Annotated in this window: 210 protein-coding genes, 4 tRNA genes and 3 rRNA genes (1 of these 217 cut by a window edge); 73 read left to right on the top strand and 144 right to left on the bottom strand. The window is 41.9% G+C overall.

The window, feature by feature from the left end; translation table 11 throughout:
• The 4 genes from PJIAN_RS07470 to PJIAN_RS07455 form a co-directional block, all read right to left on the bottom strand.
• Positions 1–1,142, bottom strand: partial view of a glycoside hydrolase family 94 protein gene (locus PJIAN_RS07470; protein ID WP_068703648.1) — the 5' portion only. 1,294 nt of this gene lie to the left of the window's left edge; only the first 1,142 of its 2,436 coding nucleotides appear in the window; it begins with the start codon at positions 1,140–1,142; its stop codon lies off the left edge, out of view.
• A 42-nt stretch (positions 1,143–1,184) separates the two neighbouring features.
• On the bottom strand, positions 1,185–3,593 hold the full coding sequence (gene galB, locus PJIAN_RS07465) for a beta-galactosidase GalB (RefSeq protein ID WP_068703646.1): 2,409 nt from the start codon (positions 3,591–3,593) through the stop codon (positions 1,185–1,187).
• 1,036 nt (positions 3,594–4,629) lie between these two features.
• Positions 4,630–7,029: a glycoside hydrolase family 31 protein gene (locus PJIAN_RS07460; RefSeq protein ID WP_068703644.1), complete on the bottom strand. Its 2,400-nt coding sequence runs from the start codon at positions 7,027–7,029 to the stop codon at positions 4,630–4,632.
• An 82-nt stretch (positions 7,030–7,111) separates the two neighbouring features.
• On the bottom strand, positions 7,112–8,581 hold the full coding sequence (locus PJIAN_RS07455) for a cellulase family glycosylhydrolase (RefSeq protein ID WP_084252369.1): 1,470 nt from the start codon (positions 8,579–8,581) through the stop codon (positions 7,112–7,114).
• 768 nt (positions 8,582–9,349) lie between these two features.
• Here PJIAN_RS07455 and PJIAN_RS07450 point away from each other — a divergent pair.
• Both PJIAN_RS07450 and PJIAN_RS07445 read left to right on the top strand, forming a co-directional pair.
• Positions 9,350–9,655, top strand: a complete 306-nt coding sequence (locus PJIAN_RS07450) for a hypothetical protein (protein WP_068703642.1) — start codon at positions 9,350–9,352, stop codon at positions 9,653–9,655.
• A gap of 12 nt (positions 9,656–9,667) precedes the next feature.
• Positions 9,668–10,369 carry a uracil-DNA glycosylase family protein gene (locus tag PJIAN_RS07445; protein WP_068703640.1) on the top strand — a complete coding sequence of 234 codons (702 nt, stop codon included), beginning with the start codon at positions 9,668–9,670 and terminating at the stop codon, positions 10,367–10,369.
• A 338-nt stretch (positions 10,370–10,707) separates the two neighbouring features.
• On the opposite strand, the gene ybeY is transcribed toward PJIAN_RS07445, so the two are convergent.
• The 11 genes from ybeY to PJIAN_RS07385 form a co-directional block, all read right to left on the bottom strand.
• Positions 10,708–11,127 (bottom strand): rRNA maturation RNase YbeY, encoded by a 420-nt coding sequence (gene ybeY, locus PJIAN_RS07440; RefSeq protein ID WP_068703639.1) that lies wholly within the window; start codon positions 11,125–11,127, stop codon positions 10,708–10,710.
• A 22-nt stretch (positions 11,128–11,149) separates the two neighbouring features.
• Positions 11,150–11,668 carry a hypothetical protein gene (locus tag PJIAN_RS07435; RefSeq protein WP_068703637.1) on the bottom strand — a complete coding sequence of 173 codons (519 nt, stop codon included), beginning with the start codon at positions 11,666–11,668 and terminating at the stop codon, positions 11,150–11,152.
• Between the two features lie 70 nt (positions 11,669–11,738).
• Complete coding sequence (locus tag PJIAN_RS07430; RefSeq protein ID WP_201787351.1) at positions 11,739–12,494, bottom strand: glucose 1-dehydrogenase; 756 nt, start codon at positions 12,492–12,494, stop codon at positions 11,739–11,741.
• A 52-nt stretch (positions 12,495–12,546) separates the two neighbouring features.
• Positions 12,547–13,095, bottom strand: coding sequence for a methyltransferase family protein (locus tag PJIAN_RS07425; protein ID WP_068703635.1), 549 nt, complete (start codon positions 13,093–13,095; stop codon positions 12,547–12,549).
• A 33-nt stretch (positions 13,096–13,128) separates the two neighbouring features.
• Positions 13,129–13,497 (bottom strand): methyltransferase family protein, encoded by a 369-nt coding sequence (locus PJIAN_RS07420; protein ID WP_068703633.1) that lies wholly within the window; start codon positions 13,495–13,497, stop codon positions 13,129–13,131.
• Between the two features lie 134 nt (positions 13,498–13,631).
• A complete protein-coding gene (locus PJIAN_RS07415; protein ID WP_068703631.1) occupies positions 13,632–14,402 on the bottom strand; it encodes a hypothetical protein in 771 nt (256 codons plus the stop codon).
• A gap of 93 nt (positions 14,403–14,495) precedes the next feature.
• Positions 14,496–15,533: a potassium channel family protein gene (locus tag PJIAN_RS07410; RefSeq protein ID WP_068703628.1), complete on the bottom strand. Its 1,038-nt coding sequence runs from the start codon at positions 15,531–15,533 to the stop codon at positions 14,496–14,498.
• A gap of 37 nt (positions 15,534–15,570) precedes the next feature.
• Entirely contained in the window at positions 15,571–15,873 is a 303-nt protein-coding gene (locus PJIAN_RS07405; protein WP_068703626.1) for a hypothetical protein, read from the bottom strand.
• Between the two features lie 8 nt (positions 15,874–15,881).
• Entirely contained in the window at positions 15,882–16,673 is a 792-nt protein-coding gene (locus tag PJIAN_RS07400; protein WP_068703624.1) for a PhzF family phenazine biosynthesis protein, read from the bottom strand.
• A gap of 11 nt (positions 16,674–16,684) precedes the next feature.
• Positions 16,685–17,497, bottom strand: a complete 813-nt coding sequence (locus tag PJIAN_RS07395; RefSeq protein WP_068703622.1) for an oxidoreductase — start codon at positions 17,495–17,497, stop codon at positions 16,685–16,687.
• Positions 17,498–17,720: 223 nt separating this feature from the next.
• On the bottom strand, positions 17,721–18,107 hold the full coding sequence (locus PJIAN_RS07385) for a DUF4890 domain-containing protein (protein ID WP_068703618.1): 387 nt from the start codon (positions 18,105–18,107) through the stop codon (positions 17,721–17,723).
• Between the two features lie 325 nt (positions 18,108–18,432).
• Between PJIAN_RS07385 and miaA the strand changes: the two genes are divergently transcribed.
• Positions 18,433–19,356, top strand: coding sequence for a tRNA (adenosine(37)-N6)-dimethylallyltransferase MiaA (gene miaA / locus PJIAN_RS07380; protein WP_068703616.1), 924 nt, complete (start codon positions 18,433–18,435; stop codon positions 19,354–19,356).
• A 90-nt stretch (positions 19,357–19,446) separates the two neighbouring features.
• Positions 19,447–20,127, top strand: coding sequence for a hypothetical protein (locus PJIAN_RS07375; protein ID WP_153802515.1), 681 nt, complete (start codon positions 19,447–19,449; stop codon positions 20,125–20,127).
• Between the two features lie 749 nt (positions 20,128–20,876).
• Here the strand turns inward: PJIAN_RS07375 and PJIAN_RS07370 are convergent.
• The 3 genes from PJIAN_RS07370 to rsmG all read right to left on the bottom strand — a co-directional run bounded on the left by PJIAN_RS07370 (position 20,877) and on the right by rsmG (position 23,445).
• On the bottom strand, positions 20,877–21,905 hold the full coding sequence (locus PJIAN_RS07370; protein ID WP_068703612.1) for a lipid A deacylase: 1,029 nt from the start codon (positions 21,903–21,905) through the stop codon (positions 20,877–20,879).
• Between the two features lie 62 nt (positions 21,906–21,967).
• Positions 21,968–22,714 (bottom strand): NADPH-dependent oxidoreductase, encoded by a 747-nt coding sequence (locus tag PJIAN_RS07365; protein WP_068703610.1) that lies wholly within the window; start codon positions 22,712–22,714, stop codon positions 21,968–21,970.
• 104 nt (positions 22,715–22,818) lie between these two features.
• Positions 22,819–23,445: a 16S rRNA (guanine(527)-N(7))-methyltransferase RsmG gene (gene rsmG, locus PJIAN_RS07360; protein ID WP_068704638.1), complete on the bottom strand. Its 627-nt coding sequence runs from the start codon at positions 23,443–23,445 to the stop codon at positions 22,819–22,821.
• 445 nt (positions 23,446–23,890) lie between these two features.
• Here rsmG and hisB point away from each other — a divergent pair, with 445 nt between their 5' ends.
• The 3 genes from hisB to PJIAN_RS07340 all read left to right on the top strand — a co-directional run bounded on the left by hisB (position 23,891) and on the right by PJIAN_RS07340 (position 26,186).
• The gene (gene hisB, locus PJIAN_RS07350) at positions 23,891–25,018 is read left to right on the top strand and encodes a bifunctional histidinol-phosphatase/imidazoleglycerol-phosphate dehydratase HisB (protein WP_068703606.1); all 1,128 of its coding nucleotides are present in this window, start codon (positions 23,891–23,893) and stop codon (positions 25,016–25,018) included.
• Positions 25,019–25,243: 225 nt separating this feature from the next.
• On the top strand, positions 25,244–25,717 hold the full coding sequence (locus tag PJIAN_RS07345; RefSeq protein WP_068703604.1) for a hypothetical protein: 474 nt from the start codon (positions 25,244–25,246) through the stop codon (positions 25,715–25,717).
• 19 nt (positions 25,718–25,736) lie between these two features.
• Positions 25,737–26,186, top strand: coding sequence for a BT0820 family HAD-type phosphatase (locus tag PJIAN_RS07340; RefSeq protein WP_068703602.1), 450 nt, complete (start codon positions 25,737–25,739; stop codon positions 26,184–26,186).
• Between the two features lie 378 nt (positions 26,187–26,564).
• Here PJIAN_RS07340 and PJIAN_RS07335 read toward each other — a convergent pair whose 3' ends face one another.
• The 4 genes from PJIAN_RS07335 to PJIAN_RS07320 form a co-directional block, all read right to left on the bottom strand.
• Entirely contained in the window at positions 26,565–28,829 is a 2,265-nt protein-coding gene (locus PJIAN_RS07335) for a DUF262 domain-containing protein (RefSeq protein WP_068703600.1), read from the bottom strand.
• A 7-nt stretch (positions 28,830–28,836) separates the two neighbouring features.
• Positions 28,837–30,741, bottom strand: a complete 1,905-nt coding sequence (locus PJIAN_RS07330) for a DUF262 domain-containing protein (protein ID WP_068703598.1) — start codon at positions 30,739–30,741, stop codon at positions 28,837–28,839.
• Positions 30,742–31,360: 619 nt separating this feature from the next.
• Positions 31,361–33,640, bottom strand: a complete 2,280-nt coding sequence (locus PJIAN_RS07325; RefSeq protein WP_201787350.1) for an FAD-dependent oxidoreductase — start codon at positions 33,638–33,640, stop codon at positions 31,361–31,363.
• 4 nt (positions 33,641–33,644) lie between these two features.
• Positions 33,645–33,965, bottom strand: a complete 321-nt coding sequence (locus PJIAN_RS07320) for a rhodanese-like domain-containing protein (protein WP_068703596.1) — start codon at positions 33,963–33,965, stop codon at positions 33,645–33,647.
• Positions 33,966–34,512: 547 nt separating this feature from the next.
• Here PJIAN_RS07320 and PJIAN_RS07315 point away from each other — a divergent pair.
• From PJIAN_RS07315 to PJIAN_RS07305, 3 genes are all read left to right on the top strand, one after another.
• A complete protein-coding gene (locus PJIAN_RS07315; protein WP_068704636.1) occupies positions 34,513–36,939 on the top strand; it encodes a TonB-dependent receptor in 2,427 nt (808 codons plus the stop codon).
• Between the two features lie 193 nt (positions 36,940–37,132).
• Complete coding sequence (gene lptB / locus PJIAN_RS07310) at positions 37,133–37,903, top strand: LPS export ABC transporter ATP-binding protein (RefSeq protein ID WP_068703594.1); 771 nt, start codon at positions 37,133–37,135, stop codon at positions 37,901–37,903.
• A 27-nt stretch (positions 37,904–37,930) separates the two neighbouring features.
• Positions 37,931–40,183, top strand: a complete 2,253-nt coding sequence (locus PJIAN_RS07305) for a RelA/SpoT family protein (RefSeq protein ID WP_068703592.1) — start codon at positions 37,931–37,933, stop codon at positions 40,181–40,183.
• Positions 40,184–40,198: 15 nt separating this feature from the next.
• On the opposite strand, the gene PJIAN_RS07300 is transcribed toward PJIAN_RS07305, so the two are convergent.
• The 26 genes from PJIAN_RS07300 to PJIAN_RS07175 form a co-directional block, all read right to left on the bottom strand.
• Positions 40,199–41,206, bottom strand: coding sequence for a PhoH family protein (locus PJIAN_RS07300; RefSeq protein WP_068703590.1), 1,008 nt, complete (start codon positions 41,204–41,206; stop codon positions 40,199–40,201).
• Positions 41,207–41,251: 45 nt separating this feature from the next.
• Positions 41,252–41,572, bottom strand: coding sequence for a four helix bundle protein (locus PJIAN_RS07295; RefSeq protein WP_236714388.1), 321 nt, complete (start codon positions 41,570–41,572; stop codon positions 41,252–41,254).
• A 93-nt stretch (positions 41,573–41,665) separates the two neighbouring features.
• The gene (glyA, locus tag PJIAN_RS07290) at positions 41,666–42,946 is read right to left on the bottom strand and encodes a serine hydroxymethyltransferase (RefSeq protein WP_068703586.1); all 1,281 of its coding nucleotides are present in this window, start codon (positions 42,944–42,946) and stop codon (positions 41,666–41,668) included.
• A gap of 131 nt (positions 42,947–43,077) precedes the next feature.
• The gene (locus PJIAN_RS07285; protein WP_068703584.1) at positions 43,078–44,187 is read right to left on the bottom strand and encodes a glycosyltransferase family 4 protein; all 1,110 of its coding nucleotides are present in this window, start codon (positions 44,185–44,187) and stop codon (positions 43,078–43,080) included.
• 69 nt (positions 44,188–44,256) lie between these two features.
• Positions 44,257–45,270 (bottom strand): glycosyltransferase family 2 protein, encoded by a 1,014-nt coding sequence (locus PJIAN_RS07280; RefSeq protein ID WP_068703582.1) that lies wholly within the window; start codon positions 45,268–45,270, stop codon positions 44,257–44,259.
• An 18-nt stretch (positions 45,271–45,288) separates the two neighbouring features.
• Positions 45,289–46,311 carry a glycosyltransferase gene (locus tag PJIAN_RS07275; protein WP_068703580.1) on the bottom strand — a complete coding sequence of 341 codons (1,023 nt, stop codon included), beginning with the start codon at positions 46,309–46,311 and terminating at the stop codon, positions 45,289–45,291.
• Positions 46,308–47,267 (bottom strand): DUF6625 family protein, encoded by a 960-nt coding sequence (locus tag PJIAN_RS07270; protein ID WP_153802514.1) that lies wholly within the window; start codon positions 47,265–47,267, stop codon positions 46,308–46,310. The genes PJIAN_RS07275 and PJIAN_RS07270 overlap by 4 nt, the downstream gene beginning before the upstream one ends.
• Positions 47,264–48,388 (bottom strand): acyltransferase family protein, encoded by a 1,125-nt coding sequence (locus PJIAN_RS07265; protein ID WP_172795587.1) that lies wholly within the window; start codon positions 48,386–48,388, stop codon positions 47,264–47,266. The genes PJIAN_RS07270 and PJIAN_RS07265 overlap by 4 nt, the downstream gene beginning before the upstream one ends.
• Entirely contained in the window at positions 48,370–49,227 is an 858-nt protein-coding gene (locus PJIAN_RS07260) for a glycosyltransferase family 2 protein (protein ID WP_068703574.1), read from the bottom strand. Before PJIAN_RS07260 ends, PJIAN_RS07265 begins: the two co-directional genes overlap by 19 nt.
• A 5-nt stretch (positions 49,228–49,232) precedes the next feature.
• Complete coding sequence (locus tag PJIAN_RS07255) at positions 49,233–50,111, bottom strand: hypothetical protein (protein ID WP_068703572.1); 879 nt, start codon at positions 50,109–50,111, stop codon at positions 49,233–49,235.
• A gap of 6 nt (positions 50,112–50,117) precedes the next feature.
• Positions 50,118–51,218 (bottom strand): DegT/DnrJ/EryC1/StrS family aminotransferase, encoded by a 1,101-nt coding sequence (locus PJIAN_RS07250; protein WP_068703570.1) that lies wholly within the window; start codon positions 51,216–51,218, stop codon positions 50,118–50,120.
• The gene (locus PJIAN_RS07245; RefSeq protein WP_068703568.1) at positions 51,211–51,603 is read right to left on the bottom strand and encodes a sugar 3,4-ketoisomerase; all 393 of its coding nucleotides are present in this window, start codon (positions 51,601–51,603) and stop codon (positions 51,211–51,213) included. Before PJIAN_RS07245 ends, PJIAN_RS07250 begins: the two co-directional genes overlap by 8 nt.
• Positions 51,591–52,232 (bottom strand): hypothetical protein, encoded by a 642-nt coding sequence (locus tag PJIAN_RS07240; RefSeq protein ID WP_201787349.1) that lies wholly within the window; start codon positions 52,230–52,232, stop codon positions 51,591–51,593. Before PJIAN_RS07240 ends, PJIAN_RS07245 begins: the two co-directional genes overlap by 13 nt.
• Positions 52,233–52,603: 371 nt before the next feature.
• Positions 52,604–53,572, bottom strand: coding sequence for a glycosyltransferase family protein (locus tag PJIAN_RS07235; RefSeq protein WP_068703566.1), 969 nt, complete (start codon positions 53,570–53,572; stop codon positions 52,604–52,606).
• Positions 53,559–55,358: an asparagine synthase (glutamine-hydrolyzing) gene (asnB, locus tag PJIAN_RS07230; protein ID WP_068703564.1), complete on the bottom strand. Its 1,800-nt coding sequence runs from the start codon at positions 55,356–55,358 to the stop codon at positions 53,559–53,561. Before asnB ends, PJIAN_RS07235 begins: the two co-directional genes overlap by 14 nt.
• Positions 55,359–55,415: 57 nt before the next feature.
• Entirely contained in the window at positions 55,416–56,237 is an 822-nt protein-coding gene (locus tag PJIAN_RS07225) for a glycosyltransferase family 2 protein (RefSeq protein ID WP_068703562.1), read from the bottom strand.
• A gap of 11 nt (positions 56,238–56,248) precedes the next feature.
• Positions 56,249–57,136 (bottom strand): glycosyltransferase family 2 protein, encoded by an 888-nt coding sequence (locus PJIAN_RS07220; RefSeq protein ID WP_068703560.1) that lies wholly within the window; start codon positions 57,134–57,136, stop codon positions 56,249–56,251.
• The gene (locus tag PJIAN_RS07215) at positions 57,133–57,891 is read right to left on the bottom strand and encodes an FkbM family methyltransferase (protein ID WP_068703558.1); all 759 of its coding nucleotides are present in this window, start codon (positions 57,889–57,891) and stop codon (positions 57,133–57,135) included. The genes PJIAN_RS07220 and PJIAN_RS07215 overlap by 4 nt, the downstream gene beginning before the upstream one ends.
• Positions 57,888–58,859, bottom strand: coding sequence for a glycosyltransferase family protein (locus PJIAN_RS07210; RefSeq protein WP_153802513.1), 972 nt, complete (start codon positions 58,857–58,859; stop codon positions 57,888–57,890). The genes PJIAN_RS07215 and PJIAN_RS07210 overlap by 4 nt, the downstream gene beginning before the upstream one ends.
• On the bottom strand, positions 58,856–59,851 hold the full coding sequence (locus PJIAN_RS07205; protein WP_068703554.1) for a glycosyltransferase family 2 protein: 996 nt from the start codon (positions 59,849–59,851) through the stop codon (positions 58,856–58,858). Before PJIAN_RS07205 ends, PJIAN_RS07210 begins: the two co-directional genes overlap by 4 nt.
• Positions 59,851–60,657, bottom strand: coding sequence for a glycosyltransferase family 2 protein (locus tag PJIAN_RS07200; protein WP_068703552.1), 807 nt, complete (start codon positions 60,655–60,657; stop codon positions 59,851–59,853). Before PJIAN_RS07200 ends, PJIAN_RS07205 begins: the two co-directional genes overlap by 1 nt.
• A 1-nt stretch (position 60,658) precedes the next feature.
• Positions 60,659–61,471: a hypothetical protein gene (locus tag PJIAN_RS07195; protein ID WP_068703550.1), complete on the bottom strand. Its 813-nt coding sequence runs from the start codon at positions 61,469–61,471 to the stop codon at positions 60,659–60,661.
• A gap of 2 nt (positions 61,472–61,473) precedes the next feature.
• Positions 61,474–62,730, bottom strand: coding sequence for an ABC transporter ATP-binding protein (locus tag PJIAN_RS14785; protein WP_084252317.1), 1,257 nt, complete (start codon positions 62,728–62,730; stop codon positions 61,474–61,476).
• Positions 62,731–62,870: 140 nt separating this feature from the next.
• Entirely contained in the window at positions 62,871–63,236 is a 366-nt protein-coding gene (locus PJIAN_RS07185) for a GxxExxY protein (RefSeq protein ID WP_068703548.1), read from the bottom strand.
• Positions 63,237–63,323: 87 nt separating this feature from the next.
• A complete protein-coding gene (locus PJIAN_RS07180) occupies positions 63,324–64,175 on the bottom strand; it encodes an ABC transporter permease (RefSeq protein WP_068703546.1) in 852 nt (283 codons plus the stop codon).
• 213 nt (positions 64,176–64,388) lie between these two features.
• Complete coding sequence (locus tag PJIAN_RS07175; protein ID WP_068703544.1) at positions 64,389–66,314, bottom strand: ATP-binding cassette domain-containing protein; 1,926 nt, start codon at positions 66,312–66,314, stop codon at positions 64,389–64,391.
• A gap of 412 nt (positions 66,315–66,726) precedes the next feature.
• Between PJIAN_RS07175 and PJIAN_RS07170 the strand changes: the two genes are divergently transcribed.
• The 5 genes from PJIAN_RS07170 (at position 66,727) to mazG (ending at position 71,947) form a co-directional block, all read left to right on the top strand.
• Positions 66,727–67,737 (top strand): GNAT family N-acetyltransferase, encoded by a 1,011-nt coding sequence (locus PJIAN_RS07170; RefSeq protein ID WP_068703541.1) that lies wholly within the window; start codon positions 66,727–66,729, stop codon positions 67,735–67,737.
• 291 nt (positions 67,738–68,028) lie between these two features.
• Positions 68,029–68,775, top strand: coding sequence for a 3-oxoacyl-[acyl-carrier-protein] reductase (fabG, locus tag PJIAN_RS07165; RefSeq protein WP_068703539.1), 747 nt, complete (start codon positions 68,029–68,031; stop codon positions 68,773–68,775).
• A 171-nt stretch (positions 68,776–68,946) separates the two neighbouring features.
• Positions 68,947–70,464, top strand: coding sequence for a hydroxymethylglutaryl-CoA lyase-like TIM-barrel protein (locus tag PJIAN_RS07160; RefSeq protein ID WP_068703537.1), 1,518 nt, complete (start codon positions 68,947–68,949; stop codon positions 70,462–70,464).
• Between the two features lie 92 nt (positions 70,465–70,556).
• Complete coding sequence (locus PJIAN_RS07155) at positions 70,557–71,117, top strand: manganese efflux pump MntP (RefSeq protein ID WP_068703535.1); 561 nt, start codon at positions 70,557–70,559, stop codon at positions 71,115–71,117.
• Between the two features lie 41 nt (positions 71,118–71,158).
• Positions 71,159–71,947, top strand: a complete 789-nt coding sequence (gene mazG, locus PJIAN_RS07150; RefSeq protein ID WP_068703533.1) for a nucleoside triphosphate pyrophosphohydrolase — start codon at positions 71,159–71,161, stop codon at positions 71,945–71,947.
• Here mazG and PJIAN_RS07145 read toward each other — a convergent pair.
• The 16 genes from PJIAN_RS07145 to pyrB all read right to left on the bottom strand — a co-directional run bounded on the left by PJIAN_RS07145 (position 71,942) and on the right by pyrB (position 88,265).
• A complete protein-coding gene (locus PJIAN_RS07145; RefSeq protein ID WP_068703532.1) occupies positions 71,942–72,931 on the bottom strand; it encodes a class I SAM-dependent methyltransferase in 990 nt (329 codons plus the stop codon). The two genes, mazG and PJIAN_RS07145, sit on opposite strands and share 6 nt — an antisense overlap.
• Positions 72,932–73,000: 69 nt before the next feature.
• Complete coding sequence (locus PJIAN_RS07140; protein WP_068703531.1) at positions 73,001–73,759, bottom strand: uroporphyrinogen-III synthase; 759 nt, start codon at positions 73,757–73,759, stop codon at positions 73,001–73,003.
• A 16-nt stretch (positions 73,760–73,775) separates the two neighbouring features.
• Positions 73,776–74,609, bottom strand: a complete 834-nt coding sequence (locus PJIAN_RS07135) for a DUF4271 domain-containing protein (RefSeq protein WP_068703530.1) — start codon at positions 74,607–74,609, stop codon at positions 73,776–73,778.
• Positions 74,610–74,636: 27 nt separating this feature from the next.
• Positions 74,637–75,218, bottom strand: a complete 582-nt coding sequence (locus tag PJIAN_RS07130) for an LOG family protein (RefSeq protein WP_068703528.1) — start codon at positions 75,216–75,218, stop codon at positions 74,637–74,639.
• The gene (locus PJIAN_RS07125; protein WP_068703526.1) at positions 75,218–76,480 is read right to left on the bottom strand and encodes a sigma-54-dependent transcriptional regulator; all 1,263 of its coding nucleotides are present in this window, start codon (positions 76,478–76,480) and stop codon (positions 75,218–75,220) included. Before PJIAN_RS07125 ends, PJIAN_RS07130 begins: the two co-directional genes overlap by 1 nt.
• Positions 76,481–76,660: 180 nt before the next feature.
• Complete coding sequence (locus PJIAN_RS07120) at positions 76,661–77,980, bottom strand: TldD/PmbA family protein (RefSeq protein ID WP_068703524.1); 1,320 nt, start codon at positions 77,978–77,980, stop codon at positions 76,661–76,663.
• A gap of 119 nt (positions 77,981–78,099) precedes the next feature.
• The gene (locus PJIAN_RS07115) at positions 78,100–79,620 is read right to left on the bottom strand and encodes a metallopeptidase TldD-related protein (protein ID WP_068703522.1); all 1,521 of its coding nucleotides are present in this window, start codon (positions 79,618–79,620) and stop codon (positions 78,100–78,102) included.
• 110 nt (positions 79,621–79,730) lie between these two features.
• Complete coding sequence (locus PJIAN_RS07110; protein WP_068703520.1) at positions 79,731–80,948, bottom strand: S-adenosylmethionine:tRNA ribosyltransferase-isomerase; 1,218 nt, start codon at positions 80,946–80,948, stop codon at positions 79,731–79,733.
• 8 nt (positions 80,949–80,956) lie between these two features.
• Positions 80,957–81,388 (bottom strand): thioredoxin family protein, encoded by a 432-nt coding sequence (locus tag PJIAN_RS07105; RefSeq protein ID WP_068703519.1) that lies wholly within the window; start codon positions 81,386–81,388, stop codon positions 80,957–80,959.
• A gap of 51 nt (positions 81,389–81,439) precedes the next feature.
• Complete coding sequence (gene dnaN, locus PJIAN_RS07100; RefSeq protein ID WP_068703518.1) at positions 81,440–82,564, bottom strand: DNA polymerase III subunit beta; 1,125 nt, start codon at positions 82,562–82,564, stop codon at positions 81,440–81,442.
• Positions 82,565–83,016: 452 nt separating this feature from the next.
• Positions 83,017–84,102, bottom strand: coding sequence for a peptide chain release factor 1 (gene prfA, locus PJIAN_RS07095; protein ID WP_068703517.1), 1,086 nt, complete (start codon positions 84,100–84,102; stop codon positions 83,017–83,019).
• A 54-nt stretch (positions 84,103–84,156) separates the two neighbouring features.
• A complete protein-coding gene (locus tag PJIAN_RS07090) occupies positions 84,157–85,584 on the bottom strand; it encodes a glycosyltransferase family protein (protein WP_068703515.1) in 1,428 nt (475 codons plus the stop codon).
• Between the two features lie 59 nt (positions 85,585–85,643).
• Entirely contained in the window at positions 85,644–86,222 is a 579-nt protein-coding gene (locus PJIAN_RS07085; RefSeq protein WP_068703513.1) for a flavin reductase family protein, read from the bottom strand.
• Positions 86,223–86,228: 6 nt separating this feature from the next.
• Positions 86,229–86,696, bottom strand: coding sequence for an aspartate carbamoyltransferase regulatory subunit (gene pyrI, locus PJIAN_RS07080; protein WP_068703511.1), 468 nt, complete (start codon positions 86,694–86,696; stop codon positions 86,229–86,231).
• A gap of 8 nt (positions 86,697–86,704) precedes the next feature.
• Positions 86,705–87,319, bottom strand: a complete 615-nt coding sequence (locus PJIAN_RS07075) for a hypothetical protein (protein ID WP_068703509.1) — start codon at positions 87,317–87,319, stop codon at positions 86,705–86,707.
• A 40-nt stretch (positions 87,320–87,359) separates the two neighbouring features.
• A complete protein-coding gene (pyrB, locus tag PJIAN_RS07070) occupies positions 87,360–88,265 on the bottom strand; it encodes an aspartate carbamoyltransferase (RefSeq protein ID WP_068704634.1) in 906 nt (301 codons plus the stop codon).
• Positions 88,266–88,509: 244 nt separating this feature from the next.
• Here pyrB and PJIAN_RS07065 point away from each other — a divergent pair, with 244 nt between their 5' ends.
• Positions 88,510–89,034, top strand: a complete 525-nt coding sequence (locus PJIAN_RS07065) for a shikimate kinase (protein WP_068703507.1) — start codon at positions 88,510–88,512, stop codon at positions 89,032–89,034.
• Between the two features lie 2 nt (positions 89,035–89,036).
• Here the strand turns inward: PJIAN_RS07065 and aroB are convergent, their stop codons facing one another.
• From aroB to PJIAN_RS06945, 23 genes are all read right to left on the bottom strand, one after another.
• Positions 89,037–90,095: a 3-dehydroquinate synthase gene (aroB, locus tag PJIAN_RS07060; RefSeq protein ID WP_068703505.1), complete on the bottom strand. Its 1,059-nt coding sequence runs from the start codon at positions 90,093–90,095 to the stop codon at positions 89,037–89,039.
• A 96-nt stretch (positions 90,096–90,191) separates the two neighbouring features.
• Positions 90,192–90,268: transfer RNA gene (locus tag PJIAN_RS07055), tRNA-Pro, on the bottom strand.
• An 81-nt stretch (positions 90,269–90,349) separates the two neighbouring features.
• On the bottom strand, positions 90,350–90,727 hold the full coding sequence (gene secG, locus PJIAN_RS07050; protein ID WP_068703503.1) for a preprotein translocase subunit SecG: 378 nt from the start codon (positions 90,725–90,727) through the stop codon (positions 90,350–90,352).
• 4 nt (positions 90,728–90,731) lie between these two features.
• Positions 90,732–91,367, bottom strand: a complete 636-nt coding sequence (locus tag PJIAN_RS07045) for a DUF8458 domain-containing protein (protein WP_153802512.1) — start codon at positions 91,365–91,367, stop codon at positions 90,732–90,734.
• A 13-nt stretch (positions 91,368–91,380) separates the two neighbouring features.
• On the bottom strand, positions 91,381–91,923 hold the full coding sequence (locus PJIAN_RS07040) for an LptE family protein (protein ID WP_068703499.1): 543 nt from the start codon (positions 91,921–91,923) through the stop codon (positions 91,381–91,383).
• 9 nt (positions 91,924–91,932) lie between these two features.
• A complete protein-coding gene (gene def, locus PJIAN_RS07035) occupies positions 91,933–92,487 on the bottom strand; it encodes a peptide deformylase (RefSeq protein WP_068703497.1) in 555 nt (184 codons plus the stop codon).
• Between the two features lie 28 nt (positions 92,488–92,515).
• Positions 92,516–92,935: a Holliday junction resolvase RuvX gene (gene ruvX, locus PJIAN_RS07030; RefSeq protein ID WP_068703495.1), complete on the bottom strand. Its 420-nt coding sequence runs from the start codon at positions 92,933–92,935 to the stop codon at positions 92,516–92,518.
• Between the two features lie 84 nt (positions 92,936–93,019).
• Entirely contained in the window at positions 93,020–93,760 is a 741-nt protein-coding gene (bla, locus tag PJIAN_RS07025; protein WP_068703493.1) for a subclass B1 metallo-beta-lactamase, read from the bottom strand.
• Positions 93,760–94,680, bottom strand: a complete 921-nt coding sequence (locus PJIAN_RS07020; protein ID WP_068703491.1) for a TIGR01777 family oxidoreductase — start codon at positions 94,678–94,680, stop codon at positions 93,760–93,762. Before PJIAN_RS07020 ends, bla begins: the two co-directional genes overlap by 1 nt.
• A 135-nt stretch (positions 94,681–94,815) precedes the next feature.
• Positions 94,816–96,189 carry an NCS2 family permease gene (locus PJIAN_RS07015; RefSeq protein WP_068703489.1) on the bottom strand — a complete coding sequence of 458 codons (1,374 nt, stop codon included), beginning with the start codon at positions 96,187–96,189 and terminating at the stop codon, positions 94,816–94,818.
• A 78-nt stretch (positions 96,190–96,267) separates the two neighbouring features.
• Positions 96,268–96,963, bottom strand: coding sequence for a DUF5020 family protein (locus PJIAN_RS07010; protein ID WP_068703487.1), 696 nt, complete (start codon positions 96,961–96,963; stop codon positions 96,268–96,270).
• A gap of 219 nt (positions 96,964–97,182) precedes the next feature.
• Positions 97,183–97,899, bottom strand: coding sequence for a hypothetical protein (locus PJIAN_RS07005; RefSeq protein WP_153802511.1), 717 nt, complete (start codon positions 97,897–97,899; stop codon positions 97,183–97,185).
• Between the two features lie 87 nt (positions 97,900–97,986).
• Positions 97,987–98,355 (bottom strand): hypothetical protein, encoded by a 369-nt coding sequence (locus PJIAN_RS07000; RefSeq protein ID WP_068703477.1) that lies wholly within the window; start codon positions 98,353–98,355, stop codon positions 97,987–97,989.
• A gap of 86 nt (positions 98,356–98,441) precedes the next feature.
• Positions 98,442–99,857, bottom strand: coding sequence for an SDR family oxidoreductase (locus tag PJIAN_RS06995; protein WP_068703475.1), 1,416 nt, complete (start codon positions 99,855–99,857; stop codon positions 98,442–98,444).
• A 55-nt stretch (positions 99,858–99,912) separates the two neighbouring features.
• Positions 99,913–100,413, bottom strand: a complete 501-nt coding sequence (locus PJIAN_RS06990; RefSeq protein ID WP_068703473.1) for a GNAT family N-acetyltransferase — start codon at positions 100,411–100,413, stop codon at positions 99,913–99,915.
• A gap of 124 nt (positions 100,414–100,537) precedes the next feature.
• The gene (locus PJIAN_RS06985; protein ID WP_068703471.1) at positions 100,538–101,251 is read right to left on the bottom strand and encodes an ankyrin repeat domain-containing protein; all 714 of its coding nucleotides are present in this window, start codon (positions 101,249–101,251) and stop codon (positions 100,538–100,540) included.
• A 139-nt stretch (positions 101,252–101,390) separates the two neighbouring features.
• Positions 101,391–102,236 (bottom strand): hypothetical protein, encoded by an 846-nt coding sequence (locus PJIAN_RS06980; RefSeq protein ID WP_153802510.1) that lies wholly within the window; start codon positions 102,234–102,236, stop codon positions 101,391–101,393.
• 246 nt (positions 102,237–102,482) lie between these two features.
• The gene (locus tag PJIAN_RS06970) at positions 102,483–103,079 is read right to left on the bottom strand and encodes a DJ-1/PfpI family protein (protein WP_068703465.1); all 597 of its coding nucleotides are present in this window, start codon (positions 103,077–103,079) and stop codon (positions 102,483–102,485) included.
• Between the two features lie 128 nt (positions 103,080–103,207).
• Positions 103,208–104,005, bottom strand: coding sequence for a PKD domain-containing protein (locus PJIAN_RS06965; protein ID WP_068703463.1), 798 nt, complete (start codon positions 104,003–104,005; stop codon positions 103,208–103,210).
• Between the two features lie 196 nt (positions 104,006–104,201).
• On the bottom strand, positions 104,202–106,310 hold the full coding sequence (locus tag PJIAN_RS06960; RefSeq protein WP_068703461.1) for a hypothetical protein: 2,109 nt from the start codon (positions 106,308–106,310) through the stop codon (positions 104,202–104,204).
• Between the two features lie 594 nt (positions 106,311–106,904).
• Positions 106,905–107,558, bottom strand: a complete 654-nt coding sequence (locus tag PJIAN_RS06955; protein WP_068703460.1) for an HD domain-containing protein — start codon at positions 107,556–107,558, stop codon at positions 106,905–106,907.
• 272 nt (positions 107,559–107,830) lie between these two features.
• Positions 107,831–108,409, bottom strand: coding sequence for an NAD(P)H-dependent oxidoreductase (locus tag PJIAN_RS06950; protein WP_068703458.1), 579 nt, complete (start codon positions 108,407–108,409; stop codon positions 107,831–107,833).
• 12 nt (positions 108,410–108,421) lie between these two features.
• Positions 108,422–109,120: a Bax inhibitor-1/YccA family protein gene (locus PJIAN_RS06945; RefSeq protein WP_068703456.1), complete on the bottom strand. Its 699-nt coding sequence runs from the start codon at positions 109,118–109,120 to the stop codon at positions 108,422–108,424.
• A gap of 913 nt (positions 109,121–110,033) precedes the next feature.
• On the opposite strand from PJIAN_RS06945, the gene PJIAN_RS06940 reads away from it, so the two are divergent.
• Positions 110,034–110,699, top strand: coding sequence for a response regulator transcription factor (locus tag PJIAN_RS06940; RefSeq protein ID WP_068703454.1), 666 nt, complete (start codon positions 110,034–110,036; stop codon positions 110,697–110,699).
• A 177-nt stretch (positions 110,700–110,876) separates the two neighbouring features.
• Here PJIAN_RS06940 and PJIAN_RS06935 read toward each other — a convergent pair.
• A tRNA-Ala gene (locus PJIAN_RS06935) sits at positions 110,877–110,950 on the bottom strand.
• Between the two features lie 56 nt (positions 110,951–111,006).
• On the opposite strand from PJIAN_RS06935, the gene PJIAN_RS06930 reads away from it, so the two are divergent.
• The 3 genes from PJIAN_RS06930 to PJIAN_RS06920 all read left to right on the top strand — a co-directional run bounded on the left by PJIAN_RS06930 (position 111,007) and on the right by PJIAN_RS06920 (position 114,060).
• A complete protein-coding gene (locus tag PJIAN_RS06930) occupies positions 111,007–111,327 on the top strand; it encodes a DUF4286 family protein (protein WP_153802509.1) in 321 nt (106 codons plus the stop codon).
• Complete coding sequence (gene ruvC, locus PJIAN_RS06925) at positions 111,324–111,893, top strand: crossover junction endodeoxyribonuclease RuvC (RefSeq protein WP_068703449.1); 570 nt, start codon at positions 111,324–111,326, stop codon at positions 111,891–111,893. Before PJIAN_RS06930 ends, ruvC begins: the two co-directional genes overlap by 4 nt.
• A gap of 109 nt (positions 111,894–112,002) precedes the next feature.
• Entirely contained in the window at positions 112,003–114,060 is a 2,058-nt protein-coding gene (locus PJIAN_RS06920; RefSeq protein ID WP_068703447.1) for an HD family phosphohydrolase, read from the top strand.
• A 79-nt stretch (positions 114,061–114,139) separates the two neighbouring features.
• Here PJIAN_RS06920 and PJIAN_RS06915 read toward each other — a convergent pair whose 3' ends face one another.
• Complete coding sequence (locus tag PJIAN_RS06915) at positions 114,140–115,102, bottom strand: metallophosphoesterase (protein ID WP_068703445.1); 963 nt, start codon at positions 115,100–115,102, stop codon at positions 114,140–114,142.
• A gap of 780 nt (positions 115,103–115,882) precedes the next feature.
• Here PJIAN_RS06915 and PJIAN_RS06910 point away from each other — a divergent pair.
• The 9 genes from PJIAN_RS06910 (at position 115,883) to xerD (ending at position 125,045) form a co-directional block, all read left to right on the top strand.
• A 16S ribosomal RNA gene (locus PJIAN_RS06910) occupies positions 115,883–117,408 on the top strand.
• A 192-nt stretch (positions 117,409–117,600) separates the two neighbouring features.
• A tRNA-Ile gene (locus tag PJIAN_RS06905) sits at positions 117,601–117,674 on the top strand.
• Between the two features lie 88 nt (positions 117,675–117,762).
• Positions 117,763–117,836: transfer RNA gene (locus PJIAN_RS06900), tRNA-Ala, on the top strand.
• A gap of 313 nt (positions 117,837–118,149) precedes the next feature.
• Positions 118,150–121,034 (top strand): 23S ribosomal RNA (locus PJIAN_RS06895).
• Positions 121,035–121,145: 111 nt separating this feature from the next.
• Positions 121,146–121,257: ribosomal RNA gene (gene rrf / locus PJIAN_RS06890) — 5S ribosomal RNA — on the top strand.
• The 16S, 23S and 5S rRNA genes sit together here with 2 tRNA genes alongside, the layout of an rRNA operon.
• Positions 121,258–121,376: 119 nt before the next feature.
• Positions 121,377–122,429, top strand: coding sequence for a glycosyltransferase (locus PJIAN_RS06885; protein ID WP_068703443.1), 1,053 nt, complete (start codon positions 121,377–121,379; stop codon positions 122,427–122,429).
• 16 nt (positions 122,430–122,445) lie between these two features.
• Positions 122,446–123,009: an L-threonylcarbamoyladenylate synthase gene (locus tag PJIAN_RS06880; RefSeq protein ID WP_068703441.1), complete on the top strand. Its 564-nt coding sequence runs from the start codon at positions 122,446–122,448 to the stop codon at positions 123,007–123,009.
• Between the two features lie 198 nt (positions 123,010–123,207).
• Positions 123,208–124,101, top strand: coding sequence for a DUF8429 coiled-coil domain-containing protein (locus PJIAN_RS06875; RefSeq protein WP_068703439.1), 894 nt, complete (start codon positions 123,208–123,210; stop codon positions 124,099–124,101).
• 41 nt (positions 124,102–124,142) lie between these two features.
• A complete protein-coding gene (gene xerD / locus PJIAN_RS06870; RefSeq protein WP_068703437.1) occupies positions 124,143–125,045 on the top strand; it encodes a site-specific tyrosine recombinase XerD in 903 nt (300 codons plus the stop codon).
• A 59-nt stretch (positions 125,046–125,104) separates the two neighbouring features.
• Here xerD and frr read toward each other — a convergent pair whose 3' ends face one another.
• Together frr and dapA are read right to left on the bottom strand one after the other, a co-directional pair.
• On the bottom strand, positions 125,105–125,665 hold the full coding sequence (frr, locus tag PJIAN_RS06865) for a ribosome recycling factor (protein ID WP_068703435.1): 561 nt from the start codon (positions 125,663–125,665) through the stop codon (positions 125,105–125,107).
• Between the two features lie 42 nt (positions 125,666–125,707).
• Positions 125,708–126,601, bottom strand: a complete 894-nt coding sequence (gene dapA / locus PJIAN_RS06860; protein ID WP_068703433.1) for a 4-hydroxy-tetrahydrodipicolinate synthase — start codon at positions 126,599–126,601, stop codon at positions 125,708–125,710.
• Between the two features lie 271 nt (positions 126,602–126,872).
• On the opposite strand from dapA, the gene cysS reads away from it, so the two are divergent.
• The 7 genes from cysS to PJIAN_RS06825 all read left to right on the top strand — a co-directional run bounded on the left by cysS (position 126,873) and on the right by PJIAN_RS06825 (position 134,636).
• Positions 126,873–128,342 (top strand): cysteine--tRNA ligase, encoded by a 1,470-nt coding sequence (gene cysS / locus PJIAN_RS06855; protein WP_068703431.1) that lies wholly within the window; start codon positions 126,873–126,875, stop codon positions 128,340–128,342.
• Between the two features lie 229 nt (positions 128,343–128,571).
• Positions 128,572–129,270 (top strand): DUF6089 family protein, encoded by a 699-nt coding sequence (locus PJIAN_RS06850; RefSeq protein WP_068703429.1) that lies wholly within the window; start codon positions 128,572–128,574, stop codon positions 129,268–129,270.
• 22 nt (positions 129,271–129,292) lie between these two features.
• Entirely contained in the window at positions 129,293–130,042 is a 750-nt protein-coding gene (gene uppS, locus PJIAN_RS06845; RefSeq protein WP_068703427.1) for an undecaprenyl pyrophosphate synthase, read from the top strand.
• 39 nt (positions 130,043–130,081) lie between these two features.
• The gene (bamA, locus tag PJIAN_RS06840) at positions 130,082–132,727 is read left to right on the top strand and encodes an outer membrane protein assembly factor BamA (RefSeq protein WP_068703425.1); all 2,646 of its coding nucleotides are present in this window, start codon (positions 130,082–130,084) and stop codon (positions 132,725–132,727) included.
• A gap of 39 nt (positions 132,728–132,766) precedes the next feature.
• On the top strand, positions 132,767–133,282 hold the full coding sequence (locus tag PJIAN_RS06835; protein WP_068703423.1) for an OmpH/Skp family outer membrane protein: 516 nt from the start codon (positions 132,767–132,769) through the stop codon (positions 133,280–133,282).
• A 44-nt stretch (positions 133,283–133,326) separates the two neighbouring features.
• Positions 133,327–133,830 carry an OmpH/Skp family outer membrane protein gene (locus PJIAN_RS06830; protein WP_068703421.1) on the top strand — a complete coding sequence of 168 codons (504 nt, stop codon included), beginning with the start codon at positions 133,327–133,329 and terminating at the stop codon, positions 133,828–133,830.
• Positions 133,831–134,090: 260 nt separating this feature from the next.
• Positions 134,091–134,636 carry a hypothetical protein gene (locus tag PJIAN_RS06825; RefSeq protein WP_153802508.1) on the top strand — a complete coding sequence of 182 codons (546 nt, stop codon included), beginning with the start codon at positions 134,091–134,093 and terminating at the stop codon, positions 134,634–134,636.
• Positions 134,637–134,733: 97 nt separating this feature from the next.
• On the opposite strand, the gene PJIAN_RS14780 is transcribed toward PJIAN_RS06825, so the two are convergent.
• The 14 genes from PJIAN_RS14780 to PJIAN_RS06760 form a co-directional block, all read right to left on the bottom strand.
• Positions 134,734–134,889, bottom strand: coding sequence for a YqaE/Pmp3 family membrane protein (locus PJIAN_RS14780; protein ID WP_084252315.1), 156 nt, complete (start codon positions 134,887–134,889; stop codon positions 134,734–134,736).
• 12 nt (positions 134,890–134,901) lie between these two features.
• Positions 134,902–136,323 (bottom strand): MBL fold metallo-hydrolase, encoded by a 1,422-nt coding sequence (locus tag PJIAN_RS06820; RefSeq protein WP_068703417.1) that lies wholly within the window; start codon positions 136,321–136,323, stop codon positions 134,902–134,904.
• A gap of 41 nt (positions 136,324–136,364) precedes the next feature.
• On the bottom strand, positions 136,365–136,973 hold the full coding sequence (locus PJIAN_RS06815) for a hypothetical protein (protein WP_153802507.1): 609 nt from the start codon (positions 136,971–136,973) through the stop codon (positions 136,365–136,367).
• Between the two features lie 291 nt (positions 136,974–137,264).
• A complete protein-coding gene (locus PJIAN_RS06810; protein ID WP_068703413.1) occupies positions 137,265–138,749 on the bottom strand; it encodes an alpha/beta hydrolase in 1,485 nt (494 codons plus the stop codon).
• 159 nt (positions 138,750–138,908) lie between these two features.
• Positions 138,909–139,502, bottom strand: a complete 594-nt coding sequence (locus PJIAN_RS06805) for a hypothetical protein (protein WP_068703411.1) — start codon at positions 139,500–139,502, stop codon at positions 138,909–138,911.
• Complete coding sequence (locus PJIAN_RS06800) at positions 139,495–140,352, bottom strand: DUF4747 family protein (protein WP_172795586.1); 858 nt, start codon at positions 140,350–140,352, stop codon at positions 139,495–139,497. The genes PJIAN_RS06805 and PJIAN_RS06800 overlap by 8 nt, the downstream gene beginning before the upstream one ends.
• A 191-nt stretch (positions 140,353–140,543) precedes the next feature.
• The gene (locus PJIAN_RS06795; RefSeq protein WP_068703407.1) at positions 140,544–141,590 is read right to left on the bottom strand and encodes a pentapeptide repeat-containing protein; all 1,047 of its coding nucleotides are present in this window, start codon (positions 141,588–141,590) and stop codon (positions 140,544–140,546) included.
• 513 nt (positions 141,591–142,103) lie between these two features.
• Positions 142,104–143,402, bottom strand: coding sequence for a cytidylate kinase family protein (locus tag PJIAN_RS06790; RefSeq protein ID WP_068704632.1), 1,299 nt, complete (start codon positions 143,400–143,402; stop codon positions 142,104–142,106).
• Positions 143,403–143,678: 276 nt separating this feature from the next.
• The gene (hisS, locus tag PJIAN_RS06785; protein WP_068703405.1) at positions 143,679–145,043 is read right to left on the bottom strand and encodes a histidine--tRNA ligase; all 1,365 of its coding nucleotides are present in this window, start codon (positions 145,041–145,043) and stop codon (positions 143,679–143,681) included.
• Between the two features lie 218 nt (positions 145,044–145,261).
• The gene (locus PJIAN_RS06780) at positions 145,262–146,560 is read right to left on the bottom strand and encodes a TolC family protein (RefSeq protein ID WP_236714387.1); all 1,299 of its coding nucleotides are present in this window, start codon (positions 146,558–146,560) and stop codon (positions 145,262–145,264) included.
• Between the two features lie 87 nt (positions 146,561–146,647).
• On the bottom strand, positions 146,648–147,784 hold the full coding sequence (locus tag PJIAN_RS06775; protein WP_068703400.1) for an efflux RND transporter periplasmic adaptor subunit: 1,137 nt from the start codon (positions 147,782–147,784) through the stop codon (positions 146,648–146,650).
• A 101-nt stretch (positions 147,785–147,885) separates the two neighbouring features.
• Positions 147,886–149,133, bottom strand: coding sequence for an ABC transporter permease (locus PJIAN_RS06770; RefSeq protein ID WP_068703398.1), 1,248 nt, complete (start codon positions 149,131–149,133; stop codon positions 147,886–147,888).
• A 156-nt stretch (positions 149,134–149,289) separates the two neighbouring features.
• Positions 149,290–150,543 carry an ABC transporter permease gene (locus tag PJIAN_RS06765; RefSeq protein WP_068703396.1) on the bottom strand — a complete coding sequence of 418 codons (1,254 nt, stop codon included), beginning with the start codon at positions 150,541–150,543 and terminating at the stop codon, positions 149,290–149,292.
• Positions 150,544–150,577: 34 nt separating this feature from the next.
• Complete coding sequence (locus PJIAN_RS06760) at positions 150,578–151,252, bottom strand: ABC transporter ATP-binding protein (protein ID WP_068703395.1); 675 nt, start codon at positions 151,250–151,252, stop codon at positions 150,578–150,580.
• A 362-nt stretch (positions 151,253–151,614) separates the two neighbouring features.
• Between PJIAN_RS06760 and PJIAN_RS06755 the strand changes: the two genes are divergently transcribed.
• Together PJIAN_RS06755 and PJIAN_RS06750 are read left to right on the top strand one after the other, a co-directional pair.
• Positions 151,615–153,027: an ATP-dependent DNA helicase gene (locus PJIAN_RS06755; RefSeq protein WP_068703393.1), complete on the top strand. Its 1,413-nt coding sequence runs from the start codon at positions 151,615–151,617 to the stop codon at positions 153,025–153,027.
• Between the two features lie 69 nt (positions 153,028–153,096).
• Positions 153,097–153,723 carry a TatD family hydrolase gene (locus PJIAN_RS06750; RefSeq protein ID WP_068703391.1) on the top strand — a complete coding sequence of 209 codons (627 nt, stop codon included), beginning with the start codon at positions 153,097–153,099 and terminating at the stop codon, positions 153,721–153,723.
• On the opposite strand, the gene PJIAN_RS06745 is transcribed toward PJIAN_RS06750, so the two are convergent.
• The 7 genes from PJIAN_RS06745 to PJIAN_RS06715 all read right to left on the bottom strand — a co-directional run bounded on the left by PJIAN_RS06745 (position 153,710) and on the right by PJIAN_RS06715 (position 160,363).
• Positions 153,710–154,588 (bottom strand): energy transducer TonB, encoded by an 879-nt coding sequence (locus tag PJIAN_RS06745; RefSeq protein WP_068703389.1) that lies wholly within the window; start codon positions 154,586–154,588, stop codon positions 153,710–153,712. The genes PJIAN_RS06750 and PJIAN_RS06745 overlap by 14 nt on opposite strands.
• Positions 154,589–154,668: 80 nt before the next feature.
• Positions 154,669–155,130, bottom strand: a complete 462-nt coding sequence (locus tag PJIAN_RS06740; protein WP_068703387.1) for a GNAT family N-acetyltransferase — start codon at positions 155,128–155,130, stop codon at positions 154,669–154,671.
• Positions 155,131–155,141: 11 nt separating this feature from the next.
• Entirely contained in the window at positions 155,142–155,708 is a 567-nt protein-coding gene (locus PJIAN_RS06735; protein WP_068703385.1) for a pentapeptide repeat-containing protein, read from the bottom strand.
• Positions 155,709–155,803: 95 nt separating this feature from the next.
• Positions 155,804–158,215: a mechanosensitive ion channel family protein gene (locus tag PJIAN_RS06730; RefSeq protein ID WP_084252313.1), complete on the bottom strand. Its 2,412-nt coding sequence runs from the start codon at positions 158,213–158,215 to the stop codon at positions 155,804–155,806.
• 36 nt (positions 158,216–158,251) lie between these two features.
• Positions 158,252–158,635, bottom strand: coding sequence for a VOC family protein (locus tag PJIAN_RS06725; RefSeq protein WP_068703381.1), 384 nt, complete (start codon positions 158,633–158,635; stop codon positions 158,252–158,254).
• A complete protein-coding gene (locus PJIAN_RS06720; protein WP_068703380.1) occupies positions 158,625–159,719 on the bottom strand; it encodes a winged helix DNA-binding domain-containing protein in 1,095 nt (364 codons plus the stop codon). Before PJIAN_RS06720 ends, PJIAN_RS06725 begins: the two co-directional genes overlap by 11 nt.
• 17 nt (positions 159,720–159,736) lie before the next feature.
• Positions 159,737–160,363 carry an MgtC/SapB family protein gene (locus PJIAN_RS06715; RefSeq protein WP_068703378.1) on the bottom strand — a complete coding sequence of 209 codons (627 nt, stop codon included), beginning with the start codon at positions 160,361–160,363 and terminating at the stop codon, positions 159,737–159,739.
• A 221-nt stretch (positions 160,364–160,584) separates the two neighbouring features.
• Between PJIAN_RS06715 and PJIAN_RS06710 the strand changes: the two genes are divergently transcribed.
• The 12 genes from PJIAN_RS06710 (at position 160,585) to PJIAN_RS06655 (ending at position 168,229) form a co-directional block, all read left to right on the top strand.
• Entirely contained in the window at positions 160,585–160,917 is a 333-nt protein-coding gene (locus PJIAN_RS06710; RefSeq protein ID WP_236714386.1) for an ArsR/SmtB family transcription factor, read from the top strand.
• Between the two features lie 18 nt (positions 160,918–160,935).
• Positions 160,936–161,184 carry a thioredoxin family protein gene (locus tag PJIAN_RS06705; RefSeq protein ID WP_068703374.1) on the top strand — a complete coding sequence of 83 codons (249 nt, stop codon included), beginning with the start codon at positions 160,936–160,938 and terminating at the stop codon, positions 161,182–161,184.
• Positions 161,181–161,609: a nitrophenyl compound nitroreductase subunit ArsF family protein gene (locus PJIAN_RS06700; RefSeq protein ID WP_068703372.1), complete on the top strand. Its 429-nt coding sequence runs from the start codon at positions 161,181–161,183 to the stop codon at positions 161,607–161,609. The genes PJIAN_RS06705 and PJIAN_RS06700 overlap by 4 nt, the downstream gene beginning before the upstream one ends.
• A gap of 6 nt (positions 161,610–161,615) precedes the next feature.
• Positions 161,616–162,320 (top strand): aromatic aminobenezylarsenical efflux permease ArsG family transporter, encoded by a 705-nt coding sequence (locus tag PJIAN_RS06695; protein ID WP_068703370.1) that lies wholly within the window; start codon positions 161,616–161,618, stop codon positions 162,318–162,320.
• A 15-nt stretch (positions 162,321–162,335) separates the two neighbouring features.
• A complete protein-coding gene (locus tag PJIAN_RS06690) occupies positions 162,336–163,355 on the top strand; it encodes a permease (RefSeq protein ID WP_068703368.1) in 1,020 nt (339 codons plus the stop codon).
• A gap of 33 nt (positions 163,356–163,388) precedes the next feature.
• Positions 163,389–163,811, top strand: coding sequence for an arsenate reductase ArsC (locus PJIAN_RS06685; RefSeq protein WP_068703366.1), 423 nt, complete (start codon positions 163,389–163,391; stop codon positions 163,809–163,811).
• Entirely contained in the window at positions 163,808–164,839 is a 1,032-nt protein-coding gene (gene hgcA / locus PJIAN_RS06680) for a mercury methylation corrinoid protein HgcA (RefSeq protein WP_068703364.1), read from the top strand. The genes PJIAN_RS06685 and hgcA overlap by 4 nt, the downstream gene beginning before the upstream one ends.
• Before the next feature lies 1 nt (position 164,840).
• Positions 164,841–165,140 (top strand): mercury methylation ferredoxin HgcB, encoded by a 300-nt coding sequence (hgcB, locus tag PJIAN_RS06675; RefSeq protein WP_068703362.1) that lies wholly within the window; start codon positions 164,841–164,843, stop codon positions 165,138–165,140.
• 14 nt (positions 165,141–165,154) lie between these two features.
• Positions 165,155–165,592 (top strand): arsenic resistance N-acetyltransferase ArsN2, encoded by a 438-nt coding sequence (gene arsN2, locus PJIAN_RS06670; protein ID WP_153802506.1) that lies wholly within the window; start codon positions 165,155–165,157, stop codon positions 165,590–165,592.
• A 5-nt stretch (positions 165,593–165,597) separates the two neighbouring features.
• Positions 165,598–166,629: an ACR3 family arsenite efflux transporter gene (arsB, locus tag PJIAN_RS06665; protein ID WP_068703357.1), complete on the top strand. Its 1,032-nt coding sequence runs from the start codon at positions 165,598–165,600 to the stop codon at positions 166,627–166,629.
• Positions 166,630–166,640: 11 nt separating this feature from the next.
• Positions 166,641–167,144, top strand: coding sequence for a GNAT family N-acetyltransferase (locus tag PJIAN_RS06660; protein WP_236714385.1), 504 nt, complete (start codon positions 166,641–166,643; stop codon positions 167,142–167,144).
• Positions 167,145–167,524: 380 nt separating this feature from the next.
• Positions 167,525–168,229, top strand: coding sequence for a carboxypeptidase-like regulatory domain-containing protein (locus PJIAN_RS06655; protein ID WP_068703353.1), 705 nt, complete (start codon positions 167,525–167,527; stop codon positions 168,227–168,229).
• Between the two features lie 161 nt (positions 168,230–168,390).
• Here the strand turns inward: PJIAN_RS06655 and PJIAN_RS06650 are convergent, their stop codons facing one another.
• Both PJIAN_RS06650 and PJIAN_RS06645 read right to left on the bottom strand, forming a co-directional pair.
• Positions 168,391–169,296 (bottom strand): alpha/beta hydrolase, encoded by a 906-nt coding sequence (locus tag PJIAN_RS06650; RefSeq protein WP_068703351.1) that lies wholly within the window; start codon positions 169,294–169,296, stop codon positions 168,391–168,393.
• Positions 169,297–169,316: 20 nt separating this feature from the next.
• Positions 169,317–170,507, bottom strand: coding sequence for an acyltransferase family protein (locus PJIAN_RS06645; protein ID WP_068703349.1), 1,191 nt, complete (start codon positions 170,505–170,507; stop codon positions 169,317–169,319).
• 280 nt (positions 170,508–170,787) lie between these two features.
• Here PJIAN_RS06645 and PJIAN_RS06640 point away from each other — a divergent pair, with 280 nt between their 5' ends.
• A complete protein-coding gene (locus PJIAN_RS06640) occupies positions 170,788–171,450 on the top strand; it encodes a hypothetical protein (protein WP_153802505.1) in 663 nt (220 codons plus the stop codon).
• A 360-nt stretch (positions 171,451–171,810) separates the two neighbouring features.
• On the opposite strand, the gene coaA is transcribed toward PJIAN_RS06640, so the two are convergent.
• The 3 genes from coaA to PJIAN_RS06620 all read right to left on the bottom strand — a co-directional run bounded on the left by coaA (position 171,811) and on the right by PJIAN_RS06620 (position 176,544).
• On the bottom strand, positions 171,811–172,755 hold the full coding sequence (coaA, locus tag PJIAN_RS06635; RefSeq protein ID WP_068703345.1) for a type I pantothenate kinase: 945 nt from the start codon (positions 172,753–172,755) through the stop codon (positions 171,811–171,813).
• 815 nt (positions 172,756–173,570) lie between these two features.
• Positions 173,571–175,328 (bottom strand): hypothetical protein, encoded by a 1,758-nt coding sequence (locus tag PJIAN_RS06625; RefSeq protein ID WP_068703341.1) that lies wholly within the window; start codon positions 175,326–175,328, stop codon positions 173,571–173,573.
• A gap of 355 nt (positions 175,329–175,683) precedes the next feature.
• Positions 175,684–176,544: a helix-turn-helix domain-containing protein gene (locus tag PJIAN_RS06620; protein WP_068703339.1), complete on the bottom strand. Its 861-nt coding sequence runs from the start codon at positions 176,542–176,544 to the stop codon at positions 175,684–175,686.
• A 153-nt stretch (positions 176,545–176,697) separates the two neighbouring features.
• On the opposite strand from PJIAN_RS06620, the gene PJIAN_RS06615 reads away from it, so the two are divergent.
• The 3 genes from PJIAN_RS06615 (at position 176,698) to PJIAN_RS06605 (ending at position 180,887) form a co-directional block, all read left to right on the top strand.
• Positions 176,698–178,020 carry a TolC family protein gene (locus PJIAN_RS06615; RefSeq protein WP_068703337.1) on the top strand — a complete coding sequence of 441 codons (1,323 nt, stop codon included), beginning with the start codon at positions 176,698–176,700 and terminating at the stop codon, positions 178,018–178,020.
• Positions 178,021–178,254: 234 nt separating this feature from the next.
• Positions 178,255–179,289 (top strand): HlyD family secretion protein, encoded by a 1,035-nt coding sequence (locus tag PJIAN_RS06610; RefSeq protein ID WP_068703335.1) that lies wholly within the window; start codon positions 178,255–178,257, stop codon positions 179,287–179,289.
• Positions 179,290–179,294: 5 nt separating this feature from the next.
• On the top strand, positions 179,295–180,887 hold the full coding sequence (locus PJIAN_RS06605) for a hypothetical protein (protein ID WP_068703333.1): 1,593 nt from the start codon (positions 179,295–179,297) through the stop codon (positions 180,885–180,887).
• Here PJIAN_RS06605 and PJIAN_RS06600 read toward each other — a convergent pair whose 3' ends face one another.
• Positions 180,888–181,145 (bottom strand): hypothetical protein, encoded by a 258-nt coding sequence (locus PJIAN_RS06600; RefSeq protein WP_068703331.1) that lies wholly within the window; start codon positions 181,143–181,145, stop codon positions 180,888–180,890.
• A gap of 169 nt (positions 181,146–181,314) precedes the next feature.
• Here PJIAN_RS06600 and PJIAN_RS06595 point away from each other — a divergent pair, with 169 nt between their 5' ends.
• Positions 181,315–181,776, top strand: a complete 462-nt coding sequence (locus PJIAN_RS06595; protein WP_068703329.1) for a DUF4395 domain-containing protein — start codon at positions 181,315–181,317, stop codon at positions 181,774–181,776.
• Between the two features lie 150 nt (positions 181,777–181,926).
• Here the strand turns inward: PJIAN_RS06595 and PJIAN_RS06590 are convergent, their stop codons facing one another.
• The 7 genes from PJIAN_RS06590 to PJIAN_RS06560 all read right to left on the bottom strand — a co-directional run bounded on the left by PJIAN_RS06590 (position 181,927) and on the right by PJIAN_RS06560 (position 189,890).
• Positions 181,927–182,280: a DHCW motif cupin fold protein gene (locus PJIAN_RS06590; protein ID WP_068703327.1), complete on the bottom strand. Its 354-nt coding sequence runs from the start codon at positions 182,278–182,280 to the stop codon at positions 181,927–181,929.
• A 445-nt stretch (positions 182,281–182,725) separates the two neighbouring features.
• Positions 182,726–184,672, bottom strand: a complete 1,947-nt coding sequence (locus PJIAN_RS06585) for a hypothetical protein (RefSeq protein WP_153802504.1) — start codon at positions 184,670–184,672, stop codon at positions 182,726–182,728.
• A gap of 400 nt (positions 184,673–185,072) precedes the next feature.
• Entirely contained in the window at positions 185,073–187,589 is a 2,517-nt protein-coding gene (locus PJIAN_RS06580; protein ID WP_068703323.1) for a TonB-dependent receptor, read from the bottom strand.
• A 43-nt stretch (positions 187,590–187,632) separates the two neighbouring features.
• Positions 187,633–187,890 carry a hypothetical protein gene (locus PJIAN_RS06575; RefSeq protein ID WP_153802503.1) on the bottom strand — a complete coding sequence of 86 codons (258 nt, stop codon included), beginning with the start codon at positions 187,888–187,890 and terminating at the stop codon, positions 187,633–187,635.
• A 44-nt stretch (positions 187,891–187,934) separates the two neighbouring features.
• Positions 187,935–188,297 carry a GntR family transcriptional regulator gene (locus tag PJIAN_RS06570; RefSeq protein ID WP_068703319.1) on the bottom strand — a complete coding sequence of 121 codons (363 nt, stop codon included), beginning with the start codon at positions 188,295–188,297 and terminating at the stop codon, positions 187,935–187,937.
• Positions 188,298–188,332: 35 nt separating this feature from the next.
• Complete coding sequence (locus PJIAN_RS06565) at positions 188,333–189,043, bottom strand: hypothetical protein (protein ID WP_068703317.1); 711 nt, start codon at positions 189,041–189,043, stop codon at positions 188,333–188,335.
• 19 nt (positions 189,044–189,062) lie between these two features.
• Complete coding sequence (locus PJIAN_RS06560; protein WP_068703315.1) at positions 189,063–189,890, bottom strand: ABC transporter ATP-binding protein; 828 nt, start codon at positions 189,888–189,890, stop codon at positions 189,063–189,065.
• Positions 189,891–190,202: 312 nt separating this feature from the next.
• On the opposite strand from PJIAN_RS06560, the gene PJIAN_RS06555 reads away from it, so the two are divergent.
• Positions 190,203–191,834, top strand: a complete 1,632-nt coding sequence (locus PJIAN_RS06555; protein WP_068703313.1) for a fumarate hydratase — start codon at positions 190,203–190,205, stop codon at positions 191,832–191,834.
• 72 nt (positions 191,835–191,906) lie between these two features.
• On the opposite strand, the gene PJIAN_RS06550 is transcribed toward PJIAN_RS06555, so the two are convergent.
• The 9 genes from PJIAN_RS06550 to PJIAN_RS06510 form a co-directional block, all read right to left on the bottom strand.
• Positions 191,907–192,557 (bottom strand): hypothetical protein, encoded by a 651-nt coding sequence (locus PJIAN_RS06550; protein ID WP_068703311.1) that lies wholly within the window; start codon positions 192,555–192,557, stop codon positions 191,907–191,909.
• Between the two features lie 144 nt (positions 192,558–192,701).
• Complete coding sequence (locus PJIAN_RS06545; protein WP_201787348.1) at positions 192,702–193,550, bottom strand: HAD-IIA family hydrolase; 849 nt, start codon at positions 193,548–193,550, stop codon at positions 192,702–192,704.
• Positions 193,551–193,586: 36 nt separating this feature from the next.
• Positions 193,587–194,303 carry a gamma-glutamyl-gamma-aminobutyrate hydrolase family protein gene (locus PJIAN_RS06540; protein ID WP_068703309.1) on the bottom strand — a complete coding sequence of 239 codons (717 nt, stop codon included), beginning with the start codon at positions 194,301–194,303 and terminating at the stop codon, positions 193,587–193,589.
• A gap of 76 nt (positions 194,304–194,379) precedes the next feature.
• Complete coding sequence (locus tag PJIAN_RS06535; protein ID WP_068703307.1) at positions 194,380–194,640, bottom strand: DUF3781 domain-containing protein; 261 nt, start codon at positions 194,638–194,640, stop codon at positions 194,380–194,382.
• 2 nt (positions 194,641–194,642) lie between these two features.
• Positions 194,643–195,761 carry a pyridoxal phosphate-dependent aminotransferase gene (locus tag PJIAN_RS06530; RefSeq protein ID WP_068703305.1) on the bottom strand — a complete coding sequence of 373 codons (1,119 nt, stop codon included), beginning with the start codon at positions 195,759–195,761 and terminating at the stop codon, positions 194,643–194,645.
• Positions 195,762–195,905: 144 nt separating this feature from the next.
• Positions 195,906–196,340: a VOC family protein gene (locus PJIAN_RS06525; RefSeq protein ID WP_068703302.1), complete on the bottom strand. Its 435-nt coding sequence runs from the start codon at positions 196,338–196,340 to the stop codon at positions 195,906–195,908.
• 36 nt (positions 196,341–196,376) lie between these two features.
• Positions 196,377–197,117 carry a hypothetical protein gene (locus PJIAN_RS06520; protein WP_153802502.1) on the bottom strand — a complete coding sequence of 247 codons (741 nt, stop codon included), beginning with the start codon at positions 197,115–197,117 and terminating at the stop codon, positions 196,377–196,379.
• 146 nt (positions 197,118–197,263) lie between these two features.
• Positions 197,264–197,662 (bottom strand): hypothetical protein, encoded by a 399-nt coding sequence (locus PJIAN_RS06515; RefSeq protein ID WP_068703298.1) that lies wholly within the window; start codon positions 197,660–197,662, stop codon positions 197,264–197,266.
• Positions 197,659–198,879: a DUF6051 family protein gene (locus PJIAN_RS06510; RefSeq protein ID WP_068703296.1), complete on the bottom strand. Its 1,221-nt coding sequence runs from the start codon at positions 198,877–198,879 to the stop codon at positions 197,659–197,661. Before PJIAN_RS06510 ends, PJIAN_RS06515 begins: the two co-directional genes overlap by 4 nt.
• A 258-nt stretch (positions 198,880–199,137) precedes the next feature.
• On the opposite strand from PJIAN_RS06510, the gene PJIAN_RS06505 reads away from it, so the two are divergent.
• The 4 genes from PJIAN_RS06505 (at position 199,138) to PJIAN_RS06490 (ending at position 202,568) form a co-directional block, all read left to right on the top strand.
• The gene (locus PJIAN_RS06505) at positions 199,138–200,322 is read left to right on the top strand and encodes a 1-deoxy-D-xylulose-5-phosphate reductoisomerase (RefSeq protein WP_068703294.1); all 1,185 of its coding nucleotides are present in this window, start codon (positions 199,138–199,140) and stop codon (positions 200,320–200,322) included.
• A 67-nt stretch (positions 200,323–200,389) separates the two neighbouring features.
• Positions 200,390–201,874, top strand: coding sequence for an RIP metalloprotease RseP (gene rseP / locus PJIAN_RS06500; protein ID WP_068703292.1), 1,485 nt, complete (start codon positions 200,390–200,392; stop codon positions 201,872–201,874).
• 23 nt (positions 201,875–201,897) lie between these two features.
• Positions 201,898–202,215, top strand: a complete 318-nt coding sequence (locus PJIAN_RS06495; protein ID WP_068703291.1) for an FtsB family cell division protein — start codon at positions 201,898–201,900, stop codon at positions 202,213–202,215.
• Positions 202,215–202,568: a hypothetical protein gene (locus PJIAN_RS06490; RefSeq protein ID WP_068703289.1), complete on the top strand. Its 354-nt coding sequence runs from the start codon at positions 202,215–202,217 to the stop codon at positions 202,566–202,568. Before PJIAN_RS06495 ends, PJIAN_RS06490 begins: the two co-directional genes overlap by 1 nt.
• A gap of 72 nt (positions 202,569–202,640) precedes the next feature.
• Here PJIAN_RS06490 and PJIAN_RS06485 read toward each other — a convergent pair whose 3' ends face one another.
• The gene (locus PJIAN_RS06485; protein WP_068704628.1) at positions 202,641–202,892 is read right to left on the bottom strand and encodes a DNA-binding protein; all 252 of its coding nucleotides are present in this window, start codon (positions 202,890–202,892) and stop codon (positions 202,641–202,643) included.
• A 237-nt stretch (positions 202,893–203,129) separates the two neighbouring features.
• Positions 203,130–204,524, bottom strand: coding sequence for a chromosomal replication initiator protein DnaA (gene dnaA / locus PJIAN_RS06480; RefSeq protein WP_068703287.1), 1,395 nt, complete (start codon positions 204,522–204,524; stop codon positions 203,130–203,132).
• A gap of 381 nt (positions 204,525–204,905) precedes the next feature.
• On the opposite strand from dnaA, the gene ald reads away from it, so the two are divergent.
• The 3 genes from ald to PJIAN_RS06465 all read left to right on the top strand — a co-directional run bounded on the left by ald (position 204,906) and on the right by PJIAN_RS06465 (position 208,716).
• A complete protein-coding gene (gene ald, locus PJIAN_RS06475) occupies positions 204,906–205,991 on the top strand; it encodes an alanine dehydrogenase (RefSeq protein ID WP_068703285.1) in 1,086 nt (361 codons plus the stop codon).
• 125 nt (positions 205,992–206,116) lie between these two features.
• Positions 206,117–206,842 (top strand): DNA repair protein RecO, encoded by a 726-nt coding sequence (recO, locus tag PJIAN_RS06470; protein WP_068703283.1) that lies wholly within the window; start codon positions 206,117–206,119, stop codon positions 206,840–206,842.
• A 155-nt stretch (positions 206,843–206,997) separates the two neighbouring features.
• Positions 206,998–208,716 carry a tetratricopeptide repeat protein gene (locus PJIAN_RS06465; RefSeq protein WP_084252310.1) on the top strand — a complete coding sequence of 573 codons (1,719 nt, stop codon included), beginning with the start codon at positions 206,998–207,000 and terminating at the stop codon, positions 208,714–208,716.
• Between the two features lie 22 nt (positions 208,717–208,738).
• Here the strand turns inward: PJIAN_RS06465 and PJIAN_RS06460 are convergent, their stop codons facing one another.
• Positions 208,739–209,452 (bottom strand): lipopolysaccharide kinase InaA family protein, encoded by a 714-nt coding sequence (locus PJIAN_RS06460; RefSeq protein ID WP_068703279.1) that lies wholly within the window; start codon positions 209,450–209,452, stop codon positions 208,739–208,741.
• A gap of 233 nt (positions 209,453–209,685) precedes the next feature.
• Here PJIAN_RS06460 and zupT point away from each other — a divergent pair, with 233 nt between their 5' ends.
• Positions 209,686–210,483 (top strand): zinc transporter ZupT, encoded by a 798-nt coding sequence (gene zupT, locus PJIAN_RS06455; RefSeq protein WP_068703277.1) that lies wholly within the window; start codon positions 209,686–209,688, stop codon positions 210,481–210,483.
• Positions 210,484–210,487: 4 nt separating this feature from the next.
• Here zupT and PJIAN_RS06450 read toward each other — a convergent pair whose 3' ends face one another.
• Genes PJIAN_RS06450 through PJIAN_RS06430 form a run of 5 tightly spaced genes read right to left on the bottom strand, consistent with a single transcriptional unit; the run spans position 210,488 to position 216,361 of the window.
• A complete protein-coding gene (locus PJIAN_RS06450) occupies positions 210,488–211,195 on the bottom strand; it encodes a LytR/AlgR family response regulator transcription factor (protein WP_068703275.1) in 708 nt (235 codons plus the stop codon).
• Positions 211,192–212,187: a sensor histidine kinase gene (locus PJIAN_RS06445; RefSeq protein ID WP_068703273.1), complete on the bottom strand. Its 996-nt coding sequence runs from the start codon at positions 212,185–212,187 to the stop codon at positions 211,192–211,194. The genes PJIAN_RS06450 and PJIAN_RS06445 overlap by 4 nt, the downstream gene beginning before the upstream one ends.
• Before the next feature lie 25 nt (positions 212,188–212,212).
• Positions 212,213–213,145 carry a hypothetical protein gene (locus tag PJIAN_RS14970; RefSeq protein WP_172795584.1) on the bottom strand — a complete coding sequence of 311 codons (933 nt, stop codon included), beginning with the start codon at positions 213,143–213,145 and terminating at the stop codon, positions 212,213–212,215.
• Positions 213,146–213,175: 30 nt separating this feature from the next.
• Positions 213,176–215,998 (bottom strand): outer membrane beta-barrel protein, encoded by a 2,823-nt coding sequence (locus PJIAN_RS06435; protein ID WP_068703269.1) that lies wholly within the window; start codon positions 215,996–215,998, stop codon positions 213,176–213,178.
• A 3-nt stretch (positions 215,999–216,001) separates the two neighbouring features.
• Positions 216,002–216,361 carry a hypothetical protein gene (locus PJIAN_RS06430; protein WP_068703267.1) on the bottom strand — a complete coding sequence of 120 codons (360 nt, stop codon included), beginning with the start codon at positions 216,359–216,361 and terminating at the stop codon, positions 216,002–216,004.
• Between the two features lie 389 nt (positions 216,362–216,750).
• Between PJIAN_RS06430 and PJIAN_RS06425 the strand changes: the two genes are divergently transcribed.
• Positions 216,751–218,595: a LysM peptidoglycan-binding domain-containing protein gene (locus PJIAN_RS06425; RefSeq protein ID WP_084252309.1), complete on the top strand. Its 1,845-nt coding sequence runs from the start codon at positions 216,751–216,753 to the stop codon at positions 218,593–218,595.
• A 24-nt stretch (positions 218,596–218,619) separates the two neighbouring features.
• Positions 218,620–219,297 (top strand): porin family protein, encoded by a 678-nt coding sequence (locus PJIAN_RS06420; protein ID WP_068703263.1) that lies wholly within the window; start codon positions 218,620–218,622, stop codon positions 219,295–219,297.
• On the opposite strand, the gene PJIAN_RS06415 is transcribed toward PJIAN_RS06420, so the two are convergent.
• On the bottom strand, positions 219,251–220,378 hold the full coding sequence (locus PJIAN_RS06415) for an AI-2E family transporter (protein ID WP_068703261.1): 1,128 nt from the start codon (positions 220,376–220,378) through the stop codon (positions 219,251–219,253). The two genes, PJIAN_RS06420 and PJIAN_RS06415, sit on opposite strands and share 47 nt — an antisense overlap.
• A gap of 249 nt (positions 220,379–220,627) precedes the next feature.
• Here PJIAN_RS06415 and PJIAN_RS06410 point away from each other — a divergent pair, with 249 nt between their 5' ends.
• From PJIAN_RS06410 to dnaK, 6 genes are all read left to right on the top strand, one after another.
• On the top strand, positions 220,628–221,743 hold the full coding sequence (locus PJIAN_RS06410; protein WP_153802501.1) for a hypothetical protein: 1,116 nt from the start codon (positions 220,628–220,630) through the stop codon (positions 221,741–221,743).
• A gap of 62 nt (positions 221,744–221,805) precedes the next feature.
• Positions 221,806–222,702 carry a phosphatase PAP2 family protein gene (locus tag PJIAN_RS06405; protein WP_068703257.1) on the top strand — a complete coding sequence of 299 codons (897 nt, stop codon included), beginning with the start codon at positions 221,806–221,808 and terminating at the stop codon, positions 222,700–222,702.
• On the top strand, positions 222,699–223,250 hold the full coding sequence (locus tag PJIAN_RS06400) for an RNA polymerase sigma factor (protein ID WP_068703255.1): 552 nt from the start codon (positions 222,699–222,701) through the stop codon (positions 223,248–223,250). Before PJIAN_RS06405 ends, PJIAN_RS06400 begins: the two co-directional genes overlap by 4 nt.
• Positions 223,251–223,294: 44 nt before the next feature.
• Positions 223,295–223,627: a hypothetical protein gene (locus tag PJIAN_RS06395; protein WP_153802500.1), complete on the top strand. Its 333-nt coding sequence runs from the start codon at positions 223,295–223,297 to the stop codon at positions 223,625–223,627.
• A 5-nt stretch (positions 223,628–223,632) separates the two neighbouring features.
• Complete coding sequence (locus PJIAN_RS06390; RefSeq protein ID WP_153802499.1) at positions 223,633–224,070, top strand: hypothetical protein; 438 nt, start codon at positions 223,633–223,635, stop codon at positions 224,068–224,070.
• A gap of 348 nt (positions 224,071–224,418) precedes the next feature.
• On the top strand, positions 224,419–226,338 hold the full coding sequence (gene dnaK / locus PJIAN_RS06385) for a molecular chaperone DnaK (RefSeq protein WP_068703249.1): 1,920 nt from the start codon (positions 224,419–224,421) through the stop codon (positions 226,336–226,338).
• A 141-nt stretch (positions 226,339–226,479) separates the two neighbouring features.
• Here the strand turns inward: dnaK and PJIAN_RS15075 are convergent, their stop codons facing one another.
• A complete protein-coding gene (locus PJIAN_RS15075; protein WP_369691202.1) occupies positions 226,480–226,611 on the bottom strand; it encodes a LuxR C-terminal-related transcriptional regulator in 132 nt (43 codons plus the stop codon).
• Between the two features lie 1,186 nt (positions 226,612–227,797).
• Here PJIAN_RS15075 and PJIAN_RS06380 point away from each other — a divergent pair.
• Positions 227,798–230,686: hypothetical protein (locus PJIAN_RS06380; RefSeq protein WP_084252307.1), on the top strand; the 2,889-nt coding region annotated here is incomplete at its 3' end.

Genomic DNA, 230,686 nt, shown 5'->3' with positions numbered 1-230,686 from the left:
ATGCGCTCGCGGGCGCGTTCCGGAATTTGATGCACAAAACCGATCAAGTCCTGATTGGAATCGCGGAAACCCATCCCGCGACCGATGCCACTTTCGAAGAACGACGCTGAGCGCGAGAAACAGAAGGTAATCATACATTGGTACTGATTCCAGATGTTCACCATGCGATCCAGCTTTTCTTCACCGGTTTTCACTCTGAACACATTCAACAGATTGTCCCAGTAAGCGCGCAGTTCGGCCAGCGCAGCATCCACTTTTTCGGCTGTATCAAAGCGTGCAATAGTTGCTTTGGCTTTGGTTTTATTGATGATGTTTTTGCTTTCCCATTTTTCTTCTTCCTCATTTTCGACATAGCCCAAAACGAACACTAAATCTTTCGACTCGCTAGGTTGCAAAGTCACTTCGATGTAGTGAGACGCAATGGGCGACCAACCGTGAGCCACCGAGTTACGCGGAGCACCTTCGAGTACGGTCTGCGGTTCGTCGAATCCGTTGTACAGTCCGAAGAATGTTTCGCGGTCAGTCTCGAAGCCGTTCAAAGCCACGTTGGCAGCATAATAAGCATAATGATTGCGACGCTCTTTGTATTCGGTTTTGTGATAAATCACCGAGTTTTCTATTTCTACTTCGCCGGTGGAGAAATTACGCTGGAAGTTTTCCATATCGGTAGCCGCGTTCCACAAACACCATTCAACGAAAGAAAATACTTTCAATGTTTTCACTTCCGAAGTGGTATTGCGCAGCGTGAGTTTTTGAACTTCAGCCCATGTTTTCAGCGGCACAAAGTAAAGCACTTCGGCTTCCACTCCGTTTTTGACGCCTTTTATGGTGGTGTAATTCATCCCGTGGCGGCATTCATAGCTGTCGAGAGGCGTTTTGCAGGGCTTCCAACCGGGACTCCAGATGGACTCGCCGTCGTTGATGTAGAAATACTTACCGCCGCTATCCATCGGTACATTGTTGTAGCGATAACGGGTTATACGGCGGAACTTGGCATCTTTGTAAAAAGAATAGCCACCGCCGGTGTTTGAAACCAAACTGAAAAAATCCTCGTTGCCTAAATAATTAATCCAGGGCCACGGCGTGCGTGGGTTGGTAATGACGTATTCACGTCGGCTGTCGTCGAAATGTCCGAATTGCATTTTTGTTTGATAGTATGAGAGTTGTTGATAAATGATGTTTTTTTACTTACTGCTTATTTCCACGATTCCCGTTGCCAATCCTGCCGATGTTGCCGTTAAACGGATAATGCCGCTACGTTTTTTCGATTGGACGACACAAAGAGCCTTGCCGTTGAATGCCTTGCGATGGTCGGCCTTGAACGACTCCATGCTGATTGGGCTGCCGTTATCCACACCTGCAATTTTACCCGGGCCCTCAAGTTGGAACTTAACCAAATTGTCGGCATCGGGAACAAGATTTCCGTCTTTATCCACGATGTCGATGGTGACAAAGGAAAGGTCGCTGCCGTCGGCGGTAATTTTACGGCGGTCGGCTGTCAGGCGGATGCGGTTAGGAATTCCGGCGGTTTTCACTTCGGTAGACGCTACCTGTCGCCCTTGCTTGTAAGATATGGCACGCAGGGTTCCTGCTTCGAACGGCACTTTCCACATAACGTGTAACTGATCGCCCACTTTGTGTTGGCGTCCCAATGACCGACCGTTGAGGAATAATTCCACCTCGTCGGCGTTGTTGTAATAAGCCCACATGTCGACAGTTTGCCCGGGCTTCCAGTTCCAGTGAGGGAAGAGGTGCAAAACGGTTTTGGTCGTACATTCGCTTTGATACATGTAGTAAACATCCTTCGGGAAGCCCGCCAGATCGACAATGCCGAAATAAGAACTGCGCGAAGGCCATGTGTAAGGCGTCGGTTCCCCGATATAGTCGAAACCGGTCCAGACAAACATACCCGAAACATACGGATTAGCCTTCACCACCTTCCATGTTTCTTCGTGAGTCGATCCCCAGGGAGCCGAGCAATTATCATAAGCGGAGCAGAAATGGTGAGGTGTCGAGTAGGGGATGTCCCAACGTTTGGGGACGCGAGCGATGCTGTCGGAAGGCATCTGGTACCAACCGCGGGTTTGCAATGCTGAGGTCGACTCGGTAACAATCAGTTTTTTGCCCGGATAATCCTGTTTGAATTTCAACCAGTTTTCGATGTGGTAATTGATGCCGATCAAATCGGTTTCTCCGCTATTGATAATGGCATTTTTGGGATTCGGTTCATTGTTGGCCGTGACGATAGGACGAGTTGTGTCAATACTACGGACAATAGAACACAAATTTTTCATGATCCGGGCTCCCGCATTGAGTGAATCCCTCCACTGTTCGGGAATTTCGTTGCCCACGCTCCACACAACAACGCTCGGGTGATTGCGGTCGCGCAACACCTGATCCTGTAAATCGCGTGTATGCCATTTCTTGAATTCATGCGAATAATCGAACGTGGTTTTGCTCTTTTCCCACATGTCGAAAGCCTCGTCCATCACTACAAATCCCATTTTGTCGCAAAGGTCGAGCAATTCGGGAGCCGGAGGATTATGAGATGTGCGGATACCGTTGCAGCCCATCGCTTTGAGAATTTCCAACTGGCGTTCGATTGCCCGTTTATTGACAGCCGTACCAAGACAACCTAAGTCGTGGTGATTGCAAACACCCACAATTTTCAGGGGTTTGCCGTTGAGTGAAAATCCATTGTCTGCATCGAAATTAAAATAACGTACTCCTACCTGAGTTGTTACCTGATCGGTTAGTTTTTTGTTGACATACAATTGAGAAACCAGCTTGTAGAGATAGGGATCTTCAGTACTCCAAAGATGCGGCGCGATCAGTTCGAGCGTGGTGTTGTATTTTTTGTCTTTTGAGACAACTTTGCCGTTTTGCGCAACCAGTTTGCCTTCGGTGTCGTATAATTTCGCCTCAATGGTGACAGCGCTGCTATCGGTCCCGGGTAATGAGATCTGAAATTGAGTTTTGATAGTGGCTTTTTGCGGAGTTACTTTCGGAGTAGTGATGCCGATACCCCATTGTTTGAAATGAACCGGAGATACTGCGTTCAGCCAAACATTGCGATAAATACCGCAGCCGGAGTACCAGCGCGAATTGGGTTGGTGCGAGTTGTCTACCCTGACGGCAATCACATTGCGTTTTCCCAGTTTAAGGTATTTGGTCAGTTCGTATTGAAATGAGATATAGCCGTTGGGACGCTTTCCGAGATAATGTCCGTTTATCCAGACTTCGCTGTTGCAATATACTCCGTCGAAGTCGATAAAAATATCCTTGTCCTGATATATGTTTTTATCCAGTATGAATGTTTTGCGATACCATCCGATACCACCGTTCAGATAGCCACCGCCGTATCCGGCTTTGCTGTTTTTGTCGAATGAACCTTCAATGCTCCAGTCGTGCGGGAGTGTAAGCATTCGCCATGACTGATCATTAAATTCAGGAGATTGCGGGTCGATGGTATCTCCCAGATGAAATTTCCATCCGTCATTGAAATTATCCGTCAAACGAGGATTTTTTACAACATTGCACGACAGTAGTGTCAGTATCAATGCGGCCGAGAAAAAACTAACAAATCTGTTCATAATATGGAATTATAAATTTGTAAAATGTTTGTTTGTGAGACGATTATCCGGTTTATGGTAAAGCCGGACATTCATTGTTCTCAGACTCAAATTTACAGGATAATTTATTAAACCCAAATTAATCAATAGAAAAATTTCTATTGATTAATCGACGATTTTTGCAGATTATCTGCAAAAATATCGGGGTTAACCCTGACAAAAATAATATTTTTCGTCAGCCCTTCGGGCAAATTCCGCTATTGCGGAATTTGGGTTAAATCGACGTGTTGACGGAATAAAAAAGGTGTTTGTTGAATAATGAATTAAAAATCAATATCTTGCGTGCTTGAAAAATACCCGGTTTTGGAGTATCCTATGTTATATTCACTCAATTCTTTGTCCTCTTAAATTTGTTCTTTGCCTGCGGCAGGCCTTACTTTTTGCGCCAAAAAGTAAGCAAAAACAGAGACGGAAACGAGTTACGAGTTCTATGTGTCCTTAAAAAAATAAACACATATCACATAAAAGAACTCGTTCGCTCGGCCATGAAACTTTTTCTCATCAACAAACTTCTGTAATTGGCCTACTCTCTCAAACAGCTTTCCGTCAGTTTGGTATTTTTGTTGTCCCTTCGGGTCTGGTTTTGTTGAAGATTATAAAAACAGTATTGTTCTGTTTTGATGTATCTTGCTCATGCAGATTGAAGTGGCCTTGTCCGGTGAGCCAAAAAACAAGTGAAGCGACGCACAAATCGTCCTTGTTTGAAGTTCTCGACAATAGGAGAGAACGAGTTTGGGCGATTTGCGTCGATGAACGCCAGTTTTTTGAGTGAAGCGGATTGAGCCTTGACCTTTTTGTTTACTTTTTGTGTCAAGACAAAAAGTAAAAGAAGATATGAGATCAGGCTCCTACATAAAAGCAATTACATTATTTATTTTTCATCACGAAAACTTATCTTAGATAAAACAGCCTATTAATATGCTATTCAGAGTTTGTAAATGTTCAATCAGATAACCGGTAGTCTGGTTTGAGTCAGGCTACCGGTTACTGGTGCTTTTTACAAGTTCTTTACTGATACTTCGGCTCCGTTGTACTGAACCGTTTTGGCTGTTTTTGCAGGTTCAATACCCATTCCGTTTTTCGCATTGACTAACACAACACGGAACGAACGGTCTTTTACCATTCCGGCAAATTCGCCCTGACGGTTACCGATAGTCAGCGTTTTTGCGGCTTCGTTCCAGTGAAGAGGAATAGTTGCAAATTTGCCTTTTTCATAGTTGTAGTTATCGTTTTCGTCTTCATAAATAACGAAATCGGCATCTGCACCTGCGTAAACACGTAGTTCGATAGGATCGGCAGGTTTTTCATTTGCATACTGGAGATATGGGCCCATCGGCACAATCGATCCGGCTTTGATGTAAAGTGGCATGGTTTCGATAGTTGCCTTTGCATCTATGCTTTTTCCTCCTTCAATTTGTTTGCCTGTCCAGAAATCATACCAGTTGGTCGATTTTGGCAGATAAACCTTACGTGTTTTTGCAATCTTTTTACTGTCAGGTGCACTGTAGAGCTGTTGTGTCACTGGATTTACAAGGAATGCAGGGCCGAACATGTACTGGTCGGGAATATTTTTTACTGCATCATCGTTGCGGAAATCAAAACCGAGAGAACGCATGATGGTGTACCCTTCGTTGGTTACTTTCCACGAGAGTGAGTAGAGATATGGCATCAGGCGGTAGCGCAGGTTGTCATATTTCATCAGGACGGAACGAGTGTTTTCGCTCCAGTTTTTCGAGAAGATGGCACGTTCGCCCTTGCCGTGGATGCGGAAGATAGGGCTGAAAGTACCGAACTGGAACCAACGGGTAAAAAGTTCCTGATTGGTAGGGGTTGTCCAGTCGGGTGCTTGCCAGTTGAGGTGGTAACCGCCTATGTCTGATGTCCAGTAAGGAATACCCGAGGCACAGGCATTGATTCCCTGAGGAACCTGATTGCGGAAAGCTTTCCATGTACAGGTAATGTCGGACGACCAAAGAGTTGCCGAGTTGCGCTGTTGTCCTGCAAAAGCTTGACGAATCAATAAGAATACACGTTTGTCGGCAATTTCTTTCCTCCAGTGTTCGTATAATCCGGTAGAGTGCATCAGCGAGAAAGTATTCATATAGTCGATGCCGCGACCGATAGCAAAATGGCTTTGACGGCGTAAATCCATGTATTTGTCAACTCCAATATTGCCATTGTCGGGTTCGCACTGATCCACCCACCATGCATCCCAACCGAAACGGCCTATCAAACTGTCGCAAGCCTGTCGCCAGTAGAGATCGCGGGCCTGTGGACTGTGAGCATCGTAGTAATAGTCCAGAATGTTGGTCATTACGTTGAGCCAGCGAATATCGGTCATGCCTCCGGAATGACTCATTTGGTTGAATGGTTCGGTGCCTTTGGAGAATACCGGCCAGATTGAAATCATGGCATGGATATTGGAATTGTGCAATTCGTCAACCATTGCCTTGGGATTCGGATAGCGTTCCGGCCACATCACATGCGATCCGATTACATTGGGTTCCCAGTAGAACCAGTCCTGCACGATGACATCCACAGGAATCTTGTTGTTGCGGTAACCGTCTTTTACCGAAAGAATTTCGGCCTGGCTCTTATATCGGTCTTGTGACTGGAACAAACCTAAAGCCCATTTTGGGAACATCGGCGCATTGCCCGAAGCATTACGGAAAGTTGAAATGATATTATCGAAATCGGGTCCGTAAATGAAGTAATAATCAACCATATTGCCGCTTTCCGAGACGTATTTGTATTTGGTGTTGCCGGCTTCTGCTCCGTAGAAATTCGATGCAGAGTAGTTGTCCCAGAACAAACCATATCCTTTGGTGGAAAGCATCACGGGAATAGCACCTGTCATGTAACGGATGGCAAGTTCCTGATTACGGCCTTTGTAGTTGATGGAGAGAGAATCTTCCGGATGGCATCCAAGTCCGAAAAGCGCTTCGTCGGCCGGCGATTGAAACTGAGAAGTACAGTTATAAACGTCGATGCCGGCTATGGTAGTGGGCTCCATGGTTTTGTTTTGAGAATCGTCTTCTGCCAGAATCGCATTTCCTGACAAATCGAAATATTTGACAGCGTTGGACGCTTTGTCAATCGTGATTTTCAGTTTTGGAGTAGTAATGACCAGTTCGCCTGCTTTTTCAGCCACATCAAATGACGGCGCAGATTTGAACGGGTTGGTGATTACTAACGATGGTTTTTCGATAAAGAGCGGCAAAGTGGTGTATTTTACCTCCACCATGTTATCGAAGCATAGCTTCACTTTCATTAAGCCTTTGTTGAGCGTGCAGGTAATGCCGTCACTGTCTTTTTTGTACGACAAAACCTTTGCTTGAAGCGGGGCAGTTAAACCCACCAGAAGCATTAGGATCAGGATGTTCTTTAAGTTTTTCATTGATTCGTAGGTATAAAGATTAAAGATTAGGGTTTTATGCTTGAAATTGTTTGGTTATGGTAAACGGGACTGAAGACAATTCTTAGTAAGGATAAACGCCGTTCGACGCTCCGGTTACTATAGCATTCAGCGCCTGACTATCGAAGACAGACCCATCACTCCGGTTGATCAGGGCAAAACCATTGTTGCCTGTTATTCCGTTATCCCAATAGAAAGGAACTATGCCGTTATTTTTTGCATATTGCGCCACGTATCCCAGATAATAGGCTCTTGATGCTAAATGATTTGTCAGTGTTGTGCCTGTGAGAGAAGAACGCCTTACAGCTCCAAATTCTCCAAGAATCACAGGATAACCTTTGTCCACAAAGTTAGTTTTTATTGTGGAAAACTGTTGTTTTATATAATCTTCCTGTCCCCACGATGAAATTTTCCCGTATGATGCGTAGCTTGCACCCCAAAGGTTGACCGCAGAACTGCCCGTGTCTCCACAAAAATCCCACGGATCATAGCAATGCACTTCCACCATCAGCCTTTTCGATGCTGTGTCGTCAGGTATTTTCATATAACTGACAGCATAGCTAATGTTGGTATTGTACGACTGAACAATCAGCGTTCTGTACGCATTCTTTCCTCCTGTGGAGCGAACGGCATTTACAAAGGTTTGATTATACGATAGCTGAACGGCAATGTTTTCGGCAGATGGTGCATTGTAGTCGACATGTACTTCATTGGTTCCCGCAAATAGCAAATGCTCATCATAATCGCGGAAATAGGCTGCGATCTGCTGCCAGTAAGCTTTTTGTTTGGCATTCACTTTTTCCTGGTATGCATATTGCGGATGATTCTCGAGCCATCCTCCGTCCCAGTGAATGTTGAGAATGACATACATGTTGTTTTTATAACAATAATCGACCACCTGTTTGACCCGGGCCAGCCAGGTTGCTTTAATCTTGTAAGAGATGGTGTCTTCCACGTAACTGTCCCATGCGCATGGAATTCGGACAGCGTTGAATCCAGCAGCTTTTACTCCGTCAATTAACTGTTGCGTGGTTAACGGATTTCCCCAGCCGGTTTCGTTGCCGGGTACTTCAAGCGTGTTGCCAAGATTCCAGCCAACTGATATGTTGTGAGCCAGTGTTTTGACGTCGGAGGTCATGCCCACGGAACTCGCTGCAATCGGAGAACTATAGTCAGGAATGGACGGAAGTGCGGATTGGGCGACCTTCACAGAGACTGTGTCGTTGTTGTTTAAGGTAAATATAATTTTCGCATTGCGGGCTGCGAACGAATTGTTGCCCGTGACGTTGATGGTTACGTCGGTTTCTTTACTTGAACTGGAATTTACGGATAGAGTGCACCACGACTGATCGGAGGTGGCATTCCATTTGGTTCCGGTCATTTTTACTGTTACAGAACTTGTTTGAGAGGAGTAGTTTAGGGCAATAGATGAGGTGGAAACCGCAATGGTCTGTTTTGATAGGGATGGGTCACTCCCTTTGCAGGAGGTGAAAAACGCAAAAAGTACCAGCGCCACGTAAATTGTTTTCTTCATGGAAGGTTGATTATTGATGATTGTTAGGTTAATCTGGAGAAAAAGAACAAAGACGGCGTACTCGTTATCACTGAGATAACCTTCTTGCTCAATGCGTTTTCTGGTCATGAATTGGTATTCTGGTCAGAACAACGACTGACCTTTCCCGTTTAATCATTCAAAGATAATTAAAAAAGAAAATTTGCACTGATACTTTTTTTGCAATTGTTAATGCTTTGTTGCTCGTATTTGCGTGTTTTGCAGTCGGGTAAGTGTTTGTGGTTTGTGCTTTTGGTAAAGCGTGCCTTGAAGCAATCCTGTTGCGTCCGATTGCAAATCACGGCGGACGACGAAGTTAAAAGGTTACCTCGCCTTCCGGACCGGAAACCGGAAGGTTTCATTTATTGCATGAAGCCTTCGTCCGACAGGATCATTTCACCTTTTTGATGGATCATAGCACCGTGGCGATCAAACAACACACCAATTTAAAAAATATATCCTTTTAATATGTTAATTATTTATTGTAGGTTTGTAGCGGAAATATCATAGGAACGGAAATAATGTTTCGACCACTCGTGATACAAAATCCGTTAGATAAATTAGATGTTTAAGTAAATCAACAGATTGACATAAATGTGAAATAAGTGCGACAGCGTCGCACTTACACAGATGTTAGGCGTCATAGTAAAAAAATACAGACAGCCGTAAGCGATTTTGAAAGAGTAAAGAAAGAAACATAGGGAAGCTGAAAACTATATAGAGTAGGCATATTTATTAATACAATTTAGCATGGCAATTTCAGACGTTCAAGTTAAAGGGAGCTACTACCAAATTTTTGATTCAAATGGAAAAAAGATTTCAGAACTATATACTTCTGGATTGGATCTTTTAGGTGTTGCAGGTGATTTCTTTGTTATCAAAAAGGGATCATATTTTATTACATACGATGAAAACAGCAAAAAAATAGCAGAGTTGTATAGTTCTGGGCTTACATATAAATCTGCTGCGGGTTCAACATTTAATGTCAAGAAAGGCTCCTATATAGTCTCTTACGACAAATTTTGCAAGAAAACTGGCGAGCGTTATAATCCATAGTACATTAAATACATGAATGTACAACTAAATGACTTATACTCGTCTAAATGGGGAAAAATTAGCGAAATGCTGCAATCATTTAACGAAGAAGACCCAGAAGATTACGCAAATATGGCAACTCACCCTTTGTTAATCAAAACTAATGAAGAATATGAACATGCAGATTTAAAAGTAATGTTCTTCGGGCAAGAAACCAATGAATGGCATGGAGCTTTTGAAGAAGGAATTGATATTGATTCGGTTATTAGTGTTTATGATGAATTTTATCTGAAAAAAGGATACGAACGATATGGTAAACCATTTTGGAATTTCATTAGACGACTAAAATCAACACAATCCAATAAGAAAATTGGGTATATTTGGAACAATGTATTGAAAATAGGGAAGACTGAATCAGGGTCTCCTCAACAGGGTTTGATAAATTACACAATAGATTTTTTTAATGTTATTCCACAAGAAATAGAAATTTTAAAACCAAATATATTGTTGTTTTTATCTGGTCATACCTATGACGAACATATTAAGAAAAGTGTAGGAAACTTTACAATCGTTCCAATTGACGGATTTCTTACAAACAAACTTTGCCTTTTGAAGTTTGATGATATTAATGTTGATTTAGCTATACGCACTTATCACCCGGGCTATTTGCAACGGATGGGAGAGCATAGAATTGAAATTACTGACAAAATCAATAAACTAATTGAGAATGTCTAGTCCAAAATAGCCTCTGTTCTCTGATGGCGCAAGTATGGCAGATTAGCTTCGCTGATTTACAATTCTCGTTCAAGCTTAACGAAGTGTAGCTTGGACGCAAAATAGAATCAGTTTGTAACTGGTTGCGATTACAAGCCGCTCTTGTTTAGCTTCGCTGATCTTCGATTCTCCGTTCACCGTAGCGTGCAAAGCAGATTCGGGTTCGGCGTATGGCTCCGGCCTACGTCGCACCTGAAAGCAAGTCTCCTGACTTGCAAAAGAATAGCAGAGCGATGGCATAATAAGCTGTCGCTTTTCTAATTATTGAAAATGACTAGTCCTGAAATAGCGTTACATCCTCATTTTCTTTCCCAGAGCGAAAGTGCTTCATTCTCTTTACGGATCATTTCAGCCCGTTCTTCAGGTGAGTGGTCGTCTTGCCCGCAAAGGTGTAAAATGCCATGGATCATTACCCGATGCAGCTCGTTTTCGAAAGTGACATCAAATTCTTTTGCATTGTCGGCTACTGTGTCGAGGCTGATGAAAATATCACCGTTGATTTTGTCTCCTTCGTTGTCGTCAAAGGTGATGATATCTGTGTAATAATCGTGTTGCAGGTATTGGCGGTTTACCTCCAGAATCTTTTCGTCGTCGCAAAAAATATAGGAAATTTCGCCGGTTGTTTTGCCGTGAAGCTGCGCAACTTCTTTTATCCAGGCAGATATTAAACGCTTGCGAAGTTTGGGCTGAGGTATATTTTCGGAGTAATAATGGATCATAATGGATTGAATAAGAAGTGGTTTATTTTATTTTTATGCTTTTTCCTTCTAAGTAAGGCGTGAAGTGTTCGCCGTCTTTTGAGAACTCAAAGCTAACGTTTACTGTTTTGTCGTCCATCTGCGTATAAGTCAGGCGGAAAACCGGCATGTTTGGCATTTTTTCGCTGATGAAAACAATCTTTTTCTCACCAACAGTTACCGAGTAGTGGATCGTGTGACCTTCATTATCGAAGTAAATGGCTTTCAGTGGTTGTCCTTCAGCATCGTTGTAGATGGTCATGATATCGTCGTGTCTGAAAGCCGGTTTGTTGGCTGTAGCCGGAAATGCAGCATAAGATTTCCGGATCAAAATGTTGGCATTCAGCTCGGATTCAAAAGAAAAGCCGCCGGCGCCTTCCCCCGGTTGTCCGCTGCCTTCACCTTTCCATTCGCCCAAAAGCCATTGCCATTGCTGCCATTTCTGATTGTTTTGTGCTGATACTGACGTTATGGAGAGTAAAATCAGGAGTAAAAAGCCTGTTGCAAAATAGTTGGTTTTCATGCTTCAGTTTTGTTTCAAATAAGTTGATGCAAAAGTAAGAAATATTGCCCGGTTTGGACTGGTTGGCGTTTCAGGGTTCAGGCTCGTAAATCATCTTTTTGGTCATGCCGCCGTCAATGGTGAGATTAGTGCCGTTGATGAAATTATTGGCAGGGTTGGTCAGAAACAGGCAGGCGCGGGCAATATCTTCGGGTTTGCCAACCCGCTGCGAAAAATGTTGCGTGTGGTCGATGTCGCGCAATTGATCGTATTCACGGGTTTCAATCCAGCCCGGACTAATGCAATTTACCTGAATGTGATCGGGGGCGAACGAAGCCGCAAGTGCATGTGTCAGGGCAACGATTCCTCCTTTGGTGGCTGCGTAAGCCTCGCTGTTCGGCTCCGACATAAAAGCCCGTGTGGAGGCAATATTCACGATGCTACCGCCTCCGTTGAGTCTCATTGTTTTGGCCGCTTCACGAGCACAAAGAAATGAGCTTCGAAGGTTGGTGTTGATCACAGTGTCCCATTCTTCCACCGATAGGTCATAAGGTGACTTCCAGCACCCAATGCCAGTATTGTTGATGAGGATGTCAATTCGCCCGAACTGATCAATAGTACGTTTTATCAGTAGTTCAATGTCCGTAGGATTCGCTACATCCGTATGGATAAAAATGGCATTATTACCGTTGGCGTTTATTTGGTCAACGGTTCCCTTTCCGAGTTGCGCGTTAATATCAGCCGCGATCACCGTGGCGCCTTCCTGGGCAAAGGTTTCGGCAACGCATTTGCCGATGCCCTGTGCTGCTCCGGTAACGATTACTATTTTTCCTTCGAATTGCATCATTTCGTTGTTTTAAGTTGCTGTACAAAAATAAGCAATTGTGAGAGAAACCTAGCTAGAAAATGTACGGTATAAAACGTTTCGTGCGTTTCATATAATCGCGGTATTTTTCTCCGAAAAAAGAGAGGCATTCTTTCTCGTCGAAAACGGAAGTGAAAAAGAGAAATATGGATGCTGTCAATGAGGCTAAAAGTGCGTCTGTAAGAGGGTTTTTAAGGAAAATGCCCCACGTTAATAACAATAACGAGCAATACATAGGATGCCTGATGTATTTGTAAATGCCGGACTCTACCAGTTCAGTTGTTTCTTCAAATTTGTAGTAAGAGTCGTCTTGTCTGCTTTTTTGAGGTTTGCCTCTCTTTTTGAGCATGACAATTCCGCCTGCTACCGGATAAATGGCTCCGAATAGCAGTATCCATGAGATTATTTGCAGTATTCCGAATGGATTGTAAAACCAATATGGATAATTGATTGATAGAAGGAAAGCCATACTTTCCCAGGCAAAAAAGCGGTAAAATCCGTGACTTCGGATTTTGAACAAGCTTCGCCGTGATATGGCCAAAACAGGAAGGCTCAACAGAATGAAAACGACAAAATTCTCCATGGTATACAGATATTGTGGTTTGCGATGACAGTCTTACGTTAAATGCTTTTTGAATCGGGGAATCCAGCGGGGTACCTTTTGCTTGTATTGGCGGTATTCTTCGCCGAATTTTCTTTCCAGATTTGGCTCTTCGTACATCAGGAAATATATATCGTTGATCAGGAAAAATGCGATCGCCCAGATGAGGATGGAGTAGGAGAGTATGACTACAGCTTCCCCGATGAGGGTAACGACCACTCCTGTGATCATTGGATTGCGTAGAAGGGCATAAGGTCCGGTGGTGATGAGTTTTCGGGTGGGAAACCAGGGTGCCAGTGTGCCGTTTCCCCAGCGGATAAAAGCAATGATGGCTCCGCTCATCAGGCTTAGTCCGGTAAAGAGAATAATTCCGCCTGTCAGCATGCAAAACATGTTTCGTATAACCCAATGTTGCTCAATCAGGAGTGGTACAATGATTAGTACGGTGATTGGCAAAATGAAAGAGATTATGTGTTTGCAAACAGTTTTCATTGTCGTCCGGTCATGATTTGTTGAAATCAATTACAGAGCTGATTGTAAGTGTCTACAAGTCTTAGGAAATTCTTAAATTGCTTCAAGTCGGGATATTTAGCCACTTCAGCCTCAAATGCCGGACAGTCGCCAAATAAGGTGGGCCAAAGTTCTGGTAAATTATTTTTATCGACTTTGATAAGAGGAGCATCGTTTTTTTCAACGAAATAACTGGAATACCAGATGCTGGTAATATTCGTTTGTCTGGTTGTCTCAGTTTCAGAACTTATCTGAAGTCCTTGCTTTGGTGCAATTTCAAAATCAATTCCGGTAGTTTTGGTAGTTTCGGTTGTAGTCCCGACAGAGCGACAGATACTGCTCCGGTTGAAAAATACATTGATTTTGCCTTTTATGAAGGCACATACATAGATTGGAACACCTTTTTTTGCAGATGCACGGACTTCGTAGTAGCTAAAACCACCTCCATAAGGATAAACCCCAAAGCCCGTAATTTCATCGGGATTGTATGATGCTTTTTCTCCGTTATATCCAGTGAAACGGATTCTCCCATATTGATTTTCAATGTATTTGGTTATCCGTATTTTCCCGGGAATGGTATCTCCCGCTTTGGTGATGATGAATCCGTCAGAGGCTACGAACATATCCACTTCCATTGCTTTGGGTAGTTGTCCGGTAGCGGCGGTCGCTATAACGGTACCCAGAAAGAGCATCACCATCGATCGTTGGATAAAGAAACGAAGGTTCTTATTCCGTTTCAATAAGCTGTTGAATAAAACAGCATCCGACAAGGTTGTCATAGATAATGGATTAAATGTGTTGTTGTGCCATTTGAGCTGTATTTTACAGTCTTGCTTTGGACAATTCAACACAACAAATTTAATCCGATATTCTTATTTTGGTTCTTTACCGATCTTCTTTAACAGTGTTATTTCATCGTCTTTTCCAAATACCAGAAGCCGGTCGCCCAGGCTGATTATGTCATCTGCTTTTGGATTGACCTGTAGATCGCTATCGGCAGAATAACAGCCTATAACAACAAGATTGGTGCGTTGAGGAATATTGGCTTCGCGGTACGTTTTGCCGATAAGGTCGCTACCGTTACGGATTTCTACCAAACGAAATTTATAGTCGCGCAACTCTTCTTTACCGTCGGTCAGTTCCACAAAACTGAAAAAGTCGGTGGTGGAGGTAGCTAAAGAGACAATGCGGTCGGAAGCCAGGTCAATCTGAGAAATGATGAAGTCGGTGCCTGCTTTTCTGAATTTTGCGGCCGAACTGGCATCCTCCACACGGGTGATTACCTTGATGTCTTTGTTAAGATCTTTTGCACTGAGCGTTACAAACAGGTTTTCTGCATCGGAGGTTAATACTGCAATCAAAATTTTGGCGCGCTCAATCCCTGCCTGAATAAGAATCTCGTCATTGGTGGCGTCGCCAATAATGTGCACCAGGTTTTTATCGTAAAAATCTTTGAGTTTTTCGTTTCGCTCGGGGTTGCTCTCAATCAGGACTACCTTTTTGCCGGTACGCAACAAATCTTCCGTCACACGTTTGCCGGTTTTGCCGTAACCACAAACGATGTAGTGGCTTTTCATGTTTTCAAGTGCAGTATTCATTCGTTTGATTTTTAATAGTTTTGCTAATTCTCCCTCCAGAAGGAACGAAGATAGTTTGCCAATGGCGTAAAAACCGGCAGTGAACCCCGATATTATCAACAGGATGGTAAAAATCCGTCCCTCTGCCGATAGTGGTTGTGGCTCTCCGTATCCGATGGTGGCGAAAGTGATTACCATCATGTATAGTGCATTCAACGGCGTATATCCTTCAATGAAGATATAGCCCAGAATGCCGACAATCAGGATTAAAATGAGTGCGGATATCGGAACCAGAAATTGCCTCCAGATTTGTGATCGTATGTTTCGGTTCATGTTAAATCGGTTATCTGATACATGGAACTTGTATTTTTCAGTCTTCGGTCGAATGGTCTTTAAATAATCGTTGAAATCCGGTATATGGGAGAAGCTCTTTTACATCGAAACGGATCAATTTTCCCCTCACCAAAGGAAATGTACTCAGAATTTGCAGACACTCTTCTTTTGATTGGGTTTCCAGAATTAAAATAGCGTCATGCTCTTCCGTAAAGTAAATTTCCCTTATTGTCCCTTCGGAATACAAGGTATAGACGAGACGTGCTTCTGCTTCAAGAACCGATTGCTTGTTTGTCCAGTCAGCTCGGGCTATCTCTTGTTCGGTGGCTAAAAATTTCATGTCGGCTCTTATTCGATAAAGATTTTTCCTTGGAGATACAATCGGGCTGTTCCTCCTATTTTACAACGCTCGCCAGCATATTCACAGTGCAATTTGCCTCCTCTTGTGGAGAGTTGCATGGCTGTCATTCTGTCTTTGTTGAGTTTTTCTCTCCAAATCGGAATCAGTGACGTATGAGCAGACCCGGTTACCGGATCTTCGTCGATGCCTGATTGAGGGGCAAAGAAGCGTGAAACGAAATCGACCTGATTTCCTGGCGCCGTCATGATAACTCCGCGACACGGCAGCTGCGCTATTTCAGACAGAACGGGACGCATGGCGCGGATTTGTTCCTCAGATTCAAACAGAGCAATGATGTCAGTCTTTCCTTTCCATGTCTTTTGCGGGAGTATTCCGGTTGCTGCTTCTATTTGTTTTGTGTAATCACATTCGGTAATTGTGTCGGTCGGAAAGTCGAGGTACAGCATCTCTTCTTCTTTTGTGACTCTAAGTTCGCCGCTACGGGGAGATTGAAATACCACCTCGTTGCCGGGGTGATGGAGCAATTCCATCAGTACAAAAGCAGAGGCCAGCGTGGCATGTCCACACAGATCGACTTCAATAGCCGGGGTAAACCACCGGATGGTATAAGTGTCGGCAGATAAAACCAGGAAAGCCGTTTCGGCGAGATTATTTTCAGCCGCAATTGATTGTAGAATTGTATCTTCCGGCCATTCGGGTAAAAAGCAAACGGCGGCAGGGTTGCCACGAAATATTTCTTCGGCAAAGGCGTCAACCTGATAAATGGGAAAACTGGGCATCGTCTGTCTGTTTATTTTAGCATTTGCAGAAAGAGAGAGTCGAGCATTTTGTCGCAAAGTAATTTTCTCATCAAAAGCGTGGGTTTTGCCATATAACCGGCACTATATCTTGCTTTGGGTCGTTCGGCTTCTATGGCTTTTAAAATGAGTTTGGCAATTACATCAGGATCTGAATGTTTGTCCATCGTTTTTCTGAATGCAGTAGCAAATTTTGTTACGGCTACTTTGTAAACCGACTTTTCAGAGCTTTTTTCAAGGTTATCGAAAGCGATGGGTCCCCATTCGGTTTTAATTCCGCCCGGTTCAATCAATATGACATCGATGCCAAAGGGTTTAACCTCGTTTCGGAGACTGTCGCTAAGTCCTTCCAGAGCAAATTTACTGGCATGATACCATCCGCCGAAAGGTGTGGCGACTTTTCCCGCGATAGACGAAATGTTGATGATTTTTCCGTATCGCCGGTCACGCATTCCCGGCAAAACCAATTGTGCAAGGCGTGCGGCACCCAATACGTTGACCTCCATCTGGTAGCGGGCATCCTCTAAAGAAACGTCTTCAACGGCGCCGTAAAAGCCAAAGCCGGCATTGTTAATCAGAATATCAAGCCGGCCTTCGTTGTCCAGAATGTGTTTGATGGCCGCCGTCATCGATTTGTCATCTACCACGTCCATGCCGATGGTTTTCACGCCGTATGGCTTCAGGGCATCCATTCGTTCTACCCTTCGGGCTGCACCGTACACTGTATAGCCGTTTTCGGCCAGCAAATGAGCCGTCTCCATACCAATGCCCGACGATGCTCCGCTGATTAATACTACTGGTTGCATAACGAAAAATTGAGGAAAGAAGTGTGAATCGTTACAATGTTTCTGTCTACAAAGCTAAAAATTATTTTTTGCAAATATTATATCAGAAATCCTGTTTTGGTGTTATTGTTTTCCTGTTTTTACGGCAAAGTGTGTATTGTGCGGAAGATAATCTTATTTTCGGAAAATAAAAAAGGCCGTTTCGGAACCAACGAAACGACCTTTCACCTTAAATAACACCTACTTAATTGGAAGGATTTCCACCTCCCGAACCATTGAACCTGGTTTGCATTTGTTGCTTTCTGCCATCCTGATATATTTTGTACTGTTCAGGGGTCAATATTTTTTGCAATTCAGCATCTTGTTTTGCCATAATGGTTTGCATGCTGGTGCGCATATCTTCACCACTTTCTCTTGCTGCTGCCATGTCTTTTGACATTTGGAGATAGACGGCATGTACTTTTGCTACTTGTTCGTCAGTTAATTTTAGAGAGGTTTTTAACCTGTCTGTCATTCGAGTTGCTCTCTCTTCGGGAGAGGCATTACCACCGCGTTGGCCCTGAGCTAACGCAACTACCATGCTTAATACCGTGAAAAGCATAGTCAGCATAACGATTTTTCTTGTTTTCATCAGTAAATAGTTTTTTGTTAATGTCAGATGAAACTCGCATGTTGTTGATAATTGCCCTTTAGAGAGTTATTTGTGGCCAACAGCCTGTTTGCTTCATCGCGTTTGGTAAATAATGTTGAATTAAAAGTTTATCGACAGAACAACTCTCTCTAAGACTGCCGATAAACTTTTGGAGTAACTCGTCTACAGTTAATCAGACGAAAGGTGTTTGGTTTCGTTTAATGCTGATTTTAAGATTAACTTATTTTAGTATTTGGAGTATTTTTATGAGGGGTAGAAAAAAACGATTAATTTTGTTTCGAATATTCAGCCAAACAGTCAGCTTATGCAAAATACCGATAAAAAATCTCCCGTTTTATTTGTCTTATTGGGTCCTACCGGAGTGGGTAAAACCGCTTTGAGTCTGAGGATTGCGGAACGGTTGCAGAGTCCGGTAATCTCTTGCGACTCACGACAGTTTTACCGCGAGATGAAGATTGGAACTGCGGCTCCTACTCAGGAACAACTGCAACAGGCTGAACATTATTTTGTAGGCACTCACTCTATTCATGAGCAATACAATGCGGGAAAGTTTGAGCTGGATGTCATTAAACTGCTTGATAATCTTTTTGTGGAACATCCGTATGCTCTGATGGTAGGTGGCTCTATGCTTTATATTGACGCGGTGTGTAACGGAATAGATGATTTGCCCACTATATTTCCCGAAGTAAGGGCTGAAATCCGGAAATTGTACGATGCAGAAGGTCTGGAAGGTATTCGGATGCGTCTCAAATTGCTTGATCCTGACTATTACAATCAGGTGGATTTGATGAACGCACAGCGTATGCTACATGCGTTGGAGGTGTGTGTTACCTGCAATAAACCCTATTCTTCGATGCGGACGAACACAGCCAAGCAGCGATCGTTCGAAATTGTCAAGATTGGACTAAACCGGCCTCGTGAAGAGTTGTATGCGCGCATCAATGCGCGTGTAGATGAAATGATGGCCGAGGGGCTTGAGGCAGAGGCGCGTTCTCTGTATCCATGGAAAGATCTGAATGCCTTACAAACTGTAGGTTACAAGGAGTTGTTCAATTATTTTGACGGGGTCTGGACAAAGGAGTTTGCGGTAGATATGATACGTCAGGATTCGCGGCGGTATGCCAAAAAGCAGTTGTCCTGGTTTAATCGCGATAAGTCGATACGCTGGTTTAATCCGGATGACGAAGAGGCCGTAATGGAGTATGTCGCGGGATTTATGGAAAGATAACATCACGGATATAATAAACCTTTTGCAGAAATCGTTTCTTGAAAGAAGTCAATTGTGTTTTACCCCAAAAAGGTTCAAAATTAGATCGTCATGAAGAGAATATTAATAGTGACCCTTGTGCTTGTAATGGCTGGTGTTAGCGCACGTGCCCAGTTTGCCAGGCAACTTTCATTCCCTAACTGGTATGTGTGTCTTTATGGTGGTCTTAATGCTTTTTTGTCAGAAAATAACATGCCGGGAGCAAAAGGGACTAATTTTACCATGGGCAATAACCTAAATGTTATTTCGACGGTAGGAGTGGGGTATGACATAAATAAACTTTTGTCGGCACGGGGGCAGCTCGGGGGAATAAAATACAAATGGTCGCCCGACGGGGTGGAGCATTATCATGCCTGGGCGGCAACGCTAACGGCTGATATGATGTTAAACGTTACCCGTTTGATTGCTGATTACGATCCGAATCGAAATTTTGAGTTTCAGGTGTTTGTGGGATCGGGTGCTGCTTATCGTCCCAAAATTAAGTACGTTGATTATACATCCGATATGGTTATTTCTCCGATAGCAAGAGCCGGTGTGCAGGTAAGTTTCTTTGTGTCGCGCCGGTTTGCAATCAGTCTCGATTTGGCTACCAATTTTGTTTCCGACAGGATGGATGATGTAGTCACCCGTCATTTCAGCGATAATTATACCTCGTTAATGTTGGGCTTTACTTATCATATTATTGGTTGTCAATGTCAAAAAAAGCCTCACAACATGACGTATCCGTATTGATTTTGCCAGACTCGTTTTTAACTTACGCTGACCGTTGGTTGGCTCACCGGAAAAGGCCACTCCAATCTGCATGAGTAAGATGCATAAAACCGAACCGGATTATTTTTATAACCTATAGGATAGCCAGACCCGAAGGGATAAACAAAGAAAACCAAACCGACGGAAAGCTGTTTGAGTGAGTAGGCCAGCTACTGACGTTTGGTAATGAGAAACAATTTCATGGCCGAGCGAACGAGTTCTTTCCGTCTATGTTTTTGCTTACTTTTTGCGCCAAAAAGTAAGGCCTGCCGCAGGCAAATAACAAATGAATTTATGCAAAATAAATTATGGCCATAAATAGCTGTTTAATAAATAAATATAAATATTTCAACCACTTAGTACAAGCAGAACCACTATGCTTGCGAAAGTTAAACACCTGATATAAAACGAAACAGGAGTCGGTTGTCCGGCTCCTGTTTTTTTGTCTTATATTCTGTCTTTTGTCATTTTATTTTAAGGTATTCGGGCTTTTCACAAAGCATTAAAAAATGGGCAGTCTCACGACTACCCAATCCTTGTTAACCTTAAAATCTAATACTATGAAAAAATCACACTGCAAAGTTAAGAGCAGTTGAATCATAGTGCAAATTTTAATGGTTAATATGTGTCAATATAATGTTAAAATATTGATTTAGCTATCAAAATGACTTTCAATGTGCATTATGCTATCAAAATATCATATTTAAATCAAAAATGATTTCATTTTGATTTCATTTTGACATTTTATTGTGATATGTCTTACAAAATGCTCCTAATTCCAGGATTAAGCTTAATTGTTGAGAGTTTAATAGTGCTCCATTCACCATATGGAAACAAATAGCGGCTCTTGAGCTTACATATTTGTTTTCGACGGGAATATATGCGAAATCAACTCTCCCGTAGTTGCCCGACTGATACAAACCGTCGCCATTGGCTACTTTCAGCTTTCCGCCACGATAGTATGACGCATCCACTCCGATTTTGTTTGCATAAATGTGAGCCTGCACAAAGCCTCCGGCCCAGAAATGTAGCTTGGGGTCGGGCCGATCCCTGTCGTAGCAACCCAAAGCTCCTGCTTTGAACGACAATTCCCGGAGGTTTGTATAGCGCGTAAAATCGGCTCCTAAAAGCAAGGCAAAAGCTCCGTTGTCGCGGATGTGGTCGTCTTCAAGGTGGCCTGCGTAAAGAGCTTTGTGATACATATAAAAATAGTGGTCGAAGAATAGCGTCTGCGATAGTTTGATTCGCCCTGAAAAGCCGGCCAAAAACGACTCTCTGACATTAGAACGCTGACGGCCTGTCCAGTCGCACCAAAAATTCTCGTAGCCCCATGAGCCTTTTGTTTCAACGTAAGCTCCCTGGATGTTCGGGCGGTAGTTGTCGAGCGTGTCGGAAAGCAACGCCAGCGGATAATCCAGCAAACCTCTGCGGGGAAACGATCCCAGCAATCCGGTCAAACCATCTTTTTGATAGTGGTAAAACAGGTTGATAGTGGGCGTGTTGCCATCTATTTTGTCTCCATATTCGTAGAGATAATTGATGCCGGCCATAAATCCCTGAGTGGAATCGATTTTTGCACCCAGCATTCCATTCAGTCGTGCACCGAGCATGGTTTGCGAAATGGCATATTTATCGCTGTTGCCGGAGTATTCCCTGTTGTCCAGAAAATGGCTGGCCTCAACAAAGTAGTTGAGCTTTTGAGCTTCAAGACTGCTGAATGTAAAGATAATCAGGGATGAAAGGATGATCTTTTTAAGCATTGGTAATTCGTTGGTTTATTTTATTTTACGTGCTCTGGAGAATGCCGGGAAACTAAGATTTATTATTCCGGTAAATATCCTTGTTTCTTCAGAACATCCAAAAAGAATCCTGAGAAAGTTTCATTGGCATTTTTGGTGTAACGCACATCGGTAAATACCTGAGCAAGTGTTTCTTTGTTGTTTTCAGCAATGAATTGTTTGTTTTCAGGCAAACTCTCCTTGTAGGCATAGATTTGGTCGATATCTTCGGCGGAATAATCCTGATAGGTTTCGAAGTGTACAACGCCTTCCAGAGGGAGACGATCAACCGGATTCGGAGTTTCGGCCGGATAACCGACGGTCAGAGTCACGATGGGAACAACGAATTTCGGGAGTTTCAGCACGTCGATGATTTTGTGTGCGTTATAAGTGGTTGTTCCGAAATAGCAGGTTCCTAAACCTTCGCTTTCGGCAGCCACGCAAAAATGTTCGGCTACAATCGTAGCATCGATCATAGCGGAGGTGAATGATAAGAAATTATCGTATCCTGGCACCGCGTGGCGCTGTTCGCACCATTTGTTGAAACGGTTGAAGTCGGCGCAGAACGTAACTACCACCGGAGCCTGTTTTATAGACGGTTGATTGAAATGGCAAGGTGACAATGCTTCTTTTACGGATTGATCCTGCGTAACTATAATGCTGTAGGTTTGCATGTTGCCGGTATTGGCAGCGCGACAGGCAGTCTCAAGAAGTTCGTTCAGTAATTCGGCCGGGATAGCCTGCTCTGTATATTTGCGTACGGAAACGCGGTCTTTTAATGAAGAAAGCATATATTTATATTTACGATTTTAGAATTTACGATGTACGATTGAATTTGGCTTTTCACCTCGCCATCTCACTATCTCACTATCTCTCATGCTCACCACCTCGCTTTCTAATTGTGCAATGGCAGGTATACACCTTTTTTTGTTTCGAAAAACTCTTCCGTGAAATAATCGCTCAGGTCGTATACGGTAACATCTTGTTTAAATGGAAGAATCTCATGTTCCAGTTCGCCGCCTTTCAGACAGATAAGCCCGTTTGGGAGTGCGTTTCCCTGTTTTGGTGAAATGTTTTTACGGACGATTTTTACCAGATCGCCAAGCGGCATCACGGCACGACTTACCACAAAATCGAATTTTGTTTTTTCTTCCTGTCCGCGACAATGGCGAAAGGTGATGTTCTTCAGTCCGATGGCAGTTGAAACTTCGGTGGCAACCTTGATTTTCTTGCCGATAGAATCGATCAGATGGAATTGAACTTCGGGGAAAAGAATGGCCAGTGGAACACCCGGAAATCCGCCTCCGGTGCCAATATCCATAACGGTTGTGCCCGGCCGGAACGAGATGATTTTTGCGATCGCCAGCGAATGAAGCACGTGGCGTTCGTACAAATTGTCGATGTCTTTGCGCGAAATAACATTGATTTTACTGTTCCATTCGGCGTAAAGAGCTTGTAATTGAGCGAATTGTTGTTGTTGGGTTTCGGTGAGATGAGGGAAATAGCGGAGTAGCAGTTCGATCATAGCTGTAATGAATTTAACCGCAAATGTACGACAAATTTTGTACCTTTGCACAAACCAATATGGCCTAATAAGGCTTACGCATGTAAGAAAAGGGTTGTAATAAATCTTACCATCCTATGGTAGATTGGGGTGACCTCGTCCGAAGAGCCAAAAAACAAGCGAGAGAGCGGACAGAGTTGCCCTTGTTTGAAGTTTCCGACCTAAGGAGGAAACAAGTTTGGGCGACTCCCGCTCACGAACGCCGGTTTTTTGAGCGAAGCGGGCGTAGTCTTGAACTTTTTGCATCCTTTTTGTTTCAAGACAAAAAGGATGTCGGGGTAACAGGGGCGGAAGCCCCTTCTCAAAATATTAAATGTGTTTCCTTATACATTTTGATTATAAAACCTAATTTTAAATATCGCAACCGGTTGATTGGTTGTCGGTTGTAAATTGCTGCTATAAAATGAGACCAGTACTCTTCATTGACCGGGACGGTACCCTGATTATCGAACCCCCCGTTACGTTTCAGATAGATTCTCTCGAATTGCTTGAGTTTTATCCCAAAGTATTCCGTAACCTCTACAAGATTGCCACCAAAAGCGATTTTCGTTTGGTAATGGTAACCAATCAGGACGGTTTGGGTACGGAAGATTATCCCGAGGAGGCTTTTGATGCTGTTCAGGGTAAAATGTTGAAGGCGTTTGAAAACGAAGGGATTCTTTTTGAAGATATTCATATTGATACATCGTTTCCCGAAGATAACTCACCCAACCGTAAACCACGTACAGGCCTACTGACCGGTTATATGGACGGCAGTGCCGATATTGAAAATTCGTATGTTATCGGCGACCGCCTGACGGATGTGCAGTTGGCAAAGAATATCGGTTGTAAGGCTATTTTCATGCGCAATTACGACGAAGTGGCTGTTCTGTTGAAGGATAAGCAACTGGAAGAATATTGTGCACTGATTTCATCCGATTGGGACAAGGTTGCCGACTTCCTACTGGGAACTCCACGAATTGCGGAAGTGGTTCGCAAAACCAGCGAAACCGATATTTACGTGAAACTGGATCTCGATGGTTCGGGCAAATGCGATATAGCAACCGGACTGGGCTTCTTCGATCACATGTTATCTCAGATTGGCAAACATTCGGGTTGCGACCTTACTGTTAAAGTGAAAGGTGACCTCGAAGTGGACGAACACCACACGATAGAAGATACGGCTCTTGCTTTGGGCGAGGCTTTTGCAAAGGCGCTGGGCGACAAACGGGGCATCGAACGCTACGGCTTTTGCCTGCCAATGGACGATTGTCTGTGTCAGGTGGCGCTAGACTTCGGCGGACGTCCCTGGCTGGTTTGGGATGCCGAATTCAAACGTGAGAAAGTGGGTGAAATGCCTACCGAAATGTTCCTGCACTTCTTCAAATCGTTCAGTGATGCTGCCAAGATGAATCTCAATATTAAGGCTGAAGGTGAAAACGAGCATCATAAGATTGAAGGCATCTTCAAAGCATTGGCTCGTGCCATCCGTATGGCTATTCGCCGCGATATTTTCAGCAGCGATCTGCCAAGTACCAAAGGCGCGCTGTAAACAGTTAATGAGTAATGAGTAACGAGTAATGAGGTGAGTGAATGCTAAATGTCACACATCTTCTTTGTGTTCTTTGCGAAATTCTTAGCGTTCTTTGCGGTTAAACTCAGGTTTTTTACCACGAAGTACACAAAGGCTATCACTAAGTTCACAAAGATGGTTCCTTTTTTTTAAGGCTGATACTTGACAAGCAATTAAACACTAAACGTTCAACATTGAACTAAAATGACAGAAAGAGTACTTCGATTTTCGCAACGCGGATATTACCTGAGTTTTTTACTGGCAGTGGTAGCCGTGATTGGCGGGTACTTTGCCGCCCGCTTTGTACATTTTGATAAAAGCTCAGAATCAGGTATCGCATTGCAATCGCTGGCGTTTATCCTTTTGTTGGGTACGTTGCCGGGCATTTTATGGTGGTTTCACCGATTGGTGGAACGCTTAAAAGCAAAGCCGGATGCAGAGAAAGAGCGGACTTATAAGCAGATGATTGCATTACGCCTGTTTGTGGTCGATTTCAATATTGTTCTTAACATTCTGTTGTTTTTCTTATTCTCCGATAAATCGTTCTTCATGTGTACGGCAATTGCTGCCATTATTCTGTTGTTTTGCCGTCCCAACAAAAGCAACATCGAATCGGATCTTGGACTGCTGGTTGAGACAGAAGAAGGTGAGGACGAGGATGAAACGAATGATCAATAATCGATAGATATCTTACAATATGGTTATAGCGGTTGACTTTGACGGAACAATTGTAGAGCACGAATATCCGAGAATCGGACGTGAAATACCCTTTGCCTTTGATGTGCTTAAACGCTTGCAGAAAGAGGAGTTTCACCAGTTGATTTTATGGACAGTAAGAGAAGGTGAATTGCTCGAAGAAGCTCTGGAGTTTTGTCGCCAACGGGGACTTGAATTCTACGCAGTAAACAGCGACCATCCGGGAACTCCATATTCCGATGAATTGATTTCCAGAAAGCTGAAAGCGGACATTTTTATCGACGATAGAAATATAGGTGGCTTGCCCGACTGGGGCGTGATTTACCGTATGGTTAAGTATAAGCAATCCTGGCCGGAAGCGATGAATAGCGCTGAAACGGAATATATCCGCAAGAAGAAACCCAACCTGCTGATTCGGCTGGGAGAGATGCTGGAAGCTTCTAAAAGATAATTTCAAGCAAAAAAACTAAGAGGTCGTTATGAAAGTAACGGCCTCTTGTCTTTTTTTGTCCCGTCGAAATTGTCTAAGCTATGATTATAGCAGATTTGAAGATTAAGCAGATTACGGAAGCAGAATCAGGAGGGCTTGAATTTTGAATTGATAAGCCGTTTTATTTCCAGACTTTTGCCTTATTTTCTGTAGGCTGATCTTCATTTCCGATTGTTGGGCGTAGTCTGCGACTACGTCTTCGTTAGAACAAAAGCTCCTGCTTTTGAGGTTGCAAGGCAAGAGCTTTGCTTGTAAGTTCGACGTAGGCTGGAGCCATACGCCGAACCTCAATCTGCTTTACACACTACGCCGAACGAGGGTTGAATCATTCCTTTAATTTTATCCAAAAACATCTTTTATAAAATCAATTGCTAATACTATTCTATCTCTATTGTCAATTTCTCTTAGAATATTGCTATCATCTAATTGATACTTTTTACGAATACTTTCTGAAAGTAGTTTTTTGTCGTCATTTATTTGCCAACCTTGCTGATTACAAGTCAAAGTTATACCATTCTTAAGAATTAGAGGAGAGTGTCCTGAGTATTGCAAATAACAGTCATTTGCATTACAAATAGTTTTATTATTTATTATCTCGCATACTGTCAAAACATATGGACTTATATGATAAGCTACAAGCGGATTTGTCCCCTCCGTGCCTAATATTCTTGATTCAAATAATGTATTACAAACGTAATAATTAAGTTTAGATGTAAATTCTGGGTACTTTATGAAATAGTATTTCCATGTGCGGTCATCAGGATTCTTTTGTAGCCAATTGTTTATAATTTTTTGAAGTCTTGATTCAGGTGTGCCTGTATATTGAGAGTATGTATTTACAAACTCAATAACACTATCCGAAACATCTTCTTTTTCACTTGTTAAAACGGTTGTCCAGTTGCCATTTTTACCAAAATAGCGCATTCCACCCATTCTGCAATCTTTTGTAAAAATACCTTTAAAATCAGATGCAATTAATGCTCTTGTTTTTAATGAGCTAGGGATGTTGTTATCAAATATCTCTTTAAAGTATTGGATGTAATCAGGATAATTTTGATGCAATTCTTTGGGTTTTAATAAATGTATTAATCCTCCAAAATATTCAAATTCTTCAAGGCTAATAAGGGCAGTGCTAATATTGGAATCGCCATTATTAAGTATTGAAGCCTTTTCAATTTCATTATATAAGCTTGCATCACTAATTTGAGTGCCTTTGTTATTTATAGATTTACCAGTCAAGGATTGGTCAATGTTACCTGAAAGAAATTGCTCCAAAAGTATCCAATAGCTTCCAAAATTATTGATACGAATATTTGTATTGTATTTCGTCTCATTCCTTTGTCTAGTGGCTTGCAATAAGTTTCTGATTACCCTTACAACCTTCTGCAATTCGTTTTCAAATTCTGTAGTATCAAACTTTATATAATAACTAAGTACCGTAAAAAGTATTATTTTATTTCTAGGGTCTTCATTTTTGACATTGGTAATTGTCCGTTCAAACAAGTTTGTATTATCTACAGAGTTCCAGAAAAGTTGAGTTCGGCAATGTAACTCTTGAAAAAATGAATCGATTTTTTGTTTTTCAACGGTCGAATTATTCAGCGACAGATTATAAAGCTTATCCAAGGAGTTAAACAAGAACAATAAGTTTTTCTCATCTTGAAAGATGTCCTCATATTGCGAGAAACTATTATTAAAACTATCGGCTTTAGCATCTTTATATTTCTTGAAGTAACACATCTGTGCAACAAATTCAAAATATGAAAAGAATTTGCTATCAATAATGGTTTCTTCGTCTCTAAAAGCCCAAAACAGGTCAGTCCATTCCTTCTCAATTTTATAAGAGAAATATCCAGAGTATGAAATTTCTCCTTTAATAGGATGTTTAAGTTTTGCGTTTTTAAAGTATTTATCAATTAGCTGTATAAAATTGGCTTTGAAATTTTCAAAAGAGGTAAGCTGTTTACCTCTGGCATTCATTTTAATATACAACTCATCTGTAAGTTCAAATTCTTTTGTACCTAAGTCTAATACCTCAAAAGTAATGTTATTTTTTTCAGTAAGTTGCTGAAAAACGGTTGTTCCGTTAAGGATGCTGAACTTATCATGAATGGCCTGTATCATTATAAGCATTGCGTTGATGGTTGGGTCGCTGTACCATGAAGAACGGAACCAGTACCGCTTCTTTATGTAATTTACAAACTGGTTGTCACCCGATTCGGTTGGTATCTTGATTTCTTCTTCAACAATTGATTTGCAGAACTCTCGGGAACTGATGCGGGTGTCGTAAACAAAGCGTATCAGTTTCGATTTTTTGTCGGTATCAATATTCTCTTTAATAGCAAAATACCAGTGGATAAGAAAGAGAGTGGTTAAACGTTGCTGTCCATCAATTGGATAAAAAACATTGTTTTTAACACGACCATAAACAAAATCCAAATGCAGTTTTTCCTGCTTTGATATGTGCTTTAAAATTGATTCAAGAAACCTTTCCCTTTTTTCTGATTCTTCCTTTCTGCCTTGAGCATAATCTCTTTGAATTATTGGGATACTTATTTTGTTTTCTTCAAGAAGTTGCCAAAATGATATGTTACTGGTTGCCATTTGCGAATTAGTTCAATAGGTGAATATATGAATTGTAAACCTTCTCAATGCTCTCGTAATAAGCATGCCTGTCATCACTGTTCCAAAAAATCATTTCTTTCGGATTTTCGGAATAATATTTAGAGAAGGCTCGTTGAGTGCAAATAGGTATATATTTGCCAAGTTTATTGGTTTTTAGCAATTCTCTCTTCACATCAAAAAAGGAATTGTTTAACATGCTGTTTGTGTCTTTATCTACCAAAGCAAGGTTGTATAAGGTATGCAGCTCATTCTCCTTAAAATCAATTAGCTTACTATATAACTCAATCGTTTCAGAATAGATGCTTTTAAAACTTTCTTTATCGTAATTGCTTAACAGGTCTTCAATTTTCCCAATTTGTTCCTTAATTTCCTGCTTTTGAGGATGCCCATTGAGCGTAAAATAGACTAGCGATGTTTTGTGCGATGTAAGCCATGTAATAGCTCTCTCTTCGGAAGTATCAATACTTTCAGGGTTTTGTGGGTGGATATGCTCAATGCTCGTAATCTTTTCGATTTTAAATAAATGAAAAGGAAATCTAGCATTTTCTTTTTTATGCTTAATTAAAGTCTCGATATTGAAAAATGTCAGTATTTTTCTAATTTCAGAATCTTCTTCGCCGTAAGATATTTCATGAAGTTCTTTAACGATACCCGATTCACTCCATTTGCTCGTAATCTTTATTGCTTTTGCAATACGTTTTTTTAAATGCAACTCAAAATCATCCTTGTTTAGTTTTAAGTCGAATAGTTCTTTGATTAATTTCTCTTTATCCTGCTCAAATGCAAGTAAGAATCCCAAATAGTGGAACAGTGTATGATTATCATACCAATCGTAAAATCTACTAAATACATCTTTAATCTCTTTCCAGACCTCATTTATTGGGTCAAGAATATCTTTGTCGGGTTTGGCACTGAGATTATATTGCTCCCTCTTTTTTGCAAGATATTTATCGAAAACCAGAAATTCGAAATGTTTAGGTTTACCATCTTTAGCTTCATATTTCACTAACCTTTCATCATTATTAACATCTGGTTTGTTCCACTTATCCGATAAGAGTTTAAATATCAAATCTATTTTTGAGGACGGGTTATAATCAGTGTTGTTTAGAAATAACCACATTTTCTCATCTTGTAAAGTTGCTTCTATGGCATCCCATTCCGAAGCAATTTCAAAAAGCCTTTGTTTTACATACCTTTCTTCGATTGAAGGATAAAGGTCTGCCTGTAATAATAGTGCTTTTATCAATTCTGCATCTGTCAGCGGAATTTTTCCTTCGTTCAGGCGAGTAAATAAATCAATGGAGCTATCGTTATCTGCGTTTTCTTGCCCTTCTAATGCCTCATACCAAATGATTGAGACATTGTAGTCAGTATTTAATAAGGTTTCTACAATGCCTACTTTATTCTTCTCTTTTTCAAACCATTTTGTTATATAATGATAGGCTTTCGAAATATGATAGAAGTCTACATTTGATTCATCAATCGCACTTTTATAGCTTTTGTTTTCAAAAAATGTTTTGCAGTTTTCTCTGGTTTCAAAGTCAATGGAATATATATCCACACCTCTTTCAAGAAGTTCTCTTACATCTTCAAGATAGTTGAGAATTAATAAAATGGAGGTTAGTCGTTGCTGACCATCAATTAATTCCCATCCATTCAATGTATCTCCATTTGAATCTATCCATGTTTTGCTTTTTACCACAACTGGTTGAAGGCAATAAAATTTACTGACTTTGTTCTTTCTATCTTTTGTTGCCTTATAGTATTGCAATATGTCATCTAACAATTCAGTAATCTCTTGTTTACCCCAACGATATCCCCTTTGATAGCGGGGAACATAGAAGTTCTCTTTTAACAAATCGCTTATTGAACGTATTCTTGGATTTTCCATAATTAACGAAATTTTTTATTTGTTGTAAGTGTTGGCTAAAATTGCACTCTTTTGCAAATTTCGGTTTGTGTGTTAGCCTGTGCGATTTGCAAATGTGTGCAATGTGCGTTGGCTTCCCAAACTGTCCCGAAGGGCAGAAGCGCGATGGCAAAAACTAATTTTTTCTTGCACCGACCTTCATTCAATGCTCTTTTTATGTTCGTATATTTTTCAATTATCTATCAGATTATCAATGTGGCGCTGTCTTTTTAGCCTTACGCCTAACATCTGTGTATGTACACCTGTGGTGAACATATTTCGGCTATAGCTGTTCATTTATCTTACCAATCTGTCCTCAGTTTTTTCCTACTCAAAGCCTTTGGTCGTTATATGTGTATATATACATCCTCTAATCATTCAAGTTTGCCCATTGTTTCACTCATCTGTCATGTTTACGCCATTAAGAATAATCCCTTTTGCGCCACAAATATAGCAAATAAATAAAATGAAATTTAGTAAAATAATTCTTTTTGCAAAAACAAAAAGCCTCAGCAGATGATTACATGTCATCTGTTGAGGCTGTGTAGTTGGTTACCGGAGTGTTTCAATTCATCCGGTGAGCGAACGTTGTCGCTCGGTTTTATCGCTGCATCATCATCTGCATAATTCCGCCACCGTTTTTTACGTTGGTGAAGCCCATCTGCATTAATATGCGTTGTGCGTAGGCCGAACGGGCTCCCGAAGCGCAATAGAGCGTGATGTCTCTCGCTTTGTCGCCCAGTTCGTCCACTCTGGCAGGCAGTTCGTCCAGCTGAATATTGACGGCTCCCGGATAGGCACCACCGGCAAATTCCTGCGGTGTGCGTACATCCACTATCAATGGCAGGTTTTGCGGGTTGGAAGAGGGCTTTTGCTGCACCGGACGGCGCGCCATCATGGTTGACAGTCCGCCACCGTTGGTGACGTTGGTGTAACCGAGTTGCATCAGTATTTGTTGCGCGTAAGCCGAACGGCCTCCCGAAGCACAATAGACAATTATTTCGCGGTCGGATTTGTCGCCAAACTCACCACTGCGGGTCATCACTTCGTCCAACGGAATGTTGACTGCGCCCGGATAAGCACCGGTGCGGAATTCTTCCACCGTCCGCACATCCACAATCAGGGTGGAGTCGGTCTCGGTTGGCTTCGCTGCGGTTGTTTCAACACTCTTTTCTTCCTGCTTTTCTACCGTTTTCTTTTCTATGGGCAACAGGTCGATAGCGATGTTTTTGAATCCTACCGCGCGGGCATGCCGTTGCAGTGAGGTGTGTCCTCCCGAAATGTTGACGACGTTGCTGAATCCGGCACCTTTCAGCGTACGGAGAGCCTGATGTCCCTTTTTGCCTGTTTCATCGTACACAATGATAAGCTGATCGGACGAAACAGACGGTAATTGTTGCAACAACAGTTCGAGGGGAATATGCTTAGCACCTTCAACGTGGCTTTTCTCAAAAGCAAAAATGTCGCGTACATCAATGAAGAGTGGCTTTTTGCCTTCCACAAAAGCATCCAGATCGGAAGCGGTGACGGAAGGACTAAAGCCCGACAGTTTGTTTTCGGCCGTGAAAGCCGCCATGTTCATGGCATCGTTGGCAGTGCCGATGGGCGGAGAATAGGCAAAGTCAATGTCCGACAGGTCGCTAACCGTCAGTTTGGCGGCAGCAGCGGTGGCAATCACGTCCAACCGTTTGTCGGCTCCTTTGTATCCGGCCGTTTGTCCTCCCAAAACGATGCCTGTTTTCTTATCGAATACCAGCATTACGCTGACGGTTTCGGCGCCGGGCATATAACTGGTATGGTGTTCTTTGTGAACAACCACGGCGTCGGCGTCAAATCCCTGCGCGCGTGCCTGTTTGAGTGATAAACCGGTAGTTCCGGCAACCGCCTCAAAAACACGCACGACGGAAGTCCCCAGTGCACCTTTGTACGGATGTTTTCCTCCCAAAGCATTTTCGGCTGCAATGCGTCCCTGACGATTGGCCGGCCCTGCAAGAGGAATGCGTACTTTCTTTCCGTTTACACGGTGTTCTATTTCGACCATGTCGCCGGCTGCAAATATATCGGGATCGTTTGTTTGCAGGTATTCGTTAACCAACAAACCGCCGGCTTCACCGATAGAAAGGTCGGCTTCTTTTGCCAGTTGAAGAGTGGGTGATACGCCGATAGAGAGAAGAACAATGTCCGCGTCCAAGATCTTGCCATTTGAAAGTTTTACCGAATCGGGAGTAATTTCAGAAACGGCAGTGCCGGTATGAATTCCTACTCCGTGCGACAACATCTCGTTTTCGATAAATCCCGCGGTTTCTGCCTCCATGATGGACATAACGTGTGGCATCATCTCTACCACATTCACGTTCAGTCCTTGCTTGGTAAGCGCTTCCACCATTTCGAGGCCGATAAATCCTCCTCCGACAACCACCGCATTTTTCGGTTTTTGTTCCTGCAAATGGCGGTAAATGCTGTCCATGTTGTTGAGTGTCCAAAGTGTGAACACATGGCTGAGGTCAGCACCGAGAAGCGTTGGTTTGATGGGACGTCCGCCCTGAGCAAGTATCAGTTTGGTGTAAGGAACCTCACACGATTCTCCTGTTGCGAAGCTTTTTGTGGTGATAGTATGCTCCTTGCAGTTGATGGCAGTGACGGCTGTGTTGATGCGAACATCCACGCCGTATTGTTCGTTGAAGCTTTCCGGGCTTTGAAGAATAAGTTTGGAGCGGCTTTTAATGTCTCCGCCGATATAATAGGGAAGTCCGCAATTGGCAAAGGAGATGTCCGGTCCGGACTCGATCATTGTGATGTTTGCGTCCGACGAAATCCGTCGAACTTTGGCAGCTGCGGTAGCTCCGGCCGCCACTCCGCCGATAATGACAATTTGTTCCATGTGATTATGATTTTATTTTTCTGTTCAGACTGTACCAGCTGCCGCCATTGTGGACACTGGTGTATCCACGGGAGAGTAGTATGCCTTTTGCCGAAGCACTCCGCATTCCGGAAGCGCAACAGGTGATGATAGTCCGGTTTTTATCTTTGAATTTATTGAGGTTTCCGGATAACTGGTCGACAGGAATGTTGATGGATCCCTGAATATGACCGGATGCAAACTCTCCTTTTGAACGAACGTCAAGGATGATGGCGCCCTGATTGACAAGCTCTTTGAAATCGGCTTTCGGTGAAATTCCGAACAGTTTCTTTAGTGTTTCTAACATAATTGAACGAATTTGTTTTTTGTTGACGGTGCAAAGATATATACAAATTGAATAAATTACAATAGTATCACCAATTAAATTATTATAATATCACTAATAGCGAGTGGAGATAGTGGAATTGTATTTGTGTAAAGTGTAAATATTTAGAATGTTATGAAAGAAAATGGTTATCCGCAAAGTGATCGCTCAACACCGTAGGTGTTGTTCCAATAATAACGTCGGGATTTATCCCGGCGGGAATGAAAGTCGCATTTTACATAACGCTGTAAGCGTTTTCCTGCAAACGGGATACCGCTACGCGGTGCAGGGAGGAAATTGATTAGGTTTACATCGGGATAAATCCCGACGTTATTGTTGGGTTACGCCTTTGGCGTAAAAAGGCCGTTCGGTCATTATGTGGATAAACATAAAAGTAGAGGCCTTAACGCACCGTAAACAATAGACTTTTGAACTTCACGTTAATATATTAACTTTGTTTTGGAAAAATGAACGGTTCAGGCAGGTTGGAACTCTGATTTTGCCGATCAAACATATAAAACTTCTGTTTGTGAAGAAACCCTTTTTGCTGATATTGCTTTTGTGTGTGTCAACGGCTTTTTATGCCCAACACAAACCAAGGTTGTTTGGTTATGTGAACGACAAAGAAAAGCGGCCGATTGAACTGGCAACGGTATCGGTAAAAGGCATGGCAATTGGGACTACGACCAATAAAAACGGCTTTTATGAGCTGCTCCTGAACGCTAAGGATTCGGTGGAGTTGTTTGTTTCCTGCGTTGGATACAAGCCATTTGTGAAAAAGATGCTTCCCGATTTCAAACTGGCTCAGCTCAATATTACGCTGGAAACGGATACCCGTGAATTGTCGGCGGTGGAAGTCAATGCTCCCCGTTTGCAAACCACGACTTCCGAACTGATAGATGTTTCTCATTGGCGGATGCTGCCCGATGCAAGTGGCGGTAGCATTGAGTCATTGATTAGTACCTTGCCAGGGGTGCATTCCACCAACGAGCTGAGTTCTCAGTATTCTGTCAGGGGTGGAAGCTACGACGAAAACAGTGTATACGTAAATGGTATTGAGGTGTATCGTCCGTTGTTGATCCGTGCGGGACAGCAGGAAGGGCTGAGCTTTATTAATCCGGATATGGTCCAAAACGTCTCTTTCTCCGCCGGTGGATTCTCATCCAAACTGGGGGATAAAATGTCGTCGGTGCTGGATATTACCTACAAACAACCCTCTGCTTTCGAGGGGGCTATCTCTGCCGGATTACAGGGCGCTTCGGCATACGTGGGCACGGCCTCTTCGAAGTTCAGTCAGATGCACGGCTTGCGCTACAAGAGTAATTCTTTTCTTTTGGGCTCTCTCGATACCAAAGGCCAGTACGATCCCTCCTTTTTTGACTACCAAACTTATTTGACATATAATTTCAATCCTCACCTTGAGCTTAGCTTTCTTGGAAATATTTCGCAAAACAACTACCGTTTTACTCCACAAGAGCAGGAAACTTCTTTCGGAACACTCCAAATGCCGCTGCAACTGAAAGTCTATTTTGACGGACAGGAAGAAGATGTTTTCAAAACTCAAACCGGAGCGCTGACACTGACTTATAAGCCAACGAAGAATCTGAAGCTCAGATTTTCGGTCTCGGCTTTTAATACCAACGAAGAAGAAACGTATGATATTGCCGGGCAATACTGGCTCTATGAACTGGCCATGACGGGAAAGGGAAAAGGGGAGCCTTCGACAACGGTTGGCATCGGGTCGTATCTTCAACATGCGCGCAACACACTGGATGCGTCAGTGGTTGGGGGCAGCCATGCAGGAGAGTTGCGAGCCGGCAACCATTTGCTTGAGTGGGGGCTGGGGATTCAAAGAGAATGCGTTACCAATAAGATGAAGGAGTGGGAGTATCGCGATTCCGCAGGCTACTCGTTGCCATACACTTCCACGCTGAAAGTTTACAACAACCTGACCGCTGATCTGCAACTGGAATCTTACCGGTCAAGCGGATATTTGCAGGATACCTATAAATTACGTTCAGACAAGGGATTATGGTCGTTTACGGGAGGCTTTCGGATAAATAACTGGTCGTATAACAAACAGTTGCTTTTTAGTCCCCGACTTACGGTGGCATTCTTCCCCCGGTCGAGTAACCTTTCATTTCGGTTTGCTACCGGAGTCTACTATCAGACCCCGTTCTACAAGGAGTTGCGCGATACGGCTGTGGTAGGAGGCAATGTGGTTGCCAGTCTTAATAATCAGATCAAAGCACAACGGTCCCTTCATTTTGTTTTGGGGGCAGATTATCACTTCATCAAATGGAATCGTCCTTTTAAGTTTACCGCGGAAGCCTATTATAAGCCTGCAACAAACGTGATTCCTTATGTGGTTGACAATGTGAAGATAACTTACTTTGGCGGGAATTGCGCTAAGGCATATTCGGCCGGATTGGATATGAAATTGTTTGGCGAATTTGTTCCCGGCTCTGATTCCTGGATCGGTCTCTCTCTGATGCAGTCAAAACAGAATATTCAGAAAGGAACGGATGGTGCCGGCAATCCTGTTTACACGGGTTATATTTCGCGGCCTAATGAGCAACGGTATAGCGTAACCATGTTTTTTCAGGATTATCTGCCCAACAATCAGCGCCTGAAAGTGAACCTGAAACTTATTTGGTCCGACGGTTTGCCGGTTGCGGCATCGCATAATCCGTATGTGATGGCTTTTCGTACTCCTGACTATCGCAGAGTTGATATTGGCGCATCTTATGCATTGATAGACAAAACACACCGCCCACAAAACGGAGTCTTTTCGCACATGAAATCCGTTTGGCTCAATTTGGATGTGTTTAATCTTTTGGATATTAGCAACGTAAATTCATATATGTGGTTGTCCGATATCTATAATCGTCAATACGCCATTCCCAACTACCTCACACGCAGGTTACTTAACTTTAGAGTGTCTGCTGAGTTTTAGTTTGGCGTTGAATGTGTAACTTTTATGGCTTGGCGCTCACCAACTCACTTTCTCGCCGTATCTCCATCTCACCACCTCTTATCTTCTTTCTCTCCTCATCATCAGTTACTTGTTATTATTAACAAATTCCTTTGGTGTAAAATGCCCGATTTTTGGGAAGATTTGCTATTTTTGTGGTTAAATCTCTTATATTATGTCGCAAAACAGTGCAATGGAATTGCGTACCGAAAACCTTGTCAAACGTTATGGCAAGAGAACGGTGGTTGATCACGTATCTATTGATTTGAAGCAGGGTGAAATTGTAGGTTTGCTTGGTCCGAATGGTGCCGGTAAGACAACTACTTTCTATATGACCACCGGACTTATAACTCCCAATGAGGGGAAAATATTCTTAAACGAACAGGAAATTACCAAGTTTCCGGTATATAAACGCGCACAGGCTGGTATCGGCTATCTGGCTCAGGAAGCATCCGTATTTCGGCAGATGTCGGTCGAAGACAACATTCGTGCGGTGCTTGAAATGACCGATTTTTCAAAAGAAAAGCAGGCCGAAAAGCTTGAAACGCTGATCAAGGAATTTAGTCTTGGTCATGTCCGCAAAAATATTGGCAACCGTCTTTCCGGGGGAGAACGTCGTCGTACAGAAATTGCCCGGTGTCTTGCAATCGAACCGAAGTTTATCATGCTCGATGAGCCGTTTGCCGGTGTTGACCCTATTGCCGTTCAGGATATTCAGGATATTGTCTGGCATCTGAAGGATATGAATATCGGGATTCTGATTACCGACCATAACGTAGACGAAACGCTTTCTATTACCGACCGTGCCTATTTGTTGTTCGAAGGGAAGATCCTGTTTCAGGGCACAGCTGAAGAACTGGCTGGGAATCCTATTGTGCGTGAAAAGTACCTCGGGCGCGATTTCGAGCTGAAACGGAAAAAAGGTCAATTTGTGCCTCAGGCCTAAGATTAACGACAAACATTCGTCACTACCATGATTATTGATCCGATAAAACAGATGCAGGATGAACAGGTAATGATTCAGCAGGCTTTTGATGAAGTGCTGAATGTTTATACCCATTCGCCACACCGACAAAAGGTTGAAATTATTCAGAAAGCCTTTGAGTTTGCCAACGAGGCTCACCGGGGCATTCGGCGTCGATCGGGCGAGCCTTACATTATGCACCCTATTGCAGTGGCAAAAATCGTTGCGCAGGAAATTGGGCTTGGATCGACATCCATTTGTGCGGCTCTTTTACATGATGTGGTTGAAGATACCGATTATACAGTCGAGGATATCGAGACTCAATTTAATAAGCGAATAGCCATCATCGTTGACGGGCTGACGAAAATCTCGGGTGGGGTATTTGCCGAACGGGTTTCGGAGCAGGCAGAAAATTTCAGAAAGCTACTGCTTACCATGTCCGAAGATATTCGTGTAATTCTGATTAAAATTGCCGACCGCCTTCACAATATGCGAACCCTTGGTTCCATGCCTCCGGCAAAGCAGTATAAAATAGCCGGCGAAACGCTCTACATCTACGCTCCTCTTGCCAACCGCCTTGGACTCTTCTCCATAAAAAGCGAACTCGAAAATCTCAGTTTCAAATACGAACACCCCGAAACATTTGCTGAAATTACGGCTCAAATAGAAGCCGAATCCGCTGAACACGAACAGATTTATAGCGAATTCAAAACTCCGATAGAAGCCAAATTGAAAGCTCTGGGTTTTACTGCCGAATTGAAGGAACGGGTAAAAACGGTTTATTCTGTCTGGCACAAAATGCAAACAAAGAGTATTCCGTTTGAGGAAGTATATGACCTTTTGGCTCTTCGTATCGTGTTTGAACCTAAACCGGAAATGACGGAGCAGGAACAGTGTTGGATTATCTATTCTGCTATCACACAGATATATCGTCCGCATCCCGAACGTATCCGCGATTGGGTGAGCACACCTAAGGCAAATGGGTATTCGGCTTTGCATGTCACGGTTATGGGGCCTCACGGGCGCTGGATTGAAGTTCAGATCCGCAGTACGCACATGAACGAGGTGGCAGAAAAGGGTCTTGCCGCTCACTGGAAATATAAGACAGGGGAACAACGCGACGATGAAACCGAACTCGACAAATGGCTGAAAGAGTTGAAGGAAGAGCTCAAAAATCCGACACCAAGTGCGGTAGATTTCATGGATAACGTGAAGTTGAATCTCTTTGCTTCCGAAATATTTGTATTTACTCCGAAGGGTGAAATTAAAACTATTCCTCAGGGAGCTACAGCTCTTGATTTTGCATTTCTGCTTCACTCTGATTTAGGATTCAAGTGTATCGGCGCAAAGGTGAATCATAAGTTAGTACCTTTGAGTCATGTCCTTGCCAGTGGCGACCAAGTGGAGATTCTGACAGCTAAAATGCAAAAGCCGCAGGCCGAATGGTTGCGTTTTGTGGTTACGGCACGTGCCAAAACCAAATTAGAAAATGCCCTGAAAAAAGAGCTTACGTCTGTTTCGCAAACCGGGCAGAAAAACATTGAAGAAGAACTGAAAAAGGTGAGTCTGGCACCTACACCAGACACTATTCAGCGTTTGGTGGAGTACTACAAATTGGCAGACAAAAAGGAATTGTACCGTCAGGCAGGAAAAAATTATATTGATCTGGCAGATATTTCCAAAAAAATATTCAAGCCCAGACAACCGAACCTTCTTAAGAAGTTTGTGACGCTTCAGTTTGGTAGCTCGGAAAATAAAAAGGGCAAAGATGAAGAGGAGATTGCTGTATCAGCCCATAAGGTGGATCGTAAAAAAACGTTCCGTCTGACCGATGAAAAATCGGGCAAATCTTTCCGTATTGCACCTTGTTGTCAGCCGATTCCGGGCGATGACGTGTTTGGTTATGTGGATGAAGATGAGGTGGTAATTGTTCACAAACGCCAGTGCCCCGAAGCCCTGAAACTTAAAGCCAGTCACGGAGAAAGGATTGTTACGGCAGAATGGGCAATGCACAAAGAACTATCTTTCGCGGTAACAGTTGAAATGAATGGTATTGACCGTATTGGGATGCTTCGCGAGATTTCCCGTGTTGTTACCGATGAATATTCAATTAATATTCAGAGTATTAATATCGAAACAAAAGACGGGATATTCTATGGGCGTCTGCACCTGTATGTATATGGTACGGAACAGGTCAATAATCTGTGTATGAAGCTCTTGAAGATAAAGGGAATGAGCTCTGTGAAACGAGTAGAAGCGTGATGTAATTGTTAACGCTTAATTCTTAGTAGTCAATGATTGGTTTGCAACTATTTCGTTGACCCTTTTTTTATCCAGAGCTTTTTTCTTCTTTGCATGCTTATCGTAAGCTTCTACGATCTGACGAACCAGTTTGTGTCGAACGATGTCTTTAACAGAGAATTCTACTTTCGCAATTCCCTTCACGTTCCGCAATACTTCCAGCGATTCGATCAAACCTGATTTTTGAGAGGGAGGAAGGTCTATCTGTGTTATATCTCCTGTGATAATTACCTTGCTGTTGATGCCCATGCGGGTAAGGAACATCTTGATTTGCATCGTGGATGTGTTTTGGGCCTCATCCAGTATCACCACTGCATCATTAAGGGTTCGTCCACGCATAAAAGCCAAAGGTGCAATCTGAATAGTTCCGTTTTCCATGAATTCCTTCAGTTTGGCTCCCGGAATCATATCCTGTAAAGCATCGTAGAGTGGTTGCAGATACGGATCTATCTTTTCCTTCATATCACCGGGAAGAAAGCCCAGTTTTTCGCCAGCTTCGACGGCAGGGCGACTCAAAATGATCTTCTTAATCTCCTTGTTTTTCAGAGAACGAACGGCAAGGGCGATGGCGGTATACGTCTTTCCTGAACCGGCAGGGCCTATGGCGAATAAGAGGTCATTTTTTTCGAATTCCTTGACGAGCTTTTTTTGGTTTTCTGTGCGCGCGGTAATGGTTTTCCCGTTGATACCGTGGATAATAAGATTGTCCTGTTTTATCTCGGTAGGGGAATTTCCTTTAATAATGTCGATAATCACTTCTTCATTGAGAAGGTTATATTCGGCACAATAATTCTGTAGCTTTTGTACAGATTCGTCGAATGCGACCATAATCTCTTCATCGCCCAATGCACGCAATACATTTCCACGAGCTACTATTTTCAGCTTTGGGAAAAGGTTTTTAATTAAGGCGATATTGGCGTTGTTAACCCCGGAAAAGACTACAGGGTCAACAGTTTCATTGAGTAATATGGTGCGTTCGATCATGAATTAGAAGTTAGTGACGAGTAACGAGAATGAGTAATGAGAGTTTTAACGTTTCCAGTTTTTTCGGGTGGTAGAAAATATTTTAAGAAGCTCGGTGACTTCCGTTATTAATTGTTCAATTTGTGAAACATCAATAAGTGCTGCCTTTTTTAACAATTCCAACCAGAAAAGTGTTTCGTCAGTCTCTTCAATGACAATACACAGTTTGGCATAGCTTTCAGCAGAAGATCGTCCTCGTGTAACTGCTCGGAAATTTGCGGCAACGGAAGTGCCCGATCTCAATAGTTGTTTCCCGATTATGCGGGTTTCATCTTTGTATTTGCAATGATTGGAATAGAATGATACAATAGCAACAGCAAAGTTCATAGTGCGTTCGCAGTATTTATCGTAAAAATCACCTGTTCCCATTGTCTTTATTCTGCGTTACTCATTACTCGTTACTCATTACTCGTTACTGGATTAGTATGCAAACAAGTCATATCCGGCCATCACTCCGTTTACTTTGTCGCGAACTGATTTGATGACAGTTTCGTTGTCTGTGTTATGAAGTACAGTGTCGATCATTTCAACGATTTCTCCCATCAGGCCTTCTTTCGCACCACGGGTAGTGATTGCAGGAGTACCAACGCGGATACCCGAAGTCTGGAATGGAGAACGACTGTCGAAAGGAACCATGTTCTTGTTAACTGTAATATCAGCTCTTACAAGGCTGTTTTCTGCCACTTTACCTGTTAAATCAGGGAATTTGGTGCGCAGGTCGATCAGCATAGAGTGGTTATCGGTACCGTCAGAGATGATTTTGTAACCTTTTGCCATGAACGCGTCGGCCATTACAGCTGCATTTTTCTTCACCTGAGTCTGGTATTCAACATACGATGGCTGTAAAGCTTCGTAGAAAGCTACAGCTTTTGCAGCTATCACGTGTTCTAGCGGACCGCCCTGGATGCCCGGGAATACGGCAGAGTCGAGAAGAGAAGACATCTTCTTGATTTCGCCTTTTGGTGTTGTTTTGCCCCATGGGTTTTCAAAGTCCTTGCCCAACAGGATAATACCACCACGAGGGCCACGCAATGTTTTGTGAGTGGTTGAGGTAACAATATGGGCGTATTTCAACGGGTTTTCGAGCAAACCGGCAGCAATCAGACCGGCAGGGTGAGCCATGTCGATCATTAACAGTGCACCGATTTTGTCAGCGATGGCACGCATACGGGCATAATCCCAGTCGCGTGAATAAGCAGAAGCGCCACCGACGATCAGTTTCGGACGTTCGCGGAGAGCAACTTCTTCCATCTGGTCGTAGTCAACACGACCTGTATCTTCTTTTACATTATAAGCCAATGGTTGGTAAAGGATTCCTGAGCTGTTTACCAGTGAGCCGTGAGATAGGTGGCCGCCGTGAGCGAGATTCAGACCGAGGAATTTATCACCGGGATTCAGTACTGCCAAAAATACTGCTGCATTAGCCTGCGCTCCGGAGTGAGGCTGTACGTTAGCATATTCCGCACCAAAAATTTCTTTCAGACGATCGATAGCGAGTTGTTCGCTCAGGTCAACTACTTCGCAACCGCCGTAGTAACGGTGGCCGGGATAGCCTTCGGCGTATTTGTTGGTAAGCCATGTTCCCATAGCCTGCATTACCTGGTCACTTACAAAGTTCTCGGACGCAATCAGCTCAATACCTTTTAATTGGCGCTGATGTTCCTTCTCGATAATCTCAAAAATAGCATTGTCGCGTGTCATGTAGAAAAGAATTATGTGAAGGTTAGAAATTGCTTAAAAAAGAAGTTGCAAAGGTAGCCATTTTTATTCAGAAACGAGTAATTGGAAACCCCTAACACTGGGATAAGTGTCCAATAATTAACAATTAATAATTAACAATTAGAAATTGTTTTGTATGTCTCTTTCAGATGGTTGAGGTGTTTCCCGATACTGTATGTTTCACGTACCCATTGAGCTGTTTCTTCCGCTTTTTGTTTATAAAGAACCGGATTGGCAGTAAAGGGTAAAAACTGATGGAGTAAGTCCTTTGGATCTTTGGTGTTGTAGAGATGAGCGTAGTTACCGCTATCTGTAATTTCCAGCATCACTTCCCAGTCGTTCACAAAAACAGGAACAGAGCTGGCCATTGCTTCGATAACAGCAATGCCGAAGGTATCATGATCGGTTGCATAGATAAAAGCATCCAGTTGAGTTAAAATGTCAGGCACATCCGAACGTGCACCCAGAAACAAAACTTTGTTTTCCAGTCCGTTTTCATTGCAGAAATTGACGCATTGATCGTAACGCCATTCTTCTCCCGGATTTTTTTTGCCGACAAATAAAAAGCGGAAATTTACACCCTTGTCGTTTAGTAGTTTAAGAAATTTGCAGATGGTCAGTTGATCTCTTACGGCTCCAAAGTTGCCTACGCTTCCAAGTAAAATGGTATCTGTTGTTATATTCAACTCCGCTCTCCATGAATTACTTTTTGCTGGAGTCAGTTTGTCGAATGAAATGCCGTTATAAACCGTTACTGAGTTTTCTTCTGCAAAGCGATATCGTTGATGGTAATATTTTTTCTGGGATTTACTAACGAAAATATTCAGGTCAGTGTGCCGAATGATCCAGCTAATGAGTGTTTTATCCGTTTTGCCGGCCTCCATATCGTAGCCGTGAAACGTAAGCACAACTTTTATATTTGTTCTAATGGTAGCTATGCGGGCATAAAGAGCATCGAGAGGTTGCTGGGCATGAACAATGGTAATATCGTTGCGGATAAGCAGCTTTCTCAACTTTACAAAATATGCGATATCTGTTTTCGATTTAGGAGTAAGGCGGAAAAGTGGAACTCCCGTTTTTTTGAAATCGTCGGCAAGTATTCCTTCTTTCCTGTAAATGCCAACAAAGGAAAATCCTGCAATAGCGGCATTTCGGAAACAGTCTAAAAGAAGCGTTTCTGTTCCTCCCCGGTTTAATGACCCTAAAAGATAGGCAATTCGCATACGAAATTCAATGTTATAAAGTTCAAAGTCAATGTTTAATGTTCAGTTTCTCCCTGTTTAATCCTCTCACTACTTGAATATTGTTCCCTCGTTCTGTTTTTTATTTGGCGTAAGTATGTATTGCTTGGCCATTGAACCCAATCGCATGAAACGAAACTGTAGCTGTAAAAGGGAAACCGGAATTCTGTATCTGATTCGTTCCTTCATTGGTTGATTTTCCCAATTTACTTTCAGTAGTTCCATTTTCGCGATCTCGCGGGTAGTTTTGTCTAAATAGTACGGATGTAAAACATACACCCTCAATGCATCCAATAGCTTTTTTAGAGAAGCATTATTGCATTCTTCGCTTTCGAGATATCCCAGGTTGAAGATGTAATGTTGGTGAGGAGGATAAACGCGTCCGTAAACCACAGCCCGGTTTTCTTGTTCCACATCATGATTATAATAAGCCAACGGTTGATTGAGAAACGCCACTTTATATTTCAGTGCGATTCTGATCCATAAGTCGAAATCTTCTCCCAGTTTAATTGCCGGATTCATCCCGTGGAATTCTTCGTAAGCTTTTTTACTGATAATGGTAGCACTGGTCCATACCGGCATGCAGAGAGTTTTGGCATATACCTCGCAATAGTCTATATAACCAGCCTTAAAAGCATCATCTACTCCAATGTTAGCTTTATGACGAATTCCTCTTTTTACCTGATAATAAGACGAGCTGTATAGTTTGGCGCCAGGAAACTCCTCTATTAGCACCTTCATTTTCGCCAGATAATGTTTCTGCCACCAGTCGTCGGCGTCCAGAAAGGCGATGTAGTCATATTTAGCTTCCTGTACTCCGGCATTACGAGCCATGGAGACTCCGGCATTAGGCTGGTTGATGATTCTTACATGCTCTACCAAAGAGTTGTTTCCCTCCTTCTGTTGAGAATGCAGGTAATGATTTACAACTTGCAAACTATTGTCAGTAGAGCCATCGTTTACAATAATCAGTTCAAACTCGTGGTAAGACTGATTCAATACCGACCGCATAGCTTTTTCGATATGCGCGGCTTTGTTATAAAGGGGAATAATGACGGAAAACATAGCGTGAAATATTTAATTTTAGATGCCCAAAAGCTCTATAGATTTATAGGGAGTACCGTAGTTTTCCCAGTATGCACGAGCCCCACACTCCAACTTGTACCGATAATTTTCATCTTTTATGAGTAATAGGATCGCTTCTTTTATCGCTTCTTCGCTGTCGTTTTTTATGAAGTGGATGTGCTTGCCGTGGATCAAAGGTGCCGGCAAATCATTCGAAAGTGGCAGAGATATGATAGCTTTTCCTAATGCTAAATATTCGCCTAATTTCCATCCATGACAATTCCAGAAAGCAGGTGTATTAAAAACAATGCACGATTTTCGTGTTTTGGCTATATATTCAAGCACAGAAACTTCACGTTCATATAGAACGTCTGCAAATTTGTCTATGGAGGAACGGTTCTTGTCTTGAGGCACCAAACCACCTTCGAAGGTTAAGGTAGAGGTGCTTTTACAGGCACGTATAAAGTTGGCTCTTGACTTGTTTACTCCATTGTCATTATTATTGTGCTTGTCAGAATACCATAATGTGCTGAGGTGATAAATGTATGATTGTCTTTCTGTTTGTAAATCAGGGTGATAAAAATCAATTGGGCAACGAAGAGTATATTGTCTTTTATATTTTCCCAATAATTTTCGAGTTTTTGGAATGCTGATTCTACATTTAATTATATTGGAAATAGCCAATTGAGAGGTCTTGGTTAAACTCCAAATTCTAATGCCAAAACCCGGAGCTAAAGAGATTAATTTTGGATATTCTGCGTGAGCAGTTTGTCTCCAGTTGGTATTGACTTTTCCATATTTATCGCACCATTCATAACATTCATCATTTATCGTATCAAAATCTTCAAAATCAATAGAGATTCTGATCATTTTGCCCGAATCACACAAAACAAAGTTGAAATTATAGTCACGCGCTTCCAAATGTTTAAATGGCGTTTTGTCAAAGATAATTGATTTTGACCCAAAACGATCTATCAATCCTTGAATATAGAACGAACTATAATAGACATTAGTAACCGGATCTAAGATGATTTGTATCATTTATTTGCGTTTGGAGATATACCTTTTGTATCGACAATTACCCCTTTTGAATAATCAAAGGTTGAATCTAATGAATAAAAATCTTCATTCCAATAATAAGAACCAGGTCGTACATTATTTTTTTTATAGAGCATAAAGTGCAGATAGATATGTTCTCGTCCAGTTCTGAGATTGTATATTTTATTGTCTTTGTAAAGCCAATTTTCGGAATCATTTTTACTGATGTGCCCATCACCACTCAAAATGGGTGTGGTATATTGTTCTTTAAAAAAAAGTTTGCGTTTGCGAGTCCTTAGTAGACTGTGAATGAGTGGAAAAATAGAACAATAGATGTTTCTTGCTCGCCTCCAGCCCAAATGTTTCATTAATACTTGTCTGTAAATTTTCCCAATGATTCTGGATTCGGGAAACAGCAGTTGGCTGAAGGCTGCTTCATCCAGTTGTTCGTTAATTTCTGAGCATAATTTTGCTTGCCAATCTTTGATCTGCAAACAGAGGTGATTATATTTTTGAATATTACGAATAATCGTCAGATGTCCGCTCACACGATCGTTGTGAGTGGAAAATACATCATATTTTGATAGTAAATCATCTGGATAGAATTTCTTTAAATTGCCCCAAATAATATCCAGATCTCCAAATCCCCAAAAATCATAAGCCTTAAGTATATCGGCATGTACGATTCCATAAAAAGGCCTTAGATCGCATAATTTATATGCACATTGTGGGGAAAAATGAATGTTTAGCTTGTTGCTGGTATTCTTGCAATACTCTTCAAAATCAATTGGATAGAAAAATAAGTTGCTTGATTTTGTTTGTGGAATGAGACAATCTGTAAAAAAAATCCAATCAATATGATTATTATTCCGGCATGAATAAAAATATACATCTATCCATTCTGGCCATTGTCCGAAATAGGGTATAATTATAGCAATATGGTTAGCGTCTTTGTTCACAATTGATTTATCTCTCTTATTGAATCGCAACTTTGAATAATGCTATATCTGTTTTTTAATCTCAAAAAGGGTTTTTCAAAATAATTATATGAAATTATTGCAATAATTATTGTTGAGGATATTACCCAGACGAATATCAGAATGTATTGTAATGCTGGATTTACATTTACACTCATCTTTATCCATATTCTCGAACTGATGAATATTATTAATGGGTGAATTACATAAATGCCATATGAGATCTTGCCAATGAAATCAAAAATTGGTTTTTCAAGGTTGATAATCTTATTTTCTACTACCTGACCTAAAATTAGCAATAGAGAGAAAAGAGCAATGACGTCATTCCGGCATGCAGCTGGTATATATTCATTCAGGAAACAACTGAACAAAAAATAGAGCCAAGTAATCGTTTGCACATAATGGTTGGTCGTTAATGCTAAAATTGTTTTGTTTTTATGATAATATACAATTGCGCCTAAGGCTCCAAGCATCATACTCTGAAAACAAGTGACGGCAAAAAAACGGTATATCAGGGAGTGATTTGTGAATAATAACCAAGTTCCGTATTTCAGGGTAATCCACACAACAAGAATTAATAAAGTTATAATATGTATTCTATGTCTTGAGACTTTGACTAGCCAGGGCCAAAACAAATAAAATTGTTCCTCAACACCTAAACTCCAGTAGTGTACAATTATCCAGATTCCGATTGATGATATAAACGGAATGTTGGCTCCGAAAAAAAGGTAATAAACTAGATTGTTATTCAATATGTCTTTTTGCAATCCCAAAATTGTCAAGACGATTACTGCAATCAGAATATATCCATAGTAAAGCGGCCAGATTCTTAAAATTCTACGCAAATAGAATTTTTTAATATCAATCGAATCAGTCGATGTAATTTCATGTAACAATAAATAAGTTATAAGAAATCCACTGATGACAAAAAACAGAATTACGCCTCCTTCAAAAATAGGTAATTTGACGACTTCTAAATTCCAATTGCCAAAAGTACCCAAAAATACGTGAGAAAGAAGAACCGAAAGAGCAGCTATCGCTCGTAGTCCATTTAAGCCGGGTAAATGAATATGTTTTTCTCTATTTATTTGCGTTTCGTCCATTTTTCCCATTTAAAAAGTCCTCTTTCCATCCACCAAACTAATTTTCGTGTTAACCAATATCTATTAAGACGTTTCATCTGTTCTATTGGGAAGGCCCATTGTTTGTAGTCGGCCATAACTGCAGCCGGTAATAGCTCGGATAGTACCTGTTCTCGTTCTGCTTTATCTAAAGCATGATTGGTGCTGCTGATTCCATGCATATCGAAGATAGTTACATCAATATCTGCGTAGGCTGTTGTTTCTTCTCCGAAAACAACTACCTGCAAAAACCATTTCCAGTCGGAGACAATCTTCAGCTTCTCGTCATACAATCCATATTTGTCATATAAGGAGCGGCGTATGTATGAGGGGGAATGATTGATAGTTCCCCGGATAAAGTCGATCATAGCAGGTTGTTTTCCGGCGAGACCTCTGTCGCATAAAATGCCTTTAGGTAGAGACTTAAGCATATTTCCATACAGGATAGCAATTTTGTCTTTGTTTTTTGTTTTTTGTTCTTTGCTCTCCAAATCTCTCAGCATCTTCTTTGTGACATCCTGAGTCGCTAATAAATCTCCCGAATTCAAGAACTGCACATATTCTCCCTGTGCCATTTTAATGCCCTTGTTCATGGCGTGGTAGATGCCGTTGTCCGGTTCGCAGAGCCATTTTAGTCGGAGAGTTGGTGAGTCGAATTGGTGAGCATATTGAATTATTACCTCTTTGCTTTCATCAGTTGAGGCACCGTCAATAACGATGTATTCAAACTCCTCGGCAGTTTGAGCAAAAACGCTTTTCATAGTTTTTTGCAAACCTTCGGCGTTGTTGTAATTAATGGTGATGATGGAGAGTTTTATCATGGATTTTATTTACGTCTTCGCAAAATATCGGCGAGTACTTTTAAATAAGACTCTTTCCAATAAAACACTATACGACACAGTATTTTATGTTTTCCTTGGTATAGTTTTCGTAGATATTTTTTTTGCAAGCCATAACAGTGAATGCCAATAACTGCAACACGTTCATTTTCTATGGTTGTGACATATGGAATTCTTTTAACCCAACTAATATCCACAAACCCTTTCTTGTTCAATCTAAAAACAGGGGAGTCAAATGCCGTGACAAAGGCCTGTCCATTAAGAGGTGGAATCTCAATGTTAAAAAGACTATTAGGATGAATCTCGATATATTTATCAAGTAAGGTCATATCACTAATTCCTCCAACATTGGAGACTGTTACAAAATCTTCGTAGGCCTTTCTTAATATGGTAATGGATTCATTCTGGGAATAAAGTTCCATTACAAAATTGCAGAAACATGTTAAATAAGATAGTTTTTTCCAATAAACAAATCCCATTGATCCATTATGGCCTCTTGTTAATTGAAAATCTTTTGTTATGTTTTTTATAAACCATTCAACATCAAGGAATATAAGAACATCAGTGTCTAATAATAAAGCATCTTCTATACCATTTTTGATCATAAATTCCTGCAAGATAAACCATCTTTGAATACAAAATAGTTCATAGTCATGATTTGCTTTAGAGAAATGCTTATAAATAGCGGCAAAGCTATTTGCATTGTTCGAGTAATCCGTAATTAAATGATGGTGAATATTTTTGTGATGAGAGTTGCTTGTGTCACCAATCAGATAAATATTCGCATTGGGGTTAGATTTAATTGCTTGTTTTAGTGCATACGACAAGTACCAACTGTCGCTTTTATGAATGAAAATCAGATTCATATTAATTTATCCCCATTTGTTAATGACTTCTGCAACCATTGAGGCTTGATTCTTATTCATCACAGCACTGATGGGTAAACTTAGTTCCTGTTCATGTATTTTCTCTGTAATAGGAAACGACAATCCGTTCCAAACTGCGTAACAAGTTTGTTTATGCGGTGGAATCGGGTAGTGGATTAGCGTTTGTATGTTCTCATTACTTAAATATTGTTGAAGGTTATCTCTTTGAATTGTCAGTATGGGGAAAATATGGAATACATTAGAATCCCACTCATCAACATGGGGAAGGATAATGTTATGATGGTGAATATTTTCAAGATATACCTTTGCTATGGCTTTTCGAGTATTGTTCTCATTGTCTAGGTGTTTTAGTTTTACTAATAACACTGCCGCTTGTATCTCATCCAGCCGACTGTTGAAGCCCTGATATCTGAACACGTATTTTTGAGACGAACCGTAGTTCCCAAGTATTCTAATGCAATCGGCTAAGGCTTGGTCATTCGTTGTTACAGCTCCGGCATCTCCCAAAGCGCCCAGATTTTTACCCGGGTAAAAGCTGTGACCGGCAGCATCTCCCAATGATCCTGTTCTTTTGCTTTTGTGCAGACATCCATGAGCCTGTGCGTTGTCTTCAATCAGTTTGATTCCGTATCGTTTGCATAAATCTGTCATTGAGTCATTATAAGCACATCTTCCGTATAGATGAACAATCATTATCGCTTTTGTTTTATCTGTGATTGCAGTTTCTATTTTGGATGGATCTATTTGTAAAGTTTCTATGTCGGGTTCAACCAGTACAGGTTTCAAATGATTGTCACTTATAGCAAGGATGCTCGCAATATAGGTGTTGGCTGGAACAATGATTTCATCACCTTCCTTCATAATACCTAATTCGATATAAGCACGTAATATCAGTCGTAATGCATCCAGACCGTTCCCTACGCCAATGCAGTGTTGTGTTCCGATATAAGCTGCATATTGCTCTTCAAAAGTCTGCACTTCTTTTCCTTGCAGATACCACCCGGAGTTGATAACCCTTTGTATTGCTTCGTTGATTTCGTCAATATGAAGTTGAGTGACTTTTTGTAAATCCAAAAATTTAATCATGATATGCTTGCTTCTGTGTAATCGAATATTTTTCAAAAATATAGTCGTCAGGATCGAAAAAGTCAGATGCGAGAACCATTAAAATTGCGTCGGAAGTGAAATTATACATGACATGCCAGTCCTGAGGCTGAATGGTCAGACATTTGGCAGGACTATCTAATACAAAACGTTCTTCCGTTGTTCCTTCCGTGCTGTAGATTTCACAACTTCCTTTCAAACAGATGGCGGCTTGTGTTGTATTGTGATGTCTGTGCCCACCTCTGATAGAATCATCGACTCCATAAATATAAAATATACGTTTTACCTCGAAGGGAATGACTTTCTCTATTACGGTAAGATTGCCCCGTTTATCAGTAAATGTTTGGAGGTCTATTAATTCTGCCATAATCTTAACCAGTTGATTCTGTTTGGTTTGGTTATATTCTTAATCAGGTGTCCGATGAGTATGAACCATCCGATAGGTTGGTTTTGTACTCCGAGTCCATCGGTTTTGCTGTGTATTTTGCGCAGTTCGAGAGATTTCCTCTTAAGCTGAGCTACGTAAGCTTTGTAAAGATAATGCAAAACTTTTCTGGGTAAGATATAATGGCCGAAAAAAAATTCATAAATGAATTTCATCTTATAGATATGCATATAATGAAAATGAAAAAAGATCAGATCGAAATATTTACCAGAATCGGGATGATAGACGACAAGTGTATTGTTTTCGTTTTCAATAGTATATTGCTGGACGTTCCAGGGGGCAACGCCACCTCCTAAGTGATTCAATTCATGTATGCCTTTAAATCGGGTAGTCCAGTCATCTAAATATTTCTGATCTCCAAATTTACCATCTTCTTTGCGGGCATAGCACCACTCAAGACACGCATCCCTCCACCAACGGAGAATAAACATTCCATTTTCAGTGTTGCGAAATGTAACAAACTGGACACAGTATTTACCGGATAATTCAGATTGGTCGTATATTGGCGTATAACGATGCTCTGTAATTAGCACATCGCTGTTGGCGGACATTTCATCGACTAAATGTACTGGGTCTCCGTAAAAATACAAATCGGCATCTATATACGTGCAATGATCAAGTAGATACTTTTCAATACAATATAAAATAGTTGACGAGGTGCAGGTCCAGCAATATTCAGCTTTGCTCCGTTGAGGTTTAACTTTGAGTAATTGTTCATCTTCGAATTCTGACAGCGAAATAATAGTTACATTGTTTAATTTTAATCGCGTCAGAGTTTGATGACAATTGTCATCAAAAGCAAATATATATAGATGAAAATCAGAACAATGTTTGGTTAAAGAGTCATACATGCATAACCCTTTTGCCATGTAATTTGTGTCGAATAAGGTACAGAAATTCAGCATTGAAGATGTAAATTATGTTAGCAATAAACTTTCTTTTTGATGATAAATATATTCGACATTCCCAATAATCGGGCAATTTTATTGATGATTTTTTTATAAACAGGCCTCTTCCTTGGATAAAAAGCGCTGTAAAAGCTATTAATTATACTTGCATCTTCATATATGACGGGCAAAAAGCAGGGTGTAAATGAATGATTAAGCTCCTCAGATGCTTTGTTTGAATGTCTTATATCACAATGAGTTCCGGTGCCGTCAAATCCATTGTTAATTATGTAAGTTTTACAAGGCATTATAGATACGCAGTGGTGAATAAAATGATTAAGAACGAATCGTACTGCCCATGAATCAATTTTGCCGGCATGCTGTTCGAAAAGCATGGCTGTTAAATCTTCTCCCCCTCGGTTAAAGGCTTGTTTTATGGCTGAGTTTTGAAAAATATCAGAAATTGCGTTGTGATTCCAGTTGATTTTATTCCATTTTTCTTTCCAAGTCCCCCATCCGTACGAATACGCTCTAAGACTTACAAAAACATCGAATGGATAATCAGATGGAATGTCAATATTTTGTGGTCTATCTGCAGAAATAGAGAAAACAGAAGGGTACTCTTTATAGTATGAAAGAGCCTGGTTCATGTACGATAAAAAAGCCGGAGAGGTTACTAAGTCATCTTCAAGTACAATGACTCGCTCGTATTGGTCAATTATTTTGGTAACTCCTTCAATGACAGAGTTGGCTAGACCTTTGTTTGTCTTTGATTCATGTATCACAATTTGTTTGAATCCCCGTGTGGCGTTGATTATTTGTCTGACTTCTTCTATATTTCTGATTTGTTCTTGCGTGGCATTTTCTTTTGGACCATCTGCAAAAATATAAAGTGTGGATTCTTGCGATAGCTGGTTGTTTATTAAGGCATTTATTGTGTTTTGTGTATGTTGAGGCCGATTGTAAACAAATAAAACTATCGGGGCTAAATTATCTATTTTCATATCGATTAATTTGTAAGTCGAGTAGACGGTCTGCCAATATAGAATTGAAAAAACGGTGTTCGGAACTAAGTACCCGGTATTGATAATCTTGGATTAATTCGTGGATAAAATCTTGAGGAGGGGTAAATCCTCGTTTTGCTCCGTTTAGAATATAATTGGGAACCAACTCTTTTAGTGTTTCTTTTAGGAAATATTTCGGATTCCCTCGGCGGTATTTCATTTCGACAGGCAATGAGAATACAAACTCCACCAGCTTATAGTCGATCAGAGGTGATCTAATTTCTACAGAATTACCCATTCCTTGTCTGTCAGCTAAATAAAGGCAAAGCATGGTCATGAAATAGCTGAACTCGAAGTAGTTCATTTGTTCTATTTCATTGCCTGGTTTTTCGAGTGGAATATAAACGTCAGCATCTTTGAAGTTGTAACGATCATCGTCTAACGTAAAAGAAGCAGTCTCGGCAAATTTCTTGTAATCTTCATATGTCCAGTGTACAACCGACTTAGGGGTATATCCCAAGCTGTATCCCGCAAAAAGGATATGTCGCCAATTCGTGGCAAGAAAACGGAGAAATCGTATTTTACGTTCTGTGCCTTTGAACGGGAACAGTGCCTGATGTTCGTGTGATAGTTTAAGGGATTCTGCCAGCGCATTGGTTGATGGGTAGCCATAGAAGAGTTCGTCTCCTCCCAAACCTCCTAACAAAACAGTGAAGCCCATCTCTTTCGCCTTTTTGTACAGCGCCCATTGCGACATAGACGATACATCACAAATAGGTTCGTCGATATATTGTGAATATTCCCAAAACAGATCCTTAAAATCGCGAGCATCAAGTTCAATTTCATGATAAATCAGACCTTTTTCTTTGGCAAAACGTTTGGCAATAGCACGTTCATCGCAGTCATAATTGCCTTTGTATCCGGCAGTAACCACATGTACTTCTCTGCCCGATTCTTTGGCAAGGGCAGCAATGGCGCTTGAGTCAATTCCACCACTAAGCAGTACGCCTATGGGCACATCGCTTCTTAGACAGAGATTCACCGATTCCTGCATTAATCTTAGTGTTTCGGTTTTTGCCTGTTCAAATGTGCCATTAAAAGTTGGTCGGGCAAAAGGTTTCCAGTAAGTATGAAATCGCATTCCTGATTGGTCAACAAGAATATATTCGCCAGGTTCTATTCGTTTAATAGAGTTGACATACGTGTTTTTTTTGTCAAACGGATAGTTATAGCGTATGGATATTGCCAACTGTTGTAAATCGATCTGCGGTTTTTCGATGTATTGGTGAAGAATTGCTTTCAATTCGGTGCTGAATACCACTCCGCAGGGTAATTGAGAATAATATAGTGTTTTCTCACCGATGCGGTCGCGGGCAGCAAAAAGTTGTTTCGTTGTTGTGTTCCACAAGCAAAAGGCAAACATACCCCGCAAATGTTCCAGACATTTTACTCCGTATTCTTCGTAGAGATGCAGGATAGTTTCACTATCGGAATCGCTGCTAAAATGATGTCCTTTTGCTTCCAGTTCCTTTTTGAGCTCAATATAGTTGTAGATTTCACCGTTGCAGATCAACACCAGCGATTTGTCTTTGCTAAAGAGTGGTTGCCGCCCGTTTTCGAGTCCGATGATGGAGAGGCGTGTGTGAGCCAGTCCGCATGTGTCATCGCTCCACACGTCGTTCTCGTCTGGTCCCCGGTAGTGCATCTCCCGGTTCATTTGCGTCAGCCTTTGCCGGTCGTCATCGCTTATTCGAGTATATCTGTATATTGCTGAAATGCCACACATTTTTGTAATAAGTAATTAGAATGTGAAACAAATATATGTTACATAGATCATTCGCATTTAGTCTTTGTTTTTTGCCCATTTGGCAAATCTGAAAATTAGTAATGAGACTGCATTCAGAATTTTCTTTGATTTTATCCAATAAAATGCTTCCATTTGTTTTCGGTCAGCTATAGAGTTTTCATAGTCAGGAATAAACAATTGCAGTAGAGGGTGAGAATATATTTCGGCTATTTCTTTTTTATAAGTTTCCGTTTCACATTCTTGACTCGAAATGCCGCCTAAATTATAATCAGAGATAACAATGTCCAGCGTTTCAGTGCTACATGCCTGTAAAATAATGGTTCTGTACCAGAATTCGATATCGGCATTGTACCTGAAATCTTCACGGTAGAGACCATGTTGCTCAAACATACGACGGGCGATAAAGGTGGCTTGATGCGCTATGTTGTGCTCATACAGATAACCAAATGTAAATTTTGCGGGAGGTGTAGTGATGTGAATCACTTTACCTTTGTCTGAAATATTGCATTGGCCGAGCAGAAAGTCTGCCGAATGGTGTTTCTTAAATACCGTTTCCAGCACCTTTTCGTTAACCAGAAAGTCCCCCGAATTTAGAAATAACAAGTATTCCCCCGTGGCCTGTTGAATCCCTTTGTTCATCGCCTGAAATACGCCAGTGTCGGGTTCCGAGATCCATTTGTATTCAATATCGTTCCGCTTAATCTCACTCTCTTGTATAACTTCGAGGCTGCTGTCGGTAGATACTCCGTCGACAATGATATATTCAAACTCCGTAAAAGTCTGCATAAGTACCGATTGAAGCGTTCTTTTCAGACCGGAGGCGTTGTTTTTGTTGATAGTGATGACGGATAACAGCATGATATGTAGGTTTATACCAGAGAGAAAATATTCTCAAACTTTTTACGGTCGAAATGGCTATATTTTTTACTCTTGAGCAACAACAGCAGGTTACTATCGGAGTATCTGATCCGAAAGACTGCACAAATATACTTCAATACTTTGACTGGGTACCGTTTGAGTATATCTTTGTCTTTTGATAAATGTTCAAAAAGGAATACATTGTCTGTAGCCTCAAAAGCTGTATATAAATCGACGATCTCTTTTTTTCGTTTATCGCCTCCCACTGCTGTTTTATGGGCATCGTGTTCCCGATAAATGGAAAATGGCTTGTTTTCAAAAATAAACCTTACAGTTGATTGTTGAGCCCGCAGAAACCATTCCCAGTCGAAAACAAAGTGAAATTGCTCATTCAGAACACCTACCGACTCCCATGTTCTTCTAGTCCAAAACGATGACGGTTGTATAATAAAGTCGTTGTTAATCAGATCAATTTCCGTTGCATACCGTTGGACGTCGTATCCTTGAGTCACGACACCTTCAGCGGTTTCGTTGAAATGGATGCAGTTGCCGCTTAAAATTTGTTTTTTTGCAATGTCCAGACGGGATGCTACATAGCTGAGTACATTGGGCATATACATGTCGTCGCTGTTGAGCCAGCACAGAATATCTCCTGTAGCTTTCGCAAATCCTTTATTAATAGCATGGGCTTGTCCATTATCTTTTTCGCTGATCCAAAAGGAGAGATGATCGGAATATTTTTCTATAATTTCTACACTGTCATCGTTGCTGCCACCATCAATGATGATGTATTCCAGATTAGGATAGTTTTGACCCAAAACAGACAAAATGGTCTGTTCCAGAAATTGTCCCTGATTGTAGGAGGGCGTTATAACGGATATTTTGGGGAGCAAGCTCATTGAATAGCGATGTTTTTATTTACAAAGATGCCGTCTACCTGCAATAACTTCCCGCTTTCAGGGTTGCGAATTCCGTTCTCCAGTGCAAACAGTTCAAATCCTGTCGATTGCAAATAATTTACCATTTCAGTGAATAGCACTTCATCTTTATAAAGGGGTTCTATTGACATTTCCAGTTGCAACAAAGTTATCTTTTTTAGCGATTCTATAGCCCCATCCAATACATTTTTTTCAAATCCCTGAGTGTCAATTTTTAGCATAACCTTATCGTCAGGATGGTAATAACGTGCAAAAATATCATCCAATCGTTTGAGATCAATGGGTTCCTCTCCGATATATTGCGATTCTGCATCATAAGAAAGATGAGTAGGGAGAATATCCAACAATGAGCTACTGTATGAATTGCCCGATACATGGATCGCGGCCTTTTCGGTTTTGTTGCCCAGCCCGAAGTTCTCGCAGCTCCACGTTTCATCGTTCGCAGATAACTGTTTTAAGTCGTTAAAAGCCGATTTAAGAGGTTCGAACGACACGATGCGCTCTTTGTATCCGATGCGGCGCATGAGGCTGGCATATTGTCCCGTATTGGCACCCACATCGAGTAAGAGTTTGATGTTGTAGTACGACACCATCTGTTGCCGGGCTTTCAGCTCTTCGCTCAGATGGTTGAGAAAATATTGCTCCTGATCGGCAGGAACAATTCGTTTGATCTGATAATTGAAGTGCGCCAAAAGCCGGTTTATGAATGCCTTCATTGTGTTGTAATTATACGTTTTTTTAATTTTCGATAACTGCTAATCATCCCTTGTGGTAAAATGGCATATAACAGTGATACCATTTTTTCAAATAAGGTTTTATGTGGCGTCGGACTCCAAAAGTGTTTAAAATAGAAGTAATCAGCGGCCTCTTCGATCTTGATTCTTGAGGGATCTGTCAATGGCAATATCGCGTTTGTATGCAAAGCGGCCTGATGAGAATCGTTGTCAGTGGTGTGCGTGGCGTTGTCTCCAAATCCGATATTTTTTACAAGATTCACATTAGGCGCAATTGAACATCTGCCGGTGTACCATACATGAAACCACAACTGGTAATCCCATGCATCATTCCGGTTTGAGTCAATGATTTGTTCGAATGTCGATTTCCAGTAGTCCCGTTCAGAACGCGTGTGGAAGGTTGCGTCTATCTGTCGCCACATTTTTGTTTTATCCAGTTTTTTCAGGTCAAAGCGGTATTCCTCCCAAACCCTGCGCCAGGTAGCCCATCCCCAGGTATAGCTGTATTTTGAAAAATAGTACGATGCACTGCCATACACTTTCCCATTGTTGAAATTATCGCCACCTATCACGGCAATTTCATTGTTATTTCTATATTTCTCCAACAGCTCGGCGCAATAGCCAAAAAAGTCGGGGTGGGGAAGACAATCATCTTCGAGAATAATGCCTTCGTCGACGTGCTCAAAAAACCATGTGATAGCAGTAGCAGGCCCAAGACCGCAACCTAAATTTTTGTCTCTGAAAAGCGTTTTTACTTCACACTCCCAATCAATACTGCTCATTACATATTCACGTACTTCACGGCATAAGTCTTCTTCTCCAGTTCTGTCCGTTCGGGCTCCGTCGGAAGCCACGAATAGTTGTGAGGGCTGTGCTGACCGTATAGCTTCAAATACTTGCTTTGTGGTATCTATGCGGTTGAAAATGATGAATAGTATGGGAGTGGTCAATTTTGAAATCTTTGTTTTATTTTGTTTTTGATGGAATAAAATGTGTCGGCAAGTTTCTTCCCTCCAATCTTATATAAGTGACAATATATTTTTCCTCTTCCAATTAAATCAAAATGATAGCCGAGTTTCAAGATGTCCTTTTTGAACTCTTTTGCATATTCTGAATAGAGATCTTTAGGGTACATATAAGCTATGTACATGTTATAAATGATATCTTTGATTTCTTGATTGTATCTATATTTTTTGATTTTTGAAATAATTAGTCGAACCGAACGTAGCTGATCCCATTCTTTTGTCGGATTCATTGTATTGCAAATGCTTTTTGGATTAAACCTGTAATAAGCAACTGCATCCCGACAAAATTTTACAGCTTTTGTATGTGATAGAATCCGGGAAAAGTATTCTCCATCTTCATTTTTGCATAGTGATTCATCCCAGTTGCCAGCTTCTGACATTAGAGTCCTATGCCATAGCCAGGTATGAACACAAAAGCCGGTCAAGTGTTCCCAGGATTCAATAATTACATCCATTGGAAAATCGAAGTCGTGGCAAATTATCTCTTTTGTTGAGCTTTCAACATCAATGTGGCGAATGTCATTATTTATAAAATATTGGTGCTTTGTTACAGAAATAATATAAGGATCAAAATTATATTCTCTTAGTTGTTCTATCTGTAGTTGAAGTTTATTAGAAGAAAGGATGTCGTCACAATCTAAAAACTGCAAATACTCTCCGCCAGCAAATTGAAATCCAAAATTTCGAGCAGAGGAAAGACCCCCATTTTCTTTGAAGATATATTTGAAGCGGCTATCCTTATTACAATATATTTTGGCTACTTCTTCCGTGTTATCAGGGCTACCATCATTTACAATTATACATTCCCAGTTAGTATATGTTTGCGCTAAAACAGAATCAAGAGCCTCAGGTAAATATTGAGCTTGATTGTAACAGGGAACTATGATGGATATTAAAGGATAAGTGGAAATTTGCATTAAAATTGTTTTTTTGCGTAGGTAATTAGCTTATCCAAAAGCTTAAATCTATGGTTAAGACGAGCAATGTTTTTTTTTAGTTCTATGTTTTCTTCTATTGTATACTTGAAATTTTCATAATCTTTCAAAATTCTAGAAGGGAGTGTGTTTTCCATTGCTTTATCACCTTCTATTGTGTATGTGTGAGATAAGGAGCTAATGCCATAAGGATCAAAATTTGTAATATTAATATTGATATATTTTAGACTAACGTTACCAAAGATGATGGTCTTGACAAAAAACAACCAATCAGAAACAACAGAATATGATTCATCATACAGACCATATTTCTCAAATAGGGCTCTTTTAATAAAAGCCGCTTGATGAGGAATAGATTGTGTGGCAAAAAAATTATAGAAGGTGATTTCAGTTTCGATTATTCCAAACATTGTAGAAGGATCCTTGTCATTGTACAGATAAATAAGATTTCCATATATAATATCTTCGATTCTTTGATAGAATTTAATATCAGATAGGATATTCTCATTTACCAACCAATCTCCACTATTCAAGAATAAACAATATTCTCCGGTAGCTTTGAGAATGCCTTTATTCATAGCATTGTAGATGCCTTTGTCCGGTTCGCTTACCCAGTAAGTAATGCGACCTGAATATTGCTTAATGATATCTACACTTCCATCAGTACTGGCGCCATCAATCACGATATATTCAAAATCGGTGAAAGTTTGAGAAACCACACTTTCAATGGTTTTACGTAAACCGTCGGCATTGTTTCGGTTAATGGATATAATGGATAGTTTACACATACTACGATAATCTTCTTACAAATATTTTAACAATACGAATAAATAAAGATATTATCGACAAATAAAAATAACGAGGCTTTGAAAGGCCTTCCTCCATTTTTAATACTTTACAATAATCTCTGAAGCTTGACAATTTTTGCAAAAGAGTTTTTTTCTCTGGTCTATATCGTACCCCTGTTGAGCCGGATATTCCTAAGAATGCCAAGTTCGGATAAAATAAGCAAACATTATTTCTCATATTGAAGCTATTTACTTCATCAAACAATAAGTGTTCAAAATAATATTCTTTAAAATCATTCAATTTATATCCGTTTATTATAGACCTTTCAAAAAAGTATTTGTTTGCGATAAAACATCTTGAATCAATCAATTTGGAATCTCTGTTAATATCCGTAAAATACAGTTTATTTTTCTTGAAAAGCCAAATTAAATTGGTCGTATATATTGATTGAATAAGATTTGATACAATGAGTCGCCCAGTTATTTTTATGATGTAGTCTGAATTTTTTATAAATTGACTATGGCTTAATGCATATTTTAAAATAATCATTTCTCCGTAACCTTTTCCTAAATGATGGTCAAAGCTATTTCCTTGAAACGTAAGATATTCAAATCGTTTTGTGTTTGTCTTTATTTTATCAGAAATATCCTCGCCGGAGTTATTGCAGAATACTATGTCGAAATTTGTATGTTCTAAATAGTGATTAATTGCTTTTATATATTGCTCTTCTCTTTCATTTACGTCTTGTAGGTATGTAAATGGCATCCCATTGGGATTAATGCAGGCTGTCATTAATATAGTATATCGTGCCATAACTATTTCAACATCAAAAACCCACAATCTTTATAATCAAAAGCTCTTCCGTTTAGAGCACTAACTCCTTCTATCTCTAATCTTATCTCATTCTGAAATGTAACTTTGACTGCAACATTATGGTGGCTTAATGCAATAGATAACCAATATTGTCCATGTGTAATATTTTCAGGTAGTTGAATGCATCCCTCTAAAATAAAAGATCCTTTTGGGAAAAGTGGAGTCCTAGCATTAATATGTGATGGCGCATAGACTCCCAACAAGAGCCAGTTTTTATCATACATTCGAGCTTCAAGATCCATTTGGTTTGGCTCAGATAAATATCCTTCCAACCGATAATTAATACACTTTACTTTTTCTGGTAAAAATAATACATTTTGATCGTTACCATTTAATGTGACATTATAAAGCTTTATGGTGTCAATATGGTATTTAGCTGTATGTATAATTTTGTTTGCAGAAAAATCATCAGGTCTTAAATACATTTCCACTGCATCTTCAATATTTCCGTCAAAAGAAATATTTCCATTGAAGAGTATTACTCCTCTATTGCACAGGCTTCTAACAGCCGCCATATTATGACTCACAAACAACACGGTCCGTCCCTCTCCACGGGATACATCTTGCATTTTGCCGATGGCTTTTTTTTGGAATTCGGCATCGCCTACAGCAAGGACTTCATCTACGACTAAGATCTCTGGTTCAAGGAAAGCAGCTACTGCAAAACCGAGGCGTACGGTCATTCCTGAAGAGTAGCGCTTTACAGGGGTGTCGATATAACGCTCTACGCCCGCAAAGTCGACAATCTCGTCAAATTTACGGTCAATTTCCGATTTTCGCATGCCCATAATGGCACCGTTCATATAGATATTTTCCCGTCCTGTCATCTCGGGGTGGAAGCCGGTACCAACTTCGAGCAGGGAGGCAATGCGTCCTTTGGCTTTGATGCTGCCGGTTGTTGGAGCAGTCACCTTGGAGAGAATTTTCAGAAGAGTACTTTTCCCGGCACCGTTTTTTCCGATAATGCCTACCACATCGCCTTGTTCCACCTCAAAGTTAATGTCTTTCAGTGCCCAAACGTAATCACTGTTGCCTTTATGAGCTCGGTCGTTTACCTCGCCTATCTGTAGGTAAGGATCCTCGCGGCGCAGGATATTCATCTGCCACCACCGGTTCAGGTCGTGGGAAAGTGTCCTGGTAGAAACAAGACCTAAACGGTATTGCTTGGAGATATTTTCAAATTTTATGGCTGTAGGCATTGTCCACTAAATGTTTTTGAATTTGTCTTGTCCACGGATTACTCGGATATACACGAAATAATCTGAATTTGTTATAGTCCACGGATTATTCAGATTTTCACTGATTAAATCTGTGTATATCCGTGTAATTCGTGGATTAATCAGGAGATCATTCGTTTGAATTTTAGACTCCTTTCTCCGAAATTGACCAACAAACCAAGCTTTAATTCTGTAGCCTTCAAATAATTCAGTAATTGAGCTTCGTGCTCAGAAGTTAGTGCAGATAATGCTTTGGTTTCGATGATTATTTTATTGTAACATACAAAGTCTGCAATATAAAATTTAGTCAACGGAATGTTTTTGTATGTTATCGTTAATTTCTTCTCTTGTTCGAAGGGTATGTTTCGTAATTTGAACTCAATAGCTAATGCTTCCTGATAGACGGCTTCCAGAAATCCGCATCCTAATTCGCTATGAACGGCAAACAAAGCGCCAATTATCTCTTTCGTTTCTTTTTCAAAAACCATTATCTTTCGATTATAAGGTTTATGCCCAGTATTTGTTTTACAAATTTAATTTGTGATAATTCGTGTAATCCGTGGACTAATTCGCGGTTAAACCGTGTCCATGAAGCTTTTCTGTACCTTGTTGAATACCACGATCCCGACGGCTAAAAGTACCAGCATAAATCCGAAACTATACGTTAACATGCTCCAACTGAAGGTTCCTATGCCCAAAGCTCCGTATTTGAAAGTTTCCACGATGGAGGTCAATGGGTTCAAAGCCATGATCCATTGTTTTTTTTCAGACATCATGCTTAGCGGATAAATCACAGGTGTGGCATACATCCATAATTGCACGATGAAACCGAACAAAAGTGTCAGGTCTCGGTATTTGGTAGTGAGCGACGAAATGAGTATGCCAAAGCCCAGTGAAAGCCCCGCCAGCATCACAACCAGAAATGGGAAAAGCAGGAGATATTCGTTGGGATGAATGTTGGCTCCGCTAAAAAAGAAAAACAGATATACAGCAATGAATAGTGAAAGTTGAATGCCCATTCGTATTAGACTGGAAGTAACTGTCGAGAGAGGAACTATCAGCCGGGGAAAATAGACCTTCCCGAATATGTCGGCATTGTTCGTAAATGTGTTCGAAGTGCGGTTGAGGCATTCGGAAAAATAGTTCCACATGCAGATGCCTGCCAGATAAAACAATGGCTGCGGTAGTCCGTCGGTAGAGATTTTGGCAATTTTACCGAAGACTAACATGTACATGATGGTGGTCATGGCCGGTTGGATAAAAAACCAGAGTGGGCCTAAGATCGTTTGTTTATAGGAAGTTATAATGTCGCGCTTGACGTACATCTGCCATAAATCCCGATATCGCCAGATTTCTTTGAAGTCAATGTCCAGCAGGTGACCTTTGGGTTTGATGACAGTTGTCCATTCTTGTTGTGTATTTTCCATCTTCGAATCAATGCATTCAGTGTGTGAAAAAATGTTGGTCGAAATGCAAATATACAAAATGAAATGAACAAGTCTTCCAATTAATGGGTGAAAGTTGAAATAGAAAACAGTGACGAGTAACGAGAGACAAGTAATGCGTAATGATGAACCTTTAATGTTGAACACTAGATGCTAATGCAAAACACTAACCATTCACCGTTAATAATTAACCATTCATCGTTCCAGTTCTTCTTTTTCCAGCAGCACGCTTTCCCATTTCTCCATTTCGTCCGCTAATTGTTGTTTCAGTTTTTCGTAATCAGTGAAGATTTCAGGGGTAGGGTTGTCGTTCATGCTGATTTCAAGCAAGGCAATCTCTTTTTCAAGCCTATCAATGGCGGCTTCAGCTTCCTGCTGTTGGCGTTCCAGCTTTTTGATTTGCCGACTGAGTTCTTTGCGGGCTTCGTAATCCAGTTTGTTGTCGTTAACGGCTTTCGCAGCAGGTTCTTTTGCTGTTGAGGCGATTGTTTTGCGCTCCAGCTCCTGAAGGTTCTCAATTTTTTTGCTTTGCAGAAAATCGTAAATACCTCCGAGGTGCTCTTTGATCTTTTTATGACCAAATTCGTACACTTTTGTGACCAAGCCATCGAGGAATTCACGGTCGTGTGACACTACAATAACGGTACCGTCGAATGTTTTGATAGCTTCTTTGAGCACGTCTTTCGATCGCATATCCAGGTGATTGGTCGGCTCATCGAGAATTAGCAGGTTGACTGGTTCGAGCAATAAACGTATCATTGCCAAACGGCTGCGTTCTCCACCCGAAAGCACTTTTACTTTTTTATCCGAGGCTTCACCTCCAAACATGAAAGCCCCCAGGATATCGCGAATTCTGGTGCGGATATCGCCTACGGCGACATCGTCGATGGTTTGGAAGACGGTTTTGTTTTCATCCAGCAATGCGGCCTGGTTTTGTGCAAAGTAACCGATTTTGACGTTATGACCTAAGCGTAAAATGCCGCTGTAATCGGTTTCGCCCATGATACATTTTACGAGAGTAGTTTTACCTTCTCCGTTTTTGCCTACAAATGCCACTTTTTCTCCACGGTTGATTATCACCCCGATAGTGTCGAGAACCGTATGGCTGCCGTATTTTTTTGTCAACCCGTCAACTTCTACAGGAATGGTTCCCGAGCGGGGTGCCGGAGGAAACCGCAGGCTGAGCCGCGAGTTGTCCACGTCTTCTACTTCAATGCGATCGAGTCGTTCCAGTTGCTTGATGCGTGATTGAACCTGAACAGCTTTAGTGGCTTTGTAACGGAATCGTTCGATGAAATCTTCCGTATCCTGAATCATCTTTTGCTGATTTTCGAAAGCTCGCTGTTGCTGTTCCAGTTGTTCTTTTCGTAGTTCTACATATTGAGAGTAGGGAACTTTGTAATCGTGAATACGCCCTAAAGAGAGTTCTATAGTGCGGTTCGAGACTGCATCCAGAAAAGCGCGGTCGTGCGACACGAGCAGCACGGCGTTTGCCTGAGTAGCTAGGAACGTCTCCAGCCATTGAATTGATTCGATGTCGAGGTGGTTGGTCGGCTCATCCAAAAGCAGTACGTCCGGTTTGCGGAGGAGTAGCTTTGCCAGTTCAATGCGCATCCGCCATCCACCACTGAATTCTCCGACAGGCCGGTCGAAGTCAGTTCGTTCAAAGCCCAGTCCGACCAATGTTTTTTCAGCTTCCGCTCTGAAATTGGTACCTCCAAGCATGTGCAGGCGCTCCGTGTCATGCGTCATGCGTTCTATCAGCTTTTGGTATTCTGGAGAATCGTAGTCTGTACGGATCGCCAGTTGATTACTCATTTCGTCAATACCGGCCTGAAGCTGTTGCAGTTCTGCAAAGGCAGTCTCCGCTTCTTCAATCACGGTGAGGTTGCCGCTCGGCAACAAGTGCTGAGGAAGATAACCTATGGAAACATCAGATGGTACGGACACTCTTCCTGAAGTGGGATTTTGTCCACCAGCGAAGATGCGTAACATGGTAGTTTTTCCGGCACCGTTTTTGCCAACCAGGGCAATGCGGTCTTTCGGGTTTACAAGAAAAGAGATGGAATCAAAGAGCGTATGTCCGCCAAATTCGACCGTAAGCTGTTCTACAGAAATCATTTTTATAACTGGAAATTGAATTTGCAAAGATACGAAAAAATAGATAGCGGGGCAGAAACGCTTCATAGAGTAGGGAAGAGAAACTGGAAAATAGAAATGAGCAACGAGTAATGAGGGGCTGTATTCAGATGGCGAGACTGGCGGTAGGGGAGTCAGATGCTAAACATTTAACGCTCAATTTAGCATCTTCAATATTGCACACTAAACGTTGAACTTTGCTTGGAGATTAACACATCTAAGAGGATATTTCCTTTGCGGAGTAATTATATTTGTAGTTAAGCAATATTGAATAAAAGAAGTGTTTAATCCTTAAATGATGATGCGAATTCCTCATTCTGACCTCAGAATAGTTTCTGTTAGTTGTAAAACATTGTACGTGATTTTTTAATCCAGCTTGCCAATATCACCTCTTATGTATGAATTTAACGATTTGGGAAATGCGTTGATTCCATGGGATTTGCTTGATAAAAGTGAAGATCAGAATGTTTTCAAAACACGAGAATGGTTGGAGTTTTTGCGAAAAACACAACATGCAGAGCCATGCGTTGTTGAAATTTACGACAATGGAAATCTTATCGGCTATTTTGTGGGTGAAAATTTCAGGAAGGTGATTAAAATTGTGGCCAGCCCGTTTGAAGGATGCTCTACCGGTTTTCAGGGATTGAATATGCTGAAGCCAATTACAGCAACAGAGCGTGTAAAGATCTATGAATCGCTTATTTTATCTCTGTTTCGAACAAAGCAGTGTCTGTTTTTTCAGGCAACTGACTGGCAAATGAGCGTTGAGGATTTGACACATTCTGTCTTGCAGTACGAACCCGTCACTGGCTATTCGATTGATCTTACCCAGTCGGAAGACTTATTTCTTCGGGATTTTAATGAGTCAAGCCGTAAGAATGTCAATAAATCGGTAAGGCGCGGAGTGTTACTCAGGCAGGCTGAAAATCCGGGAAAATTTGTGGATGATTATTACAGCCAGCTGCAGGATGTGTTTAGCAAGCAGGGTTTGAAACCGACTTATTCTAAAAACAGAGTTACTGCGCTTGTCGATACTTTATATCCAACCGGGAATCTTTTGTTGCTCGAGTCGCTTTCTCCGGAAGGAAAATCCATTGCAACAGGTCTGTTTTTGGGGAAAAACAAATTTTCTTCGGCTTGGGGGCAGGCCAGCTATAAGGATTCTCATTCCCTTTTCCCAAATGAAGCCATGTGGTTTGAAGCAATGCGTTACTGGAAAAATGCAGGTGCGACCGTGTTTGAATTGGGTGGTGGGGGAGAATATAAGAAGAAGTACGGGGGCGTTCCGTACGTGAAGCCCCGCCTTGTTGCAACAAAATATCAGGCGCTTCATTCCCTGAAGCAGCTTGCCAAACGCAGTTATTATTTTACGAGAAAGGTAGCTTCCGTTATCTGCTCTTCGTAAATGCGGGTGGTTCAGCCGTGTTCTTAGCGATCAAATCCTTTAAATTTCAGCAAATATCGAACTTAAGAAGAAGCCGTTTCGTTGTAATAAACGAAACGATTTCCGGTTCGGTGTGTGGTTGTTGTCTGTGTCAATCAATTAGGAATTTGAAACAAAATTACCTATCTTTGCAGCCCGTTTATAACCAAAAAGGATTGTAAACTTTGAAATCTCAAGCTGTTGGTTGTTCTGATGACAACAGCAGCATCAGACCAAAAATTACGTCTAACCTGAAAATTAAAACTGAAAGAAATGAAATTATTAGAAGGGAAAGTCGCTATTGTGACGGGTGCCGCCCGCGGCATCGGCAAAGCCATCGCTCTTAAATTAGCCAGCGAAGGTGCCGACATTGCTTTCACCGATTTGAACATCGATGAAAATGCTTTGGCAACTCAAAAAGAAATTGAAGCTTTAGGTGTTAAAGCCAAAGGTTATGCTTCCAATGCAGCAAATTTTGAAGATACTCACAATGTTGTTGCAGAGATTGCTAAAGAATTCGGCCATATCGATGTTTTGGTAAATAACGCAGGTATCACCAAAGATGGTTTGATGATGCGTATGAGCGAAGCTCAATGGGATGCGGTAATCAATGTCAACCTAAAGTCGGCTTTCAACTTCATTCATGCCTGTACACCAATCATGATGAAACAAAAATCGGGAAGCATCATCAATATGAGTTCCGTAGTAGGTGTTTCTGGTAATGCAGGTCAATGTAACTATTCTGCATCCAAAGCAGGTATGATTGGTCTTGCCAAATCAATAGCAAAAGAACTTGGTTCAAGAGGAATTCGTGCCAACGCAATTGCTCCGGGTTTCATTGAAACTGAAATGACTCATGCACTGACTGATGAACAACGCGCTAAATGGGCAGAAACAATTCCTTTGCGCCGCGGAGGTTCGCCTGACGAAGTTGCAAAAGTAACACTGTTCCTTGCATCCGATCTGTCTTCGTATGTGTCTGGTCAGGTAATCCACGTTTGTGGTGGGATGAACACCTGATTTGTTCTTCCAGCAACGCAATAAACTTTACAACGCAGGCACGCAAAACTAATTCTTTGTGTGTTCTGCGTTGATGTTTTATGTAGCCCAATCGTTGTGGTTTAATTCGTTTTTTACGGCTTCACAATTCAAAATCTTCAGGCTACTTTCAACTGTTCTTAAAATTCTACTATGGCTTCAGTCGAAATATTGGATACCACGTTACGAGACGGGGAACAAACTTCCGGCGTCTCATTTACCGTACACGAGAAATTAAGTATAGCACGGCTTTTGCTCGAAGAGCTTAAGGTCGATCGCATTGAAATTGCTTCTGCGCGCGTATCGGAAGGCGAATTTGATTCCGTGAAACGAATTGCCGAATGGGCTCAGAAAAACGGTCATATTGATCGGATTGAAGTCCTTGGATTTGTAGACGGTAATCTTTCTCTTAACTGGATTCGTGATGCCGGTTGTACTGTCCTCAATCTTTTGTGTAAGGGTTCGCTGAAGCACTGCAAACATCAGCTAAAGAAAAGTCCCGAACAGCATGTTGCGGATATAAAGCAGGTACTGGCGGCTGCTGAAGAAATGGGTGTCAGTGTCAATGTTTATCTGGAAGATTGGTCGAATGGGATGCGCGAGTCGGAGGAGTATGTCTACTTTATGGTAGATTCTCTGAAAGACGAGAATATTAAGCGTTTTATGCTTCCTGATACACTCGGGATTCTCAATCCATCTGAAACCGCTGATTATTGCAGTAAAATGATTGTTCGTTATCCGGATGTTTTCTTTGATTTTCACGCGCATAACGATTATGATTTTGCCGTTGCCAATGTGTTTGAAGCTATCAAGGCCGGTATTAAAGGAGTGCACGTGACAGTAAATGGTTTGGGCGAAAGAGCAGGAAATGCTCCGCTTTCAAGTGTTATAGCGGTGTTGCACGACCATTTAAATATCGAAACCAAACTGTGCGAAGATAAAATAAATTCGATCAGTAAAGTGGTGGAAACGTATTCAGGCATTCGCATACCGCCCAATAAGCCTGTTATCGGCGAAAGTGTCTTTACACAGGTGGCAGGTGTTCATGCCGACGGAGATAATAAGAAAAATCTTTATTATAATGATCTTTTGCCTGAACGTTTTGGACGCGAACGTCAGTACGCGTTGGGTAAAACTTCAGGAAAAGCCAATATTCTAAAGAATTTACAAGTTCTTGGTATTGAGCTAGATGACGAGATGATGCGTCGTGTGACAGCACGCGTTATCGAGTTAGGGGATAAAAAAGAGATGGTTTCTCTTGATGAATTGCCCTATATTGTTGCAGATGTGTTGAAGAGTGAGAAAGAAGATCAGGCTATAAAGATACTCAATTACTCTCTGGCACTGACTTATGGACTTCATCCCGTTGCTACCGTTAAGATGGAGATAAACGGTGAAATTCACGAACAGACGGCAGCAGGACACGGTCAATACAATGCGGTATCGAAAGCCATGTGGAAAATCTACAAAAAACTTCATAAGCCTACTCCTGAATTGATTGATTATGTGGTTGTAATCCCACCCGGTGGAAAAACGGATGCTTTTGTACAAACTATTATTACCTGGAAATTCAAGGATAAGATATTTAAAACCAGAGGGCTGGATGGTGACCAAACGGTTGCGGCAATCAAAGCCACTATCAAGATGCTTAATCTGATAGAAGAAATGTAAGTCGTCCGATTTTACTATTCAGCGTTCAGGAATTCTATGCATGGTGAATAGTTACAACCATCTGATTCATAAATCATAAAATTTATTTTGTTGTGAATTTTATAACCATTCTTGCCATTGCCATTGGTTTGTGTATGGATACGGTTTCCGTTTCTATTGCTGCCGGCTGCAACAAACATCATTTCAAGCCGAGAGTAATACTTCGCTATGCGTTGATACTTGCTCTTTTTCAGGCCGGAATGCCAATCATTGGCTGGTTTTTGGGCGAACGTGTAGCTCATCTTATTTCCGAGTTTGATCACTGGATAGCTTTTGCCCTTTTGGCACTTGTGGGCGGCAAAATGGCTTACGATGGTATTTGCGGACATCCGGAAAAGATGAAACTCAAAATATCTTCATATAAAGTCGTCGTAACGTTGGCTATTGCTACCAGTATCGATGCTTTTGCTGTCGGATTTACCATTTCGACCTTAGGCCAAAGTATTTGGTATCCAACAACTATTATTGGTATTTGTACCTTTTTATTCGCTCTTGCCGGTATTTGGCTTGGCAGAAAAATGGGTCATAAATTTCAAAAATCGGCCGAAATCATCGGAGGTTTTTTGTTGATTGCTATTGGAGCCAAAATTGTTATTGAACATCTTTGTTCGTAATCGAACTAAGAATCAAAGTGTGAATTTTTAATAGTAAAAAAATGAAGACAAATATAGATAAAGCGCTTGTATCGTTCCGCCATCTGTTAGAGATAATGGATGAACTGCGCGAAAAATGCCCCTGGGATAAAGAACAAACGTTTGAGAGCCTGCGTACGCTCACTATTGAGGAAACGTATGAACTGGCCGATGCAATAGCGAAAGAGAGCCTTGTGTCGATTAAAAAGGAGCTGGGTGACATTCTCCTTCATATTGTGTTTTACGCTAAAATTGGAAGCGAAACAGGTGATTTTACGATCGATCAGGTGATTGATGCTTTGTCGGAAAAACTGATTTATCGTCACCCGCATATTTTTGCGGATAACACGGCAAATACGCCGCAGGAGGTAAAAGATCAGTGGGAAAAGTTAAAGCTGAAAGAAAAAGGGGGCAACAAAACTGTCTTGAGTGGCGTGCCTTCTGCTTTGCCGGCTATGATTAAAGCTCATCGTATGCAGGATAAGGCTCGTGGGGTTGGTTTTGACTGGGAACAAAAGGAACAGGTGTGGAACAAGGTAGCCGAAGAACTGGAAGAGCTTAAAGTGGAGGTGTCTAAGGGTGACGCTGAAAACACAGAAGCTGAATTCGGTGATTTTTTGTTCAGTATTATCAACGCGGCTCGGCTTTACAACATAAATCCCGAAAATGCGCTTGAAAAAACTAATGCGAAATTTATGCGACGGTTTAATTACCTCGAAGAGCAAACGATTAAGAAGGGTATTGAGCTAAAGCGTTTAAGTCTCGATGAAATGAATCAAATCTGGGATGAAGCAAAAGCGAAAGGGTTATAATGCTCTTTTGCTTTTTATTTTTAAGATGATAAAGGGAGCAAATATCCTTGCTGGCTTTCCTCCATGTTGAAGTCCACGATTCATAGCATACAATAGCGCTTTTTTGACGTATCCTTGTTGGTTGATGGCATAAAAGCCATTGCTGAAGCTGACATCGAAACCGGAGTTGCTAATGATTGCTTTGTATGTATTTAAAGGTAAAATCCTCTCTATCCAGCTGCCTGAATTGGGGTCGCAGGTATTATGCGAAGTCGGTTCTTGAGGTAAATGCCCGTTTGATAGATATTCGTTTACGATTTTTGTAATGTCATCATAGGTTTTACCGCGCGATAAAACGGAAAGCATCATGCTCTCCTCTTCGTTGAGTTCCGGATATTGCTTGCTAATATGCTCTTCTCTCATCGGTAGAAAGAAATTCCTTTCGATTTCATCCATCATCTTGAATAGACGTTTCTTATAACGAAAATTGCAGGGATTTGCTCTGGTTGTAAAGCACATTTCCATCTTCGGATTGATGTCGTGTAATACGGAAAAGAAAACGCTGAGATCATAAATATGCTCGATGACATCGACTGAAATCAAATAATCAGGCACTATGTTTTGGGCCTTGCAATATGCAGTAAGCTCTCTCTCTGAACCTTCAATTATAACGTCAGGAACGATTTGTAATGCTGATCCGATTTTTTTGACTGTGGATATTGCAAGTGGATTGTTGTCGCAGTAAATAACGTTAAATCCCAATATTTTCAGAAAGCAACTCAGGAATCCGTGTCCTCCTCCAAAATCAACGATTGTATATTTGTGTCGGGTTGTTGTTAATAGATTGATGCAGCGTTTGTAAATGCGGAAATGATAATGTATTTGTGGTAGTATCTCCTCGATATATTGCAGGTTGTATTCGTTGATGCCAAGGCTTTTGAAGTCTAGATGCAAAAGTCGGTGAATACAATCGTTTTCAATATCTTCAATCAATTGTTTGGTCATAAATACAACAGTAAAGGCCCTTCTTTTTTATGAGAAGAGCCTTTTATTTTTTTAATTGTAAGAGAATACTTATTTCTTGGCGTTTTTATGATTCTCTTTAATGAAAAGATCCAGTGCGGTAGTCATTGATGGCGCATCAGGTCTGGGGACTTCTAAATCCAGTCGTAAACCGGCATCGCGTACGGCGCTTGCGGTTGTTGTTCCAAAACATCCGATCTGAATCTCTCCCTGTTCAAATTCGGGAAAATTCTTTAGTAAAGAGGCAATACCCTGCGGGCTAAAGAAAATCAACATGTCGTAGTTGAACTCTTCTTCCGGCGTAAAGTCATTGCTTACAGTTCGGTACATAATTCCAACATCATGTTTTACCTGAGATTTGTCAAGTAAATGCAGGATTTCTTCATTATGAACGTCGGATAAAACAACAAGGAAATTTTCACTCTGATGTTTTGATATAACAGTGAATAAATCAGGTAATTTTCCTGTTGCACCAAAGAACACCTTGCGCTTACGATACTGAATGTATTTTTGTAAATACAGAGCTACAGACTCTGAAATACAAAAGTATTTCATCGTTTCGGGCATAGTTATTCTCATTTCTTCGCAAATGCGGAAGAAATTATCAATCCCAGTTTTGGCAGTAAACATAACTGCTGAATGTTCAAGAATTGATACCTTTTGCTGACGAAATTCTTTCGCAGGAACCGGTTCAACCTTGATAAAGGGACGGAAATCTATTTTCACTCCATATTTTTCAACAATATCGAAATAGGGTGATTTTTCTGATGTCGGCCGTGGTTGTGAAACCAGAATTTTTTTAATCTTCAAAGCTCAAATACTTTATTTACAGGCTAATATTAAATAATTGTATTGCCCGAATAGCTACCAAAATTGGCAGTATTTCGAGAGTGCAAAGATACAAAATTATATAGAAGATTGAATAATAGTCAAGCCAAAAAATTTGTATAATCTTATAAAGGATTAATAAAGTGGCTATGATACATGCTATTATACTCATAATTTGTAGCCAGGGAATAAAGCTTAGTGCTACTAATGTTTGAAAAGCAACCATGGGTAGCAGGAATACACCAAGCCCGAAGATGGTAGTGAAATAAGCTTTTACAAAAGGTGCGGTTTGTCTTTTGTCAAAAAAAATGAAAGATAAGAATGAAAAGAGGATGTATTTGATCCAAAGTAACAACATAATTCCAACACTAATACCGATTAACAGTATTAAGGCCATCAGATTATTGGCACCAGGGACCAGGCCGGCAATGAAACTATATGCGTAAACCGAAAGGCCAATTACTCCCAAAGCCCTGATTAACATTCTGAACCGTAGTTCGGGAGCTGTAATTTCAGGTTCGAATATGCTGGACCGTTCCCGTTGTTTCTTGAAAATTGAATTAAAGCTTCCTCTTAATACTGCTCTGGAACGAAATAATAAATAGGAATAAATCAAAGTGATGAAAAGCAGCAATCCACTCGAAGTGTCGTAAGAGAAAAGTCCCTGAGGGGCAACTTTCCCTTCAAAACCCGAAACTTTCAGAATTTTACTTGGAGTGGTTTGCGTTCTCAGGTATATGTTGGTGCCATGTTTACCCCAAAGTGTATCAATGGGGGTTATTTTGACCAAAGAAGTGTCGTTGTTGTTTGTATGTATGTTAGTGTCTGCCACCAAAAAAATTCTTTAATATGTATCTGTTCAGACTGCGGCGAAACTTCTGGCATCGTCCGGCCATTCAACTGCATTTTTAATTGCAGGAATCACTTCTTCGGGGGTATTTACTACCTTCCAGATTTGTCGATGCTCGTCGCGCAGAAAATTTTCCGATGCTGCAACATGAAGGAGTTCAATGAAATGGTGGAAATAGTTGTTGGTGTTGAGTATCACGACTGGTTTTGCAAATAAGCCCAGCTGTTTCCACGTAATGATTTCAAAAAGCTCATCGAAAGTGCCGATTCCTCCGGGGAGGGCTACTGCGGCATCCGCCATTTCGGCCATCATGGCTTTGCGTTGATGCATTGTGTCAACCACTTTTAAGTCGGTCAGACCCTTATGTTGCCAGCCTTCATCGCACATAAATCCGGGAATAATGCCAGTGGCTTTGCCTCCCTGTTGCAGCAGGCTGTCGGCGATTGTACCCATTAATCCGCTTTTTCCTCCACCAAAAACCAGATGCATGTCGGCTTCGGCAAAGAGTTCGCCCATTCGTTCGGCAGCCTTGTAGTAAACCGGGTTCAGTTTACTACTCGAAGAGCAATATACACAAACTTTCTTAATCATTATTCCAATCCGTATTCGTTGATTTTTCTATAAAGTGTGCGTTCTGAAATTCCTAATTCCTGCGCCGCAAATTTGCGTTTGCCCTTATGACGCTCCAGAGCTTTCCGAATCATGTCCTTTTCGACCTCTTCCAGAGATAAGGTTTCCTCGACGTATTCTTCCGTATCTTCAATGTGATCGTGCTTGCCATTTGCTTTCATAAAAGCAGACGGCTGATGTTGCGGTGTCACTATCGTTGTTTCTGTTTGCTTTACAAATTGAGTCCTTGCAAGCTGCATTTCTTCAATTTTAGCCGCAGTGGCGACATCAATGTTTCCGCCTTTAATGATGATGTCATGTACAAGCTGTTTCAGGTCATTCATGTCTTTGCGCATGTCGAAAAGCACCTGATAGAGAATTTCGCGTTCGTTGTTAAATGAACGTTGTTCGTCTTGGTGGATTCCTCCAAAAACAGATGGCAAAGTCTCCATTTCGTTGTCCGGAAGATAGGTGCGGAGAACAGATCCTGTTAATTCTCTGTTTTGCTCAATGACGGAAATTTGTTCGGCTATGTTTTTCAACTGACGAATGTTGCCTCTCCAGTAGTAGTTGCTCAGTATCTGCTGGGCATCTTCAGTTAATTTTACCGGAGGCATTCTGTATTTGTCTGCAAAGTCAAGAGCGAATTTTCTGAACAACAATACAATATCTTCTTTTCTTTCGCGTAACGGCGGAATGAAAATGGGTACCGTATTCAAACGATAATATAAGTCTTCCCGGAACTTGCCTTGCCGAGTCGCTTCAATCATGTTCAGATTGGTCGCGGCCACAACTCGTACATTGGTTTTCTGAACTTTAGATGAACCGACTTTGATAAATTCGCCGGCTTCCAGTACGCGTAACAGCCTGACCTGGGTGGAGTGTGGCAATTCACCGACTTCATCGAGGAAAATAGTTCCTCCGTCAGCTACTTCAAAATAACCTTTTCTTTCACCCAAAGCACCCGTGAACGATCCTTTTTCGTGGCCAAACAATTCAGAATCAATCGTGCCTTCAGGAATAGCTCCGCAGTTGACCGCAATGTACGGGCCATGCTTACGGTGACTGAACTGGTGTATGATTTGAGGGAATGTCTCTTTGCCCACGCCGCTTTCACCGGTAATCAGCACAGAAAGATCTGTTGCAGATACCTGCACGGCTATATCGATGGCGCGATTCAGAAGAGGAGAATTTCCGATCATCCCGAACCGTTGTTTTACCGATTGTAATTCTGATGGTTGCATAAAACAAATTGATCAACGAACTAAACAATACTTTTCATAAACAACCTGTCCATATTGTCAGGAAAAGACTGACAAAATTACATCTTTTTCGTGATAGTTGAATATGAAAAAAGGATAAAAGAAACGGGGCAGTTTTCTTTACGAAAAAAGCCCCGCTTATTTGAAATAGAGTAGTAATACTTACAATCCGCTAAAGTCGACAGCATCGAACAACAGCGACGGTAATTGCCATGAAGAAGATTTCAAGGCGTCGTTGCCAATTTCGGCAAGGTTACTCCACATGCTAAGCATATTGCCCGTGATGTTCATTTCAGAAACGGGTTGTTTCAGTTCTCCGTTTTCAACGAGGAACCCTTCAATACCGTACGAAAAATTACCGGTTGAGCTGTTGCAATTGCCTCCGTTAAATCCGGTAACAAAAATACCCTTGGTCATTTTGCTAATTAATTCCTGCTGGCTGTAACTTCCATTGTCGAAGTACAGGAGAGAAGGCGAACCCGTTGTCGGTGCCACATTCAGTTTGTTGGCAATGTAAGAATCGATATAATAGGTCTTCAAAACGCCATTCTCAAATACATTGCGTTTTTTTGTGGCTATACCTTCCCGATCGAAACATTTTGCACCAAGTGCTTTGGGTATCAACGGATTGTCAATTAGCGTCATTTTTTCGGACACCACTTTTTGTCCGATTTTATCGAGTAAAAAGGAGTTTTTTTGTTGAATGGAAGAGCCGTTAATAGCCGAAATAATTGGGGAGATAATGGTTCTGACAGCCGTGTTTTCGACCAACATCTGGAATTTTCCCGACTGTATCTTTTTCTGTCCTATTTTTCGAAGAGCACGTTCAAGTGCTTTTTTGCCGACACCTTGTTTTTGCAAATCTGCCCATGTCAGTGTCTCGTCGTACCAATACGATTCGGGACGGGCGTCACCATCGGCTTTTACGGAGGCGCTTACAGAAACGCCGAAAGATGAAGTAGAACTTTCTCCTTCAAAACCATTGCTTGCTACAATGTAGGCAAAGCTTTCGTTGTCTCCATAGCCTGATGATACGGAGATGAGGCGCGAATCCTGACCGTAAATTTCAGCAGCCGCAGCTTTTGCTAGTTTGAGTTTCTCGTCAGCAGAAATTGATCCGAAATTCTGATCGTACAAGGCCAGAGAAGTTTCGCTTCCTGAGAAATAGAGAGAAGGGTCGGGGAGTTTACGTGCCGGATCTTCCGCAAGAAATCTTACCGATGTAATGCCGTCGGAGATGAATTTTTCGAGCTCCCGACGTTCCATCCTGTTGGTGGATATCGAACCATAACGGCCGTCAACAAACAGGTATATCACCATTTGATTCTCAGTGGCCTGTTGTAGTTTGTCCAGTTGAGTGTCGCGAACTTCGAAGGAGGTTTCCGAACCTGAATATATGCCGACACGGCACTGTTGGCATCCTTTTTTTAATGCGTATTGCATAGCCCAACGTGCCAGTTCTTTTTGTTCTTTCGTTATCATAAATCCAATAAATGATTATTTGGAGAAAGAGTTATTGGTACAAGAATAACAAGTAAATGGATCACCAGTTAATCTTAAATCTTCGATTTTATATATACGTTCAACGTTGAAGGTGTTGCTTAATCTCCTCCAACCGTTAATTTGGAAACTAATACGGATGGCATTCCACAGGTGACAGGACAGCTTTGTCCGTCTTTGCCACAGGTCCATGTGCCGTTGTCCATTTTGTAATTGTTGGCTACCATTGTGATGTCAGCCAGCGCTTTGGGTCCATTGCCGATAATATTAATATCTTTTATCGGGTGCGATAGCTTCCCGTTTTCAATCAAACGTCCCGACTTCACAAAGAAAGTAAAGTCGCCGGCTCCAATCTGAACCTGTCCGTTCGTGAAATTGTCGACATAAATCCCGTTTTTTACGGATGCTATCAGATCTTCTTCATGGGCAGAACCATTTTCCATGTATGTTGCACGCATACGGGGTATAGGGGTGAAGCGAAACGATTGGCGGCGTCCATTGCCGGTCGGAGCCACACCATAGTGTTTTGCGCTTATCCGGTCGTGGAGGTAGCTATTTAGAATCCCGTCTTTGATAATATATGTTTTCTGACCCAGTACACCTTCATCGTCCATGTTTACAGCACCGCGGTTGAACGGAATAGTTCCGTCGTCCAGTACAGAAATAGAAGAGTCGCATACTTTCTTTCCCAGTTTGTCGGAGAAAATGGAAGTGTTTTTGCGGTTAAAATCAGCCTCAAAAGCATGTCCGATAGCTTCATGCAATAAAATTCCAGATCCACCGGCTCCCATTACTACCGGCATTTCGCCACCTTTGGGTTTTATAGCTTCAAACATCAGGGCGGTCTGTTTTACAGTCTCCTGCGAGATGGTTTCAACAAGATCGTCGGTAAGAAATTCCGCACCCATTCTGAAAGAACGGGCAGAACGTCCATTCTCAATTTGTCCGTTTTGTTCCATAATGCAAGTCGCGCCTAATGTTCCCATCGGGCGATAGTCGTGCATCATCACGCCATCGGAATTGAAAAATAATATATAAGAAGTGGTGTCGGTTTGCGAAACAATAACTCTCGATACTCTTTTGTCAAGACTGAAAATACGATCGTTGATTTTTTCCAGGAATGGTTTTTTGAGTTTTACTCCGGTCTCTTCCCACGATGAAATAACGCTATAATAATTCTTTTTCAACGTGTATTCCTTAATAACACTCGCCTTGACACCAGCCATTCCGTTGGCAATTTTAGCAGCAGTTCGTGCAGCTTTAATCATGTCGAGTAACGTTACGTTTTCGGTATAAGCATATCCGGTTTGATCTCCTTTTATCACACGGATTCCAACTCCAAAGTCGATGTTGGAAGAGGTTGAATTTACTTTACCATCGCGTAGTACAAGCATGTTGTCGAGGGTGTGTTCAAAGAAAATGTCAGCATAATCACCGCCATTTTCCAAAGCAATTGCCATTATTTTCCGCAAGTCGCTTTCGGTTACTTTAAAATGATCAAGCACCCATTGTAGCGTAAGTGCTTTTGGAGAAAACGATTCCAGAATGGCTGCACCCGGAATCAGGGCTGCACCAGCCAACATTCCTCCGGTCTTTAAAAATTCTCTTCTACTACAGCTCATATTTACGTATGTGTATGATTTTAACTAAGATAATTCGTTGCAGGCTGCAACTAAAAAACTATGCAATATTAGTCATAAATTCTGATAAACAATCAATTAATCAGATGTTTTTAAGGCAAAAGCAACGAACTGTCACCATAACTCAGGAAACGGAATTCGTTGTCAAATGCATAGTTGTAGATTTTCTTCCAGTCTGCCCCTACGAAAGCTGAGATTAAAAGAAGTAACGTACTTTTGGGTTGATGGAAATTGGTAATCATTCCACTTATCAAACGGAATTTATACCCCGGGGCTATGATGATCTGTGTAGCAGCATTCAACTTTTGGAGCTTGTGCGCATTCATGTAATCAATCAGAGCAGATAAAGCTTCTTCTGTCGATGGGTACAATGCGGTACTGTTATAGGGTTCCCATTGTTTTACCTGAAATTGAAAAGTGTCAGGCGACAAAATCAGTTGTCTTCCCAGGAAGTAAAGGCTTTCGAGTGTACGGACAGAAGTGGTGCCAACGGCGACAATAGATCCCAGATTGCGAAGAAGCTCCTCAAGAGTGTCTTTCGTTACCGAAATCATCTCAGAATGCATGGTGTGGTCGCCAATCGATTTTGATTTGACAGGCTGGAATGTGCCGGCGCCTACATGGAGGGTTACTTCGGTGGAGCGAATCGCATGTTTTTCGAGGTCTTCCAAAACAGCGTCCGTAAAATGGAGTCCTGCTGTGGGTGCCGCTACCGATCCTTCTATCTTGGCATATACTGTTTGATATGTTTCTTTATCTGATTCTTCTGTTTCTCTATTGAGATATGGAGGGATAGGTAACTCGCCAACATCTTCAAGAATATCGGCAAATGTAAGAGACGGTGAATCCCACGAAAACTTTACGGTATGTGACAAACCGCTCGAGTCGATGCGTTCTGCTGTTAATGTCACAGAGGTTCCATCAACTTCAAACCGGCGGGTCAGAGCACCTTCTTTCCATTTTTTCAGGTTGCCTATCATACACGTCCATTCGCATTGTTCCCTTTGCTGAAAGGCTACCGCGTAATCGGAAGGCGAATGAGGCTCGAGGCAAAACACCTCTATCCGGGCTCCGGTCTCTTTAAAAAACAACACACGGGCTTGTACAACCCGCGTGTTATTCCGCACTAAAAGTGTTTTTTCAGGCAAATAATCAACGAGGTTTCTAAACCGTGATTCTGATATATTGCCTTTATTGTATATCAATAATTTTGATGCGTCTCTTTCTGCTAAAGGGAATTTTGCTATTCGTTCGTCTGGTAGCAGATAGTTATACTCATCAATATCAATTTGCTGTGGACGTCTGGTCATCAATCCGTTTATTTCTTGATCTGTAATTTTTGTATAGCGGCTTTCTTGAGCTCATCGTACGATATGAGGCCTACGGTTTCCGACTTTTGATTTTTCGTGTTTATAAACAGCAACGTAGGCATGGCCTGTATATTCATTTTCTCTGCCAGTGCGCGGTCTTTGTCAACGTCTACCCGGTAAATGATCAGTTTGCCGGCATATTCCTTCTGTAGTCGGTCTATAGAAGGCGATAGTTCTTTGCAGGGTCTGCACCAGGTGGCAAAGAAGTCAATAATGACAGGTAAACGTGACTGCAACTTTACTGCAGGGCTTTTGGTGTAATCCCATACAAGCTTTCGGAACTCGCTTTCGGAAATTTGTTTTATGACCGGAGTTTGTGCAGCTACAGCCGGAGCAATCAAAAAGCACAATGCAATTGTTGTAAAGATAAGTTTCCGCATACAAATGGAAGAAAATTCTGTAATTAACAGTTTGTTATTTATGCTTCACGATTAGCTGTTGAGCAACATTGGCATCAAAAGCATCAATACGTTTTCGTTTTCTCCCTGATCGAAAGGAAGGAACAGGCCTGCGCGGGAAGGTTCTGATAATTCGATTGTTACCTCGGTAGCTGAAAGGTTGTTCAGAATGTCAATGAGGAAAGAAGATTTGAATCCGATTTCAATTTTATCACCTTCAAACTGACATGCAATGGTTTCTTCTGCTGAAATGGAAAAATCGATATCCTGTGCAGAGATATTAATCTGGTTGCTGGCAATGTGTAATTTTACCAAACTTGTTCCCTGATTGGAGAATACAGAAACACGTTTTACTGCATTAAGCAAAGTAGTGCGATCTGCAATTACCCTGATTGGGTTATTTACAGGAATTACACCTGCGTAGTTCGGGTAGCGACCTTCAATTTGACGAGCAAATAATGTATAATTCTGCAACTTAAAGCAAATATTCTTTTCGTCAAAGCTCACAACAACATCACCTGTCTCTTTGGGGAGAATGTTTTTCAACAAACCGGCTGCTTTCTTTGCAAGGATAAAAGAGAAGTTAGCTGAACCTTCCGGAGATTCTGTCTGGAACCGAACCAGCTTGTGAGCGTCTGTTGCCACAATGGTGGTGTGTTCTGCTGTAACATCGAAGAAAATTCCGTTCATTACGGGACGCAGCTCATCGTCGGCGGTAGCAAAGAAAGTGGTTTGAATACCATTGCTTAGCACCGAAGCATCGATTGAGAAAGTATTCGTGCTTTCAGACAGAGAAGGAATACGAGGATATTCATCTCCTTTTTGGCCAATGAAGTTGTATGTTCCGTTGTCAGATGAAATTACAAGAGCCAGGTTCTCATCGTCAATATCGAAAGTAAGGGGTTGTTCTGAGAACTCGCGTAAAGTATCCAGCAGCAACTTGGCTGTGATCGCTACACTTCCTTCACCATCAACGTCAACAACTTCCATTGATGTGATCATGGTTGTTTCCAGATCTGAAGCTGTTAGTGTCAGGGTGGTGCCTTCTAATTTAAATAGAAAGTTATCGAGGATAGCCAACGTGTTTTTGCTGTTGATCACGCGGCTGATAGCCTGTAAATGGCTTAAGAGGGCTGTGCTTGAGGCTACAAATTTCATACTGTAATAATTTTTTCGTTTAAGGGAGTATGGAACTTTATGTTACAGGATTCTCATCTTCCTGGATGTTCCTGCGAAACATATTCGTTTCATTTGAATATAAGTTAAGTTTTAGACAAGTAGAATACAGAGGTTAACCCATTGTGGTAAAACAGTTGCTATTCTGAATTACAGGTATTGCTCCGGCTTATAGTTTTTATTTTTATATCAGATTACAAAAACACCCCATTTACGGGGAGTTAGGATTGCGTTGTAAAAATAACAAGTATATTTTTTTGCAACAGACAAAGTTAAGATTTCAATTCAATACCTCCAAATGATTTTTTCAACAAATATTTTGAGTGAAAATGGTAGAATGAGTTTCAATTATGAAATCTCAAACGCAAGATCTTTAAAGCAAAAAAGCAGTAGCCAAACGACTACTGCTATGGGAAAGGTATTGCCTTTGTCTTTTACAATTCCGATTCTTTCAACCGTTCTGCGTTTTCTGCCACAATTAGTTTGTCGATGATGGGTTGCAATTCGCCATCCATAATGGTGGGCAGGTTGTAGAGCGTCAGGTCAATGCGATGATCCGTAACGCGGCTTTGCGGGTAGTTGTATGTCCGTATTTTAGCCGAACGGTCACCGGTAGAAACCATTGTTTTACGTTTGGAGGCAATCTCATCAAGGTATTTTTGGTACTCCATGTTGTAGATACGGCTACGGAGTTCCACCATGGCTTTGGCTTTGTTTTTTAGCTGTGATTTTTCGTCCTGGCACTGAACGGTGATGCCTGTCGGTAAGTGCACCAGGCGGATAGCGGAGTAGGTGGTGTTTACCGACTGTCCTCCGTGCCCTGAGGCGCAGAAAATATCGACACGGATATCCGACTCTTTCACCTCTACATCAAATTCTTCTGCTTCCGGAAGTACGGCAACAGTCGCAGCCGAGGTGTGTACACGACCCTGGGTTTCGGTTGCCGGTACGCGCTGAACGCGGTGAACACCCGATTCATATTTCAGGGTGCCATAGACATTTTCGCCGGATACTTCCATCACAATTTCTTTGTAACCTCCGGATGTTCCTTCGCTAAAACTGGTAACCTGTGTTTTCCAACCTTTAGTCTCGCAATATTTGGAGTACATGCGCCACAGGTCACCGGCAAAAATAGATGCCTCGTCGCCGCCTGTACCTGCACGTATTTCGAGAATGGCATTTTTGCTGTCCTGCGGATCGTTTGGAACCAGCATCAGCTTGATCTCTTCCTCCATTTGCGGCAGGCGACTTTGAATATCATCAATTTCGGCCTTGGCCATTTCCCTCATTTCTGGATCCGATTCGGTATCTAGCAGCGTTTTAGCCTCATTTAGGTGGTCAAGTGCAAGTTTGTATTCGTTACGGGCAGCCACAATCTTCTCCAGATCGTGATACTCTTTGTTGAGTTTTACGAACCGTTTCATGTCGGCTATTACTGCCGGGTCGGTAATAAGTGTGGAAACTTCTTCGAAACGACCGGATAATCCTTCCAGTCGGGATAGTAATGTATTGTGGTCCATGTCTGTTATTTTTCGGACGGCAAAGTTACGATTTTTAACTGTATTTGCCTACTGTCAGGAGAGGCCTCGCCCGGCAAGTTTAAACCAATTCCATCCGATAACGACAAGAACAATAAAAAATACATAAGGAGTGAACCATTTCTTCTCTTTTTTGCCGATTCGAGTCATTCCAAATGCGGCCATTGCCAGAAGGAAAGGCATGGCAGGCAGGTGAAATCGTTCGGAAACGGCAAAATTACTCTTTGCAATGGCCAACAGGTAGGCTACGAAAAACGAAATAAGGAAGAGGTGTTCCCTCCATTCTTTACGTCGAATAAGAATAATCATCGCCACAATGACGAAGAAACTGAAAATGTTTTTCACGAAATATCCCCCGGAAAACATCATCTGGTTTTGTTGTTCTTCGTTTGCCTCCGTAAAAGTGGGAAAAGGAATGGCGACAATCATTGGTGCGAATACAGCCATCGAACCATAGCGTGCAAAAGAGTTGCCTCCTTCTTGCACGGAGCGGTATTGCATGCCGGTAGCCTGATTCGATCCGCTGTATTTGTATAGTATTTCTATCTCCTGAATAATCCGTCCGGAAAGTAAGGCGCCGATGCAAAAGAATACCCATAAAGCGATGATAATTCTTTTGCCCCATTTTTTCATGTTGCGTCCTTTCGAGAATACGAACGCAGTAAAGAGTGCAAACAAGGCGATAACTCCTAAAACGGTTCTGAAGAAAAAGAGTACCAGCGCACCCAGAATTGTGAGTGCGATATTTTGCCAGGTAAGTTTAGTGGATCTTAGCAGGTTGTCAGCATTGTAGGCGTAAGAGACAACCAGGAAAATCATGAATGTTTCCTTCAGGTGAATACCAACGTAAAAGAAAAAGTTCGGAAGAAGCATACACATGATGCCCGTCAAACGGCCTGCTGCTTCGCCAAAATTACGGGTTGTAAATTTGTAAAGCAAGACTGCTGTATACGCACCTAAAACAGCATTAATTAAGCGTGGCATTAGTATCGAATCTCCGAAAAACAGATGTACGATAGCTAACCATACAGGATAGCCGGTGTCAGAAGCATCCAGCTTGGGGTAATTGGCAATGCCACTCCAGTTTCCGGTTTTGATAAAATCTGCAAATTCTCCCGAAATAGACTGGTAAAAATGAGAGTCGGCAGCAGCAAATTCAAAAGGCTCACCGTTGAGCCAAGTGTATAAAAAATAGGCTACAAAAACCCATGAAACTCTTAAAATCAGTGTCGTTATAAAGAGTTTTTTTGCAAAACGTTTTTCAGAATAACGAATCCATTGCCGGGAGAGTGACTGTGTGAAGTAAAAGAAACAGACCGCTTCAATGGTGGCCGATACCATCCACTGCACAGGCAGCATCTTGTGAAAGAAGAGGAGGTTGCAGACTGCTATTGCAATAAAAAAAGCCGCAATTGCCTTGTTGCTGTAATACTTGGATAGATAAAAATTTGTTTCCTGTATCATAAGCGTTTACACAAAGCAATTGCGGTTTAAGATCGGTAATTAGACGGAAGCCTGTAGCATTACTGCTTTTTTTGCACACTCCACCCGAATTTTCCTATCTCTTCACCGAGTTTGTAATAATGTCCATGAGAATATGCTATCAGATTGGCCGCTTTCATATCGAACTGACCTGTTTCGGAAATGATGAAACGTTCGTCGGCTTGTACGGATACCACATCAGCAATAAACATGTCATGCGAACCAAGCGCCAGCACCTCTTTAACACGACATTCAATGTTGAGTGGCGATTCTTTGATGATAGGAGCGTTAACAGCCGAAGCGGTACCTGCGGTAAGCTTCATTTCTTCGAATTTGTTGAAATCCTTTCCCGATCGCACTCCGCACCAGTCGGTCGCAAAAGCCATGTCTTCGGTAGTCAGATTCAGAACAAATTCGCCCGTCCTCTTAATGATAGGGTAGGAATGACGTTCGGGACGTACGGAGATGTAACACATTGGAGGATTGGTGCAAATTGTGCCCAACCAGCTGATAGTTATGATATTGTGCTCTTCTACAGTTTCTCCGCAACTTACCATGATGGCCGGTAAGGGGTAGATCATGGTTCCGGGCTTCCAGAGGGTTTTTGAGTGCTCTTCCATATGTTTTTACAGAATTTTTACCTCGTCGCCGCTCATTACTCTTTCGCAGTATTCACAACGGAGAGTCAGTGTGTGGTTATCTTCCACATGAAAACGAGTCATCATCGGCTCATGGTTGGTGATGCAATTAGGATTGACACATTTTACGATGTCCTCAAGAACAGACGGTAGCTTTAAGGTCTTTTTTTCAACTACCACATAATCACGAATGACGTTCAGTTTGGCATTCGGGGCAATCAGTGCAATTTTATTAATGTCTTTGTCGGAAAAGAACTTGTCAGACACCTTTATGATGCCTTTTGTTCCCAATTCCTGACTTTCAAGATTATTACCAACCGTAATCTGATTTGATAATTCCTCTATGTGCAGGATCGATGCAACCTTGAATAGTTTGTCGGAGGGAATACGGTCGATCACTGTGCCGTCTTTGATGGCGGCAACAATTTTCACCTGCTTGTTTTCTGTTTTGCTCATTATTTTGTTTATTGAAGAATCATACCGAGTGTGAATGTGATAGAGTGGCGGTTGAGTGAGAACTGTCCACTTTGATAGTTTTCTGAGAGAAGGTCATTCCACGGAGTGATGTGCTTAAACTCATATCCTAAAGCTGCTGTGAAGCATTGTTTGCCAGAGAAAAATTTGTAACCGACACCCAGAGTTGTCCATGATCCCGGAGTAAAAGCTTTCCACCATTGCAGACATACCCCAACTTTAGCAAAGGCAAACGGAGTGTTTTTAGCATCATGCAAATAACCTCTGAAATCAAGGTAGGTCGGTAGCGAGGTGGATTTTGGTCCGCCATATTGCATTAAACCAACGCCAATACCGGCAGAGTACAATGGTGTGAAGTGATAACCAAAGTTCATAAACGCACTGTAAGACATGGGGGTATAATTGTCGTAAGTGGTTTTATTTGCACCCGGGATTAACACCGTTGGGTTATTTGTGTCCAAAAAACCGTATCCAATCCGTATTTCCGGAATGAAATAGAGGTCTTCGTTTTTATTCGGATCACGATCCTGACGGTTTTGGGTTTGAGCCTGAACAGACACTATTGATAAAATAAAAACTGCAAGTAACAGAATTCTGGATTTCATTTTTTATGTTTTTGTTGGGTTAAAAGCTTAATTATTATGTTTACAATAATCCGAGAGAACAGGAAATAACAGCCTGGCGAACGTAAAGTCCGTTCTGAGCCTGATCAAAATAGTATGCTTTTTCGCTGTCGTCCACATCATAGTCAATTTCGGTCACACGGGGTAGCGGGTGGAGAATACGCAAATTGTCGCGGGTGTTCTCGAGCATTTTGCTTTTCAAGGTATAGACGTTCTTCACCTTTTCGTATTCCATCAGGTCGGTAAAGCGTTCCCGTTGTACACGGGTCATATACAAAATGTCGGCTTCGTTGATGTTTTCGTTCAATTCTTTATGTTCGAAATACGGGATGTTTTGTTCGTCGCAAAACTGTTTGTATTCATTCGGCATTTTCAATTCATCGGGAGCAATGAAATGGAAAGTCGGTTTGAAATGGGCCATTGCCATTAGCAGCGAGTGTACCGTACGTCCATATTTCAGGTCACCTACCATGTAAATATTCAGATCGGTGAGGCGTCCCTGCGTTTTGCGGATTGAATACAAATCCAACAAAGTTTGTGTCGGGTGTTGGTTAGAACCGTCACCGGCGTTGATAACCGGAACTTTAGCTACTTCCGAAGCGTAACGTGCCGCTCCTTCGAGCGGATGGCGCATCACAATAAGGTCGGCATAGTTACTCACCATTTTAATGGTGTCTTTCAGTGTCTCTCCTTTTGAAGAGCTGGAAGTAGACGCATCTGAAAATCCGATAATACGTCCGCCCAGGCGGTTTACGGCAGTTTCAAAACTCAGGCGAGTCCGTGTTGAGGGCTCAAAAAAAAGGGTGGCTACCACTTTGCCATCCAAAATGTGTTGGTTGGGATTTTTTTCAAATTCCGCCGCATAGTCCAAAATCCGAAGCATCTCTTCTTTGGAGTAATCGGTAATGGATACTAAACTTTTTTGCATAGATAGGAGTTGTATCGAAATGGCTGGTTGAGTAATGGGTTTGCTTAAAGGGTGTTTGGTGTTTGTCAGACAATTAAGCAAAAAACTCATTAAACTCGTTAGTTGGGCAAATTTACTTCTTTTTTTTAAAAGGCTCTATAAGAGGATGAGAATGTCGCTTTTTTTTGTTTTTTTTGCAGCGGAATAGATATTGCCGGGGGAAACATGCTGGCTCATCTCTGTAACGTTTAATTATTCATTGTTAATGCATCCGATTTTTCTTGTAGGATATATGGGTAGCGGTAAGTCAACTGTCGGAAAAATGCTTTCGGCACGACTGGGCTTACAGCTTGTTGATCTCGATACGTTTATTGAAAGCCGTTTTCATAAAACCATTGCACAGCTTTTTGAAGAGAGGGGAGAAAGCGGATTTCGCGATCTTGAACATGCGATGTTGCAGGAAGTGTGCGGATTTGAAGATACGGTGATAGCAACAGGCGGTGGTGCTGCCTGTTTTCACGATAATATGAAATTGATGAACGAGGCCGGGATGACAATCTATTTACGTGCTCCGGTGGATATTTTGGTTGAGAGACTTAAGCACGGACGTTCTCAGCGTCCCCTGGTAAGCCAAAAAACAGACGCAGAGCTTCATTTGTTCATCGATGAGATGTTGCAAGCCCGCGACCCGTTTTATTCTCAGGCACAAATGATTGTCGATTCTAAAGCGGTGCTCGATTTCAGCTTTGTCGACGATATTGTGACCCGGGTGGAGGAGAGAGCCGGTTAATTTCAAATTCCCAAACAGTCGGCTAAGAAGTCGAATGCTTCAAAAATTTCTTCTTTGGTGGCATGTTGGTTGATGCGAATATCTCCAATGCCGCCCATCAGCGTAAAATTAATCCCCGAACGATCATTCTTTTTGTCGTGAGTCATCAGCTCATACAGTGTGTCGTAGTTTTTGCAACTATATTGCACTATCCCATAGTTCTCTTTCACAAGTTGTACGAGCTGTGAAAGTATGGTTGCCGGGAAGCCCAGCTTTTTCAGAGATAGATAAATTTCGCAAATCATTCCGAATGCCACGGCGTAACCGTGTAGCAGTGGTTGTTCCGATGTATAAGAGAAGCTTTCGAAAGCATGACCGAAAGTGTGTCCCAAATTAAGCGCTTTGCGGATATTCTGTTCTGTAGGATCTTGCGCCACAATGGCTTCTTTTACGGCAATTGAGCGTTGCGTTAGTTCGCCGAGAAGATCGTAGTTGATGTTGTCGAAATCAAAAGAAACGACATCTTTCCACTCTTGTTCCGATTTCAACAAAGCATGTTTCAACATTTCTGCATATCCCGACAGGATGTTTTTAGTATCCAATGTGCGGAAGAATTCGGGATAGAGAATTACGGCATCTGCCGATTGTATTACTCCGACTTCATTCTTGAGCCCGTTGAAGTTGATGCCTGTTTTTCCGCCTACAGCTGCATCAACAGCTCCCAGCAGGCTTGTGGGGACGTTGATGTACTGAATGCCCCGTTTGAACGTAGATGCAGCGAAACCTCCCAAATCGGTAGTCATACCGCCACCTATATTAATTAATAATGATTTGCGGGTAGCTCCGTGAGACGAAAGATATTCCCAAACGATTGACAACGAGTTCAGATTTTTGTTTTCGTCGCCGGCTGGTATTTCAATGATAGGATAAGCCGCCATATTGTTATCTTTCGCCAGCAGGGGGAGGCAAAGACGATAAGTATTTGTGTCTGCCAAAAGAAATACCGAATCAGGAGAAAGACGTTCTATTTGATTGTTTATTTCCTGTGTCAGGTTGCTGGTAATGATAACTGATTTGTCCATGTTGTTGAATTGTATGCGATGTGATGAGAGTAACCGTTTTTTTGCCGTCAGGTGTATAAAAAAAAGACCTGCAAATGTTCTATTTGCAGGTCTTTTTGGTCGGGGTGAGAAGACTCGAACTTCCGACCTCCACGTCCCGAACGTGGCGCGCTAGCCAACTGTGCTACACCCCGATTTTTGCGCTGCAAAGGTACAATTTTTATTGCAAAAAAACCAATGCAATTTTGCACTTAGCGCGTAATTTTTTTTCTTTTTTATTTTGCCGGTTGGGCAGGCTGAGCCGGTTGTTGCTGAGGTTGCGATTGAGGCTTAGCGTTTTCGTTGAAATTCGGGATTTTAGTTTTTGAAGCTTCCTGTTGTTGAGCTGCGCTTGCACCTTCGGTTACATCAGAACCTACCTGCATAGATTGTTTTTCTACATAACCTGTAGCTACTACGCTCAGTACCACGATTGTAATTGCTAACACCCAGGTTGCTTTTTCAAGGAAGTCTGTGGTTTTACGAACACCCATAATTTGGTTGGAAGATGAAAAACCAGATACTAACCCGCCGCCTTTGGAGTTTTGAACCAATACGACAAGTACCATCAAAATGGCTGCCAAAACAATCAAAATAGTTGCTAAAATGTACATATAGCTATGATTTATTAATAGTTGCGATAATTTTTTCTAAATACCGAATTTGGTCTGCAAAGTAAACACTTTTTTCTGGAATATTCAAATGTAAAACACGTAATATTTTAAGTGCTTTTTCAAAATTCTTGGCTCTTATCAGGCGAATTGCCTCATCTTCCGTGAAAATAAGTTCTTCCTCTACCAGTTCGATGGGTTCTTCTGTGATTTCCGGAGCAGGCGTTGTCGTTCGAATGGTTGTTGCAGTGGCCGCTTTTTGTTGCCGCGCTTCTTTTAATTTTTGTGCAAGGCTCTTTAATGACTGAGACTTATCTTCCGGTTCATTTACTTCTTGCAAGCTGAAATAATCACCGGGCAAATCATTGTAAGGCGATTTAGACAGGCTGCCAGATTGATTTTGCGTTTCAGTAACAGGATAAAGCAGAAAGTAAAGCTTTCGACGGTCAGGGCAATAGGCTGCTGTTTTTCGGGTTTCCGATTCAAAAAGAACATCGTTGGTATTGCGAAGCCCTTTTAGCAGTAGCATTCTGGAAACGGCAAAATAGGGAAACTCTTCGCAAAGTTTCCTGAGTTCTGCCACCTGCTCCTGATTGAGAGTGTGTGGCTCGTGCATCCATTGAGAAAGCTGTTCAATTGTCATAACGAACGTTTGATTACCATCTTGCCACTGTTTGGTTGTATATCTTTTCGGTAATTTCTTTTACCATCTCATCTGCAAGCGCTTCCTGAACAGCAGTCAGCATCTTGGAACTGTCGAATGTCTGAGAGGCCGAGAGCGTGGTCTCTAAATCATCTTTCGGATTCTTGGTATTGGTATATTTGAACCTTACCGTCATTGTAAGCTGCGTTTGTGCAGCCAAAGCATTTGCCTGTATTGATAATGGAGTCAGCCTGTAATCCGTAATTTCACCCTCTATTTGCATGTCTCCATTGCGTTTAACCTGCTGTAATTTTGTTCTGCGGTTAAAGAAATCTTTGAGCGCGGTATTGAGTTTCGATGCCAATTGCGGGTAAACCAACGTCGCGTTGTTTGGAAAGTCGGCAATGGTGATTGTTTTGGTTTTCGTATAATCGATGGATGATCCGTTGAATTTATACGAAATAGAGCACGCATTTACCAGCAGTCCGATGCAGATGACAGCCAGGAAACGGAAGCATCCGCTTTTCGAGCAAATATGTTTGGATGAATAAGGCATATTGTCGCTTTATTTTACAGGCTTAATCTTATAACTGCATTTTACCGTTCCTTTGCTTATTGCTAACAATTTTCCTTTGATTAACTGGCGGCGGATAGGTGAAATGTGATCGATAAACATGTGTCCGTCAATGTGATCGTACTCATGTTGAATAACTCTCGCAGTATAATCTTCGTACGATTCGATATGTTCTGTGAAGTTTTCGTCACAATAACGAATGGTGATTTTATTACTTCTGGGAACATATTCCTGAATTCCGGGAAGACTCAGACAGCCTTCTTCCTCTTTGACTTCTTCTCCGCTGCGTTCAAGAATTTCTGCATTGATAAGTACTTTCTTGAAATCACGAAGTTCTGTTTTTGTTTCTGAAAGCGGAGCTAAATCAATTACGATAAGTCTTATGGAAAGTCCAACCTGAGGTGCAGCAAGACCGATGCCGTCAGAATGATAGAGTGTGTCGAACATATTGTCGATTACTTTCTTTAGATCCGGATAGTTGGCGTCGATTGGTTCTGCTACTTTTCTTAAAACAGGTTGGCCGTAAGTGTAGATAGGATAAATCACTTGAAATTAATGGTTAGCTATTAATAAATCAAAATTGTCTTTTGCTTTCAAGATACGATTGCAAAATGATGGTGGCACTGATTTGATCGACCAACGATTTGTCCTGACGGGCTTTTTTCTTTAGTCCTCCATCGAGCATGGCTTTGTGTGCCAACACGGAAGTGAAACGCTCATCATACATCTCTATTGTCATTGCAGGAAACCGCTTTTTAAATCCATTGACAAACGGAGTTATAAAACGCATCGATTCCGACGGTTGGTTGTTCATTTGCTTGGGTAAGCCTACCACTACCGTGTCTACCTGCTCTTTGGTAAAATAGTCTGTCAAAAACTCAAATATCTGCGCAACAGGTACTGTTGTCAGTCCGTTAGCCGTGATGCGCAGTATATCGGTAACTGCGATTCCGACGCGTTTTTGTCCGTAATCAATGGCGAGTATTCTGCCCATGTTTGTATCTTAAAAACTTCATGCAAAGGTAGTAAAATAGAGTTAGATTGCAACTGTGTGAGAATCGGAATCGTCGGGTAGAGGCTATTTGCAGACGACTTCTATGGTGTGTTGCAACAATTCAAACCCTCCGGCCTCTCCGTGTCCGGGAATCACGATGCGGGCAGATTGAAATCTTGCCATCACTTTTTTGATAGTAGCAGGCCAGGCTTTTACGTCTGCATCCGAGAGATTGCCTTTGGTATTTGCCTTCATCTCTTTTACCATGCAGCCGGCAAACAATATTTTTTCGGATGGAATCCATACCACGATATTGTCTGTGGAATGGCCTTTACCCGGATAATAACATTCTACCCTTTTGTTACCAAGATGCAGAATCAGCGAATCTTTGAATCCTTTATCCGGAACGGGAAGGTGATGTTGTTTGGCAAGAGCGATGGTCATCTGGTTGGCATACGATGGAATGTGACGTGTTTTGAGGTAGCCAAGCCCTCCCATACAGTCCTCATGCCAGTGGTTGGGTACGAATCCGGCAAATCTGACATGTAGCGAATCCTCCACCCATTTTACCAATGTCCTTGTTTGAGTGTTGTTGGCAGGAGTGTCGAAAAGGAATGCTTTGCCTTTTTCAATAAAAATCAATCCGTTAGATGAAACCATCCCGAATGAGCCCATAGAAGCCCTCGACACGTGAATATAGGCGTTGGGTGAAAGCCGGATCAGATCAATGTCGTCGGAAATTTTGATTTTATTTGTTGCGTTTTGTCCCGCTACCGGACTTTGCAACAATATGAGAATAAACAGGATAATTGATCTTATTTTCATTATAACCGGATTTCTTTTTTTAATAAATCAGTAAGTGAACCTTGAAGGTTAGCGAAACGGAATTGAAAGCCTGACTCAATTAGTTTTTCGGACGAAACACGGCTTCCGGTTAATAGCATTTCGGACATTGGCCCCAAAGCTAATTTGAGCACGGTGGATGGTATTTTCGGAAGACGGATTTTTTTGTGCAACACCCGGGCAATGGCTTCCATTAGCTCTCGGTTGGTTGCATGCTCCGGAGCTACTGCATTATAAGCTCCTTGCATGGTTGCATCCTCAATGGCTTTCAGATAGATATGGCACAAATCGTCAATGTGTATCCAAGGCATATATTGATTGCCAGAGCCTAAGGGAGCACCAAGTCCGAGGGCTACAGGCTTTTTTATCTTCTCGAGAGCTCCTCCCGCAGAGGTTAAGGCAATTCCGGTTCTGATTTTGACAACTCTGATTGCGAGTTCCTGAAAACGGTCAACTTCGCTTTCCCACTGGCGACAGGTATGGCCCAAAAAGTCGTTTGCCGCCGGATCTGTCTCGGTAAAGATATGCGATGAAGTGACGGCACCATAATATCCTATGGCAGAAGCTGAAATAAAAGCTGCGGGTTTATGCGAGCTTTTCGATATGGCATCGAAAAGAAGCTGTGTTGGCAGAATCCTGCTGGAGATAATCTCTTTTTTGCGTTCTTCCGTCCATCGTTTTGCCCCTATGTTTTCTCCGGCAAGGTGGATGATATAGTCGGCCGAAGTGATAGCTTTCGGGTCGATAATTTGTTTGTCGATGTCCCAGAAATAGACAGGAAATTCTTCCGAATGCTTGCCCGAACGACTCAGCAGGGCAACCGTGTGGCCTTTTTCTTTGAGAAACCGCGAGAGATAATTGCCGATAAGACCAGTGCCACCGGTAATGAGGATTGTTGCCATAGTAATAAGGTTATAGACAAAAGAACAGATTTCAAAGTTGAATAATTTCTTTGTCAAAAGCAAATTTTAATTCATAAAAAAGCCCTTTGAGCGATAGAGCATCAAAGGGCTTTCGTTTATTTATGAGTAGCTTGTTTATTCGCTCAGGAATATGTAACGGGCTACTACCAGTGCGAAGAGCAGGTACATCATCCAGTGTACTTTCTTGCCCTGACCGGTTACAACTTTCAAAATTGTATAGAAAACAATACCGCCTGCAATACCATTTGCGATGCTATAAGTGAAAGGCATCAGGGCAAAAGTCATGAATGCAGGAAAACCTTCGGTAAAGTCTTTGAAGTCGATATCAACGATAGACGAGGCCATCAAAACACCCACGATAATCAATGCGGGAGCAGTGGCAGCATCAGGAATCAGCTGAGCCAGCGGAGCAATCAACAGCGCCAACAGGAAGAGCAAACCGGTGGTGATGGCGGTAAGACCTGTGCGGCCACCTTCGCCGATACCGGCTGCACTTTCCACGTACGTGGTGATGGTTGATGTTCCCATCAATGCACCAAACGATACCCCGATAGCATCTACCAGCATCGCTTTTCCGATTTTGGGAGAGTTACCGTCTTTGTCGATCAGGCCTGCTTTGTTGGCAGTTCCGACCAGCGTTCCGAATGTATCGAACAATTCAACGAAAGTAAAGGTGAACACTACCGTCCAGATACCCATGCTGAATGCGCCTTTGATGTCGAGTGCGCCAACTGCCAGGTTGTGGAAATCGGGCAATGCAAAGAAGGTGAAGTTAGCCGGAATAACGGTAACACCCATTGGAATTCCGATCAGGGTGGTAACCACGATACCGATTAATAAAGCTCCTTTTATTTTACGGGCCATCAAAATGGCTGTGATGGTAAGGCCGATGATGCAGAGTAACATGGATGGATTCTTGAAAGAACCGATACCAACATTCCACTCGAAGAATTTCAGCAGCGCATGACCGCCGTTTTTACCCATTGCATCCATTGTAGGTTGAATAGCAGCTGTGCTAACGGTCATTACTTCGGAAAGCTTCAACCCAATGATGGTGATAAACAACCCGATACCGACCGTAATTGCCAGTTTCATGGAGGTAGGAACGGCTACAACCAGTATTTGTCGGACGCGGGTTACCGTGAGAATGATAAAGATGATACCCGAAATAAATACAGCGCCCAGCCCTACTTGCCATGACATCATACCAACACCTGCTACGGCAACGGTAGCAAACAGTGCGTTGAGACCCATACCAGGAGCCAATGCCATCGGGAAGTTGGCAATCAGACCCATTGCGATAGTTACGATACCTGCACCAACGGCAGTAGCGAAGAACACGGCATTTTTATCCATTCCGGTTACCGAAAGAATGTTCGGATTAAGGAACAAGATATATGCCATCGTCATAAATGTGGTGACACCGGCAATCACCTCCGTGCGAACGTTGGTTTTATTGTCGGTGAGCTTGAAAAAACGATCCAGCATAATAGTTTGTTTATAAATGGTTTATTGAGATAATGATCTAATGTCTTTACTCTTTTGTTTTTATTCTTTGCTCTGCAATTAGAATGTCCATTTAGCGGCCAGAGTCGGATCGAAATAGAATTTTCTGTTACCGGCAAAGCTGCAGCTCAGGTCAATTTCGCTACCTACAGAGAAGTGGCTGTCTACGTTGTACCAGAACTGAGGTTGAGAAACAAACACATATTTGCTGGTTCTGCCATCAGCATATGAATTGTCTTCTTTCCAGAAATCGGCAAAACCACTGGCTGTAAATTTGTCTTTGAAGAATTTCAATGTCCAAACACCGGTGAGCTGGAACGAAGCTTTGTTTTTGTCGCGGATCGTCTTGTACATAGCCTGAAGCGTGAAGATTTTAGAGAAATCGGCTGTGTTCCATGTGTACTGTCCACCAAACAACCATGCATCGTTAATGGTGTAGGCTCCGTTTCCTACCGGAGTATAATACTGACCTAAACCGCCATCATATTCTACGTGGATTTCGAACGGTGATTTCCAGAATTTGATGCCGCGGGAGATTTCCCAATAAGCAGAGCTGACACCTTTTACACTTCCAACACCATAATCCATATCAACGAAGAAATAGTTGCTACCGTGATTGTCGGTTTTGAACATTTCGACGGTTGAAGTGAGGTGTTTTTCGCCATTTTTGAAATGGTAAAGAGCCTGCACATCGGTCTGCGCATTCATGGTTACAGCTGCCATTAATACTACAGCTAAAGTCAGAATTTTTTTCATAATTGGTTTTTGAAGGTGAATGATAAATTAAAAAACAGCCAGAATATGAGTCTCATAAAATGGCTGTCAGAAAAATTAATTGGAATTGCAAAGGTGCAAATTTTATTTTAATTACAAAACAGGGCTAAAATTAGTATTTGTTTTAAATAACTTTTATTGAGTTGAAAATATAGTCCTCATGGAAGCGAATATTGATACAACAGCCCGTCTTGACGTTCTCTACAAATGCCCCTGCTTTCGATAGCTTGTTTCAAGATAGTTTCTCAATTCTTCCGTTGGGGTAAAATACACTGTGTGACCACAGGGGATGTAGTCTTTTTTTATAACATAGTCCACGTTGGTGCATTTCAGGTATTTCAATTGTTCTGCCAGAACTTTCACCTTGCTGGTGGAATTTGAAATACTTATGTAGTAAAGCGAATCTTTTTTGCCTCCAAACCGGATGTATGCTCCCGCAATGAAAGAAAACCGTTCGGAGTCGCTTGTAAAAATGTCGGTCTTCACACTTCCAGTATAAACTGATTCGAAATATTTTGAGTGAAAATCAGGTGTTTTTGCTAATGAGTCAAGATTTAATGTTTTGAAATCGGCTTTTCCGCAATAAGTGCCACGACCAGAAGGCTGAAAATCATAGAAATCGTTTATTTTTTGTGATAGAAGCGTTGACCGCAATTCTAATCTGCCCGTTTGGGGGCTTGTCGCCAAAGCCAAATCCGGATAACTGTTTTTGTAGATTGAATCAAGCACGGACACAAGAGGTTTTTCATTCGGATAATACTCATCAACCCGATTGGCTACCTCGCTGTATTTGTCCCTTCCCATGTAATCGTTTAGAGTCCCCAAAAGAAAATAATCGTTGTTGATTTTAATGTCAGACGATTGTCCAAAGCAATGGAATGCACAAAAAAGAAGCGGAATGAAAAGCAGCGATTTCATAAAGTAATAATTTTCATTTGGTATAGCATGGCAGTAAATTTTAGCAAATTTCAATCACTCGTTATTGCAAAGTCGACGCAACTTTCATCAGAACTTCTTTATCAACAGGGTATGTTTTACAGTCGAATCGGGTTTGCTGACGGGTATCCGATAATTTCCCGAAGGTTTTACACACGGCATTTTTTCCATTTCAAGGGGTCTATTCATTGCAAGATTCAGATTTCCGCCTTTCAAGTCCGGAAGTTGTAAGCGGTTATTGCCTCCCTGATTATTTAATTTCCATTCAGAGTTGCCATCTTTCCATGTGTAGTTTGCTGGCTGGTTGTTTTTTAATGCCCTTTGATAAAGAGCAGAGTCTGGTTGAAGCAACTTGTTGCGGAATACGATGACGCGTTGAGCAAATGCCGGCAAAAAACATCCGGCCATCAAAACGGCTACTACTAAAATTTTCTTCATAATAAATAATTTTATTGGTGTGGGCAAACTGCTCTGTTCAGGTATCATTTAATCTTGGAATGCCCGCTTTCTTGCGTGCTTTTACTCTATTGGGTTAGTTTTCGAATCATCCCTTTGAAAATGAAACTATGAAAAGGAAGAACTGTAAACCAGTATAAACGTCCCATTAAGCCTTTTGGTCGGAATGTCGCTGTTTGTATCAATTTATTTTCAACAATTCTGAACTCCAGCCATGCTTCACCCGGCAATTTCATTTCGGCAAACAGCAGTAAGCGGCCTTCCGTTTTGTCTGCATACAATACTCTCCAAAAGTCCAATGCATCCCCAACGTTTAATGAATTGGTCGACGTACGACCTCTTCTTAAACCAACACCACCGGCTATCTTATCGAGGATTCCCCTTATGCGCCATAGCCAATTGGCATAATACCACCCATTTTCGCCTCCAATACACCATATTTTGTTGGTACACTCGTCCCTGTCAATGACTGCTTTTTCTCTAATGTCCTGAAAACATCCAAAAGTTGGGACAGTAATAAATTCTGATATATTCAGGTTAAAACTGCTACTTATGAAAGCATCTTTCCAACTGGAGACGACCTCATTGCTTTCAATTTTACTAAATGCTCTTTCTAATGCGGTCTGGTAGTCGATGGGTTCGACCTCCAGTATTTTATTAATATCATTATTACGGCAAACGACTTCTACTTTCATACTATTTACGAGGGCAACAGCCAGTTTGTACGATGTTGAAGTTACAAAATACAACCAGTACGACGATAATTTAGGCGTCATAACAGGGACAATCAAAATGTGCCGTTTTAATTTTCTGACACCTGCAAATTTCAACAGCATTTCTTTATAGGTCAAAATATCAGGTCCTCCTATATCAAAATTTTTATTGAATGTTTGGGGGTTGAATATTGTCTTCGAGAGAATGTTGATCACATCTGATATTGCTATTGGCTGACATCGCGTGTTTAACCATTTCGGAGCAACCATGACAGGCAGCTTTTCTACCAGATCACGCATTATCTCGAAGGATGCACTTCCCGATCCGATAATAATACCAGCTCTGAGGGTCGTAAAATGATAGTGCCCTTTACTAAGTTCCAGTTCAACATTTTTTCTTGATAACAGGTGCTTTGACAATGTCGTTTCATTCACTATTCCACTTAAATAAACAACATGGCGCACACTGGTTTGAGCCATTGCGTTCCTGAAATTTTCTGCCGATTTCTGTTCCTGAATATGATAGTCGGATGATGACGACATAGAATGAACCAGATAAAAGGCTCCATCTATCTCTTTGGGGATATTTGCCAGCGAATCATTATCGAGCAAGTCGACCTGAATTACCTGTATTCTTGATTTTAATGATTCCGGAACAGAGAATCTCTTAATGTCCCTAACACAGCAAATTACATAATGCCCGTTTTCAATTAACACAGGTAGCAGCCGTTTTCCAATGTATCCGGAAGATCCGGTTAGAAGTATTTTCATTTTGTTTCAATTAAAAACAACGACCTAAGCTCTGTCTGTTTGCAAAAGCAGTTCTCTATTCGCTACTATAAACATATACCACTTCTTCTATTCCATCTTTGCAGAACGTTTTGACCGGATGCATTCCTATCTTCGACGCAACCCTCTGCGAAGCCTTGTTTCCCACCTCCGAATAGGAGTAAACCGACTGATAGCCTAATCGTTCAATGGCATATCTTTTACAGGCTTCAGCCGCTTCAGTGGCATAGCCCGCATTGCAGTATTTTTTGATGATATGAAACCCAATTTCCGGCAAAATTTCACCATCGATGTTCTGCAAGGTAATTCCACAATCTCCCAGAAACTGATTATCGGCTTTTCGTATGACAGCCCACAATCCAAATCCGTCACTGTTATAGCGTTTTATATTGCGATCTATCCACTCCATAACCTCCTCCTGTGAAAACGGATGTGGATAATGCCTCATGGATTCCGGATCAGACAAGACCAACGAAAGATCGGAGGTATCCTCCTGTGTTAAGAGCCTAAGATATAGCCGGGGTGTTTCAATGATCATTTGTATAAGGTAAATAAAGTCACTATTGCGCTTGTTTCTCTCTATTACGGATCATTTGATTCTCTTTTAATCAGGCACCAGGGGAGAGCATTTGTCCTATTTGTGCTCTCAGGGGCTTGCAAGTCTACTCTAATATTTTCACAATTTGTGAGAACCCTTTATCCTGAGCGATTTCAATTGCTGTTTGACCTTTGTTATTTTTGATAGTTTTATCAGCCCCCTTTTCAATTAAGTATTTAACGACGTCAGTTCTACCACCTGAACATGCATTGATTAAAGGCGTTTCACCGTCTTTATCGATTATGTTAAAGTTTGCTCCAAGCTGAATTAATAGTTTGACAATATCAATATGTCCTTTAAGGCTAGCCGCAGATAAAGCTGTTCCTTTGTCCTCAGCTTTAGCCTCAATCTGAGCGCCTTGTTTGATTAAGAGTTGTACAACGTCAATATACCCATTTCTTGCAGCTTGTCTTAAGGGCGCTAAATTGTATTTGTTCTTGCAATAATTCACATCAGCGCCATATTTACAAAGCAATTTGGCTGATTCTACTGAGCCATTTTCGCTACAAAGAAAAATCGGGGTTGTCCCTCCATCTGTCGGAGCATTTGGATTAGCGCCATTCTTTAATAAAAGATTCATTGCTAAAGTGTCACTCATTAGCGTTGCTTTCCATAGTGGAGTTATTCCGTCAGAGTTGGTTTTGTTGATCTTTGATTTGTTTGCAGCAAGTTCTTCTATTTTACTGTAATCCTTTTGTTCAATCGCTTTGAAAATTGATTGAGAATATACGTTACAAGTAATTAGAAAAGAGATTAAGAGAAGATAATTTGTTTTCATGGAGTAAATATTTTTGTTTGAGGTGCTCCTGTTGAGTGTATTTGCTGTTGCCTGGCAATTAATTGTATATCAGATATTTTTTTATTTCGTCGGAGATTTGTATACTTGCGCCATCGGGGACTTTCTTTCGGACGTTAGTTTATCTGAAAAAGAAACGTCCGTTAGATATTATTTGACCATTAGAATCATAATCGAAGATGCATGTATCTGTATTCGTGTAATTTACCACGTCGTTATAAAAATGAACTTCTCTATATTCTCTGAAATTATTTTTAGACAGCGATCTGTAAAAGAAATTATCTAACAATTGTAATCTTTTAAAGATATTTGTCGAGTTGTCATAATTTGCAAATGTCCTTACAATTTTTTCCCCTTTATTTACGCCATTTCTTTGTTCAACATATTCTGTTTTGGATAAATTTCCGCTCGTATCAAAATAAAATTTTTCAGAATAAGTTGTCACATAATCATTTGGGTCAGATGAATCATAAGGCATATTTGGAAAACTGGTTTTTATTTCAGACAATTTATTATTTACATAGATAAAAGTTTGTTTTTTCAATCCGTAATTATTGTTGCTCGGAATTTCCTTGGAATTGATTTGATTTTCAGAATTTAAGGTGAAATATCGGGTGTTTTTTTGAACGGTAAAATCAGTAGAAGAAGAAAAGTCTTCAACAGTGACAGTATTATTTCTATAAGTCAACGTAGTATAAATGTTATCAGTAAAAAAGCTTCTGTAGCCTGTTGAACTTGGAGCTTGTATAAAACTGCCTGTTTGTTTTATTAGTCTTTTGTTTGTGTCATATTCATAAGTAATTTTGAAATCAGACTGATTATAGAGCGATATGTTAGAATATAAAACAGTTACGTTTATTTGAATAAGCTCCGGGGCGTCATCTGTAGGATTGTCAGGATTTTCTTCCATTTTCGAACATGAAATAAGAATGACCCCAAGTAATAAAAATTTCATTATGTTTTTCATATCCTTTGTTTTGTGGCGAATGGATGTAATAGGTATTATCTCGGTCTTTAAAGTTGATCTCTTGTTTTTGTAGATGTTTCTTAAAATCAGATTGTTGGACTAAACTAGCGACTATGTTCTTGTTCAAATAAAAGTTCTTGTTTTTGAGAGACAAGGCAAGAATCGTGCTTTTTATATCCGACGAAGTCAGAACCATATGTTGAACCTCAATTGGACTTACAGGTTACATTGAACGGCGTTGGCTGTTTATTTATTCGTAAAACGCATGTGTTTCTTTACTTCATCTACGTTGTTTTGCGAAGTCAACATTTCCAAGAGCTTAAATGCGACATCTAATCCGGAGGCAGGGCCGGTCGAGGTAATAATATTTCTATCAATAACTATATGCTTATCCTGTACGTTGACGCCAAATTCAGCAAGGTAGTCTCTCCCATAAATATCCGTTAAATCGTATGTGGTTGCCATTCGATCCTTTAAAACACCGGATTTTGCAACCGGTGCAGCGGCGGCGCAAACCGCTGCAATTATTTTATTGTCTTTGTCAAAACTGCGTATTACATCCTGAAATCGTTCATCAAATACATCTTCATAATATCCTGAATTTTTGAATCCACCAGGAATTGCTAAAGCGTCATATTCATCAAAGTCTACGTTGTCAAATTCAATCTCCGGACGAACAATTAGATTCCACTTGCATTTAATCTCAGGTCTGAGTGCCGTGGATATCATATCTACAGGTTCGTTTCCTAACTCCCTGCTCCAACCAATCACATCGGTGAATACTCCGGCTTCATATTCTTCGAATCCTTGAGAAAGAAACAGTAATACTTTTTTATTTTGCATGTCTGTTTATTTTCAGCACTCGTATTTGGCTTGCCATAACGTTGGCGGTATGGCAACTAATCAGTTACAAATGGCACATCCCTATACTCTTTGCGGCGACAGATTGATGATCTCCGGTACGAGAAGCCTCATTCAAATGTTCCTACTAATTTAAAATATGTCCCGACAGCTCCGCCTGTTATTGTAAATGAATTTTCTGTTACATTATCTCTTTGAAAGCCAAACGCTTCTCCAACAAAGGCACTGTTAGCTAAGCAATAAATTTTGCCGTCTATGTCTTTGGCCATCACACTAAACAAATAACCATTGCTTTCTCCATAATAAGGATTGTGAACAAGTGCTTTATTTATGATAAATTTTTGGTCAGGATAGAAGGTAATCGGATCTTTCGGCCGGTAGGTCTGATTGCTGATATTTTTGACAATTGGAGATGTGTATAATACCGGACATTTAGGATAAATGCCAATCGGATCCATCGTCTTATCCGTAAACTGTTGAATTTGGAAATATATATCAACATTTGAATTAGTTGTCGGCCACCCCTGAGTTGTATTCGTAGGATCCCAGTAAACAGCTGAAATTTCTATTCGCTTTAGAACTCTATCTAATACGACAATTTTTTTTGATGTTGTTCGAAAACTTCCGTTACTATTTTTGGCAATAAGTTTTAGGGTATAAGTCCCGGATTTTGGGTAGGACACTAAAAATTCATTTTCTTTCGAAGTGCGACCATCTCCCAGATCCCATAGGACCGAATCTGCATTGATTGAATTATTGGTAACCCGAAATTCATTAAAAGTCCCGACTTTCAGAGTGCTAATTGTATCTCCGTTAAGAGAAAAGGACGAAACAGGCGCTATTGCATCGTTGCTGCAACTATAAATTGCAGCCATTAAAATTACCAAAACAATAAATTTATATTTCATAGTTTCATTTTTACTTGATTTATATTTCAAAAAATGGTTCATTTATTTTCATAGTAGCTCCGGCAGCACGTGATGCCCTGCACTAATCGTGCGGCAGCGGAGGTGTTCTTTTGTTCAGGATCACATATCCGCCGATGCGACCGTTTGCTACATATCCGAGGTGTCGGAAGGAACAATGTTAGTTGCAGCAACAGATTTAGTTGTCAATTGTTTTTAAGAATTCTATAGTTTTTTCATTTATTTCACGTAATCTAATTTCATTATATGAAACGCCAAGTTGCTCATGTATCTTAGTGGGATCAATAAAATATTGAGTACCTTCCGAATACAATACTTTACTTTTTATTAGAGAAGCAAGTACCTTTTTACCAACAGTATAGCCAGTCACTCGTTCATCCTCAATTTTCTCTCTAAAACGCCCCATTCGTCCTTTACTATGGGACCTAAATAATGCAATTATTTTTCTAAGTTTTAGATATTTTTCCTTCAACATAGGATCTAATTTGGCAAGAGTATCACTATTCAAAAAACTGTCAGAGAAAGGAAATTCAGGACGTTCCACCGAAATAATTTGAAATTTTTGATTTTTATCAAGATGACTTAATACCGTTGGATTTTGACCTTTAGAATAATCAATTTTACATTCGTCACATTCGAAAATTACACCAACAGAATCTTTAATGCCTTTTTCCAGTATAAATTCGTTTGAATTAATTGTTATTCTATGACAATTAATAGTTACGGGAGATATCAATTCACAGCGGTTTCCATCAAGCAATATGTTTATTGGTGAGTTTATGGACGCATTTGATATAGAATTGCCGAGATACAAATCAGCATTCTTATCAACAATCATTTCGAAATTGTATTGGTCTTCTCTATCACTTAAGGCAAACTCAACATCGCAAATTACGTGTTCATCTGAACAACGCTTTTCCTCGATATTAATTGATGAATATGCAAATTTATCATCTAGTGATTTTAACGAATTATACAAGTATGGGAAAAAGCTACTTTCGATATTCTTTGCATTATCAAGTTTATCGTAAATAAAGAACAACATAAATGCGTCTTTATACTTTAGTTTTAAATACTCGTAAACAGATTCTTTATAAATTGGATTTAATATTAATCTTGCAATGATGTAACTTTCAAATACTGCATTTTGAATTTTAGAGCCTTCTAAAAATGGATGTTCTTTTATCCAATCTGCAATTTTTTCTTCATATTGGCCATTAAATTGCGTGTCTTCTGTTAAGCTAATAGAAAAAGATTTAGTTAATTGCAAATGCAGAAGTCTTGCACACTGTTCGTCAATTGAATATGCTTTTTCATTTACCAACTCGCAAAATCTTTCATCTCTATGTTTTAATAAATTGGGCAAAAGTTGTAGCTTTATCTTTTCTTCTTTATCTCTTTGCAAAATATATTCAACAATCGAAATTATTAAATCAACACCCTTGTCTTCTTTTTGAGATAATTCTTCAAAAAGTCCTTTATAATTAGATTCTTTTTGCAATAATTTTGTGATTGATAATAGAACTGGGGCATAACCTATAAACGATTTATATTGTTTTTTATTTACCTCTGATTGACTTTGAAAAAAACCTTCAACTGATTGAATAATAAAGTCTCGTAATACTTTATATTGCTGAATATACTTCTGTTCATTGATTTGTTTATCAATAAAATCTTTTGCTTGGTCAACTGTGAATGGTTCAATACTCAAAAGTTTTGCTTCAATATTTTTCTCATCAAAATAAAACATGCAATGTTCCATTACCTGAGTTCTACCAAGCAAAATAAAAGGAGTTCCTTTTGAATCCGAACTGATCTCAACTATTTCGTCCAAAAAAGAATTAAAACCTTGGACTGTTGTTTTAATATATCCCTCGTCTAATGCATCTATGATCAGTGTAGATTGGCCTGATTTCAATTTTTCAACAAATTTGCCAAGTTCTAAATGACCTAAACAATCGAAAAACAAGCCAGTTAAAGAATTACTTGCAACAGGACTGTGATTGCTTAAATTAAAAATTGGCATTTTTAGACTTGCTGATAAATAATTTGTTAATTCGCTTTTCCCCGTTGCTCCAGCTGCTGATATTAGTATTACTTTTGGCGAAATGCCTTGCTGAACATTACTATATAATTCACTAAATAATGGTTGTACATATTTAGGGTTTACTTCTTCATTAATGGAAAATGAAGAAATATTTTTCTTTATCGCCTTTGCTTCAAAAGGTACAAGTCCATTTTCAATTGAATTTATCAATCTGAAAAGGCTGAGAGATTCGTTACTCATTTCAATTGGTGATTTATTGTGTTTAGAATATAAATAAAGTCAGATTTGTATTTTACAAAGAATTTCTCCTGCGAACATTCGTAAATTTTCGACTTAGAATATTCGATTACTGTTTTGATTTATAGTTGTATGTGTTGTTTTTGACTTCTAGGTATCTATTGCGCTTACGAATGTTTTCAACAGAATGCAATATCGTTTAGTTCTCGTGGCACTTTAGTTACGCTCCAAACAAATCCATCCACAAGCGTCTCAAAGTAATCACTGCGTTTTCTGTTGTAGTCTAACTTACTTTATGGTTTTCTCGTGTTTTTGCTAAAATAAGCTGTCGTGCCAGTTTGGTTGCTGATAGTCGATATATTGTAATTGGTTGTTATTTAATGTGCTATAATGTGTTTTTTTGCCACACAGCGTTGAACCACAACAACGCATCAATGATTTGTAAATATAAAAACTTTATTTAATAAAATAAATGCTACTTAGTGGGTGAGTAGAAAAGAAGATTCTGTTGGATTAATCCGAGATTGATTAATTCAATAATTGTAGAAGATTGCTAAGCAAAATGCGTGTTTGAGGCTATCGGAGGGAGGCAAAGCTTTATGCTTCGCCTTCCCACTCGCGGTAGAATTGGTCGAGGTACTCTTCCATCACCCGATGGCGTTGTTCTGCCAGTTGGCGGGCGGTGGCGGTATTCATGCGCTCTTTCAGCAGCAGGAGTTTTTCGTAGAAATGGTTGATGGTGTGGCTTTGATTCTGCTTGTATGCCTCAAACGAGTCGTGAAGAAGTGGCGATACGTCGGGATTATACATTTCGCGCCCTTTGCTGCCGCCATACGCGAATGTACGCGCGATCCCGATGGCGCCGATGGCATCGAGCCGGTCGGCATCCTGCACCACTTTGCCCTCAATGGAGTGCATTGCGGTAGTCACGCCGGCGCCTTTGAAGGAAATGTCGCGGATAATCTGGCATACGTGGGCAATGATGTTTACGTCGACCTGTAGCGTTTGAAGCCATTCGGCAGCTCGCTGAGGGCCCACTTCGTCGTTGCCGTCGTGGAACTTCCAGTCGGCAATATCGTGCAGCAGCGCGGCCAGTTCCACCACAAACAGGTCGGCTTGCTCCTGCTTGCCGATGCGTACGGCGCTTTTCCGCACACGGTACACGTGCCACCAGTCGTGGCCGGAGCTTTCGCCGCTGAGTTGTTCTTTAATGAAGGTTGCTGTCTGGTCGATAATTTCCTGTTGATTCATTGAAATATAAGAGTAGGGTGGTGGGTAAATATATTATTTTACGATTATCTGCAAAGCGGCCTGCGCAGATTCTATTAACTCCGTCCTTTAGGGCGGAGAAGCGGGGAATGCGTATTCTGGCTTTGGCCATGACTTCTCCGATGGTCAGAAAATGCAACGTTTTCAGGGCTAAAGCCCGGTCGGCCATTTGCTTTTTAATCTCCGCCCTAAAGATACGGAGTTATGTTAATTTGATTGTGTGGTTTTTGCTGGCCATTGTGCAGATAGTCATGCTATTTTACTCCTCGTCCGAGTTGTTTTACCTTGTCGAGCCACTGCGAGCGGGTGGCTTCGGAGGCGTTTTTTACCTGTCCGAAAGCGGTGACCTTTACCGGCTTCACGCCGCAGTATTCCAGAATGCCTTTTTTGAATGCCACGATTCCGGCGTTTCGGTACATCAACGCGTTGTACCATTTGGGAGCATCCATCGTTACGATTAGCTGGGCGGTTTTTCCGGTCAGCAGCTTATCCCACAACGGTGAATTTTCTCGCGGCTGAAATGCAAAACCCGGAAGAAAGGTGCGGTCGATAAAGCCTTTGAGAAGCGCCGGTTCGGTAGCCCACCAAATCGGGTATACGAAAACCAGATGGTCGGCTTTAGCGATCAGTTCACGTGCCATCAGCAGGTCGGGCTCCAGATCGGTGCGCTTGCGGTAGCCGTGTTGCAGTATGGGGTTGAATTGTAGGTCGGCGAGATGCAGCAGGTTGTATTCGGCGCCGGACTCTTTTACTCCCGCTGCATACGCTTTGGCAAGTGCCGAGCACAAACTTTCTTTGTCGGGATGACCGTTGATGATTAATATATTTTTCATTGCGTGTAATGCTTATTTTTTTCTACCAAAAAGACGAAGCAGTTTTAAGAAAAGGTTGATGAAATCGAGGTACAACGTAAGTGCTCCGATAATGGCTTCGCGTTTGTCGTCGTCGGAGCCTTCGTTGCCGATCATATTCATTTTCTTGATTTTTTGCGTGTCGTAGGCAATCAGTCCCACAAAGATGAAAATTCCGGCGTACGTAGTGATCCAGTCAAGCGTTTCGCTTTGGTACAACAGGTTGACAAACGAAGCGATGACCAGGCCAAAAAGTGCCATTATCAGCAGATTGCCCCACCGCGTGAGGTCGGTATTGGTGAAATAACCGTATATGCTCATGACGGCAAACGTTCCGGCAGTAATAAAAAACGTGGTTGCGATGGACGACATGGTAAAGGTCAGGAAAATGACAGAGAAAGTTAATCCGTTGAGCACCGAATAGCCCAGAAACACCAGCGAGGCCACTTCGGGCGACATGCGTTTGACCCATCCGGCGAGAAATGCCACCAGGAGAAATTCGGAAATCAGTAGTCCCATGAAAACGTATTCGTTGCCCAGAAAGAGATCAATAAGATCGGGACTTGAAGCCGTCCATACCGCCACGCCGCCGGTAATGATCAGAGCCAGCGACATCCACAGGTAAACCTTGGTGATGTAACGTTGCGTTTCGGCAGCAATTTGCCTTGCAGAATATTTGTCGTTGTTTCCCATTTTTGAAGGTTAGAATGTAACGATGCAAATATATGAGCAAAAAGTTAAACGGGAAAAATATGAGGGCAGTATATATACCGGACAAGTGATCCGATAGTAATAGATCGGCAATGAATTTGTAGCGATTTGTTTATTTGCTTTATAATTAGTCACTTGTGCTTGTTTGTTGATTGATTCATGGATGAGTAAAAAACTGCGATAATGTTAAATATGTATTAAATGACTACGATCTGTTGTTATGTAAAAAGTATGTTTTTGATGATATTTATAATTTATATATTGTTTAGTATTCTGTATAATAGATAAATAACTGTGTTTGTTGAAGAGCGTTTATTTATGAGAATACGTAAATGTGCGTTATTGTAAAATATAAAATTAATTAAAATATGAGAAAAATAATATTTTTGTTTGTTTGAGTATGTATATTTGCATACGAGATAAGTGGAAAGACTTGTTTTTAAATGAGTTAATCCTCAATGAGCAGAGATGAAAATCGTATAAAAGTTCTTGTCTAATTGCATAGCGCATGTTCGGTGATAGATAACCAATAGCGTTGTAAATCTGAAGAATATAAAATATACGGTACATCAGGATTGAAAAGAATGGTAAGTTCTTCAGATTTCCTGGTGTAATATTTGTCTCTCTAAACGATAGCGATCTAATGGTTTATTTGAAGTTAAGATATTATGAGTTGTAAGAAAAATTAAAGAGGAAAAATTATTCTACTTGCATTGGAAATGACCTTAAATTCATAAAGGTTATTTTGAACATACACGAAGATGTGTTGCCTGAAGCCAAAATCCATCTGCTACTCTCAAAGATGACTATACAGAGTGTCGGTAGCAGGATGAGAAATTTTATTAAAGAGAAAAATATCAATCTGTTGAGATGCGCTCAACACAACTGAAGAGTTATGTCTAAGTTTAAGATTTGTATAGTCGATGATCAGGCCATTTTTAGGGCCGGAATTAAACAGGCACTAGTTTTGATGAAAGCAAAGTTTGAATGTGTTGAACTTGCTAATTGTACCCAATTACTGACGCAGCTGGACCGTCTGCATCCGGAAATCATTATTATGAATCTGGAATTTACTGATAGTGGTATCAGTATTACAGAACAGCTGATTAAAAACAATCCTGACATTAAGATTTTATTATTCGCAGATCATGCTAATGATGAGTTACTCATTAAATTAATTGACAATGGGTTGTTTGGCTGTTTATTGCGTACAGTAGAACCTTACGAGTTAAAGCTTGCGATTGAGATGGTGCTGACGAACCAGTGCTATTTTTCACCCCAGCTGATTAATCGAATCTTGATGCATCGTATTGTGCCTAATAAGAGTGAGAATAAAAGAAATATGCATGATGCATCTCTGACTATCAGAGAACTCGAAATTATTCGACTGCTTTGTAAAGGTCTCGATCAACAGCAAATTGCAGAAAAGTTATTTATAAGTCCCCGTACTGTTGATGCACATAAGGCGAATATAATGTCGAAATTGGAGGTGAAAAATACTACGGGAATTATATTACATGCGATTAAGAATCATGTTATAAGAATGGAGGAATTGGTATGAATTGAATGCTACTCTACCCGGAATGGTGTACCGGTTTATAAGTGAACACTAAAAGAAAATAGCCCGCACAGTTTCAAGAACTGTAAGGGCTATTTTTGTTAGATGCGGTATTCCAAAAGATATTGTGGTATCGGAATGGAAATAAAAAAAGGACTAAATCATATTTTAGTCCCTGAGTGGAGTATAGCGGACTCGAACCGCTCACCTCGACACTGCCAGTGTCGCGCTCTAGCCAGATGAGCTAATACCCCATTGCTTTTTTAGCGGCACAAAGATACTGTTTTAATCCAAATAAAATGCTACTTTTGTGAAAATTTTTAATATGTATATCTATAATACTACATTTTGCCTGGAAGATAGCGCTTTAGATGATTGGAAAAGCTGGCTTGACGAACAGTATATTCCGATGATGACTGCCGATGGCTCCTTTACTGATGTTCGTATCTTTCGTGTCTTAGCCGAGAATGCTGGCGACTCTTTTTCTATATCGGTACAATTTTCCGTCGAAGCTTTGGTTAATGTGCAACGTTGGCAGAAGGAAAAAGAACAGCAAATGGCTTTGGATATTACACGTCGTTTCGGAACCAAAGTGCTTTATTTTTCAACCGTACTGGAGGTTTTGGTATGACCTTTGTCGCGGGTGAACGGATAATTATGGGTATCGACCCCGGGACTACCGTAATGGGGTACAGTATGCTTCGGATTGTAAATAATCGCCCATCATTATTAGCGATGGGGGTAATTGACCTTCGCAAAATATCCGACCATTATGACCGCTTGCACCGTATATTCGAGCGTACTCTTTCGCTGATTGATGAGTTTCATCCCGCAGAACTGGCAATTGAAGCTCCTTTCTTTGGCAAAAATGTGCAATCAATGCTCAAACTGGGAAGAGGGCAGGGGGTTGCCATGGCAGCGGCCCTTCATCGTAATATGGAGATTACCGAATATGCTCCTTTGAAAATTAAAATGGCAATAACCGGCAATGGAAAAGCCTCGAAAGAACAAGTGGCTGAAATGTTGCGCCGAATTCTGAATATCCCTGCAGAAGATATGCAATCGCGACTCGATGCAACTGATGCTCTCGGCGCAGCTCTTTGCCATTTCTATCAGACTAACCGTCCCGTGACTGATAAAAAATATCGTGGATGGAAAGATTTTGTGGAAAAAAACAAAGACAAAGTAGTGCGATAATGGTTAATTGTCAATGATTAATTGTTAATGATGCCTTTAGATCTTATGATATTGAACTTTTGGATTTACAGATCGCTATATTTGTGAGTCGTTTCTAAAATATTGATAAATGAATCTGAATTTTGAGGAAAGCAAAAAGAAAGTGTGGCTGAAAATAGCCTTGTTTTTGCTGGCCATTGCTTTGATCGTGGAGTTCTTTCCGCGTCAGAACCGGTTTAATTACACCTTCAGCGTGGGGAAGCCATGGCACTACGAACTGATTACCGCAGCATTCGATTTCCCTGTTTATAAAGATGCCAAACTGCTCAAAGCTGAGCAGGATAGCGTTTTGCGCCAGTATACTCCCTATTTCCGTTTTAATCCGTCGTTGTTCTCAACTAAAATGGCCGAGATGGATCGTTCCGGCTCATTGGTGTTGTCGATGGCGACTCCTTACCGTCAGTATATTCGTAAACAATTCGAATATGTTTATAGTAAGGGTATTATGCGAACCGAAGATTTTGACAGGGTGCAAAAAGAACACGTGCAGATGGTGGCAGTAGTGAAAAATAATGTAGCCACTCAGGTGCCACTGGCGGAGATGTTTACTGTGAAAACGGCTTACGAATATATCGTGGCTCATGCAACTGACGGATTAAGTAGCAGAACATTGCAGTCGTGTAACCTCAATGCGTACCTTACCGACAACCTTGTTTATGATGCTTCCGTATCGGAACAGGTAAAGTCCGATCTGCTCAGGACAGTGTCGCAGACAGAAGGTATTGTGCAGACCGGAGAGCGGATTATCGACAAAGGTGATATCGTTACCGAGTCGTCCTATCGCGTGCTTACTTCCCTGCAAACCGCGATGAACAAAGTTCAGGGAGAAACAACGCAGTCCTGGATTGTTTTGCTCGGCGAGATTCTGATTGTGACGGGTCTTATGACGCTTCTTTTTCTATACATATTCTTATTCCGGCGGCGTGAAATTTTTGCGCGCTTTAAAAATATGCTGTTCATCGTCATGATGATAGCGCTTATTGTTGGATGCGCATTTGCCGTTATTTCATTTACGAGTTTCAGCATTTACCTGGTGCCTTTTGCTTTGTTGCCGGTAATGATTTGCACGTTCTTTGATTCGCGTTCGGCGCTGTTTGCACATATCATCACTATTATGATGGTGTCATTTGTGGTGCGTTCGTCTCAGTTCGAATTCGTGGTGCTGCAAATTGCGGCGGGAATGACTGTTATCACAAGCCTGCGCGATCTGACGCAGCGTTCTCAATTGGTGCAAACCGCAGGTCTGATATTTGTGACGTATAGTGTCGGCTACCTGGGTATTTCTTTGGTGCAGGATCATAACTTCGATAAAATATTGTGGGTGCGATTCCTTTTGTTCGGTATCAATGCTCTGTTGCTCTTGTTTGCCTATGCTTTTATTTACGTGGTGGAAAAATCCTTCGGGTTCTTGTCTAACGTTACACTAATAGAGCTATCCAATATCAATAGTCCCCTGATGGTGCGGTTTTCGGAGCAGGCACCCGGGACTTTCCAGCATTCGTTACAGGTATCCAATCTGGCAACTGAAGCCGCGCAGAAAATTAATGCCAATACCTTGTTGGTGCGTACCGGAGCATTGTATCACGATATTGGAAAAATGGCCGCTCCATCCTATTTTACGGAGAACCAGGTGGGAGGTATTAATCCTCTGGAATCGTTACCTGATGAAGCAGCAGCCAAAATTGTGATTAACCACGTTACCGAGGGCGTGAAGATAGCCACCAAAAACAACCTGCCCAGTCAAATCATTCAGTTTATACGCATGCACCACGGGCAAGGAAAAGTACGCTATTTTTATCAACGCTTTTGTACTCAGTTCCCGGCTGTCACACCCAACGATGAAGCGTTCACCTATCCGGGGCCTAATCCGCGTACCAAAGAAACAGCCCTGTTGATGATGGCCGATGCAGTGGAAGCCGCTTCCCGTAGCCTGACCGAATATACAGAAGAAAGTATCTCGTGTCTGGTCGAACGTATCGTGCAGACCCAAATCAACGAGGGAGCTTTCCGTGATGCGCCGATTACCCTGCGTGACATAGAAACGGCAAAAGCCGTTTTTAAAGACAAACTCCGCAATATCTACCACAGCCGGATTGTGTACCCGGCAGCCCCACAGAAAGACCTGTAAAAACAGACCATATATAAAGAGAAAGGGACGCTGAAATAATTTCAGCGTCCCTTTCTCTTTGTCGTGTCATGAAGAATATTTATTTCTCCCTGCTATACGTATATAATATATGTCCTTTCTCGTTTATAAAATAGAGGCGGAAACGACGAGCATCGACAGAGCATAGTGTGAAGCCTGTGGCGTTCTTCCAGTATTTGGAATAAATTCCAGGAGTGATAATGCGGCCTTTCCACGTGCTGGCCCCTACTATATAATCAATATTGTCTTTCTGCTGGTGCTGGAAACTGTGCACATGACCTGAAAAATAGATATCCACCTTATACTTCTTCAATAAAGGATTGATCTTATCAAGCAGCTCGGATCCTATTCCGGTAAACAATCCGGAATGGATAATGGGGTGGTGTCCGATAACCACTTTCCAGGTTTCGTGCGATGATGCCAGTACGCTGTCGGCCCAGTGCAATTGTTTCTTTGTATCCTGATGGGCAGCATCGGCGTGTCCTCCCTTTTTTATATAGTCGGTTTGAAAGGGATTCGTGTCAAGAATCACGAAACGGATGGATGCTCCATTACCGGTCTCCTTTACAAAGGTAAAATAACGAGCAGGCATAATCCAGTGCGGATGAGTTTTTGCATATTCAAGCTGGCATTGGGGATTGCCGGTGTAGTCGTGATTGCCCAGGCCCAGGTACCAATCCATATCCTTTATATATCCGGTTTTGAAAAACTGTTCGAAATCCCATTTCCAAACGGTATCGTTGACGGTCATCGCTGCAGCACTATGAAAATTGTCTCCGCCGGAAATAATATAGCGTGGATTTACCTTCGGAGCCAATAAATTCATCTGGTCAGCCACCAGTTTTTTTGCTCCATGCCCGTTGACGGAGCCGAAATCTGTCACAAAATAGAAATTATAATCCTTGTTTGAGGGTAGAGGAAGGTGGCTTTGATGTACAAATACCCCCCCGATCCAGCATCCGAGAAGAATAATTAAGGTCAAAAGCGTTGGAAAAAGGAATATTTTTGTTCTGTTTGTTCTCATTTTATTGGTGGGATTAGAAAAAATGAAGCACAAAAGTACAATTTATTTGTCCCGTTATTCCAATTATTCGACAATAATCGCTGATTTTTGCTGTTTTCTTTCCTCGTTTTGAGTGAAACCTACGAAAAAAATGGCCTGAAATTTCCAATGGAGATAAAATTACGGGTCAATACGACGGAATCTTGGCCGACAGATGCTGCACGTTGTTCAAGCCTTTGTAATCGATTAAAAAATAGTTTGTTTGAAGCATTTTTGCGAAAAAAATGGCCTGAAATAAGATCTGAAATGATGTCGAAAATATGCTTTTAACCTACTTTGTAGTAGTCTTTTAGCATTCTATTTGCTGGTATACCAATTTTAAGTTATTGAAATACAGCATTGTAAAACAAAAATGAATTTTTTATTGCAAAAAAGTCACAAGTGATTTGGTAATGTCGGAAAAAGGGCGTTACTTTGCATCCGCTTTGAGAGACAAACACGGAGGTGTTTTTAAGGCTTAAAGCTGAGAAAGTTTTGAAAAAAAAGTTGCTGAAAAGTTTGGTAGTTCAAAATAAAGCAGTACCTTTGCAGTCCCTTTCGCTTCTAAAAAAACGAGGGGTCAAAACGAGAGATCTTTGAATATAATTGAAACAACAAAATGTAGTATAAGGAAAGGTTAGTGTGAGAGCTAACCGTCAATTTACTTAAATTACACCTTTAATAAAATAAAGGAAGTCATCTTGAGAAGACACGATAATTAATAGCGATATTAGTTATCACAAGGAACAAAAACTAATTTATACAATGAAGAGTTTGATCCTGGCTCAGGATGAACGCTAGCGACAGGCCTAACACATGCAAGTCGAGGGGCAGCACGAGGTAGCAATACTTTGGTGGCGACCGGCGCACGGGTGCGTAACGCGTATGCAACCTACCTGTAATTGGGGGATAGCCTTCCGAAAGGAAGATTAACACCGCATAAGACAATAGATCCGCATGGATTAGTTGTTAAATATTTATAGATTACGGATGGGCATGCGTCTGATTAGATAGTTGGTAGGGTAACGGCCTACCAAGTCTGCGATCAGTAGGGGTTCTGAGAGGAAGGTCCCCCACACCGGAACTGAGACACGGTCCGGACTCCTACGGGAGGCAGCAGTGAGGAATATTGGTCAATGGGCGAGAGCCTGAACCAGCCAAGTCGCGTGAAGGAAGAATGTCCTATGGATTGTAAACTTCTTTTGTAGGGGGATAAAAAAGAGTACGTGTACTCTCTTGTAGGTACCCTACGAATAAGGATCGGCTAACTCCGTGCCAGCAGCCGCGGTAATACGGTGGATCCTATCGTTATCCGGTTTTATTGGGTTTAAAGGGTGCTGTGGCGGGCTGTTAAGTCAGTGGTGAAAGGTTGACGCTCTACGTTAACATTTCCATTGAAACTTGCGGTCTTGAGTGCAAATGAGGCAGGCGGAATGTGTTGTGTAGCGGTGAAATGCATAGATATGACACAGAACACCAATTGCGAAGGCAGCTTGCTGGAATGTAACTGACGCTGAGGCACGAAAGCGTGGGGATCAAACAGGATTAGATACCTTTTTAGTCCACGCAGTAAACGATGATTACTAGCTGTTAGCGATATAATGTTAGTGGCTAAGCGAAAGCGATAAGTAATCCACCTGGGGAGTACGTTCGCAAGAATGAAACTCAAAGGAATTGACGGGGGCCCGCACAAGCGGAGGAACATGTGGTTTAATTCGATGATACGCGAGGAACCTTACCCGGGCTTGAAATGCATCTGACGAACTTGGAAACAGGTTTTCTAGCAATAGCAGATGTGTAGGTGCTGCATGGTTGTCGTCAGCTCGTGCCGTGAGGTGTCGGCTTAAGTGCCATAACGAGCGCAACCCTTGTCATTAGTTACTAACAGGTTAAGCTGAGGACTCTAATGAGACTGCCATCGTAAGATGCGAGGAAGGTGGGGATGACGTCAAATCAGCACGGCCCTTACGTCCGGGGCGACACACGTGTTACAATGGAGGGTACAGAGGGTCGCTACCTAGTGATAGGATGCTAATCTCGAAAGCCTTTCGTAGTTCGGATTGGAGTCTGCAACTCGACTCCATGAAGCCGGATTCGCTAGTAACCGCGCACCAGCCACTGCGCGGTGAATTCGGGCCCGGGCCTTGTACACACCGCCCGTCAAGCCATGTGAGTTGGGGGCGCCTAAAGTTTGTGACCGCAAGGAGCGATTTAGGGCAAAACCAGTGACTGGGGCTAAGTCGTAACAAGGTAGCCGTACCGGAAGGTGTGGCTGGAACACCTCCTTTCTGGAGAGATGACGACGTAAGGCAAGTAAGTGACATACAGGTTAGATATACATTAAACTTACCTTTACTACATTTGTTATATAATACGAGTTAAAAGTTGAATGTTCAAAGTTGAAAGTTGTAAAACCTTAAACTTTAGACCTTAAACTTGGAACTTGAAAGTAGAGCCTGGAAAGAGGCGCAAGAACAGCCAGTCCTATAGCTCAGTTGGTTAGAGCGCTACACTGATAATGTAGAGGTCGGCAGTTCAACTCTGCCTGGGACTACAAAAAAAACGAGCAAGTGAGAAAGTGAGACGGAGAGCAAGTGAGTTCACCTCACACCTGACCACCTGACTGACTCACCTACTAAAACGGGGGATTAGCTCAGCTGGCTAGAGCATCTGCCTTGCACGCAGAGGGTCAACGGTTCGAATCCGTTATTCTCCACAAAAAATATCATCACAAGCGAGTGATGAGAAGAAAGAACAAACATATTGACAAGAAACTTCAGATCCACAGGGGGGTCAGAAAGTGATAATCAGAGCGGTTATCAAATGAAAAGCGGTTCAACCCCGCAAAGTTTCACCACTGATAAAGCGGTTAATTAATAATTAAACATTAATAATTAACCATTATCAAAAAGGTCTTTGACATATTGGAAAAGTAGAGAGATAACGAGTAAAGTTAAATTAAATAAAAGGTAGCGATACTATAATAATTTAAGAGCGCTGGTTAGTTGGCAACAATTAACCACACGAGAAGAAAAGTAAGTAAGAGCGCAGGGTGGATGCCTTGGCTCTCGGAGGCGATGAAGGACGTGATAAGCTGCGATAAGCTACGGGGAGGTGCAAATGACCTTTGATCCGTAGATTTCCGAATGGGGCAACCCAATGCCGTGATGCGGCATTACTTTCCTAATGGATGGTGCGAACGCAGGGAACTGAAACATCTAAGTACCTGTAGGAGAAGAAAACAAAAGTGATTCCCTAAGTAGTGGCGAGCGAACGGGGAACAGCCCAAACCAACAGTGTTTCGGCATTGTTGGGGTTGTAGGACCACGACATATGATTGTAAAAGGAACAGGAATCGTAATGGAACTTTGTACCATAGAGGGTGATAGTCCCGTACTGGTAATGTTTACAATTGTTAGTGGTATCCTGTGTAGCGCGGTACACGAGAAATCCTGTGTGAAACTGCCGGGACCATCCGGTAAGGCTTAATACTCCCGAGAGACCGATAGCGAACAAGTACTGTGTAGGAAAGGTGAAAAGCACCTCGAACAGTGGAGTGAAAAAGAACCTGAAACCGTGCGCTTACAAGCGGTTGGAGCATCATTTATGGTGTGACAGCGTGCCTATTGCATAATGAACCTACGAGTTACTTTCACCGGCAAGGTTAAGCCCTTCAGGGGCGAAGCCGAAGCGAAAGCGAGTCTGAATAGGGCGCATTAGTCGGTGGGAGTAGACGCGAAACCAAGTGATCTACCTATGAGCAGGTTGAAGTTCCGGTAACACGGAATGGAGGACCGAACCGGTAAGCGTTGAAAAGCTTTCGGATGACTTGTGGGTAGGGGTGAAAGGCTAATCAAACTTGGAGATAGCTCGTACTCCCCGAAATGCCTTTAGGGGCAGCGTTATTATAGTTTACATGAGGTAGAGCGACTGATTGGATGCGAGGGTTTCACCGCCTATCAAGTCCTGATAAACTCCGAATGCATGTAAATGGTTTTTGGCAGTGATGGCATGGGTGCTAAGGTCCATGTCCGAAAGGAGAAGAATCCAGACCATCAGCTAAGGGCCCCAAATTAATGCTAAGTTGAACTAACGAAGTCAGACTGCAGAGACAGCTAGCAAGTCGGCTTGGAAGCAGCCATTCATTTAAAGAGTGCGTAACAGCTCACTAGTCGAGCGGTCAGGCATGGATAATAATCGGGCATAAGCATTATACCGAAGCTATGGATTCAATAAGAATGGTAGGGGAGCATTCCTGTACAGCGTCGAAGGTTCTTCGTAAGGAGGATTGGAGCGGCAGGAAAAGCAGATGTAGGTATGAGTAACGATAAGGGAGGCGAGAAACCTCCCCGCCGAAAGACTGAGGGTTCCTGATCAACGCTAATCGGATCAGGGTCAGTCGGGACCTAAGGCATACCCCTTGAGGGGGGAAGTCGATGGAAGAACCGGTTAATATTCCGGTACTACCTTATAGAGTGAAGTGGGGACGAAGAAGTGAAAGTCCGGCCAACTGACGGAATAGTTGGTTAAAGGGTGTAGATATTGAGAGGTGTAGGCAAATCCGCACTTTGAGTCGAACCTGACAGTACAGAGAGCCCTCGGGTGATCTGATAAGGACCTAATCAGGCTTCCAAGAAAATCCGCTAGCGTTAATCTATGAGGTACCCGTACTCTAAACGTACACACGTGGTCAAGTAGAAAATACTGAGGCGCTCGAGTGATTCACAGCTAAGGAACTAGGCAAAATAGCCCCGTAACTTCGGGAGAAGGGGCGCCAGCAGCAATGTTGGCCGCAGAAAATTGGCCCAGGCGACTGTTTAACAAAAACAAAGGGCTTTGCAAAATCGAAAGATGAAGTATAAGGCCTGACACCTGCCCGGTGCTGGAAGGTTAAGAGGAGAAGTCATCGCAAGAGAAGCTTTGAATTGAAGCCCCAGTAAACGGCGGCCGTAACTATAACGGTCCTAAGGTAGCGAAATTCCTTGTCGGGTAAGTTCCGACCTGCACGAATGGTGTAACGAGCTGGGCACTGTCTCAGCTGTGAGCTCGGTGAAATTGTAGTATCGGTGAAGATGCCGATTACCCGCAACGGGACGGAAAGACCCCGTGAACCTTTACTGCAACTTTACATTGAATTTGGGTACTTAATGTGTAGGATAGGCCGGAGACTGTGAAGCAGGCGCGCTAGCGCAGGTGGAGTCAACCTTGAAATACGGCCCTTTAATTATTTGAATTCTAACTTCCGGATGGAAGGACACTGTATGGTGGGTAGTTTGACTGGGGTGGTCGCCTCCAAAAGAGTAACGGAGGCTCCCAAAGGTGCGCTCATGGCGATTGGTAACCGCCAGCAGAGTGTAATGGTATAAGCGCGCTTGACTGAGAGACCGACAAGTCGATCAGGTAGGAAACTAGGGCATAGTGATCCGGTGGTTCCGCATGGAAGGGCCATCGCTCAAAGGATAAAAGGTACTCCGGGGATAACAGGCTGATCATTCCCAAGAGCTCAAATCGACGGAATGGTTTGGCACCTCGATGTCGGCTCGTCACATCCCGGGGCTGGAGAAGGTCCCAAGGGTTGGGCTGTTCGCCCATTAAAGTGGCACGCGAGCTGGGTTCAGAACGTCGTGAGACAGTTCGGTCCCTATCTGTTGTGGGCGTAAGAAATTTGAGAAGATCTGACACTAGTACGAGAGGACCGTGTTGGACGAACCTACGGTTTACCGGTTGTTCCGCCAGGGGCACCGCCGGGTATCCGCGTTCGGGCAGGATAAGCGCTGAAAGCATCTAAGCGCGAAACCAACTTCAAGATGAGATTTCTTCTAAGGGCCGTTGAAGACGACAACGTTGATAGGCTGTAGGTGTAAAGGCAGTAATGTCAAAGCCGAGCAGTACTAATCGCCCGAAACTTTTCTTCTCCTCAAACTCTTATTTATTATAGTAATGCTATCCAATTTAGCTTACGAGTTAACTCTCTTTCCAATACGTCAACAATATACAGTTGAAGACAACCTGAAACTGAAAACTTTTAGGTGGCTATAGCGCTGGGGTTCCACCTCTTCCCATTCCGAACAGAGAAGTTAAGCCCAACTACGCCGATGGTACTGCACACAATGTGGGAGAGTAGGTAGCCGCCACTTTTACAAAACGCTTTGCATCTTATGATGTGAAGCGTTTTTGCGTTTATACCCTTAAGTTATTTTGGATTATTACATCTTTCTGCTATTCGTCAGAAGTAGTATCTTTGGGAAAATTTATAATGATGCTGTTTCTCTATTTGCTGCTGTGTTTATATGCTTTATTTTTGTGCTGTTGTGTTTATGCATGGCAGAAAACAAAGAGAGAAAAAATAATTGGCAATGTGCGAACAGACCTCTCTGTTGTGATATGTGCCCGTAATGAAGCGGGAAAGATTGGCTCATTACTAAGAGATATTGAAAAACAATCCTATAAAGCGAAGGAAATTATTGTTGTTGATGATAATTCCAGTGATAGAACAGCGGAAATTGTTTCATCCTTTCCAGATGTCAGGTTGATACAGAATACAGGGATAGGGAAGAAGCAAGCACTTAAATGCGGTGTTGAAGCGGCTATATGTGATAATATTGTTTGTACAGATGCCGATTGTCATGTGTCTGATACATGGTTGCAAGCTATTGCCTCCTGCTTTGTTACATATAACCCTTCTCTGATTATAGCCCCAGTTCGTATGATTTCTAATCATACTTGCTGGCAGCAGCTGCAAGCGGTAGAGTTTCTCTCTTTGGCCGCGGTTACTGCCGGGTCGGCTTTGCTGGGTCATCCAACGATGTGTAATGGCGCAAACTTGGCATTCAGGAGAGAAGTGTGGCTGAGATCTTTTGGCGATTTGAAGATGGAAGAACCTTCGGGAGATGATATGTTTTTTATGATGTATTGTAAAAAACAGGGAGAGCCTATCCGCTATTTAAAGTCTCAGGATGCCATGGTGACCATAGAGCCTAATGAGACCATAGAACAATTTAGAAATCAAAGAAGGAGATGGGTGTCAAAAAGTAAATCCTATAGGGATGTTAGCGTAATTCTACTTGGATTACTTACGTTTGCAGTAACTGTTATGCCTCTTTTTCTGTTGCTTTTTGGTCTGTGGCAACAGGCATTGATCTGTTGGACGGGTAAAACGCTCGCAGATGCATTGTTCGTACTTAATTTTGCATCGTTTTTTAACGGGAAACAACTTGTAAGCAAGATAATTCCATTAGCAATGTTGTACCCTTTTTATGTACTTTACGTTACTGTTCCGGGATTATTCTGTAAGGTGAAATGGAAATAATAAAAAATATAGACAAATGATACAGGAAATTAAGCATGTGATAGATGTACTGCGCAAAGGAGGCGTTATTTTATACCCGACGGATACTGTGTGGGGATTGGGTTGCGACGCAACAAATGAAGAAGCGGTAAAACGTATTTACGAAATTAAGCAGCGAGCTGATAATAAAGCTATGCTTGTTCTGATGGATAGTACCGCAAAGTTGCAGGCTTACGTATCTGAAATTCCTGATCTTGCTTATGACCTGATAGATATGAGTGCCAAACCATTGACAATAATTTATCCGCAAGGAAAAAATCTGGCTGCAAATTTACTGGGTGATGATGGAAGCATAGGTATACGAGTGTCTAATGAAGACTTTTCAAAAAAGTTGTGTGAAATGTTTCGTCGTCCGATCGTATCTACATCTGCAAATATTAGCGGTGTGCCGACTCCGCGCAACTTTGCGCAGATTTCACAGGAAATTATCGATGCGGTCGATTATGTCGTACAATATCGTCAGGATGATCTGTCGGAGCCAGCTCCTTCTTCAATTATCAAACTAGGTCCGGGGAGCCTTGTTAAGGTTATTCGTGAATAATATTGAGAATAGTTCTCCATTTGCGGCTGATATTTCTGAAATATCAGCCACTTTTTTATTCTCGGGATTAAGTAGCATGCAGGGCGCTTTTTGTTTGAAGTATCGCACAATATTTCTACTTTTGTACTCTGATTCGCAGGTTGGAAAAAGAATTAATCTGCGATTGTAAAATGTCTGTTTTTCAAAGTTTTATACATTATGGCTGGAAGAAAAAATATTATAATTTATGGTAGTGTAGGGGCATTGGTTCTTGGATTGGTAATCGCACTTGTTTTCTTTGTGAAGAAATCTTCGGATAAAGATTCGGAAATGAAAGGAATGGTTGCACAGATGACGTATGAAAAGAGTCAATTGCAACAGGAATATGAGGATTTTGCCAAATCGACCGACGGTTTGCAGTTTAAGACAACCAATGATTCTCTTGCCCACCAGATTGTGAAACAGAAACAACGTATTCAGTCATTGATGGAAGAACTGAAAACGGTTAGAGTGACAGATGTTCAGAAGATTAACCAATTGAAACAGGAGCTTGCAACTGTACGTAAAGTGTTGCGGCAATACGTGATAATGGTAGATTCTTTGAATCATCAAAATCAGGTGTTGACAGCGGAAAACCAGGAAGTAAAGCAAAAATTCAATCAGGCTTCGCAGCATGTGGAACAATTGTCAAAGGAAAAAAGCTCTCTTGAAGAAAAGGTGACTCGTGCTGCACGACTGGATGTGAAATCGCTAAGTGTCGAGACGTTGACAGATCGCAATAAAAAAACCGATAAAGTCAATAAAACTACGACTATAAAGATCAATTTTACGATTGCCAAAAATGTTACTGCAGCTCCCGGAAATAAGCATGTATATGCACGGATCATGACTCCTGATAACGGAGTCCTTGCCAGAAGTCAAGGTGATGTTTTTCCATTTGAGAACCGTCAGATTCAATTCTCCTGTAAAAAAACTATTGAATATCAGGGCGAAGATCTTTCTGATGTGCTTTACTGGAAAGTCAATGAATTGTTGTTTCCGGGTTCTTACAGAGTAGACCTTTTTGCAGATGGCAATTTGATCGGTCAAGCCAGCTTTCGTTTAGCCAAATAAAACTTCATTGAAATCAGATAACATCCGGTAAACAGGTTCCTATGCAACCGGTATTAAGAGAATATAAAGCATTCCTTCAACTCGAAAAGTCGTTATCTTCTAATACGGTATCGGCTTATTTGAGTGATATAGAAAAGCTTTTGAGCTTTCTTACGGATGCCCATGTCGATTTTTTGACTGTGCGCATCGACCACTTGCAGGATTTTTTGATAGAGTTGTCTGATTTGGGTATTTCTCCCCGTTCCCGGGCGCGTATCGTTTCCGGTATAAAATCGTTTTATAATTTTCTTATACTGACCAATAAACTGGAAGATGATCCTACCGAATTACTGGAGCTTCCCAAAATAGGTCTTCATTTGCCGGAAGTTCTCTCAGTCGAAGAAATCAATTCCATCGTCGATGTTATTGATGTATCTACGCCAGAGGGGCAACGCAACAGAGCCATTATAGAAATGATGTATGGGTCGGGCTTGCGGGTTTCCGAATTGATTGACATACAGCTTTCGAATATCGATATTGAGCATTCTTTTATGAAGGTGGAAGGAAAAGGTAGCAAGCAGCGTTTGGTTCCTTTGTCTGAAGAAGCTGAAAATCAAATGAGATTGTGGCTGATAATTCGTAACGGAATGAAGATTCAGAAAGGCTTTGAAGATTATCTGTTTCTAAACCGGAGGGGAGCAAAGCTGACCCGGGTGATGATTTTTACGATTGTCAAACAGCTTGCCCAAATGGCAGGAATAAAGAAGAATATTAGTCCACATACATTCCGACATTCATTTGCGACTCATTTGCTCGAAGGAGGTGCAAATCTCAGGGTTATTCAGCAGCTTTTGGGGCATGAGTCGATTATGACAACAGAAATTTATACTCATATTGACGTTGAATTGCTGAGAGATACGGTGTTGAGCTTTCATCCAAGAAATGCTAGGAGTGAATCCCAATAAAAAATGCGAACCGGTTGTTCCGATTCGCATTTTTTGATTCTTATGAGATTTAGAGAAGATTACACAGTCATGATTTCCTTTTCTTTGGCAACCATCATGTCTTCTACTTTTTTTACAAATTTGTCGTGCAACTTCTGAGCATCATTTTCTGCATCTTTGGCAGAATCTTCAGGAAGTCCGTCTTTTACTGCTTTTTTGATGTGTTCAATGGCATCACGACGGGCGTTACGGATGCTTACTTTTGCATCTTCGACTTCTTGTTTAGCCTGTTTTGCAAGCTGTTTACGGCGTTCTTCTGTAAGAGGAGGGATTCCCAAACGAATGGTTTCTCCGTTGTTCGCAGGAGTAATGCCTATTTCGGATGCCATGATAGCTTTTTCAATAACAGCGATCATCGCTTTTTCCCACGGTTGGATGTTGATTGTTTTTGCATCAGGGGTGGTAACTGTAGCTACTCCGCTGATGGGAACATGATTTCCATAATATTCAACGAATACACCGTCAAGAATACGGGGATTAGCTTTTCCTGCACGGATGTGAGCCAACGATTCATCTAAGAAGCGTACGGAACCTTCCATTTTTTCTTCTGCGGCTTTTAAAAATACCTTTACATCTGTCATAGCAATTGTTATTTTAGGTGAAGGATATGAATTTTGTTTTGATTAGCACTTAACATTCAGACTGTTGAGTACTACTCGTATTTTCTCAAATGTTGTAATGGTAGTCGGTACTAACGGCAGACGTAATTTGTTTTCTATCATACCCATTACGGATAAGATACTTTTTACACCAGCCGGGTTTCCATCGACAAACAGGAGCTTAAATAGTTCGTTGAAACGATAATGAATTTCACGAGCAGCATCGTATTGGCCGTTGAGTGCGAGTCTCACCATGCGGCTGAACTCGTATGGGAAAGCGTTGCCGATAACAGAGATTACACCAACAGCTCCTAATGTTATCAGAGGAAAGGTGATGCCGTCATCTCCTGAAATTACCACGAAATTTTCAGGCTTGTTTTTGATAATATCATCAATTTGCGTAAAGATGCCGGAAGCTTCTTTGATTGCAACGATATTTTTGAAATCATTAGCCAAACGCAATGTTGTATCAGCCGTCATGTTGACACCTGTTCTTCCCGGAACGTTGTAAAGGATAATCGGTAGTCTGGATGCAGTCGCAATTGCTTTGAAATGCTGGTATAAACCTTCCTGTGATGGCTTGTTGTAATAGGGTGTGACCGAAAGGATAGCATCGACACCACTCAAATCGTCGTTTTGAAGTTGATCTATTACAGCTTGTGTATTGTTTCCACCGACACCCAGAACGATAGGCAATCTTCCGGCATTGACTCTGATGACAAAGCGGGTAACTTCATCTCTTTCCTGTTTGGTCATGGTAGCTGTTTCTGCTGTTGTTCCACAAACAACCAGATAATCGGTGCCGTTTTTTATCAGATGCTCCACAAGTTTTGCAAGAGCATCAAAATCAATCGAATCGTCTGCTTTGAATGGGGTAATCAGGGCAACGCCCATCCCGGTTAATTTACTTTTGGTCATACAATATAGTAGAAATACGGGTGCAAATGTACACTTTTTTTGCCGCTTCTCTATCATTTTAATACAACAATTTGGTGCATTTTTGTCAGTTTTACACATGGCTGACAACAAAGTGCGTTGTTGGATAGAAGAACTATATCAGGGATTTGTTTGGGCGCTTTTATTTTATAAAAGGCATTAATAATCAGGCTTGTATGATATTTGATTGCAGGGGTTAAAAAAATGAGTTATCTTTGTTATTTCAATTTGATACGATGTAAGCATTAAAGATATGGATAATAAACTGTTTATTTATAATACATTAAGTAGAAAAAAAGAGATTTTTGAACCACTTCATGCACCTCATGTGGGTATGTACGTTTGTGGTCCTACAGTGTATGGTGATGCTCATTTGGGACATGCGCGTCCGGCGATTACGTTTGACCTGGTTTTTCGTTATCTGACGCATCTTGGTTATAAAGTTCGTTATGTGCGGAATATAACTGATGTGGGGCACCTCGAAAACGATGCCGATGCCGGAGAAGATAAGATTGCAAAGAAGGCTCGGCTTGAGCAGCTTGAGCCAATGGAGATTGTTCAGTATTATACTAATCGATATCATAAAGCGATGGAAGCGCTTAACGTGCTTCCTCCCAGTATTGAACCTCATGCATCGGGTCACATTATAGAGCAAATTGAGTTTGTGAAGCATATCCTGAATGCGGGCTTTGCATACGAAAGTCACGGGTCGGTTTATTTTAATGTTGAGAAGTATAACAAATCCCATCATTACGGGAAATTGTCCGGTCGCAATATTGATGAGCTGTTGGAAACAACACGCGATTTGGATGGTCAGCACGAAAAGCGTAAAAGTGTTGATTTTGCTCTTTGGAAAAAAGCAATGCCAGAACATATAATGCGTTGGCCTTCACCATGGAGTGATGGCTTTCCGGGATGGCATCTCGAATGTTCGGTAATGGGTACAAAATATTTGGGCGAAAAATTTGATATTCATGGTGGCGGAATGGACTTGGTATTTCCGCATCACGAATGCGAAATCGCTCAGTCGACGGCAGCCCTCGGCCACGAATCAGTACGTTACTGGATGCACAACAACATGATAACCATCAACGGACAAAAGATGGGTAAATCGCTGGGTAATTTCATTACACTAGAAGAATTTTTCACTGGAAATCACAAATTGCTTACTCAGCCATTCAGCCCGATGACTATCCGTTTCTTTATTCTTCAGGCTCATTATCGTGGTACGGTCGATTTTAGCAGCGAGGCATTGGTGGCATCGGAAAAAGGATTGTCCAGATTGGTGGAAGGGTATGAACGTTTGCAGAAATTGCAGGCTGGAGCTGAAACCACAGTGGATGTGGCAGGTTTGTGTGATAAATGTGAAGCAGCGATGTGTGATGACCTGAATACACCGGTTGTAATTGCACAGTTGTTTGAAGCTATCAAAGCGATTAATACCGTTCATGATGGCAAGGGAACTATTTCTCAGGCTGATCTGGATGAGTTAAAGTCTGTTATGAAACTCTTTATTGAAGATATTCTTGGCTTGAAAACTCAACTCTCAGATGTGGATTCTTCTACAGAAGCGTACAAAAAAGCGATAGACTTGTTGCTTAGTATTCGTCTCGAAGCGAAGGCAAACAAGGACTGGGCTACAGCCGACAAAATTCGTAACCAGTTAGCTGCCTTTGGTTTCGATGTTAAAGATACGAAAGACGGATTTGAATGGAAGCTTTGAAAAGCAGAAAGCGGTTCAATGATGGCAATTAAAAAAAAGCAATGAGGCCATAAAGCCCTGCAAACAGGATATTTTTTTCTTTGTGATTTTATGTTAAATATCAGGGCAAAAGAAAAGAGCACCTGTTTTGATAGAAAGATATTTGCTACTTTTGTGGGCAAATTTTATTGGAATAATACTTGGACGGGCATTTTTACGTTATTGAAGTGAAATACTAAAAGCAAGTCACATGATTCGAAAATTGATTTTTTGGATGGGGCTGTTAGGTGTCACTCAATTGGCGTATTGTCAGGATTTTGAGCACACGATAGAGATCGGTCCTCTTGCAGGTACATCATTTTACCTTGGCGATGCCAATCAGAAGTTGTTCGCTTATAACAGAAGCGTTATCGGCGGCTTAGTCCGTTATCCGTTAAATAACAGACTAGCACTAAAGAGTGCATTGTCTTTCAGTGGAATAAAAGGTTATTCGGACACGTATCAGGTAGCATTTAATCACAATTATTTATTTGCAACCATACAGGGCGAGTTTAACTTTTTTCCGTATGAACAGTCAGAGTACAACATTGAAAGTTCGATAGTAACTCCTTACATATTAGGGGGTGTTGGATTTATAGCCTGTAGCAGGCAAAAGAAAAATGCAACCATTCTTTCCGAACCAATCTCTCCTGCACGGGCAGTTGTGTTAAGTTGCGGGGTAGGAGGAAAACTGAAGTTGAGTAGCCGATTAGATCTTAATTTGGAATGGACAATTAATAAAGCTCTGTCCGACAGACTCGAAGGGGTAGCGGAGCTGAATAATCCGTATTTGTTGAATCAAAATATGTCTTTTAATAACGATTTTTATTCAACACTGACAATTGCAGTCACCTTTGCAATTTATACACAGAAATGTGAATGTAGATCAGGTTTCTTAAAAGGATACTGATTATTAATTAGATAACACAAACATGAGTTCATTTTTAGATACAATAGACAGAGCCCGTGTACCGAGACATGTAGCCATTATAATGGACGGGAACGGACGATGGGCAATGCAACAGGGTATGGCTCGTGCTTTTGGACACCAAAGTGCTATTGGCGCTGTGCGCGATGTGACCGCAGCTGCTGCTGAAATTGGAGTTGAATATTTGACATTATATACATTTTCGACAGAAAACTGGAACAGACCGGAGGATGAAATAAAGGCCTTAATGGAATTGTTTGCAGTAACTATCGAAAAAGAGACACCCGATCTAAATAAAAACAATGTGCGCTTAGTGTCAATCGGGGATCATGACCGCTTGCCCGAAGATGCACAACGAAGATTGAAAAATAGTATTGAAATTACTGCACAAAATACAGGTTTAACCTTGGTTTTAGCCCTGAGTTATTCTGCAAGATGGGAGATAATTAATGCGGTAAAATTATTTTGTCAGGATGTGCAGTCCGGCAAGGCAAAGCCTGAAGACCTTGAGGATAAGATGTTTGACAGTTATCTTACAACGAAAGGCATACCGGACCCTGATTTGTTGATTCGTACCAGTGGCGAAATGCGCATTAGTAATTTTTTACTGTGGCAATTGGCCTATTCCGAACTTTACTTCACGAATACGCTTTGGCCTGATTTTGACAAAGAACAATTTTATGAAGCAATCTGTGATTATCAAAGTCGCGAACGTCGCTTCGGAAAGACTGGACTTCAACTGAAAACAGATTGATAGATTATTTTACTTACGCATACTTCATCTAAAAAGCATATGTTAAAACGAACATTATTCGCGTTCACTTCCCTGATTTTATCCGTAACAGCTTTTGCTCAACAACCTGCAACAAGTCAGCAAACCGCAAAAGATACAGTTAAAGCATCTATCCCGAATATTTATTATTCACAGAATCCAAGAGAATACGAAATCGCCGGAATTAAAATTTCGGGTTCTTCAATGTATGAAGATTATGTATTGGTAGGCTTCTCAGGTCTTACTGTAGGTCAAAAGGTGAAAGTGCCCGGAGACGAACTGACCGGAGCTTTGAAACGTTTTTGGAAACAGGGTTTCTTTTCTGATGTAAAAGTTTTAGCATCCAAAATAGAAGGGAATAAAGTCTGGATAGAAATTGTAGTTCAGCAACGTCCCCGCATTTCTAAAATTAATTATACAGGACTTAAGAAGTCGTACATCGAAGATGTCGATCCTAAAATCGGAATGATTAAAGGTAGTCAGTTGACTCCAGATTTGAAAGATAAAGCGGTGACCGTGATAAAGAAATACCTGAATGATAAAGGTTTTCGTTATGCAACGGTTTCTGTCGTTCAAAAAAATGATACCCTTCAAAAAGGAATGGTGACGGTTGACATTGATGTCGATCCGGGTCGCAAGGTGAAAGTACATGAAATATTCCTTGAAGGAAATCAGGCTTTATCCTTTAATCAGGTGGTAGGCGCAATGAAAAAAACCAATGAACCGAAATTGGTTAACCTGTTCAAAACTAAAAGATTTGTGGATGAGAATTTCACCGCAGATAAGAATCTTATCATTGAACGGTACAATGAAAAAGGTTTTCGTGATGCAGCTGTAGTCTGGGATAGTGTAGCCCGTTATGACGATCAGAGCGTTAATGTTTACCTGAAAGTGGATGAAGGTAAAAAATATTATATACGTAATATTTCTTGGGTAGGAAATACTATTTACCCGAGTGAATATTTGAGCATGGTGTTGGGTCTCAAAAAGGGAGATACATACAATGCCAAATTATTGAACAAACGTTTGTCCACCGATGAAGATGCAGTAGGAAAATTCTATAAGAATAAAGGATATCTCTTTATGAATGTTGACCCGGTTGAAGTTAATACAGCGAATGACTCTATTGACTTCGAGATGCGTCTTTATGAAGGAAAACCGGCCACAATCAATGATGTTAAAATAAGCGGAAATACCCACGTATACGAACATGTGGTTCGCCGTGAAATGTATGTCGTTCCCGGACAATATTACAGCGAATCCGACTTGATGCGTACCATGCGCGAATTAGCTCAATTAGGTAACTTCGAGCAGGAAAAACTGATGCCGGATGTGCAACCTAATCCCGAAGAAGGTAATGTTGATATCAGCTGGCCTTTGGTTTCCAAATCGAACGACCAGATTGAATTTTCTGCCGGATGGGGACAAACCGGGGTGGTAGGTAGTCTGGGTTTGAAGTTTAGCAACTTTGCTATTCAGAACTTATTCAAACCGTCAACTTATCGTTTTGTACCAGAGGGTGAAGGTCAGACTTTTTCTATATCAGGTCAGACTAACGGTAGCTACTATCAATCGTATAGCGTTTCTTTTGTTGAACCATGGTTAGGCGGTAAGCGTCCTAATTCATTATCTCTGTCGGCATATTATTCTATCCAGACTGGTGTAAGTAACCGTTATTCAAGTTATCTCGGTAATTATTATAATTCATATTCAAGTGGATATTATGGCGGTTACGGCGGCTACGGAAATAATTATGGCAACAGCTATGCTTATGAAGCAGACCCGGATAAGTATATTCATACATTTGGTATTTCTGCAAGTTGGGGTAAGCGTTTGCAATGGCCTGATGACTATTTTCAGTTGAATCTTGGTCTTGAATATCAACGTTATTCATTGAAAAACTGGAGCTATTTCCTTATGTCTGACGGTGTAGCTAACCTTGCCAGTCTGAATGTGGTTTTAAGCCGGAATTCAACAGATAATCCGATCTATACGCGTAGTGGTTCAACTTTTACTTTGTCCGGACAGTTTACACCTCCGTATTCTTCTTTTGATCACAAGGACTACTCAGCTACAATGAGTGATCAGGATCGATACAATATGGTTGAATTCTATAAACTGAAATTCAAGGGTAAATTCTTCATTCCTCTTTCTAATGCCAATCGTACGTTTGTGTTGATGGGAAGAACTGAATATGGATACCTTGGCTATTATAACAAATACAAACGTTCTCCATTTGAAACGTTCTACATGGGTGGTGACGGTATGACTGGTTATACCACTTACGGAACAGAAACTATCGGTTTACGTGGTTATGAAAACGGTTCGTTGACGCCGACAGCATCTTATTACAGAAACGGTGCTTTGCAAAGTGCACAGATTGGTTACGTATATACAAGAGTTGGAGCTGAATTGCGATATCCGTTGGTGTTGGAACAAACAACCAATATCTATGCCCTTGCATTTGTTGATGCAGGTAACTGCTGGAGCTCCGGTAAAGAATTCAATCCTTTCGATTTGAAGAGGTCGGCTGGTGTTGGTGTTCGTATCTTCCTTCCGATGTTTGGATTGCTGGGTATTGACTGGGCATATGGTTTCGACAAGATTAACGGAAGTACTTCGTATGGTGGAAGCCACTTCCACTTTATTATCGGGCAAGAGTTCTAAAATATAGATTTTTGAATGTGCAACTAAAATCAGAAGACTATGAAAAAGCTTATTATTTTGTTCGTGTTTTTGATGGGAGCCTTCAGCTTTTCTCACGCTCAGAAATTTGCTATAGTAGACATGGAGTATATCATGAAACATGTGCCAGCCTATGAATCGGCAAATGAGCAGCTAAACCAGGTGTCAAAAAAATGGCAGGCGGAAGTGGAGGCGAAAATGCAGGTGGTACAAAATCTCTACAAGACATATCAGACAGAAGTTGTGTTTATGTCGCCAGAGATGAAGACTAAAAGAGAAAACGAAATTGTAGAAAAAGAAAAGGCAGCTCAGGATTTGAAACGTCAGTATTTTGGTCCGGAAGGAGAACTCTACAAGAAAAGACAAAGCCTGATGAAACCTATTCAGGACGAAGTCTATAATGCGATTCAAACCATTTCAAACGATAAAGGCTACCAACTGATTCTGGATAAGTCTTCATCTATGAATATTATCTTCTCATCGCCTAAAATAGACATAAGCGATGAAGTGTTAGTCAAACTTGGATATTCAAAATAAATCCCTATTTTTGCGAAAAATTTTCATTATTAAAAAATCAACTTATGCTTAAGAAAATTATTGTGCTGGTTTTGTGCGTTGCACCTATTATGGCTTTTGCTCAAAATAAATTCGGCCATGTCAATTCACAGGATGTGTATAATGCAATGCCAGAAAAAGCTACTGTAGAAAAAACTCTTCAGGATCTCGCTACAAATTATGAAAACGAGATCAACAAAATGCGTGATGAGTATAACAAAAGAGTAAAAGAATTTGTTGACAAAAAAGATAGCATGCCTCAATCTATCTTGCAAGCTCGTCAGAGTGAGATTGTAGAAATGGAACAACGTATCAGTACTTTGAACCAAACAGCTCAAAACGACCTGCAGAAAAAACAACAAGAATTAGTTCAACCTATTGTTGATAAAATTAAGAAAGCCATCAACGACGTTGGTCTTGAAAACGGCTTTATTTACATTTTCGACTTGCAGGTTCCTGCAATTCTTTATCATTCAGATCAGAGTGTAGATGTTCTGCCTTTGGTTAAAAAGAAATTGAATATCAAATAAGAGATTTCATCTAAAAATATCAAAGCCTGCACTCGGTTGAGTTGCAGGCTTTTTTGTTGTTTTTTGGGGAAGAGCAATACAAAATGGTAAAAACTAACGGATATTTGCAATGAGTTAACTGATGTTATGTATGATTCGTTATTATTTACCTTATGCTTAAACCTTTGATTTCTTTCGTTCTATTACTCCTAACTTTCTGTGTTTGTGACTCGCAGCCAAACTCTTTGAAAGAGATCAAACTGCCCGAAATTGGCAAGTGGATGGAAAGAAGCAGTGGCAAACCGGCAGATTGGTTGGGTACCCGGTTTCAGAATAAGGAACTTATCGAACCTATTAATGTAGTAATTATCGATGCATTTGCTAAAACCAGGACAGAATCAATCCGGAAGCTGATGATTGCATGTCAGAAAGAAGGCTATACTGACCGTGAGGGGCATTCTTCCGGGTATTATGCAAGGATAGACACCAATCGGTTAAGTCAGCTTCCGGACGAACACAGACGGGCGCTTTCCGATCGCAATTTTTTGTTTCCCAACAATCATGGACGCATAATGGGTCCTGAATACTTCGAGGGTAAATACATCTTTGTTGGCGCTTTCAGCCGTGAAGCATTCCGGTTTTTTAGCAGAGCCCATCACGTCTATCAATCGTTTACCATTGCCAGAAACGACTTCTGCGAAAAACTAGGGCGTGGTCATATCTATCGGATTATAGGCGAATGTAATCTTGAAAACCGGATAAATTCAAGATGGATAACGACGGGAGATCATGATGGGGAAGCAATATTGCTTTATGCTACCAGGTAAAGCCAGAAAGTTGACATGCTGCATAATGGAAACGGGATAAACAATTATACATTGGTATTTTTGTTCATCCCGTTTTTGCGTGTTGCGGTATCTTCGTTTATTTCCGTTTGTTGAGAATAATCAATGCTCCGATTACTCCCGGAACCCACCCGCACAGAGTGAGAAGGAAAATGATCAGGAAGCTGCCGCAGCCTTTATCCAGTACCGAAAGCGGAGGGAAAACAATTGCTAGAATGACTCTGAATAAACTCATATTTCCCCTAGTTTACGATAGTTCAAATTCCTCTCCAGGAGCTGGAATTTCGATGTTTGAAAAACCCTCTTTCCCGAGAAAATCACGGTAGATCTGTTGCGTTTTGTATTCACCGTGAACCAAAAAGGTTTTCTTCAATTGTGCCGTATCCTGACAGCTCAGGAAAGCCCTCATTTCACTGTAATCGCCGTGCCCGGAGAATGCCTCTATCTTTTCGATCTTCGCATTGATGGGGTGCATTTCACCGAAGATGGAGATCTCCCTCAGCCCCGGCTGCTGGATGCGCGCACCCAACGAGGTGGGCGAACAGTAGCCCACAATCAGCAAGGTGTTGTTCGGATCGGCAATGTTGTTGGCCACGTGATGCTTGATGCGACCGGCTTCCATCATGCCCGACGAAGAGATAATCACGCAAGGTTTCTTGTAGTCGTTGAGCTTTTTGGAGTCGTCCACATTTTTGATGTAATGCAGTGTGTTGAAGCCGAACGGATCGGGATCGTATTTCAGCACCTCCTTCACATGCTCGTTCATGCATTCGGTATGCATTCGGAACACCTCGGTGGCGTTGACCGAAAGCGGACTGTCGACGAAGATGTCGATCTTTGGCAAACGGCCGTCGTTGTAGAGGTTGTTGAGCACGAAGACAATCTCCTGAGTACGCCCGATGGAGAACGAAGGAATAATCAGCTTGCCTCCTTTGTCGACGCAGGTCTCGGTGATGATGCGCAGCAAATCTTCTTCTGATTCTTTATCAGCCTGGTGCCGACGGTCGCCGTAGGTCGATTCGGTAATCAGGTAATCGCATTGCGGGAAAGGCATCGGGGGCTGGATGATACGGTTATGAGGACGACCGATATCGCCGGTGTATGCTAACCGGATTATCTTATCTCCTTCTTTGATTTCGAGGTTTACCACCGAACTGCCCAGCATGTGACCGGTATTGGTAAACTTTACGTTGATGCCGTTGTGGCTTTTTTTGTCGTTGAAATAGAAGCGACGGTCGTTGGCCACCCCGATAAAGAGTTTCATACACGCCTCGGCATCTTTATCGTTGTAAATAGGGCTCACGGTCGGTAGCCCTTTTTTTACCATTTTTTTGTTGTACCACTTCACATCCAGCTCCTGAATGTGGCCGCTGTCGGAGAGCATAATGGCACAGAGGTCGCGGGTGGCATTGGTGCAGATCACCGAGCCTTCGAAACCGTTGTTGTACATGTAGGGGATCAATCCCGAGTGATCGATGTGCGCGTGAGTCAGGATGATGTGGTCTATCTCTGCCGGGTCGAAACCGAGGTTACGGTTCATGGCGTCGGTCTCCATTCCTTTCCCCTGAAACATGCCGCAGTCGAGCAGGATTTTCTTTCCCTCTTTGGTTGTTATCAAATGTTTGCTGCCGGTTACTTCGCGGGCAGCGCCGATAAATTTTATTCTCATAGTATGGGTGTTTAGTTAGATAACGATGATATATTTTTACTTCACTTCCATTCAAATTTCACTTCTTCAATCTTACTCTCTACCGGAGGTTTATGTCTTTTCCAAAGATCGCCAGCCACACTTTTTGAGATAGCATGAAATTGGAACTGATCGTTATGTGGGTTCCTATAACAGTTAATCACGTTGACAATATAATTATGCAACACCTTCAGACTGTCAGGCAAATAATCCGGACAATAATTTATTGTAAATTCTTTATTTGAAGACGTTCGATAATAAAGAGTATACATAAATCCTTCGTACCAACTACCTGGTTTGGAGTCGTACTCGTGGCTATAGCGTTTTGAAATCAAAACCTGATTTAGCAATCTCTCCAACCCTAAAGTATCCGCTTTATTATTTTCTACATATTTCAGGGGCTGACTTTTGTAGTCCTTAGTATTAGCTATGTGGATAAAACGATTCCGCTTTAATTCAAAGTATTGCCTAATATTGAGCGATGTAGAATCAAATACAATATGATCGCTATCCAGATAGTTGAAGCCCGGATATGCAAACAAAACAAATTCATCTATTTGCTCTATTGGTTTGGCTTTTCCGCATGAAATGAGCATTGCCAAACTTATAAAGATGAAGAGAAATTTCTGCATTTATATATGTTTCGTCCCTATGGGACTTGGGATTGTTTAGGGTCTTGTTTCTATAAATATGCCATCCCTGACGGGATTAGTCTTTAAATATGAATAGAATAATAATGGTTGTCTCAGTGCCATCGGCACGGCAGGTTTATAGAATGCCGAATCTTTCCATGGTCATAGAGTGCCGTAGGTACGAAATATGTATACAGACAAAGCTACGAAAAGATAGATGAAAATGCTATCCCCGGACTATTGTTTTACAACATCGGCGGCTGTTTTGACAACGAATATTGGATGGCTGGCTCAATTCGTCTTTTTTGCTTCCATCATAATTTTGCCGTCTTTGGTGACATTTATTTTGGTAGTGTTGTTCGAGGCGTCTTTCAAAAACTCCAGCTCCAATCCCATGCCGTTGACAAAAACAAAGAGTTTGTTGGCGCTCATCGTATACAACGTGAAAGGTGTGGTATCGACGTAAAGCATCAATGTATGCTCTTTCTTCGCAATTCGGAAATTGTTATTGGGTACCGAAGAGGTATAGCTTCCCACAAACTGTTGTAAAGCCTCGTCGGATAATGTTACTAGCGGAGCGTGGGTCAACTTTTTTGCAGTACACTCGATTTTTCCGTTTGTGGTTATCACCAGCGAGTCGTTCTTCGGAAATTCGAACCGTATCTGTGCATTTTTCAAATGGAGCTCCTCAAGCGCAGCATTGGCCGGAAGAAAGAAGCGGTTTGGTGCTTCGGGGTAGAGCGAAAGCGGAGTTAGCTGTTCGCACGACAGTTGCAGGGTGTTGTCGGCTTTGGTTAGCGATAGTAGCCTGCCGAACGAATCCTGATAGAGACCGCTGCAACCGGCAAGAGCCGTAGCCGGTAGCTTTACCGTTTTAGGAGATACTGGTGTAGACTCCGTTCCGCCGGGAACCGAAAATGGCTTTTCCTTTGTGCCGAAATCGATAAAGGGGTAATGCCAGTCGGCCAGCAGAAATTTTATGCCGTCCCAGATGCCTTTGAAATGGATGGTGTTGTGTACCTCGTCGGGGTGCTTGTCGAATTTCCAGGCAAAGTTTTTGGGAGCATACTTCTTTAGCAGCGCGTCCAGCGAATCGACACCCATCGACAGCCCTTCGTTGGCCATGGTCAGGTAGAGCCGAGTGGGGAAGTCGGGCGTTTTGGCGAGCAGCTCCTGTGTTTTGTTCAACATGATATTGTTGTCCCACCACATGCTCGGACTGAGGGAGAGGTATGCGTTGAAATAGAGCGGATCTTTTACAAAGGCATTCATCACAAACAGCCCCCCGTACGACACGCCACCCAACAGCCGGTAGTTGTAGGTGCGGTAATTTTTCTCCACAAACGGTATCAGCTCCTCTTTGATGAAGCGGTAGAGGCTGTCGGCGCCGCCGTCCTTGTGGCTGTTGCCCGGTGTCGGGGTAAGGTCGTGTTCGCGCCTGTCGCCGCCGGTTACGATGCCCACCACAATAGTTTGCGGGATGCTCTTGATGTCGGAATTGGAGAGCCAGCCGAGGTTTTGTGCCGTGTGATTGAAGTTCCACTGCGCATCGAGCATGTAAAGCACCGGGTATTTCTTAGAGCTCTTCTCGTAGCCCTCCGGCAGGGAGATATTGATGGTGCGATCTTCGTTGAGAATATTCGAGTGGAATTTCAGCGAGTAGCCGGTAGTCACTGTAACCGGTTCCGTTTTGAAGTCACTGAGTGCAGGCACCTGACCCGATGCCAGTGCCGAACAGAACATTCCGGCAAGACAAAGTAATGTGAGTTTTTTCATGGGGTGTTTTTTATTGAAGAACAAATGTTATTTATACCGGATTGAATTTTCATGTACTGTTCTTTGTAGGATCACAGATCCTTATACTCTTTTGCGGCGACGGAGCGCAGATCCGCCGATACGGACAATGTACATAGGCGTATGTTATGGAGTTTTCCTTTATTCGGTTTCTGTTGTTGTGTTAGTTGGATCTGGAGCTTTGTTAATAAAAAAATGTTGAATCTGACTGAAATTAAATATGTTTACCACCAAGTCTTTTATCATAACGGTCACATAAAGTAAACCAAAAATCAAGAGTATAAAAACAATATAATTCACAATTTCACATGCAATGCAGTTGTCAAAGATGCAAGGTAAATCAACTTGCAAAAGTACTTTAAGTATAAATGTAAAAACCAACAATACTATTTGCATGATAAGAGCAACTGCGAAGACTGTACTAACTTTTTGATATAATGTTGGTTTTTCTTTGTCAACTTCTGTCTGTCTCCTTTTGGCAATAATTTCAATATTGCCAAATCCAATCAATAATGCATATCCACTGAGGACAAAACCCAACAAGCTTGGAATTATAGAAAGAATTAAATCAACAACAGATTTGATTATTTCTTTATCTATCTCACCAACAAAAAGAAAAATGCTAACTATAATTACAGTAAATATTAATGGATATTTAGCTCCTTTCCATAGCAATCTCAAATCATATAGTTTTAAAATTGCGTTGATACCAAAGTTTTTAGTTTTCTTATCCATTTCTAAATAGTCTTAGTATTTTTGTTAATACATCGATATGTTCATTACCTTCAGTAGAGTGTATTAATTCTTTTCTCGGATATTCAATTGTTGCAACATTTTCATTTTTACCATCTGTATTTTCAATAGTTGCTTCGGCGTACCCATTACTTTGTGACAGTTTTAATGCAGCACTTAGGAATTTGCTATTTTCTAAATCAATTGTTTGTGATTTAAATGATTTTGCGGATAAATTAATATTTCTAACATGTCCATCTCTTAAATCATTGTCAAGTAACTCTTCAAAGTCATCTGATAAATCATTATTTGAATAAGATAGGTCAATTTCAAGTCTAAAAATCTTAGCTGCAGAAATTATTCTATCTATTATATCTTCAGTTAATTCTTGAGTTACAATTACAGTTTTATCTTCGCTTACAAGCATGGGTAAAGCCTTAGATAAAAAAACTTCAATTTGAGACATTGCAATACCATTAGTTTTGTTGATAAAACAAAAACGGTGTGCTTCGGGAATAAAGTAATATTCAATTTCTTTTGCATTAGGATATAAATCATCTTCAATTTCTACATTTTCAATGGTTTTTGAACGTTTATTATACCAATCGTTACCGTCAAGAATCGTATAATAAGTCAGTTTTCCAAATAACACTTTGTCGTTGTCATAAGAGTTTAAAGTTCTCAATTCCATATATTTTTCACCTCTCGTTTTAATTGCTATATTTTCAGAGTGTAGTTTTTTGATTAAATCTACATAACGTTGAGTGAAATTTTCGTCGTTTGTTCTTGGCGAGATCTTGATATTGAACATTGAAATGTTGAAACTACGTCTTTTGATTCTTGCGATTGCCATATTCATGTTGATTTAATTGGTTTGTATTTTTCTTACTCTTGTGCATAACGACCGAGGCTATGGGCATTTGGCGGTTTGCGGGAGCATTCGCTGTCGTGAAACGACAAAGTGAATGCGGGAGCAAAGACCGCTGAATGCACGTCAGCCAGACAATGGACATAGGCGTGTGTTAGGTGCAGTTATTTGTTGTTCTAATTCTTTGTCAGCTTTTTTGAATTGCCTGATTCAGTAATTCTAGATATTGGATACTTTTCCAATTTTGTGTTTTTAAAATTAGTTGTTTTGTCTATAATAGCATAACTAAAGTCTGTATTTGAAAGAATTGCGTTAGAAAAGTCAGCACCTCTTAAATCAGCAAAACTAAAGTTTGTATTACTTAGATTTGCTTTTCTTATTGAAGCATTACGTAAGTCAGCTCTAATTAAATTAGAATTGGAAAGATTTGCACTATCTAAAACAACACTATTCATGTTTGCTTGATAAAAATTTGAGTTACTTAAATTTGCATTCGATAGATAAGCCTGTTCTAAATTGACTAAATCTAATTCTACATTTTTCAATGAAGCTGATTTTAAATTACAAGAAACCATAATAGACCCCAGTAATGTTGAATTATCAAATGTTGACCTTTCCAAATTAGAATCACTAAAATCACTACTAACGAGGACGAAACCATTAAAATTGAAGTTTTCTAAGCTCAATTCAGAGAAACAACAAGAACTCAAATCTTTGTCAGAGGACATATAAAAATCATTTTCCTTGTCGAAAAGTAATTTTATAATTTGTTGGAAAACAAATTTCTTTTTTCTACACTGAACATTAATTAAAATATCATCTTTTAGAATAGGATCGCTGTTTTCACGTAAAAACGTAAATAGTATTTCTTTGATTAAAACCGAATATCCTTTTTGGGATTCATCAGTAGAGGCTTCTTTCGCAATTCTATTAAGCGTGTAAACTCCTGAAATATTCTCAAAGTTATTCTCACTTGATAAAAGTTTAGACGCTTCAATAAATCGATTATCTAATTGACCTTTACGTGTTAAGTTATTTGTTTCATTCGCATTATAAAGGGTGCAAATAACAATGATAGATCCTACAATAACACCTATATATTTCAATATCTCCGCTGGATTTTGTTTCTTTCCAAAAAACCTTTCTACGTATTTTTTTGGAACAATCACCCATGTTAAAAATAGAACTATTAATGTTATAATTGGTATAAGGACTATATTCATGCCTTGAATCTGTTTTTTTTATAATTCCACCTAACACGTAGAAAGGTTGAGTTGATATTTTGATATGTTCAGTAAACTGTACATATATCGCTTTTATCTACTGTGTTAAATTGTCTAATAATTTTATGATTAGATAAATATGAAATTTTGGTTTTTAGTTCTACTGAACATGTCCAACTTGTTAATGATGCAATTTGTTCGTTGTTAATCTATATCCAATTTGTCTAACGGATTCTTTCTCCGATCAATTCCTTTGCCGATTATATTGACTATTTAGCAGAGAACACTCCTCATTTTCAGCTAATCATAAACATCAATGCAAACGTACTACAAATAATTAACATACAAAAAGAATATATTCTTTAAATTGATGGGTTGTTTGATCGCCGGAGTGGGATGGCGCACCAAATGGTTTGTTGGGGGATACAAAATCAGTGTACAGGTAAAGCAAATCATTTTAAAACAAAATGAGCCTTGCCCTGTATCAAACGAGGTAAGAGGAATAGCAAGCTACTACCGGCTTTGTCTCCACCGTTGCACGGAGTCGATAATCAGGTCCGCGCAGGCTTCGGTGCCGAATAGCGAGCTGTCGACGGTGAGGTGGTAATTCGCCGCATCGCCCCATGTTTTGTGGGTGTAGCGACGGCAATAGTTGATGCGTTCGCGGTCTTTGCGTTCCAGCTCTTTCGCGGCCAGTTCGGGTGCAATGCGGTAGTTGTGGATAATGCGGTCGATGCGGAACTCTTTCCCGGCGTGTACAAAGACGTTGAAAGTGGGCTGGCTCTTGAGGATAAAGTCGGCACAGCGGCCTACAATGACGCATGATTCCCGTGCGGCAATGTCGCGTATCACCTTGCTCTGCACCATAAAGAGCGAGTCGAGCGGCGGCATCTCTTCATTGACGTAGGCATAGTTCTGCTCGTACAGGTCGTAGAGCAGCGTATTCGCCAGCTTCTGTTCGTGTTCCTTCACATACTCCGGCGTAAATCCTCCTTCGAGTGCCGTGAGGTCGATCAGTTTGCTGTCGTAGAATGCGATGCCTAATTTGCGTGCCAGTATCTCACCGATTTCGTGTCCGCCGCTGCCGTATTCGCGGGCAATGGTGATGACAAGTTGTGGTTTAGGTTCGGTAGCGCTTACGGCAGGCGCTTTTTCTGCTTCAACAGGTTTGTTGCCCAGCCATTTGTCGATAAACGCAACGTGTTTAGCATAAAAGCGGACAATGGTACCCACTAAGAGTGCCGCCGCCACCGTGCCTTCGCGCACTCCTTCCAGTCGGTGCAACAGCAGAAAAGAGCTCGCCACGCCAAGTACGACTAACGAGCAGTCGACACTTACTTTGGCTTTGCCGAACTCCAGCCGGAACACCTTGGCAAGAGCCAGCGACAATCCCTCACCGGCAAGGTAGGTTACCTTCGCTTTTACTTCGAGAAAGACCCCGAAGCCCAGCACCACGCAGCTCAACAAGCAGAGTGCCCATTGCACGAAATAGTTGGAGGTGTGAATCCAGGAGACTAACGGCATGGTAAGGTCGATGAAGAGTCCGAAAACGGAGACGGCGATGATCTGCGTGAGCTGAATCCATTCGTATTGCTTGCGCAACAGCACGATTTGCAGCAGAATAAGCCCCATGTTCATCAGAATGGTGGTGGTGCCCATCGTAAGCGGAAAAGCCTGACTGTAGACGTAGGGTGGGGCGGAGATGGGCGAAGTACCCAGGTTTGCCTTGACCGACAACACTACGCCGAGAGCCATAATAAACAGCCCTGCTATCAACAATACACATCTTTTTACCAATCCTTCCTGCTTCATATCCATTTCCGATTGTAGGGGCGTTAGCCCTGTATTCTTTGTAGCAATTATGCGTGGAATCTATCAGAGGAGCGTAGCTCTGATCTCTCTTTGAAAATTAATACATCTTTATTTCCAGATGTCAGGGCTACGCCCCTCTCCCGAACTTAGATAATTTTTTCGCTACCAAGACGACAGAGCTCTGCTCCTGTTCTATCTGAGATTAGAAAATTGCACTGATCATAAATATTTTGTGATATAAAAAAAGGATAACAACTGTTATCCTTTCTCTATCTTTTACTGAGCGTTCATCTTGTCGACCAACTCGTCGACCGGAACCAATTGCTGTTCGCCGCTCGTCATGTTTTTGAGCATAATGGCATTGGCGTTTATTTCGTTTTCGCCGACAATAGCCACGAAGGGGATCTTTTTGCTGTCGGCATAGCTCATCTGTTTCTTGATTTTTGCCGCTTCGGGGAAGATTTCGGCATTGATACCGGCTGCGCGTACGGCTTTCAGCAACGGCAGGCAGAAACGTTGTTCCTTGTCGCCGAAGTTGATAAACAACAGGCGTGTGTTCTCTTCCGACATAGCCGGGAAACCGTTCAGCTGGTTGAGTACGTCGTAGATGCGGTCGGCACCGAAGGAGATGCCCACGCCCGAAACGCCGTCCATGCCGAATACGCCGGTGAGGTTGTCGTAACGACCGCCACCGCTGATGCTGCCGATCTGCACGTCGTTCGCTTTCACCTCGATGATGGCACCGGTGTAGTAGTTCAAACCACGAGCCAACGTCAGGTCGAGTTCGATGGTGGTGGCTACCTGAGTCAACGATACCAGATCGAAGATGGTTTCCAACTCCTCTACACCTTTCAGACCAGTTTCCGAAGCCGCCAAAACTGTTTTCAGAGTGGTTAGTTTGTCGGCATTGCTACCCTGAAGCAACAGTACCGGTTGCAGTCGGTCGATTGCATTCTGCGGAATGCCTTTTTCGATCAGTTCGGCGTTCACGTTGTCGAGTCCGATCTTATCCAGTTTGTCGATGGCTACGGTGATGTCGACTATTTTGTCTGACTGTCCGATGATTTCGGCAATGCCGGCCAATATTTTGCGGTTGTTGAGTTTAATGGTAACGTTGATGCTCAGGCGATGAAATACCTCGTCGATCATCTGTAGCAGTTCGGCTTCGTTTACTAATGAATTGCTTCCTACCACGTCCGCATCGCACTGGTAGAATTCACGATAGCGCCCTTTTTGCGGACGATCGGCGCGCCATACAGGCTGAATCTGGTAACGTTTGAAAGGAAAAGTGATCTGGTCGCGGTGCTGCACCACGTAACGGGCAAAAGGAACGGTGAGGTCGTAACGAAGTCCCTTTTCGGAGATCTTTGATGTGAGCTTCACGCTGTTCTTGGCAGCCCACTCTTCATCAGCAACGCCACCGGCAAAATCGCCCGAATTCAATATTTTGAACAAAAGCTTGTCGCCCTCTTCGCCGTACTTTCCCATCAGGGTAGAAAGGTTCTCCTGTGCGGGGGTCTCGATCTGGCGAAAGCCATAGAGTTGAAAAACAGACTTGATGGTGTTGAAAATATAGTTGCGGTTCGCCATCTCTTCGGGCGAAAAGTCGCGCGTTCCTTTGGGTATGGAGGGTTTTTGCATCGCTGAAAATTTTCCGCAAAGGTACGGAAACAATTTGAAAATTTGAAAATGTGGAGATTTGAGGATTAAGGCAAACGGTCGGATAGTGACAAGCGAGCTGCTTCAAAAGCATATCCTTTTGCTTAGTCCCCTACAGTACCCTTAAATTCAGTATTGAAAATTATCGAAACGCAGATTCCATTTTCAAATTTTCAAATTTCCACATTTTCAAATCAATTTCATTTCAGCAATTCCAGAATTTTTACGCGGAAGGCATATTCGTATTTGGCCTGTGTCTTTTCAGAAAGCACCTGTGTGAGGTTGCTTTTGGCCTGATAGAGTTCGTAGACCGATGCCCGTCCGGCTTCGTACTTTTGGTTGGCAAAACGGTATGCTTCCTGACTGGCTACCTCCGATTTCTGAGCAGCTTCCCAGCGACTTTGTGCTGCCAGCGCATTGTAGTAGGCCTGTTGAATCGACTTCTTCATCTCCAGTTTGGTATTCTGGATGTCGAGCTTACTGTTTTCTACGTTATTTTGCGCAATCTTCACCCGGTTTTGTACGTCCCACTTGTTGAAGATAGGAATAGAGAGTGTCAGCCCAACGGATGTTGTGAGATTGTTTTTCAACTGTTTCCCGAATGCGTCGTTGCTGGCACGGCTCATGTTGTAGTACCCGGTTCCCGAATTGACTCCGAAACTCAATGCCGGATATAGCTCAGCTTTGGTAGCCAGTACATCTTTCGATCCGCTCAACAGGCGGTACTCGGCGCTTTTGATTTCGGGACGATGGGTGATGGCGCTCTCGTAGATCGTTTGTGCGGAAAGAATCATCGCGTTTTTGTCGATAAGGTTTTCCGGTATTACCACATCCAGTTGTTCAAAGTTATCGATCTCCATGATCTGAGCCAGATCGAGCAGCGACAGTTTCAGCGCGTTCTCGTTTTGCGTGCGGCTCAACTCCTCTTTGGCAGCCTGCGCCTGCAATTCGTACAGTTCGCCTTCGGCCATTTTTCCGTTGGAAACCAGTGCCTTACGCTGTTCTATCTTTGTTTTGGTCAATGCCAGTTGATCGTTGGCAATTTGCAGCAGCTCTTTGTTGAGCAATACCTGCATGTAAGCCGTGGCCACGCTCAGGGCGATATCTTTTTGTATTTTGTCCAAATCGGCTTTGGATGCCATCCAGTCGGCCTTCCGGGCATCGATGTTGTACTTCATTCGCAGCCCATCAAACAGTGTTACGTTGCTCGACAGGTTCAACGAAGTTTGCTTCGAGTTGGAACTTGCATAGGTGTTGGCCGCCGTTAGCGAGCGTCCAAATACAAAACTTTGACCAATCGACCCGTTGAGGTTGGGCAGGAGGTTGAGGCGTGCCTGCCGGTAATTGATCTCGCGGTTTTGTGCCGTATTTTGCTGCTGCCGTATCTTCAGGTTGTTGTTCCAGGCAGTATCGACACACTGTTCCAACGTCCATGCCTTTTGTGCAAAAGAGGTCAATGGAAGGAAGATCAGGCCGATCAGTATAATTTTCTTTATCATGAGATGCATGTGTTAATGGAGTGATGTAACTCCGGAGCCGGAACACCTCGCGTTTGTGGCACGGTGCCGTATGCTCCGGTTGTCAGCTTATCTGTCGTCCGATTTTTCATCCGATTTTTGCTCCTTCTTCTTCGCCAATATTTCGGCTCCGCGTACTTTATCCTTCGCTTTCAAACCCGATTGTACTTCGATTTTGATGCCATCGGATAATCCAACCTTGACCACCTTTTTGTCAAATGCCTGCGGCTCTTTGGTCTTCAAAACATAAACATAGGAGGTGTCACCGCTGAATTCGATGCAGTTTTCGGGAAGAGTCAGGACATTGGACAATTTGTTGAGCAATATCTCGGCGTTGGCGCTGTAGCCGGCACGTACAAATACCGAGGCGGGGATTTTGAGGGCAGCCTTCATTTCGAACATGATGGCTCCGTTCTCTTCCGTTCCCTTTGGAGAGATGTATTCCAAGGTTGCGGTCAGTTTCTGATCCTGCATAGCGCCGATGGTAATATCCATCGTCATACCGGTTTTCAGTTTGCCCACTTCCGTTTCGTCCAGTTTTCCCACAAAAAGCATGTCGCTCATATTGGCCACGGTAGCAATTGTCGTTCCGTCGTTGAAACTATTGGATTGAATCACCGAGTTCCCAACTTTCACCGGAATGTCAAGAATGGTACCGTTGATGGTGGAGCGCACCAACGTATTGCTTACCTGCGATTTGCTGCTGGTAATCCCGTCGCGTACCAGACTGAGGTTGTCTTTGGCGGCGCCCAGCTCCTCTTTGTCGTTTTCGTATTGCAGGCGGGTTTTATCGAACTCTTCTTTCGATATCACCTTTTCTTTAAGTAATTTGGAGTCGCGGTCGTAGTTCTTCTTCGACTGGTCGTAGGCCAATTGTGCCCGGGTTACCCGCGATTCGGCGCTGTTGAGGCTTACCATGTCGGGGATAACTTTGATTTTGGCAATCAAATCGCCTACCTTCACCTTGTCGCCCGCTTTTTTATAAATCTCGGCAATGATACCCGACATTTGCGGCTTGATTAACACCTCGTTGCGCGGAGATATTTTACCGGTAGCCACGATGCGTTTTTCAATATTACCTATCGTTACTTCGGCAATTTCGTATTTCTTTACTACCGGCTGCGATTTTTTCCAGAGAAAGAAAAAAGTACCGAGTACTACAACGCCCAATAGTACTAAAAAAAAGATTTTGAAGAATTTTTTCATGGGGAAACTATTATTTTGGAACAATTTTACAATTTTACAATTAAGCGATTAAGCAATTAAACAATTACACGATTCAACGATTCAACGATTCAACGATTTTTTTATTCCTCCCGTATTGCCTCAATCGGTTTGATGGTCATGGCGCGGTTGGCGGGAACGAGTCCGGCCAATATGCCGATAATGAGCAGTATTACTAATGATACGATGGCCACGGCAAAACTGATTTGGGGCTCCTGAAAGAAACTGTCGGTCTGGCTTAGTACCAATCCTACCAACGACAGCAATCCCACTCCGAGCATCAATCCGGCAATACCGGCCATCAGCGTGAGTACAATGCTTTCGCTGATAATCTGGCGAATGATGGTGCGGGGTGTCGCCCCCAGCGCACGACGGATTCCGATCTCTTTGGTTCGTTCGCGCACCGTTACCAGCATGATGTTACTTACGCCGATACCTCCGGCAAACAACGTCCCAGCTCCTACAATCCAGATGAGTACCGCGATGCCGATGCCCAGATAGAGGAACATGGTGAACTGCTCTTCGATGTTGAATCCGCCTATCGCGGCTTTATCGGACGGAGCTATGTTGTGCTGTTTTTTCAGAATCTGATTGATTTTCTCTTCTATCACTTTTACGCGAACGCCTGGTATTGCTGTTGCGGCGATGAAGTGGACCTTGGTGCCCATGTTGAAGGCTTGTTGCATAGTGGTAAACGGTAGTACAACCGACTCTTCGCCGCGGCCGCCAAGGTTGACCTGCGAAATGCTGCGCGCTACTCCGATCACCTGAAAATAGATGCCCATCACTTTCACGTTCTGTCCTACCGGGTTGACGTTTTTGCCGAACAACACCTCGCTGACCCGTTCGCCTATCACGCAGGTTTTTCGTTTTTCGGCAATGTCGATGTCGTTGATGTAGCGTCCGTAAATCAGCTTGTTCTCTTCTATTTTGTTGTAGCTCGGGTAGTTGCCTTTTATGTTGAACGTTCCTGATTTATCCTTGCGCACCACATTGTTGGCGCCCTGTCCGCCGAAAAGTACGGGAGCCAGATACTGTATCTCGGGAACTCCTTTCAGCAGCAACGGAATGTCTTCATTCTGTATCGACCAGTTTCTTCCTTTCTTGAAACCTTTGTAGGGTTCGGTTGTCTGTTGATCGTAGACAAAACAGGAGTTGGTGGCAAAGCCGTCGATGGTCGATTCCATGCCGTTTTTGAGCGCAGAACCGGCACCCACCATGCAGACGAGCATAAACATGCCCCAAAATACACCGAAAGCCGTCATCACACTTCGCGATTTGTTGTGCTTGATGGTGTACCATATTTCTTGCCAGCGATCTAAGTCAAACATGTGTGTATATTTACAATTTATCCCGATAGCTATCGGGGTTACTATTTACAATTTCAATCTGAGACAATTGAATTTAACTAAGTTGCATTCCGCCTGTTCTCGAATTTCCACAACCTCAAGTTCTTATTGGCATATTAGCATATTGGCACATTGAGGTTATTCTTCCCGCATTGCCTCGATAGGCTTGATGCGTACGGCTCTGCGGGCCGGCATATATCCGGCAATGATACCGGAGATAATCAAAATAAAGGTCGAAATGAATACGTAGGTCAGCGACACGGTCGGATTCATAAATATGGTCATGTCGTTTTCAGAGGTGCTTTGCGCTGCCGTCTGTACCATAATATAGTTGACCAATTCCGTCAGTCCGATGCCTAACACCATACCGAAGTAACCGAATATGCCGGTAATCAGAATCGACTCGATGATGATGGAGCGCAGGATCGATCCAGGAGGAGCGCCTATTGCTTTGCGGATACCGATTTCGCGGGTACGCTCTTTGACCGATACCAGCATAATATTGCTCACCCCAACGATGCCGGCAATCAGTGTAAATATCCCTATGATAAAGACAAACAGCGTGATGCCGTTGAATATTTTCATCGTTTGGAGGTAGTCGCGCTGTGCGTTGCGGATGTAGATGGCCTGCTCATCTTTGGGGTCGAAGTAGAGACTACGCGACATTACTCCAATCAGTTTCTTGTTGAACGAGTCGTTTTTTGCTTTCGAATCCAGCCCGTTTACTGTCATGGCAATGCTGCCGAACTTCTGGTTGGGGTTGTAAATCAGTTGTGCCGTAGTAAAAGGGATGTAGCAGGTCGGATTGCCGTATTGTTCTTTCTTTGAGTTGATGCCAATAACGCGAAACATCACCGACCCGATTTTGACGTATTTGCCCAATGCCGGTTCCTTCTTGAAAAGCACCTCTTTTATTTTCTTGTCGATAACCACCACTTTGCTATGATCCTTCAAATCGTTTTTATTGATAAAACGTCCACCTTCCGGGTCGAATTTCAAATTGAAAATATCTTTATAGGTGGGGTCGACGCCACGTAGTGAATAGTTGCCATATTCTGTTCCGTAGGTCACTGTCGATTGTTTGTCGATAATGCCGCTCTTTTTGTCCGGTTCCCGTAGCTGTTCGTCAATGTCTTTGACCTGTCTGTTCGAAAAATCGAGGGTGCGGTTGGCCATCAAGCCGTGGTAAGGCATGGAAGATTTGCCCGACCACAATTGTACGGAATTGGTTGCTCTCGAGTTGAAGTTGCTCCGGACGCCGTTGCTTAACCCGTTACCGGCACCAAGCAATACAATCAGGATAAAGATGCCCCACGATACAGATAAGCCCGTGAGCATGGTGCGCATTTTGTTGTGTCGGAGACTCGACCATATTTCCTGAAGTATGTTCATCGAATGAAGATTGTGGATGTATCCGGTTGAAAGGTTAGTTGTGTTCTATATGCTGTATCAGCCCGTCTTTGATGTGGATTACTTTGCGCGTTTCGTCGGCTACGGCCTTTTCGTGCGTAACGATGATGGTGGTGATGCCGGTCTGGTTAAGTTCTCCGAGCAATTGCATCACCTCTTCGGTGGTTTGGCTGTCAAGTGCACCGGTCGGTTCGTCGGCCAGCAGAATTTTGGGTTGCGAGATGATGGCACGTGCAATGGCCACCCGCTGTTTTTGTCCACCCGACATTTCGTTCGGAAGATGGTATGCCCAATCCTTCAGACCCATGCGGTCGAGGTATTCCAGTGCGATGGCATTGCGCTTTTTGCGACTGATGTTTTTGTAGTAAAGTGGTAGCGCCACGTTTTCCATCGCATTTTTGAAGTTGATCAGGTTGAACGATTGAAACACGAAACCGATCATCTCGTTGCGGTAAGCGGCAGCTTGTGTCTCCGACAGGTCTTTGATCAATTTGTTGTTGAGGTAGTAATCGCCGGTATCGTAATTGTCCAGAATCCCCAATATGTTCAGCAAAGTGGATTTGCCGGAACCCGAAGCGCCCATTATCGACACATAGTCACCTTGCTCGATGTGAAGGTCGATGCCTTTCAATACATGCAGCGAAGTTGCTTCTGTGTAGTAGGTTTTGTTTACGTCGCGTAGTGTTATCATTGAGTGTAAATATTTGCTTTCGATTGAAATAGCACTTTTCGCCTGAATAATTACAGCCTTTACTGCAGGTTGCGAATAAAACCGTACATTTGTAGTTCTGGCCGGTAATTCAACAACGAATCAAGGTTAATGTGTTTTATAGTACCATTGTATTACTACAATAATACACTGCAAAGATAAAGTAAGTTTTATAGCTTCAAACTCTGTGGTTTATCTTTTAATTTACTTTAACCAAACAAATCTTGGGGTTGTCGGTGTTTGAGTTGCTTAATCGGCTTTCTTATTGTTTTTTATGTCGTGATATTGACGCGGTTTCTGTTTATTGATCCCGCTCAAATTGCACGGCAGAAAGAGTTCAGTTTATGCTCAATCGTTTTCTTATAGATAAAATACGCTCCCATCTCCCTTTCGAGCCTACGGCACAACAAGCTGCTCTCATTGATTCTCTATCGGTTTTTCTTACTTCACAGGAACGGGAAAAGGCTTTTTTGCTGAAAGGATATGCCGGAACGGGAAAGACTTCGGTAGTGAGTGCTCTGGTGAAGACGTTCGACGAGCTTCAGCAAAAGGTGATGTTGCTGGCTCCCACGGGTAGAGCGGCCAAGGTACTGTCGCACTATTCGGGTCATCCGGCTTTTACTATTCATAAAAAGATTTACCGTCAAAAATCAGCTGCCGATTTTATCTTCACGCTCGACAATAATCTCCACAAGCACACGCTATTCATTGTCGATGAGGCATCAATGATAGCCAATCTTTCCGGCGAAGGGAGTATGTTCGGTTCGGGACAATTGCTTGATGATCTGGTGCAATATGTCTACGGAAGTGATGGTTGCAGCATGATTTTGCTGGGCGATACGGCTCAGTTGCCGCCGGTGATGCAACCCATGAGTCCCGCACTGGAACTATCGAAATTGCAAAGTTTCGGGTTGAATGTGACCGATTTCACGCTTACACAGGTGGCGCGTCAGGCCGAAGAAAGCGGAATCCTTTTTAATGCCACTGCTTTACGCAACAATTTGCTGGAAGGAACGACTCATCTGCACCCGCAATTTGAGGTAGCACCCTTTGCTGATATCCGGAATCTTCCCGGCGACGAATTGATCGATACTTTACAGGCAGAATACAACAAAACCGGCGTGGAGGAGACCATCGTCATTACCCGTTCCAACAAACGGGCCAACCTCTACAACAACGGCATTCGTGCCCGTGTGTTTCAGAAGGAGGAGGAGCTCAGTGGCGGCGATCTGGTGATGGTGGTGAAGAATAACTATTTTTGGAGCAAGGATTACCCCGAAATGGAGTTTATTGCCAACGGTGATGTGGCCGAGGTGCAGCGTATCCTTCGTTATAAAGAGTTGTACGGCTTCCGTTTTGCGGATGTGTTGCTGCGATTTATCGATTACGACTGCGAGATAGAAGCCCGCATTTTGGTGGAAGCCCTACAGGCCGAAACGCCTGCCAGTCTGAATGAAATGAATAAAAAACTCTACGAAGCAGTGAGCGAAGATTATGCTCATATCGGCAACCGGCGCGAACGGGCCAAAGCAATGCAAAAGGACGAATTTTACAATGCTTTGCAGGTGAAGTTCGCCTATGCGGTCACTTGTCACAAAGCGCAGGGCGGGCAGTGGCAGACGGTCTTTATCGATCAGGGAAACATTCCCGAAGAGCAGCTCAATACCGATTATTACCGCTGGCTTTACACAGCATTGACCCGTGCCACCGAAAAAGTCTATCTGGTGAGCTTTGCGAAAGAGTTTTTCAAACAATAGAAGAAGTACTCAGTATGCAGTAAACAGTACTCAGTTGATGTATTGCAGAGTACTTGAATTCATGAAATAATGATAACTATTTATAATCTATCTCCTGCCGAAGCATTGACGGATCAAAGCGAACGCTTGATTTCCGTCGGTTTGCATCCGTGGCATGTCGGTACCGACTGGGAAGAACAGTTGCGGATGCTGGGCGAAGTAGCGGGCAAAAAACGGGTGATGCTGATTGGCGAAGCCGGATTGGACAAGCTTTGTAAAACCGATTTTGCATTGCAGCAGACGGTCTTTCTCCGACAAATCGAATTGTCCGAAGAGGTGCAAAAACCGTTGATTATACATTGTGTGAAGGCATGGCCGGAGCTGATTGGCATCAGAAAAAAGATGTTGCCTTCCGTGCCCTGGGTCATTCATGGCTTTCGCGGTAAGCCGGAACTGGCAAGTCAGTTGCTGGAGTTGGGGTTGTATCTGTCGTTCGGAGAAAAGTTCAATGTCGATAGTCTGCGCATAACACCGTTAGAAAAGCTTTGCACCGAAACGGATGAAAGCAGGTTGCCGATTGAAGAGATTTACTGTAAAATTGCCGAAGTGAAGGGAGTTTCGGTTGAAGAATTGCTTAGTCAAGCCAATCGGTTAATCGCAAATATGGACAGCCAATTCATTGATATTCACATGCACGATAAAACTATTGCAGTCTGAAATTTACAGGTAAGGTATATTTGACTCTTACCGGCTCTCCTTCTCTTTTCCCCGGAATCCAGTTGGGCATTCTGCTCACAATCCTGATAGCCTCTCTATCCAATGATGAATCGACAGATTTTACCACCTTTATCTCAGAAATTGTGCCATTTTTATCAACAACGAATTGTACTATTACTCGTCCCTGAATTCTGTTTTTCTGAGCCATAATAGGATATTGAACGGTGCGAGCTAAATATGCAGAGACATCTCCGTTCGGAAATTTAGGCATTTCCATGTATTTTATGTAAGGAACCTTATTGTCCAACGAATCAAAGCATTGTCCTTCCTTTAATTCTCCCATGTCATAAATGTCAGCTCTTCTTAAATGTCCGTTTTGCCAATATGTCAATAATTTGCCATTAATTTTATTGTCGGTATATTCCGCAGATCTCAACAACTGCCCGTTTTGATACCACTCTTTATCAGATCCGTACTGTAAATTGTCTTTATAATAGGCATCGCTTTTGATCTGTCCGTTTTCAAACCAGGTTCTGTTATATCCATTTAACTTGCCTTCCTGCATAATCCATTCACTTTTTATTTGTCCAGATAAATACCATTCACGTTGAACTCCGTCTTGTTTTGTAAGAATTAAAGAGGAAAAATTATTAAGTTTCAGCTGGCGGTTTTCCATGTCATAAAGTCGGGTCTCAGCTTTGTCGGGGTTTACGGAATCCCGGGTTATGGTCATGTATTTGGAGGCTTTGGACGGTTTTTTAACCGGCTTGTCATTCGCATCCAGATATACTATCGCTTGAGCGTGTATGGCGAGAACAAGGGTCAAAAAGCAGGCGGAAAAGAGAAGGCGTTTGGTAGTCGACATATTATTTGGTTTTATGTCCGACAAATATATAAAAATTTATATTAACAAAATATTGTTTGAATGAAAAGTTTAATCTGCGGTTAAAATTTAATGTGGAAGAGTTTCTTCATACATACGCTATTATCGTTTCCGATATATTGCCCGAAGTTGGGGATGACGGTATAGCCCTGTCTTGTGTAGAATCGGATGGCTTCGGGCTGACCTTTGCCTGTTTCGAGGATGGCTGTGGTAAATTCCAGTTCACCAGCCCATGTTTCTAATTCTTTCAGAATGGCATCGGCAATGCCATTTCCTCTGAAATTTTTCTGAACGAAAACCCGCTTTATTTCTACCGTTTTGTTATCAAACGGTTTGAAACAACCACAACCTACAGCTTCGTTTTCTATCCGGGCAATGACCACGGTGTCGATTTTATCAACCCGGTTAAAACCATTGTATTGTTTCTGCAATTCTCCATATCGGCTGTTAAGATCTTCGTCCAATTCTGCAATCAGCCGACGAAACTCTCCGTCTTCATTGGTCGTTCGTTCCAGTTTCAACATGTCAGGGTTGTTTATTCGATGATAATTCCGTATTTCGCCAATAAACCGGGCACACCCTGCAACGAAAATTTTGCCTTGCGAAGTATGTTGGCATCCGGGTCGATGATATAATTGAATGCAGTCTGAAAATCGGCCTCTTTCAGATTTGTGTGCAGAAAAACCGCATTTTCAAGATTACACTCAGCAAAACGGGCTTTACTCAAATCGCATTCGGAAAAATCGGAGTTGCGTAGCGAACAGTTGACGAACGGAGTCTTGACTAATTTCTTCCCCGATAACAGGCTGTAGTCCATCATACAATCGTCGAAACGGACGTTGAGTAATGTATCTTTGCAGTCGATGAACGATGTGCCCATCAGCTTACAACCTTTAAAACTCACGTTGTTAAGCTGACAGTTGTTCATTTTAACCATGCTCAGGTTGCAACCGACAAACCGGCAATCGATATATGTTCCGGCCATGTATTCTGCTTCCGAAAAATCGCAGTTGGTAAAGGTGCAGTTATCGAACTCACAATTGCGGAGTTCTTCCTGTGTAAATGCTTTATTTGTAAATTCTTTATCGTCGTAAATAGGCATGTTACTTCAATTTTTCAATATGCTAATGTGCCAATAAAAACCTTTTCTGCAAGTGAATCAATAAATTACTGAGTACTGAATACTGCGTGCTCTGCTCATCCCATCACAATTCCCTTGGTCAAAAATGCTTCTTTCAGCTTGAGCAGAGCGTCACTCTTCACCTGATCTGTGTTAGAAATGGTGCTCCAGAAGCGCACCGTCAGACGGCACGAGCGTTCCTGTACGTTTGTAAACAGGATGACCGGTTGTTTCTTTTTGATAACGTTAGGCACAGTGCCGACTGTTGTGTTGATTATTGCATTGATAATATTGGAATCCAGTTCGTCACCGGAGAGCGTGAGTTCTATCATCACTCGTCGCTGATCGTTACTAAATGTCCAGTTGACAATGTTTTGCGACAGAATAGTGCCGTTTGGTATAATTACTTCCGCACCGTCGGCGGTATTGAGCGTGCTGGCTCTCAGGCCAATTTCTTTTACTTTTCCCGCTTGTCCGCTCACTTCGATCACATCGCCGATCTGCAACGAACCGTCGAAGATGAGTATGATACCTGATACGAAATTGTTTACGATATTTTGCAAGCCCATACCGATACCAACACCGAGAGCACCGAGAACGATGGTGATTTTGTCGATAGGTAATCCCGAGGCGGCCACGGCCAACAGATAACCACCGCAAAGCACCAAAAGACGAAGCATCAGCAAACGCGAGTGTTGTCCTTTTGAAATGATTCCGTCTTCGGCTTCATTGCCGGTTTCGCCAAACAAGAAGCTGATAAGCCGCTGCAAAATATGAGCAAACCAGATAATTATAAAAAACAGTAACACGCTCGATAATTTGAACGAAATGCTTCCTACCGTACGTGGAGAAGTCAGCAGGTTGCTTACCCATTCGCTAATGCCGTGGTAAACATTTAGGTTGGATGCCAGCATCATTATCCACAGTACAATAGCAAAAGCAATCAAGGGTAATTTCAGCTTTTTGACTACCAGAGAGGGATCGAAAGGTGCTGTTATGCCTTTGCGTACGCGACCGGATTGAATCTGCAATAAGATAACTTCCAGAGCCGTGTTAATGAAAAGCGGTAGCGTGATTGCTTGAACAAGAGTGAAAATGGATGCTACCCCAATGATTCCGGCTAGTGAAAAACGTCCGAAAATATTGGTCAAAATAGATAATCCGGCCAGTAGAAGCGTTACATACAGCGATATGCGAATCCATTGGCGGAATGAAACCTTGTCGTTGCAACGGTTGTAGAATCGCATGGCAAACACAATGACACCGATTTGCAACAAGACCAGCCAGTAACGCGGAAGCAATTTAGGTTCTGTCCACACGTAAGAAACCGAAACGACCACAAACATGACCACCAGTGCAATCCAGGCATACCATGTTTTACGATCCCACTGCGAATAGAAAATCACCGATGCGATGATGAACGAAATAAGGTATTCGCCTGTCAGATAGAGGGTAGGGGCGTATGCGTCAAAGAAAGGTATCAATGCAAAGAGAATCATCAACAGCGATAAAACAGGATGGCTATTGATGTATTTCAGGTGAAGAAACGCAAATTCTGCTTTCTGATTGCGGATGTCTTTAAATTGGCGTCGCTTAAACCACCACCAACCCAATAGCAACAGGGCAACCAACAGCATCACAATCCGTCTTTGCGAAGTCTTGTCGAAATAATAGGCAAGCGCTTTTTGCTCAAGGAGAGAGATAGATGAGGCCGATTTGTATAATTTTGAATTGACGGTATCGGGAACATTGAATTGCCATAAACAGGGAGCTTCTTTGCCGAACAGTTGCATGTCGGCCTTATCAAGTCGGTTGTCAATCATATTGAGCATATTTCCAATATTCATCGAATTGTCAGACACTTTCATCTTCAATTCGTTCAGCATGTTTAGTCCGACGCGGGTCATGCTGTCGGTACGTACCCATTTGCGTTGCATACGATCGAGACGCTGGTCAAACTGCTTGGCCATTATCGTATCCTTATCCAGACGTTTGAAAATGGAGTCTTTCATTACCGTTTTTATTCCCAGTTTGGACCGGTAAAAGCGGCTGTAGGTAGACATAAGATATTGTCGTATCTGTTGATTGTCTTCGTCGAGGTTGTCAAGAAAACTCTGATAAAGGTACAGGTTGCGCAGATTGACCCTTGCTCGTCGTCCCCCGAGACGTTCTTTTATTTCTGCAATATCTTTAGTGATTTTATCCAACCGACGACCGGCGCCCATCACTTCCAAACTCATCTTTACACTGTCGCGAATGGCATTGAGCTTATCGTTTACCCGCTCGATACTCATCATGTAATCTCCGGAGGTAATCGTGTCAGCGGCTGCCCACATCATTTTTCGACGATGGCGGAGCGTATCGTGCTTAGTATCTTTGCTGACTTTACTCGTGTCGGTTGCAGCCGCAGGAGCCGGAACAACTTGTGGTGTCTGAGCCATTGTAACGATGCTCACCAACATTCCGACTAACAAAACCAATTTCTTCATTGCTGAATATCTAAATCTTATTTTTTTTACTCATTCTCACTCGCTTACCAATTCAATCCGATTGTCTTCCGGATCGAGAATTACACTTTCGTAATACCCATCACCGGTAACACGGGGGCGACTCTCAACTGTCAGACCATCTTCTTCAAACCTACATGTCATGCGGTCAACTTCAGCCTTGCTTCCAACCTGAATAGCCAGATGAGTCCATCCGAAAGCATCCCTGCTGTTATGCTCCGAGATATCGTTGCGATGCATTAGTTCAAGGCGCGCGCCGTCATCAAACCGGATAAAAAAAGAAGAGAAGCCCTTGGTTGGATTCTCGTACCGTTCTCCTGATTTACAGTCAAAATATTTCAGGTAGAAATTTTTCATGCCTTCCAGGTCTTTCACCCAGAGTGCTATATGGTCAATCTTCATATTGTTTTTCAATCTTCAAATCTACACTTTTTCCCAGAAAGATGCCGTACGATTTAACACACTTTTCAATCAGGAGCCTGATCTCGTCTGAAAAATCATCAAACATAGACACGTTTACAGTTACTACGTCTTTCTTCGTCGTTCGCGACCAGAGTCCTGCCACTTTCCCGTTAACCACTACTATAGGCCGAAAGACCCCGTTGATGTAGATTGTTTTGGGATTATGATGGGGAGCAATCATCGCCGAGCGGTCGCGATAGCTGATCAGGTATTCATCGAAGGCTGGTAGCAGATGCACCTGTGCACTGTTGTTTTTATCCGTGCAAAAATCCTTACTCATCCAGTAGGTTTTTCCCTCAATTGTGAGCGATTCAAAGTCACGTTGGTTCGCTTCGAGTCCTTGTCTGGCTTCACTTTGCGAGAGACCTGACCACCATATAAAGTCGGCAAGTGTTGCCGGCCCGTGGGTCGAAAAATAGCGTTTTGCCAGGGTTGCCAGAGATTCTTCTTTCGAGAGTTCAAGAGGCTTAGGAATGCATGTCTCCAATAATCTGAACGAAGGCTTCCCTTGCCGGTAAGTTCCGCTACAGATGATCAGTTCCAGTTCGGCACGCATCAACAGGTGCGACAAACGGTTTTCATTTGTCCGGATGCCTTTTTGTTGCAGAAGCCGGGCAATCTCTTCCCTGTTCAAAGATTTTCCATCAGCCAGAGCAGCCGCTAAAATGTTGTTGGATGAGGTGAAAACGTCTTCCGTCAATTCCAGTTGACGGTCGCGGGTTCCCATGGACGTTTTAATCCGGTCGGCTGAGAGTCGTGTCATCCAGACAACATCGCTTGCAGGAACGAAGTGCCAGGTAGGACGCAATACATGAGTGCGGATTATGGATGCCGAGATCATCGCTTCATTTACGCTCTCGTCCGAAATAGATGGCAGGCGTACACCTAAAGCCCATTTTGCCATGGCGTAATCCTGAGCCTGTAAAGCGCCCATCTTTTTTACCAGAGAAGCAATGTTTCCCGAATGTTTGGTGAGAATTTGTTGATTTTGTAAACGCAGGGTAGTTATCTCCTGAAGAGTCATTTTGATAAGGGTTGTTATTATGATTCGAAGCTGGAAATGTGAGAATTACGAATCAGGAATGACTCGAACTGATCACGCTTGCCCGGATGAATCTCAATGTTGTATTCCACGCTCACAATGCCCATTTGTTTGCTGGTTTTGGTGCGTAGAAATTTAATGTGCATGCTGGTAAATTCCCGTTCCAGTTCATCGATAGAATATTCTTCGGCGACAAAACGAATTTCATAGCTTTTCATTTGGTGAAGGTTGTCGAATGCCGTTTCAAACTTGAACAGAGCCAGCAATACCAGCATCACCAGCACTACCACCATAGCTGCCAGCACGTAATGCTGCAATCCGATGCACATTCCGATAGCCGCAGCCATCCAGATTATGGCGGCAGAAGTGATTCCCTTGACGTTGGCTCCTTCTTTGAAAACCACGCCGGCACCGATAAAGCCAATGCCAGTCACTATGTTAGAGGCAATACGGTCGTCGCCCGTCCAGGATACCGACAGGATGGTAAACAGACATGAACTCACAGTAATCAGAATCATGGTACGGAATCCGGCCGGTTTGTTGTGGTACTCCCGCTCCAATCCCAGAGTAGCGCCTGCTGCAAAGGCTGCCAATATCTGCACATAAGGTACGTAGTCTAATTGCATAAGCTACAAGAGTTAGATGTGATGTACAAAAATACGAATAGTTGGGACTTTTTCATTAAACAAACTCAAAATAGCACTGGTTTAGCAATATGTTTTTTTAGCACAGAGAACTAATTCGATTCTTAATTTTTGTGTGCGCTATAAAAATAACATCATTTAACTTTGCAATAAAGATTATGTTCGTAATTTTGCGAACAACGAACATTAAAATTATTTACGCTATGAATTGCTGCGAAAAACAAGATTATATAATAGATAATGAGCAACTTGCGCGCTTTGCTAAAGCGATGGGGCATCCGTCACGCATTGCCATCCTTAGCTTTTTAGCCAATCTGGATAGTTGCTATTTTGGCGATATCAATAACGAACTGCCGATTGCCAAGGCTACCGTTTCTCAACATCTGAAAGAGTTGAAAGATGCCGGACTGATCACCGGAACCATTGAAGTTCCCAAGGTGAAATATTGTATCCATCGCGAGAACTGGGCAAAAGCGCAGGCTTATTTCAATGGTTTTTTCAATTCTCTGAAAGAGAACAAAGATTGCTGTGACTAACATTTTAATTATATACAGATGAAAATTCAAGTATTGGGTACGGGATGTGCCAAATGTAAATCGCTTGAAAAGGCGGTGCGCGAAGTGGTGGCTCAAAACAACATCGACGCAGAGGTTACCAAAGTGGAAGATATCATGGAAATCATGAAATTCAATGTGATGACAACACCTGCGCTGGTTGTCGACGGGAAAGTGGTGGTAAAAGGACGGGTACCGTCCAACGATGAACTGAAACAGATATTAACCAATAAAATTTTTCTGATATGAAAAGAACAGTCCTATTCTCATTGATTTTGCTTTTTGTAGCTTCTTTTGTTGGAAGCCAAACCGTAAAAAAGGGTGCTCCGGCTCCGGCTGCGACAGTTAAGCAGGCTAAAATTGAGGTTTATTATTTCCATTTTACCCGTCGTTGTGTGACTTGCCAGGCTGTCGAAACCGAATCGCAAAAAGCCGTTGCAGCACTTTATCCGGCTCAATCGAAGCAGGGAATCATCACTTTTAAATCATTGAATCTGGATGATAAAGCAAGCAAGGCTATGGCTACGCGCTGTAAAGCCGAAGGGCAGGCATTGCTCGTTATCAGTGGAAATAAACGCTTCGATCTGACCGATCAGGGCTTTATGTATGCCCGAAACAATCCGGACAAACTGAAGGCAGAGCTCAAAAAAATCATCGATCCGCTTATTCGTTAAAGTACTATGGATTTTCTCCAAAGCATTCTGGATAATTCTCAATACGGCTTTTTGACTGCGTTTGTATTGGGACTGATGACCGCCATCAGTCCTTGTCCGCTGGCAACCAACATTACAGCCATCGGATTTATCAGCCGCGATCTGTCCGATCGCCGGAGGGTATTTTACAATGGCTTGGTCTACACCCTCGGACGGGCAATCAGTTATGTCGGTTTGGCGCTAATCATCTACTTCGGAGCCAGCAAAATGAACGTTTCGCTCTTTTTTCAGGGATGGGGTGAGAAGGTACTCGGTCCGCTGCTGATCGTTATCGGACTGGTGATGCTTGGGGTGATTCCGGTTAAATTTCCGGGCTTACACAAACTGACCGACAAAATCGGTGAACGTAAAAACGGAACTGTCTGGAGTTCGCTTCTTTTGGGGGTGGTATTTGCACTGGCCTTTTGCCCTTACAGCGGTGTGCTTTATTTCGCGATGCTCATCCCTATGACCGTTTCGAGTGCGGGAGGCCTCTATCTTCCGGTAGTTTTTGCCATAGCCACCGGGCTACCGGTTATCCTGTTTGCCTGGCTGCTTGCATTTGCGGTTAGCAATGTGGGGACTGTTTACAACAAGATAAAAATCTTTGAGTTATGGTTTCGGAGAGTTGTCTCGGTCGTGTTTATTGCGGTAGGTATTTACTATCTGCTCATTTTGTATGTCATTAAATAAACGGAAAGAAATCGTATGAAGCAGAACAGACTTATTTCCTGGACACTACTGGCGTTGCCGGTTTGGTACCTTCTCTATGTCAATTTACAGCCATTGGCTGACTGGATTGTGGGGATCTTACCCGGCATGTCGAACGGAGCTCCGCTAACCGAAGCGATCAGGTTCTTTATCTTTGAATTTCCCAAGGTGTTACTGCTGCTGGTACTCATTATATTTTTCGTGGGTATTGTGCGTAGTTTCTTTACACCCGAACGTACCCGCAAAGCACTCGAAGGAAAAAATACCTTTACCGGCAATGTGATGGCAGCTATGTTGGGCATTGTTACTCCATTTTGTTCCTGTTCGGCAATTCCATTGTTTCTTGGGTTTATCGAGTCGGGAGTGCCTTTGGGTATCACTTTCTCATTCCTGATTGCCGCGCCGATGATCAATGAAGTGGCTGTTGTGCTGCTTTATGGAATGTTCGGATGGAAAACGGTGTTGATCTATATCTCTACAGGTCTTGCGATTGCCATTCTGGCCGGATGGATTATCGGTCGACTTCATCTGGAAAAATGGGTGGAAGAGTGGGTATATGCCACACGTTTTGAAAAAGGAGAGATGGAAGAGGAGAAGATTACTTTTCCGCAGCGCATCGGAATGGGATTGACCGCCGTAAAGGAGATTGTGAGTAAAGTGTGGCTCTATGTGGCACTGGGTATTGCCGTCGGTGCCGGAGTACACGGATATGTGCCGGCCGAATTTATGGCATCGCTGATGGGAAAAGATGTCTGGTATGCGGTTCCCCTGTCGGTATTAATTGGCGTTCCGCTCTATTCGAATGCGGCGGGTATCGTGCCCATTGTTTCCGTTCTCATAGAAAAAGGAGCCGCCTTAGGCACTGCGCTGGCGTTTATGATGTCGGTCATTGCCTTGTCGTTGCCCGAGATGATTATACTCCGCAAAGTATTGAAACTCCCGCTAATATTCACGTTTGCGGCCATTGTTGCCACCGGAATTATGCTGGTCGGGTTTCTGTTTAATCTTATTATGTAACACATTTGCAAACCAATATAACGATTTACAAATATGAAGATTCTTATTTTATGCACAGGAAATAGTTGCCGTAGTCAGATGGCTCACGGCTGGTTGCAATCGTTCGATCCAAGCCTGATCGTTTGCTCGGCAGGAACGCAGGCAAGCGGTAAACTCAACGAGAAAGCGGTTGCCGTGATGCGCGAAGCGGGTATCGACATCAGTCATCACACTTCCGATCCGGTGGAGAAGTACCTCAACGAAGAGTGGGACTATGTGATTACCGTTTGTGGCGGAGCTAACGAGAGTTGCCCTGCTTTCTTTGGTAAGGTGAAACATCGTTTGCATATAGGGTTCGACGATCCGAGCCATGTTGTGGGTAGCGATGACTTTATCTGGAGCGAGTTCCGTCGGGTGCGTGACGAAATCAAAGAGGGTTTTTATACGTTTTACGTCGAGAATATCAAAGGGAAATGAGCATTACAGCTTCTGTAAAATTCCATGACCTCGGATTGCAGACAGCCCGAATCCCCCGCGTGTCGGCACAGTTGACCCTCACTGACAAGCTGGGCGCTTTGAAGGTACGCTTTGGGGTTGGACGCGATGATTACAAAGTAACTCCGGGGCTTTATAAGATCGGGAATCCCGACAGCCAATCGGATGTGCTGCTTTCTGCCAACTACAAGCTTAGTTTCGATATGCTGCGCAAAGAGCTCGGCGGTACGAACCTATGGATTCTGGTGGTAGACACGAAGGGCGTCAATGTGTGGTGTGCTGCCGGAAAAGGCAACTTCGGTACCGACGTAGTTGTACGTGGTATAAAAAAGACATCGTTGGAGAGCGTGGTGACGCATCGCCGCATCATTGCGCCGCAACTGTCAGCCAGCGGAGTGGCGGCACACAAAGTAAAGGAACTGTCAGGTTTTAGAATCAATTTCGGACCGGTATTGGCTAAAGATATCAAACCGTTTATAGAAGCCGGATACAAGGCTACTCCCGCGATGCGGCTGGTACGTTTTCCCATGAAGGAGCGGGCCAAACTGATTCCGGTTGATTTTATGTACCGGAAATACAAGCTGCTGGCGGTTCTGGCATTCCTCTTTGTTATTGCAGGACTTGATCGTAGCGGCTTTTTGTTCGATAAAATGGTAAGCGAATCGGCCTTCCCGTTGATTACAATCTTTAGTGCGTATGTTGCCGGCATTGTACTCACCCCGCTCTTTTTGCCGTGGGTGCCTTTTCGTCCGTTTGCCCTAAAGGGCGCTTTCTGGGGTCTGCTCACTTCCTGGTTGTGGATAGTGTTGCTGCATCCTGCCTTGCCCGAAGCCATTGCCATCGGACTGATTAGCCTTAGCGTCTCTTCCTTTATGGCAATGAATTTTACCGGATCGTCCACCTTTACCTCGCTATCGGGGGTGCAAAAAGAGATGAAATGGGCCATTCCCATGCAGATCGGGGCACTTGCGTTGGGTGTTATTCTTTTTATCCTTTCAAAACTGTTCTAACATGAAGACGTTACAATATTTGAAGAACGTGGTTACCCTCAAACTCAAACCCGATTTATGTACTGGATGCGGTATGTGCACGGTGGTATGTCCTCATGCGGTCTTTGAGATGGCAAACGGCAAAGCCCGCATCGTCGATATCGACGATTGCATGGAGTGCGGAGCCTGTGCAAACAACTGCCGTTTCGGCGCTATCAGTGTCAAGGCCGGGGTAGGGTGCGCCGCAGGCATCCTGAACGGAATATTGAGAGGCACCGAGCCGTCGTGCGATTGTTCTACCGGATCTAAAGCTTGTTGTTGAAAATAAAAACGATTATGGAAACATTGAAAATAAGGGTGGCAACCGCAGAGGATCAGGCTCAAATAAAAGCCTTACTGGAAGCGAGTCAATTGCCGGGTAGCGATATCGATCTGGGCAAACAATTTTTTCTGGTTGCGCTGCACAATCAGACAGTGATCGGAACGATTGCGTTCGAAGTGTACGGAAATAGCGCTTTGCTGCGCTCTTTCGTTGTGGATGCACATTTCCGGAGTCAGCAAATTGGCGCGCGTCTTTATCAGGAGGCGCTAGCTCAATCCAAACAAAAGGGAATCGGTCATCTTTTTCTGCTGACCACCACTGCCGATAAATATTTCGATCGGTTGGGCTGGCAACGTATCGGGCGCGATGAAGTACCCGATGCGATTGGCGCTACCACCGAGTTTGCGTCGCTCTGTCCACTCTCTTCCATTGTAATGAAATTTGATATTTAACCGTTATGAATACACGACTTAAATTTCTCGACCGTTACCTGACACTCTGGATTTTTCTTGCCATGTTTATCGGAGTCTTCTCCGGCTGGTATTTCCCCGGAGTGGCCGCATTCTGGAACTCTTTTTCGTCGGGCACTACCAATCTTCCCATTGCTATCGGATTGATAGTGATGATGTATCCGCCTTTAGCTAAGGTGAAATACGAAGAGTTGGGTGATGTGTTCAAAAACAGAAAGATTTTGGGGCTCTCGATGGTGCAGAACTGGATTATCGGTCCGGTGCTGATGTTTTTGCTGGCTATTATTTTCCTCCGGTTCAACATCAGTTACATGTACGGACTCATATTGATCGGGCTGGCTCGCTGCATTGCCATGGTGATTGTGTGGAACGATCTGGCAAAGGGAGACCGCCAATATGCGGCCGGACTGGTGGCTTTCAATTCGCTCTTTCAGGTGCTGCTCTTTTCGGTCTATGCCTACGTGTTCATTGCCATCCTGCCCGGTTGGTTCGGACTGCCGGTGAACGAAACGGTGGCACAAATTACGATGGCCTCCATTGCCAAAAGCGTCTTTGTTTACCTGGGTATCCCCATGATTGCCGGCTTTCTGACACGGTTCATTCTCACTCGTATTAAAGGCAATCAGTGGTATGACACCCGTTTTGTACCTAAAATATCGCCGCTTACACTGATTGCACTTCTGTTTACCATCGTGGTAATGTTTTCGCTCAAGGGCGAATACATTGTGAAAATTCCGCTGGACGTAGTGCGTATTGCCATTCCGCTGGTGATCTATTTTGTAGCGATGTTCTTCTTTTCGTTCTTAATGAGCAAAAAGGTGGGGGCTACTTACGAACAATCTGTTACCCTTTCGTTTACTGCTGCCAGCAATAACTTCGAGCTGGCCATTGCCGTTGCCATTGCTATTTTTGGCATCAATTCCGGAGAAGCTTTTACCGCCGTAATCGGACCGTTGGTTGAGGTGCCGGTAATGATAGCGCTGGTAAATGTCGCTTTTTGGTTCCGTAAACGATTTTGATTATTTATTTTATGATGAAACAAATTACTATTCAATCTCTTACTGCCGAACATTGGCCCGATGCGGCGCGTGTCTACGAAGCCGGTATTGCCACCGGTAATGCTACGTTTCAAACTGAAGCTCCGTCGTGGGAAGCCTGGAACAAGGCTCACCGACCGGATTGTCGTCTGGTGGCGCTTTGCGAAGGAAAAGTGGCCGGATGGGCTGCTCTTTCGCCCGTTTCGGCCCGACCGGTATATGCCGGTGTGGCGGAGGTAAGCATCTATGTTGATCCTGCTTTTCGGGGACAAGGCGTGGGCGATAGTTTAATGAAGGCGCTGATTGAAGAGTCTGAAACACAGGGGGTATGGACTCTTCAATCGGGTGTATTTCCTGAAAATGCTGCCAGCATGCGGTTGCACCAAAAATACGATTTCCGTACCATTGGCATCAAAGAGCGGATTGGCAAAATGAATTCCGAGTGGCGCGATGTGGCAATGTTGGAGAGACGCAGTCGCGTGGTGGGTATCGATTAACGTATTACAAAGGCGATTTCCTCCTGGTTATCGCCTTTGTAATTCCTTTCCCTATTTGGGCGTAAGTTTATCGAAAGCGTAACTTGTGTTGCATCTTCGTGTTAACGGGACTGATTTTACTCTGCGTTTCTATATAACAGAATGGAGTTTGAACGAAAATGTCATGCTTGCATCATCATGGGAACACAGGTCGGAAACTCCCACCAGTATTGGGAATGTGCATAAATTCAGATAAGTTTTTTTAAATGGCGTAATTGTTAATATTTAAAAATATTGTTTTTATCTTTGGGGTAGAGAAATAAAACGTACAATTGAGATAAAAAATGGAAGTATGGAAAGCCGTACTCTTCCTTTAATATAGTTAAAAACAAAAACAAGCCATGCAAACACACAAAATTCTTTTACTGATTTTTATTTTGTCTTTATCCTTCGGTTCGTTTGCTCAGAACTCAGGGAAAAAGTATTTTATTACAGGACAGGTTCTTGATGCTAACAGCAAACCTGTATCGGGTGCTACCGTGTTAGTCGATAACAAAAGTACGAATGTCGTTACAGATGCAAAAGGGAACTATAAGGTAAAGGTAAAACCGGATGCCACAGTACTGTCTGTTTTTTCAATATTTAACGGATTGCTTATCAATGAGGAGATTAAGGGTCGCGTGGTAATTGATTTTAAATTCGAAGATACAATGTCTCAAAAGGATGCGGCTCAAAAAGCAAATACGGAAAACGAAGAAGTAAATGTCGGTTTTGGCACTGTTCAAAAAAAAGATCTGCCCTCTAATATTGCTACGGTTGACAGAAAAAAGAATAAATACGAATCTTATCAGAATATATATGATTTGATACGTGCCGAACTTTCGAACGTGCAGGTAGTAGGCGAAAAAATAATATTAAAAGGCGCTTATGACTCTAATACAGGTCCGTACGATGCGATGATATTAGTCGATGGTGTTGAATCCTCGCTATCCAGTGTCCTTCCGCGTATGGTAAAATCTATCAGTGTTCTTACCGGCGCCGACGCATCTATCTACGGGTTAAGATCTGCTCATGGAGTTGTACTGATAACGCTGACCAAAGAATAATCTTCTGTAATAGCATAGATTCGACTGTTGAGTATTGTCCTGAACGACTTCGATTGCAATGATATGAAGTTCCGGAGTTTTTGGTCTTAAGCAATAGCAGGAATCTGTTCTGTTTTCATCATCAGGTGCACTGGCTTTCAAACCGGTGCACCTGATGATGTTTAAAAACCTTCCGAAAGTAGCCAGCGGTAAAAGCTGTTCACCCATTCATCGCTGGGTTGGTTTTGTTTAATCATGCCGAAGCCGGCTTTTCCTTTGCCGTAGATATGTATTTCTGCCTCGCCGCCTGCTCTTTTCCACGATTCGAATAATGCAAGACAGCCGGCCGCAACATTCATGTGATCGGCACAAGTCGCAATAAACAGCGGTGGAGCTGAATTCGGCATCACAACATCTTCCAATGCCGGTCCGTAAATGGTTGCGATGAATCCGGGCATTGCCGATTGGTCAGCGTTATGCATGACCGCGCTTAACATAACCCCGCCACCAGCCGAAAAGCCAATACAGCCTACCTTATCGGGGTTTATTTTCCATCTCGTGGCGTTTTTACGAATGATACGTATTGCTTGTCGCGTATCTTCGGCCGCCATGCTAATCACTTTGGCTGAAACGGAATCTTTGAGCGGATTTGCATTCGCATTTACCAGCTTGTTCGATTCGTAAACGGCAGCCCGCAGCGGTGTTCCTGTAGGGGGAGTGACCTGTTTCATGTCGCTTGTTCGAAGACGGTATTTCAATACAAAAGCTGCCACTCCTTTTTCGTTAAGCCATTGGGCTAATTTTACCCCTTCCATATCCCAACTTAAGAACCGCAGGGCGCCTCCGGGCAGAATAACGACTGATGTTCCGGTTGCTTTCGCGGAGGCGGGAAGGTAGGCGGTGAGCGTTGGAATGGTAACGTCGCTGATAACATCAATCGATCCATTGGCTGCTCTCGTCATTTTTTCTTCAATAGTGCTACGGCTGTTTCCCGGAGGAACTCCATTGTACAATTTGACAACCTCCTGCGATTTTGCCGGCAACAGGCAACAGCAGACAGCAACTAAGCTGCAAAATATCTTGTTCATGGTAGGTGTTTTTTATGTGGTTACGCTTGAAGTTTATCTTTGTTTTGCTTGTTTAGGAAACGCTTTGCCAAATAATTGCGCACCGGCTCGTCGTACAGTTTCAGGCAAGCATACGCCAAAAGTATATTCCAAAGCATAACGACCAAAGACATTACCCAGGTTTCGCCAAAGGTGTACAGTTTGTTTTTGATAAGCCATGCATAAAACAGGTACATAAACGGATAATGTACCACATAGAGCGGAAAAGAGATATCGCCCAGAAATTTGCAGGTATTTGTGGAAAACTTGTCGGTGGTAGCACCCGATGCGCCCAGCCAAACCAGGATAGGGAAAACGATGAGGATGCAGAACGATTCGTAAATACCGTTGAGGCTGAGAGGCTTCAAAACTCCGATAAAAGGTACCGCAAACAAGGCTGTCAATAGAGCTGAGCAAAGCCAGAAAGTGCCTCTCGCCTTCACCGGCCGGAAAATGCGCGACAGGAACATGCCCATCGTAAACGGGAAAAGCATACGCAACGAACCTCCCAGAAAATTTACGCTGTCTAATGTCCAGCCCGCATCTATACTGCCATAAGTAGAGATATTGCCGATCGCAAACCACGTCAGAGCAATGCCCAACAATACAACTAAAATACCCAACATTTTTGTGGACAAACGACGGATAAACAAGGCGTAAAGAATATTGCCGATATATTCGAAAAACAGAGACCAGAACGGTCCGTTCAGCGGAAACATTTCACCGTTGCCGCGTATTTCGTAACCGGCTCCGGGAATGGCCGGAATGAAAAACATGGTCAAAAGCAAAGCGAGCATTGTGAAGGAGGTGGTAATCTGTGTTCCGTTCCACTGCACGCTGCCCTGAAGACAGAAGGTGATCACTCCTAAAATGGCACCCATTATCACCATCGGGTGAAGACGAATCAAACGACGTTTGAAGAACTCTTTCAGGCCAAAATCTTTGTTCCAGCGGTCGTCATACGCATATCCGATGACGAAACCCGAAAGAATAAAGAAGAAATCCACTGCCAGGTAGCCGTGGTTGAAATTCAGGATACGCCCATCGCTTACTCCACTGACTGCTCCGGCAAAGCCAAAGCCTTCGTTTACATGGTACCAAAGAACTAAAAGGGCGGCTACTCCACGCAGTCCGTCTAAGAGGTTGTAGTGCGGTTTTGTGTCTGCAAAAGCAGCGGATGAAATGTGTGACATTGGTTGTTTGTTGTGGCTATGGTATTATGGGATCGCAAAATTACGATAATTTTTAGAAGAACCCTTTGTTTCTTTTGATGGAACGGAGGGACAATCACAGCCGTTCTGCTTGGATATATGAAGTTGCATTGTTCTGTAAAATATTATTGCAATCGAGTCATTTTAAAAAACCGATTTGTGCAGCGAATTGACAATCAGCTGCATCTATAGATGTATAATTCGATTTTTGTAGATCTTTCGGAACCGGATGTTCTTGCAGAAATTGGTAAAACTATGTACGATGAAAAGAATACGAATGGCTATGTGTGCTGCGGTATGTGGTGTTTTATCCATTGTATCCTGTACTACAGATGGTCAACTCTTCGAAGACTATGGCTGTATGCAACAAAAAATTGTACCGGTCTCTGCCCATAGTATCGACAAATCCAATGTTGCAGTTGTTAATCAGCTTTTTGTAAATAACAATATATCTTCAGATAACTTCCGCTATATCAGTTACGAACGATCAACTTTTCAAGCATCGTATTCTCCATATACTCAATATGACCAACAGACGGTCCGGTTGCTACAGTATACTAATTCATTACCGGTTTTTAATGGTGATCTTATTTTCATTTTTTGGAACGGGGCATTGCATTACGAAACCGGGAATGTAACCAAAGGAACAACGCTCAATACAAGTCCGCACCTGAATTTAGCACAGATCAGAGCTTTGTTCCTTGCGGATATCAAAAAAAATACTGCTAATTCTGCTATGTATGCAGACAGCTGCTTTCAGGGCGAATTTGGCTATTATAATGTCAATGCAGGTGTCAATAACGCGTCCGAAAAATTAGTAAAGGTGTGGCATGTGACCCCTAAGAATTCGTCATACCCCGAAGCTTATTACAACGATGAGCAAGGTAGTCTGCTTTACTATTTCGATGGATTGTATTCATTATAACTTGTGCTTGCGCTGCCAAACTCTCTGTCTCGTTCTGAAAATACTTGCAAATCTTTTTGTTTGTACTAATCCAGAGTCCCACTGACGACCTACGATGTCAGTACTGTAAGCCTTAAGGGGATATAGGGGTGGAAGTTGATAATTAGCTCGGTCTGGTTCAGAAGTTTTTCGTGACTACCCTACGGGCATTAATAGGAAATTGTTTTTCGTCTTTCTATTGATATGTATGTCCTACGGACATAGTTTCCATCCAGTTTTCACATCACTTGGCCCGTTAGGGCTTTCATATCCATAGGAGATCAGATAATTTAGCAGATGTTATACCTCGTAGAGGTTTCATTGGATGCTTGGTTCTCCTCTTTATTTTCGGAGCTGGACGTAATCAACAAGATGATCAGCGTTTTTATGCAGAATGAGGCTGGCGCGGTGGCGGGTAGGGAGAATATGTTTCCGGAGATTTAACAGATTGATATCCCTCCATGCCGAGCGTGCAATTTTGATTGCTTCGTCTACAGGCAGCTTTGAATAGTTAACGAAGAAAGAGTCGGGGTCTGTAAATGCCGTTTCGCGCAGTTTCAAAAACCGGGACAAGAACCATTCTTCCAATAGGGCTTCATCTGCATCCACATAGATAGAAAAATCCACAAAGTCGGATACAAATGCATGCGATTGATCCGGATGCGGAGCATCGAGATTGCTTTGCAGTACATTCAGCCCTTCCAGAATCAAGATGTCAGGGCGGTCTACCTCCTGAAATTCGTCGGGCACCACGTCGTATATCTTATGTGAGTACCTGGGCGCTTGTAAATGTGATTTGCCCGATTTGACATCCATAACAAACTGTAGCAGTCGGTGCGTGTCATACGATTGAGGAAAGCCTTTCTTCATCATCAAACCCTTTTCTTCCAACACAGCATTGGGATATAAAAAGCCGTCAGTGGTTACCAGCACAACTTTAAGATTCTCTTTCCAATGACTCAGTAAAGCCTGCAATACGCGCGAACTCGTTGTTTTGCCTACCGAAACGCTGCCTCCAACGCTGATAATAAAAGGAATGTGCTGCTCTTGCTGATTCAAAAACTGCATCAATGCCGATTGCCTGTTGAGGCGGGCATTGAGATAATAGTTGAGAAGACGGGCAAGCGGCATATAAATATCCCGCACCTCGTCAATAGACAATTCATCGTTAATGCCCCGTAGTTTTTGTACCTCTTCTGTCGTGAGTGACATTGGCTGCATATTACGAAGCGAAGCCCATTGCTCTCTGTCGAAGTACATATAGAGATTTTCCGAAGATCTGGTCATGTGTTAGTTGTTGAATCTTACCTGTAATTATACCGGCATATTGATTTTACCTTAACGCAAGCTTTGCGAGGGTGCAAAGTTAGTCAATTACAAGCTGATTCTGATTTACTCGAAAGAGGCGTTGCTTTTCCTTCCCCAAATCCACTGACGATCGGCGATGTCACTGTTACCAGTCTTAAGGGGCTTTGAGCAGGCTACAAGTCGAGAACCAAGAACCAGGACTCTGAATGCGAGCGTTTATCAGCACGGAGAAATAGCTACGCGTTAGCTGCGAATCTATTCACTAAGACTCTCTGTTTTTCTTTACCTTCTCTAATCTCATTCTCGTAATATTAAAAGCAACTACAAGGACAAGTATAATAATCCGGTAAATTGGTTTAACGGGCAGATAAAAAGCAGTTAGGAGAATAGATATGCCTATTAATGAATGTGTCAACCAGTTTTTCCAGTCTTTCAAATAAACCCAAATAAATTTAAGTGTCTTCATGCTATTTTTTGTGCTAAACAAGGGAAAGCTCCTGCTTCCCAATTTCCTTCAAATGTAGCAATATTTCTTCATCTCAAAAGAAAAGCGAAACCTTATAATGCCGTCGTTCTGCTATCGTTTTGCAAGGCAGGAGCTTTGCTTTTATCCTCAACGTAGGCAGAGCATACGCCGAACCTTAATCTGTTTTATATGCTATGGTGAACGGAGATCGAAGCCATACGCCAAACCCGAGTCTGCATTACAGTTTACTGCAAACGGGTTTTTTGTTTCTATTGTATAATTTGGCCACACGATACGCTTCGCTAATCGTGCGGCAGCGAAGGCCAGCTTATTTATTAAGCATCAATTTTATAAAATTTGACTTGTCTATAGGTTGATTTAAGTCATCCTTTAATGTCATTTCATGCCTGTGAACTTTTATTCGAATCTCTTCAATTGCTTGCTGTATTGTAAATATCAAATGTCCATTTAAAGATAAATCGTTCATTTGTTTTATTAATATATCAAAATATGCATGTGAATTTTCAACAAGCGTTTCTGTGTATTCTGGAATAATACCTGCATGTACAATTAGATTACGAGTTCTATACATTCGTTTTATTTGCCAGATAATCTTTCTTTCGTGAGTCTGTAGAAATTCGCCTATCGATTTTGCAGTGGAAAAATATTCATGAAATTTTGATAAACGCCATTTTAATAGAGGAGATTTTTCTAAATGATTGTAGTAGTTTAGTCGATTTACTTTATACTCTTCAAGGCATATTAAGGCAGTAACCTTTTCTATAAGATTTTCCCCAACATCAATTTTGGTTATCTCTGTTCTGAAAAATTTTCTGTCAAATCGAATTAAATCTTTCGAAAATTCTTTGATTATACGCTCTATGTATCTGTATTTTAGAAATGGCACTAGATGCTCAATTACTTGGTCTATTTTTGATTTATTTGAATATCCAACAAGTAATGTTTCAAAAGCAATCCAGTTTTGAAGAAGTTGGTTTTCTATATATTTATTTTCTATTGAAATACCATGAAGGTCTATTGCTCTATTATATTTTGTAAATGACTCCCTGGTAAGACTAAATTCACGAATTAGTTTGTTGAGTTGTATAGCAGCTTTTTTGGGCTTTAGGTCAGCTCCTTTTGACATTGCGGATATTTTGTCATCAAATAAAAATGTGTTTTTACTTTTATTGTTTATTACAAGTGCTTTACTTTGCCAATCAGGAAATTTTTTGTGATGAAAAAAAACAAATAGCTTTGCTAGTTTATTAATTCTTCTTTCAGCTTCAATCTTGGCACTTAAGGGATCAAGGGTTTTTACTTCCTGTGCTAAATAATAAACTTCATTTCTTCTAATACTTTTGAGGAAATTTTTCACGTCAAGCTTTAATATTTCTTCATCTAACTTCTCAAGAATGATACAATTGAACGCTAAAGAAGAATCTGTTATTTCTTTAAATAATTCGCTGCACTTAAGTATTACTAGATATGATTCTTCTTCTCTGTTGAAATATTTAAAAAAATCAGATACTTTTTGAATTGAGTCAACTGCATTGTCTGAAAAAAAAATGACGTTTGTAACTCTATAGATAAAACTTTGACTAATTCCGAGGTTTATTAAAGAAGATATGTAATTATAGCATAGTGAATTAATCTTGTTTTTTTGTTTGTTTTCTTCTATTAGCCTTAATAATATTTTTTCTGTTTCTCTACAGTATTTATAAGGTTCAATTTTATTATGTAATAGCTCTAATTTGACTTTAATGGACTTTAAATCTTCTAAATTACCGAAATCTAAATAAGATTGAAGATCATCGCCAACCAGATTTTTTACTATGTCATCTTTGCCAATTTTCCATTTTAATTCTTCAATAACAGGTGTTAATGACTTAGCTGTTATGTTCTTTGATTCAATTTCATCGATAAGTTTTAATGCTTCATCACAGCTTGCAGTTGAATTTAATGCGGGATATTTAAATGTGTCAATCGTATAATCGAAAACGAGTTCTCTAATCCTTAAAGCAAAGAAAAGTAGGCAGTCTAAAGTGTTGTCATTGCTCCAATTAGTTAATCTTGCAAGCTTCATATCTTATTTGTTTATATTGTTATTTATGATAAACTATATCACACGGTTTATAAATCAGCTTGTCGTAAATGGTTGGGTTGTTAAAATAGATAAGCAGCTTTGCGTGTCTTTCCTGTCCAGTCGGATATGCACTCCGACGACGAAATCGGGAGGAAGGAATCGCAGATCAGCGCAGCTAATTCTAATTCAATTCGCCTAACCTGCCCATATACTGCATTTTGGCACTAAATATTTACGCTTCAAAGCTACAAATTTATCTTTGTAAAACAAGAATTAGCTTAATTAGTGTGTTGGTTATTTTGTTCCGTCGAATCTGCGTTTCGGAGCCGAGAGGTATGTGGAAAAATTGTTTTGCTTAGTGCTGTTCGTTTCGGTAGCGTGAGGGGGTCATGCCCGTCAGTTTTTTGAAGAAGCGGCACAGAAATGCTTCGCCCGGGTAGTCGAGCAGGTCGGCAATCTCTTTCAAAGGCGTAGAGTCGGATTTCAGCCGCAGCTTCAACTCGGCTACGGCATAGTTGCTAATCATCTCTTTGGCGGTGTTGCCGGTGCTCTCTTTGGCAATAATGGAGAGGTATTTGGGGGTGATGCAAAGTTCGTTGGCAAAAAACGATACCTCGCGTCGGTTGGGATGTTGTTTGAGCAGTTGCAGAAAGGCTTCGTGGAGCTCCTTCTTGCGCTGCCGGGGTTGCGCGTAGATATCGTTTCGCCTCACGATTTTGCTGTAGAGATCGAGATAGAAGTTGCACAACAGGTTCTGGATAATTTCGCTCCGGCACACGTTGGAGGTGTCGGTATAGCGCTTGTCCAAAATAGCGAAATATTCGGTGAAGAGTTCTTCCTTCTCCTCTTCCGGCAACGAGTAGGTGGCATTCTCCTTCAGAAACCCGATAAAGGCAGCCGGAAAGCGGAACAAAATCTCATCGATCAGGTGGTTGGAGAAGGAGAAGTAGGCAAATTCAAAATCGTCCGACTGCTTCCATCCCAACAGAATCAACCCGGGAAACACGAGGAAGATATCGTTTCGTTTCAGGCGGCACGACTGCAAGTCGACGTTGATATCGGCATACCCATTCAGGCAAATCATCACCAGGCAACTCTCCGAACGGTGGGGCAACGATCCGAGCGAAATGTCGTTGCTTTTGAGGGAGATGTGAAAGTGCGATTCGATCTCCTGATTGTTGCCGAAATCAAAAGAGGTGGCTTTGTTGGAATTCATCGGTTGTTCCTAATTTGTATGCAAAAGTACGCTCTTTTTCCCATTTGGCATCCTTGTTTGTGGAAATAAAGTCAATTTTCATAGAAATCCTGATAGTTGTTCTCTCGCTGATTAAATCGACCTTTGCAGACTCAAAATTTTAATGTATCTGTAATGAATCGACTTACAAAAACAGTTTCCTTTCTCTTCTCATTCTTTCTTATTTCTCTTGTAATTAACGCACAAACGACACAAAAACTGAGCCTCACTCAGGTCTGCCAACTGGCAATTGAAAACAGCAAACAGTTGCAACTTTCGCGCACCGAAACCGAAGCGGCACAAAAAGCCAAGCAGGTAACCGAAACGTTGCGCACTCCCTCGATCGACGCTTCGCTCTCGGCCTCTTATATTGGCAACGGAAGCATCAGCAACCGCCTTTTCAGCAATTGGCAGTCGGCAGAGATGCCCCATTTCGGCAATACCTTCAGCTTGCAGGCCTCTCAGGTCCTCTTTGCCGGCGGAGCCATTTCGGGCAATATCGAAAAAGCCCGTCTTCAGGAACAGGAGGCCCGGCTGCATTACCAGCAGAAAGAGCTCGATATCTGCTTTCTGATTACCGGATACTATCTCGATCTATCGAAGCTGCAAAATCAGCGGGAGGTGCTGCTGCAAAACATCAGTCGCACCGAGCTGTTGATCAAACAGATCCGGTCGAAAGAAAAAGAGGGCATGGCGCTGAGCAACGATGTGACCCGCCACGAACTGATGATGCAAAATCTGAAACTGGGGCTTATCGAGGTCGACAACAGCAGGAATATCATCAACAACCAGCTGGCGTTAACCCTCGGCTTGCCTGCCGGGACGCAAATTGTTCCCGACTCATCGGCTTTGGCAAACGACCGGAACTTAATCAACCGCGAGACCCTCATGGCAACGGCACAGCATAACCTCCCCGAATTGAAGACGGTTGCTCTCAATAAACAGATTGCCGCCAAGGAGGTGACCATTGCCCGTGCCGACTATTACCCTCATTTGTCGCTCTTTGCCGCGAATGAATTCAATGGGCCGATTCTGATTGAGGTGCCCACCATCAACAAAAATTTCAACTACTGGTATTTCGGCCTGGGTGTGAAATACAATCTGGCTTCGCTCTATAAAAACAACCGCAAAGTGGCGCTTGCCAATCAGTCGCAGCGGGTAGCAGTCAGTGCCGAGGCGGTAGTGATGGAGCAAACGGCAATCGCGCTTTACAATGCTTATACCAACTACACCGAAGCTGCCGAAAAGGTAAGCGTGTATGAAACGAGTCTGCGCTTAGCCCGCGAGAATTACGACATCATTTATAACCGCTATCTGAACGGGTTGGTGCTGATTACCGAAATGCTCGATGCCAGCAACACCCGACTCGATGCCGAACTGGCGGTGGTCAACGCGCGACTCAGGCTGAGCTATTGCTACTACAAACTGTTGCGCGAAACGGGTTCCAGATTCTATTAATAATTAGGTTGTAGCCAAATTTTACCATTAAGGCATTAAGATCAAGAAGCCTTATTCCCTTCATTTCTTAATGGTTAATTCAAATTTAAGTCCCATCGGGACAAAAGGTTTATAGAAAACAAACAATTCGAATAAACTGAGTGCCGTAGGCACGACACCTTGTAGTACATGCAAATAGCCAAAACATCCGGCAAAAACAAAAAGACATATATTTATTCTTGACACATATTTATCATGGCAAAAAAGACAAAAAAACTGGTATTTAACATCGTAGTGGGATTGCTGCTGGTTGGCGGTATTGTGTGGGTCTTTTCTCATTTCATACATCTGGGAAACGTCGAATTCACCGATAACGCGCAGGTGCAACAGCAAATTGTACCGGTCAACTCCCGGGTACAGGGATTTATCAAAGAGATCCGTTTCAAAGAGTATCAGCCGGTACACAAAGGCGATACGTTGGTGCTGATCGAGGATGCCGAGTTCCGCTATCGTCTGGCACAGGCCGAAGCCGATTATCAGAATGCCCTGATTGGCAAAAAGGCGATGGGAACCACCATTCAGACCACCCAAAGCAATATCGGGGTGACCGATGCTACCATCGAAGAGGCCAAAGCCCGGTTGGAGAATGCAGAGAAAGAGCAGACTCGTTACAAAAACCTATTGGCGCAGAAAGCGGTGACACAACAGCAGTTTGACGATATCAACACCAATTACAGAGCGGCTAAAGCCCGCTTCGACCAGTTGCTCCGGCAACGCAACTCTACCTCTCTGGTAAAGAGCGAGCAAAATATTCGCCTCAACCAGAATGATGCTGCCATTAAACTGGCCAAAGCTGCGTTCGAATTGGCACGTCTCAATCTTTCGTACACGGTCATCGTGGCTCCCTGCGACGGCGTGACCGGACGCAAAAACATTCAGGAGGGGCAGCTCATTCAACCGGGACAGGCTTTGCTCGATGTAGTGAACTCGAACGAAAAGTGGGTCATTGCCAACTACCGCGAAACACAAACCGCCAACATTCGTCCGAGTATGCCGGTAGAGGTGAAGGTGGATGCAATACCTGGTGTTACATTCAAAGGTGTTGTTCAAACGCTTTCGCGCGCAACAGGATCGAGTTACTCGCTCTTCCCGCAGGATAATTCGGCCGGCAATTTTGTGAAAGTAGAACAACGTATTCCGGTGCGGATTGTCTTTTCCGCCCAAAACAAGCCCGAAGATCTGGCACAATTGAGCAAGGGAATGAATGTTGAGTGTGAAGTAAACTATTGAAAAGAATGCACCAACACACAGGAAAATTCACTACTCCCGACATACGGAATTTTGTACCGGAAAAAATTAAACCCTGGATACTGCTGGCTTTCGCACTGATCTTTCAGCTTTCGGGAGGCGTTTATATGGCCTCTGCCAGTGAGATGAAAGGTTCGCTTTCGTTGCTTCAGGAGGATGTCATGATGGCCGGATACGCTTCGTTGGTTGGACTTGCCCTCAACTTCAACCTCATGTTTCGGCTCAAGTTTTACCTCCCGACCAAAGATAGCCTGATCATCTGTTCGTTGGTTATTGCGGCCTGCAATCTTATCTGCATGAACACAGACAATGTGCCGTTGTTGACGGCAGTGTCCTTCGTGTCGGGTTTTTTCAGAATGTGGGGCACATTTACCTGTAACACCAATATTCAGTTGTGGATTACGCCCAAGCGCGATATGACCGTCTGGTTCTGTTTTATACCGCTTATTGTGCAGGGTAGTCTGCAATTGTCAGGCTTGGTCTCTATTTATACCGCCTGGCTGGGAACCTGGCAGCTGATGCACTGGTTGGTTATCGGGTTGTTGCTCTCGGTCACACTCATCACATTTCTTATCTTTCGACACTACCGTTCGATGCCGAAATTGCCATTGTTTGGTATCGACTGGATGGGGATGATGTTGTGGGCCACTACCTTGATAAGCCTGATTTTCGTATTCAACTACGGAGAATATTTCGACTGGTTTCACTCCCTCTATATCCGCGTGGGAGTGCTGATAGCCTTCGTTTCGCTTGGGCTGAACTTGTGGCGTGCCTCCTTTGTCCGGCATCCGTTTATCGGACTGCGCACCTGGTTCTTTCGTCCGGTGTGGGCAACATTTATTGCCTACCTCATTCTCGATCTGTTGCTGAGTCCGTCCCATTCTATCGAACATATCTATTTTCAGGGCGTATTGGGGCACGACGAACTGAACTATATTTCGCTCAACTGGTCGATTCTGGTCGGAGTGGTGGTGGGAATGGGATGTAACTATCTCCTTTTTGCCCGTCGTAAATGGACCTATAAAAACATGACGATGCTCGGCTTTGTGTTTGTTCTCGCCTATCTGGTCATGATGTATTTTATAGTGGATGTCAACCTGCCGAAGGAACGGATTTTGTTGCCGCTGTTTATGAGGGGCTTCGGGTACACCGTTATTGCAGCGGTGTTTCTTACGGCTCTCACATCGTCGCCTTTCCCGGTTTTCGTAGAGTCACTGTCGGTGCAGGCATTTATGAGTGCCTGTCTGGGTGGGGTGATCGGCGATGCTTTTGTTACCCGATTTTTTACGGTTACCTTGAAAAAGAACCTGATGTTGGCCGAGGGAAATTTCGATAATCTCAACCAGTCCATTGCTCATATTCCGCAGACGGAGATATTCCAACAGTTGCAAATGCACAGCATGCTGGTTAGCATCAAAGAGATTTACGGATGGCTCTGCATTGCCGGATGTTTTGTGTTGCTGCTGTTTCTTATCTGGAAAAGTCCCCTGCGTCCAAACACGTTTCATCCCAAGTTCAGCACCATTCGTCAAGCCATTAAGCATCAGCTGAAACTCGACTGGATGTTGGATAACTCATGATTAATCCATATACCTAATCTCGATTTCCTCTTCGCGAAGCAAGTCCAGTGATTTGGAGCAGATATTGCGGTTACAAAGAAGCGTAAGTCCCAGTGCGGGATTTACGCTTTTTATTTGCCGGGCCATTTGTGCGATCTTTTCGGCGTCTTTGCGGATGATGCGGCTTTTAATCACTTTGCGAATGCCCAGTTGGTTTTCGCCCAGTTCTTCCAGCTGAACGCGAGCAGGTAAGCCGTAATATGTCGGGTTGGTTTCCATAGTGAGGATTGATTTTGAGGCAAAGATACGATTTACAGTCGATTGGTGATGCAGCATTATGAGTTCGAAATACCATGTTTGTGGTATAAAAATACTCAATGTGTGGGATTGATGCCGGATGTGCCGGGTAGTATTTTTGCATCAGTAACATTCATAAAGAATAACTGATATGCAAACCAAAGCGATATGCCCCATCAATAATAAAAAGGCGGATGAAAACGTAGCGCGCAGCAATGCTGCTTTTACCGTCCTGCTTTTAGTCGTGTTTCAACTGAGCACAAATCCTTTTATCGTTCTTTTTCTTTTGGTCGACTTTGTACTCCGGGGATTTGAACTGGCCAGCTATAGCCCTTTGGTATTTGTCTCGAAAAAGGTAGTATCCGTTTTGTCGCTTCAACCCAAAGTGATTAATGCTGGCCCCAAATTCTTTGCGGCAAAAATAGGCGCTGTCTTCAGCTTGTCGATACTTGTGTCTACTCTCCTGGGGTTGAATCAACTGGCGTTCGTGATTAGTGCTGTGTTCGGAGTTTGCGCCTTTTTAGAAGCCGCGATAGGCTTTTGCCTTGCTTGCAAAATCTATCCCTACACTTATAAACTGACTCATTTCAATATATCTAAAGCCATTCAATAAAGAGATTGCTGTTTTGTGAGTAAAGATTAGGTACTTTTGCCATTCATCCTGTTTTTAGTGCTAATTTGGCACACAAAAACAGGATGATTCATATCTGCCCGATAAAGCAGCAATTTCAACTCAAACAATGTTTTCTGATTTTTACCTGACTTACTTCAATTGCAAAAAATCACCGTCGATGATCATTAGCTTCACGCCTTGCTGCGTACTCGACCGGTGTGAACTCAATTCGTCGGAAACAACATAGGTCATACCCTGTGTCAGGGTGAAGCGTTCGCCATTTTCCAACTCGCTTACAAATTCACCTTCCAGGCAATGAACGATGTGTCCCTTCCGACACCAATGGTCTGCTAAATATCCTTTTGAGTATTCCACAATACGAATTCTTAATCCCGAAAACTGCATGGTTTGCCAAAATGCAGTTCCACTCTCTCCTTTATGTTCCGTTTTTGGAACTTCGTCCCATTCAATAACCTGAAACGGGATATTACAATCTTTTGTCATAAGGTATTAATTTTATTACTTAGCCTGCCACGACTTTCATATCAATCATAGATCAGCGGAGTTAATTAGGGGTAAAAAAACGAGTAGAAACATTGTTCCGCTGGTGTCATGTTCTCACGCAGCTCTTTTGCCCGTGCAAAAATAGTTGGCTGAGCATTATAGTACATGGTGTGTTGTATTGTGTTCTTTTGAAGCATTGTTGATCTATTTTTTTACCCCAAACCCCTTAAGGGGCTTTAGTCGGCTTGCTGCTATTTTTCTCTCTCTCTCTCTTGTTTTGCAAATTTGTTTTGTTCTGAGAAACGTTTGCAAATCTTCCCGTTTGCACTGGTCAAAAGTCCCCTTAAGGGGATTTAGGGGTAGGCCTTTGTCTTTATCATTCTTATCTGGCACATATCAGGAGATCTGCGCCAGCGAGGGGTATCAGTCGCGACAGCCTGTTTTGTTATTTTCTTTTGTGCTTAAATAAATTTATAAGCAAACTTATAAAAGACCATAATCCGCTTTTCTTCGCAATAATATCAATAATGATTATTACAATCCCGACAGATGAAGTCCATAGAGTCTTAAATTCATTGCTAAATGATGAATAAAAAACAATCCAACCTATAAAAAGAAATGAAAGTGAAATTGAGAACAAGTAAAGCATGAATTTTCTCTTCCGTTTTTCTTTTATAATATCACTCTTGTATTTATCAATCTCAGAGTCTTTATCTTGAATTTTCTTGTTCCCTTCTATTAATTTATCATCTATTTTTTGTTTCGCATCTCCAATTTCTTTATCCTTGGAGGCAATTAATTTTTCTAATTCTTTCATCCGAGCATCCATTGCTGAAACCTGTTTTTTTTGCAACTCTTGCTGCTCTGTTGCTTTTTTGATAAGTTTCAAGGCTGTTTGTTCAACTTTTTCTGGTTCTTCTTCAAGTAAATATTTCTCGATTCTTTTGGCTGATTCTTTTGCTATTGAAGTATGTAAAAAAACATATTGTTCATCAGTAATTTCCTGATTGCTTTTGACTTTTTCTTCATAAGTATAAATCAATTCCTGACTAGGTATTTCTTCTTTAAATGTCGTTGAAAGAATCAAACTTAAACCAGCTTTTTTGACCTTATCTAAATATTTTGAGGGATCTTTAAGCCACAACAATCCTATAAGATAATCAGGTAGAGCGACTTCTGTTATTTTTTTTGTTGTCGTATGTTCTTTGTTGTATTTAAATAGATTCCCATTGTTAGTAACAAACCAGTGTTTCCCTTTTTGGACAGATGAAATATATTTGTCTCGTAAATGTCTAACGTACAAATAAGCCAGTACATCATGTTCGGCACTATATTTAAATCTCTGTTTTTGAAGTTCTTTGATATCGGTTGAATTTTTGAATTTTTCTTTTAGTGCAGCAGGAATAAGTTCTAAAATCACACCGAGTTCTTTTTCAATCCTATTTTGAATATCTGAGTTAAGTAAAATTAGCCATTCCTTACCTTTCTTATTTCTAAGGCAAGCATCGTTAATTATCGTTCGCGGATTTTTTGAATCCCATTTATAGATAGCTTTCTCTATCTGATGTCCAAGTTCATTTAATGTAATACCTAAGATTCTTAGTTTACCACCTGTATTTGTAAGTATACTTAAAAGTTCTTTGGCAGGGTTTGTTTCATATTCAGCCTGTAAATCTAAAGCTTGAAGAATTATTTGGGTATCTATGTAATAAGTTTCTCCACTTTCAAATTTTACATCAAGATCAATTTCATTTTCGAAATAACTTGTAATGATTGCTCCCAAATATAGTTGCTCTGCAATTTTATATAAATCATTTCTGTTTTGTTCAATTTCTTTTAAAAAATTGGCATGGCATAAATATGAAACATCAAGGTCACTACCATTTATCAAATCATTACCTGTAAAAAAGCTAGATAATCTTTTTTGGTATTTTTCAATAAAACTAGCAAAAGTTGGACACAATACTTGGTCATTTTTACTTGCAAATTGGCAAAACTCCGCCTCTATTAGATTAGCATCTCTTTGACTTCTTCTGTATTTATCTTCATGATCAGTGAAAACAAAATCATTAAATTGAAATGATTTAGGGGTTCTTTCTGATAAAATCAATGAATATTTTTCCTTCTCCTTGGCTGAAAAGGATTTTTGAATTCTTTTTAGCAAAAGAGAAATTATTGATTCGGGCACAATAATACCATAAAGTTCAATTATTGCCTTTTGTAAATCCGTATATAATCCACTTTTACTCTTATGAGCACAATAATATGACAATGCTCTTTTGCATATTGGAACATATACATCATTATACAAGTCTCTTCCAGTTTCCGTCAGAGAAGCTAAAAAGCAAAATGCAGATAATCTTGTTGAGTTTGTTTTATTATTATTATTCATATTCATCTAATTTATTGCTCTGTTTAGATTTTTTCTTGATTTGACTTGCATATCACACTTTGTAACCATATCATACATATTTATACATCATAGTAAGTCTTTTGATTTGCATTCTTTGCCAAAAAGGAATCAGTTACGTATTTAATTCAAAGATAAAACTCTTTTTTTTTACGTCTCCTATTCGATCATTCCTCTTTATCCCTCAGTAAGTTGGTTCATCATTTTTCGCCTCAAATCTACACATTTACTTTTAATAAATACCCTTTTATGTTAATTTTATTTTCACGGTGCATTGCGCCGTTTTTGGGTGCTTATCGGTTAAAAAGTTTGTTTTTTGCAATAGCAAAAAAAACGCCGGTTCCTCACGAAACCGGCGCTCAAAATAAAAGAACAAAGTGAATTATTGCATCGGGTTTTGCCCGGCACTGCTATTCTCTTTTGCTTTCTGATCATCGTTAGAGATCGTAGATTTTGCTTTCTTTACCTGTGCGTTCATGCTACCGATGCGGTATGAAACATTGAAGCGTAATTCAAGTGGTTGTCCGATATGGATGTCGGTGTGCTGATCGAATGTAGGAGCTCCTGTCTTGCTGTCGGTGCCGTGAGTATCCATTGTGATATGTGTTTTAGGCAACCACACAGTGCTCATTGATAAATTCAGGCGTTTCTTCATGAAATCTTTCGAAAGAGAGAAGAAGCTATAGTAATATGACGACTGACTTCCCTGCAGGTTGACTTGAGGAAGCATTCCTCCGCCGCCCACGCTCATACGTAAATCTTTTGGCAGGATAACTGTTCCACCTGCGTACAAACGACCGGTGAAGCCGTCGTTCGACATGTTGAAGGTTCCACTCTTCATGTTAACATAGCTGACATTTCCGTTCATGAACAGGGTGAGCCATTTGATGCCGCGATAGTTACCGAACAGGTTCATGTTCACTTGTTTGTTGTGTCCGATATTCGCATAGGTCATTTCTTGTACAGAACTTCCCTGTGGAATGAATGAATATTGTTCGATGGCATTGTTCACAAAAGTATAGGTCAGTTCGGCACTAAGGTTGTATTTGGGCGCAAAATTGCTATAACCCAAAGTGATATTGTGGCTTTTTTCCGGATCGAGGTTTGGATTACCATAGCTGATATAGTTCGGGTCTTTACGGTCTACGTAAGGGTTCAGGTAACTGATACCCGGACGTTGAATACGCATGTTATATCCAAATTTGAGGCTTTGCATGTCCGATAATTTGTAGGTCACAATTGCCGAAGGTACGACCACTCCGTAATTGGTTGTGAAATTTCTGGCGACGTTGTCGAATTCAGCCTTTAGCCATGTATATTCATACCGCACACCGCTCTTGAATCCCCATTTGCCTACGCTGCCGGCATAGCTTGCATACACGCCCAGAATATCCTGATTGTTTTTGAAATTAGTGATACTGTCGGCTAAAATATACGGTGTATAAGGATATGATTGGAAAACATTGAAGTAATTATATGTCTCATCGCTTTTACTGTCGTTCAGACGTATAATGTATTTAGTACCCAATTCCAGAGTATGTCCTTTTGCCAGAGGGGTGGTGTAATCAGCCTGGAAGGTATGTTCGTTCGATTTTGCATCATTTTTACTTGTACTTGACTGGAACAACCCGGGTTGTGGCAAACTGTGATAAACAGGACTGATAATATTTGTCGCTTCGTAATTGCTGTTATTCGGTGTGTTACTCAGTTTATACGATAAAGTAAACAGTTCTCCTTTTCTCTTAAATGAGTGCTGGTAGTCAAGACCAACATCTGTAGAACCCCAGGTCTGTTTTTGAGAGCTTTCCTGTTGATAGGAAAACAAGGGATTCATATTCTTGTCATAATTATCGGTAAACGCAGTTGTTTCGCTCTTTGGAAGACCATAACGACGGTTGTACGATAATGTGAACAAGTTGAGAGTGTCCAGCTCGAAGCTTAATTGACCGCTACCGAACTGCATAGGAGCTGTCGTTTTTACTGTGGCTACCTGTCCCGCATTGGGGTAGGGGGCATTGGCAAAATAAGTCTGTCTGTCAGACGTTGTAGTCATCGGAAACTGTTTGCTATAATTGTAGTTGTAGTTACCCGAGAAACTGAATTTGCCGCTTTGTACCATCAGGTTCAGTCCTCCTCCATACGAACCGCGGGATGAAACCTGCGTGTTAATGGTAGCCGAATATCCTTTGGTCGCGGTTTTCTGCATCGTTACAATATTGATAATACCACCTACACCTTCTGCATCATATTTTGCACCCGGTTGTGTAATCACTTCAATGTTCTTTACCATATTGGCCGGCATGCTTTTCAATATCATGCTCGGATTGTTGTTGAACATATTTGTAGGTTTCCCGTTGAGGAAGAACTTGAAGTTGGAAGCTCCTTTCAACTGAATGTTATCCTGTCCGTCAACTGTTACCATCGGCACTTTACGCAGTACATCGAGCACTGTTGATGTCTTGGTTTCGGGATCTTGTTCCGTGTCGTAAGTAATTTTATCGGCTTCGGCCTTAATCAAAGGACGTGTAGCCACAATGCTTACTTCTTTGAGCGATTGCTGATTGTCTGCAAGTCCTATTTTGCCTAATTGGATCATACGGTTGTTGGGGCCCACGCTAAAGGTGCGTTTTGCAGGTTGTTTTCCTACAAAAGATACTATAACGATATATTTTCCCGGATTTTTCAATTCTCCTGTAAATTTTCCGTCAATATCGCTGGCAAAACGGGCAACGACCTGTTGCGGTTTGTTTGCCAAAACGACGGAGCATGTTACGTACGGCATTGTTTCAGAAGTTATCGAGTCAATTGCCTGTCCTTTTACCTGATACCTAGTAGCTGCAGTCTGAGCGCTCATCAAGAGCGGAATAAAAAATAAAACTGCCAAGAGGAATTTTTTCATTGTTTTGTTTCCCTGAATTAGTTTGTGAATAAATTTATCGCGTTTATTTCGAATGTTTTACAACCTTTGTCTTAACAGATACTCCTCTTACATTGTTGCCTTCCAGACTAATGCTTATACTGTCTTTGTCGTTGGTTTGCAGACGAATCTCCTTCAGTCCTTTATTGGCAGGATTCTTTTCTGCTTCGTTTACCAAATGGCGAAAATAGGCATAGGCGGCAAACGGAATGCTGATTAAAAGCAGGAGGATGATAATCAATGTGATATTGCTGCGTTTGTTTATGATTTTCGTAAGTTTCATAAATTTCATAAGTTTATTCGGAGAGTACGATACGCCTCCGATGATTATTTTTGTAAAAACGCTTCATATTGAGATTTAATCTCTTCAAAAGTAATTCCCAATGCTTTCATTGTGCTGAAAATCATTGGCAACTGATGGCTGAAGAACTCTGTGCGGTTAAGCTTTATAATATTCTGCATAGCGTCTTCTGCTACAAAATATCCGATACCTCTTTTGTTGAAGATAATATCTTCTCCCTGCAAATAATCGTAAGTTCGCATGACGGTATTCGGATTTACCTGCAAGTCGGCTCCTAATTCCCTTACCGAAGGGATGCGGCCACCTGCGCTCCATTCGTTGCGAAGAATTTTTTCGCATACAAAATCAGCAATTTGCAGGTATATTGGTTTATTGTTATCGAATTCCATTTTTATTTTGGTTAGTTAATGATGTGGAACGGAATTTATAACTCCTGTTCCTGTAATTTGAAGAACGATACCAGCCATAATCCAAATGGGAAGATGATATGTGCAACAATTTTGATATAGTCAATTAGCCATGAAGTGGTAGACGGTTCTATATTTGCCATCTGTACTTCCATGATAAAGCTTTTGAGGTCGAATTGATAAACAAGCAGATTGGTAAGCAAGCCGAATGTGACCTGCAAAATGAAAATCGCACCCAGTGTTTTGAGCCATTTCAGTCTGCGGAACGACATTGTACCGATCATTGCAATGGCCTGTCCGCCCAAGACTCCGATAAAATAAGCATGCCATTCGTTTGTTCCGATGTGTATGTCAATCGATCTGCCAAACAGTGCAAATTCAAGACCCCACAAGATGAGCCAAAGTGTTCCGATAATGATAGGAACTACAATTACGTTTTGAAACCAGAAAGCAATCCATTTTTCAAAGTTGGAAGCTGGTAGCATAGAATAATTCACCCCTTTAATCTTATGGAACACATCGTTATAAAGCATAAAGGGTGAAATGAACATCAGAAAAATGCCTAACCCCGCAAAAACGTTGGGGTGAAAGCTGGTACGGTTAATCAAAATGTCTGATGCTGCATAGGCTGCCGCAAAAATCAGATAAAACAGGTAATGACGGCGAAATGCCACCGTTTCGGCTTTTACAATGCGGGAAAGCCGCTGGATATTAAATGTTTCGTTCATATTCGTAATGTATTGAAAATTAATTGAACCATTCGGCAAAACGTGCACGATTGGCAATAGCCGCGTTAAACAACAATTCTATGTTTACTTTACTTTCTTCTCCATCAGGATTCGGTACAACCACTCCGTAACCTCCCATCATAGGTTCCGAATAGAGTGCATCTTCGGGTATGTACGGTAATACTGCAAATTTCAGTTTGCGTGTAATCGATTCTACCGATTCGTTTAGCAATACGTTGTTGCGCTCAAGTATTACAATCGGATCAATCAGGAATTCGAGGTCGCGAACCTGATGAGTAGAAATGATGATACACTTGTTTTCATCAGCGGCTCGTGCCACCACCCGGCGGAAAATTGATTTCGATGGAATGTCGAGGCCATTGGTGGGTTCGTCCAGCAGCAACAACTCTGTGTTGCAAGCCAAAGCCAGCGAAATCATTGCTTTCTTCTTTTGACCGAATGACATCTCGTGCAGTTTCTTTTCGCCATCCACACCAAACTCCTGCATCAGAGTTGCATAATGGTTGTATTCGAAGTTCGGATAGAAAGGACCCACATTGCGGGCATATTCATCTGCTTTCTGGTGTGTCACCATAAATTCTTCAGGCAGGTAAAATATCTTTGATAAAAAGCCCGGCTGTCTTTTGCCCGGAGTGTAGTCCATCACTGTGCAATTGCCGTCTTCGGGAAAAAGTAAACCGGCAATGAGACGCAGAAACGTGGTTTTACCAACGCCATTTTCTCCCAGAAGTCCATAAATTTTTCCGGGTTCCAGTTTCATGGTCAAAGAGTCGAATACTTTCGATTTCTCTTTGTACCAAAATGACATGTTTTCTATTTCAATCATAATGTTATCGTATTAGTGTATTACTATATTAATACACTGCAAATATACGGCAAGTTTTTATATCTGTATTTGAGTTTGGGTGTATTTATGGTAATTTAACAGTCTTAGATGCTGGTGTTGTTTGTTTTGTATTGATATTCAGTTGGATATAAATTTATAATGAGCGAAAATCTTTACCATAAAGTCATTTTTAAGTATATTTTGCCCACTTATATTCCTTCTGAATGGAATAGTTTTAGTAATTTTGACATCGTTTTAGACGGAAACCTATCATTTATCTTCAAAATATAATCAAAACTAAATCAATAATTTATGGCAACTCCCGAATTTAAGTACCAGGAGCCGTTTCCTCTTGGGAAAGACAAAACAGAGTACTATCTGCTCACTAAAGAACACGTGTCGGTAAGCAATTTCGAAGGAAATGAAATTTTGAAAGTTGAACCGGAAGGTTTGACCAAGCTGGCTCGTGCTGCCATGCACGATCTTTCCTTTATGTTGCGCCCTGCTCACAACGAACAGGTGGCATCTATCCTGAGCGATCCCGAAGCAAGTCAGAACGATAAAGCTGTGGCTCTTACCATGCTTCTTAATGCTGAAATTGCTGCAGAAGGTCAGTTGCCTTTCTGTCAGGATACAGGTACCGCTACTATTGTTGCTAAAAAAGGCCAAAACGTATGGACCGGTGGTGGCGACGAAGAAGCTCTTTCGCACGGCGTGTACAACACTTACACACAAGATAACCTTCGCTACTCTCAAACCGTAGCGTTGGATATGTATACCGAAAAGAATACCGGTTGTAATCTTCCGGCTCAAATCGATGTTTATTCTATTAACGGTAACGAGTACAAATTCCTTTTCATCGCAAAGGGTGGGGGATCTGCTAATAAAACATATCTTTTCCAGGAAACAAAAGCGTTGTTGAATCCCGATACGTTGGAAAAATTCCTGATCGAAAAGATGAAAACGCTGGGTACAGCTGCTTGTCCTCCTTATCACATTGCATTTGTGATTGGCGGTACATCGGCCGAAGCTAACCTAAAAACAGTGAAACTTGCTTCTGTGAAATACCTCGACGAATTGCCTACAGAAGGTAACGACGGAGGACAGGCTTTCCGCGACCTTGAAATGGAAGCGAAATTGCTGAAGGCTGCACAAAATATTGGTCTTGGTGCTCAGTTCGGCGGAAAATATTATGCTCACGATATTCGCGTGGTACGTTTGCCTCGCCACGGAGCTTCCTGCCCGGTTGGTATGGGCGTTTCGTGTAGCGCCGACCGTAACGTGAAAGCTAAAATCAACAAAGATGGTATCTGGATCGAAAAACTGGATAGCAATCCGGGTCGTTTGATTCCTGCTCAATACAAACAAGCCGGTGGTCACAGCCACGGTGTGAAAATCAATCTGAACCGTCCGATGAACGAAGTTTTGGCAGATCTTTCACAATATCCGGTTTCTACCTTCTTGTTGCTTAGCGGTACTATTATTGTAGGTCGCGACATTGCTCATGCCAAACTGAAAGAACGTCTCGACAGAGGTGAAGATCTTCCTCAGTATCTGAAAGAGCACCCGATTTATTATGCAGGTCCTGCAAAAACTCCGGAAGGAATGGCTTGTGGCTCAATGGGTCCGACAACAGCTGGTCGTATGGACTCTTACGTGGATTTGTTCCAGAGCAAAGGTGGTAGCATGATTATGATTGCAAAAGGAAACCGCAGCCAACAGGTGACAGATGCCTGCCAAAAGCATGGAGGTTTCTATCTTGGCTCAATCGGTGGCCCGGCTGCGATTCTAGCCAAGAATAACATCAAGAGCATCAAATGCGTGGAATACCCTGAGTTGGGTATGGAAGCTATCTGGCAAATCGAAGTGGAAGATTTTCCTGCTTTCATTCTGGTGGATGACAAAGGTAACGACTTCTTCAAACAGATTCGTCCTCGAGTGTAATTTGGATGCATAAAAACAAAAGAGACACACGGCAGTGTGTCTCTTTTGTTTTATATGGAAATGATTCGTTATTTACCTGTTGGCAAATAGCAGAATGGCTCTGCCATCATGATCTCCTGTAGTAACGTCATTGGTGTTGATGTTGTTCCCAAGGTTGTATTGACCGACTATTTTATAGGTTTCCCCTTTACTCAGCTTTTGGCAAAAGTCGTTGCGGGCAATCAGGAATGACCGGTATGCATGGTGAGCTTTCGTGAAAAGCTGAAAAGCCTCGCGGCTGAAAGCGCCTACAAAAATATATTTCCCATCAAAAAATTCCGGGCCTAATATTCTGCCATGATTATTAGTCCTGATAAATCCTTTGTTAGCCAGTGCCCTTTTGTGTTCACCCGGTAATTGCGACAATCGAGTACTGTCCAATTCGGCGCAATAGCCCGACGAATGTCCGATTTTGTCCTTGTAACCATGCTTTTTGCATTCGGCCATTAGTTTATTGATCGCCTCTTCTTTACTTTTGGCAAATGGATCGATAATGACAACGTTGATGGGTTCACGAAGTTCTTTGTGCTGAAATTTCTTCCCCAACCAGTTGGCCGGAGCTCCATCACGCTTTTCAAGCCATTTGCCAATGGAAGGCAATCTGAAATCGGGTTTAAGTTCCTGAGCAGTTGAAAAATGAAAGCCAAAAATGCACAACAGGAAAATAGTTGTCAGTCGCAACATTTTAAATGTGAGATAATCAGTTGGTTGATTAATAATAGTAGAGAGAAAGTCTCCGTGCAAAGATAAATCAGATTCTCTAATTCATTCTTTGTTAGTATGTTAATCAGATTAATCAAACATTAAAAAAATCTACTGCAATGTTGATTACAGAACAATTGACTCACAAATGTAATCGGGAATAATGCCGTACGAGCGAATCATCAGCTCATAACTGTCAGGCTGAACGTTACCGGTCAGCACTAGGCAAGTGTCGATTCCGAATTTGTTTCCACCAATGATGTCCGTAATCAGAGAGTCACCCACCATTAGGATATCTTTTTTGGTAACATCATGTTCTTTAGCGCAATAATCGAACGCAAAACTGAACATTTGAGAGTCAGGCTTACCAAAGCGTATGAATGTTTTACGGGCAAGAGCTTCGAGCATGTCTCCCACAGCGCCGACAGAAATAGCAACATCTTTTCTGGTCACAGGATAGGTGCCATCGGTATTGGCCACAATCACAGGAATCGGTTTTTTGCGTATCAGGTTGAGCGCCTTGATTAAGTCTACGTTCCAGTCGAAACCTTCATCGTCGAGCAATACTAATGCGCTGATGTCTATGTAGTTTTCGAGGTCTACATCTTTGATAGAGATAGTGTTGAGGCCTTCATTCTCGATGTAATGAGCAGAAGCTTCGGTTCCCAGATAAGCAATACGTCCTCTTTGTACTTTATTCTGGATATATTCGCGGGCCAACATGCCTGACGAAATAATTTTATTTTCGTTGACTTCCACAATGCCGGCGTCAATATATGATTTTGCCAGTAGTTCGGGACTACGCGATGCATCATTGGTCAGAATATAGAAAGCGATGTTGTTTTCCTGCAGAAAGTGGAACATCTCTTTCACTCCCGGTAACATACCCTTGTAGTTTTTCAATACGCCGTAGGCATCGAAAAAAATTACCTTGTACTTCAAGGCAACGTCCTTAAAATCGTCAAGTCCCATCATAGTGATTGTGAATTATGAATTATAAAATATGAGTTATTACAAAGAGTCTATAAAAGATTTGAATACCAGCTTGTTGCCTGGGTGTTCCTGATACATGCGTTCGGGGTGAAACTGCAAGCCCACCACAAATTTGTGTTTCGGGTGATAGATTCCTTCAATGAGTCCGTCGGGCGCCTGTGCCATGGCGACCAGTTCCGGTGCCAGTTTTTTTACGCCCTGATGGTGGTAAGTGTTTACCAGAAGATCTTTTTGTTTGTACCATTCCATCAGAGGAGTGTTTTCAAAAATGGTGATCGGGTGGCGATGCGTGTCGTAATGGTCGTAGTCGATATGGACAACGCTGCGTTTGTTCACTTCGTGAACATCCAGATGCAGGCTGCCGCCGAAAGCCACATTAATCATGTGCATGCCCCGGCAGAAGCCAAGAATTGGTTTGTTGTGCTCCATGGCATGGCGGCAACAAGCGATTTCAATTTCGTCTTTAATCGGATCGTATTCGTCCAGCTTGCTCACGCTGTACGATTCATTATAATACGCCGGACTAATGTCACCACCTTCCGACATCAGCAGTCCGTCGTAGTCTTCGAGATAATCGGGAAGGTTGGCAATGGTGCCCTGTGAAATAGGAACAAGGATTGGCATTACACCTCCCTGAGCCAATATTTGAAGGTATATTTCAGATACCCAGTTTATAAGTTTGTTTTTTCGTAGTTCACGTCGTGTGACGATCAGTACTTTTTTCTTGGTAGACATATTGTTATGTTCTGCAATTTTTATGTTAGATAACGTCGGATGGTACGTTGTTCTTGCCGTGGCAAAGGTTTTTCTGTTATATTCTGTCGACGGTTATCACTCTGAATGTGTTTGAATTGATGGTGATTCTGATATTCTGCTGCGTGTTGCTAATGTAGAAATTCTTTCCTGTTTTCTGAAAATGTTTCACTTCTGTTTGGTCTATTATGCCCACTATCAGTGCTTCTATTTCATGCTTCGGTAGTATTGTGTTGAGTTTTTTGTTTATTCGGTCATACACAAGTTCCGTGTAGCAAATATTACTCAAAAACGCTTGCTTGTCAATGTGTTCTGACATAATTATTGTTCGCTTATTTCTTTCAGAGCGGCGATCAGCAATTTGTCTTTTGCCATTCCCTGCGAAGCCACCCGGATGTGCAGATTGTCCATGCCGGTTTTATTGCTACAGTCGCGCACGTAGAGATGATACTCTTCCAGTAGCTTGTGTTGTAGCTCGGTGGCCGTCATTCCGTGCAGAATTTTAATTAGTACAAAGTTACTGCCGGTAGGGTAGGCAAAAAAGCCGTCCAGATTCTTTAATTCGTTGTAAAGGTAGCGAACATCTTTTATTACACGTAACCGAGCCTTTTGATATTGCGCGTCGGTAGCCGGTAATTGCGATACAAAGTATTCGGCAATGGTGTTGATATTCCAAACCGGAGTGAGTCCGCGTAATCGTTTCAATAATTCCATGTTGGCCGTGCAGCAATAGCCCAAGCGTAAGCCGGGAACTCCGCAATGTTTACTCATGGAGCGCACTATAATCACATTGGGATGATGTTTTACATGAGGCAACAGCGAAGGAATATCCTCGGCGACAAAATCCATAAACGATTCGTCAACAATGATTAACCGTAAGTGCTGCATCCTGTTGAGGAATACAATCATATCGTTAAGTGACAGTAACTGTCCTGTTGGATTGCCGGGGTTGATAATCAGAGCAGAGGTGATGCCCCGTTCGTCAATCCAACTGGCATATTCATCCAGATCGAGCTGATAGTTCTTTTCCGGCGGAAGCTGAAAAAGATGCGCACATTCCTGCTTTTTCAGTTTGTCGGTATATTCGCTGAACGTTGGTACCGGAATGGCAAAATCGTCGATGAACTCCTTTTGGATAATGGTAATCAGTTCTGAAGCTCCATTGCCGATAAGCAGTTGCTCCGGTTTTACATGAAGCACTTTCGCCAGATGTTCCTGCGACAGGCGCGGATTGCTTGATGGATACGATTTCATCAGCATGGGCAAACGTTCCTGTAATTTTTTTGTGAGACGTTTGTCCGGAAAATATGGGTTGGCAATAAAACAGAAATCGGTTACTTTCGACAACATCTTTTCTCCCACAATATCAACAAGTGAGGGAGAATGAGATGTCTCATAAAATAGGTGACGGTTTATCTTGAGTTTTTTCTTTGTGAACATGATAAAGGCAATTGCTGTGTCAAAAGTACAAAAAATATTTGCTGGCTCTAAAAGGACACGAGGATATTTTCCTGACAAACGTAAAAAAGGTGCCTCTCGCCAATTGATCGCGGAGACACCTTCTATAAGGGAAACAGCTGATGATTATTTGCTCTTTTGCTTGCTGCTTATCATCCAGTTTATATCGAACCTGTCGGTACACATTCCGAAATATTCGCCCCAAAAAGTAATGCCCATGGGCATCGCAATTTTGCCATCTTCTGCCAACGCCTCAAATATGCGGTCGGCTTCGTCATTTGTATCTACGGCAACCGACAGAGTAACGTTGTTTCCGGTTGTCATTTTAGGCGACCATTCGTCACCGCCATCACTTCCCATCAGTATTGCTTCGTTGCTGATTGGCAGGGCAACATGCATTACTTTGTTCATAAACGGTTCGGGTACTACCAGGTCGTCTTGTTGCGGCATGTCGCTAAAGCGTTCCAATCTGGAAATTTTGGCGTTAAATACTTGTTCGTAAAATTTGAATGCGTCTTCGCATGTACCCGGAAATGCCAGGTATGGGTTGATATTTATCATGATTTTAATGTTTAATGAATTGTATATTGTTGAAATTTATTTTTTTGTGCTTAATAAAAGTGCTTTGTTTATGTCAGTGACGATCTCTTCGATACATTGTTTGGTGCTCAAAGACAATGAGCCAGTCATGCTGCGTATCAGGATGCCTCTTGGATCGTTCTTCCCCTGACCGGATTCTATCCCCGGAGAGATGCTGTTTTCGCTAACATACTGTTTTCGGAATATCACATTTCCGGCTTTTCGTAAAACAGCAGAGACTTTCAGTGTCGTTTTCGGCGTTTTACCGTATTCGTCATTGAGAGATTCATATCCGTATCCGAAATAAACAAACGAAGAGAATCTCTTGTATTTTGCTCTTGTGTAACACGTGTCAACTCCGATTTCGAGAGTGTAAGTCGAATCGTTCGAGATCATACCGGTCAGATGAAAACACCCATTTCGTTGGCACTCTTCTGTCAGGCTGGCGTTGAAAAAATCATCATACCGACTGTTTAATGCCTCTTGTCCTAATGTTACCCAATAGTTTTGTTCGAAGTAATTGAAAAATAGAAAAGGGAGAATAAGCATACTTCCTTTGCGTACAGTTGTTTTTCCGTCAAGCAGATAATCATGCATCATAATCACAACCGAATCTTTTTTCGGACAACCATTTATATGGCTATCGTGGATATACTCAAGGTTGCCACCGAATTGTCTGAAGCTGGTTTGCAATTCTTTCAGTCCCGAACAGGAACTAAACAACATTATAGCAAACAGCAGGTAAACAATCTTTTTCATTACATCCTTGTGGGTTGCGGAATATGCACTTCTGTATTTTCTCTTGAGTCTATTATTCAATTGTCAAATATAGCCAAGGCAAAGCATTTTTGAAATATGCGGAACAAAAAAAAGCGAAATATTTTTGCTTTGGACAGATTGTGTCGCTAAGGAGTTACTTTTATTTCGGTAAGAAGTGTCCCTTTCTTGTCCCTATAACGACATAAAACGGCAATGTGGTTTTGTTTCAGCGTTCCAACCTGAGGGTTATTCCGGACAATCGGTTCCAGGTGACTGTGCAGCTCTATGGAATCGACCGAGTCTTTCACAGCGGTTAAGATGGTGTAGTTGAACCGTAATTCATTGTCCCCTATAGAGGTGTTGTCAAAACGGGTAATTTTGTCGACCATTACCGGACATTTACCATTGAAGTTGTTTGAAAGCTGTAGTAAAACAGTCTCGGTTTTAGGTGGCAATACATATTGCTGAAAAAGCAGAGTAGAAATAACGCCGACGGCTAAAGCGATAACCGCTGTAAGTATTATGGATTTATTCAAATTTATCATGCATTCAGGAAATTGCAAAATTTATCAAAGGTTGTCTGGAAAGCACTATTTACCTTGTCCCGTATGCTTTCTTTGTTGACGAATGGATTCTCGTGTGTGTAAGGATAATCAAAATCAGTTACGATGACTTCGGTCGGTATGTCGTGTGCTGCGCCTTTGAGGGTACTCACCACATCGTAAGCAGGAATTACTTTGTCCTGTTCCAATGCGATGGCAAAAACCTGCGAGCTGATTTCACGGAAGCGTTTCTCACGTTCCTGACGCATTACTTTAAAATCGAGCATCATACGGAACGAATGGCCTTCCGGATGTTCTTCCAGGTAGTGATAGAGCCGTTTTTCACGTTTCAGGTGGCTTTCAAGGTGTTCCACCAGATACGAATAGAGCGCAACATTGGCCTCGCTGTCGAGAATTGCTTTCGAAACCGGAGTAAGCCGGTTGAATGTGGGGCCCCCGCAAAAAGCGAGCAGCTTGGAATCGGTAAAATAACCCTTTGGGTCTGTCAGTTTTAAGATTTCAGAAAGGAATGTTCCGATAGAATAAGAGAAGAAGTGAAATTGCATACCGGCAGTGAGCGGTGGATATTTGCCGGCTTTCACTTGGTCGATAAATTGTACTATATCGTAATATGTTTGTAGTCCTGACCAGATAAAACGTTGCGGCTTCGATTGTACTCGGGTACTGATAGCCACATTGGAAAACGAAGATTGCAGTAAGTCCGGGAAATGTTCTTTGCGGCATAAACTTACGCTATGCATCAGTCTGCGGTCGCTCCATGTCGACAAAGCGCGGTTCATGTGAAAAGCCATCGGGCAGAGCACTACACAGCGGTGAGTGTCTTTTGCCAGTCGATAAGCCCAAGGCAAATATTTCGGCCAGGATTTCTCATTGAACCCGTGCATTAATAAGATAGCTTCCTTTTCGTTTTTCTGTTTTGTGGGAACAAAAATGTGAAAGTTAAACTCTTTGTTTTCATTTACTTCCGAGTCAATCAGATCCAGCCCTTCTTCTGTGTAACCAAGCTCGGTTTTGAATATTTCATCAGAGAAATCCATATTGTGTTCATCACACCTCAGATGCGGATGCCCCTGTAAAATAGTCCAGTTGGCAGATTTGAACGTCTGGTTTTGCACAGTTACAAATTCATCTATCACAATTTCTGTTTCATTCGGATTGACCTTAGCCTCCAGTAAATTATACAAATCTAAATAATCCATGAGTTTTCGGTTATGTTATTTGAATTAAACAATGGATGTAAAATTAGAACATTTTTTGTGTCTCCATTGCAAAGTTACCCATTAATAACGGGAATACCCAGAATTTATTCTTTAGGATTGCGGTGAACTCCTGCTAAAATAAGGTAAAATGACAGGTGGCTTCTTTTATGGAACAAAAATTTTTTTAACTTTGCATCATGGTCTTTTATGCAGAGAAGTAAATTGTTCTTTGCTTGATTTCCTGTCTTTTAATTCGTTATGAAATCGTCATTAGTTACCGGACAAAAACAACAAATAGCCATTCTTGGTTCTACAGGCTCAATTGGTACTCAAGCCCTTGAAGTCATATCCGCTCATCCCGACCGTTTTGAAGTATATGCGCTGACGGCGAATCAAAGTATCGATTTGCTTATCAAGCAGGCTCGCCAATTTCAACCTGAAGTGGTTGCTATAGCCAATGATGCCTATTATTTCACTTTGAAAGAGGCTTTGGCAGATCTGCCTATCAAGGTTTTTTCGGGAAGCGAGTCAATTGCTCAGATTGCCGAAATGGAGACCGTTGATGTGGTATTGACTGCAATGGTGGGTTATTCCGGTTTGTTGCCGACGCTTAAAGCGCTTAAAGCAGGGAAAAAAATAGCCCTGGCAAATAAAGAAACAATGGTGGTGGCCGGAGAGTTGGTGTGCGAATTGGCACAACGCTATCATAGTCCGATTATTCCCGTGGATTCCGAGCATTCAGCTATTTTTCAATGTCTCACCGGCGAAGTGGGGAATGATATCGAAAAGATTATTCTTACGGCTTCCGGTGGACCATTCCGAAATAAAGAACTTAGTTATTTGCAGAGTGTTACCAAGCGTGAGGCTCTTAAACATCCCAACTGGGATATGGGAGCAAAAATCACGATTGACTCTGCTAGTATGATGAATAAGGGTTTTGAAGTGATTGAGGCCAAATGGTTGTTCGGGCTCACGCCGGAGCAGATCGATGTTGTGGTGCATCCACAGTCCATCATACATTCGATGGTTCAGTTTGCCGACGGAGCAGTTAAAGCACAAATGGGGTTGCCGGACATGAAGTTGCCGATATTGTACGCCTTTTCTTATCCGGATAGACTTAAAACGGATTATCCGCGTCTGAATTTTGCCGATTATCCTCAATTGACTTTTGAAAAGCCGGATATGACAAAATTCAGAAACCTCTCTTTTGCGTATGACGCTATGCAGCGAAAAGGAAATGCGGCATGTATATTGAATGCTGCTAATGAGGTCGTTGTCGCAGCTTTTCTGAAGGATGCTATCGGCTTCCTGCAAATGTCAGATGTGATTGAGGCAACAATGGCAAAAGTGTCGTTTATGCTTCAGCCGGCTTATGAAGATTATGTTGCTACCGATACGGAAGCCCGCGCTGTTGCTTCCGAGCTGGTGGGTAAATATTGCTAAATGGTTGATGATCAGATTCTGTTGATTATCGTTTTTTGATTTGTAATTCTATACATAACTATATTGAATGGAGACTTTTTTAATTAAAGCGGCACAACTGATACTGAGTTTGTCGATATTGGTGTTTTTGCATGAGTTGGGTCACTTTGCTTTTGCTCGAATCTTCAAGACGAGGGTGGATAAATTCTACCTCTTTTTCAATCCCTATATTTCTCTGTTGCGTTGTAAAAAAATCGATGGTAAGTGGCAATTTAAGTTTTTTGCCCGTAACGTACCCGATATGTACCGCAAAAAGCTTGACGCTTTTGGAAATGTGGTGAAAGATGAGAAAGGCAAAGATGTGATGGAAGAAATTTCTACCACAGATTTGGCACAAGACGATTGGAGAAAACACACAGATGTTACAGAGTGGGGGATTGGTTGGTTGCCTCTGGGTGGCTATTGCAAGATTGCCGGTATGATCGATGAGTCGATGGATACCGAAGCCATGAAGAAGCCCGCTCAGTCGTGGGAATTTCGTAGCAAACCGGCATGGCAACGCCTTTTTATAATGGTGGGGGGGGTCTTGGTTAACTTTATAACTGCCCTAGCTATCTATTCCATGATTCTTCTGGTTTGGGGTGAGGAATACTTGCCATTGCAGAATGCTAAATTCGGAATGCAGTTTACGGAAGTGGCAGTTAAGAATGGTTTTAGAAATGGCGATATATTGCTGGCAATAAATAATAAACCTGTAGAAGAATCTTCGGAGGCAATAAAAAAAATCTTGGTAGATGGTTCCCAATCGGTAACCGTTTTGCGCGAAGGGAAAAAGACTACGTTTATTCTTCCTTCTAATTTTACCCGTCAGATTATCGCCTCCAGCTCGAAGCAGTTTATGACACCGCGTGTGCCGTTTGTGGTCGAAAAGACGGTGAATGGTTCGGCTGCGGCCAAAGCAGGTATGCAAAAGGGAGACAGCGTGGTGTCTGTTAATGGTAAGGCGATGTTTGCCATTCAGGATATTTCGGTTCAACTGGACTCCTGTAAAGGGAAAACCGTTCCAATAGAGTTCATCCGTTCCGGTAAACGTCTATCGGCGTCGCTGGTCGTCAGCGAGAGCGGGAAAATCGGCGTTGCGCTTAAAACATTTGCAGGGAACTTCGTTACCAAACGGATCTCTTATGGTTTCTTTGAGTCTATTCCGGCCGGGATAAATAAAGGTGTTGAAACACTGACTTCGTACGTAAAGCAACTTAAATTTATCTTTACCAAAGAGGGTGCGAAACAAATCGGAGGGTTCGGTACTATCGGAAGCCTATTCCCTGATGTTTGGGATTGGCAAAACTTTTGGGCGTTGACCGCATTTCTTTCGATTATTCTGGCGTTCATGAATATCCTTCCTATTCCTGCTCTTGACGGAGGACACACCTTGTTCCTCCTTTATGAAATGGTAACGGGACGTAAACCGAGTGATAAGTTTCTGGAGTATGCACAAATGGTGGGTTTGTTCCTTCTGTTTGCTTTGCTTATTTATGCTAACGGAAATGATATTTTCAGGTTGTTCAAATAAGTGTGATATAAAACTATAGGGTTATGCAAAAACAAATATGGTTGAAATTGCGCAAACGTGTAGGGCAAACCAAGCATATTAAATACTGGGTAGTTGCCGTAACGTTTTTGGTAATCATGTGTTTTGTGGATGAAAATAATTTTTTCAAGCGCATTGCTAATCAACGGGAAATCCAAAATCTGGAAGATCAGATAGAACAGTATGATCAGAGTATTAAAGACAACCGTGAAAAGATTAACGAGCTACAAACCAGTAATGCAAATCTGGAAAAATTTGCCAGGGAAGAACACCTGATGAAACGACCCAACGAAGATATATTTATTATTAAAGAAAAGGATTGATGCAAATTACAGAAAAACAAAGGAACAGAATTCTGCAAATAATGTACGGCGCCGGATATCTACTGTTGATGATCGCGACAGTATTTTATTTTTCGCAAATAAAGGTAGCTCCCTATATTTTCTCACTTGGAGTTCTCTTTCTTGTGGTGGTAAGAGTGGTGTTGCCGATCGATCAGTCAGACTTCAGGACAAGGAGGCTGAATAAGATACATGCCTTTGCAACATTGGTTTTGGTGGCGAGCGCTTATGGAATGTTTATTCATCATTATTTGTGGATTGCCGGCTTGCTGATTGCTACGATCCTCGACTTGTATATTAGCTTCAGATTACCCAAGCAAAAACAATCAAATTAACATAGATGAAAAAACGCAGCTGATTTCAACAATCAGCTGCGTTTTTTTATGCTTCTTTTTTGGGGTTTTAGGTTAGTGGACTTCCTCAAGCAGGTGAAGAGCATGATCTAAAATAGTTGTATCGTCTAGCATTACTAAACCGCCGTCAGGGCCGGGTTCAATGTGAACACCACAACTCTTTCCATCTTTAAAATTATGACCGCCGAAATAATTACGTACTGTTTCGTCGGTCAGACCTAAATCAGCGGCAATTTTCCCCATACTGCCAGACGGAAGGCTGTCTTTGATTTTTCTCAGCTCGTTAAATGTGATAGTTCTAGTCATAATCATGCGATATTATAAGGTTAATACATGAGTTAAATTCACGCAATAAATATAGCGTATAAAAAAGGAAATTGCAAATAGCATTATGTTTTTTTTGCAGTGCAATTCTGGTTTTACAGGGAGGTTTTGTGTCTTGTGTTAAGAACAATCCGCTGTGTAATAATGCAGTGATGGAAGTTGTGGTGAAGGAAGAGATAAAAAAAATCCTCTCGGATGAGAGGATTTAACTTTTTGCGGTTATGCTTTGATCTTATTTTGAATTTCCTGAATGCAGGCTCTGTATTGTTTGTCGATTTCCATCAAATCGTTGACCACTTTACAAGCATGAAGTACTGTCGCATGATCTCGTTTGCCAATCATCTCCCCGATGGAAGAAAGTGAGTGTTTTGTATGGCACTTGGCAAGGTACATTGCAATCTGACGTGCCTGAGCCAATTCTCTGTTTCGGCGTTTCGACAACATTTCTTCGATCTTGAGTCCGAAGTGTTCACAAACAACATTTCTGATTTGCTCGATTGTGACAACCTTCGGAGTCACATTCACAACATTGCTGACAGCTTTGTGTGCAAGTTCCAGATCGATTGGTTTGTCGGTAAGGGTAGAGTAGGCCAGCAGTGAAATGATGACACCTTCCAGATCTCTGATGTTGTCAGTAACATTTTCTGCGATGTAGTTTACTACCTCGTCATCAATGTCCAATCCGTCCTTGAAGATTTTGTGTTTTAAGATGCCTTTGCGCAATTCAAAGTCGGGCTTTGATATCTCGGCTGATAATCCCCATTTGAATCGCGTGATGAGGCGCTGTTCAAGTCCCTGCAATACCATGGGCGAACGGTCGGATGTCAGGATTAACTGTTTGCCGTTTTGGTGCAGGTGGTTGAAGATATGAAAGAATGTATTCTGAGTTCCGTTTTTGCCGGCAAATTCGTGAATGTCATCCAAAATCAACACATCAATGCTCTGATAGAAATTCAGAAAGTCATTAACGGTGTTGTTACGTACGGCGTCTGTATACTGAATCTGAAATAAGTTTGCAGAAACATAAAGTACGCGTTTGTCAGGATGTGTTTGTTTTGCCTGAATACCGATAGCATGTACCAGATGAGTTTTTCCAACGCCGGATTGTCCGTATACAAACAGCGGGTTGAAAATCGTTGTCCCGGGGTTATTGCCGATGCTGATTCCTGCGGTACGGGCAAGCTTATTGCTGGTGCCTTCTACAAAAGTGTTAAAATTATAGATCGGATTAAGTTGCGGATCGATATTTGGGATAACTTCTTTTCGCGCAAAAGGGTTTTCCTGTTTTGGAGCGTTATAAAGCTGGTTGGGCTTTAATTTGTCATCACTCGGAATAGTGGTACTTGTGCCCGAAGTGCGATCGACCAAAACTCTGTACATTAAACGAGTGCCTTCTCCGATTTCGCGGTGAATGGTCATTCTTAATAAATCGACAAAAGTTTCTTCGATATATTCGTAGAAGAACTGGCTTGGGACTTGAACCGTGAAAACATTGTTCTCATAGTTGAGGGGTACAATGGGCAAAAACCACGTCGAAAACGTAGTTTCAGACACATTGTCGCGTATCACACGCAGGCATCGATGCCACAAGTCGTTGGCGCTGTTCACTTTCATCTTTTAGGGTCTTAAGTCTTTTTGGACTGACAAATATCCTAAAGATTTTCCACATAAAAAATAGCTGTTTTGAGGTATTTTTCATGTTTTTTTGTACAATGTTTATTATCAGTGTGTTAATTTAATGTGCTGAATATTAATCATATATGGCATTGTTGATAAATAATTGTCTTTTTATCAACAGTCTAAGAAATATGTTAAATAATGTTATTCGTATTTTTTGGTGTTAATAAAAACAGATAAAACAATATTTAATTATGAAATATGGACATATTTATGTTTAAAAACAGGATTAATAACACTTTTTTATACTTTATCTTTGCAATTACAATTAAAAACATTGACCTTTGAGACATATTAATTACCTTTAAATTGAAGAGTATGAAAATTGGAACCCCAAAAGAAATTAAAAACAACGAAAATCGCGTGGGATTAACACCCGCAGGCGTGTCTGCACTTGTTAAACAAGGCCATATTGTTTACATTCAGGAAGGTGCAGGGGTGAACAGTGGCTTTAGTGATGAATTGTATTTGAAGGTAGGAGCAACATTGTTGCCTTCAATAGAAGAGGTATATGCCGCTTCTGACATGATTGTAAAAGTAAAAGAGCCGATTGAGCCTGAATATCGGTTGATCAAGAAAGATCAGTTGCTTTTTACGTATTTTCACTTTGCCTCTAATGCCGGTTTGACAAAAGCAATGATCGACAGCGGAGCTGTTTGTCTTGCTTATGAAACAGTAGAAAAGGCCGACCGAAGTCTTCCTTTATTGATTCCAATGTCGGAAGTGGCAGGCCGGATGTCAATTCAGGAAGGAGCAAAGTATCTTGAACGTCCTAATGGCGGAAAAGGTATCCTGCTTGGTGGTGTGCCGGGTGTTAAACCTGCAAAAGTGCTTGTGCTTGGCGGTGGTGTGGTTGGTACTCAGGCTGCATGGATGGCTGCCGGTTTGGGTGCTGATGTTACTTTGGCTGATATTTCGCTGCCTCGCTTGCGTTATTTGTCGGACGTGTTGCCCAAGAACGTAAAAACATTGGTGTCTTCCGAATATGTTATTGCGGAAGAGGTGAAAACTGCAGATTTGGTAATCGGTGCGGTTTTGGTAACCGGAGCAAAGGCTCCTCATCTTGTGACTGCTGATATGTTGTCTACTATGCAAAAAGGAGCGGTGATGGTAGACGTTGCTATCGATCAGGGTGGTTGCTTTGAAACTTCCCGCCCGACTACACACAATGATCCGATTTATACCATTGATGGTGTGGTTCATTATTGTGTTGCCAATATTCCGGGTGCAGTGCCTTATACCTCAACCCTTGCGTTAACAAATGCTACGTTGCCTTACGCTATCCAACTGGCTAATCTGGGATGGGAAAAGGCTTGTGAAGCGAGTGAAGAGCTTCGCAAAGGTCTTAATATCGTAAAAGGTGAAATTGTTTACCCGGCTGTGCGCGAAGCATTTCTGGGGTAAAAAACTTACTTGATATTCTATACTACAGCATGGCGCAGATATATATGTGTCATGCTGTTTTTTTTTTTAATGCGCTCAAAATAGCCTATCTTTGTTTTGCTAAATGTATTTTCTTTCCGTCTGTTATGTTTCTCAAAACGAAAGCCATCATTCTTCACTGCATCAAGTATTCCGATAAGGCGAATATCGTGCACCTTATTTCGGAGGAGCGGGGACGTTTGGCCTGTATCGTTTATGGAGCTTCGAGAAAAAAAAGCGGATCGAAAATGGCATTCCTGCAACCGATGATGTTGGTCGATCTTGAAATAGAAATGCTGCCGGACCGCGAACTTCACCAAATAAAAGAAGCCCGGCCTTACAATATTATTACTTCCATACAAATGAATCCGGTGAAAAATGCTTTGGCATTGTTTCTGGCCGAATTTCTTTATCGTACGTTGCGGGATAGCCAAACGGACAAAATGTTGTTTCGCTTCCTGCAGGAGTCAGTGCAAATCCTCGAACGGTCGGAACAGGGCGTTGCCAATTTTCATTTGGTGATGATGCTTCATCTGACCCGTTTCCTCGGCTTCTTTCCCAATACCGAAAATCTCGGACTGCACTTTTATTTTGACATGGTCAATGGGGTATTTACTTCCACATGCCCTTTGCACAAACATTTCCTGCGTCCTGCAGAGAGTGCTGTTTTATATCAACTGATGCGGATTAACTATACAAATATGCACATGTTCCGTTTCTCGAGAAGCGAACGTGTTGCTATTCTTGAGCATATGCTTGCGTATTATCGTATCCATTTGGCTGAAATCGGAGAAATCAAATCGTTGCCGGTGCTGATGGAATTGTTCGATTGATATCCGGTGCAATTCGTTATCTGTTTTAGTTTTTCTAAATGTTTTGGTGACAGTTTTTCCATCTGAAATACGTACATTTGCATAACTAACTGGTTACTTATTTTATCTGTTGAAGCGGCCGGAATGGTCTCTTTCAGCAGTTCAAATCAAAAGCAATGAAATTAATCCGCATCGTTATATTAGCCCTCTGCGTGAGTGGTTCTCTTCAAATGTCAGCTTCTAAAAAGGCAGTTCAAAAGCATATTGAAGAAACAACTCCGGTCGACATTCAATTCAATTACTTTTTTGATGATGCTTTGCGTGAAAGGCTGGCCGGACATTATGATGCGGCAATTGATTTGCTTACTAATTGTAACCGGATCAAGCCGAATGACGGGAATGTGATGTATGAATTGTCTAAAATTTACGTTGTTACCAAACAAACCGATAAGGCGATTGCGTGTCTGGAAAAGGCAACAGTGGCTCAGCCTGAAAACCTGTGGTTCAAAACCGCCCTGGCCGAGCAATATCTTTCTTCTCAGAAAATAGACAAAGCCGTTGAAGTGTATAATGCCATCGTGAAAATTGACCCTGAAAACGATGAAGCGTTGATGATGCTGATCAATATTTACTCGCAATCCGAAAAATACAACGAAGCTATTGGGGCTTTGAACATGCTTGAAAAGGTGCAGGGCATGAATCAGGATATAACCATGGAAAAGGCCCGGCTCTATTTTATGCAAAATCAAAATAAAAAAGGGATTGCAGAGATAGATAAGCTGGTGAAAACGTATCCGAATGAAGCTAAATACCAGGTTCTTAGAGGTGATATCTATCTTGAGCAAAAGATGCAGAAAGAAGCGCTTGCCTGCTATCAGCAAGTATTGAATACTGATCCCAATAACGGAGATGCCCTTTATTCTCTGTCGAAATATTACAAGGCAGTAGGCGATACCGTATCGATGATGTCTGTACTCGATCAGATGATGCGCAACAAAAATGTTGATCTTGAGCCCAAATTGTCTGTTCTCAAAGACCTTGTTACCCGTCCATCGGAAATGCAAAAGGTAGAGGGCTATCTCAGTTCTTTGCTCGAAATGTATCCGGAAGAAGAGAGCCTCCACAATTACAATTACCTCTTTCTGATGATGCGGCAAAAAAACGAAGCTGCTGAAAATGAGCTGAAAATAATGCTCGACCTCAATCCACAGAACAAGGTGACATGGATGCGGATGATTGATATGAAAATTAAGCAGGAAAACTTTACGGCTATCGATTCTCTGTGCAGTAAAGCTCTCGGATATTTTGCCGATGATGTCGATTTTTATTTTTATAAGGCAATTGCTCTGTATCAATCAGGAAAATACAAGGAGACAATTTCCCATTGCAATAAGGCGCTTCAGTTGGTGCCGGATGAAAACATAGTAATGCGCTCTCAAATTTATACCCAACTGGGGGACACTTATTATAAATTGGGAATGAAAGATTCGACCTTCGTTTCTTATGCTCAATCGCTAAAATATCAGCCGAATAATATAGGAACACTGAACAATTACGCCTATTATTTATCGTTGGAGAAGAGGGAATTGCAAAAGGCCGAAAGCATGAGTGCCAAAACCGTGGCGGCAGAGCCAACGAATGCCACTTATCTGGATACTTACGCGTGGATTTTCTTTGTGGAAGGAAATTACTCGCTGGCCAAAATCTATGAAAAACAGGCAATTGACAATGGTGGAGATAAAAGCCCTGAAGTGCTAGAACACTACGGCGATATCCTGTTTATGGCAGGCGAAAAAGAAGAAGCTCTGGTTTGGTGGCAAAAAGCCGTGAATGCAGGAAATAACTCACCCTTGTTGAAAAAGAAAATAGAGATGAAGAGCTATCTGGAAAAATAGTCTCTTAATTGGAATAGCTTTATTATCGCGTTTTCCAGAAATTTGTGTGATGTTTGATGGCCTCGTTCGCGAATGCAGTTGGCTCATATCCTCTTATACGTGCATACTCGCACGCGATGAACCCGATAAGCGTCTTATCCATGGTAAAGCGCCGAAAACATCTGGCAGCCATCTTTTGAGTCACTACTCGAAATTGCATTCTGTTGATGTCGAGGAGCGTGAATCTGAATATTCCATCTTCATTTTCAAACAACACATTTCCGGGCGAATAATCGATAGGAAATACATCTCTTTCGTGAACGTAAGCTGTATACGCCGCCAGTGCGTTGAGTAACGCTTCATTTCCCTCCACTTTATAGTCGTGAAGTTCTCTGAGTAGGTGAGATTCTGTGGCAAATAACGAGACAAAATAAGAGTTGCACAATAAACCACATGCGTATTGTTCAATGTAGGCTACAGGCTCTGGCGTGGAGATGTTTTTCTCCAGAAGACGCAATGCGTAATCATAAGCCCGTTTGGCTTTGCTTTGGCGGAAGGTGCCATAAGCAATTTGGTTGATGATATGTGGCCGCTTATAACCTTTGACGGTAAATAGTTTTCCATTACGCTCAAAATTCTTAATTTCATTTCTGGCCTTATAAATAGAAGTGCCTTCAGAATTAAAAATCTGAGGTAAAGAGTGGATGAAACTTGTGTACTGTTGGTATGCCGGAGCTATTATTACTACTGTCTTCATATTGTTTGCACGAAAGCAGGCAAAGTTAATTGTTTTTGTTAAATCAGAATGCCAGACTTGAATCGGATGTTCCCCGAAATTGGTGATGTTATGTTTTTTTATAAAAGACGGCCAAAATAGTCAATGGTTTAAATCGTTAATTTACACGTACTCACTGCGAGATATGAAGGGAAGAATTCTTCATCCCGTTTGTCGTTTATTTTGTTACCTTTGTAATTAAGTATCAGATATAAATGGAACATCATAATTTGTTGATAGCTTTTGGGCTAACCCTTACTGCCGGGTTGTCAACCGGTATCGGAGGTCTCTTAACATACTTTTCAAAACAAACCAACCGGTCTTTTCTCGCGTTCTCGTTGGGTCTGGCTGCCGGGGTATTACTCTTCGTCTCTTTTGTCGAAATCTTTCCGGAATCGCTTCGCTGTTTTGAATCTGCAGCTTCTCCCTCAAAAGCATTTATGTATGCCATCTTCTCCTTTTTTCTGGGAATTGTGGTTATGGCACTGATTGATATGCTGTTTCCCCACCATGTGGACGTTAGCGACAATGCCGATCCTGAAAGCGTTCAATTAAAAAAGCGACTCAAAAAAATGAGTCTTTTAATTGCTCTGGCGGTTACTTTACACAATATCCCCGAAGGAATAGCAATGTTTACGATAGGCGTTTCGGATTATCGTCTGGCGTTTCCTATTTTGCTGGCGATTATTATCCATAACGTTCCCATTGGCCTCTCTATTTCAGCTCCAATGTATCACGCGACGGGAAATCGCCGTAAAGCTCTCTTGTTGACGTTGGCTGCGGGTCTTTCCACTCCGATGGGGGCATTTCTGGCCTGGCTGTTTATATTACCTTACTGGTCGCCAATGCTGGAGGGTATTGTATTGGGCGCTGTGTCGGCCACTATGGTGTATATTGCTATAGATGAGCTGATTCCTACGGCGCACCATTATGGTAAAGGCTTGTTTTCTAAAATCGGATTGATTAGCGGTATGGCTTTGGTTGCGATAGCCATATTGTTGATGGGAGAATAGGCTATTAACTTTCTGCCGGACTTTCTATCAGCTGGTTGTAGGCCGAGCGGTAATTACTGCTCAACGGAATGATGATGTCGCCATTGAGTTGCACCTTTTTCTTTTGCAACGAAATCACCTTTTGACTATTTATAATATACGATTTGTGAACGCGTATAAAGTGTTCGTCCGGCAGCATTTCTTCAACCGTTTTAAGTGATAGTTTTGTAACGATGGCTTTGCTGTTTTCAGGGAAGATTTTTACGTAGTCCTTCATCCCTTCAATATACAAGATTTTATCAATGTTGATTTTTACCAGGCGGTAATCGGCATTGACAAATATATAATCATTCCGTTGCCCGTTTTTTGCATGTTTCAGCTGAAAATAGTCGTTGGCTTTGTTCGCCGCTCTCAGAAATCGTTCGTACGACACCGGCTTTAGCAGATAATCCAGAACGTCGAGTTCAAAACTTTCAAGCGCATAACTTTTAAATGCGGATACGATCACAATCATTGGTCTTACCTGCAACTTACGTAACATTTGCAGTCCGTTCAGAACCGGCATCTGAATATCGAGAAAGGCCAGATCGACCGGATTCTTTTCCAGATAATGCAACGCGTCTACGCCATTTCTGAACGTCTCTTTCAACTCCAGAAAAGGAGCCCTGCGGATATTGTCAATTAGTAAATCGAGGGCATATTTTTCGTCGTCAATGGCAATGCAACTAATCATAAGGCAATCGTCAATTGTATTTTATACCACCCGTTTTCAGAAAAATGGTTCAGCACGTGTGAGTCAGGGTAGAGCAGTTCCAACCTTCTGATGATGTTTTGTAACCCAATTCCGCTGTAGGGGCTTAAGTTCTCCTGCAAGTCGTTTTTGTAACGATTGCTCACTTCCAATGAAAGGGTTTTATCTGAGCTTGTGAGCTTGATGTGGATTTCGGGCGAATCTATCAGTGCCGTGCCATGCTTGAATGCATTTTCAACGATAGGTATGAGTAGCATAGGCTCAATTGTCTTGTCAGGAATCTCGCCTTCTGTATGGTAACTGATTTTTACCGAATCGTTGTACCGGGTTCTTTGCAGTTCGATGTAGTTGTTCAGGTGTTCAACTTCATCCATTAATGAGGTTTGTTTGTCTGTATTGTAAAGCATGTAGCGCATCAGGTTCGATAGCTTCTCCACCGTGGGTTCAATCAGTTCCGGTCGTGTCCGGGCAAACGAATTGACCATGTTCAATACATTGAATAGAAAATGCGGATTGATTTGATTGCGCAAAAAGGTGACTTCGTTTTCGAGCAACTCGCTTTGAAGTCGGAACTGATCCCTGATAATCCGCAATGACGTTCCAGCCAGAAAGAAGAAAATATACGGCGATAGTTCTCTGAAAATCATCATATTCAAGCCATCGAACCGGTTATAAACACACCTTATTACAAAAATAACCGATAAAATAGCAAGGTTGACAATGAAAAACAGATAGTATCGCCGTGTTTTGAATAAGTTGAAGAAAACGAAATAATTCAGGTAAAAATATCCGATCTGCAACCCGATGGCTATCGCTATAATTTGTATGTCCGGATGCAATCCGGGGTGAAACGGAGGATGAAACGGTCTGTGTTGAGGCTTCGGTAAAATAGCAGGTATAGCAATAAATCCTATCCAAAAACAAATATGGATTAGCACGTTGATCGCTTTGCCGTATTTTTTATTGAAGTTCATGCCTGTTTAATCCTGTTTTTGCGGCTTAATGAGCTGCATCCAGTTTCGTTTGAATCCATCCTTTTACGGGTTTTCCCATTTCAGCAAACATGGAGCGAGCATTGCCGGAGCTTTGTCCCATTCCGCCGGGACCACCCATGCCTCCACCAGGTCCACCCATGCCACCGCCGGGACCACCCATACCACCGCCAGGGCCGCCCATGCCTCCACCAGGACCACCCATTCCTCCGCCAGGACCGCCCATGCCACCACCAGGACCACCCATTCCTCCGCCGGATGGCATACCCTGTGGTAAACTGAATTCAGATAGTAGACCTATGCTCAGTAATTCAGGAGATAAGTTTTTGAGATTGAAAACAGAATAAGGGAGCTTGATGTTGTAACAGATTTTCTGGTTTGGAGTTATTGTCAGTTTAACCCATTCGATGCCTACCGCACGGGAGTCCCCGTCAATGTCGAAAGTGGCGCCTTTCAGATTTATCTGTTGTACCATTTTAGATGGATCAGGCCGCCTCGGGTCTCTTCGCTGACTCTGAGTTCCCTGTTCTTGATTGGCATCTTGCATTTGTGGTCTGGCTTCTTCCTGATTCATGCCTGTTTGTCCCATTTGTTGTCTTAGCGACATCATGGAGGGGAAAATAACAGCGTATTTATCTTTCTCTTTGCCGGTAGGATCAACATAAACAGTCAGTCCGTTAACCAGCAGCTTTTGTTGGGTTTGTTCATCAGCTGCAACCAGTTGAATGTAAAAACCTGTCGGATTATTGAATACCCTTATGAGAACTTTCCCGTCGGCAAATGAAGAAAACATCGTTGAGCTATCGGGTGGGGTAACAGAGGCAAAATCGGCGCAATACTGACTCTGGGTAACCAGTTTGGTCTTTGCAAAAGCCGATACCGAAAGGCAACCGGCGAAAGCTATGCAGGCCAATGTTCGTAAATAGTGTGTCTTGTGCATATTATTTTGAATTAGTTGTGTATTGTTGAATTACATCGGGCGTGGAGCTCCCTGATTCCCGCCATTGAAATTGCCTAATGTATAGGTGAACGTCAGCATGTAATACCGACCCACCGTATTGCTTTGATGTGTCAACGTGTAGAGTGGCGTTGTACTACGGCTGAAATTTGTATTCTGATTCAGTAAATCGTTGCAGGAAAAGCGAAGGTCTCCTGCATTCTTCTTCAGGAATTTAACCCCAAGCGAACAATTCAGCATGTTGGTAATTTCATTCTTGCTCCCTTGCTGAAAGTAGCCGGAAAAGGAATAGCCCGATTGAAATACTATGTGGTTTAACGCAATCCATGTTAGATTGGCTCCCGAGCTGAGGTTCCAGAAATGAGTGTCGGTTTGTTCCGGAAGGGTATTGTTCACCGAGCTGAAATTGGCTCTGGAATTAATCGTGAAATCAACGTTTTGACTGATATTGCTGCTCATAATCAAATTACCGCCCCATGAAAACTGCCTGGAATAATTTTTCTGGTTGTTGATTATACTTGGAGTCCGGCTGGCGTTGGCGTTTAACATCAGGTGAAGATTGGTTTTAATTGCGGTAAATGGGAATCCGTATCCTACCATTCCGTTCAGATTATAATATCCGCTCAGGTTCTGGTAAGTGGTCAGCTGTCCGCCTTTGGCTAGTGTCTGGTTGTATTTCGATAAAAGTGTGTCGGAATGAGCTATTAATGTATTGGATGCGATGAAGTTATTCGACAGGCTTCCGTTGATAAACGCCATGAATACCGAGGCTGTGGATGTGTTAGGTGCAATCAGCCGGACGTTAAGGCTATGCTGGTATGTTTGAGCCAGATGTGAATTTCCTACGGTGAGCTGGGTCGGATTTGTTTTGTCCAATACTTCCTGAAGTTGTGCAATCGACGGTGCACTTGCTGATGTTCTGTAATCGACCTGCAGATTTGTGGTTGAAGAGAAACTGTAACGCAGCATCATCGATGGCAATAGGTTGTTGTACGTTTTTGAAGGAATGGCAAAAGCATTGCTCAACTCGTTTTCACCGGTCAGTGTTCCATGTTGATAGTTGAGGTTTGTGTTTAGATTCATTTTCCGGGTGTGATATAAGTAAGACATGCCACCCGAGTTTGTTTGATAGTTGCTTTTGTAAATGCTGGTCAGCGATAGATCCCGATCGTCATATAAGCCGGTCTTGCTATTATAATTGAAGGCTTTTTGATTTGATTTCCCCGTTTGATAACCATACATGTAGTTGATCATGACCATGCTTTTCCGGTTGATAGGCTCTGTATAGGAAGCGTTTGCGGAAAAAGAATAACCGGTGGAATGGAGATTGGAATATTCACGTACGGTATCGATTGTGTTGGACGAGTAATAGTCCGTTATTGAGTTCAGATAGTTATTTCCGTTTTTTGTTTGCGAGGTTGAATTAATATCCAAAGACAATGTTCTGCCTTTGCGATCGAATTTATGCCGAAAAAGAATCTGTCCGGAAATATTGGCTCCTTTTAAGGATGGAGCGGTTGAGCTTGAAACTGCGCTCAAAGGTTTCGATACGGAGTCAGTGTGAGACAAGGTTCTGCTGGTTCCGTCGCTCTGTTGAAAAGATATGTTCGGTCTGATGAAGAGTGAGTTTCTGTCATCAATGTCATAATCAAGCCTGAAATTGAACCGATGGTTGATGACATGCGCAGTTGTGTTTTTATTTTCGAGGTAACTTTGTCCCTGTCTTGCCGTGTAATCGTACAGTGAACTTTGTGCTGACGTATTGTTCAGCGAGCTAAAGAAATAGTTGCCGTCAAGTTTGATTTTTTTACTCAACTGATCGGAATAGTTGAAGCCGATGGAGTTTATTTTGTTGATACCATTTTGGGTATCGACGGAGTAGTTGTTTACCCCGTCGCTGCTTGAAGATCCTCCACCCATTGTTGCAACCTGAGCCCCCGGAGGGCCATTCGGATTGCCTCCGCCCGAAAAGATATTCCCCATGGCAAAATTACGTTCGTTGGTGTTGTTGGATTGACCGATAATGGTAATGCGGCGGTCGTTTCTGAAAAGGCTGAGATTTCCACCGGCAGAATATAGATTGTCTGAGCCGGCACCGGCATAAAATCGTCCAAACTGGCTTTTGGTTACGCCGGTTTTGGTTACGATATTGATAGTTTTTAGTCTGTTGCCATCATCAAATCCTGTGAAACGGGTTTGCTCGCTCTGGCTGTCATATACCTGAATTTCATTCACAATTGAAGCCGGAAGATTCTTTAATGCGGCTGTAATATCATCTTTGAAGAATTCTTTTCCATCTACCAATACCTGCTTTACGTCTTCGCCATGAGCTTGTAGCGTGCCATTCTGTACAACAATTCCGGGCATTTTTTGCACCAAATCCTGCACATTGGCATCTGGATTGGTTTTATAGGCGCTTGCGTTCATCACCGTTGTGTCTCCTCGCTGAGTAGCAAGTGGCACAGAGGCTTTAACAACCACTTCGCTAATGTCTTGTGTCTTTTCTTTTAGCGAAAGAGTTCCCACGCTTACGCCCTGTCCGTCGAGTTTAATGTCTCTTTCATACGTTTGGTAGCCTACGAACGAAACCCTAAGCCGGTAGACTCCCGACAGCTTATAATGCAGATCGAATGTGCCGGTCGATGTGCTTATAGTGCTGGAGATGAGAGAACCAGTGCTGCCATAGAGTGCTATGCCGGCGTTGGGAATCGTTTGTTTTGAATTGCCGTCAATTACCTTGCCCGTAATGTCCTGAGCAGAAATGGTAATTGCGGATAATAAGAAAATACCTATCAGCAATCTTTTGATCTTGAAATTGGAGTAGTAATTTTCCATATGCTATTTTTTTGCTACTGCAGTAATCCACTCTTTCCGTTGATTATGCGTGAGCGGCTTATTTGTTATAAGAACTGTTCGGTCTTTTTCGACATAAGTAAAGAGGTTCCATTGATTTTTCCACTCCTCAAACAATCTGGAAAGAGTATTCTCTTCAAAAGCATAGTAAGTGACGTCGATATTTTGCAGTTGCAGAGAATCGTATACGAAGTGAATATCATAGTCGTCACCTATTGCTTTCAAAACATTGTCGAGTGTGCCGTTATAATTCCATTCAAGCTTGGTCTTACCTATATTTTGCGATTGTGCGACTGTAAATGTTGTTATAAAGAGCAATGCCAATGTCCACTTCTGATAGTTCATCTGTTCCTTTTGTTTTTTGACGCAACAAAGGTAAATGCTCTCTTTTGTGGAGGAAAAAATAATAGACGAATGCGCCAATTGAGTAGACGAAAAAGCTGTTTGACCGGAAATTTAGATATCTTATTACTTCTGTAAAGGATGTTTAAAAATGACTTAATGCATTTGTAAATAATACTTTGTGTTGTTTTTGTTCGGAGTTGTCATCACTTCTGTGTTTAGCGATTCAGGCAGGAACAAGTCCGTTCGTTTCCCTATTTTTTCATTACATTTGCATTATATTTCATTAGCGGATTTGTGGCAGTAGTTGGAATAACAAAAAGAATAACTGCCATTGTGACTCCAGCTTTTAGAAATGAATTTGCAGCCGGATCTATTTAAATATTGAAACAATGAAGTACTCCCGAATTTTTTGTTTTGGAATATTCATGCTTTTGCTTGCTCTTACAGCATACTGTCAGGATCTGAATTATCCTGTCGTAGAAGAACATGGACAAAAATTTTACCTGTACACAGTAGATGCAAAAGAGGGTTTATATGCTGTTAGCCATAAGTTTAATGTGACTCAGGCGGATATTTTAAATTGCAATCCGTCAATAGCTGAAGGATTGAAGGCCGGTCAGGTGATCAAAATTCCGCTATCTACCCAAACGCTGCCTACGGTAACCACAACAAGGCAACATACTGTGATAAAGAAACAAACCCTGTATTCGATTGCATATCAGTATGGAGTGACTGTAGAAGCCATTGTTGCAATGAATCCGGATGCTGCGAAAGGCATAAAAGAGGGTGATGTGTTGCAAATACCTCCTCCCCAGACAAAGAAAGCAAGTGAGGCTTATAAAGAGCCGGAAGAGCCGGTGAAGAAAATAGTCAAAGAGACTCCTGCAGTTGCAAAAGAAGAGAAGAAGCCGGTTATAGCTGCCCCCAAACAGGCTGTAACAAAAGACGGAGTTCGCCATCAGGTTGTAGCCGGTGAGACCTTTTATAGTCTGAGCAGGATGTACAAGGTGCCGGTTGAGGCAATCAAAAATGCCAACCCTACCGTTGAAGTGTTGAAAACCGGCGAAACTGTGATCATTCCTTCGGATACGGCTAAGGCTGTGACAAAACCGATAGTGTCAGAACGTAAACCGCTTGCAAAACAAGAGTCTGTCCAAACAACATCCATAAGTAAGAGCCTGGTGAAAGTGGCAGTGCTTTTGCCTTTCTCATTGGATGGCGCAAAAGATGATCCGACGATCGAAAAGTTTGTCGATTTTTACAGAGGAATGTTACTTGCATTGTCAGACCTGAAAGAGAAGGGTGTCTCTGTGGATATTCATACTTATGATATAGCCAAAACCGTGGCTGGTGTTACGAAAGTGCTTGAAAACGAAGAGCTTTCTCATGTGGATTTGATTATAGGCCCTGCTTATGCTGCACAAACCAAGCCTGTGGCAGATTTTGCTAAGCTGCATAAAATATATACCATCATTCCTTTCACACAGAAAGTAGATGGAATAGCAACTAATCCATACCTGTTTCAGTTTAATCCATCCATCCATTCGCAGTATGTGCAAGCCGCATCGTTGTTTGTCAAGCAGTTCCGCAATTCTAATATAGTGATTGCTCAACCAGTGAACGGAAATAACAATGACGACGGAACTGTTTTTGCAGAAAACCTGATGTCGAAACTGAAGCAAAACCACATAGCCTACCATACGGCAGTGTTGCAGGGCGGAAATCTGGAACCGATTAAGCCATGGATTACAGATGGTAAGCCTGCTATTGTGGTGCTTGCAACATCAAATGCGGAAAAAGCAGCGCCATACCTGTCTGCTTTTGCAGGGTTAAACTCCGAAAGCAAACATGTCTCTTTGTACGGCTTTTTAGATTGGGAACCAGAAACAAACGTTTATCCCAATCTGTATTATGCCTCTTTATTTTATACTCATGATAAAGAGAGTTTGTCTGACTATAACCGTGAATACACCAAATGGTTTCATTTGAATCCTAATTCAGGAGAAGTGATCCGGTTCGATTTGTTGGGTTACGACCTGTCTCTTTATTTCATATCGATGATGAGCAAATACGGGGTTCCGGGCTTTACTCAACATTTGTCTGTTCAGTTACCCGAAAGTATTGAATCCCGTTTTGTCTTTAAACGAGTTGCTGCCGGGGGCGGTTTCCAGAACAATGAGTTGCATTTGCTTAACTATAAAAGTGGCAAGGGCGTGACTCTTATAAGTGAATGATTTTTATAATACAACTAATTAAGCGTGAAAATATTCAGAACTCAGATTGCCAATACCATTCAACGGTTTGCTGTAATTACATGTTTTGCGGGATTGTCAATCTTTTGCAAAGCTCAATCGTCCGACTTTCATCCCTATTTTAGTTTTGGTACTTCTCATGGGGTTAGTTTTTCTAATATCAATTTTTATCCGGCAGTTGTGCAACAGCAGCTTATGGGATATTATGGAGGCATTGCAGCCAACTATGTTTCGGAGAAAAACTTCGGATTGCAGGTGGAGCTGAACTATTCTCAACGCGGATGGAAGGAGCAGGCAACAGCGGGTACTTTTCAACGCAGGCTCAATTATTTTGAAATGCCGGTACTGACCCATTTTTATCTCGGAAATAAATTCCGGTGGATGCTCAATTTTGGCCCAAAGATTGGTTATCTGTTGTCAGAAAGCTCTCAAAACGCCGTGACATCGGCGTCTCATGAAGAGTACACTATGCCAATTGCTAATAAATTCGACTATGGATTTTGTGTCGGCACTGGCTTCGAACTTTGTGCCGGTTCTACAAGTTACACCTTAGAAGGGCGTTATTCTTTTGGTTTGAGTGATATTTTTCCCAATTCAAAAAAAGATACTTTCGGAAATTCCGGTAATAGATTCGTGTCTATAACACTGGGGGTGTTTCTTCATTTTCCGGTTCGTCAACATTAAGAACGTAGCGCTTGTAGTATGATATAATCAGCGTGGTGAGTGGGAGTGCAATTATCATTCCTACAATCCCTAAAAGCGCTCCCCATACTGACAATGAGAGTAAAATAAGCGCCGGTTTCAGGCCTGTCATTTTTCCCATTATTTTAGGAATCAGAAAAAGATCCTGTACTATCTGTACAATTGCAACTACAATGGCTAACTCCAGAAAAAGCATGGGAAAGCTTTGCCCGGTTTCCGCAGCCCGGATCCACATCAGAAAGGTAACCGGAATATAACCGAACCATTGAAGGTAAGGCACCATGTTGAGCAACCCGATAAACAGTCCCATGACAATTGCCAGCGGAAGCCCGACAATGGAAAACCCTACAGCACACATAATTCCTACCATCCCTGCCACAAAAGCCTGTCCTCTGAAATAACGATTCATTCCCATCATCAAATCGTCTACCAATCCCTCAAAGAAAGGGCGGTATTTGGTGGGAATTGCGCTTCTCCATCCGTTCGTTATCTTTTCGTAATCGAGCAGGATGAAAATGACATACAACAATATCACAAAGCCGATAAATAAGCCCAGAATAAATTGAAGCGTGCCTGATAAAAAGCTCATAAAGTGGGGCTGAACCTTACTTATCACTTCCTGGAATGAAGAGCTGTTCATTAAGTTCTGCAGCTCTTTGTACGAAAAATGATCAACAATGTATTGTTGCCATTCGGACGGTAGAAACGAGAGTTGGAACTGATGCGTTTTAGGATTTATCAGGTATTGAGAAATAAGTTGACTTGCCCTTGAAACTTCGGACGAAACAGGATCGACGAGAAGCAATATACAACCAAAAGCTATTCCTATAAGCGTCACAAACGAAACAAAAATGGACAGCGAACGGTAGTGTAATTTAAGTTTGAACTGAAAAAAGTTCACCATCGGATTCATCATGTAGGCGATGAGCCAGCCCAGCAGAAACGGAAGTAAAACGCTACTAAGATAATTGACCAGAAAATAGAGAGACACTAATATAATGAGGCCAATTATTAATCTGACAACTCTGTCGAAGGTAAACGGGCGGCTTACATGTGCGGACATATATTGCAATTTAAAAAACAAAAATAGAAATATGTTGCAAGTTATAGCTTTTCACGAAGCTTTCAAAACATTTTATCGAAAATAAAGAGGAACTGTTTGGTGTTGGTACATAAAAGGCATTCCTCAAAAATGCTTTCGCATAACTTTTGCTTAAAAATAACATTATGGGGCAATGAAAAATGCTTATATTTGCCTGATTTTTCATTGCCTGAAGAGGGGCAGTCTAATACAAGAGATCGTCGATAATCTATGATAACGATAAAAGAAGTATCTACACGGAAGGAACTGAAACAATTTATCATGTTTCCTTTTGAACTTTATAAAAATAATAAAAACTGGGTTCCACCACTCATTATGGACGAGTGGAAAATGCTGGATAGCACAAAGAACCCGGCATTCGACCATTGTGAAGCATCGTATTTTTTAGCATATAAGGATAATAAAATCGTTGGGAGAATAGCAGCGATTATTAACCACAAAGCAAATGTGCGTTGGGATGAAAAGCGAACCCGTTTTGGCTGGATTGCTTTTATTGATGATCCTGAGGTGTCGAAAGCATTGTTGGATGCTGCTGAAGCCTGGGGTGCTGCAAAGGGCATGAAAGGAATTCATGGGCCTTTGGGCTTTTCCGATCTTGATCCGGAGGGAATGTTGGTGGAAGGGTTTGAACATGAGCCGAGTATAACCACTGCATATAATTTCTCCTATTTTTCCAAACATCTCGAACATCTTGGTTTCAGAAAGTCGGTGGATTGGGTCCAATATAAATTTAATGCAGCGCAGGAGATTCCTGACAAAGTGAAGCGTATCAACGAACTGATTATGCAAAAATATAAGGTGGAAGTGGTGATTCCTAAAAATAAAAAGGAAATCATGCGCTATGCACCTCAGTTTTTTGAGACACTGAATGCTGCATTCAAAGATCTTTATGGGTTTGCCGAATTGACTGACCGTCAGATTGAGTTTTACATTAAAGCTTATCTGGGATTTGCAAGACCTGAACTTTTGTGTTTCCTGCTGGACGAAAGCAGCAATGTGGTTGGGTTTGGCATTAGTTTCCCATCTCTTTCCAAAGCATTCCAAAAAGCGAAAGGCCGAATTTTTCCTTTTGGTTTTCTCCATATACTGAAAGCGCTTAGAAAATATGATACTGTGGATTTGTATTTTAATGGTGTACATCCTGATTGGCAAAAAAAAGGAATTCATTCTCTTTATTATGTGGCCATGAATGAGCAATACAGGAAACACAATGTCAAATATGCCATTTCAACCGGACAGCTTGAAACAAATATCAATGCAGTGGGAATCTGGGATAACTATGAAAAAGAACCGTATTTCAGAACCCGTTGTTTTATTAAAGACTGACCGATAACGATTTGTAATAAATAACCTAAAGCCAAACTGAATTTAATTTTGTCTGACTGTCAATGAAACGCTATTTACCGATATACCCTATTGAAATAATTACATTTATCTGGATCATTTTTACCGGTCTCTTCATTTTGTTTTTTCCTTCATCGGTGCGAGAAACAACCTGGGTACATTTGTTGATGATGAGAGGAACCATTATGGCTGGATTTGTAGCCGTAATGTTGCTTCACAGGGTGAGCGGATGGCAGTTTCTTACCTATTTCAGGCAGTTGGCTCCTATCTTGCTCATTACTTATTGGTATCCGGAAACATATTATTATAATCAGCTGTTTTTTAAAGACATAGATAAGTTTTTGATAGCTGCCGATCAATGGGTATGCGGATGTCAGCCCAGTACTCTTTTTTCTGAATTGTGGGCTCCGGCAGCATGGTTTAACGAATTGATGAATTTTGCATACATGTCTTTTTATCTGGCACTTGCTTTTGTTCATCTCTATTTTCTCAAGGTTAAAACAGAAAAGGCTTTCTTTGCCTCCTTTGTTTTACTGAGTTCATTTCTGTTGTTCTATATGTTTTATATATTTTTCCCTGCGGAAGGACCCCAGTTCTACATTTGCTCTCATCCATCGGCTGCCATTCCGAACTACGGACCAATGCGAGGTTTGCTGATGTGGCTTCAGTCTGAAGGAGAACGTCCTACAGGGGCAATTCCCAGTTCGCATATAGGACTGATGGTGACATATATGATTTTATTTTGGTATCATGCCCGTAAATTGTTTTACTGGATATTACCGTTTTCAGTATTATTGGCTCTTTCAACTGTATATATAAAAGCACATTACGTTATTGATGTGATAACAGGAGCTGCACTTGCATTTCCGTTTTATTTCTATAGCGTTTGGCTGTGGCACAGACTTAATCGTCGTTTCCAACCCTCGACTCGAAGTGTATGAATGGATTTAACGAAGCCGAATGGTTAGCCAAGCTCAATAGCCCAAAGCATCGGAGTGCTGCTTTTGGACGAATTGTGCAGGAGTATCAGCAGCCTATTTATTGGCATATCCGTAAAATGGTGTTGAACCATGACGATGCCAATGATGTGATGCAGACTACTTTTATGAAGGCATGGAGTGCTCTTGATAGTTTCAGGGGGGAGTCCAAAATTTCGACCTGGTTATTTCGTATTGCTGTAAATGAAACCATTACGTTTTTAAATAGTCAAAGAAATAAGAACAGCTATTCTACGGACGATATTGAAAGTTCGATGGCGCAAAACCTGGAAGCGGATCCTTATTTTTCAGGCGATGAGGCGCAGTTGAAATTTCAGAAAGCTATAATGAAATTGCCCGATAAACAGCGTTTGGTATTCAATATGAAATATTTTGATGATCTCAAATACGAAGAAATGGAGGAGATCTTAGGTACATCGGTAGGAGCATTAAAAGCATCTTATCATCATGCCGTTAAGAAAATAGAGGCATATTTGTTGAGCGAAATTTAAACTATTACGAAGACGATCAGTCTAAATACAAAAAACTAAAGAAGATGAATATGAATTCCAACTTTGACAAAAGAAATCCATTCACGGTGCCTGATGGATATTTTGAGGATTTTTCTGCAAAGATGGCTTCGATGACCCAAACATCCATGCCAAGTTTGCCTTGGTATAAAAAGACAAAATCCTGGATCGCTATTGCTGCGACATTGTCAGGGGTATTAATTGGCGCTAAATTGCTGATCCCGGTAGAGATGGCGACCAAAACTGTTGCTCAGCAACATACTGTTGAAGAATCATTCATTTTAAATCAGATGGATGAGGCCAGTTTGGCTAATTATTTATGCAGTAATGATGCTGAAGAGCAAACTTCTAACAAGTAAGAGTTATGAGAAGATTAATTTTATGTTTTATAGTTGTCTTTGCATCCACTTTATTGTTTGGACAGCAACGTAATCCCCAATTAGAAGAACTAAGAGCCAAAAAAATTGCTTTTATCAAACAGCGGGTCAATATGACTGACGATGAAGAGAAAGCATTTTGGCCGCTTTATAACGAGCTGGAACAAAAAAGATGGGAGATCAGCAAACAGCGCGATCAGTGGAGATTGACCAAAAAAGATGGGAATACGGATTTTGCCAAATTAAACGATTTGTATATCTACTCCGAAGTCACACGAGCTAAACTGGCAAGAACCTATCATGAGCAATTTAAGAAAATTCTTCCACCGGAAAAATTGTTCAGATATTATATTGCAGAACGCGATTTCAAAGAAAAGGTGTTGGAAGAAATAAAACGAAAAGCCAACGAAGCCAGACGTAAGTAGAAATTTAATATACTGCTCAAAACATTGAAAAGACTGTCCATGCGGACGGTCTTTTTTTGTGCTTATATCTGTCGTTTTGTCATATCTTTTGTCAAAAAAGCGAATGGAACTTTCTGTTTGCTGTCAAAATAACCCGCTAAGACAAATTTATATTGCCAGGCTGTAGAAAGCGTGATTTTGTGCGATTGGTGTGTAAATGACATGTAATCAATGTTTAAGGTGTTTGGGTAGGGACTTTCTGATGCGGAGATTGGCTTGTTGGCATAAGGTTTGCTTTTAGGTAAACGTCGTTCAGGGCATAACAGATACGAAAAAAATTAATACAAAACATATATTTTACAGACAACTATGGGAAAAATTATTGGAATTGACTTAGGTACCACAAACTCATGTGTGGCCGTTATGGAAGGTAACGAACCTGTCGTAATTGCAAACAGCGAAGGAAAGCGTACTACCCCTTCTATTGTTGCATTTATTGAAGGTGGAGAACGTAAAGTAGGAGATCCTGCAAAACGTCAGGCAATCACAAATCCTAAAAAAACGATCTTCTCCATCAAACGTTTCATGGGAGAAACATACGATCAGGTTCAAAAAGAGATTGGCCGCGTGCCATATGAAGTGGCTAAAGGAGACAATAATACACCACGTGTTGATATCGATGGTCGTCTTTATACCCCGCAGGAAATTTCGGCAATGATTCTTCAGAAAATGAAGAAAACTGCAGAAGATTACCTCGGACAGGAAGTAACCGATGCGGTTATTACCGTTCCCGCTTATTTTAGCGAATCACAACGTCAGGCAACAAAAGAAGCAGGCGAAATTGCAGGTTTGAATGTCCGTCGTATCGTGAACGAACCTACTGCAGCTTCTTTGGCTTACGGTCTGGATAAGACTCACAAAGACATGAAGATTGCAGTATTCGACCTTGGTGGCGGTACTTTCGATATTTCTATCCTTGAATTGGGTGACGGCGTATTTGAAGTAAAATCAACCAATGGTGATACTCACCTGGGTGGTGACGACTTCGACCACGTGATTATCGACTGGCTGGCTCAGGAATTCATCACCGAAGAGGGCATCGACCTTCGTCAGGATCCGATGGCTTTGCAACGTTTGAAAGAGGCTGCTGAAAAAGCAAAAATCGAATTGTCAAGCTCAACTTCAACCGAAATCAACCTGCCGTACATCATGCCGGTTAACGGTATTCCAAAACACCTGGTGAAAACGCTGACCCGTGCTAAATTCGAACAATTGGCTGATAACCTGATTCAGGCAACTGTTGAGCCCTGCCGTAAGGCACTCTCTGATGCCGGTTTGAGCGCTTCGGATATTGACGAAGTAATCCTTGTCGGTGGTTCTACCCGTATCCCGGCTATCCAGACAATCGTGGAAAAATTCTTCGGTAAGTCTCCTTCCAAAGGTGTAAATCCTGACGAAGTGGTAGCTGTTGGTGCTGCAATTCAGGGTGCTGTGTTGACAGGTGATGTAAAAGACGTTCTTTTGCTCGACGTAACTCCGCTTTCACTCGGTATTGAAACCTACGGAGGCGTAATGACAAAACTGATCGAAGCAAACACTACCATTCCAACCAAAAAGTCGGAAGTGTTCAGTACGGCTGCTGATAACCAACCTTCGGTACAGATCAATGTGTTGCAGGGCGAACGTCCGATGGCACGCGATAACAAGCAGATCGGTGTATTCCACCTCGATGGTATTCCTTCAGCTCCGCGTGGTGTTCCTCAGATTGAAGTTTCATTCGATATCGATGCAAATGGTATTTTGAAGGTTTCAGCAAAAGATAAAGCAACAGGCAAGGAACAGAGCATCCGTATCGAAGCATCAAGCGGATTGACCGATGCTGAAATCAAACGTATGAAAGACGAAGCTGCTGCAAACGCAGAAGCAGATGCTAAAGAAAAGCAACGCATCGAGAAACTGAATCATGCAGACTCATTGATTTTCCAGACAGAAAAACAATTATCCGAGTTTGGCGATAAACTGCCGGCTGACAAAAAAGCTCCGATCGAAGCAGCACTTGCTAAGCTGAAAGAAGCTCATAAAGCTCAGGATCTGGCAGCTATTGATACAGCAACCAAAGAACTGGAAAGCGTATTCCATGCAGCAAGCCAGGAGATGTATAATGCTCAGGCCGGTGCACAAGGCGCTCAGGGAGCACAGCAACAACAGTATCAACAACCAAACGAAGGCGCTTCTTCCAATGACGGAAAAGACAACGTAACCGATGTTGATTACGAAGAAGTGAAGTAAGATGCCATAAGCATCAATAACTATATATTATTAAGCCGCTGTAAACAATATGTTTACAGCGGTTTTTTGTTTTGCGTTTTTTGTGGATGTGAAGAATGCAAACTCATTCCAGCGCACTCGTCTTAATAATTAGATAATTAATCACTTGCAAGATAATTTAAATTCCAGCTTCGACATAATATTTGCTTTATGCATATCTCCCGAGCGGGGACAAATTGTTAGCTGATTTGCTATTTTTTTTTGATCCAATCCTTTATAAAGTAATCTTACAATATATGACCAGGTCCAATTTCCTTTTATGAATTTTGTTTTTGATATTAAATGCTATCGAATCTGTTCAAAAGAGCCTGTTTTGTGGTCAATTTTTATGCCACTGGATGGATGAATTTTATTTAATATTTACTTACAACTCTTAATGCTTTTGTTGTAGTAAATCTGTTGATAATTTTTGGTCAGAGAAGTATCTATTGTTCCTAAAGATCTGAAGAACCAACCAGCTTTTTTGTTTTGATATGGATAACTGTGTATTATCCAGTTTATCAGGTATATGTGTAATGAGTAATTGTTATTTTTTTATTTGTAATTATATAAGATTATGATGGCAAGAATGTGATTTTAGGATAAATATTACAACTATTTACTTATTCATAAGTAAGTATTTTTACTTATAGCTTGTGTAAATATACATATTTGAATAAGCCAATATGTCATTCTTTTCTTACGCTAATTAAGTTTTGAATATGTATTTGCGGCAATTTTTCATTACAGAATAAATGAAATAAATCATTATTGCATATAGTTGTCCGTAATGACAGTAACCATAGGAAGTGTAAATTATATATATCACTAATATGTATTTGCGTGTTTAATAAAAATATATTGTTAGTTAACACAAGAATGGCATTGTCTCAGCTCTTTATATTACCAAGAATAGCCGAATAAAAAATAATAAATAACAGATTATGAGACATATATGTGAATAGAAACAACCGGTAATTAACCTAAGCCCTCCAACCTGATCGCGAAATTGCTCATTTTTTTATATTACATTCTTTTTTGCTCACTATATCAGGTTGTATTTCAGTGTTATAACGCATGTTGGTAAAAAATACATTTTTAAAAAAATCCTTTTTTATGCATGATTTTCCAAACGAGATCTGCATTTTTCACTTACTATGATTTATGTCATTCTACCATTTTTATCCATTTTGTCAACATATATCTTTGTCGTAGTTGATTTATTAGCGTCTTTTTACAAAATGGTATATTTCTACTTGCGATTGAAAAACAACCAAATTTCCTGCTCAACGACATTTAAGGTATAGAAGTAAATTCTTCACGATTAGAAACCAGCAGCAGAGGAAATTCAGAGAATCAGAGCAGAGCATCAATCTCAAGTAGGTGTCTCCTGAATATTTAGAATTGCCTTTTGTTTTCAATAATCTAATCTAAAGAGTTTATGAAAACCTTTACTTCCCTTTTCCTTTCAATTATCACGATTGTTGCTTTGGGATTTACCCAGAAAGCAAATGCGCAAGATTGCACAGTTAGCGTAACCGGCTGCCCACCTACTTATTTGACAACATGTGCAGACACCTACCAAAATTCGGTATTGGGAGCAATGGTTAATTTTACGCCTCCTTCATTTGCTGTTAGTTGCTACTCCAATTATTCTTTTGTCATGAGCTTTGATCTAAACGAAAGCTTGTCAGGCACACAATGTTGGGATTACACTGGCGTGCAGCGTGTTGGTACAGGAGGTGGAGAATTAAGATTATTCCAATCTTCCGGACAAACCGCTCCCTCTTTCACATCTCCTGCATTTTACATTACAGGCCCGACGAACTGCGATATTACGATCTTCCGAGATAACGGAGATTTATTTAGCTGCAATGTATACCTTGTAAATTCCGCCGGAGTAAAATCACCTAGTCCTGTAGCTTCTTTTAACGTGGATGGCACACAAACCGCGGGGACCTTAAAGGATTATCTATTTACAGCAAACCCGTCAACCGTTGGCTGGCAAAATGGAGTTTACAATTTTCTGTTTGAATTTAGCAATGTGAATAATGTTAGTAATAAAAATTTAGTAACATTATTGCAAATTAACGCAGTGTTATATGGATCAGGATGTTCCGGAGATGTTAATTTTTCTGTAACAAGCACAAGTGCCCCTGGTTTTTATCCCGTTGGGTCAACGCCGGTAACCTACACCGCTACATATAAAAATTCAAGCGGGGTTATTGTTTCAAGTCAACAATGCACCTTTAATGTTGTGGTCAACAAAACATCTATTAATAATGTATCCACAACACCCACAACATGTAACGGAAATAATGGCAGCATCACATTTACAGCCAGTTCGGCAAACACTTCAGAAAACCATTTAGAATATAGTTTGGATGGCACCACCTGGTATCCGATATCTGGTGGCAATGTTGTGACTACAACTCCACAAGCAGGAACAACTACCACATCATGGCAAGTAACAATGACGATTCCAAACTTACACGCACAAACATACAATCTTCAGGTGCGTGACACTCAAAAAGGATGCACGCCAGCATCACAATCAGTTAATGTATTAAACACAGCTGATACTCAAGCTCCCACTTTTACCCGTCCGGCAGACATTACTATTTATACAGATGCAAATTGCGCATATAACGCGTCCCCATCCGTTACCGGTGATGTTACGAATGAATCGGACAATTGTTCTACAGGATTGAATGCCACTTATAGTGATGTGATTAATAACGGCACATGTACCGGCAGTAAAATCATTACCCGCACATGGCACTTAGTAGACAACAATAATAACGCAGCTGCTGATCAGGTTCAAACAATTACAATACTTGACAATATAATCCCTGTTTGGACAACAACAGCAGGATCTCTTAACAGAACCGTTGAATGCAACGATGCAGACGGTTTGACCGCTGCTCAGGCTTTAGCCCCTGTTGCTACAGACAATTGTTCCAGTGTTACTTACACAAAAACATCCGGAACATTTGTTTCCGGAACTTGTGGAGCTACCGGGACATACACAAATACATGGGTTGCAAAAGATGCCTGCCTGAATACCAGCGCTGTATTTACTCAGGTTATTACAATAACAGATAACACTGCACCTACATGGACTACAACGGCGGGATCACTCGACCGTTCGGTTGAATGCAGTGAAGCAACAGCTTTATCGGATGCTCAGGCCTTAGCCCCTGAGGCAACAGATAACTGCGGAAGCGTGACCTACACAAAAACATCCGGAACATTTGTTTCCGGAACTTGTGGAGCTACCGGAACATATACCAACACATGGGTTGCAAAAGATGCCTGCCTGAATACCAGCGCTGTATTTACTCAGGTTATTACAATAACAGATAACACTGCACCTACATGGACAACAACTGCCGGATCTCTTGATCGTACAGTTGAATGTAGCGATGCTACAGCGTTATCAAATGCACAGGCATTAGCTCCCACCGCAACAGATAACTGCGGAAGCGTGACCTATACAAAGACATCCGGAACATTTGTTCCCGGAAGTTGTGGAGCTACCGGATCATATACCAATACATGGGTTGCAAAAGATGCCTGCCTGAATACCAGTGCTGTATTTACTCAGAAAATCACAATTATAGATACCAAAGCTCCTGCATTTGTCAAATTCCCGGCTGATGTAACCGTAGAATGTGACGCTGTACCTGCAGTACCTACTATCGGAACAGAGGTGACGGCTACCGACAACTGCGATGCCAACGTGACCATTACCTATGAAGGCCAAACAAGATCCAATGGATCCTGCCCTGACAGCTACACTTTAACCCGTACCTGGAAGGCTGTAGACAACTGTAGCAACGAGACTACCAAAGCACAGGTAATCACCGTTCAGGATACCAAAGCTCCGACATTTGTCAACTTCCCGGCTGATGTAACCGTAGAATGTGACGCTGTACCTGCAGTGGCTACTATCGGAACAGAGGTGACGGCTACCGACAACTGCGATGCCAACGTGACCATTACCTACGAAGGCCAAACCAGAACCGACGGCACCTGCCCTGATAGCTACACTTTAACCCGTACCTGGAAGGCTGTAGACAACTGTAATAACGAGGCTACCAAAGCACAGGTAATAACCGTTCGGGATACCAAAGCTCCGGCATTTGTCAATTTCCCGGCTGATGTCACCGTAGAATGTGACGCTGTGCCAGCCGTGGCTGTTATCGGAACAGAGGTGACGGCTACCGACAACTGTGATGCTAACGTGACCATTACCTACGAAGGCCAAACCAGAGCCGATGGCACCTGCCCCGATAGCTATACTTTAACACGTACCTGGAAGGCTGTA

The organism is Paludibacter jiangxiensis, from assembly GCF_001618385.1.
Lineage (GTDB): Bacteria > Bacteroidota > Bacteroidia > Bacteroidales > Paludibacteraceae > Microbacter > Microbacter jiangxiensis.
Note: the sequence above shows the minus strand (reverse complement) of the source record. Positions and strands in the feature narration are given on the sequence as shown.

Bases quoted from the DNA above. Each gene is read 5' to 3' on its own strand.
- galB (WP_068703646.1), bottom strand. From the start codon at position 3,593: ATGAACAGATTTGTTAGTTTTTTCTCGGCCGCATTGATACTGACACTA.
- PJIAN_RS07460 (WP_068703644.1), bottom strand. From the start codon at position 7,029: ATGAAAAACTTAAAGAACATCCTGATCCTAATGCTTCTGGTGGGTTTA.
- PJIAN_RS07455 (WP_084252369.1), bottom strand. From the start codon at position 8,581: ATGAAGAAAACAATTTACGTGGCGCTGGTACTTTTTGCGTTTTTCACC.
- PJIAN_RS07450 (WP_068703642.1), top strand. From the start codon at position 9,350: ATGGCAATTTCAGACGTTCAAGTTAAAGGGAGCTACTACCAAATTTTT.
- PJIAN_RS07445 (WP_068703640.1), top strand. From the start codon at position 9,668: ATGAATGTACAACTAAATGACTTATACTCGTCTAAATGGGGAAAAATT.
- ybeY (WP_068703639.1), bottom strand. From the start codon at position 11,127: ATGATCCATTATTACTCCGAAAATATACCTCAGCCCAAACTTCGCAAG.
- PJIAN_RS07435 (WP_068703637.1), bottom strand. From the start codon at position 11,668: ATGAAAACCAACTATTTTGCAACAGGCTTTTTACTCCTGATTTTACTC.
- PJIAN_RS07430 (WP_201787351.1), bottom strand. From the start codon at position 12,494: ATGATGCAATTCGAAGGAAAAATAGTAATCGTTACCGGAGCAGCACAG.
- PJIAN_RS07425 (WP_068703635.1), bottom strand. From the start codon at position 13,095: ATGGAGAATTTTGTCGTTTTCATTCTGTTGAGCCTTCCTGTTTTGGCC.
- PJIAN_RS07420 (WP_068703633.1), bottom strand. From the start codon at position 13,497: ATGCTGACAGGCGGAATTATTCTCTTTACCGGACTAAGCCTGATGAGC.
- PJIAN_RS07415 (WP_068703631.1), bottom strand. From the start codon at position 14,402: ATGACAACCTTGTCGGATGCTGTTTTATTCAACAGCTTATTGAAACGG.
- PJIAN_RS07410 (WP_068703628.1), bottom strand. From the start codon at position 15,533: ATGAACCGAAACATACGATCACAAATCTGGAGGCAATTTCTGGTTCCG.
- PJIAN_RS07405 (WP_068703626.1), bottom strand. From the start codon at position 15,873: ATGAAATTTTTAGCCACCGAACAAGAGATAGCCCGAGCTGACTGGACA.
- PJIAN_RS07400 (WP_068703624.1), bottom strand. From the start codon at position 16,673: ATGCCCAGTTTTCCCATTTATCAGGTTGACGCCTTTGCCGAAGAAATA.
- PJIAN_RS07395 (WP_068703622.1), bottom strand. From the start codon at position 17,497: ATGCAACCAGTAGTATTAATCAGCGGAGCATCGTCGGGCATTGGTATG.
- PJIAN_RS07385 (WP_068703618.1), bottom strand. From the start codon at position 18,107: ATGAAAACAAGAAAAATCGTTATGCTGACTATGCTTTTCACGGTATTA.
- miaA (WP_068703616.1), top strand. From the start codon at position 18,433: ATGCAAAATACCGATAAAAAATCTCCCGTTTTATTTGTCTTATTGGGT.
- PJIAN_RS07375 (WP_153802515.1), top strand. From the start codon at position 19,447: ATGAAGAGAATATTAATAGTGACCCTTGTGCTTGTAATGGCTGGTGTT.
- PJIAN_RS07370 (WP_068703612.1), bottom strand. From the start codon at position 21,905: ATGCTTAAAAAGATCATCCTTTCATCCCTGATTATCTTTACATTCAGC.
- PJIAN_RS07365 (WP_068703610.1), bottom strand. From the start codon at position 22,714: ATGCTTTCTTCATTAAAAGACCGCGTTTCCGTACGCAAATATACAGAG.
- hisB (WP_068703606.1), top strand. From the start codon at position 23,891: ATGAGACCAGTACTCTTCATTGACCGGGACGGTACCCTGATTATCGAA.
- PJIAN_RS07345 (WP_068703604.1), top strand. From the start codon at position 25,244: ATGACAGAAAGAGTACTTCGATTTTCGCAACGCGGATATTACCTGAGT.
- PJIAN_RS07340 (WP_068703602.1), top strand. From the start codon at position 25,737: ATGGTTATAGCGGTTGACTTTGACGGAACAATTGTAGAGCACGAATAT.
- PJIAN_RS07335 (WP_068703600.1), bottom strand. From the start codon at position 28,829: ATGGCAACCAGTAACATATCATTTTGGCAACTTCTTGAAGAAAACAAA.
- PJIAN_RS07330 (WP_068703598.1), bottom strand. From the start codon at position 30,741: ATGGAAAATCCAAGAATACGTTCAATAAGCGATTTGTTAAAAGAGAAC.
- PJIAN_RS07325 (WP_201787350.1), bottom strand. From the start codon at position 33,640: ATGGAACAAATTGTCATTATCGGCGGAGTGGCGGCCGGAGCTACCGCA.
- PJIAN_RS07320 (WP_068703596.1), bottom strand. From the start codon at position 33,965: ATGTTAGAAACACTAAAGAAACTGTTCGGAATTTCACCGAAAGCCGAT.
- lptB (WP_068703594.1), top strand. From the start codon at position 37,133: ATGTCGCAAAACAGTGCAATGGAATTGCGTACCGAAAACCTTGTCAAA.
- PJIAN_RS07305 (WP_068703592.1), top strand. From the start codon at position 37,931: ATGATTATTGATCCGATAAAACAGATGCAGGATGAACAGGTAATGATT.
- PJIAN_RS07300 (WP_068703590.1), bottom strand. From the start codon at position 41,206: ATGATCGAACGCACCATATTACTCAATGAAACTGTTGACCCTGTAGTC.
- PJIAN_RS07295 (WP_236714388.1), bottom strand. From the start codon at position 41,572: ATGAACTTTGCTGTTGCTATTGTATCATTCTATTCCAATCATTGCAAA.
- glyA (WP_068703586.1), bottom strand. From the start codon at position 42,946: ATGACACGCGACAATGCTATTTTTGAGATTATCGAGAAGGAACATCAG.
- PJIAN_RS07285 (WP_068703584.1), bottom strand. From the start codon at position 44,187: ATGCGAATTGCCTATCTTTTAGGGTCATTAAACCGGGGAGGAACAGAA.
- PJIAN_RS07280 (WP_068703582.1), bottom strand. From the start codon at position 45,270: ATGTTTTCCGTCATTATTCCCCTTTATAACAAAGCCGCGCATATCGAA.
- PJIAN_RS07275 (WP_068703580.1), bottom strand. From the start codon at position 46,311: ATGATACAAATCATCTTAGATCCGGTTACTAATGTCTATTATAGTTCG.
- PJIAN_RS07265 (WP_172795587.1), bottom strand. From the start codon at position 48,388: ATGGACGAAACGCAAATAAATAGAGAAAAACATATTCATTTACCCGGC.
- PJIAN_RS07260 (WP_068703574.1), bottom strand. From the start codon at position 49,227: ATGATAAAACTCTCCATCATCACCATTAATTACAACAACGCCGAAGGT.
- PJIAN_RS07255 (WP_068703572.1), bottom strand. From the start codon at position 50,111: ATGAATCTGATTTTCATTCATAAAAGCGACAGTTGGTACTTGTCGTAT.
- PJIAN_RS07250 (WP_068703570.1), bottom strand. From the start codon at position 51,218: ATGATTAAATTTTTGGATTTACAAAAAGTCACTCAACTTCATATTGAC.
- PJIAN_RS07245 (WP_068703568.1), bottom strand. From the start codon at position 51,603: ATGGCAGAATTAATAGACCTCCAAACATTTACTGATAAACGGGGCAAT.
- PJIAN_RS07240 (WP_201787349.1), bottom strand. From the start codon at position 52,232: ATGTCCGCCAACAGCGATGTGCTAATTACAGAGCATCGTTATACGCCA.
- PJIAN_RS07235 (WP_068703566.1), bottom strand. From the start codon at position 53,572: ATGAAAATAGATAATTTAGCCCCGATAGTTTTATTTGTTTACAATCGG.
- asnB (WP_068703564.1), bottom strand. From the start codon at position 55,358: ATGTGTGGCATTTCAGCAATATACAGATATACTCGAATAAGCGATGAC.
- PJIAN_RS07225 (WP_068703562.1), bottom strand. From the start codon at position 56,237: ATGCTGTTATCCGTCATCACTATCAACAAAAACAACGCCTCCGGTCTG.
- PJIAN_RS07220 (WP_068703560.1), bottom strand. From the start codon at position 57,136: ATGAGCTTGCTCCCCAAAATATCCGTTATAACGCCCTCCTACAATCAG.
- PJIAN_RS07215 (WP_068703558.1), bottom strand. From the start codon at position 57,891: ATGAAGGCATTCATAAACCGGCTTTTGGCGCACTTCAATTATCAGATC.
- PJIAN_RS07205 (WP_068703554.1), bottom strand. From the start codon at position 59,851: ATGCAAATTTCCACTTATCCTTTAATATCCATCATAGTTCCCTGTTAC.
- PJIAN_RS07200 (WP_068703552.1), bottom strand. From the start codon at position 60,657: ATGTGTAAACTATCCATTATATCCATTAACCGAAACAATGCCGACGGT.
- PJIAN_RS07195 (WP_068703550.1), bottom strand. From the start codon at position 61,471: ATGGCACGATATACTATATTAATGACAGCCTGCATTAATCCCAATGGG.
- PJIAN_RS14785 (WP_084252317.1), bottom strand. From the start codon at position 62,730: ATGCCTACAGCCATAAAATTTGAAAATATCTCCAAGCAATACCGTTTA.
- PJIAN_RS07185 (WP_068703548.1), bottom strand. From the start codon at position 63,236: ATGGTTTTTGAAAAAGAAACGAAAGAGATAATTGGCGCTTTGTTTGCC.
- PJIAN_RS07180 (WP_068703546.1), bottom strand. From the start codon at position 64,175: ATGGAAAATACACAACAAGAATGGACAACTGTCATCAAACCCAAAGGT.
- PJIAN_RS07175 (WP_068703544.1), bottom strand. From the start codon at position 66,314: ATGATTTCTGTAGAACAGCTTACGGTCGAATTTGGCGGACATACGCTC.
- PJIAN_RS07170 (WP_068703541.1), top strand. From the start codon at position 66,727: ATGTATGAATTTAACGATTTGGGAAATGCGTTGATTCCATGGGATTTG.
- fabG (WP_068703539.1), top strand. From the start codon at position 68,029: ATGAAATTATTAGAAGGGAAAGTCGCTATTGTGACGGGTGCCGCCCGC.
- PJIAN_RS07160 (WP_068703537.1), top strand. From the start codon at position 68,947: ATGGCTTCAGTCGAAATATTGGATACCACGTTACGAGACGGGGAACAA.
- mazG (WP_068703533.1), top strand. From the start codon at position 71,159: ATGAAGACAAATATAGATAAAGCGCTTGTATCGTTCCGCCATCTGTTA.
- PJIAN_RS07145 (WP_068703532.1), bottom strand. From the start codon at position 72,931: ATGACCAAACAATTGATTGAAGATATTGAAAACGATTGTATTCACCGA.
- PJIAN_RS07130 (WP_068703528.1), bottom strand. From the start codon at position 75,218: ATGATTAAGAAAGTTTGTGTATATTGCTCTTCGAGTAGTAAACTGAAC.
- PJIAN_RS07125 (WP_068703526.1), bottom strand. From the start codon at position 76,480: ATGCAACCATCAGAATTACAATCGGTAAAACAACGGTTCGGGATGATC.
- PJIAN_RS07120 (WP_068703524.1), bottom strand. From the start codon at position 77,980: ATGATAACGAAAGAACAAAAAGAACTGGCACGTTGGGCTATGCAATAC.
- PJIAN_RS07115 (WP_068703522.1), bottom strand. From the start codon at position 79,620: ATGAGCTGTAGTAGAAGAGAATTTTTAAAGACCGGAGGAATGTTGGCT.
- PJIAN_RS07110 (WP_068703520.1), bottom strand. From the start codon at position 80,948: ATGACCAGACGTCCACAGCAAATTGATATTGATGAGTATAACTATCTG.
- PJIAN_RS07105 (WP_068703519.1), bottom strand. From the start codon at position 81,388: ATGCGGAAACTTATCTTTACAACAATTGCATTGTGCTTTTTGATTGCT.
- dnaN (WP_068703518.1), bottom strand. From the start codon at position 82,564: ATGAAATTTGTAGCCTCAAGCACAGCCCTCTTAAGCCATTTACAGGCT.
- prfA (WP_068703517.1), bottom strand. From the start codon at position 84,102: ATGGACCACAATACATTACTATCCCGACTGGAAGGATTATCCGGTCGT.
- PJIAN_RS07090 (WP_068703515.1), bottom strand. From the start codon at position 85,584: ATGATACAGGAAACAAATTTTTATCTATCCAAGTATTACAGCAACAAG.
- PJIAN_RS07085 (WP_068703513.1), bottom strand. From the start codon at position 86,222: ATGGAAGAGCACTCAAAAACCCTCTGGAAGCCCGGAACCATGATCTAC.
- pyrI (WP_068703511.1), bottom strand. From the start codon at position 86,696: ATGAGCAAAACAGAAAACAAGCAGGTGAAAATTGTTGCCGCCATCAAA.
- PJIAN_RS07075 (WP_068703509.1), bottom strand. From the start codon at position 87,319: ATGAAATCCAGAATTCTGTTACTTGCAGTTTTTATTTTATCAATAGTG.
- pyrB (WP_068704634.1), bottom strand. From the start codon at position 88,265: ATGCAAAAAAGTTTAGTATCCATTACCGATTACTCCAAAGAAGAGATG.
- PJIAN_RS07065 (WP_068703507.1), top strand. From the start codon at position 88,510: ATGCATCCGATTTTTCTTGTAGGATATATGGGTAGCGGTAAGTCAACT.
- aroB (WP_068703505.1), bottom strand. From the start codon at position 90,095: ATGGACAAATCAGTTATCATTACCAGCAACCTGACACAGGAAATAAAC.
- secG (WP_068703503.1), bottom strand. From the start codon at position 90,727: ATGTACATTTTAGCAACTATTTTGATTGTTTTGGCAGCCATTTTGATG.
- PJIAN_RS07045 (WP_153802512.1), bottom strand. From the start codon at position 91,367: ATGACAATTGAACAGCTTTCTCAATGGATGCACGAGCCACACACTCTC.
- PJIAN_RS07040 (WP_068703499.1), bottom strand. From the start codon at position 91,923: ATGCCTTATTCATCCAAACATATTTGCTCGAAAAGCGGATGCTTCCGT.
- ruvX (WP_068703495.1), bottom strand. From the start codon at position 92,935: ATGGGCAGAATACTCGCCATTGATTACGGACAAAAACGCGTCGGAATC.
- bla (WP_068703493.1), bottom strand. From the start codon at position 93,760: ATGAAAATAAGATCAATTATCCTGTTTATTCTCATATTGTTGCAAAGT.
- PJIAN_RS07020 (WP_068703491.1), bottom strand. From the start codon at position 94,680: ATGGCAACAATCCTCATTACCGGTGGCACTGGTCTTATCGGCAATTAT.
- PJIAN_RS07015 (WP_068703489.1), bottom strand. From the start codon at position 96,189: ATGCTGGATCGTTTTTTCAAGCTCACCGACAATAAAACCAACGTTCGC.
- PJIAN_RS07010 (WP_068703487.1), bottom strand. From the start codon at position 96,963: ATGAAAAAAATTCTGACTTTAGCTGTAGTATTAATGGCAGCTGTAACC.
- PJIAN_RS07005 (WP_153802511.1), bottom strand. From the start codon at position 97,899: ATGAAATCGCTGCTTTTCATTCCGCTTCTTTTTTGTGCATTCCATTGC.
- PJIAN_RS07000 (WP_068703477.1), bottom strand. From the start codon at position 98,355: ATGAAGAAAATTTTAGTAGTAGCCGTTTTGATGGCCGGATGTTTTTTG.
- PJIAN_RS06995 (WP_068703475.1), bottom strand. From the start codon at position 99,857: ATGAAAATACTTCTAACCGGATCTTCCGGATACATTGGAAAACGGCTG.
- PJIAN_RS06990 (WP_068703473.1), bottom strand. From the start codon at position 100,413: ATGATCATTGAAACACCCCGGCTATATCTTAGGCTCTTAACACAGGAG.
- PJIAN_RS06985 (WP_068703471.1), bottom strand. From the start codon at position 101,251: ATGAAAACAAATTATCTTCTCTTAATCTCTTTTCTAATTACTTGTAAC.
- PJIAN_RS06980 (WP_153802510.1), bottom strand. From the start codon at position 102,236: ATGAAAAACATAATGAAATTTTTATTACTTGGGGTCATTCTTATTTCA.
- PJIAN_RS06970 (WP_068703465.1), bottom strand. From the start codon at position 103,079: ATGCAAAATAAAAAAGTATTACTGTTTCTTTCTCAAGGATTCGAAGAA.
- PJIAN_RS06965 (WP_068703463.1), bottom strand. From the start codon at position 104,005: ATGAAATATAAATTTATTGTTTTGGTAATTTTAATGGCTGCAATTTAT.
- PJIAN_RS06960 (WP_068703461.1), bottom strand. From the start codon at position 106,310: ATGAGTAACGAATCTCTCAGCCTTTTCAGATTGATAAATTCAATTGAA.
- PJIAN_RS06955 (WP_068703460.1), bottom strand. From the start codon at position 107,558: ATGAATCAACAGGAAATTATCGACCAGACAGCAACCTTCATTAAAGAA.
- PJIAN_RS06950 (WP_068703458.1), bottom strand. From the start codon at position 108,409: ATGAAAAATATATTAATCATCAACGGTCATCCCGACAAAGAAAGTTTG.
- PJIAN_RS06945 (WP_068703456.1), bottom strand. From the start codon at position 109,120: ATGGGAAACAACGACAAATATTCTGCAAGGCAAATTGCTGCCGAAACG.
- PJIAN_RS06940 (WP_068703454.1), top strand. From the start codon at position 110,034: ATGTCTAAGTTTAAGATTTGTATAGTCGATGATCAGGCCATTTTTAGG.
- ruvC (WP_068703449.1), top strand. From the start codon at position 111,324: ATGACCTTTGTCGCGGGTGAACGGATAATTATGGGTATCGACCCCGGG.
- PJIAN_RS06920 (WP_068703447.1), top strand. From the start codon at position 112,003: ATGAATCTGAATTTTGAGGAAAGCAAAAAGAAAGTGTGGCTGAAAATA.
- PJIAN_RS06915 (WP_068703445.1), bottom strand. From the start codon at position 115,102: ATGAGAACAAACAGAACAAAAATATTCCTTTTTCCAACGCTTTTGACC.
- PJIAN_RS06885 (WP_068703443.1), top strand. From the start codon at position 121,377: ATGATGCTGTTTCTCTATTTGCTGCTGTGTTTATATGCTTTATTTTTG.
- PJIAN_RS06880 (WP_068703441.1), top strand. From the start codon at position 122,446: ATGATACAGGAAATTAAGCATGTGATAGATGTACTGCGCAAAGGAGGC.
- PJIAN_RS06875 (WP_068703439.1), top strand. From the start codon at position 123,208: ATGGCTGGAAGAAAAAATATTATAATTTATGGTAGTGTAGGGGCATTG.
- xerD (WP_068703437.1), top strand. From the start codon at position 124,143: ATGCAACCGGTATTAAGAGAATATAAAGCATTCCTTCAACTCGAAAAG.
- frr (WP_068703435.1), bottom strand. From the start codon at position 125,665: ATGACAGATGTAAAGGTATTTTTAAAAGCCGCAGAAGAAAAAATGGAA.
- dapA (WP_068703433.1), bottom strand. From the start codon at position 126,601: ATGACCAAAAGTAAATTAACCGGGATGGGCGTTGCCCTGATTACCCCA.
- cysS (WP_068703431.1), top strand. From the start codon at position 126,873: ATGGATAATAAACTGTTTATTTATAATACATTAAGTAGAAAAAAAGAG.
- PJIAN_RS06850 (WP_068703429.1), top strand. From the start codon at position 128,572: ATGATTCGAAAATTGATTTTTTGGATGGGGCTGTTAGGTGTCACTCAA.
- uppS (WP_068703427.1), top strand. From the start codon at position 129,293: ATGAGTTCATTTTTAGATACAATAGACAGAGCCCGTGTACCGAGACAT.
- bamA (WP_068703425.1), top strand. From the start codon at position 130,082: ATGTTAAAACGAACATTATTCGCGTTCACTTCCCTGATTTTATCCGTA.
- PJIAN_RS06835 (WP_068703423.1), top strand. From the start codon at position 132,767: ATGAAAAAGCTTATTATTTTGTTCGTGTTTTTGATGGGAGCCTTCAGC.
- PJIAN_RS06830 (WP_068703421.1), top strand. From the start codon at position 133,327: ATGCTTAAGAAAATTATTGTGCTGGTTTTGTGCGTTGCACCTATTATG.
- PJIAN_RS06825 (WP_153802508.1), top strand. From the start codon at position 134,091: ATGGAAAGAAGCAGTGGCAAACCGGCAGATTGGTTGGGTACCCGGTTT.
- PJIAN_RS14780 (WP_084252315.1), bottom strand. From the start codon at position 134,889: ATGAGTTTATTCAGAGTCATTCTAGCAATTGTTTTCCCTCCGCTTTCG.
- PJIAN_RS06820 (WP_068703417.1), bottom strand. From the start codon at position 136,323: ATGAGAATAAAATTTATCGGCGCTGCCCGCGAAGTAACCGGCAGCAAA.
- PJIAN_RS06815 (WP_153802507.1), bottom strand. From the start codon at position 136,973: ATGCAGAAATTTCTCTTCATCTTTATAAGTTTGGCAATGCTCATTTCA.
- PJIAN_RS06810 (WP_068703413.1), bottom strand. From the start codon at position 138,749: ATGAAAAAACTCACATTACTTTGTCTTGCCGGAATGTTCTGTTCGGCA.
- PJIAN_RS06805 (WP_068703411.1), bottom strand. From the start codon at position 139,502: ATGGATAAGAAAACTAAAAACTTTGGTATCAACGCAATTTTAAAACTA.
- PJIAN_RS06800 (WP_172795586.1), bottom strand. From the start codon at position 140,352: ATGGCAATCGCAAGAATCAAAAGACGTAGTTTCAACATTTCAATGTTC.
- PJIAN_RS06795 (WP_068703407.1), bottom strand. From the start codon at position 141,590: ATGAATATAGTCCTTATACCAATTATAACATTAATAGTTCTATTTTTA.
- PJIAN_RS06790 (WP_068704632.1), bottom strand. From the start codon at position 143,402: ATGAAGCAGGAAGGATTGGTAAAAAGATGTGTATTGTTGATAGCAGGG.
- hisS (WP_068703405.1), bottom strand. From the start codon at position 145,043: ATGCAAAAACCCTCCATACCCAAAGGAACGCGCGACTTTTCGCCCGAA.
- PJIAN_RS06780 (WP_236714387.1), bottom strand. From the start codon at position 146,560: ATGATAAAGAAAATTATACTGATCGGCCTGATCTTCCTTCCATTGACC.
- PJIAN_RS06775 (WP_068703400.1), bottom strand. From the start codon at position 147,784: ATGAAAAAATTCTTCAAAATCTTTTTTTTAGTACTATTGGGCGTTGTA.
- PJIAN_RS06770 (WP_068703398.1), bottom strand. From the start codon at position 149,133: ATGTTTGACTTAGATCGCTGGCAAGAAATATGGTACACCATCAAGCAC.
- PJIAN_RS06765 (WP_068703396.1), bottom strand. From the start codon at position 150,543: ATGAACATACTTCAGGAAATATGGTCGAGTCTCCGACACAACAAAATG.
- PJIAN_RS06760 (WP_068703395.1), bottom strand. From the start codon at position 151,252: ATGATAACACTACGCGACGTAAACAAAACCTACTACACAGAAGCAACT.
- PJIAN_RS06755 (WP_068703393.1), top strand. From the start codon at position 151,615: ATGCTCAATCGTTTTCTTATAGATAAAATACGCTCCCATCTCCCTTTC.
- PJIAN_RS06750 (WP_068703391.1), top strand. From the start codon at position 153,097: ATGATAACTATTTATAATCTATCTCCTGCCGAAGCATTGACGGATCAA.
- PJIAN_RS06745 (WP_068703389.1), bottom strand. From the start codon at position 154,588: ATGTCGACTACCAAACGCCTTCTCTTTTCCGCCTGCTTTTTGACCCTT.
- PJIAN_RS06740 (WP_068703387.1), bottom strand. From the start codon at position 155,130: ATGTTGAAACTGGAACGAACGACCAATGAAGACGGAGAGTTTCGTCGG.
- PJIAN_RS06735 (WP_068703385.1), bottom strand. From the start codon at position 155,708: ATGCCTATTTACGACGATAAAGAATTTACAAATAAAGCATTTACACAG.
- PJIAN_RS06730 (WP_084252313.1), bottom strand. From the start codon at position 158,215: ATGAAGAAATTGGTTTTGTTAGTCGGAATGTTGGTGAGCATCGTTACA.
- PJIAN_RS06725 (WP_068703381.1), bottom strand. From the start codon at position 158,635: ATGAAGATTGACCATATAGCACTCTGGGTGAAAGACCTGGAAGGCATG.
- PJIAN_RS06720 (WP_068703380.1), bottom strand. From the start codon at position 159,719: ATGACTCTTCAGGAGATAACTACCCTGCGTTTACAAAATCAACAAATT.
- PJIAN_RS06715 (WP_068703378.1), bottom strand. From the start codon at position 160,363: ATGCAATTAGACTACGTACCTTATGTGCAGATATTGGCAGCCTTTGCA.
- PJIAN_RS06710 (WP_236714386.1), top strand. From the start codon at position 160,585: ATGAATTGCTGCGAAAAACAAGATTATATAATAGATAATGAGCAACTT.
- PJIAN_RS06705 (WP_068703374.1), top strand. From the start codon at position 160,936: ATGAAAATTCAAGTATTGGGTACGGGATGTGCCAAATGTAAATCGCTT.
- PJIAN_RS06700 (WP_068703372.1), top strand. From the start codon at position 161,181: ATGAAAAGAACAGTCCTATTCTCATTGATTTTGCTTTTTGTAGCTTCT.
- PJIAN_RS06695 (WP_068703370.1), top strand. From the start codon at position 161,616: ATGGATTTTCTCCAAAGCATTCTGGATAATTCTCAATACGGCTTTTTG.
- PJIAN_RS06690 (WP_068703368.1), top strand. From the start codon at position 162,336: ATGAAGCAGAACAGACTTATTTCCTGGACACTACTGGCGTTGCCGGTT.
- PJIAN_RS06685 (WP_068703366.1), top strand. From the start codon at position 163,389: ATGAAGATTCTTATTTTATGCACAGGAAATAGTTGCCGTAGTCAGATG.
- hgcA (WP_068703364.1), top strand. From the start codon at position 163,808: ATGAGCATTACAGCTTCTGTAAAATTCCATGACCTCGGATTGCAGACA.
- hgcB (WP_068703362.1), top strand. From the start codon at position 164,841: ATGAAGACGTTACAATATTTGAAGAACGTGGTTACCCTCAAACTCAAA.
- arsN2 (WP_153802506.1), top strand. From the start codon at position 165,155: ATGGAAACATTGAAAATAAGGGTGGCAACCGCAGAGGATCAGGCTCAA.
- arsB (WP_068703357.1), top strand. From the start codon at position 165,598: ATGAATACACGACTTAAATTTCTCGACCGTTACCTGACACTCTGGATT.
- PJIAN_RS06660 (WP_236714385.1), top strand. From the start codon at position 166,641: ATGATGAAACAAATTACTATTCAATCTCTTACTGCCGAACATTGGCCC.
- PJIAN_RS06655 (WP_068703353.1), top strand. From the start codon at position 167,525: ATGCAAACACACAAAATTCTTTTACTGATTTTTATTTTGTCTTTATCC.
- PJIAN_RS06650 (WP_068703351.1), bottom strand. From the start codon at position 169,296: ATGAACAAGATATTTTGCAGCTTAGTTGCTGTCTGCTGTTGCCTGTTG.
- PJIAN_RS06645 (WP_068703349.1), bottom strand. From the start codon at position 170,507: ATGTCACACATTTCATCCGCTGCTTTTGCAGACACAAAACCGCACTAC.
- PJIAN_RS06640 (WP_153802505.1), top strand. From the start codon at position 170,788: ATGAAAAGAATACGAATGGCTATGTGTGCTGCGGTATGTGGTGTTTTA.
- coaA (WP_068703345.1), bottom strand. From the start codon at position 172,755: ATGACCAGATCTTCGGAAAATCTCTATATGTACTTCGACAGAGAGCAA.
- PJIAN_RS06625 (WP_068703341.1), bottom strand. From the start codon at position 175,328: ATGAAGCTTGCAAGATTAACTAATTGGAGCAATGACAACACTTTAGAC.
- PJIAN_RS06620 (WP_068703339.1), bottom strand. From the start codon at position 176,544: ATGAATTCCAACAAAGCCACCTCTTTTGATTTCGGCAACAATCAGGAG.
- PJIAN_RS06615 (WP_068703337.1), top strand. From the start codon at position 176,698: ATGAATCGACTTACAAAAACAGTTTCCTTTCTCTTCTCATTCTTTCTT.
- PJIAN_RS06610 (WP_068703335.1), top strand. From the start codon at position 178,255: ATGGCAAAAAAGACAAAAAAACTGGTATTTAACATCGTAGTGGGATTG.
- PJIAN_RS06605 (WP_068703333.1), top strand. From the start codon at position 179,295: ATGCACCAACACACAGGAAAATTCACTACTCCCGACATACGGAATTTT.
- PJIAN_RS06600 (WP_068703331.1), bottom strand. From the start codon at position 181,145: ATGGAAACCAACCCGACATATTACGGCTTACCTGCTCGCGTTCAGCTG.
- PJIAN_RS06595 (WP_068703329.1), top strand. From the start codon at position 181,315: ATGCAAACCAAAGCGATATGCCCCATCAATAATAAAAAGGCGGATGAA.
- PJIAN_RS06590 (WP_068703327.1), bottom strand. From the start codon at position 182,280: ATGACAAAAGATTGTAATATCCCGTTTCAGGTTATTGAATGGGACGAA.
- PJIAN_RS06585 (WP_153802504.1), bottom strand. From the start codon at position 184,672: ATGAATAATAATAATAAAACAAACTCAACAAGATTATCTGCATTTTGC.
- PJIAN_RS06580 (WP_068703323.1), bottom strand. From the start codon at position 187,589: ATGAAAAAATTCCTCTTGGCAGTTTTATTTTTTATTCCGCTCTTGATG.
- PJIAN_RS06575 (WP_153802503.1), bottom strand. From the start codon at position 187,890: ATGAAACTTACGAAAATCATAAACAAACGCAGCAATATCACATTGATT.
- PJIAN_RS06570 (WP_068703319.1), bottom strand. From the start codon at position 188,297: ATGGAATTCGATAACAATAAACCAATATACCTGCAAATTGCTGATTTT.
- PJIAN_RS06565 (WP_068703317.1), bottom strand. From the start codon at position 189,043: ATGAACGAAACATTTAATATCCAGCGGCTTTCCCGCATTGTAAAAGCC.
- PJIAN_RS06560 (WP_068703315.1), bottom strand. From the start codon at position 189,890: ATGATTGAAATAGAAAACATGTCATTTTGGTACAAAGAGAAATCGAAA.
- PJIAN_RS06555 (WP_068703313.1), top strand. From the start codon at position 190,203: ATGGCAACTCCCGAATTTAAGTACCAGGAGCCGTTTCCTCTTGGGAAA.
- PJIAN_RS06550 (WP_068703311.1), bottom strand. From the start codon at position 192,557: ATGTTGCGACTGACAACTATTTTCCTGTTGTGCATTTTTGGCTTTCAT.
- PJIAN_RS06545 (WP_201787348.1), bottom strand. From the start codon at position 193,550: ATGATGGGACTTGACGATTTTAAGGACGTTGCCTTGAAGTACAAGGTA.
- PJIAN_RS06540 (WP_068703309.1), bottom strand. From the start codon at position 194,303: ATGTCTACCAAGAAAAAAGTACTGATCGTCACACGACGTGAACTACGA.
- PJIAN_RS06535 (WP_068703307.1), bottom strand. From the start codon at position 194,640: ATGTCAGAACACATTGACAAGCAAGCGTTTTTGAGTAATATTTGCTAC.
- PJIAN_RS06530 (WP_068703305.1), bottom strand. From the start codon at position 195,761: ATGTTCACAAAGAAAAAACTCAAGATAAACCGTCACCTATTTTATGAG.
- PJIAN_RS06525 (WP_068703302.1), bottom strand. From the start codon at position 196,340: ATGATAAATATCAACCCATACCTGGCATTTCCGGGTACATGCGAAGAC.
- PJIAN_RS06520 (WP_153802502.1), bottom strand. From the start codon at position 197,117: ATGAAAAAGATTGTTTACCTGCTGTTTGCTATAATGTTGTTTAGTTCC.
- PJIAN_RS06515 (WP_068703298.1), bottom strand. From the start codon at position 197,662: ATGATAAATTTGAATAAATCCATAATACTTACAGCGGTTATCGCTTTA.
- PJIAN_RS06510 (WP_068703296.1), bottom strand. From the start codon at position 198,879: ATGGATTATTTAGATTTGTATAATTTACTGGAGGCTAAGGTCAATCCG.
- PJIAN_RS06505 (WP_068703294.1), top strand. From the start codon at position 199,138: ATGAAATCGTCATTAGTTACCGGACAAAAACAACAAATAGCCATTCTT.
- rseP (WP_068703292.1), top strand. From the start codon at position 200,390: ATGGAGACTTTTTTAATTAAAGCGGCACAACTGATACTGAGTTTGTCG.
- PJIAN_RS06495 (WP_068703291.1), top strand. From the start codon at position 201,898: ATGCAAAAACAAATATGGTTGAAATTGCGCAAACGTGTAGGGCAAACC.
- PJIAN_RS06490 (WP_068703289.1), top strand. From the start codon at position 202,215: ATGCAAATTACAGAAAAACAAAGGAACAGAATTCTGCAAATAATGTAC.
- PJIAN_RS06485 (WP_068704628.1), bottom strand. From the start codon at position 202,892: ATGACTAGAACTATCACATTTAACGAGCTGAGAAAAATCAAAGACAGC.
- dnaA (WP_068703287.1), bottom strand. From the start codon at position 204,524: ATGAAAGTGAACAGCGCCAACGACTTGTGGCATCGATGCCTGCGTGTG.
- ald (WP_068703285.1), top strand. From the start codon at position 204,906: ATGAAAATTGGAACCCCAAAAGAAATTAAAAACAACGAAAATCGCGTG.
- recO (WP_068703283.1), top strand. From the start codon at position 206,117: ATGTTTCTCAAAACGAAAGCCATCATTCTTCACTGCATCAAGTATTCC.
- PJIAN_RS06465 (WP_084252310.1), top strand. From the start codon at position 206,998: ATGAAATTAATCCGCATCGTTATATTAGCCCTCTGCGTGAGTGGTTCT.
- PJIAN_RS06460 (WP_068703279.1), bottom strand. From the start codon at position 209,452: ATGAAGACAGTAGTAATAATAGCTCCGGCATACCAACAGTACACAAGT.
- zupT (WP_068703277.1), top strand. From the start codon at position 209,686: ATGGAACATCATAATTTGTTGATAGCTTTTGGGCTAACCCTTACTGCC.
- PJIAN_RS06450 (WP_068703275.1), bottom strand. From the start codon at position 211,195: ATGATTAGTTGCATTGCCATTGACGACGAAAAATATGCCCTCGATTTA.
- PJIAN_RS06445 (WP_068703273.1), bottom strand. From the start codon at position 212,187: ATGAACTTCAATAAAAAATACGGCAAAGCGATCAACGTGCTAATCCAT.
- PJIAN_RS14970 (WP_172795584.1), bottom strand. From the start codon at position 213,145: ATGCACAAGACACACTATTTACGAACATTGGCCTGCATAGCTTTCGCC.
- PJIAN_RS06435 (WP_068703269.1), bottom strand. From the start codon at position 215,998: ATGGAAAATTACTACTCCAATTTCAAGATCAAAAGATTGCTGATAGGT.
- PJIAN_RS06430 (WP_068703267.1), bottom strand. From the start codon at position 216,361: ATGAACTATCAGAAGTGGACATTGGCATTGCTCTTTATAACAACATTT.
- PJIAN_RS06425 (WP_084252309.1), top strand. From the start codon at position 216,751: ATGAAGTACTCCCGAATTTTTTGTTTTGGAATATTCATGCTTTTGCTT.
- PJIAN_RS06415 (WP_068703261.1), bottom strand. From the start codon at position 220,378: ATGTCCGCACATGTAAGCCGCCCGTTTACCTTCGACAGAGTTGTCAGA.
- PJIAN_RS06410 (WP_153802501.1), top strand. From the start codon at position 220,628: ATGATAACGATAAAAGAAGTATCTACACGGAAGGAACTGAAACAATTT.
- PJIAN_RS06405 (WP_068703257.1), top strand. From the start codon at position 221,806: ATGAAACGCTATTTACCGATATACCCTATTGAAATAATTACATTTATC.
- PJIAN_RS06400 (WP_068703255.1), top strand. From the start codon at position 222,699: ATGAATGGATTTAACGAAGCCGAATGGTTAGCCAAGCTCAATAGCCCA.
- PJIAN_RS06395 (WP_153802500.1), top strand. From the start codon at position 223,295: ATGAATATGAATTCCAACTTTGACAAAAGAAATCCATTCACGGTGCCT.
- PJIAN_RS06390 (WP_153802499.1), top strand. From the start codon at position 223,633: ATGAGAAGATTAATTTTATGTTTTATAGTTGTCTTTGCATCCACTTTA.
- dnaK (WP_068703249.1), top strand. From the start codon at position 224,419: ATGGGAAAAATTATTGGAATTGACTTAGGTACCACAAACTCATGTGTG.